The sequence below is a fragment of the Paenibacillus sp. J22P165 genome (assembly GCF_059692015.1).
On record NZ_JCAUAP010000008.1, the window covers coordinates 173,015 to 403,700 of the forward strand.

Annotated in this window: 197 protein-coding genes (2 of these 197 cut by a window edge); 28 read left to right on the forward strand and 169 right to left on the reverse strand. The window is 43.8% G+C overall.

Annotated elements, in window-relative coordinates; all coding sequences use genetic code 11:
• The 15 genes from AC58QM_RS20940 to AC58QM_RS21010 form a co-directional block, all read right to left on the reverse strand.
• Positions 1 to 329 carry the 5' portion of a DoxX family protein gene (locus AC58QM_RS20940; RefSeq protein WP_497286790.1) on the reverse strand. Its footprint begins 28 nt before the window's first position, so 329 of the gene's 357 nt are visible here — the first part of the coding sequence; its start codon is at positions 327 to 329; the stop codon falls past the left edge of the window.
• Positions 330 to 501: 172 nt separating this feature from the next.
• Positions 502 to 1,263, reverse strand: a complete 762-nt coding sequence (locus AC58QM_RS20945) for an SDR family oxidoreductase (RefSeq protein ID WP_497286791.1) — start codon at positions 1,261 to 1,263, stop codon at positions 502 to 504.
• A gap of 198 nt (positions 1,264 to 1,461) precedes the next feature.
• Complete coding sequence (locus AC58QM_RS20950) at positions 1,462 to 2,139, reverse strand: class I SAM-dependent methyltransferase (RefSeq protein WP_497286792.1); 678 nt, start codon at positions 2,137 to 2,139, stop codon at positions 1,462 to 1,464.
• A gap of 80 nt (positions 2,140 to 2,219) precedes the next feature.
• Positions 2,220 to 3,197 (reverse strand): metallophosphoesterase family protein, encoded by a 978-nt coding sequence (locus AC58QM_RS20955; RefSeq protein WP_497286793.1) that lies wholly within the window; start codon positions 3,195 to 3,197, stop codon positions 2,220 to 2,222.
• Between the two features lie 329 nt (positions 3,198 to 3,526).
• Positions 3,527 to 4,168, reverse strand: coding sequence for an HAD family hydrolase (locus AC58QM_RS20960; protein ID WP_497286794.1), 642 nt, complete (start codon positions 4,166 to 4,168; stop codon positions 3,527 to 3,529).
• Between the two features lie 45 nt (positions 4,169 to 4,213).
• Positions 4,214 to 4,714, reverse strand: a complete 501-nt coding sequence (locus tag AC58QM_RS20965) for an NUDIX domain-containing protein (protein ID WP_497286795.1) — start codon at positions 4,712 to 4,714, stop codon at positions 4,214 to 4,216.
• Positions 4,715 to 4,880: 166 nt separating this feature from the next.
• Positions 4,881 to 5,633: a stalk domain-containing protein gene (locus tag AC58QM_RS20970; protein WP_497286796.1), complete on the reverse strand. Its 753-nt coding sequence runs from the start codon at positions 5,631 to 5,633 to the stop codon at positions 4,881 to 4,883.
• Between the two features lie 77 nt (positions 5,634 to 5,710).
• On the reverse strand, positions 5,711 to 6,508 hold the full coding sequence (locus AC58QM_RS20975; protein WP_497286797.1) for an anti-sigma factor domain-containing protein: 798 nt from the start codon (positions 6,506 to 6,508) through the stop codon (positions 5,711 to 5,713).
• Between the two features lies 1 nt (position 6,509).
• Positions 6,510 to 7,076, reverse strand: coding sequence for an RNA polymerase sigma factor (locus AC58QM_RS20980; protein ID WP_497286798.1), 567 nt, complete (start codon positions 7,074 to 7,076; stop codon positions 6,510 to 6,512).
• A gap of 142 nt (positions 7,077 to 7,218) precedes the next feature.
• On the reverse strand, positions 7,219 to 8,904 hold the full coding sequence (locus tag AC58QM_RS20985; protein WP_497286799.1) for a hypothetical protein: 1,686 nt from the start codon (positions 8,902 to 8,904) through the stop codon (positions 7,219 to 7,221).
• A 155-nt stretch (positions 8,905 to 9,059) separates the two neighbouring features.
• Positions 9,060 to 9,842: an SDR family oxidoreductase gene (locus AC58QM_RS20990; RefSeq protein WP_497286800.1), complete on the reverse strand. Its 783-nt coding sequence runs from the start codon at positions 9,840 to 9,842 to the stop codon at positions 9,060 to 9,062.
• 120 nt (positions 9,843 to 9,962) lie between these two features.
• Entirely contained in the window at positions 9,963 to 11,327 is a 1,365-nt protein-coding gene (locus tag AC58QM_RS20995) for a UDP-N-acetylmuramoyl-tripeptide--D-alanyl-D-alanine ligase (protein WP_497286801.1), read from the reverse strand.
• A gap of 120 nt (positions 11,328 to 11,447) precedes the next feature.
• The gene (locus AC58QM_RS21000; protein WP_497286802.1) at positions 11,448 to 12,044 is read right to left on the reverse strand and encodes an NUDIX hydrolase; all 597 of its coding nucleotides are present in this window, start codon (positions 12,042 to 12,044) and stop codon (positions 11,448 to 11,450) included.
• A gap of 92 nt (positions 12,045 to 12,136) precedes the next feature.
• Positions 12,137 to 13,429 carry a UDP-N-acetylglucosamine 1-carboxyvinyltransferase gene (gene murA / locus AC58QM_RS21005; protein ID WP_497286803.1) on the reverse strand — a complete coding sequence of 431 codons (1,293 nt, stop codon included), beginning with the start codon at positions 13,427 to 13,429 and terminating at the stop codon, positions 12,137 to 12,139.
• A 19-nt stretch (positions 13,430 to 13,448) separates the two neighbouring features.
• Positions 13,449 to 14,150, reverse strand: a complete 702-nt coding sequence (locus AC58QM_RS21010; RefSeq protein ID WP_497286804.1) for an FHA domain-containing protein — start codon at positions 14,148 to 14,150, stop codon at positions 13,449 to 13,451.
• Between the two features lie 164 nt (positions 14,151 to 14,314).
• On the opposite strand from AC58QM_RS21010, the gene AC58QM_RS21015 reads away from it, so the two are divergent.
• Positions 14,315 to 14,881, forward strand: coding sequence for a 5' nucleotidase, NT5C type (locus tag AC58QM_RS21015; RefSeq protein WP_497286805.1), 567 nt, complete (start codon positions 14,315 to 14,317; stop codon positions 14,879 to 14,881).
• A 79-nt stretch (positions 14,882 to 14,960) separates the two neighbouring features.
• Here the strand turns inward: AC58QM_RS21015 and AC58QM_RS21020 are convergent, their stop codons facing one another.
• The 3 genes from AC58QM_RS21020 to AC58QM_RS21030 form a co-directional block, all read right to left on the reverse strand.
• On the reverse strand, positions 14,961 to 15,872 hold the full coding sequence (locus AC58QM_RS21020; protein WP_497286806.1) for an aminoglycoside phosphotransferase family protein: 912 nt from the start codon (positions 15,870 to 15,872) through the stop codon (positions 14,961 to 14,963).
• A 36-nt stretch (positions 15,873 to 15,908) separates the two neighbouring features.
• Positions 15,909 to 16,343 carry a phosphotransferase gene (locus AC58QM_RS21025; protein ID WP_497286807.1) on the reverse strand — a complete coding sequence of 145 codons (435 nt, stop codon included), beginning with the start codon at positions 16,341 to 16,343 and terminating at the stop codon, positions 15,909 to 15,911.
• Positions 16,344 to 16,689: 346 nt separating this feature from the next.
• Positions 16,690 to 17,184, reverse strand: a complete 495-nt coding sequence (locus tag AC58QM_RS21030; RefSeq protein WP_497286808.1) for a GNAT family N-acetyltransferase — start codon at positions 17,182 to 17,184, stop codon at positions 16,690 to 16,692.
• Between the two features lie 198 nt (positions 17,185 to 17,382).
• On the opposite strand from AC58QM_RS21030, the gene murC reads away from it, so the two are divergent.
• Positions 17,383 to 18,675: a UDP-N-acetylmuramate--L-alanine ligase gene (murC, locus tag AC58QM_RS21035; RefSeq protein ID WP_497286809.1), complete on the forward strand. Its 1,293-nt coding sequence runs from the start codon at positions 17,383 to 17,385 to the stop codon at positions 18,673 to 18,675.
• A gap of 42 nt (positions 18,676 to 18,717) precedes the next feature.
• On the opposite strand, the gene AC58QM_RS21040 is transcribed toward murC, so the two are convergent.
• From AC58QM_RS21040 to AC58QM_RS21090, 11 genes are all read right to left on the reverse strand, one after another.
• On the reverse strand, positions 18,718 to 19,122 hold the full coding sequence (locus AC58QM_RS21040) for an NUDIX hydrolase (protein ID WP_497286810.1): 405 nt from the start codon (positions 19,120 to 19,122) through the stop codon (positions 18,718 to 18,720).
• A 56-nt stretch (positions 19,123 to 19,178) separates the two neighbouring features.
• A complete protein-coding gene (locus AC58QM_RS21045) occupies positions 19,179 to 20,093 on the reverse strand; it encodes a tetratricopeptide repeat protein (protein ID WP_497286811.1) in 915 nt (304 codons plus the stop codon).
• A 36-nt stretch (positions 20,094 to 20,129) separates the two neighbouring features.
• The gene (locus tag AC58QM_RS21050; protein WP_497286812.1) at positions 20,130 to 20,654 is read right to left on the reverse strand and encodes an AAA family ATPase; all 525 of its coding nucleotides are present in this window, start codon (positions 20,652 to 20,654) and stop codon (positions 20,130 to 20,132) included.
• 235 nt (positions 20,655 to 20,889) lie between these two features.
• Positions 20,890 to 21,672, reverse strand: a complete 783-nt coding sequence (locus AC58QM_RS21055; RefSeq protein ID WP_497286813.1) for a class I SAM-dependent methyltransferase — start codon at positions 21,670 to 21,672, stop codon at positions 20,890 to 20,892.
• A 407-nt stretch (positions 21,673 to 22,079) separates the two neighbouring features.
• On the reverse strand, positions 22,080 to 22,829 hold the full coding sequence (locus AC58QM_RS21060; RefSeq protein ID WP_497286814.1) for a LamG domain-containing protein: 750 nt from the start codon (positions 22,827 to 22,829) through the stop codon (positions 22,080 to 22,082).
• A gap of 41 nt (positions 22,830 to 22,870) precedes the next feature.
• On the reverse strand, positions 22,871 to 24,376 hold the full coding sequence (locus AC58QM_RS21065; RefSeq protein ID WP_497286816.1) for an extracellular solute-binding protein: 1,506 nt from the start codon (positions 24,374 to 24,376) through the stop codon (positions 22,871 to 22,873).
• A 61-nt stretch (positions 24,377 to 24,437) separates the two neighbouring features.
• Positions 24,438 to 25,304 (reverse strand): carbohydrate ABC transporter permease, encoded by an 867-nt coding sequence (locus tag AC58QM_RS21070; protein WP_497286817.1) that lies wholly within the window; start codon positions 25,302 to 25,304, stop codon positions 24,438 to 24,440.
• A gap of 20 nt (positions 25,305 to 25,324) precedes the next feature.
• Positions 25,325 to 26,275, reverse strand: coding sequence for an ABC transporter permease (locus AC58QM_RS21075; protein ID WP_497286818.1), 951 nt, complete (start codon positions 26,273 to 26,275; stop codon positions 25,325 to 25,327).
• A 152-nt stretch (positions 26,276 to 26,427) separates the two neighbouring features.
• Positions 26,428 to 28,029, reverse strand: a complete 1,602-nt coding sequence (locus tag AC58QM_RS21080; RefSeq protein WP_497286819.1) for a response regulator — start codon at positions 28,027 to 28,029, stop codon at positions 26,428 to 26,430.
• The gene (locus AC58QM_RS21085; RefSeq protein ID WP_497286820.1) at positions 28,026 to 29,762 is read right to left on the reverse strand and encodes a sensor histidine kinase; all 1,737 of its coding nucleotides are present in this window, start codon (positions 29,760 to 29,762) and stop codon (positions 28,026 to 28,028) included. The genes AC58QM_RS21080 and AC58QM_RS21085 overlap by 4 nt, the downstream gene beginning before the upstream one ends.
• Positions 29,759 to 30,547 (reverse strand): helix-turn-helix domain-containing protein, encoded by a 789-nt coding sequence (locus AC58QM_RS21090; protein ID WP_497286821.1) that lies wholly within the window; start codon positions 30,545 to 30,547, stop codon positions 29,759 to 29,761. Before AC58QM_RS21090 ends, AC58QM_RS21085 begins: the two co-directional genes overlap by 4 nt.
• 121 nt (positions 30,548 to 30,668) lie before the next feature.
• On the opposite strand from AC58QM_RS21090, the gene AC58QM_RS21095 reads away from it, so the two are divergent.
• Both AC58QM_RS21095 and AC58QM_RS21100 read left to right on the forward strand, forming a co-directional pair.
• Positions 30,669 to 31,025 (forward strand): Rieske (2Fe-2S) protein, encoded by a 357-nt coding sequence (locus AC58QM_RS21095; RefSeq protein WP_497286823.1) that lies wholly within the window; start codon positions 30,669 to 30,671, stop codon positions 31,023 to 31,025.
• Positions 31,026 to 31,039: 14 nt separating this feature from the next.
• Positions 31,040 to 32,113 (forward strand): amidohydrolase family protein, encoded by a 1,074-nt coding sequence (locus AC58QM_RS21100; RefSeq protein WP_497286824.1) that lies wholly within the window; start codon positions 31,040 to 31,042, stop codon positions 32,111 to 32,113.
• A 63-nt stretch (positions 32,114 to 32,176) separates the two neighbouring features.
• Here AC58QM_RS21100 and AC58QM_RS21105 read toward each other — a convergent pair whose 3' ends face one another.
• Complete coding sequence (locus AC58QM_RS21105) at positions 32,177 to 32,722, reverse strand: GrpB family protein (protein ID WP_497286825.1); 546 nt, start codon at positions 32,720 to 32,722, stop codon at positions 32,177 to 32,179.
• A 186-nt stretch (positions 32,723 to 32,908) separates the two neighbouring features.
• Here AC58QM_RS21105 and AC58QM_RS21110 point away from each other — a divergent pair, with 186 nt between their 5' ends.
• Positions 32,909 to 34,258, forward strand: a complete 1,350-nt coding sequence (locus AC58QM_RS21110; protein WP_497286826.1) for an MATE family efflux transporter — start codon at positions 32,909 to 32,911, stop codon at positions 34,256 to 34,258.
• 462 nt (positions 34,259 to 34,720) lie between these two features.
• Here AC58QM_RS21110 and AC58QM_RS21115 read toward each other — a convergent pair whose 3' ends face one another.
• From AC58QM_RS21115 to AC58QM_RS21145, 7 genes are all read right to left on the reverse strand, one after another.
• Positions 34,721 to 35,149: a GNAT family N-acetyltransferase gene (locus tag AC58QM_RS21115; protein WP_497286827.1), complete on the reverse strand. Its 429-nt coding sequence runs from the start codon at positions 35,147 to 35,149 to the stop codon at positions 34,721 to 34,723.
• Positions 35,150 to 35,223: 74 nt separating this feature from the next.
• Positions 35,224 to 35,733, reverse strand: coding sequence for a GrpB family protein (locus AC58QM_RS21120; RefSeq protein WP_497286828.1), 510 nt, complete (start codon positions 35,731 to 35,733; stop codon positions 35,224 to 35,226).
• 371 nt (positions 35,734 to 36,104) lie between these two features.
• Positions 36,105 to 37,094 (reverse strand): serine hydrolase domain-containing protein, encoded by a 990-nt coding sequence (locus tag AC58QM_RS21125; RefSeq protein WP_497286829.1) that lies wholly within the window; start codon positions 37,092 to 37,094, stop codon positions 36,105 to 36,107.
• 44 nt (positions 37,095 to 37,138) lie between these two features.
• Complete coding sequence (locus AC58QM_RS21130; RefSeq protein ID WP_497286830.1) at positions 37,139 to 37,888, reverse strand: class I SAM-dependent methyltransferase; 750 nt, start codon at positions 37,886 to 37,888, stop codon at positions 37,139 to 37,141.
• Positions 37,889 to 38,029: 141 nt separating this feature from the next.
• The gene (locus AC58QM_RS21135) at positions 38,030 to 38,878 is read right to left on the reverse strand and encodes a helix-turn-helix domain-containing protein (RefSeq protein ID WP_497286831.1); all 849 of its coding nucleotides are present in this window, start codon (positions 38,876 to 38,878) and stop codon (positions 38,030 to 38,032) included.
• 49 nt (positions 38,879 to 38,927) lie between these two features.
• A complete protein-coding gene (locus tag AC58QM_RS21140) occupies positions 38,928 to 39,674 on the reverse strand; it encodes a phytanoyl-CoA dioxygenase family protein (RefSeq protein WP_497286832.1) in 747 nt (248 codons plus the stop codon).
• A gap of 131 nt (positions 39,675 to 39,805) precedes the next feature.
• On the reverse strand, positions 39,806 to 41,239 hold the full coding sequence (locus tag AC58QM_RS21145) for a PAS domain-containing sensor histidine kinase (RefSeq protein ID WP_497286833.1): 1,434 nt from the start codon (positions 41,237 to 41,239) through the stop codon (positions 39,806 to 39,808).
• Positions 41,240 to 41,466: 227 nt separating this feature from the next.
• Here AC58QM_RS21145 and AC58QM_RS21150 point away from each other — a divergent pair, with 227 nt between their 5' ends.
• On the forward strand, positions 41,467 to 42,666 hold the full coding sequence (locus AC58QM_RS21150) for an MFS transporter (RefSeq protein WP_497287103.1): 1,200 nt from the start codon (positions 41,467 to 41,469) through the stop codon (positions 42,664 to 42,666).
• Positions 42,667 to 42,714: 48 nt separating this feature from the next.
• Positions 42,715 to 43,815, forward strand: a complete 1,101-nt coding sequence (locus AC58QM_RS21155) for a GerAB/ArcD/ProY family transporter (RefSeq protein WP_497286834.1) — start codon at positions 42,715 to 42,717, stop codon at positions 43,813 to 43,815.
• A gap of 3 nt (positions 43,816 to 43,818) precedes the next feature.
• On the opposite strand, the gene AC58QM_RS21160 is transcribed toward AC58QM_RS21155, so the two are convergent.
• The 6 genes from AC58QM_RS21160 to AC58QM_RS21185 all read right to left on the reverse strand — a co-directional run bounded on the left by AC58QM_RS21160 (position 43,819) and on the right by AC58QM_RS21185 (position 49,783).
• Complete coding sequence (locus tag AC58QM_RS21160; RefSeq protein ID WP_497286835.1) at positions 43,819 to 44,049, reverse strand: hypothetical protein; 231 nt, start codon at positions 44,047 to 44,049, stop codon at positions 43,819 to 43,821.
• An 11-nt stretch (positions 44,050 to 44,060) separates the two neighbouring features.
• Entirely contained in the window at positions 44,061 to 45,239 is a 1,179-nt protein-coding gene (locus AC58QM_RS21165; RefSeq protein WP_497286836.1) for a Ger(x)C family spore germination protein, read from the reverse strand.
• Positions 45,209 to 46,720: a spore germination protein gene (locus AC58QM_RS21170; RefSeq protein WP_497286837.1), complete on the reverse strand. Its 1,512-nt coding sequence runs from the start codon at positions 46,718 to 46,720 to the stop codon at positions 45,209 to 45,211. The genes AC58QM_RS21165 and AC58QM_RS21170 overlap by 31 nt, the downstream gene beginning before the upstream one ends.
• Positions 46,721 to 46,920: 200 nt before the next feature.
• Positions 46,921 to 47,979, reverse strand: a complete 1,059-nt coding sequence (locus tag AC58QM_RS21175; RefSeq protein WP_497286838.1) for an LLM class flavin-dependent oxidoreductase — start codon at positions 47,977 to 47,979, stop codon at positions 46,921 to 46,923.
• A 242-nt stretch (positions 47,980 to 48,221) separates the two neighbouring features.
• Complete coding sequence (locus AC58QM_RS21180) at positions 48,222 to 48,986, reverse strand: SDR family NAD(P)-dependent oxidoreductase (protein WP_497286839.1); 765 nt, start codon at positions 48,984 to 48,986, stop codon at positions 48,222 to 48,224.
• Between the two features lie 29 nt (positions 48,987 to 49,015).
• Entirely contained in the window at positions 49,016 to 49,783 is a 768-nt protein-coding gene (locus AC58QM_RS21185; protein WP_497286840.1) for an SDR family NAD(P)-dependent oxidoreductase, read from the reverse strand.
• Positions 49,784 to 50,219: 436 nt separating this feature from the next.
• Between AC58QM_RS21185 and AC58QM_RS21190 the strand changes: the two genes are divergently transcribed.
• Entirely contained in the window at positions 50,220 to 50,657 is a 438-nt protein-coding gene (locus AC58QM_RS21190; RefSeq protein WP_497286841.1) for a DUF6376 family protein, read from the forward strand.
• Positions 50,658 to 50,767: 110 nt separating this feature from the next.
• Here the strand turns inward: AC58QM_RS21190 and AC58QM_RS21195 are convergent, their stop codons facing one another.
• The 14 genes from AC58QM_RS21195 to AC58QM_RS21260 all read right to left on the reverse strand — a co-directional run bounded on the left by AC58QM_RS21195 (position 50,768) and on the right by AC58QM_RS21260 (position 71,482).
• A complete protein-coding gene (locus AC58QM_RS21195) occupies positions 50,768 to 55,378 on the reverse strand; it encodes an S-layer homology domain-containing protein (RefSeq protein ID WP_497286842.1) in 4,611 nt (1,536 codons plus the stop codon).
• Positions 55,379 to 55,692: 314 nt separating this feature from the next.
• Positions 55,693 to 56,373 (reverse strand): serine/threonine protein kinase, encoded by a 681-nt coding sequence (locus AC58QM_RS21200; protein WP_497286843.1) that lies wholly within the window; start codon positions 56,371 to 56,373, stop codon positions 55,693 to 55,695.
• A gap of 235 nt (positions 56,374 to 56,608) precedes the next feature.
• Entirely contained in the window at positions 56,609 to 57,022 is a 414-nt protein-coding gene (locus tag AC58QM_RS21205; RefSeq protein WP_497286844.1) for a DUF5412 domain-containing protein, read from the reverse strand.
• A gap of 115 nt (positions 57,023 to 57,137) precedes the next feature.
• Positions 57,138 to 58,265 (reverse strand): alginate lyase family protein, encoded by a 1,128-nt coding sequence (locus tag AC58QM_RS21210; protein ID WP_497286845.1) that lies wholly within the window; start codon positions 58,263 to 58,265, stop codon positions 57,138 to 57,140.
• A 44-nt stretch (positions 58,266 to 58,309) separates the two neighbouring features.
• Positions 58,310 to 59,344, reverse strand: a complete 1,035-nt coding sequence (locus AC58QM_RS21215) for a zinc-dependent alcohol dehydrogenase (RefSeq protein WP_497286846.1) — start codon at positions 59,342 to 59,344, stop codon at positions 58,310 to 58,312.
• Entirely contained in the window at positions 59,337 to 60,329 is a 993-nt protein-coding gene (locus tag AC58QM_RS21220) for an SGNH/GDSL hydrolase family protein (RefSeq protein WP_497286847.1), read from the reverse strand. Before AC58QM_RS21220 ends, AC58QM_RS21215 begins: the two co-directional genes overlap by 8 nt.
• Positions 60,330 to 60,425: 96 nt before the next feature.
• The gene (locus tag AC58QM_RS21225; protein ID WP_497286848.1) at positions 60,426 to 61,826 is read right to left on the reverse strand and encodes a sulfatase family protein; all 1,401 of its coding nucleotides are present in this window, start codon (positions 61,824 to 61,826) and stop codon (positions 60,426 to 60,428) included.
• 50 nt (positions 61,827 to 61,876) lie between these two features.
• Positions 61,877 to 63,523, reverse strand: coding sequence for an ABC transporter substrate-binding protein (locus AC58QM_RS21230; protein WP_497286849.1), 1,647 nt, complete (start codon positions 63,521 to 63,523; stop codon positions 61,877 to 61,879).
• A 15-nt stretch (positions 63,524 to 63,538) separates the two neighbouring features.
• A complete protein-coding gene (locus AC58QM_RS21235) occupies positions 63,539 to 64,432 on the reverse strand; it encodes a carbohydrate ABC transporter permease (protein ID WP_497286850.1) in 894 nt (297 codons plus the stop codon).
• Between the two features lie 15 nt (positions 64,433 to 64,447).
• Positions 64,448 to 65,422: an ABC transporter permease gene (locus tag AC58QM_RS21240; protein WP_497286851.1), complete on the reverse strand. Its 975-nt coding sequence runs from the start codon at positions 65,420 to 65,422 to the stop codon at positions 64,448 to 64,450.
• 95 nt (positions 65,423 to 65,517) lie between these two features.
• Positions 65,518 to 67,323 (reverse strand): sensor histidine kinase, encoded by a 1,806-nt coding sequence (locus AC58QM_RS21245; RefSeq protein WP_497286852.1) that lies wholly within the window; start codon positions 67,321 to 67,323, stop codon positions 65,518 to 65,520.
• Complete coding sequence (locus tag AC58QM_RS21250; RefSeq protein ID WP_497286853.1) at positions 67,323 to 68,345, reverse strand: response regulator; 1,023 nt, start codon at positions 68,343 to 68,345, stop codon at positions 67,323 to 67,325. The genes AC58QM_RS21245 and AC58QM_RS21250 overlap by 1 nt, the downstream gene beginning before the upstream one ends.
• Positions 68,346 to 68,562: 217 nt before the next feature.
• Complete coding sequence (locus AC58QM_RS21255; protein WP_497286854.1) at positions 68,563 to 70,773, reverse strand: glycosyl hydrolase family 95 catalytic domain-containing protein; 2,211 nt, start codon at positions 70,771 to 70,773, stop codon at positions 68,563 to 68,565.
• A gap of 205 nt (positions 70,774 to 70,978) precedes the next feature.
• Positions 70,979 to 71,482: an NUDIX hydrolase gene (locus AC58QM_RS21260; RefSeq protein WP_497286855.1), complete on the reverse strand. Its 504-nt coding sequence runs from the start codon at positions 71,480 to 71,482 to the stop codon at positions 70,979 to 70,981.
• Between the two features lie 191 nt (positions 71,483 to 71,673).
• Here AC58QM_RS21260 and AC58QM_RS21265 point away from each other — a divergent pair, with 191 nt between their 5' ends.
• Positions 71,674 to 72,732 (forward strand): LLM class flavin-dependent oxidoreductase, encoded by a 1,059-nt coding sequence (locus tag AC58QM_RS21265; protein WP_497286856.1) that lies wholly within the window; start codon positions 71,674 to 71,676, stop codon positions 72,730 to 72,732.
• A 93-nt stretch (positions 72,733 to 72,825) separates the two neighbouring features.
• On the opposite strand, the gene AC58QM_RS21270 is transcribed toward AC58QM_RS21265, so the two are convergent.
• From AC58QM_RS21270 to AC58QM_RS21355, 18 genes are all read right to left on the reverse strand, one after another.
• Positions 72,826 to 73,755, reverse strand: coding sequence for a D-2-hydroxyacid dehydrogenase (locus AC58QM_RS21270; protein ID WP_497286857.1), 930 nt, complete (start codon positions 73,753 to 73,755; stop codon positions 72,826 to 72,828).
• Positions 73,756 to 73,820: 65 nt separating this feature from the next.
• Positions 73,821 to 74,969, reverse strand: coding sequence for a hypothetical protein (locus AC58QM_RS21275; protein WP_497286858.1), 1,149 nt, complete (start codon positions 74,967 to 74,969; stop codon positions 73,821 to 73,823).
• Between the two features lie 17 nt (positions 74,970 to 74,986).
• Positions 74,987 to 75,697, reverse strand: coding sequence for a CTP synthase C-terminal region-related (seleno)protein (locus tag AC58QM_RS21280; RefSeq protein ID WP_497286859.1), 711 nt, complete (start codon positions 75,695 to 75,697; stop codon positions 74,987 to 74,989).
• A gap of 93 nt (positions 75,698 to 75,790) precedes the next feature.
• Positions 75,791 to 76,291, reverse strand: a complete 501-nt coding sequence (locus AC58QM_RS21285; protein WP_497286860.1) for a DinB family protein — start codon at positions 76,289 to 76,291, stop codon at positions 75,791 to 75,793.
• Between the two features lie 84 nt (positions 76,292 to 76,375).
• Positions 76,376 to 77,407, reverse strand: a complete 1,032-nt coding sequence (locus AC58QM_RS21290) for a leucine-rich repeat domain-containing protein (RefSeq protein ID WP_497286861.1) — start codon at positions 77,405 to 77,407, stop codon at positions 76,376 to 76,378.
• Positions 77,408 to 77,436: 29 nt separating this feature from the next.
• Positions 77,437 to 77,760: a hypothetical protein gene (locus tag AC58QM_RS21295; RefSeq protein WP_497286862.1), complete on the reverse strand. Its 324-nt coding sequence runs from the start codon at positions 77,758 to 77,760 to the stop codon at positions 77,437 to 77,439.
• Positions 77,761 to 77,910: 150 nt separating this feature from the next.
• Positions 77,911 to 78,483: a hypothetical protein gene (locus tag AC58QM_RS21300; RefSeq protein ID WP_497286863.1), complete on the reverse strand. Its 573-nt coding sequence runs from the start codon at positions 78,481 to 78,483 to the stop codon at positions 77,911 to 77,913.
• Positions 78,484 to 78,584: 101 nt separating this feature from the next.
• Positions 78,585 to 79,181 (reverse strand): hypothetical protein, encoded by a 597-nt coding sequence (locus AC58QM_RS21305; protein ID WP_497286864.1) that lies wholly within the window; start codon positions 79,179 to 79,181, stop codon positions 78,585 to 78,587.
• Positions 79,182 to 79,246: 65 nt separating this feature from the next.
• Entirely contained in the window at positions 79,247 to 80,614 is a 1,368-nt protein-coding gene (locus tag AC58QM_RS21310) for an MFS transporter (protein WP_497286865.1), read from the reverse strand.
• Positions 80,615 to 80,716: 102 nt separating this feature from the next.
• Positions 80,717 to 81,583, reverse strand: a complete 867-nt coding sequence (locus tag AC58QM_RS21315) for an MBL fold metallo-hydrolase (protein ID WP_497286866.1) — start codon at positions 81,581 to 81,583, stop codon at positions 80,717 to 80,719.
• Between the two features lie 49 nt (positions 81,584 to 81,632).
• Entirely contained in the window at positions 81,633 to 82,910 is a 1,278-nt protein-coding gene (locus tag AC58QM_RS21320; protein ID WP_497286867.1) for an ankyrin repeat domain-containing protein, read from the reverse strand.
• Between the two features lie 21 nt (positions 82,911 to 82,931).
• Positions 82,932 to 83,429 (reverse strand): shikimate kinase, encoded by a 498-nt coding sequence (locus tag AC58QM_RS21325; RefSeq protein ID WP_497286868.1) that lies wholly within the window; start codon positions 83,427 to 83,429, stop codon positions 82,932 to 82,934.
• A gap of 143 nt (positions 83,430 to 83,572) precedes the next feature.
• On the reverse strand, positions 83,573 to 84,721 hold the full coding sequence (locus AC58QM_RS21330; protein WP_497286869.1) for an acyltransferase domain-containing protein: 1,149 nt from the start codon (positions 84,719 to 84,721) through the stop codon (positions 83,573 to 83,575).
• 92 nt (positions 84,722 to 84,813) lie between these two features.
• Positions 84,814 to 85,407 carry a YdeI/OmpD-associated family protein gene (locus AC58QM_RS21335; protein ID WP_497286870.1) on the reverse strand — a complete coding sequence of 198 codons (594 nt, stop codon included), beginning with the start codon at positions 85,405 to 85,407 and terminating at the stop codon, positions 84,814 to 84,816.
• Between the two features lie 55 nt (positions 85,408 to 85,462).
• Complete coding sequence (locus AC58QM_RS21340; protein WP_497286871.1) at positions 85,463 to 87,718, reverse strand: ATP-binding cassette domain-containing protein; 2,256 nt, start codon at positions 87,716 to 87,718, stop codon at positions 85,463 to 85,465.
• Between the two features lie 238 nt (positions 87,719 to 87,956).
• A complete protein-coding gene (locus AC58QM_RS21345) occupies positions 87,957 to 88,433 on the reverse strand; it encodes a DinB family protein (protein ID WP_497286872.1) in 477 nt (158 codons plus the stop codon).
• Positions 88,434 to 88,474: 41 nt separating this feature from the next.
• Entirely contained in the window at positions 88,475 to 89,644 is a 1,170-nt protein-coding gene (locus AC58QM_RS21350; RefSeq protein ID WP_497287104.1) for an MFS transporter, read from the reverse strand.
• A gap of 158 nt (positions 89,645 to 89,802) precedes the next feature.
• Positions 89,803 to 90,360, reverse strand: a complete 558-nt coding sequence (locus AC58QM_RS21355; RefSeq protein ID WP_497286873.1) for a TetR/AcrR family transcriptional regulator — start codon at positions 90,358 to 90,360, stop codon at positions 89,803 to 89,805.
• A gap of 194 nt (positions 90,361 to 90,554) precedes the next feature.
• On the opposite strand from AC58QM_RS21355, the gene AC58QM_RS21360 reads away from it, so the two are divergent.
• Positions 90,555 to 92,195, forward strand: a complete 1,641-nt coding sequence (locus tag AC58QM_RS21360) for a DUF2339 domain-containing protein (protein WP_497286874.1) — start codon at positions 90,555 to 90,557, stop codon at positions 92,193 to 92,195.
• Positions 92,196 to 92,348: 153 nt separating this feature from the next.
• Positions 92,349 to 93,128, forward strand: coding sequence for a sporulation protein (locus AC58QM_RS21365; RefSeq protein ID WP_497286875.1), 780 nt, complete (start codon positions 92,349 to 92,351; stop codon positions 93,126 to 93,128).
• Between the two features lie 81 nt (positions 93,129 to 93,209).
• Here AC58QM_RS21365 and AC58QM_RS21370 read toward each other — a convergent pair whose 3' ends face one another.
• The 24 genes from AC58QM_RS21370 to AC58QM_RS21485 form a co-directional block, all read right to left on the reverse strand.
• Entirely contained in the window at positions 93,210 to 93,809 is a 600-nt protein-coding gene (locus AC58QM_RS21370; RefSeq protein ID WP_497286876.1) for a class I SAM-dependent methyltransferase, read from the reverse strand.
• A gap of 118 nt (positions 93,810 to 93,927) precedes the next feature.
• On the reverse strand, positions 93,928 to 94,875 hold the full coding sequence (gene argC, locus AC58QM_RS21375; RefSeq protein ID WP_497286877.1) for an N-acetyl-gamma-glutamyl-phosphate reductase: 948 nt from the start codon (positions 94,873 to 94,875) through the stop codon (positions 93,928 to 93,930).
• Positions 94,876 to 95,011: 136 nt separating this feature from the next.
• Positions 95,012 to 95,620 (reverse strand): ABC transporter ATP-binding protein, encoded by a 609-nt coding sequence (locus tag AC58QM_RS21380; RefSeq protein WP_497286878.1) that lies wholly within the window; start codon positions 95,618 to 95,620, stop codon positions 95,012 to 95,014.
• Positions 95,610 to 96,527 carry an ABC transporter ATP-binding protein gene (locus AC58QM_RS21385; RefSeq protein WP_497286879.1) on the reverse strand — a complete coding sequence of 306 codons (918 nt, stop codon included), beginning with the start codon at positions 96,525 to 96,527 and terminating at the stop codon, positions 95,610 to 95,612. Before AC58QM_RS21385 ends, AC58QM_RS21380 begins: the two co-directional genes overlap by 11 nt.
• 31 nt (positions 96,528 to 96,558) lie before the next feature.
• Positions 96,559 to 97,416 (reverse strand): ABC transporter permease, encoded by an 858-nt coding sequence (locus tag AC58QM_RS21390; RefSeq protein WP_497286880.1) that lies wholly within the window; start codon positions 97,414 to 97,416, stop codon positions 96,559 to 96,561.
• Positions 97,413 to 98,411, reverse strand: a complete 999-nt coding sequence (locus AC58QM_RS21395) for an ABC transporter permease (RefSeq protein ID WP_497286881.1) — start codon at positions 98,409 to 98,411, stop codon at positions 97,413 to 97,415. The genes AC58QM_RS21390 and AC58QM_RS21395 overlap by 4 nt, the downstream gene beginning before the upstream one ends.
• 17 nt (positions 98,412 to 98,428) lie before the next feature.
• A complete protein-coding gene (locus AC58QM_RS21400) occupies positions 98,429 to 99,994 on the reverse strand; it encodes an ABC transporter substrate-binding protein (RefSeq protein WP_497287105.1) in 1,566 nt (521 codons plus the stop codon).
• A 242-nt stretch (positions 99,995 to 100,236) separates the two neighbouring features.
• Positions 100,237 to 102,702, reverse strand: coding sequence for a hypothetical protein (locus AC58QM_RS21405; RefSeq protein ID WP_497286882.1), 2,466 nt, complete (start codon positions 102,700 to 102,702; stop codon positions 100,237 to 100,239).
• 47 nt (positions 102,703 to 102,749) lie between these two features.
• Entirely contained in the window at positions 102,750 to 103,724 is a 975-nt protein-coding gene (locus AC58QM_RS21410; RefSeq protein WP_497286883.1) for an acetylxylan esterase, read from the reverse strand.
• 19 nt (positions 103,725 to 103,743) lie between these two features.
• A complete protein-coding gene (locus AC58QM_RS21415; RefSeq protein WP_497286884.1) occupies positions 103,744 to 104,829 on the reverse strand; it encodes a Gfo/Idh/MocA family protein in 1,086 nt (361 codons plus the stop codon).
• 249 nt (positions 104,830 to 105,078) lie between these two features.
• Positions 105,079 to 108,753: a carbohydrate binding domain-containing protein gene (locus AC58QM_RS21420; protein WP_497286885.1), complete on the reverse strand. Its 3,675-nt coding sequence runs from the start codon at positions 108,751 to 108,753 to the stop codon at positions 105,079 to 105,081.
• Positions 108,754 to 108,848: 95 nt separating this feature from the next.
• Positions 108,849 to 109,949, reverse strand: coding sequence for a glycoside hydrolase family 172 protein (locus AC58QM_RS21425; RefSeq protein WP_497286886.1), 1,101 nt, complete (start codon positions 109,947 to 109,949; stop codon positions 108,849 to 108,851).
• 26 nt (positions 109,950 to 109,975) lie between these two features.
• Positions 109,976 to 111,055 carry a Gfo/Idh/MocA family protein gene (locus tag AC58QM_RS21430; RefSeq protein WP_497286887.1) on the reverse strand — a complete coding sequence of 360 codons (1,080 nt, stop codon included), beginning with the start codon at positions 111,053 to 111,055 and terminating at the stop codon, positions 109,976 to 109,978.
• A gap of 24 nt (positions 111,056 to 111,079) precedes the next feature.
• Entirely contained in the window at positions 111,080 to 114,187 is a 3,108-nt protein-coding gene (locus AC58QM_RS21435; protein ID WP_497286888.1) for a glycoside hydrolase family 99-like domain-containing protein, read from the reverse strand.
• A gap of 89 nt (positions 114,188 to 114,276) precedes the next feature.
• A complete protein-coding gene (locus tag AC58QM_RS21440) occupies positions 114,277 to 117,543 on the reverse strand; it encodes a glycoside hydrolase family 99-like domain-containing protein (protein WP_497287106.1) in 3,267 nt (1,088 codons plus the stop codon).
• A gap of 97 nt (positions 117,544 to 117,640) precedes the next feature.
• The gene (locus tag AC58QM_RS21445) at positions 117,641 to 119,212 is read right to left on the reverse strand and encodes a DUF3502 domain-containing protein (protein ID WP_497286889.1); all 1,572 of its coding nucleotides are present in this window, start codon (positions 119,210 to 119,212) and stop codon (positions 117,641 to 117,643) included.
• A 90-nt stretch (positions 119,213 to 119,302) separates the two neighbouring features.
• Positions 119,303 to 120,205 (reverse strand): carbohydrate ABC transporter permease, encoded by a 903-nt coding sequence (locus AC58QM_RS21450; RefSeq protein ID WP_497286890.1) that lies wholly within the window; start codon positions 120,203 to 120,205, stop codon positions 119,303 to 119,305.
• A gap of 10 nt (positions 120,206 to 120,215) precedes the next feature.
• A complete protein-coding gene (locus tag AC58QM_RS21455) occupies positions 120,216 to 121,127 on the reverse strand; it encodes an ABC transporter permease (RefSeq protein WP_497286891.1) in 912 nt (303 codons plus the stop codon).
• 1,319 nt (positions 121,128 to 122,446) lie between these two features.
• Positions 122,447 to 123,139, reverse strand: a complete 693-nt coding sequence (locus AC58QM_RS21460) for a putative endonuclease domain-containing protein (protein ID WP_497286892.1) — start codon at positions 123,137 to 123,139, stop codon at positions 122,447 to 122,449.
• A gap of 219 nt (positions 123,140 to 123,358) precedes the next feature.
• On the reverse strand, positions 123,359 to 125,722 hold the full coding sequence (locus AC58QM_RS21465) for an AraC family transcriptional regulator (protein ID WP_497287107.1): 2,364 nt from the start codon (positions 125,720 to 125,722) through the stop codon (positions 123,359 to 123,361).
• Positions 125,723 to 125,778: 56 nt separating this feature from the next.
• Positions 125,779 to 126,555, reverse strand: a complete 777-nt coding sequence (locus AC58QM_RS21470; protein WP_497286893.1) for a sugar phosphate isomerase/epimerase family protein — start codon at positions 126,553 to 126,555, stop codon at positions 125,779 to 125,781.
• Between the two features lie 31 nt (positions 126,556 to 126,586).
• Positions 126,587 to 129,643: a hypothetical protein gene (locus tag AC58QM_RS21475; protein WP_497286894.1), complete on the reverse strand. Its 3,057-nt coding sequence runs from the start codon at positions 129,641 to 129,643 to the stop codon at positions 126,587 to 126,589.
• A 213-nt stretch (positions 129,644 to 129,856) separates the two neighbouring features.
• Positions 129,857 to 130,843 carry a Gfo/Idh/MocA family protein gene (locus AC58QM_RS21480; protein WP_497286895.1) on the reverse strand — a complete coding sequence of 329 codons (987 nt, stop codon included), beginning with the start codon at positions 130,841 to 130,843 and terminating at the stop codon, positions 129,857 to 129,859.
• Positions 130,844 to 130,874: 31 nt separating this feature from the next.
• Positions 130,875 to 131,852 carry a Gfo/Idh/MocA family protein gene (locus tag AC58QM_RS21485; protein WP_497286896.1) on the reverse strand — a complete coding sequence of 326 codons (978 nt, stop codon included), beginning with the start codon at positions 131,850 to 131,852 and terminating at the stop codon, positions 130,875 to 130,877.
• 129 nt (positions 131,853 to 131,981) lie between these two features.
• On the opposite strand from AC58QM_RS21485, the gene AC58QM_RS21490 reads away from it, so the two are divergent.
• Positions 131,982 to 132,851, forward strand: coding sequence for an AraC family transcriptional regulator (locus AC58QM_RS21490; RefSeq protein WP_497286897.1), 870 nt, complete (start codon positions 131,982 to 131,984; stop codon positions 132,849 to 132,851).
• 52 nt (positions 132,852 to 132,903) lie between these two features.
• On the opposite strand, the gene AC58QM_RS21495 is transcribed toward AC58QM_RS21490, so the two are convergent.
• The 4 genes from AC58QM_RS21495 to AC58QM_RS21510 all read right to left on the reverse strand — a co-directional run bounded on the left by AC58QM_RS21495 (position 132,904) and on the right by AC58QM_RS21510 (position 135,071).
• Entirely contained in the window at positions 132,904 to 133,422 is a 519-nt protein-coding gene (locus AC58QM_RS21495; RefSeq protein ID WP_497286898.1) for an NUDIX hydrolase, read from the reverse strand.
• A gap of 85 nt (positions 133,423 to 133,507) precedes the next feature.
• Positions 133,508 to 133,714 (reverse strand): helix-turn-helix domain-containing protein, encoded by a 207-nt coding sequence (locus tag AC58QM_RS21500; RefSeq protein ID WP_497286899.1) that lies wholly within the window; start codon positions 133,712 to 133,714, stop codon positions 133,508 to 133,510.
• A gap of 10 nt (positions 133,715 to 133,724) precedes the next feature.
• Complete coding sequence (locus tag AC58QM_RS21505) at positions 133,725 to 134,207, reverse strand: DUF2975 domain-containing protein (protein ID WP_497286900.1); 483 nt, start codon at positions 134,205 to 134,207, stop codon at positions 133,725 to 133,727.
• A 156-nt stretch (positions 134,208 to 134,363) separates the two neighbouring features.
• A complete protein-coding gene (locus AC58QM_RS21510) occupies positions 134,364 to 135,071 on the reverse strand; it encodes a DNA alkylation repair protein (RefSeq protein WP_497286901.1) in 708 nt (235 codons plus the stop codon).
• A gap of 277 nt (positions 135,072 to 135,348) precedes the next feature.
• Between AC58QM_RS21510 and AC58QM_RS21515 the strand changes: the two genes are divergently transcribed.
• Together AC58QM_RS21515 and AC58QM_RS21520 are read left to right on the forward strand one after the other, a co-directional pair.
• On the forward strand, positions 135,349 to 136,920 hold the full coding sequence (locus AC58QM_RS21515; protein WP_497286902.1) for a response regulator transcription factor: 1,572 nt from the start codon (positions 135,349 to 135,351) through the stop codon (positions 136,918 to 136,920).
• Entirely contained in the window at positions 136,917 to 138,749 is a 1,833-nt protein-coding gene (locus tag AC58QM_RS21520; protein ID WP_497286903.1) for a sensor histidine kinase, read from the forward strand. Before AC58QM_RS21515 ends, AC58QM_RS21520 begins: the two co-directional genes overlap by 4 nt.
• 55 nt (positions 138,750 to 138,804) lie before the next feature.
• On the opposite strand, the gene AC58QM_RS21525 is transcribed toward AC58QM_RS21520, so the two are convergent.
• The 21 genes from AC58QM_RS21525 to AC58QM_RS21625 all read right to left on the reverse strand — a co-directional run bounded on the left by AC58QM_RS21525 (position 138,805) and on the right by AC58QM_RS21625 (position 166,000).
• Positions 138,805 to 139,863 carry a glycoside hydrolase family 183 protein gene (locus AC58QM_RS21525; protein WP_497286904.1) on the reverse strand — a complete coding sequence of 353 codons (1,059 nt, stop codon included), beginning with the start codon at positions 139,861 to 139,863 and terminating at the stop codon, positions 138,805 to 138,807.
• A 3-nt stretch (positions 139,864 to 139,866) separates the two neighbouring features.
• Positions 139,867 to 141,066, reverse strand: coding sequence for a Gfo/Idh/MocA family protein (locus AC58QM_RS21530; RefSeq protein WP_497286905.1), 1,200 nt, complete (start codon positions 141,064 to 141,066; stop codon positions 139,867 to 139,869).
• Between the two features lie 24 nt (positions 141,067 to 141,090).
• Positions 141,091 to 142,083, reverse strand: a complete 993-nt coding sequence (locus AC58QM_RS21535) for a Gfo/Idh/MocA family protein (RefSeq protein WP_497286906.1) — start codon at positions 142,081 to 142,083, stop codon at positions 141,091 to 141,093.
• A 21-nt stretch (positions 142,084 to 142,104) separates the two neighbouring features.
• Complete coding sequence (locus tag AC58QM_RS21540; RefSeq protein WP_497286907.1) at positions 142,105 to 143,388, reverse strand: Gfo/Idh/MocA family protein; 1,284 nt, start codon at positions 143,386 to 143,388, stop codon at positions 142,105 to 142,107.
• Between the two features lie 24 nt (positions 143,389 to 143,412).
• A complete protein-coding gene (locus AC58QM_RS21545; protein WP_497286908.1) occupies positions 143,413 to 144,564 on the reverse strand; it encodes a mandelate racemase/muconate lactonizing enzyme family protein in 1,152 nt (383 codons plus the stop codon).
• A 16-nt stretch (positions 144,565 to 144,580) separates the two neighbouring features.
• Positions 144,581 to 145,411, reverse strand: coding sequence for a sugar phosphate isomerase/epimerase family protein (locus tag AC58QM_RS21550; protein ID WP_497286909.1), 831 nt, complete (start codon positions 145,409 to 145,411; stop codon positions 144,581 to 144,583).
• A gap of 7 nt (positions 145,412 to 145,418) precedes the next feature.
• The gene (locus AC58QM_RS21555) at positions 145,419 to 146,309 is read right to left on the reverse strand and encodes a carbon-nitrogen hydrolase family protein (RefSeq protein ID WP_497286910.1); all 891 of its coding nucleotides are present in this window, start codon (positions 146,307 to 146,309) and stop codon (positions 145,419 to 145,421) included.
• Positions 146,310 to 146,334: 25 nt separating this feature from the next.
• Positions 146,335 to 147,279, reverse strand: coding sequence for an AEC family transporter (locus AC58QM_RS21560; protein ID WP_497286911.1), 945 nt, complete (start codon positions 147,277 to 147,279; stop codon positions 146,335 to 146,337).
• A complete protein-coding gene (locus AC58QM_RS21565) occupies positions 147,246 to 148,268 on the reverse strand; it encodes a DUF4185 domain-containing protein (RefSeq protein WP_497286912.1) in 1,023 nt (340 codons plus the stop codon). The genes AC58QM_RS21560 and AC58QM_RS21565 overlap by 34 nt, the downstream gene beginning before the upstream one ends.
• Positions 148,269 to 148,288: 20 nt before the next feature.
• Positions 148,289 to 148,990, reverse strand: coding sequence for a gamma-glutamyl-gamma-aminobutyrate hydrolase family protein (locus AC58QM_RS21570; protein WP_497286913.1), 702 nt, complete (start codon positions 148,988 to 148,990; stop codon positions 148,289 to 148,291).
• 32 nt (positions 148,991 to 149,022) lie between these two features.
• Positions 149,023 to 151,050 (reverse strand): serine hydrolase, encoded by a 2,028-nt coding sequence (locus AC58QM_RS21575; protein WP_497286914.1) that lies wholly within the window; start codon positions 151,048 to 151,050, stop codon positions 149,023 to 149,025.
• Between the two features lie 4 nt (positions 151,051 to 151,054).
• A complete protein-coding gene (locus AC58QM_RS21580; RefSeq protein WP_497286915.1) occupies positions 151,055 to 152,044 on the reverse strand; it encodes a hypothetical protein in 990 nt (329 codons plus the stop codon).
• A 39-nt stretch (positions 152,045 to 152,083) separates the two neighbouring features.
• Entirely contained in the window at positions 152,084 to 153,565 is a 1,482-nt protein-coding gene (locus AC58QM_RS21585; protein WP_497286916.1) for a sulfatase-like hydrolase/transferase, read from the reverse strand.
• Between the two features lie 18 nt (positions 153,566 to 153,583).
• The gene (locus AC58QM_RS21590; RefSeq protein ID WP_497286917.1) at positions 153,584 to 154,804 is read right to left on the reverse strand and encodes a TolB-like translocation protein; all 1,221 of its coding nucleotides are present in this window, start codon (positions 154,802 to 154,804) and stop codon (positions 153,584 to 153,586) included.
• A 97-nt stretch (positions 154,805 to 154,901) separates the two neighbouring features.
• Positions 154,902 to 157,556 carry a dockerin type I domain-containing protein gene (locus AC58QM_RS21595; protein ID WP_497287108.1) on the reverse strand — a complete coding sequence of 885 codons (2,655 nt, stop codon included), beginning with the start codon at positions 157,554 to 157,556 and terminating at the stop codon, positions 154,902 to 154,904.
• A gap of 86 nt (positions 157,557 to 157,642) precedes the next feature.
• Complete coding sequence (locus tag AC58QM_RS21600) at positions 157,643 to 158,770, reverse strand: Gfo/Idh/MocA family protein (RefSeq protein ID WP_497286918.1); 1,128 nt, start codon at positions 158,768 to 158,770, stop codon at positions 157,643 to 157,645.
• A gap of 110 nt (positions 158,771 to 158,880) precedes the next feature.
• A complete protein-coding gene (locus AC58QM_RS21605) occupies positions 158,881 to 161,064 on the reverse strand; it encodes a hypothetical protein (RefSeq protein ID WP_497286919.1) in 2,184 nt (727 codons plus the stop codon).
• A gap of 161 nt (positions 161,065 to 161,225) precedes the next feature.
• The gene (locus tag AC58QM_RS21610) at positions 161,226 to 162,071 is read right to left on the reverse strand and encodes a carbohydrate ABC transporter permease (RefSeq protein WP_497286920.1); all 846 of its coding nucleotides are present in this window, start codon (positions 162,069 to 162,071) and stop codon (positions 161,226 to 161,228) included.
• Positions 162,072 to 162,120: 49 nt separating this feature from the next.
• On the reverse strand, positions 162,121 to 163,029 hold the full coding sequence (locus AC58QM_RS21615) for an ABC transporter permease (RefSeq protein WP_497286921.1): 909 nt from the start codon (positions 163,027 to 163,029) through the stop codon (positions 162,121 to 162,123).
• 70 nt (positions 163,030 to 163,099) lie between these two features.
• Entirely contained in the window at positions 163,100 to 164,752 is a 1,653-nt protein-coding gene (locus AC58QM_RS21620; RefSeq protein WP_497286922.1) for a type 2 periplasmic-binding domain-containing protein, read from the reverse strand.
• A gap of 243 nt (positions 164,753 to 164,995) precedes the next feature.
• Positions 164,996 to 166,000 (reverse strand): hydroxyacid dehydrogenase, encoded by a 1,005-nt coding sequence (locus AC58QM_RS21625; protein WP_497286923.1) that lies wholly within the window; start codon positions 165,998 to 166,000, stop codon positions 164,996 to 164,998.
• 189 nt (positions 166,001 to 166,189) lie between these two features.
• Between AC58QM_RS21625 and AC58QM_RS21630 the strand changes: the two genes are divergently transcribed.
• Positions 166,190 to 167,359 carry an ROK family protein gene (locus tag AC58QM_RS21630; protein ID WP_497286924.1) on the forward strand — a complete coding sequence of 390 codons (1,170 nt, stop codon included), beginning with the start codon at positions 166,190 to 166,192 and terminating at the stop codon, positions 167,357 to 167,359.
• A 45-nt stretch (positions 167,360 to 167,404) separates the two neighbouring features.
• On the opposite strand, the gene AC58QM_RS21635 is transcribed toward AC58QM_RS21630, so the two are convergent.
• The gene (locus AC58QM_RS21635) at positions 167,405 to 168,283 is read right to left on the reverse strand and encodes a LysR family transcriptional regulator (RefSeq protein ID WP_497286925.1); all 879 of its coding nucleotides are present in this window, start codon (positions 168,281 to 168,283) and stop codon (positions 167,405 to 167,407) included.
• A gap of 217 nt (positions 168,284 to 168,500) precedes the next feature.
• Between AC58QM_RS21635 and AC58QM_RS21640 the strand changes: the two genes are divergently transcribed.
• Positions 168,501 to 169,289, forward strand: a complete 789-nt coding sequence (locus tag AC58QM_RS21640) for an SDR family oxidoreductase (protein ID WP_497286926.1) — start codon at positions 168,501 to 168,503, stop codon at positions 169,287 to 169,289.
• A gap of 108 nt (positions 169,290 to 169,397) precedes the next feature.
• On the opposite strand, the gene AC58QM_RS21645 is transcribed toward AC58QM_RS21640, so the two are convergent.
• The 10 genes from AC58QM_RS21645 to AC58QM_RS21690 form a co-directional block, all read right to left on the reverse strand.
• Entirely contained in the window at positions 169,398 to 169,874 is a 477-nt protein-coding gene (locus tag AC58QM_RS21645) for a MarR family winged helix-turn-helix transcriptional regulator (protein ID WP_497286927.1), read from the reverse strand.
• Between the two features lie 12 nt (positions 169,875 to 169,886).
• A complete protein-coding gene (locus AC58QM_RS21650) occupies positions 169,887 to 170,660 on the reverse strand; it encodes a pirin family protein (protein ID WP_497286928.1) in 774 nt (257 codons plus the stop codon).
• Between the two features lie 220 nt (positions 170,661 to 170,880).
• Positions 170,881 to 171,966 (reverse strand): NAD(P)H-dependent flavin oxidoreductase, encoded by a 1,086-nt coding sequence (locus tag AC58QM_RS21655; protein ID WP_497287109.1) that lies wholly within the window; start codon positions 171,964 to 171,966, stop codon positions 170,881 to 170,883.
• Between the two features lie 21 nt (positions 171,967 to 171,987).
• Complete coding sequence (locus AC58QM_RS21660; protein WP_497286929.1) at positions 171,988 to 172,218, reverse strand: tautomerase family protein; 231 nt, start codon at positions 172,216 to 172,218, stop codon at positions 171,988 to 171,990.
• A gap of 86 nt (positions 172,219 to 172,304) precedes the next feature.
• Positions 172,305 to 172,916 (reverse strand): NAD(P)H:quinone oxidoreductase, encoded by a 612-nt coding sequence (gene wrbA, locus AC58QM_RS21665; RefSeq protein ID WP_497286930.1) that lies wholly within the window; start codon positions 172,914 to 172,916, stop codon positions 172,305 to 172,307.
• A gap of 38 nt (positions 172,917 to 172,954) precedes the next feature.
• Entirely contained in the window at positions 172,955 to 173,587 is a 633-nt protein-coding gene (locus AC58QM_RS21670; RefSeq protein ID WP_497286931.1) for a DsbA family oxidoreductase, read from the reverse strand.
• The gene (locus AC58QM_RS21675; RefSeq protein WP_497286932.1) at positions 173,584 to 174,126 is read right to left on the reverse strand and encodes an NAD(P)H-dependent oxidoreductase; all 543 of its coding nucleotides are present in this window, start codon (positions 174,124 to 174,126) and stop codon (positions 173,584 to 173,586) included. Before AC58QM_RS21675 ends, AC58QM_RS21670 begins: the two co-directional genes overlap by 4 nt.
• Positions 174,127 to 174,191: 65 nt before the next feature.
• Entirely contained in the window at positions 174,192 to 174,515 is a 324-nt protein-coding gene (locus AC58QM_RS21680) for an NIPSNAP family protein (protein WP_497286933.1), read from the reverse strand.
• Positions 174,516 to 174,566: 51 nt separating this feature from the next.
• Positions 174,567 to 175,310, reverse strand: a complete 744-nt coding sequence (locus tag AC58QM_RS21685; RefSeq protein ID WP_497286934.1) for an SDR family NAD(P)-dependent oxidoreductase — start codon at positions 175,308 to 175,310, stop codon at positions 174,567 to 174,569.
• A 65-nt stretch (positions 175,311 to 175,375) separates the two neighbouring features.
• Entirely contained in the window at positions 175,376 to 175,957 is a 582-nt protein-coding gene (locus AC58QM_RS21690; protein WP_497286935.1) for a TetR/AcrR family transcriptional regulator, read from the reverse strand.
• A gap of 180 nt (positions 175,958 to 176,137) precedes the next feature.
• Here AC58QM_RS21690 and AC58QM_RS21695 point away from each other — a divergent pair, with 180 nt between their 5' ends.
• Positions 176,138 to 177,523, forward strand: a complete 1,386-nt coding sequence (locus tag AC58QM_RS21695; RefSeq protein WP_497286936.1) for a catalase — start codon at positions 176,138 to 176,140, stop codon at positions 177,521 to 177,523.
• 267 nt (positions 177,524 to 177,790) lie between these two features.
• On the forward strand, positions 177,791 to 178,882 hold the full coding sequence (locus AC58QM_RS21700; protein ID WP_497286938.1) for a phosphodiester glycosidase family protein: 1,092 nt from the start codon (positions 177,791 to 177,793) through the stop codon (positions 178,880 to 178,882).
• Positions 178,883 to 178,987: 105 nt separating this feature from the next.
• Here the strand turns inward: AC58QM_RS21700 and AC58QM_RS21705 are convergent, their stop codons facing one another.
• Together AC58QM_RS21705 and AC58QM_RS21710 are read right to left on the reverse strand one after the other, a co-directional pair.
• Positions 178,988 to 179,431, reverse strand: a complete 444-nt coding sequence (locus tag AC58QM_RS21705; protein ID WP_173109105.1) for a cell wall hydrolase — start codon at positions 179,429 to 179,431, stop codon at positions 178,988 to 178,990.
• 63 nt (positions 179,432 to 179,494) lie between these two features.
• Positions 179,495 to 181,069: a hypothetical protein gene (locus AC58QM_RS21710; RefSeq protein ID WP_497286939.1), complete on the reverse strand. Its 1,575-nt coding sequence runs from the start codon at positions 181,067 to 181,069 to the stop codon at positions 179,495 to 179,497.
• A gap of 117 nt (positions 181,070 to 181,186) precedes the next feature.
• On the opposite strand from AC58QM_RS21710, the gene AC58QM_RS21715 reads away from it, so the two are divergent.
• Positions 181,187 to 182,029, forward strand: a complete 843-nt coding sequence (locus tag AC58QM_RS21715; protein ID WP_497286940.1) for a helix-turn-helix domain-containing protein — start codon at positions 181,187 to 181,189, stop codon at positions 182,027 to 182,029.
• A 74-nt stretch (positions 182,030 to 182,103) separates the two neighbouring features.
• Here the strand turns inward: AC58QM_RS21715 and AC58QM_RS21720 are convergent, their stop codons facing one another.
• From AC58QM_RS21720 to AC58QM_RS21730, 3 genes are all read right to left on the reverse strand, one after another.
• Positions 182,104 to 183,567, reverse strand: coding sequence for a flagellar hook assembly protein FlgD (locus AC58QM_RS21720; protein WP_497286941.1), 1,464 nt, complete (start codon positions 183,565 to 183,567; stop codon positions 182,104 to 182,106).
• A 48-nt stretch (positions 183,568 to 183,615) separates the two neighbouring features.
• Positions 183,616 to 184,404, reverse strand: coding sequence for an arylamine N-acetyltransferase family protein (locus tag AC58QM_RS21725; RefSeq protein WP_497287110.1), 789 nt, complete (start codon positions 184,402 to 184,404; stop codon positions 183,616 to 183,618).
• A gap of 182 nt (positions 184,405 to 184,586) precedes the next feature.
• A complete protein-coding gene (locus tag AC58QM_RS21730) occupies positions 184,587 to 185,588 on the reverse strand; it encodes a glycoside hydrolase family 130 protein (protein WP_497286942.1) in 1,002 nt (333 codons plus the stop codon).
• A 107-nt stretch (positions 185,589 to 185,695) separates the two neighbouring features.
• Between AC58QM_RS21730 and AC58QM_RS21735 the strand changes: the two genes are divergently transcribed.
• Positions 185,696 to 186,556, forward strand: a complete 861-nt coding sequence (locus tag AC58QM_RS21735) for a helix-turn-helix transcriptional regulator (RefSeq protein WP_497286943.1) — start codon at positions 185,696 to 185,698, stop codon at positions 186,554 to 186,556.
• Positions 186,557 to 186,633: 77 nt separating this feature from the next.
• Here AC58QM_RS21735 and AC58QM_RS21740 read toward each other — a convergent pair whose 3' ends face one another.
• From AC58QM_RS21740 to AC58QM_RS21760, 5 genes are all read right to left on the reverse strand, one after another.
• A complete protein-coding gene (locus AC58QM_RS21740; protein ID WP_497287111.1) occupies positions 186,634 to 187,170 on the reverse strand; it encodes a hypothetical protein in 537 nt (178 codons plus the stop codon).
• Between the two features lie 67 nt (positions 187,171 to 187,237).
• Positions 187,238 to 188,197, reverse strand: coding sequence for a D-2-hydroxyacid dehydrogenase family protein (locus AC58QM_RS21745; protein ID WP_497286944.1), 960 nt, complete (start codon positions 188,195 to 188,197; stop codon positions 187,238 to 187,240).
• Positions 188,198 to 188,213: 16 nt separating this feature from the next.
• Complete coding sequence (locus tag AC58QM_RS21750; RefSeq protein ID WP_497286945.1) at positions 188,214 to 189,206, reverse strand: glycoside hydrolase family 43 protein; 993 nt, start codon at positions 189,204 to 189,206, stop codon at positions 188,214 to 188,216.
• 165 nt (positions 189,207 to 189,371) lie between these two features.
• On the reverse strand, positions 189,372 to 190,166 hold the full coding sequence (locus tag AC58QM_RS21755) for a Nif3-like dinuclear metal center hexameric protein (protein ID WP_497286946.1): 795 nt from the start codon (positions 190,164 to 190,166) through the stop codon (positions 189,372 to 189,374).
• A gap of 125 nt (positions 190,167 to 190,291) precedes the next feature.
• On the reverse strand, positions 190,292 to 190,747 hold the full coding sequence (locus tag AC58QM_RS21760) for a VOC family protein (protein WP_497286947.1): 456 nt from the start codon (positions 190,745 to 190,747) through the stop codon (positions 190,292 to 190,294).
• A gap of 232 nt (positions 190,748 to 190,979) precedes the next feature.
• Here AC58QM_RS21760 and AC58QM_RS21765 point away from each other — a divergent pair, with 232 nt between their 5' ends.
• Positions 190,980 to 192,029 carry a rod shape-determining protein gene (locus AC58QM_RS21765; RefSeq protein WP_497286948.1) on the forward strand — a complete coding sequence of 350 codons (1,050 nt, stop codon included), beginning with the start codon at positions 190,980 to 190,982 and terminating at the stop codon, positions 192,027 to 192,029.
• A gap of 50 nt (positions 192,030 to 192,079) precedes the next feature.
• On the opposite strand, the gene AC58QM_RS21770 is transcribed toward AC58QM_RS21765, so the two are convergent.
• The 3 genes from AC58QM_RS21770 to icmF form a co-directional block, all read right to left on the reverse strand.
• Positions 192,080 to 193,495, reverse strand: a complete 1,416-nt coding sequence (locus AC58QM_RS21770; protein WP_497286949.1) for a sensor histidine kinase — start codon at positions 193,493 to 193,495, stop codon at positions 192,080 to 192,082.
• 169 nt (positions 193,496 to 193,664) lie between these two features.
• Entirely contained in the window at positions 193,665 to 194,432 is a 768-nt protein-coding gene (locus AC58QM_RS21775) for a sugar phosphate isomerase/epimerase family protein (RefSeq protein ID WP_497286950.1), read from the reverse strand.
• Between the two features lie 90 nt (positions 194,433 to 194,522).
• Complete coding sequence (icmF, locus tag AC58QM_RS21780; protein WP_497286951.1) at positions 194,523 to 197,789, reverse strand: fused isobutyryl-CoA mutase/GTPase IcmF; 3,267 nt, start codon at positions 197,787 to 197,789, stop codon at positions 194,523 to 194,525.
• Between the two features lie 208 nt (positions 197,790 to 197,997).
• Between icmF and AC58QM_RS21785 the strand changes: the two genes are divergently transcribed.
• The 3 genes from AC58QM_RS21785 to kamA all read left to right on the forward strand — a co-directional run bounded on the left by AC58QM_RS21785 (position 197,998) and on the right by kamA (position 201,600).
• A complete protein-coding gene (locus tag AC58QM_RS21785) occupies positions 197,998 to 199,446 on the forward strand; it encodes a sigma-54 interaction domain-containing protein (protein ID WP_497286952.1) in 1,449 nt (482 codons plus the stop codon).
• Between the two features lie 201 nt (positions 199,447 to 199,647).
• A complete protein-coding gene (locus AC58QM_RS21790; RefSeq protein ID WP_497286953.1) occupies positions 199,648 to 200,067 on the forward strand; it encodes a hypothetical protein in 420 nt (139 codons plus the stop codon).
• A 135-nt stretch (positions 200,068 to 200,202) separates the two neighbouring features.
• The gene (gene kamA / locus AC58QM_RS21795; RefSeq protein ID WP_497286954.1) at positions 200,203 to 201,600 is read left to right on the forward strand and encodes a lysine 2,3-aminomutase; all 1,398 of its coding nucleotides are present in this window, start codon (positions 200,203 to 200,205) and stop codon (positions 201,598 to 201,600) included.
• A gap of 381 nt (positions 201,601 to 201,981) precedes the next feature.
• On the opposite strand, the gene AC58QM_RS21800 is transcribed toward kamA, so the two are convergent.
• Genes AC58QM_RS21800 through AC58QM_RS21830 form a run of 7 tightly spaced genes read right to left on the reverse strand, consistent with a single transcriptional unit; the run spans position 201,982 to position 209,128 of the window.
• On the reverse strand, positions 201,982 to 203,400 hold the full coding sequence (locus tag AC58QM_RS21800) for an aldehyde dehydrogenase family protein (RefSeq protein ID WP_497286955.1): 1,419 nt from the start codon (positions 203,398 to 203,400) through the stop codon (positions 201,982 to 201,984).
• Positions 203,401 to 203,425: 25 nt separating this feature from the next.
• The gene (gabT, locus tag AC58QM_RS21805) at positions 203,426 to 204,790 is read right to left on the reverse strand and encodes a 4-aminobutyrate--2-oxoglutarate transaminase (protein WP_497286956.1); all 1,365 of its coding nucleotides are present in this window, start codon (positions 204,788 to 204,790) and stop codon (positions 203,426 to 203,428) included.
• A gap of 3 nt (positions 204,791 to 204,793) precedes the next feature.
• Entirely contained in the window at positions 204,794 to 206,074 is a 1,281-nt protein-coding gene (locus AC58QM_RS21810; RefSeq protein WP_497286957.1) for a peptidase, read from the reverse strand.
• 47 nt (positions 206,075 to 206,121) lie between these two features.
• The gene (locus AC58QM_RS21815) at positions 206,122 to 206,784 is read right to left on the reverse strand and encodes a 3-oxoacid CoA-transferase subunit B (protein ID WP_497286958.1); all 663 of its coding nucleotides are present in this window, start codon (positions 206,782 to 206,784) and stop codon (positions 206,122 to 206,124) included.
• Positions 206,751 to 207,482, reverse strand: a complete 732-nt coding sequence (locus AC58QM_RS21820) for a CoA transferase subunit A (protein WP_497286959.1) — start codon at positions 207,480 to 207,482, stop codon at positions 206,751 to 206,753. The genes AC58QM_RS21815 and AC58QM_RS21820 overlap by 34 nt, the downstream gene beginning before the upstream one ends.
• Positions 207,479 to 208,831, reverse strand: coding sequence for an aspartate aminotransferase family protein (locus AC58QM_RS21825; protein ID WP_497286960.1), 1,353 nt, complete (start codon positions 208,829 to 208,831; stop codon positions 207,479 to 207,481). The genes AC58QM_RS21820 and AC58QM_RS21825 overlap by 4 nt, the downstream gene beginning before the upstream one ends.
• A 33-nt stretch (positions 208,832 to 208,864) precedes the next feature.
• A complete protein-coding gene (locus AC58QM_RS21830; protein ID WP_497286961.1) occupies positions 208,865 to 209,128 on the reverse strand; it encodes a YokU family protein in 264 nt (87 codons plus the stop codon).
• Positions 209,129 to 209,317: 189 nt separating this feature from the next.
• Between AC58QM_RS21830 and ablB the strand changes: the two genes are divergently transcribed.
• Complete coding sequence (ablB, locus tag AC58QM_RS21835; RefSeq protein WP_497286962.1) at positions 209,318 to 210,175, forward strand: putative beta-lysine N-acetyltransferase; 858 nt, start codon at positions 209,318 to 209,320, stop codon at positions 210,173 to 210,175.
• A 23-nt stretch (positions 210,176 to 210,198) separates the two neighbouring features.
• On the opposite strand, the gene rpoN is transcribed toward ablB, so the two are convergent.
• Entirely contained in the window at positions 210,199 to 211,533 is a 1,335-nt protein-coding gene (rpoN, locus tag AC58QM_RS21840) for an RNA polymerase factor sigma-54 (protein WP_497286963.1), read from the reverse strand.
• Between the two features lie 425 nt (positions 211,534 to 211,958).
• Between rpoN and AC58QM_RS21845 the strand changes: the two genes are divergently transcribed.
• Complete coding sequence (locus AC58QM_RS21845) at positions 211,959 to 213,002, forward strand: stalk domain-containing protein (protein WP_497286964.1); 1,044 nt, start codon at positions 211,959 to 211,961, stop codon at positions 213,000 to 213,002.
• 315 nt (positions 213,003 to 213,317) lie between these two features.
• Here AC58QM_RS21845 and AC58QM_RS21850 read toward each other — a convergent pair whose 3' ends face one another.
• From AC58QM_RS21850 to AC58QM_RS21865, 4 genes are all read right to left on the reverse strand, one after another.
• Positions 213,318 to 214,523 (reverse strand): GTP-binding protein, encoded by a 1,206-nt coding sequence (locus AC58QM_RS21850; protein WP_497286965.1) that lies wholly within the window; start codon positions 214,521 to 214,523, stop codon positions 213,318 to 213,320.
• Between the two features lie 79 nt (positions 214,524 to 214,602).
• Positions 214,603 to 215,544 carry a metal ABC transporter substrate-binding protein gene (locus tag AC58QM_RS21855; RefSeq protein WP_497286966.1) on the reverse strand — a complete coding sequence of 314 codons (942 nt, stop codon included), beginning with the start codon at positions 215,542 to 215,544 and terminating at the stop codon, positions 214,603 to 214,605.
• Between the two features lies 1 nt (position 215,545).
• Positions 215,546 to 216,427, reverse strand: a complete 882-nt coding sequence (locus AC58QM_RS21860) for a metal ABC transporter permease (RefSeq protein ID WP_497286967.1) — start codon at positions 216,425 to 216,427, stop codon at positions 215,546 to 215,548.
• Positions 216,373 to 217,077 (reverse strand): metal ABC transporter ATP-binding protein, encoded by a 705-nt coding sequence (locus AC58QM_RS21865; protein ID WP_497286968.1) that lies wholly within the window; start codon positions 217,075 to 217,077, stop codon positions 216,373 to 216,375. The genes AC58QM_RS21860 and AC58QM_RS21865 overlap by 55 nt, the downstream gene beginning before the upstream one ends.
• Positions 217,078 to 217,354: 277 nt before the next feature.
• Between AC58QM_RS21865 and AC58QM_RS21870 the strand changes: the two genes are divergently transcribed.
• Both AC58QM_RS21870 and AC58QM_RS21875 read left to right on the forward strand, forming a co-directional pair.
• Complete coding sequence (locus AC58QM_RS21870; protein ID WP_497286969.1) at positions 217,355 to 218,377, forward strand: permease; 1,023 nt, start codon at positions 217,355 to 217,357, stop codon at positions 218,375 to 218,377.
• Positions 218,378 to 218,398: 21 nt separating this feature from the next.
• Positions 218,399 to 219,358, forward strand: a complete 960-nt coding sequence (locus tag AC58QM_RS21875) for a TIGR03943 family putative permease subunit (RefSeq protein ID WP_497286970.1) — start codon at positions 218,399 to 218,401, stop codon at positions 219,356 to 219,358.
• Between the two features lie 28 nt (positions 219,359 to 219,386).
• Here the strand turns inward: AC58QM_RS21875 and AC58QM_RS21880 are convergent, their stop codons facing one another.
• The 9 genes from AC58QM_RS21880 to AC58QM_RS21920 form a co-directional block, all read right to left on the reverse strand.
• Complete coding sequence (locus AC58QM_RS21880) at positions 219,387 to 220,097, reverse strand: AAA family ATPase (protein ID WP_497286971.1); 711 nt, start codon at positions 220,095 to 220,097, stop codon at positions 219,387 to 219,389.
• A gap of 168 nt (positions 220,098 to 220,265) precedes the next feature.
• Positions 220,266 to 221,813, reverse strand: coding sequence for a sulfatase-like hydrolase/transferase (locus AC58QM_RS21885; protein WP_497286972.1), 1,548 nt, complete (start codon positions 221,811 to 221,813; stop codon positions 220,266 to 220,268).
• A 32-nt stretch (positions 221,814 to 221,845) separates the two neighbouring features.
• Positions 221,846 to 223,984, reverse strand: coding sequence for an ADP-ribosylglycohydrolase family protein (locus AC58QM_RS21890; protein ID WP_497286973.1), 2,139 nt, complete (start codon positions 223,982 to 223,984; stop codon positions 221,846 to 221,848).
• An 18-nt stretch (positions 223,985 to 224,002) separates the two neighbouring features.
• Complete coding sequence (gene rbsK, locus AC58QM_RS21895; RefSeq protein WP_497286974.1) at positions 224,003 to 224,917, reverse strand: ribokinase; 915 nt, start codon at positions 224,915 to 224,917, stop codon at positions 224,003 to 224,005.
• A gap of 41 nt (positions 224,918 to 224,958) precedes the next feature.
• Positions 224,959 to 225,828: a carbohydrate ABC transporter permease gene (locus AC58QM_RS21900; protein ID WP_497286975.1), complete on the reverse strand. Its 870-nt coding sequence runs from the start codon at positions 225,826 to 225,828 to the stop codon at positions 224,959 to 224,961.
• 1 nt (position 225,829) lies between these two features.
• A complete protein-coding gene (locus AC58QM_RS21905; RefSeq protein ID WP_497286976.1) occupies positions 225,830 to 226,792 on the reverse strand; it encodes an ABC transporter permease in 963 nt (320 codons plus the stop codon).
• Between the two features lie 65 nt (positions 226,793 to 226,857).
• On the reverse strand, positions 226,858 to 228,426 hold the full coding sequence (locus AC58QM_RS21910) for a type 2 periplasmic-binding domain-containing protein (RefSeq protein WP_497286977.1): 1,569 nt from the start codon (positions 228,424 to 228,426) through the stop codon (positions 226,858 to 226,860).
• 107 nt (positions 228,427 to 228,533) lie between these two features.
• Positions 228,534 to 230,378, reverse strand: a complete 1,845-nt coding sequence (locus AC58QM_RS21915; RefSeq protein WP_497286978.1) for a sensor histidine kinase — start codon at positions 230,376 to 230,378, stop codon at positions 228,534 to 228,536.
• Positions 230,375 to 230,686 carry the 3' end of a response regulator gene (locus tag AC58QM_RS21920; protein WP_497286979.1) on the reverse strand. It continues 699 nt past the right edge of the window, so 312 of the gene's 1,011 nt are visible here — the last part of the coding sequence; its start codon lies beyond the right edge, outside the window; the stop codon is at positions 230,375 to 230,377. Before AC58QM_RS21920 ends, AC58QM_RS21915 begins: the two co-directional genes overlap by 4 nt.

Below are 230,686 nucleotides of genomic sequence, written 5' to 3' on the forward strand. Positions count from 1 at the left end.
CCTAATACAATAATTCCAATAACGAATAAAAGGATTGGCATCATCATTTTGTTAGCAGCATCCTTCACTTTCATATGTGTAAGAATGGCTCCCAACATCGTTACGACTACTAATGCAGCTCCCCATGCCGCTAATGAATCATTCCAAATCCCCCAAATGATGATGGCCGCTGCTATTACTTCAACGAGGCCAGTAAAAACCCTAAAACCTCCTGAATATCCATAGCGCCTAAACTCATCCACCATTTGCTTTGAACCGAACTTCATAAATCCAAACATCAGAAATCCTAAACCTAATACAGCTTGAAGAATAATTGATAGTATACCCATTTTACATCTCTCCCCTTATCCTATTTTTATTTATCTCGAAACACTTTATCCTAATGTTAGGACGTTTATTATCCTATCATTAGGATGAATTTGTGTCAACAACAAAAAAAGAAGAACCGTGAAATACGGCTCTCCTCTTTTGTCTAGCTAAGGTATTATATTTGATTATTAATTACGATTGGACTACGGATCCCTTGAGCCAATTCTCAAAGCGTGTCGAGGTTATACGAGCGTTGGTATCGCTTGGAACGAGAGATTGATCATTCACCTCTACGGATGCGAAGTAGAGCGCATTGGCGTCCGTAATGACCTCACGCGTATCTTGGTTTGCGCTCAGGAATTGTCGAACGAGTTCATCGAGGCGAATCTGATCGGGACCCGCCACTTCAACGATACTATTCACTGGCTCCCCTACTGTAAAATCAACCAGCGCGGCTGCAACATCATCCGAAATGATAGGCTGCGTGAGAACGGAAGGTAAACGAACAGTATCTCCTTCTGTAGCCACAAATGCGATGCTTCCGATGAACTCAAAGAACTGCGTCACGCGGACGATTGTATAGGGGATCTTAGAACCCGTAATTAATTCTTCTTGAGCCATTTTCGCACGGAAATAACCACTTTGCAGCAGCCGGTCCGTACCAACGACGGACAAAGCAACATGATGTTTCACACCTGCAGCTTCCTCTGCAGCAAGTAAGTTTTTATTGGAAGTTACGAAAAACTCCATAACATCGTCGTCTTCAAAAGAAGGAGAGTTCGTCACATCGACAACAACTTGTGCGCCGCTAAGCGCTTCTGCTAGACCTGCTCCTGTGATCGTGTTCACACCTAAGGAAGGTGATGCTGCGACTACCTCATGGCCAAGCTGACGCAGATTGACGACAAGTTTTTTCCCAATAAGCCCACTACCACCGATTACAACAATTTTCATATGATGTCACTCCTAGTTTAATTTTTTTGAACAAGGAAAAGATATGTGGTGTCTTAACTTACTTCCTTCTTTCTTCTTGTTTAACACTATTAAGACAAATGGCAGATTCGAAGTGTGACAACAACATAAAAAAGAAGCATCCATGAAAGAAATGCTCCCTTGTTTGTTCACTTTATTTTACATAGATTCAATCCTTATTTAAGGTTTAATCGCTTTCCAAATGTATTTATGTTCTCTCACGCCTAGCTTACCTTCAATAACATGCTCTCTCAACTTTCCTTCAAATTCATTCTTGAATTGGGGCAACGTATAATCGGGATTACCAGGTACGTCGGATAAAAATTTTGCGAGCTCGATCTCATTGGGGAAATAAGTGATTGCTTCGTTGAATTCCTCAATTTCAATAAGTTGGTAACCGTTTGTACTCAACCGTTCACTGACAGCATCTATGCTCGTATGAATACCAAAAATGACGCCACCCGAGGTTAACAATCTACTGTGATTGATAATCGAAGTTGGTCCTCGACGGTCATAAATCAAGTCAAACTCTTCGTCATCAAAAGGCATTTGTGCCTTTGTAGTTGCATAAACAAAATTTACGTTAAGAACGTTGCTAGTACTTAGTAATTGCTGAGCAATTTGGATGAGTTCCATCGAATTATCGAACCCTGTTATTTGATGAGCATATTCGGACATCTTTAGTGTGAATTCCCCGTGTCCACATCCGGCATCCAGAACCGATTTAAAGTTAGGTAACATTTGGACTAAGCGAGCTTCGAAAATATCTTCAGCGGATGTTCCCACAACGGTATATACAGCTCTACTTTTGTACCCACCATTTCTTCTAGCTATCATATCGTACCATTCTATCCCCATGCGTTCCTCCTCTATTAGGTGAAAAAAGCAACCGATCCACATGGACTGGCTGCCTCTCTGAATATTTAGAATACATCCAATTAGACTAACGCTACAGTGTACTTAGCCGATTCAATCCAGGTACGATCGGAAAATTCTCGGCCGCGGACAATCACTTCGTTGTTATAGATCTGAACATACATGCCCTGTGCTACATTCGGGTTGTCAGCGCTTCGCGTTTTGCCTACAGAAGCATTATTGAACCAGTGAAAAGTATTCTGCGTATTATAGTGATTCTCCGTCGCAAAGTTACGATGGGTGTGCCCGGATAGTACAAAAACATTCTTATAAGGAGCTAAAATGGCACGAAACTCCTTGGCCCTGAGCAACTGTGGCGGTTTCCCCTCTGTATCTGGCGCCGGTAACGGCTGATGTATGAAGACGACAGCGGGCTTTCCATCCACATGGCTTTTCATAATCGTTTCGAGCCACGCAAGCTGCTCATCCGAATACCACGCGCCCTCCCCAACCTCTGGCTTCTCCTGTACATACGTCTCTTGAGACATCATAATGAGATGAACATCATTCATCCAAACATCCTTATAGGGCTTATCCTTGTAGCCGAAAAATTTCATAAATCGTTCACGCGACATGGCGTCGGTCTTTCCATTAGGCACCGTTTCCGCTGACCAATCACCTTTACCATTGATCCAAATATCATAATAGTCGTGATTACCCATATTCGCATATAATGGCGGTAATTTATAGTTGTCTAATACTTTTCGGAAAAGCTTATAATCCTGATCTCTGCCTACGTCCGTGATATCCCCTCCGAATACAATTGTATCGACGGGTGATTCGAAGTGCGTGATATCTTTCAATGCTGAATGCAGTCGATCCGTTATGGTCGAGGTCCCATTATTAGAAATATGCACATCGCTAAGCAGGAAAAAGGATAGTAATAATCGTTTTTCACCAGAAACGACTGCATCCGGTGCAACGGTTTCTTGGGGAACTTCTTTCTGTTCTAAGGCTTCAACTACAGTTCCGTTCGTCTCTTTGCCTTTTAGAGTTTGCATCAGGAGGGCACCCCCACCCGTTAAAGCAAACACAGTTGCAAGTAGTCTTTTGACAAACTGTCTTCTAGAGATCATATGAATCTATTTCCCCCATTTTCTCTGTAAATACTGCCTTTTAACTAATTTCTATGCCTTGTGGTTAAATACCTGTTAGAAATGTTCGACCCGTTCTTATAAAAACTTTTTATCGGCCTTTTGACCCATTCCTGAAAATAATTATTTAGATGAGGTTTACTCTCTTTTGATTATACATATGATTTTATTGCTTGAATAATTTCTCTTAATCACTTCTGACAGACAAGTTCAATCAATTCAGATGGTTCTTTTAGTTATGTGTAGTTTGTAATTCTTTCGCTGATGTATGTTGGAATAAACCAAGTCGCATGGTAAGATGACATACCCACTTTGGCAGCACCCTCCAATTCGTTCGAACCACCATCACCAATAAATAAGGATTCAGTTGGATGAACCCCTAGTCTTTCACATGCGAGATGATAGATATGGGGATTTGGCTTTGCTAATTTTACTTGATAAGAAAAGATAGCATCATCAAAATACTTGGATAATGGAGAGGATTCCCAAGCAATCACTTCTTCTGGCGTACAATTACTTATTAATCCAATCTTTATCCCCATTTTCTTAATTTGCTCTAGCATTGATAAGATCGATAGATCGATCTTGTTGAAAGGGATTATTTTTGATGCCTTTCTTTCCGTATGTAAAGTTTCAATAATGTCATTATGAACTTCATGTCCCATGTTGCTAAATATATCTCTAATAACAGACGGAAAGTCCGAATACGTGCCATCCATCCTTTTTTCTTGTCTTAATTTCCATTCATGATCAAATATCTTGGTGTCTACTCCAAATTGTTCTACCATGTGAGTTGATCGTGGAGCCTTCCTTTGACCATTTTCAAATTCTGAAATAAGTGTTTCAAATAAATCAAAGTAGATCGCTTTTACTTCCATACAATCACTCCTCATTTGAGATACTATTTTCATACAAATCAAAGTTTACTTTAATATCAATTTCCCATCAAATCTCTTAAAATCTGCAAATACGACCTCGTGATGTTTCGAGAAAAACGCATTAGAAGCCTCGGGTAGCGCATCTACATGAAAGAATTTGGCATCTACACTCTCATCTGTTTCATGCTCAAGAACGCCCGACCATTCATCGACCGAAAATAAATATTCAACGACTTGATGTTCGTTGCCAAATCGGTCTATAACGGATTGGCTTATTGGATTCGAATAAATGGCGATTAAGGTTGCTTGGTTTACATCAATGCCAGTTTCTTCTTTGACTTCTCGCTGTAAACAATCATAAATAGATTCGTTTAATTCCATGGCACCGGCGGGCATCCCCCACTTCTTATCGCCTCTACGCTTTATGAACAAAGCATGTCCCTCTTGATTCCGAATAATCGCTCTTATGGAATTAACTAATATTTTTTGGGGTCCAACCAACTTGCGAAGATTCCCTAAATAGGATTCATGCCAACTAGTACTCAAGTCAATTCACCTCTGGATAATATTGGTTTACTTCTATCATAGAGCTTCTGAATTTTCTTTAATAACATCCCTATTAGATGAAATCGTTCTCATTTCGATATAGAAAATAATCATGACAAAAAAATCCCGCCACGCTCCTTTACGGAGACCGACGAGATTTTCTTTTTTATTTCACGGTAATTTTACCCTTCATAAACTCCTTATGCGGCTCGCAGAAGTAGTTATATACACCAGGCTTCGTTAGCGTAATGCTTTCCGTTTCCCCTTTGCTTAAAAGTGCCGTATGGAAACTGCCATCCTCTGCCACCGCATTGTGTTTGGCGCTGTCTTTATTGGTGAACACAATGGTAGATCCCGCTTCCACGGTCAAATCGGTGTTGCTAAAAGCAAAGCTCTCGATGTTTATATAATAGGTTTTCGCGACGGATTGCCCAGAACCTGTGACGAGGTTTACGGTTCTTGTAGATTCGTCGTATTGGACGTTGACACCGAACACTTCGGCCAAAAACCGTGAGTGAACAAACGTAGAACTATTGATCAATTGTGCAGGACCGACCATTGCTACGTTTGTCCCATCCACATTGGCCATGGAAGACCCAATCGATAACTTGACGGTTTTCCCGCTTTTCGTCACCGTAACGGTTCGCGTGTCCGCATCGTAGCCAACTTCAGCCCCTATGCCTTCGGCAAAGGCTCGATAAGGAACGAATAACGAGTTATCGATCAGATAGGACTCATCGAGAGCAAGCGATTGCCCATTCAACGTAATTTTCATATCGGATTTTACTTGATTAGCAACAGCCAATTTGGAGCTGATTGGCATCGACGTGTGCATCCCGTGATCCTCTGCACTTGCAGGAACGACTGCTGCAGCCATTAACCCGGCACCTAGCAGTATGGCTATCATTGATTTCTTCATACCCGTATCCTCCTTCAGATTAGCATTGCTCGTTTAAGTAAACGTCATGCTGTTGAATTCGGTTTGATATTTTTGGATTATGTGCCTAAAATCTTTTTGCCCCTCGGTGTGGTTCCATTTGGATCCGGTTCAAGCGTAACACCAAAGGAGTCAATTTGAAGATTTTCGGTCTTCACCGGGATCGTATAGGTTAACATGCCGGCACCCTTCGGATCGACACGCAATGTTCCACAGTTATACCTTTTGCCATTTCGGTTATACCAGACTTGGTAAGTCCAGTCGCCTTCTGTTTCCTTCAGGCCTTGCAAATTCACAACTACGTTATGGACTTCACCATGTTGGAGCACCCACACCGTTCCTGATGCTGAAGGCATCGTGGTCTCCACCGATTTTAGCTGATACATGGATTCGATTTCGGCTGGTTGATTGAGCGCTGTCTTCACAAGTCCACTTTGAGCGGGCTCCTGATTGTTCCACCAGAGACCTCCTGCTACACCGATAAGAACAACTGCAGCGCAAGCGTAGGTCCATTTAAATATGCGTCTTTTGGGGCCTTTGGGCAATAAATCACTATGACTATCGTGTCTTGCTGACTGGTTTTGAGGCTGTTCATTCGTAGCCATCTCGATGACCAGATCTTGTCGATTTGGAACAATGGCTGACATCACTTGCTCCTTCAGATCAGGAGGAACTTCAACTTCTTCCATGTCAAAAGGCAGCGCCTCCCATACCGCCTCCAGGTCGTGCAATTCTTCACGGCAAGCGACACACGTGCGCAGATGCCGTTCGAAAGCGGCTCGCTCCCATTCCGTGCAGTCGCCTGTCAAATAATTGACCACATAACTACAGTCTATATGCTCCCGTTCTTCCACCACGTCATCCCTCCCTCAGTGATGTCAAATGCTTACGAAGTATTTTCAAGCCTTGATGGAGCCGACTCTTAATCGTTCCCACCGGTTCATTCGTATGTTCGGCAATCTCACTAAGTGTGTACCCTTGCCAATACATCAAATGAATTAACTTAATTTGACTTTCCGATAAATGAAGATAAGCTTCTTGGATTTGCTCCCCCAACCACTTGCGAGTAATGACGGCATCAGGGTTCTCTGCTGTGGATACGAAGGATTGCTCCCATGCGTTGTTGTCAAAATGGAGATTCTGATTCTCCCTTCTTTGCTTGCGCAGACAATCGATGGTGATATTGCGAGTGATCGTAATCAACCAATTTACAAAAGCACCCTTGCTCGCATCATACCCCTTCTGCGTCGTCCAAAGTCTGGTGAAAACGAGCTGCACGATTTCTCTAGCTACTTGCTCGTCTTTCATAGATTTTAAAGCAAATGCATACACAATTTTCGCATAACGATCGTATAGCTCTTCCAATGCGGGGTGATGCTTGTTCATGACAAGCTTCATTAGCTCCCCATCGGTTCGATTTCGCATGATTCTCTTACACCCCGAATCGATTTGACATGTAATCAATTCTACCTTATCCGCAACTTCACATCTTGGCAATAGCCAAGATAGAAAAAGCCCCCCAACCTTCTGATCAAGTCAGTGGTTGAGGGCTTTTATCAACGAGCGTTTAAGAGCGCTCGGATTGTTGAGCAGGATCAATTACAAACCAAACCTTACTAACATTTTGACCGGTCGTATCACCGGGATTCTGATCCTTGATCCAATAATAAAGGGGCCAGCCTTTATACGTGCTTTGCAGTGCGCCATCTTTGCGAGTCAGAACGCCGAAATCACTTTTTATTAAATCGGAGGAAACTGTCAAATTGGCATCATAGAAAATTGGCCAATTCACTAAGCAATTGCCTACACAGGCATTTGGATCCAATTTATCCTTTGCAAACAAGTAGAGCGCCATCCCATTCGAGTCAGTTAAATACGTGCCCAACGAATCTGACTTCGACGTTTTAACTGATGAATTGGTTGCTTTGGTTCCAGTGAATTTGGCTGGATCCACTACATACCAGACATGTCCTACGTCTTGTCCAGTCGTATCTCCCATGAGTTTATCACTCACCCAATAATAAAGCGGATACCCTTTGTATGTTGTTTGCAATTTCCCATCAGAACGTACTAACGTCCCGAAATCTGCTTGTTTGACTCCTGGTGGTGCTGTAATGGATGAAGCATAGAAGATAGGCCATTTTTCAATACATTTGCCTGCACAATTACTGATACCTTTCGTATCTAAATCATAGTAATACAAGGCCTTCCCATTCGCATCAGTGAAATAATTACCGAGCTCCGCTTTCGTCCCTATTCGAATTCCACCATTAGATGGCTGAATGGTAAACCAAACATTGTTCACATTGTTACCATGGGTGTCTCCCGGTTTCGTATCTTTGACAAATGTGTAAAGCGGCCACCCTTGATATGTAAGCTGTTCCTTGCCATCCGTACGTGTAAATGCGCTGAAATCCGTTGCTTGGAACTCGGCAGGGACAACGAGATCATGACTGCCGTATATAGGCCAGTTTGCCAGACATTGTGTTACACAAGCATTTTTGTCCGCCACATCTTTGGAGAATTCGTATAGTGTCATGCCTTTCTCATCTGTCAGGTAGCTGCCTGCAGCCTCGTTGTGCATGAGCTTTAAGGAGGGCTTGTTCAGCAGCTCCAGCTTTGAAGCCTCCATTGTACCTTGAGAGACAAGCTTATCGGCATAGGACTTCGATGAATTTTTCGCCGTTGCTTTAAGCGCTTCCAACATGGAGCTTGCTAGATGCAAGTTCTTCATGGCGGTAACATTCGCTAAGCGCGTTAACCCATGTTTCTGGGCGAATTCTGTAACCTGCACAAAATCAAAATCAACACCCTGCTTATACCCCAAAGCTTCTAAAAGCACTTTATCAAACTGCTGAGCGGTTAGCGGTCCGAGTGGATTAAACATATGATCACTTGTGCCTTGCCAGCCCGCCTCTGGATGCGTACTCAAGTAGCCAAGAATCGCTTGATTCTGTTGCGATACGCCGCTTACATCCTGAAAGCTGTTCGTTCCTTGATACGTTAACGCTGCTTTTTCCAGACCCTGCAGTCGCAGTGAAATAATGGCCGCTTGGAGTCTCGTAGATGAACGGTGTAGATATTCCGTTGAAAGTCCGTTCCCCTCGCCTTGAAGGAGACCCAACTGGCCTACGATGTCCGTTTCACTTATTACCTTCGGGGCTTCAGCCGCTGCCGCAGTGACCGCAGTCGTAACGCCGATAATCCCTAATAAGATCAATGAGGCTGCGCTAATTTTTTTTGCTATTTGCATCCTTCTCTTCCTCCTTCTTCAATCTATAAGAGGAAACGTATACAAATCGCAATCGGTTTTATCTCAATCACCTTATTTAAAATAAATCAATCCAATATCTCTTTATGACGTTTCCATTCTTGATAAAATGCGAGATACCATGTATGCTCCTCCTTTTAGTTGAATCCGCCAGTGGAATGCATGACTTGTCCATTAATCCATTCCGCCTCATCTGTGGCTAAGAAGCCAACTAAACGAGCAGCATCCTTAGGTAAACCTACTCTTCCCATACTAAAATGACCAGCAAGCTGCTCACGGAGTTGAGGCGTCATCCAACCCGTGTCTGTTGGACCTGGATTTACTGCATTGACTGTGATGCCTTTAGGTCCTGCTTCTGCAGCAAAAGTGCGTGTGAAAGCATCAATGGCTCCTTTGGTTGTAGCGTAGGAGATTTCACCAGCCATTGGACCCAGAGACTGGCCAGATGTCATATTAATAATACGACCACCTGTTGATTGATTAAATCGTCTAGCGAATTCTACACTAAGCAATGCAACTGCCCTAATATTAATGGCATAGTGAGCATCCAGGGACTCTATCGTCATGGTGGTTAAGTCATCGTTAACGGAATAGCAAGCATTGTTCACAAGAATGGAAGGCTTGCCTAAATCTTGCTCAACCTTGTTTAATAAATCAACATAGCTTCTGGGTGTAGAAAGATCCAACTGTAAATGCTCACAACGAACGCCTAGTGAACGTATTTCCTTACAAAGCTGCTCCTGTTCTTCACTGTTACTTCCCCATGGCATTTTTTGATCGTAGTTAACCCAATGTGTAAAAAAAATATCAGCACCCTTATGTGCCAACTCTCTGCAAATTGCTGCACCTATGCCTATACGTCGACTTGCACCGGTTACAATTGCGATTCTACCAGTTAAACTTCCTGATTGGTTATTCATGAATACATGATCACTCCTAGTTCGGTTAAGCTCATCTCAATATAAGATTAAATCATACTTGTAAAAAGATAAAAGCCTGATTTCTCAGGCACATATTTGTGAAAAGGTGCTGTCACCATTTTAGAATAAATCCTTTAAAATCGTCTCCAATCGCACACCCCTTGAGGCTTTCAATAGCATTATATCATCTTGATTTACCATGTCCCTTAATGCTTTAGTTAAAGCTTCTTTATCCACAAACGAATGAACACGACCATTCTGAAATCGTTCTTCCGCTTCTACTGCGATATAGTTACCGAGTGAACCGACCGTATACACATAATCTATTTTAGCCGAATCCAACTGCCTCCCTATTTCCCGATGGAACTCCTCTTCTTGCTCACCGAGTTCGAGCATATCACCTAAGACGACAAACTTCCTTGCATAACCGGTTAAATCTTCAAATGTTTTTATTGCAGCTCTCATGGAATTAGGGCTTGCATTCCAAGCATCATTAATGATGGTATGACCTAAGGGAGAAACTACCTTTTCCATTCTCATCCCGGTTACGATCACATTGCTGAAACCCGCATTAACTTCAGATGGACCTACACCTAATGTTGTCGCGACAGCTAACGTTGCAAGTGCATTTGAGATATTATGTGCGCCAAGAATAGGCAGATTGAAAGAATCGCCACCTACTGTAAAAATAGAGCCTTCAGAGTTGGTTTGGATAGTACTAGCATAATAGTCATTAGAATCACCTTCACCAAAGCTAATTGTGGAAATTGATTTCTTCATTTTAGTAAGGGCATGGGTCAAAAGTGGTTCATCCCCGTTGTAGATTAGAACACCATGATCTTGTAAGCCATTTGTAATCTCTAATTTCGCGGCAGCAATAGCTTCCCTTGATCCAAGACTTGATAAGTGAGACACACCAATCATGGTTATGACCGCAATATCTGGCTGAGCTATTCGCGAAAGTCGATCGATCTGACCACGTTCACTCATCCCCATTTCAATGACGGCTACTTCTGAGCTCTTATCTATCTCTAAAATGGTCAAGGGGACCCCGATTTGGCTATTTAAATTCCCTGCTGTTTTATGAACGCGATATGTCGTCTGTAAAACGGAATTAATCATATCTTTGGTAGTTGTTTTGCCATTGCTGCCCGTAACAGCTATTACTTGTATGGATAATTCTCTCCTATAATTAGCAGCAAGTGTTTGAAGGGCAATCAAGCAATCATCCACGTAAATTAACGGCACATGGATAGGCGGGTTGGGATGATCCTTTTGCCATAGTGAGGCAGTCGCTCCTTTGGATATGGCTTCTTCCACAAAATCGTGACCATCCAAATCTCTAATGATGGGAATAAATAAGTTCTTACTCTTTACAGTTCTAGAATCGATTGATACGCCTTGAATCTTGAGGTCCTCGAGACCCACTGGAAGTCCACTTCCTGCTGTCATCGTTTCAATAACTTTTAGCTTATGGCAAATCACAGAACCACCACCTATCGCGATTGACTGAATCCAAGTATGTCTTTTTCCTACTATAAGGATATTCTTACTTAGGTCGTACTAAACAAATAAACGATATTATTTTTATGAGTTGACATGACCTTAAAACAGCTCGGATGAAATCACATTCGGATATTGTTCTAACATATGTGCAAGCATACGTAAGTGTCCAAATGGTTTCAAAGGTAATTGTCCATTTATGTTTTGCGCGAATATGACTTTTCCGCCTGAGGACCTGAATTCATCTAATGTGATGGTTTCCGAACATAGTCGGATAACATCTTTGCGTGTTACTAGCATTAAAGCTTTCGTCTCCATGCTGGGTATGGGTTCGTCATCAGATGTTGCTAGGAAAATCGGTGTTATGCTCGCCACGGAATTCTGATGTCCGATAATCAATGGGCGTGGTTCAATGTGTATGTGTTCAAACTCAAGAATAGGTGCTAGCTCGATATCAATGTCGAACCTGGTGTTAGGACAATAAAAAGTAATTAATGGCATTAATGAAGTGATTCGCATTTGTGACTCTTCAAGCACCTCACGTTGAGCGCATTCCCAAGCAGATTCTGTCCCCTCTCTATGCCCGCCTAGTCTGACAATAGCTAATGCGAATTGATCCTCAGTAGGCCCCATCATAAACACCATTCGCTTATTGGAAAGGACAAACGCTCCCGCTTTCTTAACTACCTGTTCGTTCATTCCATCATCTCCACCTAGATACTGTGTATTGGCATACTTTTCAAGGATATTGAAAAAGAGCACGATTCCTTTATAGAATCGTACTCATCGTGTTAACCTTTCAGGTGGATCAAGCCGGGTAGATCTTGTGCATCCAGCTCGCGCATGGAAAGCTTAGCTCCGATGGATTGAAAGCTGCCGATTACGTCCTCATAACCGCGCTCGATGTGCTCAATGCCAGTAATACACGTGTTACCCTCAGCTGATAAACCAGCTAGTAACAGGCAGGTCCCGGCACGCACATCCGTCGCATGCACCCAGCCGCCATGCAGGGGAACACCTCCGCGGAGGATGGCACTCTCATGGCGCAATTCAATCTCTGCGCCGAGCCGTCGTAATTGTGCCACGTGGGCTAACCGTTTCGGAAAAACGCGATCCGTCACGATGCTCTTCCCCTTGGCCTGCAAGAGAAGTGCGGTCATTGGTTGTTGTAGATCCGTCGCGAAGCTGGGATACATGCCTGTACGGATCCGCGTTGCTTTCAGTGATCCTGTACTATAAGCGGTAATGTGGCTCTCGCCGCATTCCACATGAATCCCAATCTCCTCCATCTTCGCTAGGCAAGAGCCAAGATGCTCAGGGATGACATCTTGAACAGTAACCTGCCCCCCATTCAGCCCTGCGGCCATCAGAAAAGCCCCTGCGATCAGCCTGTCTGGTATGGTCACGTGGGTTCCCCCATTTAGATAGGAGACGCCGTCAATTCGGATTCGGTCGGTTCCCGCCCCATAAATCTTCGCTCCGAGCCGATTCAGGAAGACAGCCGTATCAACTACTTCCGGGTCCATAGCAGCGTTATGCAGTTGTGTCCGACCTTTGGCTCGCACGGCCGCCAACATCGCATTAATCGTCGCGCCCGAGGTAATCGTATCGAAATAAATGTCTGCGCCCTTCAGTTCGGCAGCTTCTACTACGAAATAATCATTGAACATTTGAACTTTTGCGCCAAGTGCTTGAAACACCTTGATATGTTGATCGATCGGTCTTGAAACGAAATCGTCCCCTCCCGGGAAACCGATCGTGACTCTGCCGAATTTGGATAATAATGCACCTGCAAAATAATAGGACGCTCTATAACTCGATGCCTTACCTGGATCTATCACAGCACTGTGGATCATGCGTGGGTCGATAACGACTTGTCTACCTTCTTGTGTAAATTCCATACCGATGTCCCGGCTAATCCCCGCAATAATACTGACATCATCAATAGATGGAATACCACCTAGTGTTACGATATCGTCTGCCAGACAAGCGGCGGCAAGAAGAGCAAGTGAGCTGTTCTTAGCACCTTGTATATGTACACTTCCGTTCAAAGGGCCTGAATATGTTGTCTGTATATATTTCATGCATGTATACCTACTTTCGTCATAACGAAATCAATTCTGATTCCAGCACATAGCCGCTACCACGCACAGCGCTAATCAGAAAGGTGTCTTTGCCGTATTTTTTGCGTACGCGGTATATCAGTGCATTCAATTCGTCGAAGGAAACATCCGAAATACCCCCTACTCCAGGTAAACGTTCCGGCCATACGTTGGATTTGATCTCCTCAAGTGTAACGAGTTGGTTCGCTTTCTGATGAAGCAAACGAATTAGCAAATATTCTTTTTCTGACATGGGGATTCGCTTACCATCTACCACGCACTCCCTTTTCTCCCAATGAATCGTTAGTGGTAAATCCGGGATTTCGAGCTGCCTAGTGATGCTGAGTGGTTCAATTTCAAGCGTTTGATCCGCATACATATAAGAAAAATGGAGGACACTCATCCCCTTCGCGAGCCTAATGATATCAAAATTATGTAGCGGATACGGGGTGTGTGGTTTTATTGTTACACCGTTAATCTCCGTTCCGTGACGGCTACCCAAATCGTAAAGCACGGCCTTGTCTTGCTCCTTGAGAATGATGAAGTGCTGCCGTGAAATAAATGCGTTTGTAAAGGCCAATTCAGGAGTGAACTGATTGGATATGCGACCGACGAGCGTTTTGACAGCACTTAGATTCACACATGTGCCAGATCGATATGGCTCGCCGCGAATAACGTACAGACATGCAAAGTCTTCTTCCATATTTGTACCTCCGATTGCAATCTGGGGGATGTTACCATAGTTTATCGTAACCCAAATTGACGATGAATAAAATTACTTTTTACTGACGGCTTCCTCACATTTCGGTAACATTATGGTATAGTTTATTTTACAAAATAAGGTTCAGTAGACTGGAGTTGATCGTTTTGCGTATTGGAATAGACTTAGATAATACCATTCTTGACGCTACTTCTTCGCACTTGCACTACTACAACTTAGCATCTGGCTTATCATTCACGCCGGACGATGTCAATGATTTTTACATCTATCGCCTATATGGCTGGAGTTCGGAAGAACGTGAGGTAGTCATTCGCCAATACGGACATGACATCCATTGGAATTCGCAACCCTACCCCTTGGCAATTCAAGCGCTATACCAACTCTCACAAAACCATCATGTTGCGTTTATTACTGCTCGCCCCGAAAAATTCCGTATAGTTACGACTGACTGGTTGAATTTGCACAAATTTATGTATCATCATATCACTTTTACCGAGAACAAACTCCAAGCCTGCATGGATCTAAAAATTGATGTCTTGATTGATGATGCGCCGCATTATGCGGAGGAGTTTGCCAATCAGTGTAAACCCGTTATCCTCTATGATCATCCTTACAATAGACACATAACCAACGACAAGGTCTATCGCGCTGCAGACTGGCATGAAGTAAAGAAGCATCTCGATCATTTATCTATCGATTTTATGGATCGCTAATTCGTTCTCCTTCGAAAGGGAACTACAAAAAAAGCCATCCTCAAGTAGATGAATCTACTTATTAGACAGCCTTTCCATCTTAAGTGTTCATAATGGCTTCAGCAAAAGCAATATTTTCTAAATTTCGTCTATATTCCTCAGGGGTAGCTCCGTCTTCAACGCTCCAGCAGGCTCCCATTGCCGTTTCTACATATAAGCATTCTTTTAAAACTCCCGTTGGAATATGAAGGTGCTTCGCTAAATAATCTATGATTTCAATGATTTTTTTAAAACGTTCCTGTACTGCCAATTGTTCAAATTCATTTAATAGGAATCGTGGAACATCAAATATAGGATCACCAATGACACCTTTAGGATCGATGATGATGTATTCTTCATTCGTAGTAAGCAATATATTATCATGATGGAAATCGCCATGAAGCAGCATCTGCTGCGAATACGAAGATGAGAGTGAATTGCATATTTCATTTGCTTTTTGCATGTACACATACATGTCTTTACAATCTTCTCGCTTACTCATGTAATCAGTTATTCTTCTGACCCAATTCGTATACGTCGGAAATATGTCAGCGTTTACTGGTGTAATATGCAATCCTTTATAAAGGGAGCAAAATACAGACAGTCTTTTTTCGAGATCAGACTCATTCCTTAAAGATGTACCTGGTTGCACACATTCTTCAAGTAGGATACCTCTGTCAATGTCAGCTTCAAACACTTTGCAAAATCTTCTGTTCGTATACTGAATCAAAGCATTAACTTCTGTATGAAGACTTGTTGGATTACCGATTTTTAATACAGCCCTTCCATAGCGAGCTGAAAAGCATGTCAAAACTATATTTGCGGAATAAGAAGGGATAAACTCAAAAGAGTCTAACTCCCACTTATTAGAATAAGTATCAATATCAATCAATACCTTATCATAAAAATCCTTGCCAAACCGGTAAATGATATGTTCGATCTCATTTTGCCTGAAATAATAGTGCTCTTTCATCTGAAGTGACAACCTCCAACTGTATCCATTCAAGTTTTAACCATGTTCTTGAAGAAAATGCAATGCCTTACGAAGATAAAAAGACGGTGCATCTCCCAACTCGTAATGCGATCTTTCCTCAGTGTGATGCAAGATAGATTGGTAACTTATTGCGTGATGTATGGCATGTACGACCTCGCAGAGTGACCAGAGCTCTTGCAGACGATTCATTGGCTCGAAACGGGTCCACTGTTCCAAATATACATCTCTCAGTTGATCACGTAGCGTTAAATCACTCTCGTCAAAAATAAGAAACATATCCATAAAAGGATGCGCTACAGATGCATCTGTCCAATCGATGAAATTAAGCTTGTCATTTACAATTGTAACATTTCCAAGATTGAGATCACCATGAATTAATGTGGATGGGACAGCGTATTCGGTAAGCTTTGCATGCATCTTCGAGATGATCCATCCGGTTGAATTGTACATGTGTGAGGTCTCCCCTACTCACCCATTTTCCCACAGTTGATATTTCGTTCATGCTGAGGTTCTGCAATAAAAAAATTCCCTCTGTTACACCCAATAGCACACTTTCTGTCATAGAAACATTCCTATATGCGACAACAGGCTCCCCAAACATTTGTGACATTACTTGCGTAGCTAAGACTGTTGTGATCTCACCTTGCACGCTCGTACCGTGAAGACACCATGCTTCATATTCTTTTCGTATAAATACCTGACCTTTGTTAGTAGGGTGTAGCAGTATCCCATAGATTACATTTTCATTCTCCATAATGATAGTAACCTACCTTCCTGGAACCTACATCAGTTATAATCAAAGAATTTTCTCAAGTTCAATTTCATCACGTAACGGTATATCGAAGAAACCTATTAGGGGGATTGTGGTTTTTAGCTTCCTAGCCTCGGTGACGGCATCGGGATATAGTGCGACTATTCGGTACCCTTTGCGTTGATAAAATCTCAGGGCATCCACATTATCATTTGTAGTAATGACCCAGATGCGACTTATCCCCAATTGCTTTATCGTGTGTTCGACAGTTGCAATTAATTGGCTTCCTATACCTGAACCTTTGACTAGCGAGTTTATGCTCACTAACTCAGAGTAATCGATCCCTAGTCGGTACGTTGCTGCTCCAACGCGTACACCATTCGCCCAGGCGATGAGTGAATGCATGTCTTTAACATGATGCGTCTTGCCTTTAGATATGACAGTTTCGCCGCCAAACTCACTTATCCATAAATGAAGCAGCCATTCTTTATCGTTCTCATTAGCAGGAGCAAGAATGTCTATTTGATCGCCTTTATCCATGTTTATCACCTCTACTCAGTGTATTACATGACATACAGATTATGTAGGTTGATTAGGCAAATGATCTATCAAAAATCATCTAATTATCACTGTATCATCAGTGTAAATTTATGGGATAAGCTATACAATTAGGATGTTTCTAGTGACATACATGGCTAAAGATCATAAACATTTTCGGTTATTTTTCAGGAGGTTGCGATGGGAAGTTATCATTTCATTGGCATTAAAGGTAGTGGTATGAGTGCATTAGCGCAGATTCTATTTGATCTCAACCATAAAGTCCAAGGAGAAGACATTGACTCTTTTCTTTTCACACAAGTAAACCTCGACTCGCGAAATATTCCGCTTTACGCATTCGGTGAGGCGCCATTATCTCCAACTATGACGGTCATTGCTTCAAATGCCTTCGAAGATACACATCCCTCCATCGTAACATGCAAACAATTGGGGATTCCTGTTATACGATATCACAACTTCCTTGGTGAAATGTTGAAAACTTACACAAGCATTGCAGTAACGGGATCTCATGGTAAAACGACGACGACTGGCATGTTAGTTCATGCGTTAAGTGCTGATCATCCGCCATGCAGCCTCGTTGGAGACGGGACAGGTATTGGTCATCCTGATGCTGCTCAGTTTATTTTTGAAAGTTGTGAGTACAAACGTCATTTTCTTGCTTATCAACCTGATATAGCGGTTATTACTAATATTGACTTTGATCATCCAGATTACTTTACTGATATCGATGACGTTAGGAATGCTTTTGAGCAAATGACTGCCTTAACGACCAAACATATCGTTGCTTGCGGAGATGATCCACAAGTGCGTTTACTGTCTACAAACACAAATACACTATTTTATGGTTTTGGTAAGGATAATACGCTGAGAGCTTCAGATGTGACAGTTGATGAGGATGCCACATTCTTTAACGTTTTCTTCAATGAAACTGAGTTAGGTCGCTTTAGCATTCCGTTGTTTGGGAAGCATAGTGTGCTCAATGCCCTAGCTACAATTGGTGTAGCGCTCTTATTAGATCGAGACTTGGAAATTGTAAAAAAGCAATTGGCGTCTTTCTCAGGCGTTCAACGAAGATTTACAGAAAAACGATGGGGCAACAATATCGTAATTGATGACTATGCACACCACCCGTCTGAAATAAGAGCCACTTTTGAAGCTGCAAGAAGCAAATACCCTGGTAAAAGGGTCGTCGGCATTTTTCAGCCACATACGTTTAGTCGTTTAGAAAAATTAATGGACGATTTCGCCGATTCGCTAAAAGAAGCAGATGATATCTTCCTTTGTCCTATATTTGGATCTGCAAGAGAAGCAACTGGAAACATTTCCATTGATGACTTAAGAAACCTTATTCCAGATGCTCAATTGGTATCCGATCATTTTGTATCAGACTTAAATAAGTACAGCGACTCCATACTCCTATTCATGGGTGCCGGAGACATTCAAAAATATCAAGAGCTGTTATTGCAAAGATGATTTAAAGCAAATCATTATTGATCCCATTGCAGTTGAAGATCATTATTTTTCGCCCATATGCGCTAATAAAAACTCTTTGTCTTCAGGGAATGAGAATGGCAGTTCTTGTAATTGTGCAGAGGTCTTCCAAGCAATTTCATAGATAAGTCCATCTGGATCATGAATGCTTGGTTGTCCTCCTACAATTTCAATTTTAAAATATGTCACATTGAACGAAATTGGACCATATGTTCCTGCTTTACTTTTAATCTCTTGGATGATTTTACATCGATAACCCGTCTCCTCATAAACTTCTCGGATACAGCATTCTTCTAAGCTTTCGTCTAACTCTACACCGCCAGAAGGTACTGACCATCGTTTCTCTTCTTCTGGTTTACCCTGTAAAACCATAAGCAGCTGACGCTCAGAATTAACGCAAACAGCTGCAGCCCCGACCCATTTGTTCAAAGAACCTCCCCCTTATCTCATCGCTATAACCATCAATCATGACAGTGCAATGCCTATTACTTATTGTATTCCGGGTGATTATGTCTTTTACATCCGAACAAATAACAACCAGTCTTTAAGGAAGTTGTAAATTGATATGGAGGAATAAAACCTGTATTTATTTTGTCTATTATGTTTTCAAATTCTATCCTCTCATATCTTAATCTTTCCAAATCAATTTCATTAACACTTTCAGTACAAATGTCATCGCATTCTTGGTTATTCGCATTATCTATTTCGATTGTTTTTTCTTGCACACATTTTTTTATGATTTCAAATGCTTGGTCCAAATTATTAGTTTTTTTGAGTGAGTACATATATCGACTTACCCAATCTATCATTTTGTAATAGTTGTTCCATGATTTTTCAAACCAGTGAACAGCCTCATTAAAACATTTCAATTCAACATACAATTCAGCAACGTTTAGCTCCCCAACGAACTCATCGTCTTTTTCTGAAAAGACATCCAGTTTACTTTTTGCTTCATTCAAATCTCCAAGCTCAATTAAACATTGAATATGACTATACATCGCATAACTTGAGGGTAAAGCACTTTTCAAAAAACAAGCTGATGCTTCTTTCAACTCAGCGAGATGATAATAGGCTACACCTAAATTATTATAAGCTTCATGTGAAGGCTCAATGGCTAACGATTGCGTTAGAACATCAAGAGCCTCATGCCATTTTTCGAAATGTATGTATAATTCACCTAACAGGTTATAAGGAATAATAGAAGTAGGATTCAATGAAACAGCTTCTTTAGTAAGAACAAGTGCCGTCTCATAGTCGCCTTCCTCATGACTATATATCCAAGCAAGATTTGTTAACGACTGTATGTTTCTAGTCTCTACAACAGCTTGTTTGAATAAAGCAAAGGCTTCTTCATATTCATTATTTTCTAGTTTTTCAAGTGCTTTTTCATTTGTATTCAACGTATCCTCCTGAAAGTTCAATAACAGCTGAAGCAGTTATTGAACAACCTGCAATACCCATTTCTTGATTTGAGCAGCTACATCAGCCACATCAGCTACAGTCGTATCAACGATTGGCATTGGTGGGTTATATGCGGTATCCGCATTTTCAAATAACCATTTTGCAAATTTCTTATAGTCTTCAATCATTTCTTCTGGCCAATTTCTTGCACGTAATCGTTTCTCACGCGTCTTATCATCACAATGCAAATTCAAGTAGTATACATGCTTAAAATAAGGATAATCCACACATTTTTCAATATCCCAAGTCATTGCTGTTCCACATATGATCGTCATTCTTCCACTTTCAGCTGTATTTCGAGCCACTCGGAGCCAAACATTTCGTATTTGTTGCTCATCTGAAATGCCTACTTCGCGAAGATTATCAATATCAAAAATATCAAATTCAGGCATTATTTTTCGCAACTCATTGATAACGTAGGTTTTTCCCGATCCACTTGATCCAGTTACAATAAATAAGGGTACCTGCTGTTCCATAGTTGAAGTAAGTTCATTTACCAACGAATATTCACCTCCATTGTTACAAAATATGTCCTTAAAATTCTTCTTTTGAAAATTAATTAATGCTGTTAAATAATTTAGTTAATGCCATTAAACATATGTCATTTCGTCTACGGTTTCTTTTTTCTTACAAATCTTATAATCAAAAACACAAACAATACCACGACAGCTATTAAAAATATCTGGATAATTGCTGTAGACCATTCAAAATGCATGCGATCACTCCATCCGTCCATCAGTTTACGTTCTTACTAGCATGAAACAATACTACGGCTTGAGGTTTAAACAACGTACCGCCATTTTCTTCAATCGCCTCTTTGATTTCCTCAAACAATGCTAATCGCACATCTTCGGGAATGAGTCTATGTCCGGAATTCGTGTTTAATAATGCGACATATTCATTAGGTGAATAAGCATGATTGCAGATATATTGCTTCACTTCTAATTCCTTAAACAGGCCATCCTTTAACGTTAACAATGACCTTTCTTCAATAATCTGTTCAATGGTTGGTTTCTTCGAATCATCCAGCTGCGGTGCATATCGTCTATAACTTGCTCGAATGCGATTAGAGACCTCATCAAAAGAAGGTACATGAACAGTCCAAAAGAATGCGATAGAGCCTTTGTCATTTAGCAAATTGAATACTTTCCGATAACCATCCTCTTGTGGCTGAATGAAGTGAAAAGCTGTACCCGATATAGCCAAATCAAAACTGCTCTGTTCACCCTGCCAAGTTTCAAATGGGGCATTAATTATGTTAACATTCGGGCATTTCTTAAATTTGTCGCGCGTAAATTCTGCTAATTGATGCCCTAATTCAATACAAGTCACATTATCAAAGCCTAAATCTACAAATCCTTTCGTTGCTTGACCTGTACCACAGCCAATTTCAAGTATGGAATCGTTTTTCGTTATAGCTGATAAATCCAGTATGTCGGAAAACAACTGATCTGGATAGCTTGGTCTAGACGTATCATATTCCTTTGCTATTTCATTAAATGTGTTTCTTCTTTCCATCTTCACAACCTCCTTGATATCAGTCTCTTCTATATACTTCCTATAATAATCAAAAGAGGAGCCTTATGTAATCCCCCTTTCTTTTATCGATCAGTTTCATGGTTGAGTTACTTTAACCTTTAATAACCTCGTCTTTGTAAACATCCCCGCACTCTCTAAAGTCCGCTTGGACGCCTCGTTATAATACCAACAGCCACAAATTGGAGTGTAATCATTCGCATAGCACCATTCTTTCAATTTCAGAATAATATTGCAATATTGAACTTACATTCACCATACCGTGAGTTGAATCTAGGGAGCAATGGAAAGTATGGCTATAGTTAATTATTTCCTGCTTTCTTCCCTCTAATGAGATCACTACTTTAAAAAAAGCAAAAATGCCGCATATCATGCGGCATTCCACTTGTTTACATATAAGCAAGATTGTAAATTTCTTCATCGGTTAATGCATGGTTGTAAATCGCTAATCCCCCGATGCTGCCGACAAAGAAATTGCCGATCTCATTGGAACGATTCACTGCACCAACAGTAAAATCTGCACCATCTTCGCCACCGTCGAAGAGCCCACCTGGATAATGATAAGGATTTCGAACGGGACGTTCATCTAATTTACCGTTTAAGTAAGACCTCACATACTCGCCGTCATAAGTAAACGCAATGAGATGCCATTCTTCTAGCGGAATTTCCGTGTTACCAATAGATGAATCCATACACCAACGATAACCAGGTGTCGGACCTCCTATGGAAGATACATGGCCACATACCTGCTGGCCGCTCTCCCAAATGGATAGATTCACAAAGAGTCCGTATTGCCGTTTCTTATTCGTTTCATTCCAGATGCCAGCAACAAATTCGCACTCATTATTCGATTTTCTTCTGCGTTTTACCCAAGCAACAACGGTTACTTTCGCATTCTCGCCATGAATGTTCAGTTCACTGAGTTCTTGACGTGGAATACGAAACCATTTCCCTTCCTCTAACAAAGCACTATACGGGCCGAAAATGCCTTCATCGTCTCTTTCTACCGCTTCAGAACCTTCCAGCAGAGCATATGGTTCTCTTCCTTTTGACATACGTGCTTGCCCAGGTTCCTCCTGGAAATCCCAAAATGTGACCAGATTCGGATGTTTGAGAATGATGTCCGTATTTTTCTTCATGTTTTGCAGCCTCCAGATGAACATTCCTTATTTCTTATTCGTTATTTCTTTTTCCCATACCAATCATTCATCGCCTCGATGGCAACTTTGCCGCCTTTGGCATTTAATTCTTGGACAAATTTATCAAATTCAGCTAGATCACGTTTACCCATAATAAATTTCAAAGCATTTTCTTCTGAATAGTTGCGCAGCTCAGTGAATTTAGAATCAAAAGCCTCGATCGAAGGTGCATATGCGGTTTCTTCACGATTCTGTTTAAATTTCAGCAATGGCTCATAGTAGGGCAAGAATCCTTTTACTTTCAAACGAGCATTGAAGCTCGGGTCAGTATCACCGAAGAAGTACAATGTCCGCCAAGGAATGTTGTTGCTTTGATCTGGCGTTTGCACGATTTGTCCATTGTCCACCTTGTAATCTTGACCTTCGATACCGTAAGTTAGGAATTTGTCAGTGTCAGCGTTCATGATGTAATTGATAAAAGCGGCAGCGCCTTCTTTGTTCTTCGCTTGCTTCGGAATTACGATGAAATTGCCTGGAGTACCCTGCTCTTGGAAGCCAGAGGAACCGTTTTTGCCGCTAACCGGTGCGATATACTGTAAGGTTCCGCTTCCTTTCTTATCCTTGATAGACGTGTCAATTGTCAGCGCATCGCCCCAATACACGGTGCTAAATGCAGCTGTTCCATTAATCATCTTGTCCTTGATGTCTTTATTGATAGCAAATTCTTGGTCAATCAAGCCTTCGGAATACCATTTCTTCATTGTCGTAAGGAACTCTTTATATTCCGGCTGCACCCATGCGAACTCTAGCTTACTATTTTTGACGACTGTTGTAGTGCCTACTCCGTAAGCAGCAGCGTAAGGTAAGAATGATGCCATAAACGCGCCTGGATTTCCACCTGTACCTGTTAGCGGTGCTATATTCTTTTTCTCTTTGATGGTCTTAAGCGTCGTATACATCTCATCCATGGTCGCTGGTTCTTTCAAATTGAGCTCTTTCAGAATGTCTGAACGCTCCAAAATGCCGTTACCTACCTGTTGTGCGACTCGAACTGGAATACCGTATAATTTGCCATCTAGTTTGGCGGAGTCAAGAATTTCCTTGGGCAGGAAGCTAGATAGACTAGTAATATATTGCTTAGCCAGATCGTCTAGCGGCTCAAACGCCCCTTGCTGTGCTAACTTGAAATAGTCCGATTTCCCAGGAATCCACATGACATCTGGCACATCGCCTGAAGCCAAAATGATCGATATCTTTTGGTTCGGGTTGTCCTTTGGCAGTGACTCGAATTTCACATTGAAACCCGATTTCTCCTTGAGTACATTCACCAACTTATTGTCGTTGATAGTGTCGTTACCTTTGAATTGTTCCATAGATGGATGATACGTGCGCATCACTTTTAAGTCCTTGTTTTTGATCGGTCCACTTGTACTTGCTGAACCAGAGTTCGTGCTAGCAGGTGATGCGTTATTGCTGCTACAGCCAATTGTAACACCAACCAGCAGAACGACAGACATTCCTAAAAGCACTTTCTTTTGAATTTTCATTGAATAGAACCTCCCCAATAGTGTTTGTATAAAGTAAACGGGCGTACTCGCAGGCTGGCCATTATCCTTTGACTGCGCCCAGCATAACCCCTTTGACAAAATAACGCTGAATGAACGGATATACCAAAAGAATTGGAACCACTGCACACAGAATTGCCGCTGCCCGAATCGTTTCAGGGGTGACATCGCGGAAAATATCATTCACAACCAGATCGGCTGACCTCTCATCGGTGACCAGTTGTAATAGAAACATCTGGAGAGGCATTAATTCCCGGTCAGTAATGTACATCATGGCTTGAAAGAACGCATTCCAATATCCAACTGCGTAGAACATGCCAACGGTAGCTAAGGCAGGGACAGATAATGGCAGGTAGATCGATGTCAAAATGCGCAAGTTTGAAGCGCCATCCATCCGAGCCGATTCCTCCAGGGAGTCTGGCACTCCCATGAAAAAGTTGCGAATTAGGATCATATTAAATGGAGCCAATGCAGTAGGCAAAATTAGTGACCATAGTGAGTTGAGCAACCCTACTTGCTTGACGACAAGATACGTAGGGATCAGCCCGCCGTTGAAGAACATCGTGATAACGAACAGTAACATCATAAAGCGCGTATACGGTAACCCCTTGCGAGAAAGCGGATAAGCCGCAAGTACGGTCAGAGCCATACTGATTACCGTTCCAACAACAGCAATGAACACGGAGTTACCAAATGAGTAGTAAAATTGCTTATTTGAAAGCACATATTCAAAAGATATCGTCGTAAATCCCTTAGGCCAAAATATGATGTCTTTCGATAGAACAAAAGCTTCACTACTGAACGCTTTAGCTGCAACATGAATGAAAGGCAGAATCATCGATAACGAGATGATTGAAAGAATGAACATATTGAAGTAATTAAATACGATTTCTCCTCTAGTACGAATCACACAGGCTCCACCTCTCTAAGTTAGTATATTCCTTCCTCACCCATACGGCGGGCTAACGTATTCGCGATAACTAGAAGGATACATCCGATGACTGATTTAAATAGCCCCGCTGCCGTACTCAATCCGAATTGCATGGTTCCTAGTCCAACACGGAATACGTAAGTATCAATAATATCACCGACCTCATATACGGTTGGGTTGTACATCACGAGCACTTGCTCAAAGCCAGCGTCAAGCAAATGACCTATTCGCAGTAGAAGTAGAATAATGATCGTCGATCGTATGCTTGGAAGTGAAATGTGCCATATTTGTCTGAGTCTCCCTGCACCATCCACCGTGGCTGCCTGAAACAATTCATCATTGATGCCTAGCAACGCCGCAAGGTAAATGATCGCTCCCCATCCTGCTTCTTTCCACACATCGGAGTATACGAGAATCCAGCGGAACAAGCCCTCACTCGATAGGAAGAAGATTGGTTCACCGCCAAGCGCTTGAATCGCTTTGTTCACAATACCGCTGCTCGGTGACAGCACGTCAACAGCTATCCCCCCAATGACGACCCACGAAATGAAATGCGGCAGGTACGTAAAGGTCTGTACCCAGCGCTTGAATTTATCTAGGCGAAGCTCATTAAGCAGAAGCGCCAGTAGGATAGGTGCTGGGAACCCGATACCTAGCTTCATAAAGCTAATTATCAGCGTGTTACGTACTACCTGTGGAAACTCGTCGAACATAAACAATTCGCGAAAATACTGAAGACCGACCCACTTACTTGCAAATACCCCTTGAATAATGTTGTAGTCTTTAAAAGCAATCAAGACTCCGTACATCGGTCCATATTTGAACACTAGCAAAAAGACTAGCGCTGGCAGAACCATCAAATAGAGATCCCAATATTTTAGTAATGGATGTCGATTTGCTCGTTTGCTGATTACTACATGGGATGATTCTGTAGGGACGTAAGCTTTCATTTCTTGGTTCTCTCCTCTCAAGGTTGCTAGATTAAACTTCTGTGCCCTCATTATATCTGTTGTCGGTTTGAAAGCGTATTCCATTCTTTCAACTTTCATTGCAACTTTTTTTACTTTTTGAATAAAAAAAAAGCCAATCCAAGGATTGGACTTTATTTATTAACCTCACTCGGTTTAACACCCCAGAATTTCTGGAAGCTTTTGGAGAAATAGTTCATGTGCCGATACCCCACCTGTTCCGAGGCGTCAGATACCTTGACTCCTTTACTCAACAACTCTTTAGCTCTCTCCATCCGCAGCCGCAGCACATAATCAGAGAACGATTCTCCAATCGTCTCTTTAAAAATACGGCTTAAGTATGAATAATTAACAAACAAACTTTCCGCTGCAAAATGTAAGCTCAGTTCTTCCTTATGCAAATGCTCCTGTATAAAACTGATGACTTCGTGTGATGTTCGTTGTGTACTGGACTGCCTTCTCTGTATTATAGCCAAACTAATTCTACCCGCCATTCGATTCAACCAGCTTTCGATCTGTTCCCGAGTCAGTAAACAAGTGAATGCTTCAAAGTCTTCGTAATCGTTCTTCAACGTACCTCTAAGTGTCCAACCCTGTGCATGTACGATCCTTGCAAGTAAACACACAATCCGAAACAAGACCTCGCGAGCCTCCGATACCGGTTTACCGCTTGCAAATCCCACCTCGATGATACGGCGAACGATCTCTTCTCTTCGCTCCTCCTGACTACCAGCCTCGATAACTGCCTCAAATTCACGTTCGAGTTCCTGTAGAATAGCCCAAGAATCCTCCGCAGGTGCATCGTCTCGATATGGAATTGCCACACCGTTTCCTAGTATCAACCTCTCTTGCAACGCTTGACGACACTGCTTGTATGCACGAGGTAACATGGATGGATCGACGACTGAAGTACCAATACCCGCACTAGCCGTCAGCTTCAACGTATTCTTAACTGTCTCAAGAAGCCCCAGGACCTGCCCATTCACTTGTCCTTGCAAGACCTCGTCCCCCACTTCCGTTGATGCGAAAAATATCGCAACGGTCAGACTATCGTCATCTTGCAATACAACACAACTTTCATTTTCTAGCAAATCCCGAGCGATCGTGAACAACGAAAACTGCACAAGCGGTCTATCCTTCACATCAAATCGGTCATTACTTTCAGGAATTGGATCAATATCAAGAATGATGGGTAACGCTTTACGGTTTTCCAAACGAATTGCAAGATCATTTCCTCTACGTTCGATCTCCCAGGCGGAGTAACGGCCGTTTAGCCAATTCTTATAAAATAAGTCCTTCAAGTGAGGTAAATGTTCGTTCCATCGCGTTTGCAGAAGGGTCATATTATGCTTCTCACTTAGCTCTTTCTCCCGCTGTTCTTTCGCTTCCAACACAGCTTCCACAATTTGTTCATTTTCAGCTGGCTTGATTAAATATTTAAATACGCCGTGTTCAATGCTTTCCCTGGCATAGTCGAAATCATCATGTCCGGTAAGAATTAGGAGTTTGATATGCGGGTACTGCATTTTGACCATCTTTGCTAGTTCCAGCCCATTCATCTCAGGCATCCGTATATCCGTCAGTACAATATCGATATGATCATTCTGAAGTACGGACATAGCCTCCTTACCTGTACCTACTGCCGACGTCAGCTCAATTTGAACCTCGTTCCAATCGATGCCTTCCGCTAATCTTTCCCGAACATATAACTCATCTTCCACAATTAACAATTTCATCCTTCTTCACCCTTCCTCAGAGGAATTCTTAACGTTACTTGGGTACCTTCATTTTCTACGCTCTCTACAGTCAAATCTGCTTGTTCTCCGTAATACAGCTTGAGCCGAGACTTTACATTTTTGAGTCCAAAATAGATGTCCGTTGGGCTGCTCGGTGAAATCCGATACGAATGACTAGTGATCATACCTAGTTCATCACACAAATGGTTCAGCTTCTCGCTTGGTATCCCTATACCTGTGTCCGCAACTTCAATCTGCAAGAACCCTTCTGTTAAGGTTGAGTTAATCCGTAGTTCTCCTCCACGCGAGCTTCGTTCCAGGCCATGAATGATCGCGTTCTCCACAACAGGCTGCAGCAACAACTTTAAGATTTGAACCGGCTTAGCATCTTCCTCAAGGGTAATCTGTATTGTAAAATGATCCGTGCGAATCTGCTGAACTCGAATGTAGTACATCAGGTGCTGAATCGTTTCCTCCAGTGTAAATGTCTCTCGACCTTTGCCGAGACTAACTCGGAAGAATCGTGCGAGATTGATGACCATCTCACTGATCTCTTGAATTTTATTCTTAATGGCTACGGAGTAAATGGAATCTAACGTATTATACAAAAAATGTGGGTTAATCTGCGATTGCAGCAGACTGAATTCTGACTTAGCAAGTCGCAACTCCTTTTCATAATCTTCTTCTATCAACATCCGCTGTGCATCTGCCATTCGATTAAACCCATTCATAACGGCGCCGAACTTGTCCTTTCGGTGATGCACAATATGTGTGGTTAGGTTACCACCACTAAATTGTTTGAACGCCGCAAGCAGCTTCTGCAAAGGTTTAGATATCTCCACGTGGACGAGCCACGCAATCCACACCGCCATAATAATGCTTACGACAATGATCAAATAGGTAAATTGTTGCAATCTATGCGTTAATCGAAATAGTTCAGAACGAGGCTGTTCAAGCTGGATCGACCAGTAATTACTAGCCTCACTGATCGACATCATCTCATCTTCGTTACCTTTCCCACGAACAGAGGCAGGATTTGTTTCCAGTACGAAACTATCATTATAGAGCAATTTAATGTTCATATTATCGGACGTCTGCAGATGTTGAATGATTTTGCGAAAAGAAGCTTTGTCTACCGCTAGCACAAGCACGTTCGGCTCCTTAATGCTGCTCTGCACATCGAGAAGTCTTGAGTAATAAATAATATCACTATTCAAATATTTGGATTGTCCGATACCCGTGTTGGTTGGTATGTGAACAACAAGTCCCCCATTTGAGTTCACCGTTTGTTTGAACCAAAACTCCTGTTTTACCTCTGGCCATCTCACGCCGCCAGTCATCGTGGAAACACCATTTCCGCTTTCTCCATGAATGATAAATGCTTCTTTTATGGCACCGTTTACATTGGTAATTGCGGAAAGTTGTTGCTGTACCGAATGGAGTCCATACAAATGATCCGGATTGAGTGGGTTATCTATATCGTTCCAAATATCCACGATAGACGAGTTCAATCCGATCATCAATGTTTGTTGGTCCATATTTTTGGTAAGCTGATCGACATATTCAAGGGTTGTTAGCAGCGCGCCTCGCGTGCGATCACCGATCTGTTCATCCATAATGGATTGGGAATAGTTATTGGCGAATACACTGACGCTTACGAGTGGTAACAAAATGAGCAGAAAAGTAAGTGTTAGCTTGAATTGTATCGAATGTAGCTGATTACGCAGCCTCATCGCAGACCTCCTCTCTGGACTTCCCGTTGCACCGCTGAAGGCGGATAGCCAAGTAATTTTTTAAATACACGGTTGAAATGAGCTTGATCACTATAGCCCAAATAATCCGCAATCTCCCCTATCGTCATTCTTGTATTCAGTATCAGATCACGTGCCGAATGTACCCGAATTTGATGTAAAAAAGTGATAGGCGTCATCCCCGTTACTTCCTTAAAAGTTTGCGTGACATAATTGGGAGCACGGTCTACAAGTCGAGAAAGATCTTCAATTCGAATCCGTTCACGGTAATGGAGGGAAATATAGTCCTGAACCTCGCGCATTAATCTCTGCTTGGCAAAGGCGAATCGCTCGACGGATGTTTCCTGTAAGAAATAACCAAGCAATTCAGTGGCGATTCCGGTACAGATGATGTCTGTATGCTCTCTCTGACTAGACCACTGTTGCGCTAATGCACTAAAGCGCTGTTTGACATAGTCAAACCGCTGCACCTTCACTTTATGGTACGGTTTCAGGTTGGTAAGCGCTTTCGAACCAGAGCCACTGTTCAAATGAAAATGTGACGAATATTTCACATGAGGGCCATCAGGTCCATTCGTACCTGAGCGCATGACACCTTGACGAATATACAGGAAATCCCCCTTCTCGAGAAAGAGAGGCTCACCTTCCACCTTATAATTCACTCCGCCATGAGTAACAAGAATCAGCATATCTGTCAGAGTCTCCTCTTCAACCTTTTGCCAATCTTGTTGCATATCGTCAATAAACACAGATATAAGCTGCATCATCCTAAGTTGCCCCTTTCCATCTATACCTTAGAATTATACAAAAAACAGTTGTTTCCGCAATAGTTTTTTCTCAGCTATGAACTTAAGATAGAAATATCAAAGCTTAAGGGGGCTGAACAGTATGACCAGATATCCGGTCGCATCTATAGAAGAAATTCCTTCGGGCGCATTTAAAATCGTACAAATCGAACAACGCTCCATTGGGGTTTATAACGTCAAGGGTGACTATTATGCCGTGAATAATTATTGCCCGCATCAAGGAGCGGAGTTGTGCAAAGGGCTGGTCTGTGGTACGACACTCGAATCGCAAGTGTACGAATTCATATATGGACGTGATCAAGAAATATTACGTTGCCCTTGGCACGGGTGGGAGTTCGATCTCAAGACGGGTAAATCACTGTTCAGTGAAAAAGTGCGTACACGCGTCTATCCCGTCGTGGTAGAAGATGGTCAAATTAGTATCGAAATCGGCAAATAAGGAGGAAGATTAGAATGAATGCAAATAAAGAGGTATTGCCTGTCATCGACTGTGATGTTCATAATCAATTCCGCAGCAGAAACGACTTAATTCCTTATCTGGATGAACCATGGAGGAGTCATGCTGAGAGGTTCGGTATCCCAGGAGGAGGGCTTCCTTATGCATCACCGATCGGAAACAAGCGTAAAGATGCGAATCCGCCAAGCGGTTTGCCGGTCGGGTCTGATCCGCATTATATGCTCGAGCATTTGGTCAAGCCATTCAACATGGACTATGCGCTGCTTTGCTCCGATTCGATTATCGGCTTGTCTGGCTTTGCTGACAGTGATCATGTTGCAGCAGTGTGCCGTGCTTACAACGATTACCTGATTGCTGAGTGGTTATCTGTCAGCCCGCAGTTTAAGGGATACATGTGCATCGGCACACAAGATCCTGCGGAAGCTGCGCGTGAAATTGATCGAATCGGTCCGCATAGTGACATCGTCGCAGTTTGTGTATCCGGTGGTTCCAATATGCCATACGGCCATCGTTTCTTCCATCCAATCTATGAAGCTTGTGAGCGCAATGGGTTACCGCTTGTCATTCATCCAGGTTCTGAAGGCTCGGGTATATTTAACGCACCAACCGCAGTTGGTTATATGTCGAACTATTTGCAATGGCATACGTGTTTGCCGCAAACGTTCATGGCTCATCTTGTCAGCTTTGTATGCGAAGGTGTATTTGAGAAGTATCCGGGCTTTAAGGTGGTGTTTTGCGAAGGTGGCGTAACATGGCTGCCCCCGTTGCTTTGGAGACTGGACAAAAACTTCAAGGCTCTACGTGCATCAACACCATGGTTAAAGCGGATGCCGAGTGAATATGTACGCGACCATTGTTTCCTAACTACACAGCCGATTGAGGAGCCTGACGACTTCAAACATCTTGAATCTATGTTTAATATGTTTGACGCTGAGAACATGCTTCTGTTCTCCAGCGACTATCCGCATTGGGATTTTGATGACCCGACGAAGATTCTACAACGACTTCCCATCGAAAAGAAACGGAAAATTTTCAGTGAAAATGCGCGGCAACTGTTTAATTTGAAATGAGTAAAACTCCCCTTCCCTTTCTTATAAGGGTTGGGGAGTTTTTCAATTGCTACCTTGTTTCCCTTACATGTCGGTTACACTCGGACTCCATCCTACTTCTTGCGACCATAAATGAGCTTTCTGTATAATGTCCCAAACAATTGGGCCTTTTCCCTCAACATATTGGTCGCGCTCATGCTGATATAGTGCGAACAATCGGTGTTTTTCTAACGCGTATCTCATACAGTCTTCCGGGTGAACTCTTAAAAAATCTCTAAAAAGTAATGTCAACTGCTCTGAAAAACTACCTGCTTGCCTAACATGGATGTGAGTTCTTCGAGTCCCTGCTATTTCCCGGAAATATCTTTTCGATTTGTCTAGATTATCTTCCCTATAAACAAAACCCGCATTTTCAATCTTATCCTTATAGCTCCTTATATCATCAAGGTGTAGCACGGAGATTTGGATATCTATAATTGGCTTTGCATCCAAACCGATGACAGATGTTGATCCCACATGATCAATCCTAATCGCATAAGCCCCAAGGGATTGTTTCAATTTGGAAGCTAAATCCATGAATATATCCTTCCATTCTGGTTCATATGCAGCTATTCGCCATTGATTTCCCACTAATCTCATCTCCCATTTTTATTCGTTATACACGTTACTAGTAAATTCATGTGGATTCTTATCTCGCAATCAATTACAGTCAATATAAGCAATCATTTGCCCAAATTATGCAATGAAAACGGTTTCGCCATACCTCATGATTAAAAGAAGATCTATATCGAGGCGTATCGAAGGAGTTCTTGCCCAATGACGAGTCCTAAGAAACTTAGTTTGTTCACCATCACATGGCCAATATTTATTGAATCGTCTCTTTTAGTGTTTATGCGAACCTCTGATACGTTCATCGTCAGTCATGTGTCGGATGAAGCTGTTGCAGCAGTAGGTGTCAGCAATCAACTCATTATTTTTTTATTTTTACTGCTTCAAGTGATTTCAACGGGTACAGCCATTGTCATTTCTCAATATTTAGGGGCAAATAAAATCAAGGATGTCAAGAAGTTTGCGGCTGGAGCACTCTCACTAAATTGCATATTCGGTTTCTTGATAAGCTTGTGTATCGTTTGCTTTAGCAAACAGCTGCTTCTGCCGTTCGGATTAGAACCGGAGACTCTGGAGCAAGCGCGCCTATTCCTCTCGATCGTTGGTAGTTGCTTATTTATCCAAGCTATTAATCTAACGATTGCGGCCATAACGCAGGTGCATGGTTATACAAGGTATACGATGGCGGTAAGTCTAGGAATCAATCTCGTAAATTTGACCGGTAGTATTTTATTTATTTTCGGCCCCTTCGGCTTTCCAAAACTCGGGGTTCCCGGTGTCGCAATATCGGCCGTATTCAGCCAATTACTCGGATTGGTTATCTATAGTACCATTTTAACAAAAATCGTTCGTTTGAACTTCTCTTTCAGCGACTTTTACAAAGCAAGATTCGCAGATCTAAAGAAAATATTAACAATCGGTGTCCCCACCGCTGGGAGTCAGCTCATCTACTCCATAAGTCAACTGATCACGACCTATTTTATCACGCAACTTGGCGCTGAAATGCTTTCCACGAGGATTTATACACAAAATATTATGACATTTATCATGGTACTGGCCATTTCCTTGGGACGCGGGACTCAAATTATTATTGGTCGACTTGTCGGAGCAGGTGAAAAAGAAGAAGCTTACAAGCAGTTGTTTCGCAGTTTGCTGCTTAGCTTATGCCTTTCCATTGCCGCGGTTACATTGAGTGTTTTGTTCAGAAAACAGTTGATCGGCATGTTTACAGACAATACCGCTATCATTGCATTAGGAGCTTTATTACTAACGTATGGCTTCCTTCTAGAGCCTGTACGCTGTTTAAACATAGTGATTGGCGAAGCACTTCGAGCTGCCGGTGACGCACGATTTATTCTCCTTGTTGGCTCATGTGTCATAATGGGGCTCTGTGTGCCTCTTACCTATTGGATCGGTGTACATATGGGATACGGATTAGTCGGCATGTGGATCGTGTTCATCCTTGACGAAGCAGTAAGAGGACTTCTTTTATTACTCCGTTGGAGAAGTAGAGCATGGGAGAAAAAAGTGTTAGTAAGCAGAGAGGAAATGTCCTAAAGCGCATACCAAAGGGGATATTTCAATTGGCGGATTGGCTCTCACCGGCATTGGGTGTAGGATTGTGGCTGGTTTGAGACTAGTTTGAGGTTGATTTGTTGTTGGTATGTGGCTTGCTAACGCATGGTGAGTGCCTATTCGTGTTTAGATGTATAAACTACATCTAATTTACTCGAATCTGGCCTATTTTCTTGATTAGATGGAATAAGTACAGCTAATTTATATAAAATTTGAAGAAATGAGCAAATCGAAGGAATTTAACTACAGAAAATACAGTTAACCTTTTGGATTCGAGAAATCCGCTTTAATTTGATGGAGAAAATACAGTTAAATTACGGAAATAGAAAAATCAGATTCATTACTGCATACCTAGGTTATCACCTTAAGAAGAGGCAGTTCAAAAAGTCTAAATTGACTCTTTGGACAGCCTCTTTTCACGTTATCATATCAAATAGACTTTCATCATAAATATTTCTTAAACCCTTTACTCACTGAACCGCTGTACCCTTCTCTTTCAAAAAATTGATGCGCTCTCTGGCGTGTAGCGTTACTTAAAAGCATGATTTTATGCGTATGAATCGATTTGCAGTAATCCTCAACATAGTGAAGCAGCTTTTGTCCAATAAGTCGGTTTCTATGATTTTCATGTACAATAACATTTTCCACCACACCATAGGGTCTCATGCCATGCATAGCCTGCAAACAGATATTCAATGTAACCGAGCCTAGAAGTACACCATTCTCTTCGTATACGAGTAAAAAATTGTTTGGATCTTTTTTTATCGTTTCAATTTGTTCTTCAAGTACATTCATTTTCTTACTGTTTGGTACTAACATTCTATATAACTCGCATAATTGATCTCGATCTGACCGCTCTGCTTCTCGAATCATAAGATTTCAGCTCCTTGATGTACCCCTGCATGTTCAGCTACTTTTTGTTTCCCGAACCGGCCCCTATGACATAATCAACATTTCTTAGCTAATTCAATAACAGAAACAATAAAAGGTGCTTTCAATTGGGTATAAGTCCCTCGATCTTCTGCATATTCCGCAGCTAGTTGTTTCTTAAGTATCGTATATTCTACCACTTTATCCGGATGACTTCTTAAGAAATTCCGGAACAAAAGGTTATTTCTCCATTCATCACTCGTTATTTCATACACATGAAGATGATGTGTGCCCTTACGCCGTTCTCCTTTACGGAAAAAGCGACGATTGGGAAACTCCATTTTAGGTACATAGGTATAACCAAGAATTCGCAAAGGCTCAATAAATGAATCTGCCTCATTAAGATCGTTCACTGCAACGGCAATATCCAAGATAGGTTTAGAGGCTAATCCCTCTACCGAGGTACTTCCTATATGTTCAATGCTAACTACTTGATCTGGCAACATATGTAGGATGTCCGCCTTCTCTTTCTCAAACGATTGAAACCACTTTGGATTAAACTCTTCCATACATACTTCAACTGGCAAGCATATCCCTCCATAGAAGCTCAGTAATAATTTCCCATAAACAAATTCCACATGTTCCACTAAAAAACCTTTATAGGTTTCTGCATGCTAATCAACACGCATCATTACACTTCGCAAACCCAAAAAAAGTCATTTCGCCTTTCTCGTTCCGAGTTAACAGGTAAGGTTTGGTCTGATCAGAATGTCTGCGCGCAAAGCTATCTTCACCTACCGGATAAATCTCGATATGAAGATTGCCAGTGAATCTAGTAAAGTATAATTTGCCCTTTATACGTTTTATTTCAATTTTATCTTTTAAATAAACGCCGCAGTAAGCTTGGAGCGCATTATGATCTAGTGGATATTCTTCAAGTTTCTTCGGAACATCTACATCAACATGATGGAGAATCGGAAATCGCTATCCCTAATTTGTATTGATCGATAGCAGTATTATTAGAAAGAATGAGGATACAAAGATCTTCATCAAAATAATTTTGCATATACGTACCCACGCCAAGATGATCTCCACCATGAGCGTATTTGTTTGTGCCATATACAAAATGATGTTCTAACCCATAGCAATAGTTGTTTTGGTTCTCTTCAAAAAACCTTGCATACGTTTGGGGTGACAGTATTTTTCGATCCCGCAGACAGATGTACCATTTGTACAAATTATCACAGTTTGAAACGATGGCACCTGCTCCAACGCTAAATTTCTCATTATGATAGGGACTCTTTATGTAGGTATCAAAATCTTTTTCGTAATTTGAAGATTTGTTCTTGATAAGTTTACATCCATCATCTACATCGCTGTTATTCATCTGTAGAGGCAAAAATATATAGTTTCGAATAAAATCTTCGTACTTCTCTCCAGAAACATGTTCAATCATCCATGCAAGTAAATTATAGTTTGAGTTATTGTAATGAAATGTTGTACCAGGTGGATGTACAAGGTTATCGCTAAAATACTTCAGAAAATAATCGCGTTGCGAGTAATCCTTTCTGTTATATTCCGCATAGAAATCACTTTCAAAACGGTAAAAATTAGCTAATCCAGAGGTATGTGATAGCAAATGATGCACAGTAATGGACTCGTCAATCTTCATTTCGGCAGGTAGGTACAAATGAGCAGCTTGTTCGATGTCCAACCATTTCTTTTCATGAAGAAGTAAAATAGCAAAAGCAGTAAACTGTTTGGATATGGAAGCAAGAGAGAAACACGAGTTCATTTGATTCTGAATTCCAAATTCAATACTTGCATATCCGTATGCGTTTTCAAACAATACTTCGCCTTTTTGGATAACTTGAATAATGCCGTAAAAGTCCCATAATGCCAGATACTTGTCAATATACGCAGCTAATTTCAGGCCATTTGCTTGCATAGGATGCACTCCTCATAGACAATCTCCTTGTTCCCCTTACAGCCCTATTTCTTTGCGATCAACATGAAACGCTTCATGTTGGTTTTAATTCCCTTTTCTGTCTGATTGGATTCAATAAATTGTTGTAGAATTTCGAAATCACGATCCATTTCACCAAAGTTAGGGATTACAGGCGTATTTTTCAAAAAGAAAACCAAATCCTCGTATGTTTGGAAATACTGCGTTGCATCACATTCAAATTGCTGAATATCCGTGAAGCCCGCTTCAACGAGTTCTGTCATGTATTTTTCTCTTAAAATACCATCCTCAATTCCAACATTCTGTCCTCTACCGAAAGCTTGTTTAAGATTTAATTTATCATTCTCGCTTACCTGTTGTGTTAGGAATATACCATCGTGCGTTAACACTTTGAATACTTCAGCTGCATAAAATTCACTATGCCGACAGGACACTACATTAAAAAAGTACTTCGGGAAGTCAATCTGTTTCGCATCCATCTGCAGGAATCGGATATTGGTTTTATCAGCTTTTTGTAAGTTTTCAATTGCGGATTGTATCATCCCATTTGAACGATCAATGCCAATTACAAGTAAGGCAGCATCGGCAATCGAAAGTAAAGCTTCCCCACCGCCCGTACCTATATCGAGCAATAGGCTAGAACTCTGGCATCTTTTTGTAACTTCCGCAAGAAAATCCCATTGCTCGCCTTCTGTTGTTGTTTTCATTTTACTAAAGTCCCATCCATTCGATAGTCCAACTCTGTCGTAAAAATTCTTGTATTCCGATCTGTTCATCCGAAGTCCTCCATATCTAATGATTACAAAACCGATAGCCGCTATTCACTTCAAGAAATTTGGAAGATATTACAATTGTAAATGCAGTTAGCATGAGATTCAAACCTTATATGCAAAATGGGGATAAAAAAAGCCCTTGTATCAAGGGCTTTTGTAATAGGTCTGGTCATTTATCCGAACTTGTTGACGATACTTCCCTGGATTTAACCCAAAACGTTTAAAAAATTGCTGTGTTAGATAAGGGGCGTCGCCTAAACCGCATTGCTCCGCAATTTCTGTTAACGTATGTTCACTAGTTTCCAGCATTCTTCTTACCTTCTTCATACGAAGCTCGCGAAGCATCTGCATTGGTTTCATATGAAACTTCTCTGCAAAAACTTTATCCAAATAATTGGGATTCAGATGAATGAGCTCCGCTAAAGCTGATCTTGTTATCTTCTCGCTCAGGGCTGTGTGTAAATAGGTAATAACTTTGTCCAGACGATCATCGTTCTTGTTCGGCCGAAAGCTTCTGCGGACACTACCTTCACGATGCCAATTTTGGAGTAACAGATGAATGAGCTGCAGGCCTAATCCTGATAGCTCGAGTTCCTGGAATGGTGAGTCCTTCCTCTCCCAGGCAAGCAACATGCGATCGAAGATTGCTGAGAATGCGCTCGGATCCAGTAAAGTAACGATTTCATTAATCGGAAATAATCGAAATAAATCAACATGAAAGCTATTATAGGCCTCCATATGGAGCCATTGATGGAAACCGGGCACTGTCGCCCGTTCGGAGAATGGAATGCCTGGGGCATGAATCATCACTTGTCCTGAACGAGCTATCCGACTGATCCCACCATGAGACATCTCGACATAACCATCTTTTATGAAGCTGATAGCCCAATTAGAAAATGTTCGATTTTGCAAATCGATCGCATCATAAGCGGCATTCTCGATCCGATAGAGTCGAACCTGCCAAGTATCATCCATTACAGTTCCGTCGCCCATACTCAAACCTCACCTAGTTCTCATCTATCGTATACTCATCTCACTCTTATCAAACTTCCTCTTTTGTGAGGAAATTTTCATAAACCACTTTGCTTTCACGAGCTACGATCGGTCCATTTTTGAAAATTATCCCCGTATCCGGATGCTTGGCACCATCAACAGAATACTGAATGACATACCCTTTCCGTGTGGCCTGACTACGGTTCGGCGTGCTGCGATGGAACAAAAGTGAGTGAAAAGCAACCATGCTTCCCTTCTTCAATTCCACTGGAATTCCTTCTTCATCTCCATAGTAGCATACCCGTCCGATATCGGTTTTTACATGCTCAACAAGTCCTTTATGATGTGTACCAGGCTGCACCCAGATGCATCCATTCTCTATGGTCGCATCTTCCAATGCCAGCCAACAGGTCATATAGTGTACCGGATCTGTCGGCACATATCCGTTATCTTGATGCCATGGGAAATCCCGATTTGCTTCTGGACGTTTATACACCGATTGATCCCAATATAAGCGGATATTAGGCCCAAGAATGGTAGTAGCTAGATTAACGAATCGCTCATCAGCGATAAATTGCTGCAGCTCGGGATGCCTAAAGTTCAAACCAGCTGTGAAGCTTATCTGATTCGGGATACTCCAGTTTTTTTGCCCGGCTTCCTTTAAGCGTCGTTCTGTTTCATCATCAAATTCATCGATAATTTCTCTAATACGATCCATTTCACTAGCGTTGAATAATTGTTCAAAAATGATATAACCTTCATCTTCGTATTGCTTAAGTTGATTGGTGTTTAACATAGCATTCCCTCCCTGAGATTAAGTTTAAACGGCTTAGATCTATCATCAGGGATTTGACACGTGAACTCAATTTACAAGTTAAAGGTTTTCATTGTGTTTTTTCCACATTTTAATATTTTATCGAACTAAAGTTAAGACTCTACGCTAACTCTATTTCTTAGTGGCAACTCGATTTCAACCGTTGTACCCTCATTAATTTTACTCTGAATTGAGATGCTGCCTCCATGATCTTCGACAATTCGCTTGCAGACCATGAGACCTAAGCCAGTTCCGTTAGCTTTCGTGGTGAAAAATGGCTCTCCTAATTGAGTTAACCCATCTTCTGAAATACCGATACCTTGATCTTTGACGCAAATAACCAGTTCTTGATTGGAATGATTTCTGAACGAGATTTGTATGAATCCACCATTCGCCATGGACTCTATCGCATTTTTCAATACATTAATTAATACTTGTTTGATTTGATCCGGTATGCAGAAGATGGGAGGAAGTATTTGTTCGATGTCCATTTGGATTTGAACGTTATGCAGGAGGGCATGTGGTTGTAAAAAATGAATGACACTTTGAACAAGCTCTTCAATCTTGCTCTCTACGTAATAATTCAGATGTGGTCTCGCTAGCGTCATGAACTCATTAACGACATAATTAATATGTTCGAGTTCTTCCATCATCACATCAACATAATCGGTATGTTTCGCTTTTAGTAAATGTACAAACCCTTTCAACGAAGTTAAAGGATTGCGTATATCATGTGCGATGCCAGCAGCCAACTGACCAATGAGCGCCAATTTTTCAGAACGAATCATCGCTTCTTCCGACTTTTTACGCTCCGTGAGATCACGAATTACACTCTGCACGACAGGGTATCCCATTTTCTTATAGACATAAATAGAGGATATTTCCACATCGAAAGAAGTACCGTCTAACCTTCGCATCTTTCGCTCTACAAACTCACTGTAGCTGTCTAGATCAGCTTTCATGACCTGTTGAAGCCGCTCAATAATAACATCCTTATCCGTTGGATAGAAAAATTCAAAAATCGATCTACCATTGAATTCTTCTGGTGAAGCACCACCAAACAGTTTACAAGCAGCATCATTCACAAATTGGATGATTCCATCTTTATGTAAGCAAATAGCTTCAGGATTCAGCTTAATCAACCTACTAAACTGTTTTTCTCTATCTAAAAGCTCCTCTTCCGCTTTCTTCTTTTCACTGATGTCTCTCTCCACTCCGACAAATCCAACAATCACGCCTTCCGAATTTCTAACGGGTGAAACCGTAACATTCGCGTAAAAGGTAGCGCCAGCTTTTTTAAGTATGATGGCTTCGAAATCCTTGGTTTGTTCACCGTGAAGTATGGTTTGATATAGTCTAAGGGCTTCCTCTTTATATTCCTCAGGAATCATTGGCAACACTTCCCCAATAACTTCCTCCTTACTCCAACCGTGCAATTCTTCAAATTGTTTATTGACTTCTAACACCGTTCCATTCACATCAACAATTACAATACTATCGGAGGTTAAGTTCATCAAAGAATCGATTAAAAATTCTTTCATTATCATAAGTAACGTCCCCAATTCAAACAAATGTTGTAAGTTTTTATTCGGCTTTTATATACGAAACCCTTTATTACCCAATTATTATTTAGAAAAATAACAAATCGCAAGGAGTATGATTGTCCACTCTTCTCAATTTCTTCGAGTAAACCCGTATCTTCTAGGCTATATATGGAAAATATAAACGAATTGATGGATAGGTAAACACCGTTTGCTCAAGAGGAGGAAGTTTTATAACCAGGCTAAGTTACAATAGAGATCAAAAAAGCGTCTTTCGTCAAGTATTTTGGGCTGCCGGGTTTGGCTGGTTATTTGATGCCATGGATGTTGGTTTATTATCTTTTATCCTGGTTGCACTACGCAAAGAATGGGGACTAACAGCCCAGGAAGCTGGGCTTCTCGGGTCGGTTAATCTGATCGGCATGACCATCGGTGCTGCTTTTGGGGGATATTTAGCAGATAAGATAGGCCGACGTCCTGTGTTCTTACTCACTTTGGTAATTTTTGGTGTATTCAGCTTTGGCAGCGCGTTTGCAAGTGGGTTCGGTAGTATGCTTATTCTACGATTTTTCATGGGACTTGGACTGGGCGCCGAGCTTCCGGTAGCTGCGACACTCGTTAACGAATTCGCACCCCCTGATAAAAAAGGGCGAATCGTTGTATTATTGGAGAGTTTTTGGGCTGTAGGCTGGATTATAGCGGCTGTACTCTCTTACTTTGTTATCCCTCCATTAGGGTGGCGTGCAGCAGTCATGATCGGTGCTATTCCGGTATTATTTGCTTTTTGGGTACGACGTGCTGTCCCAGAATCACCCCAATTCGGCAGGGCTAACAACCGTCAAATTAGCTTAAGGGAATTGTTCACGACATATAAAAGGGAGACCATTGCGCTTTGGGCCGTGTGGTTTGCCATTGCATTTTCCTATTATGGGCTGTTTCTTTGGCTGCCTTCCGTTCTAGTTGATAAAGGGTTCTCCATGATCCAGAGCTTTCGCTATGTGCTCCTAATGACACTTTCTCAACTCCCTGGATACTTTGCAGCTGCTTACTTTGTGGAGAAATGGGGACGTAAAGCGACCTTATCCATCTTTCTTATTTCGTCCGGTGGCATGGCAATAGGGTTCGGGCTAAGTCACAGCATCTCTATGCTTTTAATAACGGGCTCGTTACTATCCTTTTTTAACTTAGGGGCTTGGGGAGCTCTGTACGCGTATACCCCAGAGAACTACCCGACGGAAATCAGAGGTGTTGGAAGCGGCTTTGCAGCTGGTTTCGGCAGGATCGGCAGTGTGATTGCCCCCTTTTTAGTAGGCGCTTTGGTACAGAAGGATATGGATTACGCATGGATATTCAGTATTTTCGCAGCAGTTATTGTCTTAGGTAGTGGGATACTGCTTATATTCGGCAAAGAAACCAAAGTTCGGCGAGTGTAGGGGCTTACAGGGGGAATACTTAGAAGTTCTGAAGAAAGGAGATCCTGAATGGAATCTACCGAAAAAATATCAGGCATTCAACTAAGTTTATTAATTTTTTCTTTTATTGCGCCAACCTTGATTCTAGTTGTACCATCTTTTATGGAATCAATAGCGAAGCAAGATGCGTGGTTGACGATATTCCCTGCTTTTTTGGTTGGAATTCTGCATGTGTGGGTGTTGCTTACATTAGCTAAGCGCTATCCAGGTTTGACCATCATTCAATACAGTTCCCTAATTCTAGGCAAATTCTTCGGTAAATTAGTTGGATGCTATCTGCTTTATTACTGGATCAATTTTGATTTCATTATCTTGAACCAACACATTCAGTTCATTAATAGCGTCTTTCTCATGCGAACGCCTTCCGTTGTAGTTAGTCTGACACTGGCAATCATGTGCGGTATCGCCGTCTATATGGGGATTGAATCTATTGCTAGATGCAATGAATATCTGGCCTTACTCATCTTTGTTTTACTAATACCACTTTTGCTTCTCATGCTCGCCCAGTCAAACCCACAACTGCTCCGTCCCGTGTTAAGTAAGGGAATTGTCCCTGTCCTTCAGTCATCTGTTTTCCCCATCGCTTACTTAGGTCAATTTATTATTTTGGGGTGGCTTCTCCCCTTTTTAAATCAACCAAAGAAAGCAGCCCTAGCTTCATTCTCGTCATTGAGTATTATTTCTTGCCTATTCTGTATCACTGTTTTACCACTCATCATGATCTTCGGGCCGTTAACGAGAAAATTATCGTTTCCCATTCTTAGTGTTATTCAATATATTGGCATTAAAGGTAGCTTTGAACGCTTAGAAGCTGTCGCGGTTGCTATTTGGGTAATGGGATGCTTTATCAAAGTGTCACTCACTTTTTTTATGATTTGTCTTACTTTAGCTCATCTATTTGAAGTGAAAAGTTATCGAAGCTTTGTAGTACCGATCACATTAATATCCGTGTTAGGATCGATTGTGGTCTTTGAGAATTATGCCACTGATTTAAGCAGCTATCTGAAAGAAACGTATCCCAGCTTCGCATTTGCTACACAATTTGTACTCCCCCTTTCACTTTTGGCGATTGACACGATAAAAAGGCACTGGAGGAAATCCGTGCCTTAGATGTCATTGCTGTAAGATGAGTCTGCCGATGTGACTATACATATATCTTGCAGGAAGCGTTGAACTTGGCAAATGAACATGGGCAATCACCAATGCGCCTACTACTGTACAAATTCCCATCAAACAACTGTAGATGACGGTCAATTTGAGATGTTTATTTTTCAGGAAATGCCACGCTTGGTAAAACGTCCAACCCAACGTAACTAGCACATAGGCTACGATTTGTACAATCATGATTTAATCTCCTAGTTGTGAGTTTCCAAAGTGGAATGCACCATGCCAGCTCCTTGGACTTTCAGATTGACATCAACTTCTATATCTGCCTCTGGAAAACGCGTGTCCCATTGATCTTTCAACTTGCTCCATTCATCTGGGTAATTCTTATATATTTCTTGACCAAAACCAACGCTATCTGCTTTAACTTCCTTTTGGATTTTGTCGATAAATGCTTGTACATGTTTCTTGGCTGCATCTTCTAATGTCTTTTTTATTATTTGTAATTCTTGAGGATTGTTGATATCCAGCGTGGAATTATTCTCATCTAAGCTTCCTTGACCACTCAATTGAACTTTAAAATGGACACCATCCTGCTTTATCCATGTTGTAATTTTGCGGCTAACATGATTTAAAACTATGCCAACTTGTCCCTCTCCTTTGGGTAATTTACCTGATAGAAAACCTACTTTAAGCTTACCAGTCACCCACATTTGACCTAATGTTTCGTTCTCATCTAACATCCCAGCAAGTTTGAGCTCTTTAAATACACCGGTACCCACTACTTTGAAAATTTGTTTTTGGGGATCATTGGCGTGGACGTCGGGTTCGATGACAGCAATAACAGGTTGAATCCCTTCACTTCCATACAAAAGATAAAAGTCACGTAATGTTACCGCGACATCTTCCCCAGAAACTTCCATCCCTCTTACTGCTTCAATGGGGACAGGCTTTAAGGGAGAATTCAATTGCAAAATACTCCTTGCTTCTCCTCCTTTTACAATGACAAGATAGGTCTTTAAGCGATTTCTTGGGTCATGCGTAAAAATATCCAGCGCATTATCGATGCCATGCTTGGCTAATCGTTCACTAATGAACACAACGCTGCGATGCGAGTAGAACAAATGGCGTGAGCTTTTCTTCTGAAGTTTTTGATGTAACTCATTCCCATACTTTCCTTCTTCCGTGATGATGAATGACTTGTTACCGTTATTTTTACTGCTCATTCCACCTTCAACTGATGAGGGTATTGCGATTTGAAGAGTACATAGGATATTGCCCTCGTCTGTCAGATCTAAGGCAGTGCCCATAATAAATGCGAGATCATTAATTTCGATCCGATCCCAACAACCGCTGGTAATAACAAGGACCATGAGAATAATGATATATCTGATTGATCTCATCGATTTCCCCCCGAACGCTTCGCCCATATGGGTATTCGAATTAATACATCCTTCAAAGCTTGCAGTTTTAATGGTGTAATCGGTGAAAAATAGAGAACCCCGAATGAGCGAAGCGAAGTCACATGTAACATAACACCGAGAAATCCTAGAACAATGCCATAGAGCCCTAATGTTCCGGATAAGAACAATATGGGGAACCGAAGTAATCGGATACCATTTGAAAAACTATATCGAGGAATCGTAAACGTCGAAATTCCTGTAATCGATACAATAATGACGACTGGAGCAGAAATCAATCCAGCTTGTACCGCTGCTTGACCGATAACTAAGCCCCCAACAATACTTATGGTAGGTCCTATCTGCTTCGGTAGACGAATTCCAGCTTCCCGTAAGGCTTCAAATATGATTTCCATTACAAAAGCCTCAATCATTGCAGGAAAAGGAACTGATTCCCTCGATGCAGCAATACTCAGCACTAGATTAGTGGGTATCATTTCCTGATGGAAGGTTGTTATCGCAACATACAGCGGCGGAGCAAATATCGCAAATTGAATAAAAAACAATCGAATCCATCTAATAAATGTAGCGATTGGCCATCGCACATAATAATCTTCACTTGCCTGAAGTCCTGTCCAGAAGGTCATAGGCACAACAAGTGCAAATGGACTAGTATCCACAAGAATCGCTACTTTGCCTTCTAGTAATTCAGCCGCCACCACATCTGGACGTTCCGTGTTATGCACTTGGGGAAATGGTGAATAGGGTTGATCTTCAATGAATTCTTCAATATAGGCAGAGTCGAGTACGCCGTCCAATTTTATTGGCTTTAATCTTCTTCTCACTTCTTCAACTAAGGTATCTAACGCGATACCCTTTAGATATGTAATCGCTATGCGAGTCCGGGTATGCTCTCCGATGGTTATATATTCGACTTTTAATTTAGTTGTTTTGAGCCTTGACCTTATCAGACTTAGATTGGTTGAAATTTGTTCGATGAACCCGTCTCTTGGGCCACGTATAACCTGCTCAGATGTCGCTTCCTCAATACTTCTATGGGTTGTAGCAGGAATACAGACTGTCATTACCTGGTTCGTACCTGTCGTGAGAATAGCAGCATAACCTTCTAATACATTTGCAATGATTTCAGCTACTTGGGTAGAGCTCGTGGTTGTTCCGATAGAGAAGATTTCACTTGGTAATTCTCCTGCTCCATTCGGAATCTGATTCTTTGTGATGCTTATCAACATTGGCTTTATGACATGCTCATCCAGCATTTTCATATCAATCAAGTTATCAATATAAACAATGAGCCATTGTGTGTGTTGATTAGATTCTACCTTACGAAAGACAACGTCAGAGCAATCCTGAAAGGCTTCTTTTAAAATGGTTTCGTTCTGCAGAATATTAGATGAAAACTCAATATCCGTAATGTCTTCCTCCAGGCTAATGGTTTTCATTTTCTGAAGACTTTCGTTTTCCTGGGCTTTTCCTCTTTTAAACCATCTCATGAAAGATCCTCCTGATTAACACAATCACTGCTATTATCCCAATTTCAGTAAGAACAATGACAAGAACATTCTCCCATTCCGTTTATTTGTTTTAAAAAAGAAAGATCGCCGCTATTTCTCACATAGCGACGCAAAACAAAAAGCCGCGCAAAGCGCGGCTCTATCAGCTTACGAACAAGTTCTCTAAAATGACCCTTACATCACGAATTTTTCTTTGCAGCTTCTAATCTTGCAACCTCTTCTCGTACACGCGGTGCAACTTCCGTTCCTAAGAGTTCAATGGCTTTCATAACATCCTCATGTGGCATGGTGCCGACAGGCAAATGAAGGAAGAAACGTGAGAAGCCTAAATGCTTGTACATATAAATAATCTTATTGGCTACCGTTTCAGGATCTCCAACGTACAAGGCACCTTCTAAGCTGCGTGAAGCATCAAAGTTTCCTCGGCTGTAATGTCCCCATCCACGCTCTTTACCAAAATAATTAAATGATGCTTGTGTGGATGGGAAATACTTATCAACCGCAAGCGAAGTCGTCTCACCAACATACCCAATGGAATGCACAGCAACCTTTAATTTCGCAGGGTCATGTCCTGCCCGAGCCGCGGCTTCCTTATAGAGCGGAACCAGTGGAGCGAATTGCAAAGGGCTCCCTCCAATAATCGCTAAAACAAGGGGCAGACCAAGTACGCCAGCACGAATGACTGACTCCGCGTTTCCCCCGCTGCCCAACCATATCGGCAAAGGGGTTTGAACAGGACGCGGATACACACCTAGATTCGTAAAGGCTGGTCGATGGCCACCCTTCCAAGTTACTTTCTCCGAATCTCTTAATTTCAATAATAGCTCCAATTTTTCTTCAAAAAGTTCCTCATAATCCTTCAAATCATACCCAAACAATGGGAATGCATCGACCATGGAACCTCGACCCGCGATAATTTCTGCACGCCCATTCGATATGCCATCAAGCGTGGCGAACTGTTGAAACAATCGAACAGGATCAGCTGCAGATAGTACGCTAACCGAACTGGTTAATCGTATCCTTTGGGTTCTAGACGCCGCAGCCGCTAGAACAACGGCAGTTGCGGAATCCCCGAATTCCTTGCGATGATGCTCACCAACGCCAAATATATCTAATCCAACCTGATCGGCCAGAACAATTTCCTCTACAACCTCGCGCAATCGCTGCGCATGACTCATCATCTCACCAGTTTGAGCATCTGGCGTTGTTTCAACAAACGTATCTACACCTATTTCCATTTCAATTCCCCCTACAGGCTAAGTAAAAATCAATTATTCAAAGTAAACAAGTAAACATTAAAAAGATAATGCTATATATAATAATATTATTTAATCTAATAGTAGGATATCTTGATTCAACCCATTTGTCAACCGATAATAAGTGGCAGTATAAAAGCAACGAGTACCAAAAGTATTAAATCAAACGAAATAGAGGAGTTGCTGGAATGCAACTCCTCTACGCTATCATCTTTAGAGCTCGTCTACCAAGCCGAAGCTCCACCGTCAACTGCGAAGTTGGCTCCTGTGATGTAAGAAGCCCTGTCAGATGCAACAAATGCCGCGAGCTCAACAAGCTCCTCAGGTTGACCGAAGCGTTTCAGCAGCGTTTTCTTCGTTATTGCCTCGCGTGCTGCTTGATTGTCGCCAAGGTCGCGGTCACTGGCTGGAGTCAGGAATGGCCCTGGACTGATGGCTACAGCACGGATGCCATGGCGCGCACCTTCAAGCGCGAATTGCCGCGTCATGGCGATGACGCCGGCTTTCGCTGCACAGTGCCCAACCATCGGCGGTGTTTCTCCAGCGATCATCCCTGCCAATGAGGCAACGTTGATGATAACACCGCCACCGCGCTGTACCAAATGTGGCCATGCATATTTGGACACAAAGAATGGAATATCGAGCTCTCCCGCTATAGTCGCCCGCCAATCTTCAATCGAGAAATCGGGCATGGGACCGAATCGTTGTACGGCTGCATTGTTGTAGACTACGTCAAGTCCGCCATAGACAGCCACACTATCCTCAACCATCTTTCGAACTTGTTCCGGGTCTGTCAGATTGATTGGCGCGAGTCCTGCCATTTCACCACCCGTACGACGTACGAGTTCTATCGTCTCATTGTTAGCCTCAACATTAATGTCACAACCAATGACCCTTGCACCTTCTCGTACAAAGGTAAGTGCCGCGGAACGGCCCAAACCGCCGCCTGTGCCCGTTATTAGTACGATTTTATTATCAAGTATTCCCATAAGTGCCTCCTAGATCAGGTATTCGAATTTTATCGGTAAATGGGTGCGCCTAATGGTGCCGAACGTGCTCCCCCATCAACCGTGATTTCTGCGCCTTGCACAAACGAAGATTCATCGGATGCTAGGAATAAGGCAACATTAGCTATCTCCTCTGGATCGCCCATTCGATTAAGCGGTATCGTTCGTGCTTGTGAATCTTCCAGTTTCGCCGTTTCTTCAGGCGTCGTCTTTTTCCAAATGGCTGTGCGTGTTGCACCTGGCACTACCGTATTGACACGGATACCACGCGGCGACAATTCCGATACGAAAACTCTGGCCATGCTGCTGATGGCTCCCTTACTTGCTGCATAGGCTGCTCTTCCCTGAGCACCATCTGTTGCTCGCGTAGAGCCAGTCAAGATGATGGAAGCTCCTTCCTTTAAATGAGGCAGAGCGGCTTGTACCGTGAAGAACACGCCAGTTACATTAACTTTAAGTACCTCCTCGAAAACCGAGAACTCAGTACTGCCTAAAGGCGTAGCAGAGGCTATACCGGCATTCGCATACACAATATCCAGTCTGTCAAAAGCCGTGATAATTTGAGAAACCGCATGTACCATACTAGTTGGATCGGAGGCATCTGCCTGAATAGCAAGAACATTGCTTCCTAGTTCCTCTGCCACCGAATTTAACGTAGTTTGGTTACGGCCTGTAATTGCAACCTTTGCACCTTCTTCCAAGAACAGTTTGGTGGCTGTCAAACCTATCCCACTATTGCCACCTGTTATTAAAGCAACTTTGCCATCAAGTTTTCCCATACGCCTACTCCTTTACTGATTCAAAACATTCACCGAGTTAAGTCAAATCGAAATGGATACTTCCCTCTCGATACCTATTATTCGAAACGAACAACTACATGGCATCGCTTATAATTCCCTATTTGAACGCATATATAACTCATTCAATTCATTTCTAACAGCGCGGCTTCCTACTAGAATAATTAGTATCACGGTCACACTAAGCGATAGCCACTTTTTCATCATTATCATCCTTTACATATTATTATTTTGGTCAAAATCGTAAGTTAACTGTAGCACTGCCCAAATTGTCGAGCTATCGACTTCCCTAACATCAATCTTTCAATTTTGTCATGTTCCAGAAGCCGGAAATGAAACGCTTTGTATCCAAAAACGTAGTAAAACAATAACAAACCTGATTTTGTTTAAAAATTTAGGGTAAGGATGTGAAAGATAGATGCGGAAATGGATGCTTTTCCTTGTTCTACTTTCAACCATATTCGTAAGTGCATGTTCATTGTTAGAAAAAGCGAATCAAACCGTTGATTACGGAACCCAAGCTACCGAACACTTAACGAACTTGCGTGAATTTGCCGAACAAGCGCCTCAAATGATCAAAGATGCCGCTACGAATCCAGAGACAAAACAGGAACTCGAAAATAAATTAAACGCGTTAAAAAAGGAAATTGAACAATTTAATTTGAGCAGTGTCCCTTCGATTGCTAAGGATGTTCATCAGCAAATTGTAGAGAAAAACAAAATTTTGTTAGAAGAGATCAATAAAGTCATCGTGAATGGACATTTGGCACTGGATAAACTTCAGAATTCACAAATTTTAACGACCATTAGTGATGCGGCAAACTTACTAAATCGGATTCAAAATTTAGGCCTTTAGAGGCTGTTCTAATTGCGAATAAACCTATGAACAATGCAAAAAAGCAGCAGACAAAGCCCCGAATAAGGGGAACTTTATCTGCTGCTTTCATTTTGAAGACGTTAGAGACGTTAACGATCCAACATTCGCATCACAACGGTTACAGCTTCCGCCCTCGTTGCCACACCCATAGGCTCAAAGGCATTATTCTCGCGGCCGCTTATGAGCCCCAAGGAAACTGCTAACGAGATTGCTGGCTGCGCCCAAGCTGGGATCTGTGAACTGTCACTAAAGTTAGTTGAGGACGACAGCTGCTCTTTGGGAGAATAGGCTCTGATTAGCATTGCAACCATTTCCGCACGATTAATCGGTTGATTAGGTCGCAATGACTGATCCTCATAGCCTTGGAGAATCCCTGCTTCTAAGGCTGCCCCTAGCTCTCCATTTGCCCATGCCGGGATGTCCGCTTCATCGGCGAAATTACGGGCATGCGGTTCTCCCTTCAACCCAAGTGCGCGAACCAACAGAGCAGCGAATTGCATTCTCGTCATGGGTTCATCAGGCTTGAAGCTGCCATCTGAATAGCCGTTCACGATGCCTTTGGAAGCAGCGCGCGCGATGGCATCCGATGCCCAGTGATTCGGTGCATCCGTGAATTTCACCGGTGGCGCAGTTGTCTCCGACGGATCCTTTGGATTCGTAGGTAACGGTGTAGTCGGTTTTGTTTCCGGTTTCGGCACAGGTGCCGGGTAATAACCGGACGAAGAATTCGATGAGGACTCGTTGCTTGCCGGCGGCTTAGGCTTTCCTGCCATAGGACCTACATCGACAGCCCTAAGTGGCCGTTGCACCCGTTCCGTTGTCGGATCGTACTCATCCGCACCTGCATCGGCAGTATGCGTCCGTCTCTGTCCATCCATATCATCCGATGGCAAGTAAGGTCCTTGAGCCGCATCAACTGCTGGGCTCAGCGGTGATAACCGGATGAGTCCGTCACTTCCGCGAACCAGCTTAAGATCACCTTTGTACGTAGCGCTTACAACGGTCGCATTAGCCGCAATGGCTGCAAGACCATCCGTCATATTGCCGACATACGCTGGTCGGCCATCGCCTGTAATATCTTTGGATTCGTTGAATATCGTTCCTGCGTTGCTGAAAATGACATTATTATAAATAGACGTTCCTGTTGGCTGAAACGTGCGTTGAGCTAGTTTCACCGCTGAAGCTTTCTCACCTAAATTGATAATCGAATTATTATAGATTTGGACGTTATACTGCCGCCAATGTCCGCGAAGCAACTCTTGTTGTCTCTCCGCTGAAAGGCTCCTCAGCTCTGCGAAATCGTTGGGCCCAGTTCCCCAATGGATCACTGGATTCGTGCCTCCGTCTGGCCCCGCGTCTTCCGTTCCGCCATCTAACTGAATGGCATCGTCGGTAAGACCTTCCATGTAATTGTTATAAATCTTATGATCATTTCCATAGATACGGAATCCGCTTGTTCCAGGCTTTTTGCCATCCGCAATGATGAAATTGCCGTAGAAACTGTTACGATGACCATGTCTTGCAACCATCCCGCCAAATGAATTAAGAACCGTGTTGTACCGAATGGTATTGTCGCTGCTTTTAACCGAAATGATCTCGTCTTCGCCATTCAATCCGTCAAACAAATTGTATTGAACCGTGACATGACCAGGAGCCAAGGATAGCCCAGAAAGTCCAAGACGGATCGCTTCTAATCCATTGGTCACACGTGGACCAATATCATGAAAGTGATTGTATTCAATCACATCATACTGTGAAACTGCATTCTGACCATCGTAAGTCATTACCGCACCAAAACCAGTCTTGGGTCCGATATCGTTGTAAGCGATCCGGTTATGACTGCTGATGCCCTCTACCCGAATATAATGCCGGTCTGTTCCACCATCCGTTAGCAGCACTGAATTCGGTGAATGTGATGTTTCTCCTGTATATACCGGCCCATTCGGATCATAATTACTGCCATAACGGCAACTATTCTCAACACCGATCACACACCATATTTGCTTGTTGGACCCATTCTCCGATTTTGTAAAACGGTATTGCTGACCCGTTTCATCCAACGCAAATGTATTCCGTAATACGGATATATTGCTGGAATCGAACAGTTGTACACCTGGGTGCACCCCCTGCAGAGACTCTATACGGTTATCAGAAACATTTCTGCTCCGAAGTGTATCTTCACCGTTCACCGAGCCGCCGCCAGAACGGAAAGTAAGCCCCTCCACCTCAACATAGTTGGCGTTCTCAAGATGCATGTAACTATCTCCAGCGATGATTGCCTTCCCTTGTTCGGCTGCAATAATTCGAATCGGTAGTGCGGCTGTACCTGTCTTATCTTTAATTACGAAAGGACCATTTTGTTGGTAGGTACCGTTTTGCAGTTCAATCGTCATCCCTTTGGTGGCTTGATCTAGTGCCGACTGTAACTGATCCGCAGTACTGACCTTCACAATCTGAATGGGAGGCAACGACTCGACTGGCTTATCGCCAGCTTGCGGCGGTCCTGCAGGTGCTGTTGGTTCCTTGATTTCAGGCACTATGCCTGTGTAGAGTTCAACTTCAGTTAGGCTATTCCAGTTACCGGAGCTTCCGGATGCTGTGTTCCCGTAGCCAACAAGGCGCAAATATCGTAAAGATGAAGGATTGCTTATCGCATAAGGCTGTATAATTTCATCACCAGCCTTCAAAACACGGCTTTTCCTTTTAGTCAACAGTACAGTAGGATTCTGAAAATCTGCTTGATTCGAGCCGATTAACTCAAAATTGGTTTGACGATCCACTGCGTTTAAAAAAGCTATATTCAAATAAGTGATCTTCTCAGGTTGTCCCAAGTCGAACTGCAGCCACTCCCCCTGTCCTGATGCGGACCAGCGGACATCCGTATCCCAGATCCCATCCACCACATTGGCGGGAATATTCGTCGTGTTCGGTTGATAAGAACTTGCCGTAACAGTACTTGCATTCTGCTGGATCTGACCGTTCGTTCCTTTAGCCGATAACCGATAAGCTTGCAACGTATACGTATTCGTAGCATCACCGTTTGCTAATCGAATCGTAATCTTGTTCACACCTGGCTCTAAAGGCAACTGCGTCAAATCATTCACCGGTTGTTGAAGACCCACGTTATTACTCAGAGACACAGATGTCGAAATGCCAGCACTGGCTTGCAGATCTAGCCGGATTGAATTAACATCCTGTGGAACAATCACCTCATAGCCGTCCATCTTGGATGGTATAAATGTAGCATTCAATCCCAGTTTTTGTACGCCCGCCCATACGTCAAGACTGGAGAGTTGGATAGCAGGCATTTTTTCAGCAAAAGTGAAATACGTTCCGTCTGCCAGATCAGCATCCACAGCATAATAGGCTCCCCCATGCAGCTCCACTGGGCTCAACGTATGCGGAATCGCATTGCTAAAATCACTACTGCTACTTGTCAAAAGCAGACCGCCAAGCGGCAGCATCCCTTCTGGGAAGGCCACTTGCACCCTGCCGACATTGCCGGTATTCTGGACCTTCCATGTTCGTGATGATTGCTTAAAGCCAGCCCCATAGGGTGCGGATGCCGCGGTACTTCCATTATCTCCCCAGATGAGATATTGCTTATCAGCTAGCGGTTGTTTCGCACTAATAATGACTTGCGATGATGCACGCGTATCGCTGCTTCGACTTGATTCTTGCACCAGTGCACCTTCTTGATCCCTTACGATTCCTGCTACGTTATTGGCATATCCCGTGTTGGCCGCTGCCGACCATACGACTCGCGAGGAAGGGCCAGCCGAGACATAATCTTTTTCTTTCAGCGGTGTGCCGAACTTGAGGGCCATATAGGTCTGAACTTGATTTTGTTGTAAATCGGTAAGCCCCTCACCAAACACGATCATCTCTCCGACTTGTCCATCGTAGCCGGAGCCTCCTGCGAGAGCCGATCCAAGGGACATCGGATTACTCCCAACTCCAGCCATCGGAAGTCGCGGTTGTGATGATTTAACGATCGTTTGCCCATCTAGCGTGATTGCTTGATAAACGACATTTGTTACGCTCGGTTGCGTTTCATACTGGAAGCCCCAACTGTTGTATTGCAGCGGTGGCACTGGATTCCCCGTTGTGATTCGTGGGTTACCGGATGTGACAGCCCCAGAATCCCATAGAATTTGCGAGGTATTTGAAGAAACGAAAGGGATATACGCTCCGAACCTCCCGTTCCCTTGTAAAGTTTCATAAAAAATTTGTGAAGTTTGATTCGTTACAGAGATGCCGCCAGTCACCACAAATACACTCGCACGATTAACGATTTCATTCTGTTCAAACAAACCGTCCCTATCCAATAAGAGACTTCCGTTACCTGACCGAATAAATTGCACCGATGGCCGATAATTAAGCAGAGGATTGGACGTTACATATTTCGGCTTCGTCCTTGGAGCTTTGTCGCCAACCGTCCCATCATTTACGAAATGATTGCCTTTCGGGCTGCTATCCCTCCATTCCGTTATTTCACCATTCCCGTTAAGGGTCATGCTAGCTGCATCTGCTTTCAGCCATAATTTCAGTAAGTTTGCGTCGACGCCGCCTGGCGTTCCAGTTTCAGCGGCAATCGCATACGATTTAGTGATGCTTACTGGTAATCCTCCAAATGTTAACATGGCTGCCAACAGCATGCTGACTGTTCGTTTTGCATTAAACCTCGATTTCTTTATCAATTAATCATCACCTCTTCTTTATTATCTTGCTCCTCGACAACAACCAGACAAGCGGTCAGAGCAACTACACACATCTTATGGAAACCCTTACAAAACAGAAATCGTTAAAACCTCAAACGTACCATCAAAATCGCAAATTTCACTGTTCAATTGTTAAAGGGAACCATTAATTTAGAAAATAAGCTATACATGTGACTTTTTCACATGTATTTAGCCTATTAATGGCAAAAAAAATGACTGCCTAAGCAGCCATTTTCAAATCATTCGAGCTCATTAAATTTCCATTACACAGCACTATTACTTCTTCCTTACGTTCATTTGCGCTCCCCAAAGAATAAACGACTTACGCGTCTGGAAAAATCTTCGATTCGAAAACTTGTTGTATCTATTCGGTTATACCAGTTCGTGATGGTTTCCAAGATCCACAGAGGTACCTGAACATCGCCAATCAGAGGATAAAATTGATTATAGGCCCACACTAAGTGCTCCCAGCGATTATCGTTACCTTCTTTGATATACTCGGATACATCAAGAACTTTTCCTCTTCCCTCATGCATAAGAACGTTCTTTAGATGAATGTCCCTCGGGTTCAGCCCCTTGCTTCGTACAAACTCTCGGGCCTCTTCAATGTCTTTGATGACTTGCTCAGGAACATGAACACCTTGCAGTAGGCAATCGAATAGCGTAACTCCTTTTTCAAAACTTAAAACCAAAAAGTTAGATCCTACGCCATAACAGCGCGCGAAAAACGGTGATTCCGATAAACGTTCATAAATACCCGCTTCCACGTCCTTCTTTGCTAAAGCTTTGTCCGAATATACTTTATATGCATAATTAGGTGTGTTTGGATGATAAAAAACTGCGGCATCCGTTCCAATGCCGATACAACGTAGCTCTTCAGAAAACCTAATGACCGAAACGGGTTTATTGGTATCGTAGCCAACGATCTCAACATCCTTCAAGGCTTCCTCAGCTTGTTTCCAATCAGGTTTCATCGCCATCTTCTCCTAGTTGTTGATTCGAATCAAGATCCGCCAACATGACTTCTGCATTGAAAATTTTTACAACTCTATACGTTTTTAAACAGTGAAAGTTTCAATCTCCTGTCAGTTCATCTCCAACCTCAACGTAACCAACTTAGGCTAAAACATAAAAAAGCTGCCAAGTGAACACTCGCAGCTTTCGTTTACAGCGCTATTTTTCCCTTATTATTGTTTCACAAAATGTTGGTCAGTTTCTCCTGAAATCAAATTTCTCATAGGGCATTTTTAACTTATGGCCATTAATTTGAACTGTATCTTCATCCATCCAAACGATATGTACATTCTCTTCTCTATAATTCCAATAGATATTCTTTGTCTTCTTGTCATTCTTGTTGAAAATGAGCTCTGCCCTTACTGCCAAACCAGTCGTTGCCCCTCCATTAGTAAGGTAAGCTCTGATCGTATAGGTACCGTTAGGAGAGTTGGATTGATCAAGTAAAGAACCCGTAGGAAGTCGATTCATATCAAAGAATGCCCAGTAGATGCCATATCCTATTATGCCAATGACCAGTAATCCAATAAAAACCAAAAACGTGAACACCTTTTTTTTAGTTCGTTTTATTTCAAAAGCAATCCTTGGTTCTTCGTCTGAAAATGTCACATTTTCCTCCACAATTGAAAAAGCTCTTTACTATTTTATTAAAGTATACCATTATTTCACAAATGTTCGTAAAGAAAAAGGACTGCCATACGGCAGCCCTCTAGATTCAATAAATTTATTTTACCCAAAGCAGTGGCTGCCGGATGGCAATGTTACGACGAATCTCCATATCTGTAGGATCGGGATCCAGGCTGTTCCATAGGTCCATATATGCCTTATTGTCATCGGCAAGTCCAGCAAATAGCAAGAATGACATCTTAGCTGGCCAGCCCTCGAAATGTTCCACGTCGGGTGAATATGGCCAAGTCGATTTGTCCCTCAAATATGGGAACAGATACGCTAGGCCTCTGCGAATGCCTCGACCATCAGGCAGCTCGAAGTTCCATAAATTATCCTCTGGCGTCGAAAGAATGTGACACAGTGTCACCATGTTATCCAGCACAAAAATCGCATACCCATACGGTTTAGTACGTGCTAACTCACGCGGAAAGCTGCCATCCGGGTCCATTTGGTCTGGGAGCAGCGACTCCTTGTACATATGCGTACACATTCGAAGCATGTCTTCGTTTTGGGTAAACCGAGCAAACGAAGCAGCTTGTACGACCCAGCAGACCCCATGGTTATTACCCTCATTCATCTCTTCTATTCCATTCTCATGTGTGCTCATCCATGTTAAATAGTCAGCAAACCACTTCTGAAGTCCTTGATAGATGTCAGTGGTCATAAATGAGGATGCGCTCAGCGCTTCAATGGCGACGGGGATATCGATCAAATGCAAGGTATCAATGATACCGATGCCTCTGCCCTCGCAGATACCTGGTATCGCTTGCGCGTAAAGAAGATGTGGATTCATTTTCGTAGATTCATGCAAGAAAAACACCGTTAAGAACAATACAGCTTTCTCTGCATATACCTCGTTGCCAGTCACAACATACCCAGCGGCCAAATTCGCCACATGTGTTCTCATCTTACGTAAAAGCAAACGATGGCTATTGAAATTATTGGGATTACTTTCACCATCGAGACGAATATAGGGTAATCCGTCTGCCGTATCGGGATTAGGCCACCAGTAATCACCGTTTGAATAATAATCATGAAGCCCCCCTACACTTTGGCTGGCAATCGCATCTGTAATTGAAATCGGACTTTCTAACATGGACGCCTCAGCTTGTTTAATTATCCACTTCGTATCAAAAAAGGATAGACGATCCTTGTGATCACTTGCTTTTGTACGGCCCATCATGAATGTATCCTCTCCTTGTACGGTACTTTCTGCTTACTGATAGGTTAGTTATGCGTTTCACAATCGATCATGACATGGATGGTGTCACCTTTATGCTCATTACGCAGCTTAAACGCATCAGCAATCTGACTTAAGTGGACGACATGCGTAATCATTTCTTCCGTATTGATTAAGCCATCCAGTACAAGCTGCAATCCTTTATCGAAATAATGACGATTATCGATGTCCCGTTTGGGTTCTGTCGAAAAGATATCGAGTCTTTTCTTATGTACTTTAAAGAAATCGACCGGCTTATGGCAAGTCCCAATGCATCCGTACATAACGATACGCCCATTCTGAGATGCGGCATCGATGGCATCAACCATGCCGTCCCCTTCCAGCAAGCAAGGAATAACGACATCAAAGCCATCAGGGAAATCTTTCCCTACGATATCCATGGTGTTTGCATCTGGAGAAGGAAGCTTATAGGTATGCGTTGCCCCATACTTGCGTGCTAATTCTAGCTTCTCGTCAAACAGATCCGTTACAACAAGATTACGTGGACTGTATAAGCTTATTACCTGCGTCATGACTAAGCCACTGACACCTTGTCCTGTGATCAGCACATTTTTATGAGGCGAAATATCGCCAAGCTCTGCCGCATGAATAATACCCGGAAGCACTTCAATAAGCGAGCCTTCGATCAGTGGTAACGATTGTGGCAAGACTTTTACAGAGAAAGGTGTACAGATGACATATTCTGCAAATGCCCCCCAAATATAGCGTAAGGCGACTGGATCCCCTACTTTAAGGCCAATGACATTGGGTCCTAATTTATCGATGATACCTGCAACTTCATGCCCAAGCCTTGTGGGATAGGAGACAAACTCTGGTTCACGTGCCCCGCGAAATACTTCTAGATCACTGCCACAAATACCTACCCATTTCACTTTAACACGTACTTCCCCTTCAGCTGGTTCGGGAATTAGCGCTCTTTTTAACGTGATTTGCCCAATATCCTCCACAACAGCGCACAACTGTGTCCCCTCTCCCTCATAATCAACCAGCTGCATGGGCGGAACTGTCATTTTTCTAACCATGTATTGGACTCCCCTCACTTAATTTTTTCGTAATATGAGTTGCCATGCGTTTATATCCTTCCGCGTTCGGATGCAGCTTGTCTGGAAGTAAGTCAACATAAGCCTCTCCAAAAATATCTAACCCATCTACATAAGAAATGTGGGTATCCCCGTAAGATGTCAGTATCTTGACTGCTTCTTGGATCTCATTCCTCATGATTACTAAGTTCATGCCTACTGCGTTTTCATCCGTTTCTCTATGAGGACAATAAATTGGCGAAAATAGAAAGATTGGCGTACAGCGATGCTTCTCCCGAATAATGGATACCATACCCATAATGGCAGCACGAAACGTTCGAATATTTAAACTGTTGTTCCCCATTACATTAATGCCGAGACACAGTGAAATAACATCTGCCGGGAGGTCTCGAATGACACGAGCAACCATCGGTTCTAGATGACATTGTCCACCGAATCCTAGACAAGTCAGGTCCCATCCTTTGTTGCGAGCTACGATCGCAGGCCAAGTATGTGCTGGACTTTCAGCAGCATTGCATTGTGTAATCGAACTGCCATAGGTAACCCACCGAGGCTGATTGTTGAGTACAGGAGTGGCCAATGCTCCGTCCTCGATTTGCAGCGTAATGACATGAACGACCGATTTTTGTGAGAAATAAATCTCTACTCGTTTCATATCACTAGGTAAGTTTGAGAATAAACATATTTCTTGCCCTGCTAGTAAAGCGTAAGTGCCGTAGAATTGATCTTCAATAACGATGTCAAATTGTCTATCTTGATCCGTACTAGCGACATGCAGTTCCACTGAAGTGGTATCACTAAGGAAAGCAAATCTTACACCCGCTGCTTCCCCTGCTTTCTCCACTAATTTAAGATCATATAATCTGAGCTGATCATGAGGCAATCGCCATGGTTGGAGTCCCGTTTCTTTCGTTTCAATGGAAACGGCACCCCGAAACCACGTATTATCAATTTCAATTGTTTGCATATTTGCCAATCACCTTTCAATCTGAAATAAGAAGATCCCTAAAGCAAAAAAGTCGCATGTAAGCGACTTTTTATGTAACAGCTTGCAGCGTTCCAGCTACGAGGTAACAGGCAACACGGCTTTATCTTGCAGAATATCACCGCAATCCTGCATCCAGGATGCTAATTCAGAGGCTAGACGTTCGATGGTCTCTGCATGTGAAGGATCTTCAGATAAATCCTGAGTTTCCCATGGATCGTTACATAAATCGAACAGCTGAATGCGTTCCGTTCCTGCGTTCGTAATTGGCGAACGATAATATCGAATCAGCTTCCATTGCCCGTCTGTGACCATCCGTTGAACATCTCGATACACGGAGCCCACGACGCTGCGAACGCCTGTGATTTCACCTGCAAGAACCGGATGCAGACTGATGCCTTCCGTTTCGTCTGGCAGGTCCACATTACATAGCCCAGCAACCGTTGGGAAAATATCGATATTACTTGCCAGCGCACGTACCTGCTTGCCCTCCGGTACGCCTGGCCCTCGGAATATAAGGGGAATGCGCACGCTGTGCTCGTAAAGGTTTTGTTTGCCCATCAGTCCATGCTGACCAACCGCTAAGCCATGATCCGCTGTATATACGATGAGCGTATTGTCATAGATGCCCTTTTCTTTTAACGCATCGACAACTCTACCAATCTGCGCATCCAAGTGGCTTATCATTGCATAATAATCGGCCATATGCTGACGAATTTCATCCTCGTCCCTCGGCAATCCAGCAAGCTTCTCATCCCGCACAACCATATCACCTGTATCGAAAGGATGTTCTTGTACAAAGTTCAGAGGCAGCTTAATATTCGTCTTGTTGTACATACTTGCATACGGCTCAGGTGCGGTTCGTGGATCATGCGGTGCCGTAAATGCGGTATACAGGAAGAACGGTCGTTCTTCCTGATACTCCTCGATGAAGTTGACGGCCGCGTTAGTAAACAACTCAGTAGAGAACGTATTCTCCATATATTCCAGTTCCTTCGGATATATACCGGTTGCGTCATAATCATACACAGGAACTTGGGTATGATCGCTCATTCCGTGAAAATGAAGCTTATCTCCCCCTTCGAAACTCCGGGTGAGACTTGCCTTGTCGTTATGCCATTTGCCAACCGCATGTGTGTAATACCCTGCCTCACGCATCGTCTGCGCCATAAGACGAACATCCGAGCGAATTACGCTCGAATGTTCTCGGATCTTCATATCTTTGCCGATCGTCGCCCGGAAGAGCGGAATACCCGTATGGACGCATGCTCGGCTCGGCGCACAGACCGCTCCAGTTAGTGCACCGAATATATGTGTACTCCGACATGCTGTCCCGCTGGCCACTAATGAATCCAATACCGGTGTTTGCAACGATTCACTACCGAATGCACCAATAGCCTCGCCACGATGATCATCCGCAATAAGAAATACGACATTGGGTCTTCCAGCCAATTGCTTCTTGATGTGTTCCTCTTTCATGTTAACCCTCACTCTCAAGCGACTTCATGTGATTTGATTCCGGCTGTGCTTTACTTCTTTGATTTATACTGGGTATAAGCTTCTTGATAAATTTCCAAATAACGTTTAATGTTCATTTTGTCCAACGTGCTCAAGTAGTTGTTCCACTCTTTTTCAACGTCCAGTGAGCCTGTCACTGTTTTAGCAAAAAATTCAGTTCTATAGTCTGTTAGTGTTTTCTCCAGCGTTGAAAGCTCTTCAGCCTGTTCGTTAGTGAAGAATAATGGCGGTACAATTTTGCTTGGGTTAATTTGGAATGGCTCGTATTTCTTCGTTTCATTATATAAAACAAGTTCAAGTGAGTTTTTCGGATCTGCCGCCACGCTTAAGCGCAACTCATTCGTACGTAGCGATGGTCCTGCCTGAGCCCAATGTATGTTTTGCAATTTGCCAAACGAGACGATCGGTTTCCATACTGCTTGCTTCCCATTTACGCCAAGTTCTCCTTGGGCTGGACGCACCCACTCTTGATCCGGACGGCCTTGTGTACTGCGAAGTGTTGCTTCCTCCGAGAGGAGCAAATCTGCTAAACGGAATGCGGCAGCTGGATTTTTCGCTTTGTTCGTGACCACGTATTGTCCTGCAGACACCGCAAATGGATTGAACGCAGTTGAACGAACACCTGTCGGTCCTTTAAGTGGCGGCACGGAGATATAATCTTTAAATCTCGCGTTATCCACTTCAACGAATACCGTTTGATTTTGTGATGCAATGGCGCCCACGATTGGGATCTCCGGGTTCATGCCCATTTGTTTCAGTTGATTTCTGTCCTGTGTAAACGTTTGCGGAGAAATTAAACCTTCAGCAAACATTTTATTCAAATACTTTAAAGCCTCTTTCCACTCTGGTTGATTAAAGGCCACTTGAACCTTGCCATCCTTCACATAGCGCAGGTTAAAATCCTTCTCGATAAACGCGCTTGGCAGGAATAAATCCAACGTGGATGATGGCCCGTTGGTAGCGCCAACTAATGGAATCTCATCTGCCTTACCGTTTCCATTCGGATCTTTTTCTTTAAAAGCTTTCAACACTTGATAAAACTCTTCCGTCGTTTCAGGCATTTTCAATCCGAGTTTGTCTAACCAAGGCTTATAGATCCACATCTTTTGACCGAGGGAGCAATGGTAGCACTCATTCACCTGGGGTACGGAATAAATTTTGCCATCTGGCATCGTAATCAAATCTTTGACATAAGAAACCTGACTAAACATTTTCTTCATCTCAACGCCGTACTTATCGATATAGGGATTCAGAGGAATAAACACGCCATCTTTCCCATAGATCGACTGCTGCACGGGGGAAACACCCATATTTAACAGTACATCTGGATAGTCACCACTGGCAAGTGAAACGTTCAGCTTCTCTGCAAATGTTTTTTCAGGTGCGACTTCCCAATCGATATGAATATTGGTTTTCTCTTCCAGCCACTTGGTAAACTCGTTCGTTGCAAAGTTTTCAACAATACTGGAACCTTTGACCATCACCTTGAGCGTCGTTTTTTCTTTGGTAATTGGGAATTCACCCGCTGGCGTTACTAGATCATCAACGATAGCTTCGGTCTTCTGAACTGCGTCTTTTTGTCCACTGTCCGAGCAAGCACTGAGAAGTACTACTGAAGCCGCCGTAATGGCTACTAATGCATTTAACCCTTTTCTCATGTAAAAAACCTCCCTTTAGCCTTTTAGTGAACCAATCATCATGCCTTTAACAAAATGTCGTTGTATGAATGGATAGATGATGAGCACGGGCAGCGTAGACACAACGATAAGGGAAAATTTCAATAGTTCCCGCAAACCATCTCGTGCCGCTTGATCGGCAATGTCGGTTATCATCGACGCATCGACCTCGTTTTGCACCAAAATATCCCTTAATACCAATTGAAGCGGATACAACTCTTGATGTTTCAAATAAAGCAGAGCGCTAAAATATTGATTCCAATGACCAACTGCGTAGAACAAGGAAATGACAGCTATGATTGGACCTGACAACGGAATTACAATTTTTCTTACAAAGGTAAAATCACTGCAGCCATCCATTTGAGAAGCTTCAAGCAACTCATCTGGAATCGTTGTTTGGAAATATGTTCGGGCAATAATCATATTCATAACGCCAAGCGCTCCTGGAATAATTAAGGACCACCTTGTGTCAATCATTCCCAGCTCTTTGACAACCAGATAAGACGGGATCAATCCGCCAGAAAACATCATGGTGAAAACAAACAAAGCCATGACCGCATTGCGTGGCATAAAATCTTTCCTCGATAGCGGATAAGCTGCTATGAGTGTAAATAGCACATTAATCGTCGTTCCTACTACGGTATAAAAGACCGAGTTCAAGAAACTCGACATAATCAACCGATGTTTAAATACCGCCTCATATCCCGCTAACGTCGGCTCTACTGGAAACAACCAGACTTTCCCGGAAATGACTGCTGTGGATGAGCTGAAGGAAGCACTTACAATGTAAACTAGCGGGTATAAGATTGTGATCGTAAATACAAAAAGGATGATGTAATTCAGAATGGTAAACAGCCTGTCATCTGCACTTTCTTTAATATTTCCCGTCATTGATGCGCCTCCTTATTACCACAGACTCGTTTGTCCCAGTTGTCTAGCTATCCGATTAACAAGAACAAGTAAGATTAAATTTATTACTGATTTAAACAATCCAATCGCAGATGAATAGGAATAGTTGATGGCTGTAGATGCCAAGCCGACTTTGTACACAAACGTATCAATGACCTCTGATGAGCTCATATTCAACGGATTCTGCAGCAGCAATACTTTCTCAAAGCCGATATCCAACACATGACCAGTGTTCATAATTAGCAGAATTACGGCAACCGGTAGAATACCCGGTATGTCGACATGCCACATGCGCTGCACTTTATTGGCGCCATCTACAACTGCTGCCTCATGAAGTGAAGGATCGACAGCTGCAAGCGCTGCCAAATAGATAATGCAGGAAAAGCCAACGTTTTGCCAAATACCCGACCAGACAAAAACGTGCGAGAACCATTCAGGTATTCCCATAAAATTGATGGCGGGTAGTCCGAAATACTTCATGATCGTTTGAACGAGACCCACGCGAGGATCCATCATTTGCAGAATGATACCTACCATGACGACGACCGAAATAAAATGCGGTGCATACGTGACCATTTGTACGGTTTTCTTAAAGTAACGCGAATTTACGTAATTCAATGAAAGCGCGAGAATGATGGGAAAAGGAAAGCCTGCAAGTAAACTATAGAGGCTGAGCACAATCGTGTTTTTCATAATTCGAACGAATTCATACGAATGAAAAAAACGATCAAAATGCTTCAATCCAACCCAGTCACTGCCCCATACTCCTTTTGTCGGGATATAATTTTTGAACGCAATCAACGCCCCATACATCGGTACGTATTTAAAGATGAGCAAATAAATAATCGGCAGCAGCATAAGCAGGTAGAGCTGCCAATGATTCGATGCGTTTTTCTTCAATCGGAACAAGTAATTTTCCTTTTTACTAACGGTTGTAGACAAAGTGCCATTCTTGCTAGCCGAAATTTCCATAAATCCCTCCCCATTTCGATGACCATGACTCGTTATGTTTGATGTACTTCTGTATGTAGCATACAAAATGATGGGTAGCCGAGCATTGTGTTCATTTACACCGCTATGACTTTTTTTGCACTGGACGATGGCATACGAATCGTAACTTTCGTGCCCCTTCCAAGTTCGCTTTGGACAGAAAGCCCATATTGCTGGCCGTAGACCATTTGAATCCTGTTATGTACATTGAGGAGCCCAATGCTGCCCTCAAATGTTGGTTGCGAATCCACGAGTCTCTCCTGTCGGCTGTTCTGCAGTCGTGTGTTTAATTGCAGTAGCGATTCCACTTCTATTCCACAGCCATTATCTTGTACAACAACATAGAAATCAGCATCATCTTTCCAGGCGTCAATAATAATGGTGTGTGTATCCTCGATGCCATAAGGAAACGCATGTTTAAATACATTCTCAACCAAGGGTTGCAGCGTCAAACGAACCATGCTGTCCAACAAATAGTCCGTAGAGATCCGAACATCAATCTCAAATTCACGCTGATTGCGATATTTCATAATCGACATGAAATAAAGAATGTGTTTAAGCTCATTCGCTACCGTAATTTCTTCCAAATCTGTGCGAATGGAGTAGCGCAGCATATAGGACAAAGAACGAACGATATCTTTGATCTCGCTAGATTTTTGAATGACAGCATAACAAATAATTATTTCTAACGTGTTATATAGAAAGTGCGGGTTAATTTGTAATTGCAGTGATTGAAATTCAGCCTGCTGCCGTTTCATTAAATTGTCCTGATTGCGCAGCTCGGTCTCGTAAACACGCTCAACTAGCTCTTCCAGTCGAGAGACCATCGTATTGTAGCTGATAATCAGCTGATCCATCTCATCAAGGCTTCCCGTAAGCGGAACGCGGGTCCATAAACCTTTTGCCGTCTGACGCATCCCATTCTCAAGTAGTCGAACAGGACGAACGATCGCTTGACCGAATCGATAAGCTAACAAGGTTGCCAGTATCAAAGTAACGATACCAACAATTAGCGTCGTTTGTCGCAAGTCTGAGATCGGCTGACGCTGTTCAGAAACGGACATGCTGGCAACCAATGTCCATCCGGAATAGTCTGATTTTCGACTAAAGAAGACTCGCCCCGGTTCTCCGGGCAACTCAAATATTTGATCTGTTTTGGCCTCAACCGTATTGTAAAAATTACCATTTAGCTGTTTCCCGATACGACCTGGATCTGGATGATAGAGTATTTTCCCGCGATCGTTGACGATAAAGAAATACCCGGATTCTCCGAGTTTTATGCCCTTCCATAGCGTGTTTAATTCCCCAATTTTGAGTTCCAAGCCCATTATGCCTTTGAATACGGTCGAAGAGGTGCGATCCGCTAATTTACGAATGAGCGTAAGATGACCATCCAGAAATCCGGAATCTTGTATCATCAGCTTACCGTTGATCCTATCGTCTTCCTTCATCTGTTCCACATATTCTTCAAAGCCTTTGTAATTAAAAGGGACAATGTGGACATTGAAATCCGTTGCCTGAAAACCGTTATACCCGACGATGTAGGTCATCGATATTTCCGGGTTGTTAATGAGAACAGGTTGAAATACTCCTTTCATGGCCACTTCGGATGAATAAAACCCAGATGTTGAATGATAAGGTAGATCCAGTGCTTCTTTTACCACAGGTGATATCAGAATAGAAAGCGTTGCTCTCTCATAACTTTTCAGAAATAAATCAGTTTCATGTAACACATTATCCACGATTTGAGTTAGCAGCCCTTCGTACTGATTCTCCAATTCGTTGGACGATCGCCAATAGCTAGTGACCCCCAGTGTCACCAAGGCTAACGTGATAATAATGATGAAGGAAATATACACTTTGCGTACCAATCTGCTGTTCATTACTTGATCCCAAGCACACCGCGATATTCCGTGGGGGAATAGCCGGTTGCCTTCTTAAATACTCTGGAAAAATGGGGATAGCTTTCATAACCAACCTCGGCTACAATATCGATGATTTTGAAGTGCGGTACGGCAAGCAGCTGCTTCGCTTTATCAATTCGTTTACGCATCCGATGTTGTACAAAAGTCTCGTTCGTATGTTTCTTAAAATAATGACTGAAATAGGTTGGCGTTAGGCCTAGTTTCCCTGCAACCTTGTCCAGTGAAAGTTCTTCATCAAAAAGATGCTCATCAATGTATTGAACAGCCGCCTCCAAAACGTCGATTCTTTCATGATTACGGTATTCGCTCAGCCGCCCAATCCAGCTTCTAATTTCGATCTGAAAGCATTCATAGGTCATTATGTTGAGAGCATTCTCTTCTAAAAGCGGTTTTGCCTCTATCCGGTAAGCTCCTCTAGCATTCAATTTCTTATGCAGCAGCCTGACAGCGTCGGATACACGCAGATGTTGTTGATGCTCCGTTTTCACATCGAACAACTTCCTCTTTCCCTCCTCAAGCAGCTCCTCCACGTGATCCCTATCCATGAGCCAAACGGCTTCCTCCAATTGATCGATCCACTGTTCAAAATGCGTGTAGGAAATCAGAGTTGCTTCCTGCATGGCAAGCATTTTATCCAATACAGGGAACAGTTCAATCTCTGTAATAGGTTTTAATAAATATTCTTGCACGCCATATGACATGCACTTCTGAGCATATACAAAATCGCCATAACCGGAGAGCACAACGACTTTGGTAAATAGTTTTAATTGTTGAATATTTCGGCATAGCTCTAATCCGTCCATCCGAGGCATTCGAATATCCGTCAATACAATGTCTGGAGGGTTTGCCATAATGTGCGACAAAGCGGAGGCACCATCCGTAAACGTATCGATCTCACTAAACCGTTGATATTCACCGATGAGTGTTTTGAGGCCAATTCCGATAATAGGTTCATCGTCTACAATACAGATTCTAGTCATTCGGTTGCCCCCTGTTTCATAATGAAATCCTGTAATCGCCTCTGCAAGAGCTCCATACCTTTATTATGTTACGATTTGCTTTTAGCTGAATACCCATCAAAACCTGAACAACGTCATCAAAATCGCAACTATGAACCCTTAATTATCGAAATGTGTATGCAAAATAAAGAGAGACCACACGGTAAGGCTTACCGAGCAGTCTATTGATGCAATGTCATTATTGAATTGGCAGCCCATAAAGACGCCAAGGTTTGTTTCCTCCAAAGTAGCCGCACATATGACGCTCTGCTGGTACAGGTTCGACTTCCCAAGAACCCGCATCGGCAAAGTCTGCACGATAGAGCACAGCTTCTTCACCTTGCGGCAAATCAAGCTCATACACACCACCGCCTATTGAATGATGCTGTACGGTCGAACTTGCTGACAAACGAACGTCTCCCGTCATGTCTGTTTTCAAGCGGCATGGTTGTCCGGCTAAGCTTTTGACCCTGATCCACACGGTTGCTCCTTCGGATCGATTCGCGCTGACCATAAATACCCCTTCAGCTCGTAAATCATGAAATGCGACTTCCCTCCACTTAGATGGAACAGCCGGGAATACGCGAATCTCTTCTCCCCAGCTTTGTAGCAGCATATCGTGTATGGCCTCAGCACCAGCGAGCGGTGATTCGATGACTGGACCAGCTTCCCTATACATGGTATTCGGCTTCAGAAGATGCATCAGCGTTTTCAAATACTTGAGCGACTCGTCACCCTCACCTAATGCGGCAGCAATTGAAGAAGCCCCTGTAAAAGTAAAACCACGCAAGTCTCCCTCACGCGAAAACCAATGTCGAAGCGAACGCATGATGAGCTCTCTTTCCTCCTTTGTGTCCCCAGTCATCAAATGAAGCGGGAACACAGCCATTAAATGGCTGAAATGCCGATGTCCAAACTCCAATGGCTGGTCCGCGCCGATCATAAAGCCAGTTTCATCAACGGGCAGCGGCACTAATTGCTCCAAGGTAGCCTCCCATTGAGCTTTTTGCGGGTCATCCCTGTCAAGAATACGGCCAATACGCAGCAAAGTTTGGCAACCCCAGCGCAGCAAAGCCAAATCGTAGTGAGTATCTGGCACGGTCAACTGTAAGAAAGATCCATATTCAGGTGAGATCATCGGAGGAAGGTGCAATTTCCCGTCTTCCCCCTCTTCGAGCAGATGCAAATAGTATTGTACGCTTCGCTTCAGCAGCGGAAATAATAGTTCCTCCAGCATTGAGCGGTCCATCGAATGTCGATAATGCCGCCATAGATTATGGCAAACCCAAGTTAAGTTTCCGACCTCGGTGCCTACACTTCCGGCTAAATCGTAGCTCATGCTACGACCCAATCCTGCTGAGTCTTCCCGATATTGATCTGGTACGTTACGAATCAACTGCGCCATATTGTCTCGGAATGCTCGAACAAGTGACTCGCCTAGCTCTAAGCGTCCTGATGTATACACAGGTGAGTAGCTCATCTGTACATTCATGTTGAACCACACCCCCGCCCATGGTGTAGTTGTGAGCCAAGGTCCTTGATTATCCATGATCATTCCATCGGAGCGGGTTGCAGATGCGAGTTTGTACATTTGAATCCAATAAAAGCTTTCCAACATCGTATCCGGGATGGATACAAAGCTTTGCTGATAGTAATTATGCCACCAACTTCGGTGCGACTCCTGCCAAGACTCCCGTGGCTGATTGACCGCGTATCTAACATTGGTTTCAATCCTTTGTTTCACCAGCTCATGACAACCATTGCCAATTGATAACCATAATTGATGTAGGTTTTCGCCTTTTTCTGGCCGTTTTTCCATCCATGCCGTAGTACATCCTCCTGAATAGTTAAACGTTTGGACAGCAACATGTAAGCCATCCTCTTTTACTTCACGTACGACTTCCGCTTTTGGGATATATTGATTTAGGTTAAAGTTGTCCGCATTTTTCAATACATGATCCACTTCACTAAAAGCGTACCACGACATACGAGCCTCTCTTTCGCCTTCGCTCGTTTCCAGCTCTACAGACAGTACCTGATCTTGGCTGTGTACAAATGCGCGCACCTTCAAGGTGCCAACTGTCGTTGTTATCTCGGCCCGCATCTCAGCATTCCACAAATCAAGTCGTATGCTCGATGGTTGATAATACCATCCGACTAGCTCCAGATGCAGCTCCCCTACTGGCACGCGTGGTGGAAAACCGCCTCCAGGTTTTTGCGCCGTAACGTCCGTACACCCAAGTACAAAGCGCAGTACATTACGTTTATCACGATGCTCTTCACTATATATCATGGCTCCGATAAACCCGTTGCCAATAAAAACTCCCTCATTCCACGAATTCGGTTTTACTGACCAAGTCATATCATGTCTCGCCATAAAGGATGGCCAGTCCACCTTCGTCTTAATCATCCATATCACAACCTTTCTTACTGTTAAGTACTTACTTGGTATGTTTGAACATTCCGCGGTCAATGTAAATATACGTTTGTACAGCTTAGCTATCATTGTGTTTATTTATTGCGATATGATTTTTTTTGCTTTTCAAAGTACAAAAAAACCTTCCTTCCGCATTTGCAGAAAGAAGGTTCATCTCTTATCAAACATATAAGTTTGACTATCGTTCGGACAATTTCAACTTTTCTAAATAGGTCAAATAATATAATACGCCTGCTCGATCTACACTGGAAAATTGGCGGGGATCTTCGTTCATTAGTCGTCTTAATTCGTCAACGGCGATCCATCTAGGGTTCTTTGTATCATCTCCAGATTGTAATAATTCACCTTGTACTCGACAACGAAAGTACGCTCCGACGGAGTCAAAAGGGCCATTAATTGTCTGATACATGCTAAACGGCTTCATACATTCCACTTCAAAACTAGGATCGATACCTACAGTATCCATTCTTGTATCCTCACCTTCAATTTCGACAACATCAAGTCCCGTCTCTTCCTTCACTTCTCTAATAAGTGCTGTTACGAAGGATTCGAAAGGTTCTAGTCGCCCACCAGGCAACTCAAGCAATTGAGATTCACCAGCTTTGTTTCGTGTTTGAATGACGATTTCCATGGTTCCATTCACATGTCTTTCAATGATTGCACGCGAATTAACGAAAAACATACGTATTCACAGCACCCTTCTTTATGCTCTTTGTGGTATATTATACCTGTTTCGGGAAGTCTACAAGATAGAATACTGGGATAGCCTCAAATATAGTAAGTATTTCATTAGTTAACATCACTTCGCTTACTTTTGTTGAGTTACATTAAAATATATAGTATAATAATCGTATCTTGAAGGGAGCGATCACTATGTCTAATCTTACAACTTCTTCTATTGAAATTGGTATAAGTACTTTTCTCGAAGCTGCTCCGAGAGCAAATGGCACCACACACGCTGAACGTCTCCGCCAAGCAGTTGAGGAAATTAATCTGGCTGATCAAGTCGGTTTAGATGTCTATGCGATCGGCGAACATCATCGAGCAGATTACGCGAGCTCAGCACCTGCTGTCATTCTAGCTGCAGCCGCTGCCACGACCAAACGAATCCGGCTCTCTAGTGCCGTGACCGTGTTGTCATCCGATGATCCGGTTCGTGTCTATCAAGCTTTCTCCACACTGGATGGCATATCCAACGGAAGAGCGGAAATTATGGCTGGAAGAGGATCTTTTATTGAATCCTTCCCCTTATTCGGACATGATTTAAACGACTATGATGCACTATTCGAGGAAAATCTCGAACTTTTGCTGAAGATTCGTGAATCCGAGAAAGTAACTTGGAGAGGCGGTCATCGAGCAGCTATCAACAATCTGGGTGTTTATCCGCGATCTGTACAAGAGCCACTACCCGTATGGATCGGAACTGGCGGTAATCCAGAGTCCGCAGTTCGTGCCGGTATGCTAGGTTTGCCAGTCGTATTTGCGATCATTGGTGGTATGCCGGAGAGGTTTGCTCCGCTAGTCAATCTCTACAAGGAAGCAGCCGCGAAAGCAGGACACGACGTTAGCAAGCTTCAAATTGCTACGCATTCGCATGGCTTCATCTCAGATACGGTTGAGAAGGCAGCGGACATGTTCTACCCTTCGACGGCAGCTCAAATGAATACGATTGGTCGTGAACGCGGCTGGGCACCATACACGCGCGAATCTTTCGATGCTGCGCGCAGCCTTCGTGGAGCGCTGTATGTCGGTGATCCCGAGTATGTAGCGGAGAAAATCGTCCTGCTCCGCAAGAACCTAGGGTTAACACGGTTCCTCTTACATGTAGATATCAGTACGCTGCCACATCAAGATTTGCTCCGTACGATCGAGCTTCTCGGCACAAAGGTCGCTCCACTCGTTCGTAAAGAACTTGCTCGCTTGGAAGCGTAATGGTCATTTAGGTATAATAAAAGAGTCCGAAATCAGGTGAAAAACCTGGGTTCGGACTCTTTTTTTCTTCCTATCCCGACGACATTTACAAATCTAATATCCGCGGATTACGTCCACCGATTGACTTATTTCTTGCCCACGATCTACCCCTTCAAGTACAGAGAGCAAACCTTCAATCGCCTCTTCCACACCGGTAACAGCAGAAATATGCGGCGTAATGACCACGTTCGAATGTGCCCATAAAGGTGATTCTACTGGCAGGGGTTCCACCCTAAACACATCAAGAACAGCTCTGCGCACATGACCTTGTTCAATTGCCTCGAGCAATGCATTGTCATCCACCGATGCTCCTCTTCCTACGTTGATAAAGCCTGCGCTATGCATAAAGGAAAACAATCGGCTATCGAATAAACGTTCGGTTGCAGGTGTTAAGGGGAGCGTATTTATTACCCAGTCGGCTTGAGGTAATACAGCTTGTACATCAGAAACAGGTACAACCCTTGTAAAATGACTGTTCGCAGTGCCTCTGCGAGATATACCGAATACGTTCACCCCGAACGTTTGAAGCATCCTAGCCACTTCTTCGCCTATCGTTCCGGTACCAAAAATGACAATGTTCAGCTCCTGCAAAAGTTTCTGCTTTGAAGGCATCCATACTTTCTGTACCTGAGTATGCTGAAAATGTCCATGTCGATGTATATCAGCGAGTATATAACTTAAGCAATATTCCCCTATTTTCTGTCCAAAACTACCTACCGTACGAGTTAATACAACATCCTTTTTCCATTCGCGGTTAAACAGAAAGGCATCTACACCAGCACCGAGCGCATGCACCCACTGCAAATTACCGAAATGAAACGACTCCGTCGGTTTAAAAGCCACAAAACCGTCCGCCCACTCAAAGTGATTTGGACGAACTTCCGCTTCCGGAAGAAACAGATACTCCCTCTTCGTGTCCAGTGAGGCAAGCTTTTCTAGTTCTTTATACATACGACCGGTTACGATCACTTTTTTGATATCCATCTGACATATCCTCCTGATGAATCGTACAACGATATGATTAATATAAATTCTGTATTTGCAAGCAATTAGCTTGAAAGTAATCCCATTCGTTCAAGGATGTGAAGCTTGTTAGCTGGAACATTTTTAGCCAGATCTCCACTTGCAACATCCATGGCCTCTTCATCCGCAAATATTACAAATGATTCCGAGATAGGAATCATGTTCTCCCAATTGATAAGGTTAAGTTCCATTGCAACTTCCTGCCAAAGTGCTTTACTCTCGCCCCACCATGTGTAGTTACTTAGTACTGGATGTTGAGGTTCTTGAGACCAATCTGAATGAATTTGCCAATACTGCATTAACAATGTGAATTGATTTTTTAATTGTTCATTGGATAGACATTCTTGATATTGAACGGGATGTTCACCAGTGCTCCATAATGTCCAGGTATCTTCACCAGCTAGTAATTGTTTATCTCGGATACTCTGCAAGCCCGGGTGAAAAATAGGGTCAATCGGGCCATGTGGCTCGTCATGGAGATATATCCCGATAAAACAAACGGAGTCGTTTCGAAGCTTTTCACCTATTTTTTTAATCGTATGTATGGATTCAGCTATTAGCCCGTTCACGATTTCAGCACGAAGCTCAATGATCTGTTCACTGCTTATATTATTGTATATTACGGCTCCGTTTTCCTTAATCAGCGAAAGATTTCCTAACGGGTCATATTCCAATTGAAACTCTCGGTTACGGACTGTTTTTCCTGCATACCAATACTCAGTTCGCTTTATTTTTACAAGCATTCTGTTCTCATAAGCGTACTCTTCTTCAAAATGCCATTCTTGGCCAGGATTCATCCCATTACGGACAATAAACTCCACATACATTACAGGTAGACCATCAACAATTCGTATTTCTTCTATGGAGTCCACTTTACCATTCCAGTAGCGTCGATTAATTACATGGTTTTCCGTTTGTTCTAAGCACTCCTCTTGACTAGCTGAAATGAAGCAAATGTTGTTGTTTTCATCAAAAGCGTAAGCTATGCCTGCTCCTATTTCCATGAGTGGTGCTCGCGGTTCCAAGTTTCTTTCGAACCAATAAGGAGTGGAATCATAGCGTTTCCAATCGGTATATTCCCAACGGTGTGTTTTTGCTTTAGCTTTCTCAATGTAAGAAATTTGATTTGATTCTGCATCCTTACAAAGTGAAAAATAGTAATCCTTATTTATCATGCGGTATCACTCCATTTTCAATTTCTGTTAATTTCACCCGCATATATACATGCCTGTTCAATAAAAGCATCCACTAAATAATGCGGTGTTTCAAAGGTTGAACTTAGCTGTGGTACAAATAGTGTTCCAATAAAAAATGGATGCTCAGGTATTTCTATGATTCGGGGTTCACCCAGTTGATCTGTCCCGACAATTTTTAGTCCTGATTGTTCAATTTGATTTTGATAGTTGGCGTTAAGCCCATAGTTACATCGAAAGTGTTCTATAGTCTTCGGTGTTTGATAAATTCTATATGCCTTTGAAGATGGGCTAATCTGAACTTCGCTTTGCTGGCCCACAAGTGAACAAGCTAGCCTACTGATAAGTAATTTAGATGCATCTGGTGATTGCTCCTCGTGTGCTGCATCTTCAATCGATAAAATGCTCCTCGCATACTCAAGGATCATATGTTGGAATCCTCCGCATGTTCCTAGCAGTGGCACATGTTGTTCGCGTGCATAAGTGATCATTGCCAAGACACCTGTGATTAATTCTGGGCTACCCGGAGCAATCCAATAACCATCGTAATTTGAAGTAATTACACTGAAATGTTCAGGTATAGACTGGGTAGGAATCCATTGATAATCGACCTGTATACCTGATTTCGCTGAGGAATGACGCATCGCATCATTTGTTGCTTTTTGTGATGGATATTCAGGTCTGTAATCACCAATTATTCCGATTTTCAAGATAACTCTCCCCCTCTGAATATAACACAGATATGACTACCCTTAAAATCGAGAAATAGACAACCACTGGCTGCCTATTCGAATACCTCATGATCACTTTTTTACTTGTAAATCATGTAGAAAGTCTATCATTTGTTTTTTGTGATGTTCGTCATGCTCAATAAATTCATGAATGATGTAAAGAAGGGAGTAAGGTTGACCTGTATGAGGGCAATGTGTGACACCGTTTGCGGTTGTTTCAAACAATAAGTCTTCCCATGTCATATTTCTTAGAAGATCAATCAGTTTCTTTCTGTCATCTGAGAATTCTTGTAGTAAGTCATTTTTGGATACACCTGAATTTGCGTGTTCATAGGCTTTGCTATTGTAGACGTTGAAATCGGGAAATTCAATCCCGCCGCCTTGCATAATGGAAGGAATGACGACATCAATAAGATGAAGATCCCAGTTTCTTAGATGTGCAATTATTTCAGCGATGGAAGCTTTTCCATCTTGAATGGGACGATGCCAATCATGATCACTTAATGGCTGTAAGGTACTTTGTGTCCAATGGTTAAATTGTTCATAATCACTGATTGTGTTGTGTATATTCATACGTCATCTCCATCCTCATGATGAATACATCATAGCACAATTCGAATGATGAGAACATATGTTTCATCCATAAATTAGGCTAAATTACCACAGCGCATCCCTCGACAGGTTCACATATTCCAGTTGTTTCATTTCCAAAAGAAAGTCAGGTTTATGATCGATCATACTCATACTGATGTTCAAAAGTCGCAAGTTTTGAAGCTTCTCTAACTCGCGCGGTAACTCATGGATCGCCGAATATTGGATCGTAAGAAACGCCAGATTCTCTACTTCACCAATCTCAGGTGGGATACGATTTAGGCTGATTTCTTCCTTTGGCTTAAACACCAAATCAGGAGTCGGCCGATCCGAACTCGCACATATGATGCTAAGCTCCCTCAAGTTTTTCAGTTTGGCTATGGATGCTGGAATACATGCTAAATCGGCGGTCATGATTTTCAAACTTTCAAGCTTGCTTAACTCAAATAACGCTTCAGGAAGTTGATACAAATCCTGTTCAAATATTTCTAGTTCGCGCAACTCCGTAAGTTCACGAATCCTCTCTGTCAGTTCAGTCAACCCATGTCTACTCAGATACAGCCAATCCGTTTGATGTTTGATTGCATCATCTAGCAGACTATCCAGATCACTGTGAGACGCTAGTTGCAAAAAGAGCCCCGTTATTTGTTCCATTAATGCAATAGCTTCTTCCTCCGTTACATCCATACCATACCAGCGTTCATGTACAACGGAGTATAGATAATCGCCGCCACTAGCTTTCACGAAACACAAATCTTCTGGCAGTGAAGGATAGATCCAATCAGACAAGCTGTTTGCCATTTGCTTCAGTAAGTTCCCGCTCTCTTCACAGGATCTATATAAGTAATAGGTTCCCGCTGTATAGAAAGCACGGCAGTCATAAGTAGTTCTCATCCTTTTGATTTCTTCGATATCTCCTTGGAGTACGATTGTCTTCAGCAGGAAAGGCTCCAATGACTCCAATACATGAGCATAATTTCCCTTTCCCTCGGCAGCTGCCAATTTCTCCCCAAGCACAAAATATGCCGAATTTCGTATCGCCAAATCGATTACTTGCTTGTAAGCTTCCCCTTTGGGGTCTGTATACATTCTTTTCATAGAAGTCTCCATTTCTACTCGATGTACAGTTAATCACTACTGTTTACTGTCTTTTTCTTTAAATAACTCAATAACAATAGCCCTTTAACAAAACAAACCATACTGATTAACCACATCATGCCAATCCCCGCAATTGATAAAGAATTAGTTAACGAGCTTGAATAAGCCCTATTTTCCAATATTCTTATCCAACTGAATGCTGCAAACGTAAACAATAGCAAGTGACTTAAAAACAACCCATAACCCTGTTTCTTAAAAGAACGCATCAAACTTATCACCAGGACGCAAACAGGAATGATAACAACTAACAAACCTATTTTGAGATATACAAGGACCTCTTCTTCCATGAGCATACAAACCATCACTCCTTCATCCTTAAATAACAAATTATCCCAAACGTGTAGACGCTGCAAAACCATGAATAGTTGCGTATCTCATCCTCTCCATAAGAAAAAGTGGTAGCTGCCCTTAGCTACCACTCCTCTAAGTATTTAACTTACTCTTTAACGAAGGGGATTTTCTTTTGGATCTGGGTACGTTCCTCTCACCGAATTCGCAATGTCCACCAAAACTTGCTCTGTTATTTTCGCTTTCACACGGTAGCCGACAATTAGTGCATATTGATAGTTATTCTTTTCAAACGTAAGCATGTAAAATCGGCCAGATGACACCTTTCCGTATTGTGCTTTAGTTCCATCACGGAGTTCGTAGGTACCAAGTAAATCACTCTTATTCTGGAATAAGTTACCTCGATATTCGGAAGGTCTTATCCGTATCATGTAATGATAGACAGTATCACGTTCGTTCAGATATTCTATTTCAAGTTCATCATTCGCGGGACTGCCAAATGTGGTCGAACATCTCCCAAGTTGATGCGTAAATACAACTGGAGGCACCGCAATCGGCAATTTGATGTCACGCGAGAAATACTTCTCACATGCCGCCACTGCATCATCAACCGTTGTATACCCCATCTTAAGATGCATCTCTTCAAAAGGCTCTTTCGCCTCCACATCACGTGGTGCATAACTAGTACAAACGATTAGTAATCCAAACAACACTAGTATTCTCCACATGGTGTATCACCTTCCATAATTTTGGATATAGGCTCTCCAAATTAGCAAGAAGAAATACACCAGATACACTTTTAAGGTAAGGAGGGTAACACGCTATGAAGTTATTTTTTAAGCCAAGTATTCTTATATAAGTCAGTAATCATGACTTCCACAATCCCCGCATCTTTAATAGGCTCACCTTTTGGTTCCGTGCTTAAGTAAATGTTAAATGAGAAACAATCGCCATCCTTAAAATTCAAACCACATTGACCTGACTCCGTTGCATGGTATGTTTTATCCTCGTACTTTACAGTCATTTTGGCAGACATGGAATAAGTAAAAGCATGATCATTTATAGTCTCATGGTGAATCCCAGAAATGAGAGAAGCACCTGATAACGAATACGTTCCAATTGATCGAAATCCAATGTCATATTCGCCAACACGTCTACTCTGAAGCCAAGATACGTATATCTGATGTTCGTCATCCTTATAGATCACTTTACCGATGTTGCTTTCAAGATCAGACAAATCCACTTGTAGAGCATACTTACCATCGATGACCTGACTATTTCTACTCGTAAATTCAGTTGTGTTGTTTGCAATAAATGCGATACCTTCAGTCCATAAACCCATTAATCCAGTTGACCATAGGACGACAATCGTAACAAAGGTAACCATAACAAGCGCGGTCATATAAATTAGTTTTTTTACACGCATATCTCCGCCCCTACCTCCTCGCTTTCCTACGTTCATGTATATGAGACTTCAGGTATGTTCATTTGTTATTGGATAGCTTTTTGTACACTCCGACTGGGCATCCGCATGGTCAAAGCGAACATTAACACACCAAGTCCTGCACAAGTCCACGCCATGCTATGCAGGTGCGAGGTCGTGATGTTTTTGCCGAATAATGCCGCAAGTAAACTTGAAGACAGAATGGTTCCGATAAACCGCGAAGTCATGAATAGTCCGGAAGCAATGCCTGTCTCTTCTTTCGTAACGAAATCGTAAAGTGCAGTCTGCATGGATAAATTGTTAAATCCGTTGGCAATTCCTAGCACGCAGAGGACAAGGAAAATGGTTACTGCACTTGCATTATCCTGTATGAGCATGAGCAGCAAGCTGCCCACAGCAACCAGAGCCGTTCCGGCAATCAGCGGCGGCCTGGATCCGCTAAGGTCAATCCAGCGACCGACTAGTGGGGTGACCAACACACTGAAACCGGCAATAGACAGCATGACTAGACCTGTCTTCTGCGGATCCATCCCTTGTACGCTCTGTAAATAAGACGGAATGCCAAACATGATGGAATAGAAGGCAATATTCGTCAAAATAAACTGCGCATAAATACGAGTCACGTTCATATTTTTACGTAAAAAAGCAACATTGATGAACGGCTTACTTTGCCCGAGCTCATATCGATATAACCAGAACGTCAATCCTACGCTGACTATCAGCTTCCACAGGCTTAGTCCGTCTGCTAGCGCTAGGAAAAACAGCAGCCACATGAATATGGCCGAAGAAAATAGTGCTACACCCCGCCAATCCATTTCAGCGGCGCTGCCAACCATTTTTGGATCTTTCGGGAACAGTTTCCAAGCGAGTACAAATGAAGCAATAATAAACGGAAAATTGCATAGGAAAATCAATGGCCAATCTCCGTAGTGTAATAACAAGCCACCGAGTGAGGGACCAAAAGCAGCTGAAGTGCTGGAAAATATGGATATGATGCCAAGAGCCTTCGCTTGATTCGAAGTGATTTGACTGCGGATCATCCCCATCCCGGATGGAAATAAGGCTGAGCTGCCCAAAGCCTGAATAATACGAAACCCTATCAGCCACCCGAAGGTTGGTGATAGCGGAGCTAGGCTCGATGACAATGTGACGAGCAGCAGCCCCAGGATAAACACTTTTTTGCGGCCAAATAAATCGCTCCACTTACCCATAAGCGGCTGTCCAATAGCGCTAATTAAGTAATAAGTTGAAATTAGCCACGATACATCAGCAAATGTGAGGTGGAAATCCTCCTGTAGCCGGGCTAAAGCGACCGAAATCATTGTCGTATTGAGCGGGTTAAGCAAAGTGCCAAGTGCTACGGCAGTAATAAGCAGCATTTCTTTTCGTTTGATCGCTGTCTGAATGATTGCCATGCTATCACCTCATTTTATTTTATTCCTGGATTAACTTGCATAAAAAACCGCGGCAGCTTAAAGACTAGCAAAAAAGTCCCAAGCTCACGCGGTTTTCTTAAATTAAGTAAAATAAATGAATCGCTCGCCAGCTGACATCATATGAAACTTTTGTGCTGGATAGTTGTGAAATAAGTAATCAACAAAGTAGGATGGGTTATCACGATTTTTCGAAAACATATCAAAATGGATAGGAATAAGTAAATCCGAACCGATTTCCACGCCGAAATCAGCCGCTTCACGGAAGTTCATGTTTCCAACAATACCTCTGGAAGTTCTGGCATAATCCCCTCCATTTATTGGCAATAACGTGACATGCGGTTGAAATTTCTTCGCTTGCTCGATCAATTCAGGCGTGACTACTGTATCACCCGTATGATAAATACGCACACCATTTATTTCGATAAAAAAGCCTAGATAATATTGATTGCCGTCTTGATCAGACTCATACGCCGTATGCGCTCCTGCCACAGGCGTAATAGTGATGCTTTGGTCAGAGATGACTTGTTCTTGTCTTGCTGGCAGAATACGACTTCGATCAATCTCAATGTCATGTAGTAGATAGGCATGAGAAGCAGGCGCAACAAATTTCGTTGCCGGATGTGCTTGAGCAACACCTTTAATAGTAGTCAAATCCATGTGGTCATTATGAAAATGTGTAAGCAATACCGAGTTAACATTCAACTCATTCGGAGAAAGCGGAGGAGGAATTTCACGCTTAAATTCTGTATCGGGATCCTCTGTTTCAATGGAATAGCTTAAATAGGGATCTACACAAATAAGTTCATCTGAACTGCTACCTTTTATCAGCACACCTGCCTGACCCAAACTCCATATAGCTACCCCACCTTCAGGGATTTGTGTTCTTTGAATATCTTTCAACAGCGATTCACCAGCGTTATAAATTGGTCTCATATGCTCTTTTCCCATTTGACTCCACTCCCATTATCATATGTATCATTCGTGTTGCATGTATGCATTAGTTTGCATTCTTAACTCCGTGACGAAGCAGCACTTCCTTAACTTCTTCGCTTCCCGCTAAAAGGTTTGGTAAGGGTGATCCTGCATCAATGAGTTGTTCAAGCACCGATGGATAATCCCCTGTTGAATCTCGCATGTGAACGGATCCCCACAAACAACTGCCCAAAGCATTTCCTCCGTAACCCTGAGTAAGTTGGACGGACGCTCCATGCTCAAGCAGCAACTGAACCACTTCTTTATTTCCACGGATTGCTGCGTTATGCAGCGCTGTACAATCTTTGTTACTACGCCGTGAATCGGCTGGAAATCCAGCTTCGAGCATCGTTCGAACAGCCTGATCTTCATTCTTCCAGGCTGCATCAGCAATCGAGCTTAGCTCATCCGTCGAAAGTGACTTTACCAAATTGGCATCCTTCGCAAGTTGCTCTTGCACAGCCGCTTGATTCCCTTGCAAACATGCCAGCAATAGACGCTGATTTGGCGGGCTATGCCTCGAAATCAGATCCACAACGTCGGGATGATTCCGGCGTGCCGCAACATGGAGCGGCCGCGCGTGAATGCCTATTTTATACTCATAAATATGCCCACCGTTCGAATCACCGGAAGTGAAAATCCCTCGTCCTACTTGCGTTTGAAGGCTCTCTGGGTCGTCACGAAGAAGGGATTGAATTAGCTCAATATCTCCGATTTGGATCGCCATAAAGATATCCACTGCCGCACCATGCGCAACGAGATACTTACATTTATCCGTATTGTCGATCGCCCATTGTATAGGCGTGCTGCCATGATCGATATCGCATATATGAATATCCGCTCCATGAGCAAGTAGTACATCCATAATTTCATGTTGAGTTGCAAAATGAAGCGGAACTTGTCCGTCCGGGCCTCGCTGATTGACCGCTAAGGGATCCTTCGCAATGATCTCTTTGACTGTGTCCAGCATGCCTAAAAGTGATGCCGCATGGATATCAACAGGGGCTCCACGTTCAATCAAATAGCGAGAAAGCTCAAGATGGTCATGATGCAAAACGCCGAACCCGCCTGCCCACCAACTGCTCTTTGCATGTAAATCAGCGCCAAATTCTAGCAATATATCTACGGCTTCTCGGTTCCCTTTTGCCGCTGCAGCGACGATCGCAGGTGTATCGAATGGAAACCAAGGTTCATTGATTTGATTTGTAACAAAAGGATGCTCCTGTAGGAGCCGTCTCAATTCAACGGAAGCGTTGTTAATAACCGTATGCTTGAATTGTTCAATGATATTTCGCTCGTTCACGAACGGAACCCTCCAATTCGATTAAAGGTCTTTTATTATCGCCATTATTTCACGAACACACTGTTCGATATCCTTATCAGCACAATCAATCGTTATGTCACTGTATTTCCTATATAGCGGAAGCCGTTCCACGTAAACGTCCTCCAGACTATTTCCTTTTTTAATTACAATGCCTCTGGTGGTTATGTTGGTTAATCGCTTGCTAATTTCTTCATAGGAGACATGTAAATATATGATCTGACCGCCTTGTTTGAGTGCATTCATCGCAATATCCGAATAAATGACACTTCCACCTGTAGCAATCACACAATTATCAAAGTGTAAGTTAGCAACAACCTTTTCTTCGACTTCCAGAAATTTTTCAGTGCCATCCACATCGAGGATATCTTGTAATAGTCTACCTTCCTGTTGTTGGATAACAATATCTGTATCTACATAACTCATACCCATTGCTTTTGCTAAAAGCACCCCTAATGTGCTTTTTCCAGCTCCTGACATCCCGATTAGCACGATATTCATATGCTGCCTCACCTTAGTTCTATTGAAATTGGTTTCGTTAACCTATTCGTCATTTTACATAAATATCCTTCACGGACCTGCCTGATCTATGCATGAACGCAGCGAAGCTGCCGATCATTGTCCGGCAGCTTCGCAATCTCATCCTAATCTTCTTTTGTATAAGATACGGTTCCAAATTCACCGCATATATCAAGAAATACCCCATTCATATCGAATATCTCTTTCTCTTCTTCTAAATAAGTAAGGACTTTTCTCCTTAAGGAAGTGTCAGGTTTGGCATCCTTCACCTCGGTTAATTCATTAAACACAAAATTCCATAAAAACCGCACAGAACCCGCTGTCGGATAGAGATAGAACTGCTCTTGGAACTTGACGATATTGCTTGTCTGCGGTAACATCTCCCGCAATTGAGGAGTAAAGAGCCAAGTATGGCATACCATCCCTTTGTATGAAACCTCTGGGAAATATTTTGCATAAAATTCCTTAGCTTGTATGTAGGTGTCTTTAATCTTTTCCATATCAAAAGCAGTATCTCTGGGGATGTGAATCTCAAGCATAGTATCATCCTTATCCAGCACTTTTGTCCATTCATTTTTGTGAAGTTTAACTGGGTTGTTGAGACCTTTCCCAATCGGCGTGATTGGATTTCCAATGAAGTATTCGTCCGTTTCCTCATAATCCGTCACAAAACCATCGGTCGTTTTCTCTTTATTACACACGCCTTGCATATCACCATTAGCCCTTAATTCCATCCCTTTACTGCTTAAGAGCATAAATCTTTCTTCCTTCTCATTGTAAAAGCCTTTAACAACCCCAGAAAACTTCGTCGCAATAAATTGCATACCTCCCACTCGAAACATTCGGGCTTCAAGATGTCGCCAAATCCAGCTGAAATTTCTAATGGCATAATATCCGACTAAATTATAAGCATTTTGCACCCATACACCGATATCTCGTAAGGTTTCTACAAATAGCTCCTCGCTCAATCCTCTTTCGGCGTACTTCTGCTCAGCTAGAGGCAATCTTTGCAAGGCTGCATGAAGATAAAACAACGAAGCCTCTTGTCCAAGAACTTCTTCCACGTAAGCATGAATCGCTAAAGGTTCCCATACCGTTGTCCAATAGCCACTTTCGATATTATTCTTATAAAAATCCATATAAATGTCCATCAGTTTGGAATCATGATTAATTTGATCCGTAATGACCATCAATATTTCGGTTGCGCCCTCGGGCATCAGAATTTTACGACAATAATGCTGTGTGACATCTTTTGATAATAATTGAAATTCCATGCTTAAACTCCCCTCGATCTTGCTTCACTAACATTCATTTGACTTTATTGTAACATGGGAGCATTCTTTTGTGTTTGACTCGCCGATTCTTCTTAATCGTTCAATCCTTTGCCACTAAGTATGTGTTCCATGTATTTTTCAACCCGTGACACGCGTGTTTTGGATTGTTTGGGTTCAGAGAAATGAAGGAGATATGCTCTTTGCCTGCCTGGTGTTAATGCCTCGAAAGCCGCTTTTAACGTAGGGTTTTCATCCAATTTAGCCTGAAATTCTTCAGCAACTTTGAATTCAGTTGGCTTTTTAAACTCTACTTCTAATCCGGCTTTTTCCACCTCTATCGCTTCATAAATGTAGGCTTTAATAATGGATTCCAAGGCAACAATTTCGCGTATATCCGTAAACCTAATTTGGCGAGCTGATTGAACATTCTCCGTTTGTTGGATGAGGATCCCATTGGCATCTTTCAGCAAGGCCCCTTTGTGAAACAGAAGTGCACAGTAATCTTTAAAACCATGTATCAATACGATGTTTTTGTCCTGAAACGTGTAACAGGGATGCATCCATTTAAAATCTTCGGTTAACTCACAGTCAAGAACAATACTTCTCAACTTCTCAAATTCTTCTTTCCACTTCTTTGCCTTATTTAAAAATCCATCAACCTTGCGGTTCATCGTACTATTTGACATAAACATAATCCTCCCAACTCATCGTCGATACGTCAAATCGTTTCAGATATTTACCTTACTTTAAATACCTTCCTGTGATCGATTGTTCAGCTTGAATCATCTGTTTTGGTGTACCTTCGAACACGACCTGTCCACCTTTGCTGCCCCCATCCGGTCCCATGTCGATAATCCAATCTGCATGGCTGATGACTTCAAGGTTATGCTCAATCACGATTACCGTATTGCCGGCGTCCACAAGGCGGTTCATAATCTCCAACAGGTGACCGATATCTGACATATGTAGACCCGTCGTGGGTTCATCCATCACATAGATACTGCCCTTCTTATGCAGCTCGCTTGCCAGCTTAATACGCTGACATTCCCCACCCGATAGAGTGCTGAGCGGCTGACCTAGTGTAATATAGTTGAGTCCTACATCACTCATCGCCTGGAGCTTACGAACAACTTCTTTCATCTGAAAAAATTCCAGTGCCTGATCTACGGTCATACTCAGGACTTCTGCAATAGATTTGCCGTTTAGCTTGTATGCCAGTACTTCTTCCTTGAACCGTTTACCCCCACAAACTTCGCATGGCAACTTCACACTGTCTAAGTAAGCAAGGTCTGTATATACAACACCTAGTCCTTGGCAGTTCTCGCAGGCACCCTTGGAGTTGAAGCTGAATAAACCTTGGTTCACTTTGTTCGCAGTTGCAAAAGCTTTACGAACATCATCCATAATCCCCGTGTATGTAGCGGGATTAGAGCGAGTTGAAACGCCAATCGCAGATTGGTCGATAACAATCGCATCCGGATGCTGGCCAAGGAATACGTCATTAATCAGTGTACTTTTGCCAGACCCAGCAACACCTGTAACTACGGTCAGTACACCGGTTGGTATATCAACGCTTACATTTCGAAGGTTGTGCAAGGAGGCTTCCTTAATAGTTAAAGAGCCGGATGGCTTTCTGCAATCATCTTTTAATTGGAGCGGACGCTTCATATGTGTACCCGTCAATGTGCCTGACTCCAGTAAGCCTTCATAGCTTCCTTCATATACAATCGTTCCACCGCGGTTGCCAGCATGCGGCCCGACGTCTACAATATGATCCGCTACCTTGATGACATCAGGATCATGCTCAACCACAATGACCGTATTCCCTTTATCACGCAGCTTTTGAAGCAATTCATTCAATCGGTGTACGTCACGGGGATGTAAACCCACACTCGGCTCGTCGAAGATGTACGTGACATCTACAAGACTACCGCTCAAATGCTTCACCATCTTGACACGCTGCGACTCGCCGCCAGACAATGTATCCGTCTCACGATCGAGCGTCAAGTAATCTAAGCCGATATCTACCAGATGCTGCAAGCGATCCCTCAGTGCCTTCGCAACAGGTGCTGCTACTGGATCGTCAATTTCGCGAACAATGCGAATGAGCTGACCAACCTCCAAGGCGGATAACTCCGCAATGTTGTAGCCAATGATTCGACAACCAAGCGCAGCTTGACTAAGTCGTGCACCGCGGCAGCTGGAGCAGGATCCTTCCGTAATGAAGGGTGCAACAGCTTGTTGTGTACGCTCGGACTTCGTTTTCACATCCTGCTTGATATACTTGTTTGTGAACTTCTCAATAATACCTTCCATGGTTATATTCATGGCTTTCCCGGCGAAATTCATCTCCACTTTCCTCGCCTTGCCGTACAAGAGCTGCTCTAATTCGTCATCCGTGTAATTGATCAGCTTCTTATCGGGATCGAAGAAGCCTGTCTGCACGATCAAGTTCAAATCCCAGCTGTTTACCTTATAGTCAGGCAGCAGGATTGCCCCTTCATTCAAGGACTTTGACTTGTCGAAAGCCTTATTCATGTCGACACCAAGCCTACGACCGAGTCCGTTGCACTCGGGACACATACCTTGTGGATCGTTAAATGAGAACATGTTTACAGGGCCAATAGAGGGCTGACCTACACGTGAGAACAGCAGACGGAGAATGGGAGAAATATCAGTAATCGTACCCATGGTTGAATGCGAACCACCGCCTAGCCGCTTCTGATCAACAATAACAGCCATGCTCAGGTTCTCAATCGAGTCCGCGTCCGGTTGTGGAAATCGCGGAAGAAAATTGCGAACGAACATGCTGAAATTTTCGTTCAGTAGTCGCTGGGATTCGGCGGCTATCGTATCAAAGACGATCGAAGACTTGCCGGAACCGGATACGCCAGTGAAGATCGTGATCTTTTTCTTCGGAATGCGCAAGGAGACATTCTTGAGATTGTTTTCCCTCGCAGCCGAAATTATGATATACGCCTGATTGGATTCACTCATGCCTAACATCCTTTCGCTCTAATTCGTTTTAGGTACTCCAAAATTTACTATAGAAAGCGACCCAATCTCTAATTTCTCGAAGCGGAATCTCCTCTGCCTCGCTCTTCGGTCGTATTATAGGTCACCATTTAGTGTCATGTCAATTCAATCCTTTAACTCTTAATTTGCACAAAACAGCCCACCGGTAAGTACCGGAAGGCTGTTGTTATGCAATCTATGCGTTCTGCTATTTAGCAGCTTATTTCTGTTGTTGAAGCACTTGCAACATAGCTGCTACAACACCATTATGATTGGATAAATGCGCGGCAGTCGTAAGAATTAATTCACCGAAATTTTCGGCTTTTTTGAAGTTCTCTGGCACAGACTCGTCTAGTCTATCCTTCAACGTATTGTAAATATGTTCACGCTGTTCTTTCAATTCCGCAATCATGACATCCCACTCAGGCATCTGAGCAAGCTGCGTTTCCGTCCATTCCGTAGCTTTCGTTCCATAATGGAACAATTCTTTATAGTGTTCCGGTGTTGCCAGCGTTTGCTGCGAAAGTCCAAAAACATGGAAATCTGTTATGCGAAGCACATGTCCCAAATGCCAATAAAGGCTGGTGTTAAAACCTTGTGGAACAACTTTACGTAGATCCTCTGGGCATTTTGCAAGGTGATTCATAAAATTATCATGCTCAACATTATATAAGTGAAATACGAAATCTTTTCTCATTTTCATTCTCCTCTACGTTATAAAATATGAATTATGTGGTCTTACGATTGTTGCAGCTTCGAATAAAATCGATTGAATTTGGCTGAATAGATGATCACATAGATCACAATAATTGCGGCAAATAGATTAAGCAAAATCAAAGAGAAATTCAAACTAAAAAATTGTGTCAGAACACCAACACCAATTGGCGGAACAATGAATCCTGCGTACGCACTTAAATAGAAGGCTGAAATGACGCGCGGACGTTCCTCTGGTTTTGGTAACTGACTAGCAAACCTTAGGGAAACTTGGAATGTCCATCCAGCACCAATGGCTTGAATGAAAATGCCTGCCCACAGGAGGAATAAACTCGCTGATTCGCCGGAAAACACAATGACCCATGATCCAATTGCCAGAAACAAAATACCCAATCGCATCCGAATGACAGGATTACGCGGCCAAGGAAAGAACTGCATCAACGCCCCTCCACCTAGCAGCACCAGAATTAACAAACCAGAAATAGAAAGATTGTTCGTGTGAATGACGTGCTTAACGAAAGTAGGAATAAGTGAAAATACAATGCCACCTAATGTGAATACTGTAAAAATCGGCAGTCCGATAAAAGACCAGAAGTGTGCGCGAATATTGTCAGGAACACCTAGTGATAGTTTAGTTTTGGCCTGCGTCTGTACCTTACTATCCTCGAGTTTCGGCAGCATTTCCAGCACAATCCATGAACTCACTAACAAGATGAGAAGAAACCAATATGGAACACGAAGCGGCATGACATGAACATACTGTATGATTAAACCTGAAATAGCTGGTCCTAATCCAAATCCAATATTGATGATGACACCTGATAATTTTATTGCTGTACCCACTTTCGTGGAAGCGGTTTGTTTTAACAAAAAAGCACTAGCTGTACCTGTAAAAGCACCATAAGCGATGCCTTCCAATATCCTAGCCGCGTAGAGCATCGTTACATTCGTACTTAGGATAAAAAGCAGCGTCGATGCGATCGAAAACCAAATACTGATGCGAAGCACCTTTTTCAATCCCCAGGCGTTCCCCCTAGCTCCCACGACAAGCAAGGTCGGCAGGAGAACAGCGGCATATACGGCAAACAATATCGTGATTTCAAGACTACTCAAATGAAAATGCTCAGCGTATAAAGGGAACAGCGAGGAAATAAACGTAGCTCCGATGGACATGATAAGTACAACCCAAAGCATTTTTTTCACACGGTTGACCTCTTTCTATATTGAATGAAAAGGAAGATTAGGCAGCATATTTGCTTTATGTTGTCCTGTTTTTAAATAGAAATACGGAAGCAACAGGCATCGAAATATCCGTCTTACTTACTAGTTAGTAAGTATAACTCAAAAAAAATTTAGCTCTTAATCATTCTCTCAATTTGTTCCATAATTTGAGGTGTAATATCTTTTTCTAACACCCGTTTGTATTGCAAGCTACCTTTGATACAGGATAAAACAGCATACGCTAAAGCTTCAATGTCAACGAAACTTTTAACTATTCCTTCTACTTGAGCTTGGCTTAACAGCTCCATCCAACCCGTCAATTCAAACTGGCTTAACTCTCGAACTCTCAGTTGAACGACTTCTGGTATGGATTCGAAATCGGTTTGCAGTGACGATATTGGACATATCCCTTTACCACTTAGCTTTAATTGTTTACTAATGAGGTTTCTAATTTTCTCTTCCGTAGATACATCTTCAACTTTTACAGACTGCATTAGGCCTTTCAAAGTCTGATGAATCCGATCTGTTACGGCAACGGCCAAATCCTCCTTCTTCTCGAAATGGTAATGTATACTTGCTTTGGTCACGCCTAATTGCTTAGAAATATCATCATAACTAAAAGCAACGTAACCTTTTTCCCGAATTAAATCTAGCGCCAGTTCAATAATTTGTGTTTTTCTGTTTTCCATGCTCGTATCTTAACTTACTAGTTAGTAAGTTGTCAACTCCCTCTTTAACTTCCCCTCGATCTTCAATCTATATATCCAAAAATTAGGTACTACACAAGGATAGTACTTAATAAATACTTCATAACATGTTACTTTGAGTGTAGATAGCCATCCGATCTTACGAAGAGCTAACTGAAAGATGAGGTGATTGGTTCTTGGACATTCATAACCGATTTGAGGAACTAGAGAAGCGAGTTATTGAGCTCGAGAAAGAAATCGCACAGTTAAAACAACGCACACCATCAACCTATACAAGCAGCATACCAAATCCTGTTCAGCAGATTGCACCCATTGCTACTGCACCACCGAAACAAGATGTAATCAAAGAAGAAACAGACTGGGAACACCTCATAACACGTGTATGGCTGCCGCGGGTATTCATGTTTGTTCTACTGATCGGCATTGTCTGGGGATTTAAAGCGGCAGTTGATAGTGGATGGATTACAGAACGATTGCGTTGTGTCATTGGCTACTTAGTTGGTGGTGGCTTTATTTGGCTCGGATTCCAACAACACAAGGCCAATCGACCACTCCTGTCACAGGTTCTATTAGGTGGTTCAATTGGATTGTTTATGCTAACAACCTTTGCTGCTCATCAGTTATATCATCTTATTCCAGCACCTGTAGCATTTACACTCAATGTACTTGGGGTCTTACTGGGATTATGGTTGTCACACAAGCTACAATCACAAGCATTAGCGATCATCGCAAGTACAGCAGGCGTGTTGACACCTTTTCTCTTGAATACTGACCATCCATCTTCCGTGTTCTTTGTAAGTTACGAAGCCATTTTGTTCATTAGCTTTATGTTGTACGCAATTAGAGCTAAATTTGTCGGCTTACTGTACGTTTCGTTCGGTTTACTCCCTTTGGCCCTGCTCCTTTTTGGCATAAGTAGTAATGGGGATGCGAAGGTTGCTGCCATTGGCATTTCCGTGCAACAACTCGTTTTACTTGTGTCTATTTGTTTGAAAACCCCCATGATACAGCACCAACTTAGACTGTTGATTCCGAGCTTCGCGTTTACTTCGATGTGGTTTAAAGCCACTTACTCGGACGACGTTTTCAACTTGGTAATGATCTGTACTTGCCTGATTTATGCCGCGCTTACTTACTGGTTCATCCGAAATGAAAAAGAAAAAGTGCCGTTTACATTGACAGTAACCTCATACGCAATATTATTCTTCGCGGCGAACTTCTTCAGCGCAGATGCTTTAGCGGGATTCTTGTTGGTAGAGGGTATTATTGCCTTGTTACTCGGATTCGTAGTGAAGTCGTTATTGCAAAAGGTGAACGGAATCATCATCTATGTACTCGCTTTTGGTATGTCAGTGACAACTCTCCTTGAGGGTATGCGTACAATCCTGTCAGTTGAAATGCTAATCTGGCTATTCGTATTAGTTACAATGATAGCTATGATCAAAATATTAACCCGTTACGGGGATGCCCTTACGTTTAGGAACACCTTAGTTTGTCTTAAATACGCACTTGGTGTGTTAGTATTGTTTTTCATTACGGAAGTGACACGCACATTGACACACCATGTAAGCTCAAATATGCAACATCTGTTTGTTTCGATGGTGTGGGTTGTTTACGCGATTAGTGTTATTGCCTATGGACTTCAGAAGCAAATCAAACAAATGAGGCTTGCTGGTGTAGCATTATTATTCCTAACGCTAATAAAAGTCATCTATCTGGATTTACCGAATGTCTCCCTGACCGTCAAAGCCATTTTATTCATTGGACTCGGGTTTATTGGCCTTCTGTTATCACGATTCTTCTACAAAAAGAACTGACGTCTTAGTTTGACAACACATAATTCTCAGGGCACATTACTTCGTTTCTGTAATAAAGTACCTATTTTTAACTTTTTTTATTTAAATATTTGAAACCACTTAGTCTTCAAATCGTATCAGTGAATAGGCAAATCACAAGGAGGAAATTTACACATGTCCATGTTTAAACGAATGCTCGCTAGTGTCGGAATCGGCGCTGCACAAGTAGATCTTATGCTTCATCAAGATGAAGTGAACGCTGGTGACATCATCGACGGTGTTGTACGAATCCAAGGAGGACGCGTTGATCAACAAGTTGATGACGTTTATGCCTTCGTGATGACGCGTTATGTGAAAGAAGAAAACAATACGAGAACGCAAATTGAAACAGCTGTTGCCAAATTCCAGCTTGTCGGGAAATTTACCGTTGAAGCTGAGCAAGTTTATGAATTCCCAGTTTCCTTCGAGCTTCCTGCGATCACACCCGTAACGATGGGAAGAACGCCAGTCTGGATTCAAACCGGGCTTGATATTAAAGAAGCCGTTGATCCCAAAGATCAGGATAAGCTCCAAGTAGGCCCGCACGAACATTCTGCGATTATCCTTGAAGCAATGGACCAACTCGGATTCCGACTCCGTGAAGTGACGTGCGAATACGCGCCAGGCATCGGTCGAGAGATTGGATTGCCTTTCGTTCAAGAATTTGAATTCGTTCCTACCTCACAATTTCGAGGTCAACTGGATGAATTAGAAATCATCTTCTTCCCCGACGGAGATGGCGTGGACTTATTGCTACAGATCGATCGTAAAGCTCGCGGATTATCCGGCCTATTCTCAGAAGCAGCCGGTATGGATGAAAGTTTTGTGAGAGTACGCTACGATAGCAATGAACTAGCTTCCGGAACAAGCTACATAGCCGGAGAGCTGGCAGAGTTAATCCGCAATTATGTATAAGATTTTAGTGTTATTCTAATCGCTATTCATGAACAACAAGAGGCCTCTCCAATTGGGAGAGGCTTTTTTTATTACACCAACCTACCGTTTACTCCAGCGTAAGCAGTAACGATAATAGAATCGGCGTCGTATACTTGCCCCTGGAAGAACCTCAAGTGCTGCTTGACGAATCTCGCCTAGTGACTCTTTGGGTGCCGCAATACGCACAGCGGGATCTTTCATCCCTCCGTGCATGCGATCCATGATCCTGATAGGAAGAAGATAAAGTCCTGAAATAAGTAGATCCATAAATGTTTTATCCTCTGCTAAACCAATAACGAGGAGCCGCCCGCCAGGTGCGAGAAAATCGCCCATATGTTGAAGTGCCTTTCGCAATTCCATATGATGTAGCGTCGCAACACAGATGATCGTAGCATATTGTTCCTCTGGAGGCGGAACTGGCATTGCGAGGAAGTCATCATTTACAAATGACACATTCGCCGTTGCAGCTAGACGTTTTTGTGCAAGAGAAATTGCTTTCAAATCGGGGTCAATGCCAACCACCTGTTGGGCAATTGGCGCGAGGCGTTGAAGTAATAATCCGTCACCACAACCAATATCGAGCACTCGCCCTCCACGCAGCTTGGCATCTGCTACTAATTCATTGTGAAACGCCGTATTGTGATTCCAGTAATTCTCCACTGCTATAGTCGCTCCCCTACTGATTGTAGATTAAAAGGTAACCGATCTATCCGCCAGTCCGCCAGTTGCCTTCCTGTATGAGTGGACTATTTATCATCGTTTTAAGTTCAAAATTAAGTTATAGCCCCACCCCTTCATCAAGTCCCAACATGATGTTCATACATTGAATGGCTGCTCCCGAAGACCCCTTCCCCAGATTATCAAGTCGGCAAGCAACTAACACTTGCTCGTCATTCCCTAGGACAAAAATCTCAGCATTGTTGGTTCCATTGCATAATATCGGATCAAGCGCATTTGGGGACATTGCTTTAGGATCATCAAGTGGAATGACATTTACAAACCGTTCACCCTGGTAATAATCTGTGAGAATGGTATGGATTTGCTTAAGACTAGGTTGATTACGAAGTAACCGAGTGACAAGAGGAACTGTCACAACCATGCCACTATAGAAATTGCAGACAGTTGGAAGAAAAACAGGCGGGAACTCTAGATCCGTAAATGTCTTCATTTCAGGTAAATGCTTATGATCTAAGCTTAAACTATAATGATGTGAAAGTCTCAGGCTGTGACTTGTATCGTGATTATTGCTGGACTCGTATTGTTCAATTAATGCCTTTCCGCCTCCACTATAACCGGTTAATGAGTTAAGACTTACCGGATATTGTCGCGGCAGAATTCCCAATTCAATAAGCGGTTTCACCGCTAGAATAAAAGCAGTAGCGTGGCATCCTGGCACTGACACACGCGCCGAGTTGGCTATCTTGTCCCTTTGGAAGGACGATAATTCTGGTAAGCCATATGTCCAAGCTTCCTGGGTACGAAAAGCCGTACTACTATCAATAATCCGAGAATGAGGATTCGTAATAAGTGTTACTGCCTCACGAGCAGCTTGGTCTGGTAAACATAAGAAGACAATATCTGCTTCATTCATGAACTCATTTCGGATCTTAGGATCTTTTTTATGATCCTCCTGAATGGATAGCAGCTCCAGATCATTGCGTTGGTTAAGTCTTTCATGTATTTTTAATCCTGTCGTCCCGTATTGACCATCTACAAACACCTTCATAGCGCATACCTCCGTAGATATAATGAATAATTATACAATTATATGAATTTATATACAATCCATTATTTCATCCATTCTACGCAAAAAAACCACTCCATGGAGTGGTCTTTTATGAACTATCACTTTCCTATTAAGCTCAGTCGTACAACTTTCCCCACTCCACTACTCTGCTGCATAACCTGTTTACCAGTTGATGTTCGTGACTAATGACCAAAATACCGCTGTGCGTTCGTTCCGCCCATTTCAATACCGACTGCCAAATTTGCGCTTGTGTAATCGCGTCAAGCATAGTTGACATCTCATCGGCTATTAAATACCGTGTTCCAGCCCCTAACGCTCGGGCTACACATATTCTTTGCAGTTCCCCGCCTGATAGTTCACCAGGGTAACGGTTTAACCACTCGTCCTCAATCGCTAGGTCAGCTAGCAAATTTGCATCTATGCCACCAGACTCCGCTAGCGTTCGCCGCAGTTTCCATTTCGGGTTCACTGCTTGTTCAGGGTGCTGAAGCACGAGCTGGACGGGATTTCGCACACCTGCGGGAATTGGTGCACCATCTAGATGTACATGACCTTCAACAGGGTGAAGATGGCCCGCAAGCAATTTCCCTAGCGTAGATTTCCCGCAGCCGCTTGGTCCAACAAGTCCGACAATCTCTCCAGATGCAATGCAAATGTTCGTGTGTTGGAATAACCATGTCCCTTTCTGATAGGCATATCCAAGTGCATTTCCCTCAAGTGGCATGTAAACACCTCACTTCACCGCTTCTGACATTACGCAATTCTGGCGGACTATCCTCACATTCTGATGTAGCGGACGAACAACGCGGAGCGAACACACACCCTTTAGGTAGAGCTTGCGGCAAAGGTTGAGAACCAGGAATGGCTGTAAATTGTTGACCAGGGAGTGCACGCCATAGCGCCTTCGTATACGGGTGTCTCAGCCTTTCTCCATCCCCAGCAAAGTCGCTTTGATGTGCGATTTCCACTACGGTTCCCGCATACAGTACGGCAATTCTATCGGCTACAGTGATCGCTGCCTCAATATCATGAGTGATCAGCATCACCGCACAACCTCCCTCTGCTAATTGCCTGAAACGGTCCAAAGTCTCCTTCATCGCTATAGCATCTAAGCCTGGTGTGGGCTCATCTGCGATTAATAACTCTGCACCGCTCACCGTTGCGGTTGAGACAAGTACTTTACGGGACATGCCTCCCGATAATTGAAAGGGAAACCATTTGGCTATGTAATCAGCGAGATTGTATGTACGAAAAGCTTTTCGTTGGAGTTCTATCGGATCTCCTTGACGAACAGACTGCTGCACTTGCTCTCCCACTCGCATTAATGGATCTAAATATTGCACAGATTGAGGGATCAGCGAGATTTCAGTCCCTCGGATCCTTCTTTGTCTCTCTGGGGTTAAGGGCTCATCTTTAAATTGAATGCTGCCAGTAACTTGAGCATTACTCGGGAGAATGCCAAGAATCGCATGCGCAAGCAGACTTTTTCCCGAACCACTGGAACCCACAACAGCCAAAATTTCTCCTGCAGCAATCGAGAGATGAACATCATGAAGGGTTTCCGTGCGTACCTGTCGCATGCGTCGGTCATACCGATTAAAGTGGATAGAAAGATTGTTAACCTCTAACATTGCTGATCTCCTTTCTCCTAAAAATCAATCTTTAACGATCATGCGTATGCCTTGGATTCACCCATTGCTTCAAGTTTTCTCCCAACATGGCAAAGGAACGAACAAGCAGCAGCAAGCATAAGCCAGGAAATATGGCTAACCACCAAAGTCCTGAGGACAAATAACGCATGGATTCGGACAAAATAATACCAATAGCTGGCTCATGCGGGGAAAGTCCCATACCGATAAACGTAATGGAAGCTTCATGCAAAATAGCATGCGGAACGATAAGAATAAGTCCCACTAATAGTTGTGGAATCAGCTGGGGAATCATGTGCCTAGTGGCGATCCACCATCTGGATTTACCAAAATTTCGTGAGATGACGACATAAGGCGCCGTTTGAATCTGCAACACTTCCGCGCAAATCACCCTTGACAAGCTTGGCCAATGTGTCAACGCGACGCCAATGATAATCCCTTTGGCCCCTCCCCCTAATACAAAAGCAATTAAGAGCAGCGTTACAAGATGAGGCACACTGAGAAATAAATCCGTCAACCAGTTAATGAAACGATTCATCGTTTTGCCCATAACAGCTCCTAAGAGTCCCATTACACTCGCAATAATGACACTTGAAGCTCCCGCAGTTAGTCCCACTTTGAGACTGAGGATTAATCCTTTGAACGTTCGGGTAAACATATCTCGGCCAAGCCAATCCGTGCCAAAGGGATGTTGCAAGGAAGGCCGCAAATTTCGCTGTGCCAGATTCGTATCTAAACCAGTAACGTTCAGCCCAACGGACAGTATATAAATCGTTACTAATACAAACACAGCAACAACCGATGACATCCATAATCGATGACGATAATGAAATTTAGGAAGCGTCATGCCGACGCGTTGAAGAAGCCTCATAACCGACTGCCTGCTTTCATTCGAGGATCAATAAGTCGGTAGCTTACGTCAGCCATCGTATTCCCTGTATACACGAAGACAGCGCTAAATAACACAATGCCCAGCAGCAGCGGGATATCACCACGAAGCCCTGCTTCTACAGCCGCTTGGCCTAACCCCGGGTATGAAAATACTTGCTCTGCCAAGACAGCTCCTCCGAATAATTCGCTGAATGAGGCAAACTGCAAGGTAATCGCCGGTAAAGCTACATTACGAAGCCCGTGTCTCCAAAATATCGTGAACCCTCGCTCGCCCCGAGCTCTAGCAAACAGCCAATAATCAGATTCAGTCACATGTATTAGCTTTTCACGTGTATGTAGTGCAATAGCTGCAATCCCAGTAACACTTAGAGTCAGCGCGGGCAGCAGCATATGACGGACGCGATCCAAGAAATGAACCTGATCCGATGTAACGCCAGCTGGAACGGCAAGTCCGATGGGAAGTATTCCGAGCCACACCGCAAAAACTAACATGAACAGCAAGCCAACCCAAAAGGTTGGTGTTGAGGAAAGGGTATAACAATACCACCGAACAAGTTTATCTATCCAAGTATTTCGATTCATTGCGGCAAGAACGCCAGACACGAATCCGATCAGACCGGATAACAGCCAGGCAGCCCCCATGAGTGTCAGAGATGCGGCAAAACGTTCACCGATCACCTCCAACACAGGTCTGCGGAAAATCATAGAGGTTCCCAAATCCCCTTTTACAAGAGCGCTCAACCAATTCCAGTAACGTACAAATGGGGGTTCGTTCAGCCCCCAATATTGCATGATGGCTTCACGTTGTTCTGCACTCACTCTTAACAGATCAGCCCCAACATAGGCTTGAATCGGGTCTATCGGCGAGAAGTGAACCAGCATAAAAGAAATAGAACTCACCGCAAGGAGCAGAAGGATCAGACTTCCTCCTTTGCGAAGCAGAAATGGCAGAATAACTCTGGTCATACTCGTCATAAAAGATCCTTCCTGTTTTAAGATTTCCATCGCCATTCCTCGATGTTATCGGTTACTGGCCAACCATGCCCATGGGGATGGATTTTTTGCTGCCCGATGTCCAGACCAGATTTAACCAAATAGAGATGATCGATATTGACCAGCCAAGCCCAAGGCGCATCACCAGCCCCACTTAACCCTGTTTCTCCATCCCATTGCGCTTTTTTCCAAAATGACCAAGCTTCTTTTTCGTTTAATGCTCGTAAGGCTTGCGTCAAATAATTTTCAACTTTCGGATTATTGTAATACCCAGGGTTGTAGTATTCGACCCCGCCAAATTTACTGCTGTATACGTTGTACATTTCAAGTGGATCATGACTGCCCCAACCAAATAGCACTGGATTAGCATGCATTTGCTTCTCAATGTCTTCCCAACTTTTCCCCTCGGCTTTCACCTGTATGCCAACCGGTTTCAGCATGTCTGCTGCCGCGATTGCAAGGGATTGACGAGTCACATCGCTAGAAGGATAGAATAGACTTAATTGTGCTTTCAGTCCTCCTTTTTCAACAACACCATCCTGATCGGAGTCGATCCATCCGTTATCAGCTAGTAGTTTCTTGGCAGCATTCACGTCTGCATCCTGAAAAACCGCCTCTTGGTTGAACCAAGGAAGTCCATCATTTAAGGTAAATGCTGGGGTACCGTGACCTTCAAGAATACCTTGTACTAATGCTTTTCTGTCTAACGCGATGTTAATCGCTTTACGCACAGATGGGTCTGCCGTAACATCGTTGCCGATAGGATAGCCTTCCTTCGTTTTGCCGCCGGATTTCATATATGGAAACATGATCCCCCGATTATCAACCGTCTTAACGGCAATCAATGCCATTCCGTTCACAGCTTGTTTGCTGAAAGCAGCAGGAATCGCAGCCATGTCAACCGTTCCTGCCTTCGCTGCCGCATATGCAGCATCCTCACCTAGGAATAGAAACGTGAGCTTTTGGAAATAGGGTTTGTTCCCGTAATAATCAGGATTTGCTTCAACAATCAATTGCTGTCCTTTATCCCATTGAACTAATTTGTAAGGACCAGATCCGATCGGTTTCCGTGAATAATCTTTTCCATGGGCATGCTTCGGAACAATACCTGTTGACACCAGCATTTGTGTAAAAGTAGATTGGGGTTCTTTCAGTGTAAATAGGATCGTCGAATCGCCCGACACTTCTACTTGCTTGAGGTTGCTCAAATCGATAGATGAGCCGCTCGCGGAAGCGGTTTGAAAGGTATATTGCACGTCTGTAGCTGTTAGAAGTTTACCATTGCTGAATTTAACATCTTTGCGAAGCTTGACTGTCCAGATTAATCCATCCTGACTTACCTCATAGCCCGTAGCTACATCATTCGTAATATTCAAATCCTTATCCCGTTTCAGCAACGTACTTTGGAATAAGGGGGAACCGTAACGCCCCCATCCTGTAGTTGGATCAAACCCCGTTTCAGGTTCGCCGCCAATGGCGAGAACAATCTCATTCTTCACCTTATCGGCACTAGGTTGTGGTTTATCTATCGTACAAGCTGTCAGTATGGCAATGACTGTCATCATCACAAAAAAAGTAAATAAACGTCGTCTCACAACTATCGCTCCTCGTAATGTTCACGTGTGCAGTGACACGATTTCATAAAATAGTAACACAACTTGCTGTCAAATTGTACTATTATTTTGCTAAAATGAACGAGTTGGAAGCCTTAATCCATGGTGAAATAAACAAAGCAGGTCGCCTAAGCGCCTGCTTTGTTTGACTTTAATCAGTTAATTTGAAGTAGGTTCAACAACGATTCCATGCTTCACCAAGAAATCTCGATCATCCCCGTAATGTTCGTTAGTTGAATTGTAGAACCAACTCTCTTGTCTTTCATATCCAAATAAGTAAGTCCATTCGACTTAACTTCAACGCGATTACTTTCCAACGCCTCCAAGGGCGGATAAATGGTTACTGTAGCTTGCTTCAATCCAGTAACAGCAATCTCACGCTCCGCTTGCTTCGTCCGTGTTGGTGAAGCGGCATGCTCTCTACAGGAAACTCGCGAACGCTCCTCCTGCTTGACGAATACGCGGCACTCTTCATGAAAGGTCCGATTAAGAGAATATAGAGCGGCTTTCTCATTGCCGCCAACAATCGTAGATTCACCAATGAGTATTGGCGAGCCATCAGGAAACTGCAGTCGCAGCTGAACCGACGTATCCTGTTTACATCCATTAAGTAAGAAGCCATTCTGATGACGAGCCACGAAGAATAAGGCCGATGGTGAATCAGATGCGCGTTTTTCCTGAAGAATCGTATAGCCGAAGTCTTGTTGTAGATATCTCAGAAGAATCGCTGCATCCCCCCACTCCTCCGCCTGCCGAACTGGCAAATGAGTGATGTCTTGACCTAAGAACGGCAAAGAGCCACGTACCCAACCTACTTTACCGCCATGCCAATCTGGTTTGGATCGCGTTAAAGCAAAGGCACGTTCTTCAGCTCCTTGTTTAGCAACCGCACAAAGGCGAGTATGAGCATCTGCTCCCTGCACTTGTTCAGCTAACCCTCCACCGGCTATCATCGCTTGATGAAGTAATTGCCTTATTCCCGCCGCACCCTCTACACGATCTTCTTCAAATGAAGCTGTCAGCTCCACATCACCATCAATCCCAGTCACTTCAGTCAAATGTAGTAACTCCAACAGAATTGGTTCTTTCACTGCGCCATAGAGAATGACTTTTCCTCCATTTTGCACATAATTAGCGACCCAAAGCGCCTTTTCTCCTGACAACCAGGAGGTTGCTACGAGCAACACCGTATCCTTCAGTTTCCGCAACGCGTTATCGTTCATAGCAAATAACTGGTCCGTGCTTATCACCGTATTCACTGGAAGACCCTGATTAATCGCATTGCGGATAAACCAGTCATGGAAAAACACATCCCCTGACGCCTCATTCGATACCTCAAGCGCTTCATGCAGTTCACGAAATGGATATAGCCAAGTCAGCAAACCTGGCTGATCCGGTGCATCCTGAAGTGCTTGGCGCAAATGCGGGATAACTTCCGCTGGACAATGTGCGTTCAATTCTCCTTTTTCCGTATCTATCGTTAAAATTTCAATGATTCCTGGCGACTCCAACTCGCCCAGCTTATTCACACGCGCAACCGATAATGGGACATAAATGTCGTGCGGTTCTCGATCATAGAGATCCCACCAAGGATTTTGCCAGAACCAAGGATCATTCGCATAAAATCGGAACGGGTATACATCGCCCGGAAGCTCTGCAATACGAGATAGATAGCCCGTTATTTCCAAACCAAAATCATAATTCAACGCGCCCCAAGGGGAGTTTGGCGGTGGAAATTCAATATATTTCTTATCGTACAACTGCTGCATCGGGATGTAATCCTTCGCCAAATCCATGCCTGTGCCAAAATTCGTACCACGTATTTCTGTGCGAACATCTGGGCATTCTTTTTTGAACAAATCCCAGAACGACATCACCTTCTCCGTCACCTCATGATAATCGGCGAGCGGCAGCTCTTGCCCGTTGTAATTAGCGCCTAAATACGTCCAAGGAAAATAAGATACGGCAAACCCATTGGAGAACCAGATATAATCAAAACCCAGCGCAGGCAGGAAGCTCGCACATTGTTTACCGAGAAACTTACCGATAGGTGTACCATCGGGAATACCCTCTGGATAACTTGCATAAGCCACAGAGTCCCCTATTAGCTTCGACCATGTACAAATGACCGTATAATCCGCTTTCAATGACACGAATTTGCCGCCGATATCCGCCTTATTGATCTCAGGGTGCAGCTTATATTTAAAATCAGAATAGGCAAACTCAGGACCAGCGTCAAACGTTGCGCCAACTTCCATGGAAACGCCGAACGTAACCGCAGCAACTCGTTTGAAGGAAGCAACAATTCGTTTCAAGTCTCCATATGTCATGCGGACAGGATCCTCCATATAGGGACGTGCACTGCGAGGATCGGACTTGCCCTGCAAGAAGCTGAAGCACTCCTCATTGGCGAACCCGATATAACGCCCCCATTCGATCTCCTGCTCCTCGTCAGCGTTCCAAGTTAAGATTTCACTGCCATCAGAAACCCATAAGAGAACAGATGCCGTCTCCCCCATCTCAATTAATGGCATCCATTGCCGGATGGCCTCCGTACAGACAGCATCTATCGCTTCTTGCTCTAGACTTTTGAACGGCTTCAAGCTCATTTCAAGCGTGGACCGCCGCAGCAGTTTCCCGCTCGTTCGCACGTGTTTCATTTCCTATGCCTCCAATCTTTCGATTAAATCTCAGATCTCAAATCTCATTAATGCGACGCATGCCCAAAACACTCTTGAATGAATAAGTGAACTCGCCGATGATGTTCTTCCCCTGTTTCATGACCAGAGAACGGATAATCGTAGATGCGTTTCGGACAAGAAAGGCGATTATATACCGCATAGACCGTGTCTGGCATGCAGATCATATCCTTCCACCCAACGGACATTAGCACGGGTACTTGAATGCGGTGAGCCAGATTTACAATGTCAAAATAGGATAACGCCGCTAATACCCCTTCCAGTTTGTCAGGGTGCCGTTTGACGAAATTGGCGATCTCCGACAAAGAGCCCGTCGAGTTTAACACCCCATACTCTAAGTGGCACATATTAGGTATACTGGCGGCCACAGCGGTAACTTTCGGGCAGAGCGCACCGGCTAGTAAGGCCATCCCGCCACCTTGGCTCGTGCCGACTGCAGCGATCCGACTCGTATCAATTTCAGGTTGTTGGTAAGCAACCTCTACCGCACGTACAACATCCATGGCTAGCCCCATGTAATAGCTTTTCTCTTTATCCAGCACGTTTCTTGACACCCAACCGTGGGCAGAACCGCTTTGATCTTGCATATAATTACCTGTCTCTCCCGTCTGTCCTCTGGCATCAATCGCCAGAACCGCGTAACCAAGCAGGAGCCATGTGGCATGGCGCTCAGGTAAGCCCTTATCTCCCCCATAGCCGGGAAAAACAATAACACATGGCGGCTTTTCAATAGCGGAAGCTCTCTCACTGTCAGGAACGAGAAACCAAGCATGAATCGGCGTCCCATCATGACCGAGATACGTCAGTTTATCGACCTTTACTGTTGGAAATAACGAGGGTTGCTTCTCTCTTCGCGTGTCGAGTGGCAGCTTGCCGATCTGTTCCAACTTATCGTTCCAGTAGGTATCGATGGTTGTCGCATCCAATGTGATCTCGGCCTGATAGTTGGCTAACTCCTTTTTTCGCTTCGCGATGACCGTCATTTGTCTAGGGATCCTCCTTCTATTGCGCCTTATAGGTGATCAGCATTTGATCGACCATCATTTTGAAAATCGTCAAATCCTGCTTATAGTCTTCCGGTGTTGTCTTCAGACTCTTATCCTGCATGATGGCTTCATGGAAGATTTCCATTTCGATCGTGTAAGGATCTTTAAAAGTCGGCCGATGAACCCGCTCCTCGTAAGCTTCTCCTACCGTTTCACCTACATGTAAAGTCGTCGGTAAATGCCGGATATACGGTGTGTTGTACTGCACTTTTAACTGTTTCGTGGATCCGAACACCTCAATATGTGCATCGAAACGCCGGTTCTGATCAAGACCAGTTTCATACGTCGCGTAGAAGCCATCGTATTCGAAAGTCGCTGCCATACACGAACCTCCTTGCCATTGCACAGCTGAAACAACGCGATTCGGAACACCAATCAGCTCGCGCATAGCTGAAATATCATGTGAACCTAGGCCAAGCAGCAACGAATACGCATTGTAAATGTCCTGCGGAACCTCACCGATCGCTTGCTTCATCAATCGTTGATGAATTGTTTTCCGTTCTACCGCCGCTTCAGCTGGAATGTCTGTAAAGCGATGCACAATGCTTGTTTGATTTGTAAAAAAATGATTCATCCCAATAATGCCTCGAATAACCGCATATTGAATGCGTCCCATATCTTTGACATCCTGGACCGCCTGTGTAAATGCTGGCGCATAGCGACGCATATAGCCGACCATGACCTTCACACCATACTCATCTCGTGCTGCAATGATGGCGTCAGCCTCTTGCTGTGTCATCGTCATCGGTTTCTCAATAAACACATGTTTCTTCTGCTCGATTGCGGCAATCGCACAAGCCGTATGGTATTCATTGCTATTTAAAATAAAAACAGCGTCAAGATCAGACTGCTTAACGAGCTCCCGTGCATCTGTGTACTGCTGGTGGACACCGTACTTAGTTCCTGCCCACTGCACTAAGCTAGGGGATATATCACAGATCGCAGCTACTTCATAGGATTGGCTTAGTGATGCTAGAATAGGCAAATGAATAATTTGAGCTACCTCACCAAGCCCAATGACCCCAACTTTAAGTTTCTTCATGTCACCAACCTACCTCCGATTTACATCGTAAAATTGATCGTTACTTCCCCTTCAGCGAATTGTCGATTGTGGAAGAGCGGTATCTACCTGAACAGTACGTTAGTTGGCAATCGATGTATATTTCAATTTAGGTCATTTTCTTTAAATACATGTGATTTCCGTTTAAAGGAACACTGTAGAATGAGCCGAAATCTTCAAAATCAGGACGGACCACCCCATCCTCGGCGTGGTCCGTTCAATCTTTTATTCTTACTGAACACTTCGTACACTTACATCATCTAAATAGTAGGAATCTGTTGCCGCTGGATTATCGGTGTAAATCAATAGAACGACATCGGTGACAGTCCCCGCTTCACTAATCGTGTAATTTCCTTGCACCTGCGTCCAAGCTGACGTACTCAAGCCAGCACTTGTCAGCATAGTCACTTGCTTCTGTACCCCATTCAACTTATATTGGATGCCCAATCGCAAGTATTCTCCAGGGGTTGATCCGGTTGCCAATTTGGCCCATGCTGAATAGTTATACGCCACGCCTTTGACTACAGGCAGTGGGACTTGAAGGCTGCCATAGCCATTCGACTTCGTAATTTTGACCGATTGTGCACCAGTGTGATGCTCGGTAGTCGATAGCAATTGGCTTATTTGCCAACCCGTGTAATGCGTCGCTGCGTCCTCAAAACTTGGATCCGTGACAAAATCCGGCCTCACTTCCACATCATCCAAATAAAAGGCTTCCGCAAGCGCAGGATTATCGGTGTAAATAAGCAGTCTGACATCACTGACTAAGCCGGATTCATTAATCGTATACGTGGTGGCCGCTTGTGACCAAGCCGTCGTCGTCAAAGTAGCACTTGATGTGAGGATGACCTGCTTCTGCACCCCGTTCAGATTGTACTGTAGTCCCAGCTTTAACACTTGCCCCGACGTAGATCCCGTTGCCAGTTTCCCCCACGCGGAATAATAGAATGGTTGGCCATTCACCACATCGAGTGGCATGTTTAGACTGCCGTAGGCATTCGTCTTCGTAAGCTTCAAGGAATGAGTTCCTGTATGCATCTGTGCATTACTTAACTGTGGCGTAACTTCCCAACCTGAATAATGCAGGTAAGAATCTTCAAAGCTTGGATCTACAATTTGATTCGCACCAACCGGAATGCCTGAGCTATCAACAGCTCGAATGCTATCAATACTGAATGTTCCCGTGGTGGTCATCATATCGAAACGAATTTGACGAATCGTCCCTGTCCATGCTGCATTTTCAAACATCGGGACATGATAAAGCGTCTGATTGCCACCATTGGTTCCAATGTAAAATTGCACAGATTTTGCTTCATCCCAACTAGTGTCGCTATTGGTGATGTAATAAATGACGCCTGCCCCTTCCGCGCTGCTAATCATTCGGATATCCAAATAAGATGCATCGCTTGCAGCAAGACCCAGCATGTCACCTGAAACGATGCCTGGATCGCTCCCAGTTGACGTTCCACTATATGAGCCGCCCGCAACCGTTAAACCGCTAATCTGCTTCACATCTGTCCAGCCCTCACTGTTTCCTGCCGTGTTGAATTCCCATGACTTGGCATAGGTTCCGGTCAACTGCGGTTTATTCCACACCTCATTCACGACTCGATCCGTTGGATAGAGAACATTGATCCGATTCTTCTGCGTGAGCGTTGGCACTGTATCGGTATGTGCTCCCCCCGTGGTGAAGGTACTTCGAATCGTGTCCATATAGCCAAATCCGTACAATCCTGTTGGCATGAGGAAATGACCTTCGCCAAATTCATTCCAATTGTCGAGCATAATGATGCTTTTACCGACAGAGCCTGCAGGCAAAGATGGAATGAACGAATTCTTCACCCAGTTCGCCAACGTGTTAAATTCGGTCACCGTCGTCCAATACCCACTCTTACCGAGCCACGGGAAGTCGTCACGCCCCATACTAAGTGTCGGAATCACATCGAGAATACCTGTGTTCTTCTGGTCAGTCATGACCTTCTCTTGCAGATTGATATGCGAGTTTACACCGCCATAGCTATACGCATAGATGGAATCAAATCCTGCTGTATTCAAATTATTTAACGCAGTTGTATCCGAGGAACTAGTCGGTGTAATGAGAATTAAATCCGTAAACCCAGCAGCTTGCACCGCTGTACGTAAGAAAGAGATCTCATTCGCAGCGGCCGCTAGGCTGCCGAAATCACGAATCAAGCCATCCAGTTTATAAATGGAGAGAACCGGTTTATTGCCAATTTTCAAATACCGAGGATCCTTGAAATAATATTCAATCCAATACGGCACGATATTGTTCTCAAAATCAGCCGCTCCTGAGGAGAACGAGCTCGTATTTTCCCACATAATTGTAAAATTCATTTGGTTGCTGTATTTGGCGTTGAAGAATCCGTCATGAAGCGCACTCCCTAAGTAAGGATCCTTAATCGGCAAGCCTTCATTTCCCCGTGGACGGAACCAGCAATAATTCTCGAAATTGACCCCATGCTCCACTTTCCACTTGATCTCCCAATCGGCTGTCTCTGGGCTTCCTTCATCATAGAAACCTAGCAGCGGCGTGCGCTCTGGATAAGGGTTTATGGCGTCCCAACCTAAATGCGTACCTTCCCGCCACATGGAGCAAGATTGCACCCCAATTTGATACGTAGGAGACGAAACTTTCACGGGAGCAGGGACATAGTCTCCTGGGAGTGGATAATCCTTATATAGTCCAATATCATCCACCCACATCAATTTGTTCGTACCGTTCGGTGCATAGAATCGAATTGTATCGATACTCGTAATCGCTGTTGTGAACGCAGCATTCGAGACCAGCAGCTTCCCATTGAGATAGATATCAGCTTTATCCGTTGACGGATGCACTTTCACCATGAACGCATACCAGACATTGGCTTTGTAATTGTAAAAGGGGACTGCAGTGCCTGAGCCGTTGACATAATTGAACTGTCCACTCGCCGTTGTCAACTTGACAGCGCTTGAACTGCCGCTTTTTAATTCAAATACCATTCCGTCTGCTTTCGTTGGAATTAAGACTTTGAACTGGAAAATCTCATCATCACTTAGCGCAGAGACGGTTTTCGATAAAGCCACACCACTTGTGGATGCTGATCCATCCAATTTCAGACTGTATACGTCTGGGCTTGTGGCGCTTTTGTTCTGCTCCACTGCGATAACACCACCTGAATTGGTCGCTGTCCAATCCGCAGGCACATTCGTCATGGTGGAAATGAATTTCTCATTCACGGAGTAACCTTTGTAAATCTGAATCGGCGTGATATAGACATCACCCGTAGATGCTGCACCTGTTTGCATATACATGCCGTTCAGTTGACTAACGCTCTGATTGAAATTTGCAGCGCTCGCCTTTAGTACACCGTTCACATAGACATCCGTTTTGTCGGTGTCAATGTTCGCGACCACTTTGATGCCGTATTCTGTATTGGCGGAGTAGGTTTGTAAGTTTTGCGCGCCTAAGGAGGTATTCAATACGAACTGATTGGAGCTCGTAGAGATGCTTACGGCTGTAGTTGCATCATTGCGCAGCTGCCATTGAAGCCCATCGATAATTGCGCCAGGTTTGAAACGAAATTCCCAGACGACAATCCCCGATGTTTGCATAACGAATTTATGATACATGGTCACAGGAAGCGTGGAGCTGGTATCGCTAAGCTTCATGTAGTTGTTGTAGGAGTAAGTCATACTTCCACCACTTTGGTTCACATCCCAACCCGACGCCGTGTATGTCGCATCTGGTTTGGCTTGCAGGAAGGAGAAATTCTCATCCAACAAATAACCGACCTGAACAGGTCCACCTTCTGCTTGCGCCGTCGAAGAAAGAATAGTGAATAGAATGAATGTACTCAACATTAATGAACAAGTGAGAACCACTCTTGCCAGGATAGATCTTATCATCACCTTGAATCCCCTCTCATAATGAAAATAACTCCTTCACTCACGTTGATTCGAGCAAGTCGATGCCATCGTAGGTGAAGGAGTGTTTGTAGGTTTTATCTCGGCCACCTTTGTGGAGATGGGGGTAATACTGGAAAAGACGCGTGAGGTTCTAGTTGGTACCAATAGGCCACCGAAGAAATATCATCCGATCGTTCAAATAGCCGCTTGCTATCATGACCGATTACTTGAATTGTCACTTTGAGATCACTTTGGAATCGAATGGGATCAGGCAAATGCCAACGATATAACCCATGCATGGGTACTTTGCTCCCATATTCACGATCTATTTTGGCGGAATCCTTGTAGTATTTGTACCCGAGAAAAGGCGTTGAATACGACTCAGGTTCTGACTCGCCTGCAAAGCACCAAGCACCTCCAACGTAATCCTCGGTGCCCGTTCCACAAATGGTTGGCCAATCCGTATCGCCATCTAGGAAGAACTTGATCTCGCCTTCCCCCCACCAGTTGCGCTCCAGCGCAGCCCAAGCCAGATAGGTGCCAATATACTGCCCAGCTCCCTCCACCCCATCCAGAATCGAATAATCCTGCCCGAGCTCTGTTTGGCGCATCCTTCGCCATTGTGCATGGAAATATGCGGCATTCGCAGGGAGATCATCCACCAATGTGTAGTTAAATGTATAGAAAAATCCATGGATATCTTCCGTGTGTTGGTTCTCGATGGTGATCTTCGCAGATTTGCGGAATGGCATTGCGAAATAGCTATTCATGCCGCCAGTTGGATTAACGGAGATTGGTAAGGAGTTGACATTCGTACGAATGCCAAAGCCATTACAGAAGAAATCGCCTAAAGGCACTTCCACAGATGGCGTGTCTTCCTCATCCCAATACATGCGTAGAACCATATCCCGCAGTATATAGTTGCCTTCCTGTGCACGATGGTGAAGTTTATCCGTGACAGTTACCCAGAAGTGCTGTAGAACACCTGGCCCTTGTATATTGGCAATGGTGACCGTCTCACCTGCCTTAATCGCGATACATGGGCGTCCTTTGCGCCCAATGCCGAGATGATTTGAAGCTTGCCCGCCTTGCCCTTTCTCACCATTCGGATTCTCAGGAGAGATGGATCGACTACGAGCGGTCGTAACGAGTGGAGCAGATGAATAATCAAACCCCATGCCAGATTGCAGATTCATAGGTAACACCTCTATTATCGTGTAGTTTATTGAAAGATTGTGCCTTTCTTCACTTCGTCGATGATGCGAACGACTTCAAGCGCCTCTTCCATCCGAATTTGAAAAGGTTGATTCAACCTATAGGAGGCATACAACTCATCCCAAATATTGAAGTTTTGTGCCGGTTTCACTAGTCTTCGCTCCTCTATCCAAACCAACTGTTCCCCGGATTCATACGTACCCGTTTTGCCGAATGCCTCTCCAGGTGTTCCCGGATTAGCTTCCAATGGAGCAAGCGGCACACTAGGATCCAAGTAGCGAAGATGAATGTCATTGTCGGTCAGTGAAAGGGCTCCTCTAGTTCCATACACCATAAAAGTAGGCGAGTTGATCGCAATCCCGCCACTTATTTCCAAATCCACGATGCGCCCGTTTTCCCCCCTCAAAATAATTTTCAAGTGATCTTCCGCATCCCCCGCGGCCACGACATGCTTCAGGTCACTCCACACATCCTTCACAGGACTTTCCAACAGCTGAAGCCCGTGATCAATAATGTGCGGTCCCCAATTTAATAGCTGGCCGCCGCCAAAAGCTTTAATCGTCTGCCAATCCGCACGTCGCTGATAGTTATGTCGCGTGAGCCGAATCTGATAGACGTCACCAAGAATGCCGCTTGCGATAATTTCGCTGACATGCAGGAAATCCGCATCAAATCGACGGTTATGACGGATGAAAATACGTCTGCCATAAGCTTCCGCAGCCTTGCTTAACTCGAGCGCTTCCTCATAGGTTTGAGCAAATGGCTTTTCAATCTGAATATCCTTGCCAGCAGCTAACGCGAGCATCCCATGAGCGTAATGGTCGCTGGAGCGAGTCGCTATATCCACTAACTCGATATCCGGATCTTGCACCATCTCTTCAATCGTCTCATAGGCGCGGATCCCGTTCTCTTCCGCGGTTTGCCGACGTAACGCAATCGGATCTGTCACTGCCGTCACGATAAACATCTCAGGCTTGTGTTTCAATTCCCCATAATGGGCGTTCCACCCAGCCCGCCCTAGCCCAGCTATACCAACTCGAATCGGCTTAATGCCTGTTTGCACATTTGATTTCTCAACTTGTTCCATCACGTTCCCCTCCTGCGTGTTAATTTAATTCACTTTCGTAACCGCGACATCATCTAGGAAATAGGAATCGGCTTGTGCCGGCAAATCGGTATAGATGAGCACAACCACATTGGTCACGGTTCCTGTCTCATTAATGGTGTAGTTCCCCGTCACTTGTTTCCAACTCGATGTATCCAAGCCAGGACTCGACATCATAATAACCTGTTTCTGCACACCGTTCAGATTGTATTGGAGCCCTAGTCTTAACACTTCGCCCGCTGTTGCCCCCGTATTCAACTTCGCCCAGGCGGAGTAATTATAGGAAACGCCTTTAACGATATTGAGCGGAATTTGAAGACTGCCGTACGCGCTTGTCTTCGTAATCTGAAGCGCCTTCGCTCCGGTGTGATGCTGCGCAGTTGTCAATACTTGCGTGATGCTCGAGCCGGGATATTGCGTCGTGCTGCCCTCAAATCCAGGATCGACAACCATGTTGGACGAATCCATCGTACGGATATAATCAATGCTGAATGATCCCACAGATTGCATCATATCTACGCGGATTTGGCGAATTGTTCCCTGCCAGTTCGCATTCTGATACATGGGAACGTTATACACGGTTTGATTACCGCTATTATGTGCGATATAGAATTTGACCAGCTTATTCTCGTCCAAGGTGGTATCTGCATTCGTTGTGAAATAAATCTGACCGACAGCTTCAACGCTGCTGCTTATGCGGATTTGCAGATAAGAGGCATGGTCGGCAGCGATCCCTAAATTAGTAGCCGATATAATGCCGGGATCCACTCCCGTTGTGGTGCCCGCATACAGTCCACCTGCAACCGTGAGTCCACTAATTTGTCCTGTGGCACTCCAGCCTTCGCTGTTACCATTCGTGTTAAACTCCCATTGCTTCGAATACATGCTCGTAAGGGGTGGTGCAGGCGGGAGCGGCGGCCAGACAGAAGTAACTGTGCGGTCTGTTGGGTAAAGTACGTTAATTCTATTCTTTTGCGTGAGCGTAGGTTGGACATCGGTATGGGCTCCAGCGGTGGTAAAAATATTTCGGAGCGCATCTAAATAACCAAACCCGTGCAGTCCTGCTGGCATCAGGAAATGCCCTTCCCCATACTCGTTCCAATTATCGAGCATGATCATTTTCTTCCCTATGCTGGTAGATGGAAGGGATGGAATAAACGTATCTCGTGTCCATCGGTTCACCATATTTTGTTCTTGCAGCTCTGCGTGGGATTCGATCGTACCGTACGTATACGTGTACACCCCATCGAAGCCTGCCGTATCCAAATCGGTTAATTTCTGCGTATCGGTGCTGCTGCTAACCGTAATAATGGTTATGCCGCTGAATCCAGCATTCTGTACGGCTGTTCTTAAATAGTTGATTTCTGTTTGCGCGTTAGCCAAGCTTCCGAAATCACGGATGAGCCCGCTGAGCTGGTATAGCGATATAACAGGTTTATTATCCATTTTCAGATACCTTGGGTCCTTGAAATAGTACTCGATCCAATACGGAATAATATTATTACGGAAATCCGCGCTGTCACTTGCATAGGAGCTTGCATTCTCCCAGGTAATGATGAACTTCATCTGATCGCTGTACTTGGCATTAAAATAACCGTCATGCAGCGCATAACCGAGGTACGGATCTTTGATCGGCAAACCTTCATTGCCTCGTGGCCGGAACCAGCAATAATTCTCGAAATTAATACCGTGCTCGACCATAAACTTAATTTCCCAATCGGCTGTTTCGGGATTCCCTTCATCGTAGTAGCCAAGGTACGGTTTACGATCTGGATCCGGATTAACGGTGTCCCAACCCAAATGATTTCCCTCTCTCCACATCGTGCAGGATTGCGCACCAATTTGGTAAGTTGGGGACGAAACTTTCGTTGGGGCTGGAACGTAATCTGCGGGAAGTGGATAATCTTTATACAGCATGACATCATCAATCCACATCAACTTATTCGCGCCTGGCGGGGTGTAGAAGTGGACAGTATCCACACTGGCGACCGTATGGAAGAGTGCGACATTTTGTACCATAAGCTTTCCATTCAGATAAATATCCGACTTGCCAGTAGCTCGGTGATAGTTGATCTTGAACGCATACCATAAGTTAGCTTTATAATTCGTATAAAAGGAAACCTCTTGCCCGGACGCATTGACATAATTGAAATTACCGCTCCCTGTTGTCAGTTGCAGTGATTCGGTCGTCCCACTGTCTAAGGAGAAATGCAAACCATCCGCTTTCGTAGGAATTAACGTCTTAAATTCGAAAACAAGATCATCGGTTTGAGCGGAAATGAATTTATCCATGGCTGTGGCACCGTTCGTACCATCCATTTTCAGACTGTATACGTCTGGTTTGGTTGCGCTATCATTTTCGACGACAGCGATGACACCTCCATTGGATGAAGCGACCCAATCTGCTGGCATATCCCCAGGACGGAGCGAGGTGAATTTCTCATTGACGAAATAGCCTTTATAGATTTTAACCGGAGCAAATAGGAAATCGCCTGTAGATGTGTTAGCTGTTTGTACCCAAAATCCATTCAACTGCGTCGCCGCATTCGTGAAGTTTGCATTACTAGCCTTTAATACACCATTGATGTAGATGTCCAGTTTATCTGTATCGATGTTAGCAATGACTTTAATACCATACTCGGTATTCGCAGCATAGGATTGCAGAATTGTGGATCCTGCCGAAGTTTCCAAGACGAGATTGCTGTTGCTTGTGGCAATACTCACCGCTGCCGTCGTTCCGTTACGTATCTGCCATTTCAATCCGTCGATCACCATCGATGGTTTAAAGCGATACTCTAGCGTCACAGATCCGCTCGTTTGTGTCACAATTTTATGATACATAGAGACATTCTGCGTTGTGCTCGTGTCTGTGATTTTCATCCAATTGTTGTAACCGTAAGTCACTGTGCCCCCACTTCGATTAATATCCCAACCGGAAGCAAGTGGAAGGTTATCAGGACCTTTGAACAGAAAGGAGAAATTCTCATCGAGCAAATAGCCGACATTGACCGGCCCGCCTTCTGCTTCCGCTTTATTGTTCCCAACCATACATAAACATAGAAACGTCACAAGTGGAAGAATCAATAAAATACCGAGTTTCATCGGAATTCTCATATGACCTGCCTCCTCATCCATCTGATGTTGATGCGACCGATGCGTTTTCGACTGAAGCCGCATCGGTCATTATGAACTAAGTATCCAAACTAGGAAACCTTTTTTACTTCAACATCATCGAGATAATACGTATCCATTTGTGCAGGTGCGTCTGTGTAAATGAACAGGGCAATATCGGTCACCGTACCGACTTCATTAATCGTATAATTCCCAGTAACTTGCTTCCAACTAGTTGTATCCAAGCCGGGACTTGACATCATAATTTGCTGCTTCAGTACGCCATTCAGCTTATACTGTATGCCTAATCGCAATAACTTCCCAGATGCAGAATCCGGATTCATTTTGGCCCAAGCTGAATAATGATACGTATCACCTTTGGCAATAGGGAGGGGAATCTGGAAGCTGCCATAATTATTAGTTTTCGTAATTTGCAGGGCTTGAGCTCCGCTATGATGCTCTGTCGTCTTCAGTAATTGCTGAATGGCGTAACCGGAATAATGTGTAGTGCTGTCTTCAAAACCAGGATCGGTGACTAAATTCGGACCTAGTGTTGGCTCAGGATCTGGCTCTGGTGGGGGCGTAATTCCCTGAACAGGATCGACGGTTCGGATATAATCGATGCTGAACGAACCAAGATCATTCAGCATATCGATCCGGATTTGGCGAATCGTTCCTTGCCATCCCGTAACCTGATACATCGGTATGTTGTACACAATCTGATTCTCACCGCTATTCTCCACATAGAATCGAGTTACTTTATTCTCGCTCCAGACACCATCTGCTTCGGTTATAAAATAAATCTGTCCTGACGCTCCTAAGTTTGTGCTCATCCCAATTTGGAGATAAGCGGCATCCGCTGCGGCTATTCCCAAATGATCCGCAGAAACAATACCTGGATCCGTTCCAGTCGTTATCCCCGAATATTTCCCTTCAGACACGGACAGATCACTCACTTGCTTCGTCGCACTCCAACCCTGACTATTTCCGTCCGTATTGAATTCCCATTGACCAGAATAGAAGGTTGTAATCGGTAGAGCTGGCGGCAATGGCGGCCACACTAACGGTATGTGCCGATCTGTTGGGAATAGCACATTGATTCTATTCGTTTGTGCTAGCGTAGGCTGACTATCTGTATGATTGTCTCCTGTCGTGAAGGTACTTCGCAGCGCATCCAAATACTCGAACCCATGCAGGCCAGATGGCATCAGAAAATGCCCTTCCCCATACTCGTTCCAATTGTCTAGCATAACTACCTTCTTACCTAAACTTGTAGCAGGCAATGAAGGAATAAATGTGTTCTTCGCCCACATGGCGAGCGATTGAAACTCGCTTGGTGTCGTCCAATACCCTGGCTTATTGCTCCATGCTGTATCGTCCCGCCCCATGCTGAGCGTTGGTACAATGTCGATAATGCCTAAATTCTTCTGCTTCACCATGTTCTGTTGCTGAAGTTCAGCATGCGACTCGAGCGCGCCAAATGAATACGTATAAGCAGCATCAAAGCCAGCTGTTTGCAGTTCGGTTAATTTCTGTACGTCCGTGCTGTTACTAACCGTGATAACAATCACATCACTAAATCCAGCGGCCTGCACAGCTGATCGTAAATAATTAATTTCGGTTTGAGCGTTTGCTACGTTACCGAAATCACGCACCATGCCACTCAACTGATAAATAGAAATGACAGGTTTATTGTCAATTTTCAAATACCGAGGATCCTTGAAATAGTACTCAATCCAATATGGCACAACATTTGTGCGGAAATCCTCGCTGTTCTTTGAATAGGAGCTCGAATTCTCCCATGTAATGATGAATTTCATTTTATCGCTGTACTTCGCATTCAAATATCCATCATGCAGGGCATAACCTAGATACGGATCTTTAATCGGCAAACCTTCGTTGCCTCGTGGTCGGAACCAGCAGTAGTTCTCAAAAGTAATACCATGTTCGACCATCCACTTGATCTCCCAATCGGCGGTTTCCGGATTTCCTTCATCATAATAGCCGAGATAAGGCTTGCGATCTGGATATGGTGTAATGGAATCCCAACCCAAATGGCTGCCTTCTCTCCACATGGAGCAGGATTGCGCACCTACTTCATACCCTACGGATTGTGGCACAACGGGTGCTGGTACATAATCGTTAGGAAGCGGTTTGTCTTCATAAAGCTTCACATCATCCAACCACATTAGCTTCCCTGTACCTGTTGGTGAGTAGAATCGAACTTGCCCGATGCCATTAACTTTGGATGTACTCGGAATTTTATCTACAAGCAGTTTACCATTCAAATAAATGTACGCTTTATCCTTGTCCGTAATCTTAACTTTGATGGCGTACCAGATATTTGCTTGATAGTCATAGAAAGGAACCAGCTTTCCTCCACGATTGACATAGTTCAACTTTCCATTCGCCGTGACAAGCTTGAGCGCGCTTTTGCCATCACCTTGTAATTCGAAGGTTAAACCATCTGCTTTGGATGGAATGAGCATCTTGAATTCAAATACCTGATCCTCGTTTTGTATAGGAATCGATTTAGAGACACTAACGCCGTTAGTTGAACCTGACCCATCTAGTTTCAAGCTGTAAATATCGGGTCGGGTCGCGCTTTTGTTTTCTGCAACTTCAATAATCCCGCCCGTATTCACAGTCTGCCAGTCCGTTGGCACGTTCGTCATAGTAGATATGAACGTTTCATTTACGCTGTATCCTTTATATATTTTCACTGGCGTTACTATGACTTCTCCCGTAGAAACCGCACCCGTTTGCATCCAGAATCCATTGATCTGGTTGGTCGCTTGCGTAAAATCGGCTTCACTGGCCTTCAACGCGCCATTGACGTAGATATCAGCTTTATCCGTAGCGATGTTAGCAATAACCTTCACACCGTATTCGGTATTAGGTGCATAGGTCTGTAAAATTTGCATGCCTGAAGGCGTTTCCAACACAAGATTATTGTTGTAAGTTGCTATACTCACGGTTGGCGTGTTGTCATTTCGCAGCTGCCATTTCAACCCATCCATGATGGTTGTTGGTTTAAACCGATATTCTAATGTAACCGATCCTGCCGCTTGTGTAAGTATTTTGTGGAAAAATGTTACAGGAAGCGTGGAACTGGTATCACTAATTTTCATATAGTTATTGTAGCTGTAAGTAACATTGCCTCCATTGCGCTGGATGTCCCACCCAGAAGGTTGATAAACGTTGTTTGGAGCAGTAAATAGGAAAGAGAAATTCTCATCCAGCAAATAGCCAACATCGACCGGTCCGCCCTCTGCCTCAACTTTATCGAGAGCAATTGTCAAACCGAGTAAACAAACGAACAAGGGAAGAATGAGTTGAATAACCCATTTAATAGGCATTCTCACAATATTTACCTCCTTAATATATGTTCATAGATACGGCCGATATGAGCTTCATATTGAAACCCAGATCGGCCGTTGTCCTTGTCTTCCTCACCTACTTTTTGTTGATGGTTTTCCATTCATCCAACTGTTTTTGCATTTCCACCATTACTTTTTCATAACCAGCATCGACATACTTTTTCTTCGCTTGCGCAATGAAAGCATCGAAATCATTCATCGAACCTGTGATGAGAACGGGATTTACTTCTTTGGCAACTGCGCTCACCTGTGCAATTTCCGCTTTTACCGGATCTGGGTTAAACGTGAAGCCAACAATTTTGGAAGCTGTTGCGTTCGTGTTGTTATCTTGCATGACTTTTAGCGCAGCTGTGGAGTTCCAGTTGGAATCCCATTGATCCCACAGTGGTCCAAGCCAGTTGTGCCAGATTGCCCACGTTTGCTCCGCACCGGATTTGGCTGTAACGGACATTTGTGGTGTTCCTGCACCAGACTTCACCGTGTAGTTTTTACCTTCGACCCCATAAGCCAATGTGTTGGACAACGTCGGATTCTTCCAAATTTCATTGAGCAGCATAATAGCACGATCTGGATGCTCGGACGTTTTACTAATTACTGCCATTGCGCTCGTAATAGCGCTTGTTGTAATTAAGGTTTGACCATACTTCGTTTCAAGTGTTGGATAGCCGAACAGTGCTGTAGATTTGGAGCCATCTGCTGTATAACCGCCTGAATCTTCTAGGACAGCGTATTTACCTGATTTGGCTTCCGCTATGAAATCTGTTTTGATCGCAGCATCTTTTGCGACGTAGCCTTTTTTGTAGAAATCGTTCATCGTACGATAAACCCCTACATTGTCTTCCGCCTCGAGTGGATTGACCAGTTTACCTGATCTCTCATCATAGAAGACGTTACCTCCTAGATTGGAGTAGTGATATAAATTCGTTCCGATTGCTGCCACATTCCCTGTTACCAGAAGCGGCGTCATGTTCGGCTCATTTTTCTTGATGAGCTCTAAGTAAGGCTCAATGCTTTGTAACGTTGTAATTTTGGTTGTGTCAAATTTGTATTTCTCTGCAATATCCTTTTTAAATACCCAACTATGTGCATCTGAGTATGGTGTTTGGCCTGGAATGGCATAAATTTTTCCGTCAAACGTTACTGCTGACCATGCACGTGGATCAACTTTTTTCTTAATGTCAGGTCCATATTTATTCAAAAGATCATCTAGTGGCAGAATTGAACCCATCTTCACATTGTTCATAAATTTATTCGATCCCGAAGTTGAGAAAGCGATGTCATATTTCGTGCCCGTTGAGTTCATTAAGCTCATCTTCTGTTCCCAGCTCGCATTATCAATGAAATTAAAATGCAAGTTGGCATTAATGCTTTCTTTTAACATTTTATTCGCTACCGCTTCTACTGCTTCTTGATCCGTTTCGCTATTGATTGGGCTGCGCATATACCAAGTAAGGTTAACAAATTCCTTCGTAGGTTCTGCTGCTTTCGCTGTTGCCTGTGCAGATGTTGCAGGCGCTGTCGTACCGTTTGGACTTGAAGTGGAAGTGGACGTAGAGCTGCTGCAAGCGCTTAACACAACAGGTATCGTTAAAACAAAAGGTAAGGTAGTTCCCAACACTTTAAATTTTCTAGCATTTCGTTGACTCATTTTTAAGTCCCTCCCGTATCTTCGTCCATACTATTATCATGCTATATGAAACAGTTACTGCGCAAGAGCACATTCACAGTAACTGGGATACTACCCTTTCACCGAACCAACGGTCAAACCGCGGACGAAGAATCTTTGGAAAAAGGGAAATACCACAAGCATTGGTCCAGCTGCAAGCACACACATCGCCATGCGAGCACTGAGCGACGGGACTTCCATACCAGGCTTCACGAGCCCATATTGAATGGCTTCTGCACTATTTAAGAATTCCATATTTTTCAAAACTCGGATAAGCAAATATTGAAGCTTTAACATATCCTTGCTGTCGACATAGAGCAACGTCAGCCACCAGTCGTTCCAATATTGGAGAACGAAGAACAGGCCTACGGTTGCAAGTGCGGGTAAGGATAATGGCAAAACGAGTTGAATGAAAATTCGCGTCTCGCCGGCTCCATCCATTTTCGCAGATTCGAACAGCGCATTCGGTAGCGCTTGCAAGAAACCTTTCATGAGCAGAACAAACCATCCACTTATTAAGTACGGCACAATCAGAGCCAGAATGTTGTTCTGCAGGCCTAACCATTTGGAAATCAGGATATAGGATGGAACGAGTCCTCCCTTAAATAGCATCGTGAAGAAGATGAGAAAAGCCAGAATCCCTCGGTACGCATAGTCATGCCGTGAGATAGCAAAGGCATAGGAAGTCGTCACCCACAGACCGACAATCGTTCCAACCAAGGTGGTTATAATCGTAACGGCATATGAATTTAACAATTGCTTGGGCTCCACCAGAATCACCCGATAGGCGTCCAGATTAATTTCTTTCGGAATGATGGTGTAACCGTTCTGAACAATGCCGCTCTCCGACTGAAACGAAGTCGCTACAATAACGAGAAAGGGATACAGACAAGCCACACAGACTGCGATAAAAATAGCATGAATCCATATTTGTGTGACTGTATTCGTGTTTCTTAATGCCATAGGTTTGCTCATAGTTCACTCCTTAGAATAGCGCATTTTCCGCATTGACTCGGCGAACGATGAAGTTCGTCATTAGAACCAATACGAAGCCGACAATGGATTGGAAGAATCCCGCAGCCGATGACATGCCGATATCCCCCATATCAATCAATGATCTGTAGACGAATGTATCGATAACGTCCGTAGTCGGATAGAGTAACGTCGAGTTTAACGTCACATTGTAGAACAATCCGAAATCACTGTAGAACATGCTTCCGATGTGCAAAATCGTTAACATAATGATCATCGGTTTGAGCATCGGGATTGAAATGGAGATTACCTGACGCAACCGGCTTGCGCCGTCGATCTTGGCTGCTTCGAAATATTCAGCATCAATGCCCATCAGCGCTGCGTAGTAAATGACGGATCCATAACCTAACCCTTTCCATACAGCAGCAGCCACTATGAGGACTGGCCAGTACTTGGGTTCGTTGTACCACATAATCGGTTCCTTGCCCAAGGCGGTCAGAACTTGGTTAAACACGCCATAATCCATATCGAGCAACGCTTTAAAAGCAAACCCTGCTACAACCCAGGAAATAAAGTAGGGAATAAACATAATCGTCTGATACACTTTGACAAATTTACGGTTTAGTTCAAACAGCAGCAGCGCAAAGCCAACGGCGAAAATGGTCCCTAATACGATAAATACCAAATTATAGAGGATCGTATTTCTTAATACACGAAATAGTACGTTTCCATTAAACAAGAAATCAAAGTTTCGAAATCCCACCCAAGGGCTATTCCAAATCCCTAGATCGAATTGATACTGCTTAAATGGCAACAGTAATCCATACAATGGCACATAATCCAAAATAATAATGAGTATGAGCCCCGGCAAAGCCAGTAAGGTTAGCCCGCTATTTTTCCTGAAAATCTTCAATGCTCTTTCCATTCGTTCTCACCTCCTACTTGGTTGCCATATCGAGCTTCACAATCAAATCGTAGTTAAAAACGAGGGTATTGTATATTGCAACATAGGAATAACTATTCAAAATCATGCAAAAAGAGCTGGAAATACGGACTGTGATTGAGGTAGAAGTCTTGTTTTTGGAACATCCCCCTGCCACTGTCCCGAATTCAACACTTATGAGACGAACCCCTACGTGAGCGGTCGAAAATTGCAGTGTCAGAAGAGCATCATCCACACATTCACTCTGAGACGCCGAAAAGTGCACGCTCAGCTAATCAAACTAGTCAAAGAGACAAAACGCCAATGTGAGCGATCGAAAATAGCCGTCTCAGTAGCACATCATCCTCAACTTCACTCCGACACGCCGAAAAGTGCACGCTCAGCTAATCAAACTAGTCAAATTGACGAAACGCTAACGCGAGCGGTCGATAATTGCAGTCTCAGTAGCGCCTCATCCTCAAATTCGCTCTGAGACGCCGAAAAATGCACGCTCAGCTAATCAAACTAGTCTAAGAGACGAAACGCCAATCTGAGCGGTCGATAATTGCAGTCTCAGTAGCACATCATCACCAAATCAACTCCGAGACGACGAAAAATGCATGCTCATTGAATCCAACTAGACAAAGTGACGAAACGCGAACGTGAGCGGTCGAAAACAGCACTCTCAGTAGCGTATCATCCTCAAATTCACTCCGACATGCCGAAAAATGTACGCTCAGTTAATTAAACTAGTCAAATTGACGAAACGCTAACGTGAGCGGTCGATAATTGCAGTCTCAGTAGCGCCTCATCCTCAAATTCGCTCTGAGACGCCGAATAATGCACGCTCAGCTAACCTAACTAGTCAAATTGACGAAACGCCAACGTGAGCGGTCGATAATTGCAGTCTCAGAAGCGCCTCATCCACACATTCACTCTGAGCAGCCGAAAAATGCACGCTCAGCTAATCAAACTAGTCAAACAGACGAAACGCTAACCTGAGCGGTCGATAATTGCAGTCTCAGTAGCGCATCTTCCACATATTCACTCTGAGCCGCCGAAAAATGCACGCTCAGCGAAACAAACTAGTCAAACAGACGAAACGCTAACCTGAGCGGTCGAAAATTGCAGGCTCAGTAGCGCATCATCCACAAATTCACTCCGAGACGCCGAAAAATGCACGCTCAGCTAATCTAACTAGTCAAAGTGACGAAACGCCATCGTGAGCGGTCGAAAACAGCACTCTCAGTAGCGCATCAGCCACACATTCACTCTGAGGCGCCGAAAAATGTACACTCGAAAGTAAATTACAACTCATGACATCAAATCACATGATTATTTGCTTCCCAAATTGATAACGCATGATCATGTAATTTGTAAATACGTACACAGGACGTTCCTTTTCCTGCAGGCTGGAGAAGGGATTTTATGCACATGTTTTTGAGTAAGTGACGCGACTGACGAATACTGATATTGAGCAGTTTACTAACGTGTAATGGTTTGATCGCCGAATCATTAGATAGGGCTGAGCGAATAATTTCTTTCTCAAAAGCATTCATCTCAATAGATGCTGCATCAACAACACCAAGAAATCGACCCATGAATTGTTGGAGAATTTGTATACACATACGTGGGCGATCTTTAATATCGTCATAGGTGAATCGTAGTATTTTCCAACTATCTAGGATGAGGTGGTTCTGGCGGATTAGCTGGTCAGTAAATTGAGAACGGCTTAATTGTACATGTGTTGTAAAGCCATCAATTTCAATGGCAAGTTTGAGGGATTGCCGTATGAATGCGAAATCTAGGAAACGTGTGCCATCGCGGAAATCCTTTATTTCATACTCAGGATGAAGAAACTCAAAATGACCAAATGCAGGAAACCAAACTTTCTCAAGAAACAGTTTCTCTGCGTGTCCAAGTCCTTCATGGAGTCGACGGTGCCGTTCACCTGTGCGTAACTTAAGATGTTTTTCTACATAGGTATCAAATAAGCTGATAAACGATGTTTTCATAAACGATGCCCCCTGGAAATAAATAAGCCGCCTCCCTAGCCAGCATGAGCTGAACTTGGAAAAGCGGCGTGTGCTTCACAACCATATGTAAGCTTTGTAATGGGTGTAAATATACCATAATTTACTAAAATAATCTACTAGCTAGTTATTCTCACTTCTGTCCAATTTAATGTAGTTGTAAAAGTGGAAATATCTCCGTGAACAACTACCAACGATCCCCTAATCTCCCTGATACAACTTAACTGTCTTCTTCTGAAGCGCGTATTCACGTGGCGTCACATGGAACCTTTTCTTAAATAAGCTGAAGAAATAGCTTTCATTCACAAAACCGACTTGTTCCACTATTTCACGCACGCTGATTTGTTGATCGACCAACAGTTCGGCCGCTTTTTCCATCCGTAATTTATTAATGTAGTCTGGAATGGAGATATCCATGGATTCTCGGAATATTTTGCTAAGCTGTCGGGCGGATATTTTCATCGTTGCAGCGATGGACGGTAAATTGAGCGAAAGATCACGATAATGCAAATGGATATACTCTTTTACAGCATCGACAATGTAATAATTATGTTCATTATGCTTATCCGTACTGTCGTTCACCATGGCATCCTGCAGCGCAGCCTGAAGTAAGTCACTAATCTCTGAGATCGTTTCCTTCTCAAGCAGACTACGACTTATAGCTGAGATCGATGTTGACAGATTCGACGTTGCGGCAAACTTCGATTCCGTAAGCGCATCCTTGACAGCGTCCACGAAACGAATGACCGAAACCAGTGCATTATTATAGCTTAAAGCACCAATCTCGTTGAAAATTTGTTGCAAATGTTCCCCTGTTAATGAGGCATTGCCTGCTTTCAACGCTTGCAGGAATGTCTCTTCCAAGTTGCGATCATAGCTCATTTGCTTATTTTCACTATTTCGTTTGATCATCTCGGACGTAATTATAATGGAATGCCCAAAAACAAACCTGTACATCGCTTGGTTCAACGATTGATTATACAAGTCAGCGAGTGCGTTCAATGCTTCAACTGTGTCGCTCACCATGCAAGATAGGGTCACTTTAAAATACCGATACACGTTGTCCTGAACTTCTTGCATCAAAGTATGAATGGCGTGCGAGTAAGCATGCTCCTCATCAGGAATCCGTACAATTAACACCACTTGATCATCCATCATGTCTAGCCCCTCATTAGGATAAGCCCGACCTACGATTTCAGAAGCGATGTTACTGATGGCATAACGGATGGTTTCTTGATCCTTAGCATGAATGTTTTGTTTGAAATCCTTGTATTTGTCTATTTTCATAATGATCAGAGCATACGGCCCTTCCAGCGGGAGCGAAATGCGCATTTCTGCAAAAATCGGCTTTAATTCTTCATGGCTTAGTGTTAAACCATCACTCACGATACGATTCAGCCAATAGTTCTTCATCACATTTTGATAACGAAATTTCTCTTGATTAAAATGTTCAAGTTTCACCATGGATTGTTTATACACAGTTCCAAGATAATTAAGTTCATCGATCGTGTCGACCTCTTCCAAATGCGAACCACGCATGCGATCTGACATAATCGTATGAACCAATTTATCGAATGGCTTATAAATTCTGCGTGAAATGCTAAATGAGAGAATTAATGCAAGAACGACAAAAATGAGTGTTATGAGAACGATGGTTGTTTTCAACCGCTCGATGGATTGAAATACCTGATTAACAGGCTGCGTTTTGATCAGAGTTAAGCCAGTTTCTTTCTCAATCACATACGTAATGTAAAGCTTTGACCCCTCATACTTGCTTTCGAAAAATCCGTTTTTTTGAGCACCCACATGCGATGTGGCGTAATTCATATATTCATCTTTCAACCACATTTTATAGTCGACTTGCTCATGGTTACTCTCAAGGAATTCACCAGCATCATCCAGCACATAGACCCGATCGCCCTTTTTAGGATCAATCGAATTGATCTTTACGATATTGTTAATGAGCCACTCTGGTTTGACATTGACGACAACAACCCCATCTGGTTTCGGATTATTGATCGATGAACTATAAATAAAATACGAGAATACCCGCTCAGGCACCGTTTTCCCGTTCACTAGATTTTGTATATTACGAATGACGGGTTTCAACACGGGCAGCATTTGATTGGCATTATAAAATCCATCTACAAAAGGATCTTTAAAGAATATAGAGCTTCCTACATTATAAAATTGATCTAGATTTCGATTATAAATACTGACCGAATGGATATAGGGATTCGCTGTCACTAAGGAAGTTACAATGTTATTCAATCGCGTAGCAACGTCAGCCATATTCTCCGTTTTGGCATACATAATTGAAGCCACATCACCATTAACGAATAGAAATTTACTAAGGTTTTGAATCGATTCATCCATCACGTCCATATTATATTCGATCTGGTACAAAATTTTCTGATTGGACGTAGACTCATTCCGAAGCAACAGCTTCTGCGTACTTATATATTCAACCAGAGAAAGAACAAGGACTAGCAGCAGCACCGCCGCGCTAATCCACAATACCATTCTTGCAAAATACGTTTTGGTTCCAAACCATTTTCGCTTCATCAAAATGGCCTTAACCTCCTCGTGTATCCTTTAGGTTGATGTAAGATATGTCTTTGCTACAAGTCAATCCCAAGCAGCTTCAGTCGCTCAAAACTAATTGTCATACTATCGAATGGGTTCCGATCCCAACAGAAATCCTGCTCCACCCCTCCCCACTCCACACCAATTTCTCGGCATGCCGCTAAGATCCCAGCAAAGTTCATATTCCCCTCACCGATTTCAGCAACACGCTGCTCTCGGTTATGTGTCACTAACATATCCTTCAAATGAACAACTTTCATCCGGCCATCAAATTTGCGAATCCATTCAATCGGGTCCGCACCGCCTGCTTGTGCCCAGTACACATCCAGCTCAAAGTGGAAGGCTTGACTATCCGAATTCTCCCTTAAGATATCCATGCCAGTTCGACCTTCAAATTTGGCAAATTCAAAATCATGATTATGATAAATGAACGTCAATCCTGCTTGCTGCAGCTTTTTCCCAATCTCAGAAGCTTCTCTGGCGAATGCCGCGTAACCTTCTCCGCTACCTTTATATTCGTTAGGCAATCCACCAATTCCTACATACTTACAATTCCAAATGTGATGTTGCTCAATGACGCTCTCGATCCGATTGACCAAGTCCGCATAGCTGATATGGGTTGCGCATATTTCCAGACCTTCACGATCGGTCATTTCCTTCAATTCTCGGTTTCCTATCGGCCCTATTCCCGAAATCTGGACGGCGTTGTACCCGATTCCCTTCACTTTTTTGAGCGTAGTTGCAATATCCGTTGGTGTCTTGAGATAATTACGCAGGGTGTATAATTGTGCTGCAATTTTCAAGTTCTTCACCACTTTCTATAAGTTTAGAGAATGTAATGGTTCAATCTTCGATCCAAATCATGGGTTGTTGGGTTAATCCAAAGGGGACAATCGCATACTCATCACGCCATAACTTCGCTTGGCCTTTCAACCTACAATCATACCAATCGACTTCCCCAGTTCCGGGATATGTCCAGCTGCTCTGGCCCGTAAAACTTTCGGGACTGACTTTCGTAAGTTCGCCCCCAACATGGTGATGAGGACCAAGCATATTTCGAAGCGAATTCGTTATCGTCAGATGCAAATGATTATCACCTTCGCGAATAGCTGCAGTCACTTCAAACCTCCAAGGACTACTGGCGATGGTGCCAAGCTTATGCTCATTCAACTCAGCTGTAAGCGTTATCACTTCTGCACCAGGAAAAGACAGATAATATCGCTTATGGTTCATTTTCACGGGTAAAACAAAACATGTAGAGAGAATATATTCGCCTGCGTAAAACGGTAATCCTTCAACAGCTAAGTCCCCTTCAACCGTTTCTCGTTCAGCAGCAATAACAAAATCAGAAAGCCAATGACACCGAGTTTTTTGTTCAACGGTCCCCTCAGTACACTTAGATTCAATAGCAAAATCGCCTGCTATATAAATGCTTTCAATTTCGGTACCGTATCTTGTAACCGTATTAGGACTATCTAAAATAGGAGCGATGTAAGTGAGTTTTAATAGGATGAGATTGGTACCCACATGTAAGCTCTCCGTAATGTCTATTTTACGAAAGGATGCATCTCGATAGAAATCTTTTCCTTGTTCCTCAAAAGAATGACCATTTACGCTGATGATTTCGTACATGTCAGGCTGCTCTACAAGGAGAAAAGCTTGTGAAGGGATAACTGATGCCTCGCAATGATAAGCTAACAGTAGCGACCCGTTATACCCATTATTCGTCAAACGTTCATGAATCCCAATGACCGGCTCCATATCACTGTAGGTTTCACCACCATCTAGCGAATACTTGGCATAATCGAGTGTCAGCAGATTGTGATCTTCACGTATTCCTCGCCATGGCCCTGCCAATGATAGGATTGGTTTGAGTTCATCAGGGAGATGATACTCCCCAGAAATTTTTACTCCATGCGAAGCTTCCCCGGTCGTTACGATGCAGGAATGCGCAGCCGCCAAATTCACATGGAATTTCTTGTTCTGGTCAGGTTTGAGCGTGTAGCTATGTCCTGTTTCAGGATCCCATATTACCGCACTCTCCACAGTATCCTTCAACGAAAAGGCAAATGCCAACTCCTTCGATTTGGATAGGTTCGTGAAGTAGACGAGACTGCCACCCTGTAGATTTCTATGTTGAGTCCAAATGGATGAGACCTCACGTCCAAATAATTGAATCGACGGTGCGTAGGCTTGTGCAAGTGCTAACTCAAGTTCATCCTCTAGAATTGGAGTGGCATAACCCCTCAACTTCTCCAGAACAGCTGTCTGCTCTTCTCCATCTACATACATCGGATATCCGCCAATGGTGAAAACTATACCGCCATTCTTCGCAAAGGATTCGAGCAACGCTAACGTTGATGGTCGTATTGTACGCATGTAAGGCAATAGAACTACCTTATAGCTCATGTGACCAACCTGTAGCTGATCCCCTTCAACCTTGGCGATATCTTGCATGATTTGCTCATCACCTAAATCATAATCCCTATGCATTCCCATTAACTGCTCCAGAAGTGCAAGAAACTTCGTGTCTCTTTCATTAATACTCGACGTAGTAACTACATTAGAAGAGACAACGTCAGCCCCTGTTAATTCCATAACGCAGCTTTCCAATGGATGAAGAACCAAGAGTTCCGAGGCAAATTCACCTTGTGTTGTTATGTAGCAGATCCGAGCCATGTAATCTTCCACTAGCTTATTATTTTTCCAATAAGGTTGCTGCGGTGAAATGGTAGGCGGATAATCGCGCTTCCTACAGCCTTTCATACTATATAAAGCGAGATGTGGGCAAAAGTGATTGATCCCCAGCACAGCATGCCAGCCGGCTATCCATTTACGGTCTTCAAAGCTCATATTTTGACCGCTGATTCCGAATAATTCAGAGAGTCTTCGCGCCATACCATACTGGTTGGCAACACTTGTCAGACTTTTAGCAGCAATGAGTCCACCATCTATTCGCAATCCCAAATGATCTATGCCAGGCTGTTGCATATGGCGATACTGGATCATCATATTACCTACATTTAGGATAATGGAGCCTAGCGAATTCTCTCCGTTAAAGTGTCCTGTCCACGTCATTCCAGCCTCAGCACAGTATTCACCAATCTGACGGCTGAAGCTGCTCTCCAGCAATGCTGACAGACTCCTGTAGTAATCCAGTCTAACTTTTCTGTACATACCACTGTTATCAAAAAGCACTTGCACATGATCCAACATGTCATACCCATGCTGGTGTTTAAAGAAATCTCTTATCCACGGCGAGTAGCTGATCTGACCTTGATGATGAAAGTTGACAGCTCTTGGACTGATTTGGGGTTCATCGGTGAAAATGCCTTTGGCCGTGTGACCCAGATAGCTATTATATTTCTCAGCATAGGGCGCGTATGAGCAATCGATAAATGATTTAACCATCTCCGGATTCATCAAATCCACCCAACAGGTCCCGTTGTACCATGCGTTACCAAGCGCATCCTTGCAGCTTACGTAGATATAGTTATCATCTTCTTGCAACCATTCACAGTTAGGCGGAAGGTCGGAGCCTTTTGCCAGTCTGATCAGTGATCGCGCATGGTAATCTGAGTTGATGTTAGGCACTATCCCACCTGCAAAACCAGAGGGCCATTTCTCTTCGTCATAAAACCATGCCTCAATCCCCAACGCTTCACATTCTTCACAAGCTGCTTGGATGGCAGCCCACCAGTCGTCACCCAAATATTCCGTCAATAGGCCAGTCCGGCTATGGAGGTACGCTCCTCCAAATCCACCTTCAGCAAACTGCTGCAGTTGTTTTTTGATTTCGGCTGGCTCCAATAAGTCATTGAGCGACCAGAACGGAATTGAACGGAAGTTGGCGGGAGGATCCTTGAACGCATCAAATTGAATGCTCGTCGAGTCTGGCATCGCTTTACCTCCTGATTCAATTCTTGTTTAGTTTAGGTTGGCTTTCCGCTCTCCTCTACAGTTATTCTAGGAGCGGTATGCCACAAAGTAAATTGCAATATGCGTAATTCTCTTGGATTTCAGTCATGGACGTTAATATGTCTTGTTCGTCATAGCAAAAGCCGTACACAAGATTTACCCATGTACGGCTACTGCTATCTTCTTTTTATTTTATTACAAGGCAACTGGCTGTCCTCGTTTAATGGATTCATATGCAAGAAGTGCGACTTCTGTTGCTTTCAAGCCATCTTCCCCCGTGACAGGCACTTGCTCATTGTGCAGCAATGCTTTGACGAAATCTCGCATCATATAGGCGTCCATATCATCACCCCAGAACGAATAAACGCCTTTACCTAAGGAGTTTCGGTATAAATCGTTCTTCTGAGCGAAACCATCTACCGAGATAACACCTTTGGTTCCAACAATCTCCATCGTCACATCGCCCCAAGTAGGGAACGATTTCGGTCGCGACCAACTTGTATCCAATACGGCAAACACACCATTCTCAAACTTCATATGCACCATGCCAGCATCTTCAACTTCGAGCTCTTCTCTGAAAAGTGTTGCTGCATAGGCATAAACTTCTTTAACCTTCGATTGTAAAAACCAATTCATCAAGTCCATCACATGGACGGTATGATCAAGTACAGCTCCGCCACCAGAAAGCTCTTTATTAATAAACCAACCACCCGGGTTACCCCCGTGATTCGTCCCTTTAATTGCAACAATGTCACCAATATCTCCACGATCAATAGCTTCTTTCGCTCTCACGACGGCTGCTAAGTATCGGCATGGGAATGCGGTCATGAGTTGTACACCATTTTCCTTGCAAGCGGCAATCATTGCTTCCATTTCTTCGATTGTCGTCCCCAGCGGCTTCTCGCAAAGGACATGCTTTTTCGCCTTCGCTGCAGCGATAACCAGTTTCGCATGATGCACATTCTCAGAGCAAATGATAACGGCATCTATATCCTGAGCTAATAGGTCTTGGTAATTTGCATAATAGGGAATACTGTGCTGCTCTACTATTGCTGCAACACGATTTCGATCCTCTTCAGCGATGCCGATGATACTAACCTCAGGCGATTGAGCCAAATGATTAAAATAGCTAAAAGCATGTCCATGCGCGAAACTTATCATTCCTACTCGTAACGTTTTCATGATGTTTCTCCTCCCAAATGAATGTCGATAATTAGAGCAGTACAGCTTTACCTGTACGTATGGACATCAGCGCCGCATTTGCAATTTCCAAAGCTTTTACTGCGTCATGTGCCGTTACAATGGGTTCCGTTCCGTAACGGATACTGTTCAAGAAATGTTCCAATTCAATATAATATGGATCATTGAAATTAGGACTTTGTGGGATTTCCACAACCTTGCCTTCGTTCTCCTCGGAGGCTACTTTGCGGATTTGCAGGGATTGTGCGTCCATACTATCCGTTCGAACCAATCCTTGCGAACCAGCGAATTCAGCTGCATAGCGGAAGGAACCAGGATATCCCCAGAAGGCTTCCAAATTTGCCACAGCACCACTTTCAAAGACTAACGTAACAAGCGCATAATCCATATCAGCATCACATTTGTTCAGACCATAAACCGATTTGACCTCACCTAAGGTCCATCGCATGAAATCAATGTCATGAATCATTAAATCAACGATGACACCACCACTTTTGTCTGCATCTTTGAACCAAGGTCTTGCATTCCCTGGATGACTGCCGACACGTCTTGCATTCACAACACCGACTTTCCCAATCTCACCAGCGTCGATCTGATTTTTCATTTGACTATACTCAGGAAAAAAGCGCACGACATGTCCAACGAATAGTCTCACATCGTTTTCTTCACAACAGCGAATCATCTCTTTCGCATCTTCCAAATTAAGGGCTACAGGTTTCTCACAGATCACATGTTTCCCTGCTTTCGCAGCTTGACACACGAGCTCTTTATGCAAATAAGAGGGTACAGCTACACTGACCACGTCAAAATCAACAGCTGCAACCATCTCTTCAAAAGATTCAAAGGCAATCGTTCCTGTTTTTTTAGCAACCTCTTCGGCTAATGATATAACGTTATCGCAGACGCCAACTAACTCAACGCCAGACATTTTCATATAGCTCAGTGCATGCCATTGCCCCATTCCACCGCAGCCGATAACAGCAACTTTCATATCTCACTCGCTCCTTCATATGTTGTATACTACTTATAGTTATCATATCTTTTCGACTTCGATACCAAAATAACGGTGTTTGTCTAATTTATATCCAAATTTGCCGTTATAGACAGGGTGATCTTATACATGAACACATTCAAAGAACCCATTTATTACCAGAATGAACATTTATGCATGAAAGTATGGCAGTTCACCAATGACAGTCCAAAAGCGCCATTCGGCTATCAATGGCATTATCATAAAGAGATTGAGTTCATTATTGTACAAGAAGGCGTCCTTAGTATCCGAACTCCGAACAACGAGTACGTACTCAAACCAGGAGATGTCGTCCTGATTGGATCCAATCAACTTCATCTGAGTCATAAACCGGAAGATGACTTACTCGTTTACATCGTGCTGCATGTAGACCTGCAACCCTATTTCGATCCTGCTATGATGATGTATTATCGTCATTTTTCGGAGATGGTCAGGCCACTTGAAGATCTCAATTATATGTTCTCGGAAAATGAGCAGGCCAAGCAAGAAATCGGCCGAACTATCATCGATATTCATACCGAAATGATGAACAAAATCAAAGGCTACGAAATTGCTATGAGTATGCACATCAAACATTTACTGCTTACACTTCTACGGTATGACCGTCACGAGTTGCTTCAATCGTTCGACTATGTCGATGCCACTGTGATGGAACCCATACTTGCCTACGTGGAAGCTCATCTCCATGAAAAAATTGAAATGGAAGAGGTTAGCCGGCTAGCCGGGATGAGTTATACCTACTTTTCTAAATTTTTCAAAAAATCGGTAGGACTTTCATTTACAGATTACGTGAACAGACAACGCATCCAAAAGGCAGAGAAGCTGCTCATCACGAAAACTGAAATCATCACCGACATTGCCGCCTCCGTTGGGATTGAGAATATGGCGCATTTCTATGAGCTTTTCAAAAGATACAACGGCTGTACGCCAAAAGAATATGTTAGAAAACTAATGAATTGATGCTTATCCAAATCGAGAGTTGAATGAATCCAATAAGCAGTCTGCCGCGGAATTAAAATGTGAACTCGAGCACCGCTTTTTCCAATATTGCCTTATCTCGTAAAATCATAAATGTAGCTGAATAATCCGTACAGGTTTGGATCGATTCCTTCATTACAAGTAATGCCCTATCGAGTGTCATCCATCTCACTTCCATACCTAGCTCTATCTCGTCATCTGTAAGCATGGTATTACTAACTTTTTGTTGTGCTTTGGCGATGTAGCAGTACGAAAGTTGCATGAAATCGTTTCGGTTCTTATGCTCCTCGATATAGCCTAGTTCATGCAGGATTTCTGCTTCATAACCTGTCTCTTCTCGGATTTCACGCAGAAATGCTTCCTTAGCATCTTCACGATCATCCACCCCTCCCCCGGGAAGCTTGTACAGATTGGCTTTGGACAAGTACATCATCATAACGTTCAACTGGTTATCTACGACAACACCTCTTGAACCGTATCGGGAAATGGTTTGCATAAATGCAGGATCACCACCAAGCAAATCACTATCTGTTATTCTTTTAATTAGCTGCATAAACGCACCTTTCCCTTCGTCTGTAAACACAAGCAAGGAGCAGAACTGCCATGGCAGCTGCTCCTTGCTTCTTTAAGATCTAATCCTACTCGCTTTTGTACTCCAAAACATCTCCTGGCTGACAATCTAAAGCTTTACAAATCGCCTCTAGTGTCGATAAGCGGATCGCTTTTGCTTTTCCGTTTTTTAATATAGAAAGGTTAGCCATGGTAATGCCAACTTTCTCCGAAAGTTCGGTTACGCTCATTTTTCTTTTAGCCAACATCACATCAATATTAATTATTATCGCCATGTTTCTCACCTCAGACCGTCAAATCATTCTCTGATTTTATATCAATCGCTTCTTTTAAAAGCTTTTGGAGTACTGCAGCAAAAACAGCAATGACCATGGATGCAAAACTGATGACAAGTGCGATGAGAATTAATCCTGGGGAATCATCTCTCTCTGCTACCAGGTAGAAGAGCGGCAAACCAAGTGCGTACAAACCGCTGATGATAACCGCACAGACTTTAATCTTCTTTAACACGTCGACAGATAAATCCGAGAAAGCTTTATTCTTATCAATATAACTCAAAAGCTTGAACGTTTGATACAGTGCAAAGTAAAAAGGTATGGCCGTTGCATATAGATCCATCATCCATAAATATTTAAGATAGGTGTGATCCGGATATAACTCAACTGCGTAGTTTGCTATCTCTGGCACCACAAATATGCATAACGCCAGAATAGGGAGTCCCATCACAATAACAGCTATCTTTAAAAAGAGTGTTGATCCTCGTTTCATGTAAAGTCCCTCACTTATGATAAAATTTAAGTTCAATTTACCACAATTATTATCGTTTTGCAATAAAAAACAATCGTTTTTAAATATATTGTTGTTGTTAGCAAACATAAAAACAGCCGAGTCCAAGATGGCCGGCTGCCCCATTGACAAGTATATTTAGCATCTTACATGTTTGCGTTTAAAACCAAGACGATCCTTCAGTACAGCCTTTTGAATATTATCAGACGCGTTTATGAATTTACTCGGTTTCGTTCCTTGATTCACTTCTACCGGACCAACTGCCTTAGCGATCTCAACAGCCTTATCATGCAGGGGTATATAGGACACCGCAACCGTGTAAATAAAATTGTTCATCGCATACTGAGCCCGCACAGGAGCTTCGTGAATCGTACTTTTCACCAGATCAAGCATGTTGGCAATTTTGCTCTCGGAGAATTCACTGTCTGGACGGTTCCCCAACAACCAACAATAGCAGCTCCAGCCCGCCGACATTCTCAGCTCCTCGCCGCTAGCGATCCATTTATCTGCGACTTCTTGGGCAATATCTGCTTCTGACAAGGTGACGGCAACCACATAATCGGACAACATAAAGAAATAAGCGGTGTCCATCCAACGTTCATAATCTGCTTCCGTCATGGCATTGGGATCTGCGATAATACCAGCAAAATACATGGCGTCGTAGTTCCCTGTAGCATAGAGCTCATCAGCTAAAGCTTGATTGATTTTGGTTTTCTTAAAGATTGGCTTCATGGCGCCTGTCGCAACCCCAAATAGCGGTTCATGCGCACCATTAGACATGTACATTTTCTTCGTACGTTCCTTACCAAGAGCTTCAAGCTCCTGCATCACGCTTTCTAGATTCATCGTTGTATACTTCCTTCTTTTTTCTAGTTTCATCTCATTTAACTTGTGGATCCGTTCTAGGTTGTCTTGAAGAAGCTTCTACTTATATCCATACCATAACAGGCTTGAAATGTAAATAAATCGGCCATTTCCGAAGAGTAAACAAGCTAATGCTAGATAAATATTGGCGTAATGGTACAAATCCGTTATTTGGTCTACTTGATTGACAACGTTCACTGTGAAAGTATAAATTTAAGAGAAACAGTCTTGTAAATCGCTTTCAAAGGAGGAGAACTCCGTGTATCGGCTAATGATTGTAGATGATGAGGAACACATTAGAGAAGGATTAAGCGATTTAGTTGATTGGTCTTCTCTCGGATTTCAGCTTGTTGCTAAGCTGGAGGATGGTAAACAAGCTGTTGAATGGCTGCAGAAAACGGAGATCGATATCATCCTATCGGATGTGAAAATGACGCATGTTTCCGGGCTAGAACTCGCTAAATATGTACATGAGAATCACAACAAGACCAAAATCGTGCTCATCAGTGGGTTTAAGGAATTTGATTACGTCAAACAAGCAATGAGTTATAATGTCATTCATTATTTATTAAAGCCGACTAAGCTCAGTGATATAAGAACTGTATTTCAAGACGTCAAACTACGTTTAGACAAGGAAAAAGAGGAAAACGAACAGGTATCCAAAGTCGTAAAGCATAAGAATGAATTGCTCCCTCTGATTCGAAAACACTTATTTCGTGATTTATCGACAGGTAAATTAAGCGATCCGGCTGAGGTAGAGAAATTACTTCGGCTAACCGAAGTCCATGCGAATACCCTCCATCATCGATGTGCATTAACCCGTATCTCCTTTGCAACTCCTGGCGTTTCCGCTGATTCTATAGAAAAAATGATTCGCCATGAAGGGTCCGGTATCCTGTATGTCCCCATCTTCATGAATGCACAAGAACTTGATCTTGTTGCGCTAGATCTTCAATCTCACCCTGATGCCTCATCCTTCCGAGCATCGATCACGTCCTATATGCAAACTGTCTTACAACGTATACATACATTATTAGGTGTTGAAGCACACACAAACATCGTGGGCTTGTTTGAGAATTTACGCCAACTCATGAGCGAAAGTGCTTTACATTTTAACAAAGAAGATGATTTGTTCGAACGGGAAGTAACGGAAATGTCTTTACGCAACACCCCTCAACTAGCGGAACAACGCAAACAATTTCTAGCCTATCTAGGCGCTGGCAATATCGCAGCACTGTCTGAGCAGTATGTAATCTTATTGGATACCGTACACCAAGGTAAATTACCCACTCATTATGTGAAAAACTTCTTAATTGAACTCTTCTCCTCTCTTAGCTTCAAATTGAATGAAATGGATTTGCCTATCGATAAAATAACGAACAAACCTTTCTATTATGAGACCATTCTACGATTGAATAGTTATGATGAATTATTGCAATGGGGACTCTCGGTTCTGAATGACATCAACGCTTACTTTCAAAAACATATGGCAACAGAGCCATCAGCAATTCAAAAAGCCAAGGATTATGTCAACCACTATTTTAATAAAGATATCTCCCTAGAAAGTGCAGCTTCGCAAGTGTATTTAAGTCCAGACTATTTGGGCAGAATCTTCAAACAGTACACGGGAAGTAATTTTACTGATTTTGTGACAGAGACCCGTATCCAGAAAGCCTTAGAGTATTTGCAAGATCCACAATATAAAATCTATGAGATTGGTTCCAATGTAGGGTATAAGAATACGAAGTACTTTTTCAAAATATTTAAAAAGCAAACTGGTTATACGCCTACCGAATATAGACGTAAATCGATTAGTAAGGATAAACAATGAGAGATCCCTTAAGCTTATGGTTCATCTTGAAAAACTATCGATTTCAAAGTGTATTTATCAAAAACTTTCTAATTATACTAGCGCTTGTCCTACTGCCAGTCACAGGATTAAGTGTCGGGATTTACAATCTTTATAGTAAAACGGTGACGGAAGAAATCAGCAGCGCACATTTAAACTCCCTCTCGCGAATTCGAGATATGGTCGACATGCTCATGCGTGAGGTGGATGATTTCTCCGTACGATTTGCTTCCGATGATGTCGTAGCACAATTGATGGAAAAGCGAAACACCGGGACAACGACCTATGATACGAGTATCCTCACCGCCAAACTGTTTACAAAGCTTAATTACACCAACAATATTCAGGATTTTGTAGATTCCGTGTACTTGTACTCCGAAAACAATCAGTCCATCTGGACGTCTGACTTAAGAAGATGGTCTTTGGATGAATTTATGGATCTGGGATGGCTGCCCAGCTACAATGAAAAGAAATTGACGTATAGAGACTGGTCGCTGGCTAGACAAGCAAAAACCCATTATTCCGACGCCAGCGAGCGTCAGCTGATGACATTAATTCGGATGGCTCCCTTGCTTCAAACAAAGACAGGCAGTGTCATCATGAATATAGATACCGCGAAGTTCATGAGTATCATTCATAATACGAACAATCATTACATCGATAACCTCTATATTATTGATGCTAATGGGATCATCGTGGGTCAGGACAATTTCGATTTAATTAACCATCCGATTTCAGAAATCATCCCGAACTCGAATTTGATGGAGGGAAATCCAAATGAACCCGTCTTTTTTTACAATGAGGAATCCAAGCAGTCCATTTCTCATGTCAAATCTCAGTACAATAAATGGCGGTTTATTTCCGTTGTGCCTCTGAAGCTATATGAGGATAAAGCGAAGTATATTAAGAATTATTTATTCGTTTCTTCCCTGTTCAGTATCGCGGTAGCCTTGATTTTGTCCTTAGTCGTCTCTTGGCGCATGTTTATACCGATTAAGCAGATTATGTCTGTCGTTAGTCGACCTGGCGACTGGTTAGAGGATTCGGAACGAGCCAGCCCGATTCCATCCGTGAAAACGCATGTGAACGAAATTAAATACATTACCTCAAGTATCCTTAGCTCCTATGGAGAAAAGCAGGAACTGGAGAATGAGCTTCGTTATCGTCTGACTCTCCTTGATCGTGCCTATGCTGTTGCGCTGCAATCGCAAATTAATCCTCACTTCCTATACAACACACTTGAAACGATTAATTGGCAAGCCTTACGACTTACTGGCGCGGAAAATCCCGTGTCGGAAATGATTACCTCTCTTTCTCAGCTTCTGCGCTTTTCTTTAGAAGGTGAGGGTCATTTGGTAACGATTCAAGAGGAACTCGCGTATTGCATGCATTATCTCGACATTCAGAAAATTAGGTATCCTCGCAAATTTGAAGTGGTCGTGCAGGTGGATGAGAAGTTGAATGATTACAAAATCCCTAGAATCACTCTCCAACCGCTGATTGAAAATTGCATCTATCATGGTATTAAACCAAAAGAAGGCGAAGGCAGAATTACAGTTACCGGCACATTGGAAGGTGCTCACGCTGTTCTCCGTATTTCAGATAACGGAATTGGAATCGATTCCGAGAAGCTGGAACAGATTAACGCTGAGTTATCCAATAAGAATTGGATTACTGGGAATCATATTGGCGTTATGAATGTGAATCAACGGATTAAGTTAACCTTCGGTGAGCAATGTGGCTTACAAATGGTTAGCGAACCTGGAGTAGGCACGGAAGTAACAGTGAAAATAACTGCGTTGGTGGGATAAATAGTTAAGGGACAGAGCGAATAAGTCACATCGCTCTGTCCCTTTTTATCTGGATCTATAGGTGTAGTTCCGCTTTTCTCACACAGAAATTATCGTCCCCTGAGAAAACCAAATAAACGGTCTTGCCATCCGGACTCATCCATTTCGTTGGAAACTCTCCTCGTTCTCCTGGACCCATATCCCATTGTTCTGTAAAATATACGGTCGTCCAAGGTCCCCATGGCTCCGGTGCATCGTAAACCCCGAATCCGCCGGTGAAACGGGTGTCTCCCCTATCCCTGTGACCAGGCTCGTTCGGAATGTGCTGCCACCACAAATACCTCTGAATGGCACGGTTGTAGCTGATGCCCGATCTTAAGCAGGCATCTTGATGCTCGAACACCGCACCACGCTCTTCGATATCCTTCGTCCAAACCGGTGACATCTCATCTAATTCTTTGAAGAATTCATAGGCATCCCTCTCACCTATGCGCTCCTTCGGAACTCGCATAAGGATCATCCGATCTGAAGGTACATCCGCTTTGGGATGATCATGAGTGACCGTGTAGACATAATCGTCCCTAGCATCACTGTAATTTTTCCCATAATTGATAAAGGCGCATAAACCAAACGCTTCAAACTTCCAATCGCTGAAGTTCCAAGTTTGAGCATGGTCTGTTGACCAAGCTAACTGCGCTTGTCCCCCTTTCTCATCTGCGTGAAATAACCAAGCATAAAGAATGCCATCGACCATAAGAACGCCGCTGCCCTTTTTCCCTTGTCTACCATATCCTTGGTTTTCCCCGGATCCAGAACGAACATTTATCCCTTGAACATCTGGTGGATTCCCGGTTACATAAGCAAAACCTAATCCGAGTTTCTCTTCGAGTACAGGGTCAAAGCCATATCCATCGCCATATAACGTGTAGAGTCGATCATCGTCAGCCCATGTCACAGGCCAATTATCGCTCCCATCATACTTGACAGGATCTGTCATGTAGACGACACCGATTGCCGTACGAATCATGCTATCTGCAGGCTCCCACTCTAGCCCCTGAATCACGCTGCTTTTCGGATACGGTGGTTTTCTGAGTTCTCTTTCCTTTTCTGTCGTCATTTCATCGTGGTTCTTCATTTGTCACCTCGATAGTTGGATAGTTTCTCCAGATTGGGCCCAATGATATCCAGCTTCTGCCGGCAAGATTGCCTGTTCATAACAATACGTCATTTGCTCCACAAGGCCTTCTACATAATGGCCCGTATCATTTTTCCAGAACCGTTCCCCACGCTTTACGATCGCTTCAGGGAAGTCAACAATCTCACGCATAGAGGCTTGCATGCCGCTTATACACATCGTTTGGGACATGGCAGCCTCCACGCCACAGACGGGTACACTTTGCTCAGCAACAGCCGCTATAGCCATCCATAGCTTCGAATCCGGATGCTGATTGGGATTCACGTATTCTTTAACTTCTCCGTTATGATAACGTGCCACAATGGGGGAACCCTTTTTGTGTTCTCCATCATCAAACTCAATGACAGCGTGCTCGAATTCGTAGCGGAACAAAGCCCCCCTACTTTGATTCACGGCATGGGACCCGTAATACAGCACCTCTACCCCATTCTCCGTATAGGCTCTCATCGCAGCGGTATCGAAATTGTCGATAAAATTCGCACGGTACAACTCTGCACGGACAACGGATGGATACGCGCTCTCAGCGATACCCTCACCAAGCACATAGAACATGTTATGTAAGTAGTGCGCTGTTGCATTATTGGCTACACTATCCAAAATCATCGTTCCATTCGCGTCTTGCTTTTTACCAGCCCAGCCTCTGGCATAATAGGAATCTGTTCGAGGCCAAAGCACGAGCGTCTTGAGCCTTAGAGGCTTCCCGAATAATCCTGTCATGATATCTCGCTTTAGCTCCTGTATGCCTTGACTATGACTCCACTGGTAACCAATCGCAACAAATTTTTGGGCTTGATTTCTCGCCTTCATCATCATGAAAGCTTCATCCAGTGTAGGACATAGCGGTTTTTCAGATAACACGTTGCTTCCCTGCGACAAGGCTAAACAGGTTTGGGTGCTATGAAATTGAATCGGCGAAGCGATAACGGCCAAGTCCGACTTTGCAACTGCATAATACGCCTCAAGTGACGGATACATCGGTATCTTCAATTCTCGTATTTTCTCATAATAATGGCTTCGTTCCGGATAAGGGTCTACTACACCATTCAGGATATAGGGGTATTTGCCACCCCCTTGTAACAAGGCATTCACATAAAAGCCGCCATATCCGCCTATGCCGACCAGCACTACGTTTACAGGATTCATAGAAATACCTCTCTCCCGTGTTAGTTAGAAATAGACAACACGTCCTTCATCTGCGGACATTCTTGCTCTCAGACAAGCTTCTGTCACCTCAAATGATTGTTCAGCACTTACTAAACACTTGCCACGCCCTCGAACCTGCTGCAAGAAATCGGCAAAGATATCCTGTGAAGGCAGCAAAGGTACTTCTTGGATACCTTCGGCTTGTTCGTTAATTACATACACTTTGTTATGTATCACTTCAACAATACCGCGAGTACCTACGATCCGTATGCGATCATCCGCATGACTCGGAGCCTGCTTCGGTCTTAAATAGTCAATCGTGAGCGAACCCATGACTTCATTCGTACATGTAAAATGACACATGGCAGTCGCTTCTAACTCACCATGTTGCTGATTAGCTCTCGTTGAATGAGACGCAAACACGGACAGAAATCGTTCACCACTCCATGAATAGAGCCAATCGATGGCGTGACTTCCCACCCACGGAATCGTGCCTCCATAGGTTTCACGTCGCTTGTATAACGTATTGCGCTCACCTAAACGGTATGATTTTTGCGCGTGAAGCAATCTTACCTCGCCTAAGTTTCCTTCTTGAAGCAACTTTCCCACCGTCAAGAAGCAAGATGTATAACGGATGCCGAACATCGCCGCCAGCTCTGCATGCGAGTTCTGATACGCCACTTTGACATTGTCCAAATCTGCTAAGGTGGTAGCCACCGGTTTTTCCACGAAAACATGAATACCGCGATGTAAGGCTTCTACCGCTATCGAGGCATGATCATTAAAATGGCTAGCAATGGCTACGACATCTGGCTTCAGAGTCTCTAACATATCTACATAGTTTGTATAAAGCACTGGCGTGTATCCGTACTGTATTGCACGTCGATTTAAGCTATCGATGTCCTCTCCAAGCGAACCAGGAGCAATTCCTGCCAGATAAGCATCTGCTTGATTTCGTAATCCTTCCAACACATAACCGACATGACCGGTTGCGCCTATGAGACCTATTTTCAGCACGAAACTCCTGCCTTTCTAAGACTAAAATCGAACCAAGGTATCCACACTCACGAATTGACCAGTCTGCATGGACATATTACCTGCAATGCCAGTTAGAATAGACATGGCACCGTCTACATGCGTAGCAGCACGATTCAATCTGTCTTTCACAGGTTCCACAAAGATATCATGAAGTAAAGCTGGGTCTCCCCCGCCATGGCCGCCTACCCCTTCCTCATAATCAACCTTATACGAGTTACCGAACATCGGATGAACGGTAATTGATCTTTCGCGAGATAATTCCTGCGCATGGGTTCCATCTGGATTATTCAAGTGCTTCACAATCAGCTTGATTTCCATTCTCCCCTTTGTTCCGTTCAGGCTAACGACCAGCCCTTCCCATGGAGTGTATGCATTAAGTGAATAGGTCAGAATCGCGTTATTCTCATAGCGAACGATGACTCCAAGGGTATCTTCTATGCTAATCCCATCGCCGAATACACTTTGATCGCGTTGATAACCATCTTCTTTCTCAGCGTCCAAATACATCGCTTTCAATGTGTCATTGGCTGCGAGGTCAATTGCGAAAGGATCATTCAATGCATTCTCGCTGCCAAAGGAACGCTGGTAGAATTGTTCCACGCCGCGTCTTTCCGCGTTTTCTCTACCATAGAATTTCAAGTCACCCATTGCAGCAACTGTCTTCGGCTTCGTGCCCAACCAGAAATTAACGAGGTCGAAATGATGCGTAGACTTGTGAACGAGTAAACCTCCACTGTTTCTTTTATCTCGATGCCATCTGCGAAAATAATCGGCTCCATGTTTAATATCGAGCAGCCACTCAAAATTGACAGACTGTACTTCTCCGATTACATCATCCAAAATAAGCTCACGAACTTTGCTGAATTGAGGCGCATATCGATAATTGAACGCGACACGAAGCTGTTTTCCCGTCCTTTTCACCGTATCTAGAATGGCCTGACACTTCTCAGCATCAACCGTCATCGGCTTTTCAGAAACAACATCACAACCCAATTCCATTGCTTTGATGATATACGTATGATGAGTGCGGTCGATAGAAGTCACAAAAATAACATCTGGCTTCTCTTCTCGAACCATCTCTTCGAATTGACTCGGTTTGTAGGTTGGAACAGCAGGATGATCGCATTCATTCACTAAGACACGATTGGTAAAATCCATTCTTGTTTGATTGATATCACATATCGCGACCAGCTCTACGTTAGCTTTAAATTCAGTTACCATCGCTGTATAGAAGAACTTCGCTCGTATTCCGCATCCCACTAAGGCATACCGCTTCTTTGACATTGTGGTTAATCTCTCCTTTAAATGTTATTCAGATATCTGAATGACTCCAAGCGATGTCATGAGTAATTCACGCAGCTTTTCAACTTCAGGTTCAACACCTAATCCTGGTGCAGTTGGAACATGTGCCACACTTCCGCGGATATCAAGCCCCTTCACCAACATATCTTGAAGCAGCTCTGGACCATTTAATTCAGCAGGAAGCGCAAGCTCAAGCGTACTAAACATATGAATGGACGCAGCAAAGGCAACACCACAATCCGTCAAACCACTGCCTAACAATTCGATGCCGTTCGCTTTAGCGACAGCAGCCGTTTCCATACATTTGCGAATGCCAGCTGATTTGCAAATTTTAAGAACAACCATATCCGCAGCTTCCATCCCAATCACTTTTGCTAAATCCATGGCTGAGAAACTGCCTTCATCAATGGCAATTGGCAATCGGCTTCGTCGACGTATGGCTGTCATCCCGGACCAATCTGAGCTTTTAACCGGTTGTTCTACGCAAACGACAGATGGGAATCCTCGGATTGCTTCTAAGAGCTGAACCATTGTACTCGGCGTATATGATTGGTTAGCATCCAGCCAGAGTGGTTTATTGCCCACTACTTTGAGTATGGCTTGCAATCGCTTAAGATCGCCTCTGACATCACCGGATATTTTGATCTTATACGCCGAATAATGACTGGATTCACGCGCTTGCTCGGCCATGACCTCAGGCTGGTTCACGCCAATTGCCGAACAAAGCGGAACTTCTGTGGTGATCGCACCGCCGAGTAGGGCATGTAAGGGCAATCCGGCCATTTTGCCTGCCAAATCGTGAAAAGCCATATCGATGGCAGCTCTGGCGAAGGGCATACCATTCGATACGGATACACTAAGCGCCTCTTCTGCTCGTTTATGGAATAAGTTTACCTCAAAGGGAGATAAGCCAATCGCTAAGGGAGCTAGATGATGCTGAATGACAGCGACCATCGTTTCGATCGTCTCATAGCTCCATCTGGGTTCGGCTCGCTGCTCCCCCCATCCAACCAGTCCATCATTCGTTTCCATCCTTACAAAGAGTACGGGCTTACCCGCGTCATTCGTCTTGTTGGTGGCCCCGTTACCAAGCGTAAACACTCTACGGTAGGGGACGAGCACTGGATATAATTGAATATTGGCAATATAGGAACGCATCCAAGCTCTCCTCCCTTCATGTGTGAATAAGTGATTTTACATAAGCTATATCTGCAGCAATATGATCATCAACACGTAATTCGTCGCTATATTCGGCTGTTAAACATAGAACACCTTTGTAATCTCTTTGTATTAAATGATGGATAACTGATGGCCAAGAAGCCATGCCTTGACGTGCGGTGCTCCAATAGGGTTCCCATTGGACTTGCTCCGCTTCATTCCCGTTCACTCGTTGGTAGTAACCATTTTTCAGATTCACCATGCATAAGTAAGGTGAAACGACATCGAGACTCAACTCGTGTCGTTCTCCGGTCAATGCATCATGCGCCGCATCCCAAATCGCGCCAAAGCAATTCGGATCAAGTCCATCTAGGATGCGATGCAGTCCGAAAGCATTTTTGATACGTGTGCGTCCAATATGCTGCTGAATGCCAACTTTTACCCGGTATCGTTGACATAGCACTTGGAGTTTCTCCAGCTCTGACTTGATCCTTTTTTCAGATGCCCAGTAACCCTCTTTGAAATCAACATCAACCATAATCCGAATAAGGGGGACGCCTGACTCCGCACAAGCTGCAAAAATGGCTTCCTCGGTCGTACTCGCGATACTATAAATATGAAGACCATACGATTTTAATTTACGGCTTAATCGTGGCAACTCTTTCTCAACTTGTTCAGGCTGCACTTGAAAGCCCTCTCTGACAGGAAATTCAATGCCATCAAAGCCTAATGATTGAACTTTTGCCGCGAGATTATCTATCGATAATGATTTCCATGGCTTGGTAAAGACTGAAAAAGCAAACCGAGATGGTTGATCCAAGTTTTCCACGTTTTCCAAGTGTCCCAAGCAAGAATCACTCCTCTTTATTAAAAAATTCAATCTCTTCCCAATTCATTTGCGGAACATCTTCTAATAAAGGTTGATAGGCTTCCATACGACGCAGCTTAAGCAACACTTGTTTAATATCCTCGCATGAACCTTTTACAGCTCTCGTATTCGTCATAATTTTAGTACTCAAATCAATTTCAACTACTTGATACGTACCCTCATTCTCTACTTTAGCGATGATCTCTCCGTTTGGCGAAACCATTCCAGTAAACGAAGTTCCCGGTTCGGCATGCAAATGACAAGGGGCGACATAGACAGAATTGTCAATCGCTCTTGCTCTTAATTTGATCTCCCATTGCGGATTCAAGGTATCTCCAAACAATGGAAACAGAATCAATTCAGCTCCCCGCAAGGCCAAAATGCGTGCAGATTCTGGAAAATAATTGTCAAAGCAGATCATGATACCCACTTTGCCAAAATCAAGATCGAACACAGGGAAATCGTCGCCGTTGGTTAACACTTTCGTCTCCCCACGGGTCAGATGTACCTTCCGATACCTGCCAATCTCAACGCCATTGCGGTCCAATACGTATGAGACATTGTAGACCTGTTCATGTTCGTCGATTTCATAATCCCATGGAACAACGTAAGCTTTGTACGTTTTGGCCAACATACTGCAGCGCTGTTTATAAGTTTCGGCATATGCTTTGGAGAGTTCACCTCTTGGAATATGACGCCGAGCCAAACGATATTGATAAGCCTCTGGCATGAATACAAGATCAGCGCCATCTTTGAGACTTTGCTCTGCCAGCTGCAAGAGCTCATCCAAGCACCCTTCTACCGTAACACTGTCATCATACCGTGGCTTCACTTGAATGAGACCAATTTTGGCTGTTCTTCTTGGCGTATCCTTCATTGCTCTCAGCTCCTAAATTACGTATTTACGCTAATGCGAAAATGGTGAATGTAACGGTCAACATGCTAGCAACCGTAGAGAATAACACCGCATGTGCGGAGAAATAGGCTTCATTATCGTATTCCAATGCGATTAAGGCACAAATTAAGGAGGTTGGCGCTGCACAAGATAGCACTAAAGCGCTCGCAATATCTCCCTGGAAGCCCATTAGTTTGACAAGTCCATATCCGATCAGCGGTCCTGCTAGCAGTCGAAGTGTAGCTGAGATAAGGACATCATGATAACGAATGTTCAGGTTCAATGAGGAGAGCTGAACACCTAATGTAATGAGGGCCAAGGCAATTGTTGCGCCTGACATATATTCCAGCGGTAGATACAGTGGCTCTGGAATGGTGAACTGTGTTAATCGAATGACAACCGCTGCAAGCACCGCATAGATTCCGGGATATAAAATAATTGTTTTAATCGCAAAGTTAAATTCACCTTTATGCGCATTCGCGTTGTAGATGCCATATGTGCCCGGCAGCAGATTTTGAATCACCGATACGATAACTTGAACGGCTAAGGTAACCGGATTTCCTGCGAATACCAATTGATTAAGCGGAATCATATAATTACCACTATTATAAAATAGGATCGTATTTCGCATGGCTCCCCGCATGGGCGCATCGTACCGACGTATGCGGATGACAACTTCCGCCATAACCGCTGAAACAACAGCAAATAATACGCTGAATAACGCGACTTTCAAGACAAGTTCCCAGCTAATTGACACTTTGAGCAGCAGTACAAACATAAAAATAGGCATAAACAAATTAAATACTAGCTTGGATAAAGAGGCTGCGTGAATCGTATATTTTCTTCCCATCACAAAGCCAGTCGCAATAATTAAGCCGATGGGAACCACATTCGACAATAAAATATGTAAAAAATAACTCAGATGATGAAGCCTCCCTCGATAGAATTCCAAGCATCATTATATTCTCTTCCCGAGAATACCATGACGAATTCCCAACCGTCGTTGTCCCACCATTTCGGAGAGAAGCTCAAGTAAGAAACTAATTTGCAATCCCAGTCTTCGGGGACAAAGCAATGCGAATAATAGATCGTTTTCCATGATCCCCACGGATCATTCGCTTCATAAATGCCCCAACCATAGTTTCTTGCTGTATGCTGCGTAACGAGGAGATATTTCTGCAGAGCAGGATTGTACACCGCGTTTACCCTCATAGCTCCATTCGCATCATAAAAGACGGGCCTGCGCTGATCGCCATCATGCGTCCATCGGGCAGTTCCACCGTACTCATTTCCAGCAAAAAACTCATAATGCTCCTGAGAAGTGATTTTATCCTTCGGGACACGGATTAATGAGATTTCGCCAGGAATTTGCAATTCCCAGACCAGACTTTTCACTTCTGGCGCATACATATAGACATAATTGTCTCTAGCCCCTTGATAATTCTGGCCAAACTGCAAAAAGGTCGGAACGAAAAACCCTCTAGATCGGTTAAACGAATTGATATTAAACTCTACGCCTGTATCTTCCCAGCTAGCTCCATGATCTTCCGATTTGTAGAGCTTCTGAAATTCATAGCAGTCACTAGACGCCGCTCCACTTCGCCACATGTAGAAGATACTATCTATGCAAATGATCCCCCATGATTTACCATTGAAGGTTGCAGGATTCTCTGCGTCTTTTCCGCCCCATACATTAAACGTTTTGTAATCTTTGCGGTCCCCTTCAATTCGAGCGACCCCCATACTCGCCCGCCCAATTTCATTCGTACCTCCGAAACCGCCGCCATCGCCAAATACGGTATACTGATGTCCATCATCCGCCCAAGTTAAAGGCCAATTATCACTGCCAGGTGCCAGACGAATGCGACTGGACCAGTCAAAGGTGATACCTTTAATGAATTTACTTCTCGGATACGGCGGGTATAAAGTGTTCGCAGACATCTCTTCCAACCTCCTGCTCTCTATTTACTGCTGCATGCACGAACAAATGCTTCAAAGATAACGTGTGCTGCTTCGTCAGTTCCAGCTAAGTTTTCCGGATGCCACTGCACGCCGAGCACGAACCGATGTCTCATGCTCTCCAGCCCCTCAATGATGCCGTCAGCAGCTGTAGCATTCACACGAAAGTCAGGTGCCGTCCGCTTCACCGCTTGGTGATGGAAACTGTTCACACGAATGTGGGAGGAACCGATGATTCGTTCCAATAACGACCCTGTTTCAATGTGGATCTGGTGGGACAAGTGAGCTCTCGGTGCTTGCTGTCTGTGCTGTAAGCACCCGGCTTGCGCGCGTTCAATGTCTTGGATTAATGTTCCCCCTGCAACAGCGTTCAACAACTGCAAGCCTCGGCATATGGCTAGAATCGGTTTATCCGATGTTAGAAATCGTTCTGTTAGTCGGCTCTCGAGCACATCGCGTTCCGGCGTTATAGCACCTAAGCCTGGAGCAGGTTCTTCTCCGTAAAGAAACGGATCAATATCCTCACCACCGCTTAGCATGAGTCCATCTGCCATTTCACAAATCTGATCCAACATATCTTGTGAAGCCATGTAAGGCATAACGAACGGGATCCCGCCAGCCTCTATGATCGCATTTGAATAATCCTTATGAAGAAACGTATGACCATTATCGAAAGTCGAAGTAACCACAATAATAGGTTTCATGTACAAGAACCCCCAGTTGGCAATAAAGCAAGTTAATCAATCAATTCCATCGTCATGGAACGAACGCACATCGCATCATAATCAATTGATTTGAAGCGCCTGCCTGAAAAGACTAGGTGCAGCTGAGTCCCGTCTTCACTTATCCATTTCGTTGGAAACCTGTACGAATGTGTCTTACCCAGTCCCCAATATTCCGTGAAATAAACGGTACTCCATGGCCCATAAGGCGTTGGTGAATCGAATATTCCCCATCCACCTTCATGATTACAGGCGGAGACGAGCCAATATCTCTGAGTGGCTGCGTGGTAAATGGCTTCAAGCCTATGACAGTGATTAGGAAAGGTGAATACCGGCTTCATCTCTGAGATAAGAGGAGTCCATATAGGCGTTCCTGAATCATCGATACCTTTAAAATATTCATATTCTGCTAGATGCTTGAGTTGATACCGATTTACTCGTGCTAGAACAATATGGTCATATTCTTCATAGGCACTGGTCCCGTGCGGAGAATAAATGTATACGTAATCGTCTGGTGCTCCTGCATAGTTTTGTCCGTAGTTGACGAAAGTTGGACAACCAAAGCTAGTTTCAAACTTGAATCCCCACTCCCATGTACGCCCCATGTCTGCGGACCATGCCAATTGTGAATTGCCTGCATTCCTGGCGAGCATATACATCACGCCGTCCACCATGAGTAATCCACTAGCTTTTTCACCTGAAGGACCGTCGCCTTCCCGTTCTCCTGTTTCCGTACGTAAGTTAACGCCTTCAAAAGATTGTGGAGTACCTAAAATCTCAGCAAAGCCTAAGCTTAGCTTTTTCTCCGTATGTGGAAGGAATCCATAACCATCCCCATAAGAGGTATAGAGCCCTCCGTCATTCGCCCATGTGCAAGGCCAATTATCGCTGTCTTCACCACTAATTCTAATTCGATCTGCCGGTTCGAAGGTGATATTACGTACCTTATCACTTGCTGGGAAAGGACTTTGATGCAGCAGCATGGCTTGAATTGGATCGCAGATATACGCCTTAATATCGCCCCAAATCGATGCATTCTTGTCTTCTATCATCCGATTTCCTAGCCGAACAACAATTAAGTCTAGACTTGGAATAACCATCATCACTTGTTGTCCTGCACCTGCTCCAAGAAACATAGAATCCGGAATGTTAGGAAATATTGCGCAATGATTGGAGAAGCCGCAAATGGATGAGGTTAATAAATCACCGTGTGGGAAACCTTCCTGCGTAATGGAATGAAAGTTGGCTGCCATCATCGGTTTTAACACATTAGCGTTAATTAAGGTTTGGTCTCCCCATTGACCTTTCTGCAGGTACAGACGGGCGATCTGCAGAATTGCACGAGGCGAAAATTCACCGCCGCCCCATGTTCCATAGACGTCCAAGCCATTGTATCGGAACGGTTTTTTGTAGCCGATATGCCATTCCGAATCTGGAATCCCAAGAGGATTAAAGATTTTTTCCTGAAGTAAAGTCTGGATATTCGGATAAGGTGAATGCTGCAAGCTTGCTGTAATGGCATAAGAAAGGGCACCGAATCCTGGGTTACTGTAAAGAAACTTCGTTCCCGGGGGGTGCATCATTTGCGCCTTTTCAAGCGAACAAGTAATCGGATCCAAAGCAGAAGGACTAGGATCTTTCTGCCAAAACATGCGCTTCCACCCCGATAACTCCGTATCAAGTGCCGATGTGTCCTCTAACCCTGAGGTATGGGTAGCCAAATGCCGAATTGTGATCTTCGATTTCAATGGATCCCTTTGCCAACTTGGAATGTAAGTACAAGCAAGATCCTGATAGGCGATGTACCCCTCCGTTACAGCAACGGCTAACGCTAGACCCCCGACGATCGTCTTGGCAAGCGAGGCTGCATAATGCGGAATTTCCGGGCCATAATCATTCGCATAACATTCCTTAATGAGTTTATTATTACGCATGATAAGTAATGCTTTGGTGTTCATTTTCATTAATTGATTTGCGTAATTGTCGATCAACTGCGTATTCATTCCTTGATGATGAGGCTGATCGTACTCAAAAGTAATCATAAGCTTAGGCCTCCACATTCTTTGCAAGTAGTCGCTTCAATGTCGTTTCAATCGCCGAGGATTGCGCTTTTACTTGAATCTCTACCGGATATTGAGCGCGATTCGTAATAACTTCGGTACTAATCCGACTCATACGTTTGTGAATCTCGCGGAAGTTTCTACGGAAATACTCCGCTTGGATATCGGTGTATGGTGTGCTGATAGGGGCTTTCGCTGCAAACCCGTTGTCCAGCCAGTCTTGCGTTATTTCATCTGCCCACGCTCTATTCTCGTCACCATGCGGACTTACGACCAGATCAGGGAGCGGCATGAAAATTTGACACGTCGATCCTGAATCTTGTTCCTGCTGACCAAGAAACATCATTTGATGCAAATCAAGCCAATACTCATACTGATATTGCTCATCCATCTGATAAAAAAGTTTGAAATAGGAGGACAGTTGACTGCGATTAGGCTCCACATAACGGAATTCATCGATGGGTTCATAGACAATACCAATCGGATCAGGTGCATTTTCATCTCGACGATCCCACAGGTCCACGCGCTTCCATCGCTCACCAGGATTTTCAGGGTCTTCTCCGAAAATCAGGCATTGAAATTGCTTAGGCGTGTACTTGGTTCCATCGTAATAAAGCTCAGGCGAATTCGCGCGACCGAATGGATTACCATCCGGGTTAAAGGTAATAATGGTATTCGCCAAAACTTTCTCACGGTCGAATTGACAAGGGTTACCGAGTAAATCTTTCCCGGTAAGAAGCTGTTCTATGACATCTACCATTCCGGCCGTGGTACCCGGTTCATGTGCATGGGGCTGGGAGATGTACAATGCCTTTTTCTTCGTGCGAGGTACTGAAAAATCCGAAATGGTGATGGCATACACCTTGTGCCCGCTGTAAGCAATCAAATGATCCAACACCATATTAGATCCTGATAAGTTCTCCCATTCCTTTATTTTCTGCTCCAACTGTTCCGCTTTTGCAATGAATGGAATCAAAGTGATCTCTCCTGTCCGATAGGCAAATAATTAACATCATTAATGAATTCCTCTAGGGTTAAAATCTTGCACTAGATCTGCTTTTTCTTTTACGTTCAACAACCGCTTCGATCCTCGCGATATCAATTGCCCATCCTGTACAGCGGGATCAGACTCTCTAGCACTTAACATACGCGCCAGCTCATTTCTCCATTGCTGCAATTGCTCCTCGTTCAAGTTCGTTAGATCATGCATTTCCAGTGGATCCGTATAAAGATCGAAGAGCAGCTCATGTCCATCTTCTTCATACCAAATGTATTTCCATTGCCCATCCGTTACCATCAGGGTGCGTTGACCGCTGTGGCCAAATTCCCCCAGTAGACAATGCCGAACAGAAGCTTCCCCCGGCTCAGCGACTAGTGGCAATAAGCTTTTGCCATCCAAGCCATCCACTTCTGCGATTCCTGCAATGGCTAGACATGTCGGCATAATATCTTGAAGTCCAACTGGCGAACGATTGGTACGTCCAGATACCCAAGACTCGTCTCGGATTGAGCTTTTAGATGGCGGTACAATGATTAAGGGAATTTGGCATGCGCCTCGCGTAAAATTAGCCTTAAACCAAAGCTTATGATCTCCCATATTATCCCCGTGATCGGAAGTAAAAATGATCCAGGTATTGTCAAGGATGCCTGCTTCGCGCAAAGTTCCGATGATTCGATTTATCGCACGATCAACCTGTGTAATGGACGCATAAAACCCGCGATAAGCTAAATCGGCTTGTTTATCCGTCAATAGCTCCCCGCAATACCGCTCAATCGTTCGTTGTTCGTATAAAGAGTGCCGCTCTACCCAATCTCCGCTAACGGGCTTTGGCATCTCATCTCTTTCATACATATATAAATCTCGCATCAGAGGCGTTAGTGGCGGATGCGGTGCTGTAAAGGATGCCCACAAAAATAAAGGCCGCGTCCAGTCCCTCCGCTTGATCGTCTTGCAGCTTTGATCTGCAATCCACTCTGTCGGATGCAAATGATCAGGCAAATGCCACGGGGACATGGCATATTCATTATTGGCTATCCCGTGTGCAAAGGCTTGACCTGGATAACCTTGCTCCGCCAACCAAAGCTCATAATCGTCGTAGCCCCGTTTCTCCGCTGTTTTGGCACCAAACAATCGCCCTTCTTCACACAAGAGCATACTGTCGAACCCATAATGGCAGCGCTCTGGATAGACATGCATCTTGCCAACGAGTCTTGTTTCATATCCCGCGTCTCCCAGTGCTTGAGGCAAAGTTGTCTCCGTAGGCAACTTGAAACCTTCTACATACGTGGTTATTCCCATGCTGTGTCCTTCAAGCCCCGTCATGATACTAGCCCTAGCTGGAATACAGATCGGCGTTGCCGAATAAGCTTGCTCGAACCGTATACCACGTCTGGATAAAATATCAAGATGCGGCGTTTGGATAATCGGATTGCCGGCACACCCCATCAAATCGGCACGCATTTGATCCGTCGTGATGAGTACGATATGTGGCTTCATGGCCATCCCCCTAATCTCTTATACTAAGCTGCTTAAATCAGCGATTAAAATTTGCCTATTCCCTTCTGGCGTCCCATTAAAACAGACATATTTGAAATCATTACGCCACACTGGATGCGGATCACAACGTAATTCAGCAGGGATAGGTGTACCTCCGAGTGTCCAAATCCAACAAATGGCTTCTTCTTCGCCCGTACTCGTTCGAATTAATCGAATAGGTACCTGATGAGCTTCATTCGTAAAAGGTTCACCGGTATAAGCATCTGTCACAATATAGGTACCATTTCGGTAAAAGCTCGGATGTCCGCCGCCACGTACCTGTGGGGCTACGATTTGGAACTTCTCTCCTGCGCTGTCGAACTGACAGAAACGCAGTTCCTTCAAGTTGACATTCATGAGAATATGTTTGCCGTCGGGATGCCAATCAGGATGATGGGAGCCTTCCAGCCACATCTCATAAGGAAGCGCGATCTTTGCATCACTCCCATCCGGAGCCATCGTGATGATGAACTTCTTTTGCGGCTGTCCATGATCAAATAAACATCGCACTACTTGCATAATTCGATTTTGTTGACGGTTAATTTTTGTATGGAAAAAGGTAAATCTAGCGCCTTCGAATGGCTTCTTATTCAGTAAAAGCTCATAAGCTTGCTGTAGGCTGAATAGCAATCGCTTCGTATTGCTCTTAACATCCACCTGCCATAAGCCCTCATCATGAGGTGCTCCGATTGGCGGCGTACAATCGCAGTGAGCTGGCATCGTCGCACCATAACCATTTTGAGACGCATTTATTAACGATAGATTTGGACTCAATAAATAGGAGCCATCTGGTGCAATCTGATAAACCGGTCCCGCCATCCTTCTTGTTGTCCCGGTGTCAAGCGAATACTCCACGGCAAATACGTCACACCCCTCTTTATCGTTATAATAAAGAAGATTGTCACTGCCCCAACAGAGATGAGCACCAACCTGCATCCCCCAGCCCTTCGTGTCGGCAATTTCCGTTATCGTGTGTTCTTCCAAATGAATGATACAAACCGTCGCCTTATCGTCAGGTCCAGGCAAGCGGTCTTGAAAAGGCAGTTTCAAGCATGCTAATAATTTGCCGGATGGACTCCATGGACTTACATCGAAGAACGTATGAATGTAATATCCGTCTTCAGGCGTAACGATCGTTATCGGATATGGCGTATGACCAGCTGCATAAGGTCTGAACTTCACTTTGCTCGTTACTGTCATTCTCTTCACCCCATGTATCGTGCAAGATACTATAAGCACATGCTGCTAGTGCAATTATGTTGGGAGGATAGATAACAATCCTATCCTCCCGCATTTCTTAGTCGTGAATCATTTTAATGGCTACACGTTTAATATCATTAGCATCAACGGATTGATCACCATTCACGTCAGCTGCTTTAATCGATTCCCAGTTAGGGCTGTTGCTGTTTTTATTCAAATTGAAAACGACGATAATCAAGTCGAGTACATTCACATGACCATCCGCATTCACGTCTTCTGGTTGTCTAACGTTGCTTTTGGCTTGAAAGGCAAGCACAGCGGATTGCAAAGTTGCTGTTGCAGAATCGACCTGTGCTTGCGTTGCACTCTCATTCGTAACCGTTACTTGCGCAGTCTGAATGGAGGTGAACAAGATTGCCTTTGCACTCTGAGGATATTGTCCAGGCTTATTGCCAACGACGGCTGCATCATGTAACGCTTGCGCGTTAGCGATGGTTGAAATCAGCTTCGATGGATCAACCATAGCCACATTGAAATAGCTTTCCGCAGCTGCGCCAACAGCACCGTCATAGACAGAAGCAGTTACCGTGTACTGTCCATTCGAAAATGGTACATTCGCTACATCTAACATCCAAGTACCCAAATCCGTATGATACGAAGCGTATACGTTAAAGCTGACCGATTGGCTTTGGTCAAATGCCATCGTAGATGGATTTAAGTATTTGCTTGAGGCATTTTGCAGAATCGAGATGCTAATACCTGTAATTGCTTGATTTTTCGTGTCTGTATCGCTAGCTGTTCCCGCGATTAAGGTTGGCTTTTCAGCAAGTGTGGAACCTGCCAGCGGGTTTGTAATAGCTGCGATTCCATTGCCTACAATTGGCTTACTTTTCACAACAGGAATATATTGAAGATTCGTTGAATTTCCGTTTTTACCTAACGTGACTGTTGAGCCCGCTGGATAGCTTTTCTTAAATAAATCAAATGGCAACGTTTCATTAATTATGAAAGCTTCCCCTGTTGGGGCAAAACCAGCATCAAGGAACCATTGCGGCTTCGCAGTTAACCTGCGGTCGTAGGCAACATAAACATCCACATCCGTAAGCACTTTAAACGTTGCAAGTGGATCGTTGCCCAAGTATCCTTTCGAGTTGGCAGCTGTCATAATCCAATTGCTGCCTTCTACAGAAGGAGGCACAGAATTAAACTTAAATGCTCTGTCACTATAAGTCAGATTGCCCGTCTGCAAGTTCGTCATGATCGCCCACGTGCTGCCGCCTGCTGCTGCTGGATTGACGACGAGTTCTGAAATGATTTGCGGAAACTCTTCCTCTCCCTGCTCGTCATCGGGCTCGCCATCCGCAGGATCGATCAACGGTGGCTGCGAACCTCTTCCCTCTACGAAGGCTGCATAGGATTCCAACCACTCTTCTAAATTAGTGTAACCGTCCCCGTCAGCATCCGTGCTTGGATTCTTGGGAAGGACCAGCTTTCTCTGATTCGCTGCAACAGTCGGCCAGCCGCCAGCTTCAGCTATCGTGTTCACGATAATCCCTGTTCCATTTCTAGCCTGATTAATGATCCTAGTTTCATAAGGCAATCGATCGGCAGGACGTGCACCGGCTTGATTTAGTACCCAATCCATCACTTCTCCGACAGGTTTGGCAACGAGATCCGTATTCCATGCTGGCGGCGTAGTCGCCTGCAACTGCGTTTGGGTAAAGGTTGAGCTATTTTGAATCAGATCCCACTGTGAGTTTACTGTAAATGAATGATTCTGTACGCTATTATCGGATAAATAGATTGTCCCGCCAGAGGCGAATCCAGCATTGATTTCTATCGGTCTCTTTCCTACAGCCCAAGTAGCCAATGAAGGACCGTTCTTGAAAATGTTGCCGACAATACTGTTTCTAGTCACAATATCTTTCTGGGCATCAAAACGGTTAAACGAATTAATTCGGTCGTAAAACACATTGTTAACTTGAACGTAATCGCTCGCCATGACATAAGGCATTCGACCCTCTGAATGGCTAATCAAGCTTCCAATCAATGAGACTTGAGAATCCGGCTGATTATCAAAAATAGGACCGAATCCATGCGGTGCAGCTTCCGTTGACCCTTCATCGACATGAATAGAATCGTGTAAAGGCTCAGCGCCTATCACGTTGCGGAAGGTTACACGGCCATAAGGCCCCCATGCACCGAATATTTCGTCAACTGACCATGTGAAGGTACTATGATCGACAACAATGTTGTCCGGTCTTCCCCCCGGAACACCAATGGCGAGCGCGTCACGATTCGTCGGTGTAACGGCGTAAGGCTCGTCGCCTGGAGCGGTTCGAATATGCTGAATCAATACATCATGAGTGAAAATCCGAAGGTTAGCCCCTTTTAGAAATATCCCAGGAGAAGGCGCCGTTTGACCAGCAATCGTCAGATAAGGATCAATGATATCCATGAAGTTGTTCACGACAATGGTGCCAGATACTTCGAAGACCACGACTCTTGGTCCGGATTGACTAATGGCATATCGCAACGTTCCTGGTATATTCTTATCCTCTAAACTAGTTACTTTATAGACCTTGCCACCGCGCCCAGCAGGTGTATCCATACCATAGCCGGCGGCACCTGGGATGACTGGCTGCGCATAAACGGAACTTGATATGAGGAAGATGATGAAACCAAAACAAAGACTAATTATGAGCTTTACACCTTTACTCCTTGATCTTTGTTGAACGAAACTTGTTTCCATGTCCAAATCATTCACTCCTCTACGATTGTTCTAACTCGAATCTGTCATCACCCTTCTATTTCACACAGTTATCTAGCTGATTAACATCACCAATGGATCAATTGGAATGTGCTTGTTTGTGCAGATTCCTTCGCTTTTAGGCACATCAACGCGCTTAGCAAGCCATCCTGCAGCGTACTTACTGATTTTTCTTGTCCCTTCATGACATTCACAAAATTTTTAACAAGCGCCGTATCGCCACCGAAATGATCCGAGCCCAAATCTAAATCATGCGTCTCGACTCGAGGCGTGTGGTGCATGTATACCTTTAATTGACTTTTATAAAAGTCGAACTCCACAGTGCCTTTGTAACCCATAAATCGCGCTCCACGGTAACCGGCCTTATTGCGGACAAAAAAGTTTTGAGAATAGGTAACATGCATACCACTTTCGTAACGAACGATGGCACTGCCTGAGTCCTCATTTCCTGTATCTTCAGCGAAAGCACAATACGCCCATTTCTCACGCTTTGGACTTTTAAAAAATGCCGTACTCTCTTCACAAGTCGTATTCTCTTCGCAATCGACACACTTCAATCCAGCAGGCTTCGTTCCTTTGAAAATTTGCTTGGAGGTCATCGCGCAAACACTTACGGGTGTCTGACCAGTTACATAATTGATATAGTCCAAGTCATGCGTGGCCTTCTGCAAAAACAATCCCCCTGTTTCATTCTCGTCTCTGTACCAATTGTGATAGTAGACAGAACCGTATGGGGTATTGTTAACGGCTTGCACATGTTCGACCGTACCGATTTTCCCAGAATCAATGATCTCTTTGGCTAATCTAGCTAGTCTGGATACGCGAAGCGGAAAAGAAACAACAACCTCCGAAGTGGAGTTGTCACTCCCTTTTTTTAATAAATGAACATCATCCAATGTTGTAGAGACCGGCTTCTCTAAATATAAGGGTATACCGGATGGTAAAACTTTCAGCGCCATTTGCGTATGTAGTGAACAGCGAGTTCCAATTAATAGACCATCGGGGCGCTCATTTCTTAGCATCTCTTCAACCGTTTCATAATAATGAACATCACTAAGATGGTTATTTTCTTCTTTAATAGCATTATTACGAACGTCAACAATCGTAGTTACTTGGCATTCCGGATGATGCTCTTGCATGACCTTGATCACATTGCGAATCCTTGAACCATAGCCGATAACACCTAACTTCAACATCTTGGTTCCCCCTATGACTGACTTCTTCAAATCACATAATCGGGAGGTCTACAGCAATCTGACTGCGGCATCCTCCCGATCATGACTAACTGACGGCAGTTTGAATGACTTTACTCGATGGCGATCACGTACTGGCCTAATGATGTATCTCCGTTATTGCCCAGAGACACCGTAGAGCCTGAAGTATAAGCTTTCCTAAATAAGCTGTACGTCAATCCGTTACTTGTTAAATCAGCTCCCGTATCCGTCCATGTTGACAGCCAGGAGGGTTTCGTTGTTATCGCGTCATTATGCGCCACATACACATTGGCGTTACTGTTAACCGTAAAACTTACAAGTGTTGTTCCCGTATAAACTTTTGAATCCATGGCAGGTCGAATCCATGTCGTTCCTGTCACACTTGGTGCCACAGCAGAGAATACGACCGTTCTATCCCCGTACGTCAGATCCCCGGTTTGCAGATTCGAACGAACAGACCAGTCTGCTGAATTGGCTGAGTCATTAACAGTTACATTTGAAACTAGTGATGTAAGTGGTTTTACCATTACCAAATATTGACCCAACGATGTATTTCCATTATTTCCTAGCGATACGGCAGCCCCTGAGGAGTACGTTTTCTTATAAAGGCTGTAGGTTAATCCATTCCCAGCTATATCCTGCCCGGTATCTGTCCAAGTCGATAGCCAAGTGGGTTTAGTCGTAATCGCATCATTATGAGCAACATACACATCCGAGTTCTGGTTAACATTAAAAGAAACAAGCGTAGTACCTGTATATGCCTTAGAATCCATTGCCGGTCTAATCCAGTCACTTCCTGCTACACTCGATGACACTGTAGAAAATACGGTTGTTCGATCCCCATATGTGAGGTCGCCAGTTTGCAGATTAGTGCGAGTAGACCAATTAACCGCGTTTGTTGAATCATTGACAGTGAGATTGGAAATTAAAGCAGAAGATACTGCTCTTCCCTCAACCTCAGCTGAATAGGTTTCTAACCACTCTTCCAAATTCGTATAGCCATCAGAGTCATCATCCGCGTTCGGAGCTGTTGGAAGTACCAGTGTTCGGGTATTATTCTGGACAACTGGCCAACCACCCGCTTCAACGATGGAATCGATAATGGCGCCTGTTCTATTTCTCACATTGTTAATAATGGTGTTCTCGTAAGGAAGTCGATCTGCTGGTCTTGCTCCTACGTTATCCAGAACCCAATCTACAACTTCACCGACTGGTTTAGCGACAAGTCCTGTATTCCATGCTGGCGGCGTAGCTGCCTGCAGCTGAGCTTGGGTGAAGGATGAACTATTCTGAATCAGATCCCACTGTGTGCTTAGCGAGAAGGAATGATTCTGCACGACATTATCGGACAGATATACTTTCCCGCCAGAGGCGAATCCAGCATTGATTTCAATCGGCTTCTTTCCAACAGCCCAAGCAGCAAGGGAAGGACCGTTTTTGAACACATTACCGACGATACTATTTCTGGTCACCACATCTTTCTGTGCGTCAAAACGGTTAAAGGAATTAACTCGGTCATAAAACACATTGTTGACTTGCACGTAATCGCTCGCCATGACATAAGGCATACGGCCTTCTGCATGACTGACCAAACTGCCCACTAAAGTAGAATGTGAATTCGGCTGATTATCGTAAATGGGTCCAAATCCATGCGGCGCCGGTTCGGTATCTCCTTCATCAATATGGATCGAATCGTGAAGTGGTTGAGAGGCAATTACGTGTCGGAAGGTGATATTGCCGTACGGATTCCATGCCTCCCATAATTCATCTACCGTCCAAGTGAATGTGCAATGGTCAATGACGATATTTTCAACTCTCCCATTCAAACCATTGATGGCTAAAGCATCGCGACTCGTCGTTGCTACGCCAATGGGATCATCTCCCGGAGCGACTCTCAGATGCTGAAGCAATACATCATGCGTTAATATTTGGACTACAGCTCCCCTTAGGAAAATGCCTGGTGATGGAGCTGTTTGACCAGCGATGGTGATGTACGGATTGTTAATGTTCAACGTTGCGTTGACATTGATCGTGCCCGATACTTCGAACACAATGACACGGGGGCCCGTGCGGTTAATGGCATATCGCAACGTGCCTGGCGTATTCGTATCCGCTAAACTCGTTACTTTGTAGACGGTCCCCCCGCGTCCTGCTGGCGTATCCATCCCATAGCCTGCTGCGCCTGGAATGACGGGTAACGCGAAAGCTGAACTTGATACGAAGCATGCAGTGATGAACATGAGACTGAACAGGATCGCCAACCTTAGTTTGGCCATTGAAATCCTCATAACTCGTTCCTTCATTTAATAAGTTCACCTCATCCAAATAGATTGGTAGATCTTTTCAACGAAGCCTGACAAGAAGGAGCATGACCATCCATGCTAGATGCCCATCCAGTTTACGATTTCAGCACATCACCTCCTATCGGTGGAGCCTGTTATTCTTTCAAAGACCCGATCATCACGCCTTTCACGAAATATCTTTGGAGAAAAGGATATACAATTAATATAGGTAGAATGGAAACGATAATAATCGCGTATTTCAATTGAATGGCGAAGAGTGCCCGATCTAATTGATCGCTCATCCCTTCCAGCATGGAATTGTTGTTCTGTACCAACACTTTCATTAAATATAGGGACATCGGCTGCAAGTTCACATTGGATAAATAAATCATGGCAGGTACATAGCTATTCCAATGTCCTACTGCATAAAACAGTGTCAGTACAGCCAGGATTGGTTTGGATAAGGGTAAAATGATCTGAATTAATATCCGGATATCATTCGCTCCGTCGATTCTTGCGGATTCGGTCAAACTTTCCGGAATGCTTTGTAAAAAAGATCGAGTAATGATGATATAGAAGGCGCTCGTCAAGCCCGGGAGCAGAATCGCCCATCTTGTGTTGTAGAGGCCTAGCTCTTTAATTAGCAGGAAGCTTGGAATAAGCCCTCCACCAAAAAACATCGTAATGACGATAATCACCATGATCCAATTTCTAGCAAAAAATGTGCGACGTGATAGCGGATAGGCAGCTAAGATGGTAAATATGAGATTCAAAAGTGTACCAACAACCGTATAGAAAATCGTGTTATAGTAGGCGACCCAAATGTCTTCATTCTCAAATACTCGCTTATAGCTTTCTACCGAAAATCCTTTAGGGAATAGCCATACAGAACCTGATACGACATGCTGTGGTGCACTGATCGACATACTAAATACATAAACAAACGGATACAAAGTGATCACGATGACCATAACCATCATGACGTATATGAGCCAATCCATGATATTGCCTCTTTTTGCTCGTCTCACTACGGCCAATTCGAGGTCCCCCTTACCATAACGACGTTTCTGACACCTTTTTGCTTATACGATTAACCGTTACCAGCAAGATCAGATTGATGATGTTATTAAACAAACCAATCGCTGTCGTGTAACTGTAATCGGCACTCTGAATCCCTTGTCTGTATACATAGGTGGAGATGACATCCGCCGTTTCATACGTGGTAGGGTTGTAAAGTAGATTAATTTTCTCAAAGCCAACATCCATTAAATTCCCTACACTGAGGATTAACAAAATGACGATCGTCGGGACTAGACCAGGAAGTGTAATATGCCACATTTTATGCCAACGGTTAGCTCCATCCATTTCTGCGGCTTCATAGAGCTGAGCATCAATACCTGCAATCGCTGCTAGATAAATGATGGAGTTCCAGCCGAAGCCTTGCCAGATGGAAGAGGAGATAAAAATATCTCTAAACCAGCTAGATTCACTAAGGAAATTGATCGGTGCAAAGCCGAACCAGGTAATCACGGTATTCACGATACCGCCATTCACTGTTGTAAAGTTGGTTATCATCCCTACAATAACTACGATCGAGATAAAGTGTGGAAGGTAGCTGATCGTTTGAACCGACTTTTTGAACATACCTTCGCGTACTTCATTTAGGAGTAGTGCAAACATAATTGGAACCGGGAACCCCCATAGCAAGGAATAGAGGCTAAGTAATACTGTATTTTTCATCAAGCGCCAGAAGTATACGGAATTAAAGAAGGTCTCAAAATACTGAAATCCAACCCATGCACTGCCGAGAATCCCTTTGAGCGGCTTAAAGTTTTTAAAAGCAATGATGATACCATACATTGGAATGTAGTGGAAAATTAAATAGTAAAGTAAGACCGGTAGAATGAGTAATAACAAATATTTATCCCTGTTTAATACTTTTGCTACATTCCCCATCATGTTCACCTCCGCATTTCAAAAGGCAGGCGTGTGTAATCTTACACACGCCACGTCCTTCGTTTATAAGTCGTTATTTCTTCATATAACGGTCGTATTGTTTTTGTTTGATGGCGGTTAATTGATCCACACCGAGTTCTTTACTGCGTTTGACATATTTATCCCAATCAATAGGCTCTTTCCCAAAAATATACTTGAGGATGGTTTCTTCATGGTACGTGTTTAAATCCGTGGAAATTCGTTTCTCATCTGCCGCTTCTTCTTTCGTTGCTAACATAAATTGGAACGGAATCGGATCGATCAGATAAGGTTCTATTTTCTTAGCCAAAGCGACCAAATCAGGTTTCATTTGCAGCAAATCCATCGCTTGATTGGAGAACACGCCTTTTTCATCACGAATCCAAGGTGTAGATGGGAAAGCGCCAAGACTTCTTAATGCGCTTGTTGCGTCAAGCTTATCTGGATTGTTTTTAATAAAATCAGTGAATTGCGGTTTGCCGTTTACCATCGTATAGCTGATGCCTTCAACCCCATAACTTTGCATTCTTGCCCCTTCTTCACTGGCAAAAATATAATCCAGCCATTTGATAGCAACTTCCTTATTCTTTGCGTCTTTGCTGATGGCGTAGTAACCGCTGAGAGGTCCGTATTTTTCATAGTACCCTTTTAAGCCGGCATTTGCGGGAGGTACTGTAATGATCCAATCCGTCCCAGGCTTATTAATAGCCGCTTCTAAGGTGGCTGTATTATTAACGAATCCTTGTGTGGCCCCTACCAATTCCCTTGTAATGTCTGGAAGTATTTGAGCTGGCGTTCGTTTGGTAACGAATTCAGGATCAATTAATCCCTCCGTATATAGTTTATTGAGCCATACAACTAAGTCTTTCGCTTTTGGATCCATCCACTCATACTTGACTTTGCCACTGGCATCTACCGAATAGTTGTTGCTGTAATCACCCATTTTGAGGCCAAGCGCCTTACCGAAGTTCTGCAGGCCTCCCCACGAGTAGTTAGGTGCAAGTGGAATTTCGTCTGCTTTGCCATTGCCATTCGGATCTTTTTCCTTAAAAGCTTTCAAAACGGTGTACCATTCATCTAGATTCGTCGGTTCTTTCAAACCTAGTTTATCCAACCAGTCTTTTCGGATCAGCCAACCCTGTGGATCGGAATAAGCCGTACCACTTGTGTCGCTAGAGAGTGCGTATATTTTGCCGTCAGGAGCCGTAAACAATTTGCGCATATTCGGATATTGCGTAAAATACTTCTTAATATTTGGCGCATACTTGTCAATGAGTTCATCCATCGGAACAATGAGACCGTCATCAGCTGCCGCAACTGGATTGGATGGAAGCTTCAAAATATCGGGTAAATCCGTTGCCGCTGCCAAACGAATATTCATGTTCGCATTATATTGAGCGGCTGGACTGACATCCCATTTAATTTTGACGCCTGTCTTCTTCTCTACTTCTTGCCATACGGGGAGATTCTGTGTGTAGCTTTTTGGAGCGTAGCTATTGTCAGGGATGCCAATGGATAACGTTACCGAGCCATCTTTCACGATAGGCAGCGTATATGCCGGAGCTTCAGTTGCAGCAGGTTTAGTTGACTCAGCATTAGGTTTGGGCTCGTTGCTTTCTTCACTATTCGATTGGCTGCATGCTGCCAGCACGCTCGAAAGTAACACAATGCTTGCCGTTGTTAAAGCAATCTTTTTCTTTTTTGGCATATACCTGAACCTCCCTTATTTGTTGTGACACGAACTTGTATGCGTTCACATTACTATTATTAACGATTTTGTGAAACAGAAAAATACTATAAATCCGCTATCTAGTACAGTAAATGGACTTCTTTCCTTTGTGAAAGGTATACAATCGAGTTAATTGGTTCAAAAATCTGTTTTTTTATGATTCCTGTCCCTTTGAACGTAAAAAGCCATCACGGCAAACCGGATGGCTTTCTTGGTATGATTTTAGGCCAAAACTTCCCACATGCGTTCATAAATTTCATATCGTGTTGGTTCATTATTCCTACTACGCTGAATATCTTGAGCAATTTCCAACATTAATGCTTTGAAGCATTCTATGGAATGTCCTGCAATATGAGGTGTAACTAACACATTATCGAGCTTTGTGAATGGTGAATCCTGAATAATCGGCTCTTTCTTAAATACATCAAGTGCGGCAAAGAAACGACCAGTCTGCAACTCCTTCAGTAAGGCATCCTCATCTAATACGGATCCTCGCGATGAATTTATGAGAATGGCTCCATCCGAAATCGATTGTATTAAATCCTTATGGATAAGGTTGTCTGTTGAAGGAAGCGACGGTGCATGGATGGAAATGATCGGACAACGCATCACATCTTCAATTGAGGCAAGTTGAACACCAAGTTTCTGAGCATGCTCCTCCGTGAGATAGGGATCATAAAGCAATACCTTAACTTTAAATGGCGCTAATAATTGGAGAAAAGCTCGTGCTGTGGAACTCGCGGATACGATTCCTATCGTATTGCCTGTCAACTCATGACCCTGATTTCGTTCGGGGATTTCCCACCAAGCTCCTTGTTTTACTGCGCTGCTGCACTGCGGAATTCTTCGCAATAGCGCTAAAAGTACGGTCAAGCAATACTCGCCAACGCTAAGGGCCAACCGAGGTGCACCCGAGAATACCTTAATGTCATGTGCGAAAATATCTTTGGTTAGGCACCCTTTAACGGATCCAGCAGCATGACCCACATAGCGAAGTTTGCTTGCTTTTTGCAGCAAGTCAGGCGTTAGTTTCGGCGTCCCCCAGCTTGAAAGCAGAATTTCGGCGTCTTCCAGGATATGTACCATTTGTTCATGGGAATAAGGTTGGTTGGAAGTATTCCAGACCGCATCGAAGTGTTCATTGATAAACGAACGCGTTTCTTCTGAACAAACGTTTTCTAAACCTTGACCAAATGGTAGAATGTAAGTTTTTGCTTTACGACTCATGTACCTAATCCCCCTGCTCTTATGAAATTGGATGCTCATTGGGACTCTCAAAGTTGGTTAGGGTCATCATAATTCCGACTCATAACTTTGTCAATATATGAATTAACTTCTTTTAATGCGATCGGATGTTTGATATGATGGGTTTAATGATACTAAGATCCTTGTAAAAATCCTTCCCTAGGTGAAGCTATGACCATTCGAAATAAGCATGTTGAACAAAAAAGTAAGCTCGCCATCCTGCAAGCGCTCCGCATGCATGGATCTTCACCTCGTGTTAGGCTTGCCACGCTGACTGGGTTAAGCCGAGCAGCCGTCTCTTCTGCGATAACTGAGTTGATTGAATCAGGACTTGTTATTGAAAGGGAACTTCTTCAATCTACTGGCGGTAGACCCCCTATTGCGATACAGTTAACATCCCACACACATGCCGTCATTGGTGCGGATTATGAGCATCAGCAATGGACGCTTGGTGCATTCGATCTCATTGGCCATACGATCAACTTAATCCAGATTCCTGTTGGTCAGTCAGATCCTGAATCGGCGATCGAGATGCTAACCAAGCAACTCCCTGCTTTTATAAAATCCATTGAAGCACCGATAATTCCCTTGCTTGGGCTTGGTATGCCCGGATTAATTGATACGGAGAATGGCATTATCGTCAGCGCCTCTGATCTAGGCTGGGAACGTGTTGACATTCGAAAGTTACTTGAAGATAGAATCGATTGGCCAACGATTGTATTAAATCGTCATCGTGCGAGAGGACTTGCAGAGTGCCGCTTCGGTTCGGGGAGCAAGAACAGCCACATGATTTATGTTGGTGTTGGTACAGGCATTGCTGCTGGTTTATTTCATAATCAGCGATTATTGTCAGGCGCTCTTGGTGGTGCTGGGGAGCTTATGGGTCATATCACTATTGTTCCTGATGGTCCCTTATGCCCTTGCGGAAATCAAGGTTGCTTGCAGATGCTTGCTGCGGAATCCGCCATTGAGCAGGAATACGCCACGCTGAATACTGATGCTATCGAGGACATGACAATGGAGAACATCTGTCAGGCAGCTGAGCAAGGCGATCCGATTGCCCTTACAGCAGTTACTAAAGCAGCTTCCTATTTAGGCATTGCGCTTGCTACCATGTTGAATTTGTTTAACCCAGAAGCCATCGTACTTGGTGGCCCCATTCCCAGAGCTAGTCGTCTATACGTGACTACTGCCATGAATGTGATGAAAGAGCGGGCTATGAGTCAGATCGTCAGCGGTTCCGACTTCCGTACAGCCGCTATCGATGAAGCTGGCGGTGCTTTAGGCGCAGCGAATTTTGCTCTGGATGAACGCTTGACGTATCCCATGCTTATCCAATAAAAAAGGTACCCTTCCTCCGTATCGAGGCTGGGTACCTTTTTAACATCAACTTGCATACTTCGATGTAATATAGCTGATGAATCTTTGCGTTGCTGGAGATAAAAACCGATCTTTCTTGATATGTGCACCAACTTCCCACTTCCAGCCTTCGTCTTCGATCTGTATCCATCGCAGTCCATTCAATTGCAAACCGGCTGTTTTCGGCAACACAGAGACACCAAGCCCTGCCGCGACGAATCCTGCCACGGTAGGAAGATCTTCCGCATCGTAGCTCGTTGCAAGCGTGAAATTCATATGATGCACACGGGTTAGAAGCGAGTCACGTAACGAGCAGTTACGCTTCAACCCGACAAACCGCTCTCCGGTAATGTCCCTCAAACGAATCGACTCCCGATCCGCGAAAGGGTGATCGTTGGAAACCACGAGATACAAGGGCAGCGATAAGATAGGTATCCATTCGAAAGTTTCATTAATTGGCCTCTCGGAAGTGATCATCACATCGGAGTAGCCGTTCTCGACATGTTCTAAGATTTTCCCTTTGTCTCCCTGGGTTAGTTCAAACGTGATTTTCGGGTTGGCCTGCTGATAGTCACGTATCAAATGTGGGATTAAATCCACACCCAAAATATTTAAATAAGAAAGATGGATGACACCTGATTCAGGGTTGGTGTATTCTGCGATTTCGTTCTTCCCTCGTTCTACTTCTTGCAAAATCTTCTCGACTCGCTTCGCAAACAGTGTACCGTATCGATTTATTCGTAGGTTTCTGCCCTTCCGCTCAAACAAAACCACGCCTAGCTCAGCTTCCAGCTTCGATATGGCGTGACTAAGTGCTGGCTGCGTTATGGCTAATGCTTCTGCCGCTTTCGTCAGATGTTCCATCTGGGCAACCTTTAAGAAGTACTCTAATTGAGTAAGCTCCATATGCTCACCTCATCTATGCCATTCATCAATAACGATGTAAGCATACATGTTATTTATCGTTCGAGCAAGATCACTATTAGTTCGTACCCCCCTCATTCATGAAAAATAGTAATCAATTTTATTAAAATTATAAATTAGACGTGTAGTTATTTTCAGCGTAAGCTAACACTTGTCATTGCATGTATAACACATGAGATTAAGTATAGGAGGATATATCATGATAATTGCTTACGAGAATGAATTTCGAGGAAAACGTGTTCTAGTCACAGGAGGTACGAAAGGGATGGGCTTGGCGATTGTAAATAGACTCGCGCATGCTGGCGCTACTGTACTCACAACCGCTCGGTCGGTCCCGACGGATTACCCAGTGCCTAACGTTCACTTCATCCAAGCTGATGTGACGAATGCTGAAGGTACAGCTCTAATCGTGAAGGCTGTGAACGAAAAGTTAGGTGGTATCGATATTCTTATTAATACCGTAGGAGGTTCATCTACGCCTCCAGGTGGAGCGCTGGCATTAACAGAGGAAGATTGGATAGAAACCATACAATTGAATTTGCTTAGTTCTGTCCGTTTGGACACATGTTTGCTTCCACTTATGGTTGAGCAAGGTAAAGGCGTTATCCTTCACATAAGCTCCATTCAGAGAAAACTGCCGCTCTACGAAACTACGTTAGCTTATGCAGCCTCCAAAGCCGCCTTGACCACCTACAGCAAGGGCTTATCTAAGGAATTCTCCCCACAAGGGATTCGTATTAACACAATTGCTCCTGGCTTCATTCAAACGGAAGCCGCGGATCGCATGATCGACCGGATTGCCACAACGGCTGGAAGCCGCGAGGCTGCTCTGCAAGAACTTATGAATTCCCTCGGAGGCATTCCGATTGGACGACCAGGCTTACCCGAGGAAGTCGCGGAGCTCGCAGCGTTCCTCGTTTCCGATCGAGCTGCCTCTATTACCGGAAGTGAATATGTGATTGATGGCGGCACTGTGCCTACCAGTTAATAGGATTCCCATTTTATTAAAATATACTTGTTACCAAGCATCGCTCCCTAATAAAAATCCCCATCGTCAGCCTGACGATAGGGATTTTATTACTTGTCCAAAGCGAAGTTAATCATTATTCGAATTTGATTCCATTTGAGCATCCTTGATTCCATACCCAATCTTTTTAAGCAGTTCAATCAGCTGAAGCTTCTCTTCATCCGTAACAAAGGACAAATTGTTCGAAATTGTATTCACATGATTAGGGAAGATGGTATCAAAGTAGCTGCGTCCTTGTTCTGTTAGTACAACATTTGTTTTACGTCGATCACCTGGAATCGGCAGCCGTTCCACGAGACTTTTCTTTTCCAGCTTATCTACTACATATGTGATACTCCCGCTTGGTATCGAAAAAGTATCACTTATTTTTTGAATGGGATGTGGACCTTTGTTGTAGAGAAACTCAAGAATTCGAAAGGTTTCCATACTAAGACCATAGCTGTCAATATCACGTTCTAAGTTGCCGTACAGTACGTTCACCATATTGTTTAAAACCCGTATAAACCTTAAATCTAGTGCCTTACCTTCTGCATTGCGTTCAGTCATTCTGCAACCACCTTATCTAGCTTTGTTATACAAAGGATAATCGACTTCGGTTGGAACTTCAATTAAAAATATTCGAAGCGTCTCATTTTCTGCGTGAATCATGATATCTGCGTCTTGGTCCGATTGAACGATAGCAAAATCTCTATTCTTAAACTGGACCGAATCTTGTCCCGTGCTCGTGAAAGAGCCGCCTTGTCCTCTAATTGCTAACCCAGCAAGCGTGCGGTTCGGCAACAGTCTATGAACATACGAGGCACCTGCTTCAACCTCAATATCATACATTTGTGCATCCGCTACGAGTTGTTGGACGGGTGAGCCTTCACCCAAAATGGTTTTGACGTTTACGCCAGCTTGTCGTGTCTGTGGGAACTGCTCGTGTTTGTACAGTGAATAAGTTGGCTCTCGTCTCACCGCTTCATTCAAGTAAGGCTCAAGCCAGATTTGAAAGCTTTCGAAGCCCGCTTCAACACTCTCAGCATGCTGCATACCTGAGCCGGCTTGCATGAGCTGAATATCACCAGCATGCATTGTGCTTTCTGTACCTAGTGTATCTCTGTGAAGGCCTTCACCAGTAATCCCGTAGGAAAGGATTTCAAAGCCTTGGTGAGGATGAAAACCAATGCCTCCAGCCGAGGCAGCTTGCCCCCAAGCCCAATAGAATAAGGGACCCAACCTAACCGTAACTGCTCCTTGGCCTGAGAAACCTAGCGGTTTCTGCGCCCTAATTTTGCCTCTATCGAATTCTTCTTTACCTTGATGTTCAGGACCTAGGACTTGAATGTTCATGTGAATCGCTCCTTTTGTGTTCGATCTGATGTATTATTTATTTCATTTAATATCCTATAATTATTATATCTAATAATATATAATATATTCTTTATATAGGTATTCGTCAACATGTAAAAATAAACAGAAAAAACATTTTCCCCATCAATCCTCCTGTTATGCCAATACACATAGCAAAAAGGATCCCAAGGCAACAAGCCATGAGATCCTTTCTATACACTTATGCATGTTTAAATTGATTGAGTATTGTTTGTGCTTGATCTACGGTTTCCAGCACGATGCTTGCTGCACTTTGGCCAGCAGTGAGCATCCGTAATCCCTGTCCTGCCCAAAGAGACATATAGTCGGAATTATGTTGCTTAGCCGCAGCATTGCGAATATCTCTTGTCGCGGTATTTTGAGTCGGGAACGGAAGGGGCTCTACCCCATTCTTCTCCCAATCTTTGATAAATTCATTCGCGATACCTCTTGCAGGCCGTCCTGAGAATACGTTTGTAATCAATGTGCTTTCCTCACTGCTAGCAAGCAGCTTTTGCTGATAAGAGATATGTGCACCTGATTCGATAGATGTCAGGAACCGTGTCCCCATCTGGACTCCCTGTGCTCCAAGGGCTAGTGCAGCGACAAGTCCACGACCATCCATAATCCCGCCTGCGGCAATAACGGGGACATTAACGCGCTCGACAATTTGCGGCACTAATGCCATGGTACCTATATTAGCACCCATGGGACGATTTGTAATATCAAATGTCCCGCGGTGTCCTCCTGCTTCACTACCTTGCGCGACGATAGCGTCGCATCCCGCTTGTTCAGCAAGTATCGCTTCTTCTACGGTAGTCACCATCGTAACAATTCGAATGCCCGCAGCTTTGGCTTGCTCTGTCATATTAGGAGGGAGTACGCCAAAAGCTGTACTGATCACCGGTACTTTCTCCGCTAACAAAACGGCGAATTGCTCCTCAAAATGATCTGGCGTCTTTACATCATCTGCCGGGATCTGAGTTAAACCAAGTTTAACTCTCATTACATTCAATTCCCGTTGAACTTCAACGGTTCTCGTATTGTCATCCTTAGCCTGAGTAACAAATAAATTGACGCCGAAGGGTGCATCTGTTAACTCCCGAATGTCCCTAATGGCTGTACGGATCGCTTCGGGCTCCATGTAGGCAGCCCCCAACGTCCCCAATCCACCTGCGTTAGATACAGCAGCAGTCAAGCTCACTGTACCTGGCCCTCCAGCCATGCCTGCTAAGAAGATTGGATATCGAATTTGAAAGACGCGGCAAAGAGCTGTATTTAGGTTAATGTTCTTCTTCCTCCTATCCCTTTAACGGGAAGAGCGTTGATTGCGGAACTCAAGTGCAGGCAGTCCGCCCCATCCCCAATTGTCCAACTCGACTTCCTCTATAATAACATGAGTGGATTCTAAAGGCTTGTTAAGCACATTGAGTAAAAGCTCGCTGACACCTTTGATAAGCGTTGCTTTTTCTTCAGCTGTAACAGACTGATGTTCAGGAGTAGTTCCTTCACGGGTTACTTTAATAGTTACGACTGGCATAGTAATGACCTCCTTGAAATTGGCATTCGCTGCAATGCATAAGAAATCTATCTACTAAAAGGTAAATAAACTGCCGCATAATTAGTTTACCCAGCTTTAATTAATTTGGCTACCGATACAGTACGTTTCGCTTGATGAACAGCTGCATCGCGGGCATCTTCTTTTATCGCCCCATTTTGATCGACAGTTACACTAGTACCGTAAGGATTTCCTCCCGCTGTAAATACAGATGGATCCGTAAATCCAGGAGCGGCTACAATTGCACCCCAGTGGTACATCGATGTATACAACTGCAGAATAGTTTGTTCTTGACCTGCGTTCGGATTCTGTGCAGAAGTCATCGCGCTCACGACTTTATTGACCGTTTTACCTTTGGCCCAAAGACCGCCTGTTGTATCGATGAACTGTTTCATTTGTGCTGGAAGATTACCGAAGCGAGTAGGCATACTAAAGATGATAGCGTCAGCCCATTCCAAATCCTCTAAAGTAACAGTAGGAACATCTTTGGTTTCCTCTAGATGGGATTTCCAAGATGGACTCGTATCAACTACAGACTGTGGTGCCGTTTCTGGTACTTTCAAAATCTTGACATTAGCCTCAGCTTGAAGCCCTCCTTCTGCTGCCCATTGCGCTAATTGATAATTCGTTCCATTGGAACTGTAGTAGATGATAGCTAGGTTTACTTTAGGTGTTGTCAATTGTTCAGACTCCTTTTTAAATAGGTTTTTGAAAATATTCACTGTGTTTCACTCCAGGCTTTCATAAATTGTTCAGGAGATTGCAACCCTGATAAACTGACTTGCTCATTAATTACAAAGAACGGAACCCCTCTAATCCCTAACTTTTGCGCATTCTTTTGACCTTGTTCTACTTGATCAAGTCCCTCGCCTTGCGTTAGTCGTTTTTTCAATTCCGCACCGTCAGGTATTCCTGCGTCTTTGGCAATGGCTACAAGCTCATCGATATCGCCTATATTAATCCCATTTTCAAAATAAGCAGTATAAATCTTTTCAATCAAAGTTTCTTTCAAGTTCACTGGTGTAATGGCGATTAACTGATGAGCTAAAGTCGTATTCGGTGTAAATTTGACTCGGTCCATATTGTACTTCAATCCATAAGCGTTACCGTATTCTTGATATTGTTTTAAACGGGACTCGAATTGAGCAACGCCGCCTAATTTGCCAATCATCACTTGTCGATAATCTTCGCCTTCAGGCCGAATTCCGTAATTAATTTGGAAAGCATGATAACGAACGGTTACCTTCGTATCTTCAGGAAATTGTTTCACCGCGTTCAACATACTCGTGGTTCCCATCCGGCACCATGGACAAGACACATCCATATATACGTCAATTAATAAGTCTTTCATTGGGTAACCAACACTGGTTTTACTGTTTTTAAGTGATTCATGTAATCTTTTGTGCTTTGTGCTAAACGTTCAGCAGTAACCGTGGACGTATCATTGAGTGCAAAGTGTGGCAAATACGTACCACTAATAAATGCCGTTGTGGCTTCCATTGGACGTAATATTTCTTCTAGGGTATAACGATTAGAACCTGTTGGTTGATAAGACTCAGCTGTCCCATAGGTTGAAACTGCGACTCCGAATTGTTTTCCAGCTGTTTTGTTGCCATCAGGTCCAAATGCCCAACCGTATTGTAAAACAGAGTCCATCCATTTTTTGAGCAAGGAAGGTGCGCTGTACCAAAATAGCGGATATTGCAAAATAACGCGATCATGCTCTTCGATTAGTTTTTGCTCTTTGGCTACATCGATATTTTCATCAGGGTATTCTTTGTATAATTCATGAGTCGTGACATCACTTTGCTCTTGTAGGGCTTCCAGCCAAGCTTTATTCCAGTTAGATTGCTCAATATTCGGATGTGTAATAATGACTAAAGTTTTCATAGTATAGTTGCTCCATTCTAGTTATCGTATTTTTTTATAATGAATAGGTAGGCCTATTAGTCAAATCATTTGTTTTCAAAGAATGCTACATTTTTCATGAAAATACTTTCCTGTTTGCTTAGTAAGGGACCATCCAGTTCGGAAACTCGTCTCACTTCGATCCACTCAGGATCATTGCGGAAACGTTCATAATTCAAGTTGCGCATCTCCATATTAGGGTGCTCAACCACATAATACAGCCGATTATTTGCTTCATTGATATCTTCCCAATACTGCGTAACCGTCATTCCATGCTTCGCAAATAAAGCAATGACATGATCTCTGAATCTATTATGAAGAATGTTCATTTTGCCAGGATTCACGTCATAAATGCGCAGTTCATATAACATGTTCATCTACCTCCACAAACAAGTCGTTTTAGGTTACTTATTGCTTTATTCTTACCATTGACCCGCGTTTTGACCGCCATCTACATGAAGAATTTCCCCAGTTACGAAATGCGCGGACTCCAGATACACAATGGCTTTTACGATGTCTTCAACCTCACCCATACGGCCCATCGGATGAACTTTTGCTAAGAAATCGTGCGTTTCAACAGCATGCATCGGTGTTTTGATAACCCCTGGTGCAACAGCATTTACGCGAATACCTTTGTCAGCAAACTCAATGGCCATCGACTTCGTTGCTGTGTTCAAGCCACCTTTGGTTAATGCGGCAAGAACAGTTGGCACGGCTTTTATCGGCTGTTCCGCGACACCACTTGCTGTAATGTTAACGATATGGCCGGAACCTGCTTTAAGCATTTCAGTCACAGCACGTTGCGTTACATGGAAGAAACCAGACAAATTCGTAGACAAGACAGATGCAAATTCTTCTTCCGTATACTCAGTGAATGGTTTGGCAATAAAGATGCCCGCGTTGTTCACCAGTGTGTCGATACGACCAAAGCGTGATATTCCTTCTTGAATTATGCGTTCAGCGGTTTTCGGATCTGCAATATCGCCGGCAACATAGGCAACTCTTGCTCCTGATGGATCGATTTCTTTTGCAACCTCAACAAGTGCTTGTTCACGGCGGCCATTTAAAACAACAGATGCGCCTTGTTTCGCTAATCCAATTGCTACTGCTTTACCAATTCCACTACTTGCCCCAGTAATAACGACTACTTTATTTTCTAAATTCATATTCAACATCTCCTCGTTTGTTCTACCTATTAAAAGGTAGGTATTTGGTGAAAAATAATCCGCCTTTATTTAACTAAAGCGGACATTAAGTTATTGGTGATCTGTTCGAACTTACTGGTATCATGAAAACTTCGTGAAAGTAACTGTGCACCTTGCAATGACGCAAGAAAATGATGTGCTTGTACTTCCGCGGTACCTTCAAACTTCAGCTGTCCATCACGCCTGCCCTCTTCCATCACTCGTTCCAACCACGCTAAATTAGCCGTGAAGAACTTCGATAACCCTGTCTGCACTTTGCCTGATAAAGTTGCCAGGTCAGCCGAAAGCGTGACACTTAAGCATGTGCAATACTCTTGAACAGGTCCATTATAAAGTAAGATGAACTTGCGAAGCTTGTCAACATTGTTCGACGTATCTGCATCAACTTGATCCACATATACAATGAAACTTCGAAGATACCTGGTTATCAACGCTTCCCCTAAATCCTCCTTGTTCGGGAAGTAATAATGAATACTGGCATTTCGTATACCTACTTTTTCGGCAATGTGCGAGTAGCTGAATCCGTTAAATCCGAATTGCTGCACAATCGCCTGGGCTGTGTCTAGAATAAGTTCTGACGTGTTTTTGCTGTTGTTGTTTTTGTTCATGAGGTTATTCTACCTTTTAGTAGGTAGTATGTCAACCCTAAAAGTTGAAGTTGCAGAAACCCTGATTATACGTACCTTTTTGGCTTGATCATAACCATCTTCCTACTTGTAGTTTGGCATAAATGAAGAAATATCCGCATAACGATCTAAATCAAGGAGATGTGTACAGGAGGTTGAATCATGGAAGATAACAGAGAGTTACCTAAGAAGCCTGATCATCACGATGGTCGCCCTTCATGGACTGGCGACACACCAGCTCAATTTCATTCCCAAACCGTTGGAGAACGAGGACCCGTGCTGGAACAAGACAGTATGCTTCATGAAACCTTAGAGACATTCATACATACGAAGATTCTCGAAAGACCCGTCCACGTAAAGGGCTATGGCGCTTTTGGCTATTTTCAGACTGTGAACTCGATGGCCCCCTATACGAAGATGTGCTTTCTGCAGAAACCAGGTCAACAGGTTCCAGTCACCGTCCGATTCTCCCTTGCTGTAAGTAACAAAGGCACCCCAGACACTTCCCGAAATGTGCGCGGCTTCTCCACCAAATTTTATACGGAGCAAGGCGTTTTCGATTTACTATGTAATCACATCCCTGTCTTCCTAGTGCGGGATGCGATCCGATTCCCCGAATCAATCAAAGCCTTCTTACCCTCACCGGTTAATAATTTAATTGATCCTGAACGTTTCTGGAGTTTTATTGCTCGAGCGCCAGAAGCTACTCATTTCCTTGTCCGACTATACTCGGATGCTGGAACCGTCAAGAGTCTCCGTCATATGCCAGGTCATAGCGTTAACACCTATGTATGGAGGAATGAGCAAGGTGTTCGTACCTTTGTGAAATATCTCTGGTATCCACTGGCAGGCGTTCAGTATATCGATAGCCGCGAAGCAGCCAAGTTAGCTGGCGAGAATCCCGATTATGCTGGTAAGGACCTCTTTGATTCCCTTGCGACAGGAAAGCCCATCGAATACGGGCTGTATGTTCAGTTGATGGATCCTAAAGTCGCTGAAACGCTGCCCTATGATCCTTTAGACGATACCAAGGTATGGGATGAGAGACAATTTCCACTGGTGCCTGTAGGCCGGCTCGTCTTGAACCGCAATCCTGACGACTATATGGAGCAAGTTGAGAAGATCGCCTTCTCCCCCTCTAATCTAATAGAAGGAGCCGAACTATCGGACGATAAAATGCTGCAGGGACGAACGAATATATACTCGGATTCTCAGAGGCACCGGATAGGTTCAGATTTCCGCAAAATTCCGATCAATCATCAACAAAACTGGACACCTCGTTCACAAGTAACCAGCGGCGAAGGAAGATTTGTAGAGGGTCGCCTCGTTCGCTCTGATATCCCTGATCCTGATAATTTTACACAAGCGGGTCAGTACTATAACTCCCTCCCTCCCCTTCAACAGGAACATCTAGTAGAGAATTTGTCTGCCGATCTTTCCAGCATCTCTACGGATACACAACGAATTGTACTCAGTTATTTATCCCAAGCATCGGAAGAGTTGGCCAACAGAGTTTATCGGAAAATGGAGATGCATCGACAAGGTTAATTATGTGAATTTGCTTATCGGCTGCCCGCGGAGGCGGCCTTTTTGTCGTTTCTTCTCCTTGTAAAATGAATAATCTGGGACCGCTGGATCTATTTACACCGGTTTTGAACGATGAATTTAAGCTTATTTTCATCTTCGCTACATCTTCATTTTATATACTTAAAGTAGCTTTATTCTTGTAAGGCGACTATGTCAGACACAAATTAGTGAGCGTATGTTGATAGATTCGGTGATTCGATCCTTTATCAAATAGATAAGAAAGTAGGCATGACATCCATGAAGCTAGCGGGAATCAATTACAAACAAGAGCAAAGCGTAAGCTGGCTGAAACGTTCGTTGTTGATTGGAACAATATTAGTAGGTTTATCGGCAAGTTTTCTATTCTTAACGCCGCCAGGAGAGAGAATCCGTTTATTCCTCGCGGACACCTTTATTGCTACCCAGCATCGTGACTGGGCATGGATTTTCGTAGGCGTGAAGAAACGGGACGAAATGATCCAAGATGTTATGCAAATGAGTGAAAACAACTCGATTGAGAAGCAAGATTTGAATGCAATCACGATTCAAAAGCAGGATGGTAAGATCATTGATGTACAAGACATCGCTGGACACGGCTGGGTTGGCAAGAAAATGTACGTCTATGATCCAAGAGCCATTCGTGTTGTTGTTCCAAGCAAGGTGGGCCAAGGGGAAACGATAAGTTCAATGGTTTCTCGTACTGGCGCACTTGCTGGTATTAATGGCGGAGGATTCGATGATCCGCAGGGGCTGGGCAACGGTTTTGCTCCTATTGGGGTTATTATGTCTGGAGGTAAGATCTTGTATACGAGTGTTGATGGCACAGTGCCACAACAAGTCGTTGCCTTTGATAAGACGGGAAAATTAATTATTGGGAAATACTCGATTGAAGAACTGTTAGACTTGCATGTAACCGACGCTGTATCCTTCTACCCGCGTATTATCGCGAATGGAAAAGCACTACCTATCGTGGGAGATGGTCTTAACCCGCGGACAGCCATTGGTCAACGCGCAGATGGTGTTATCATCATGATTGTCATTGACGGACGTCAAACCAAAAGTATTGGCGCTTCATTAAAAGATGTTCAGGACCTTTTACTGAAAGAAGGCTGTGTCAATGCTGGATTCTTAGACGGTGGAGCATCATCTGAAATGGTCGTGGGGAGTGAGTTAATCACGCATCCTTCAAGCCGATATGGTGAAAGAAGACTGCCTTCAGGTCTCCTTATCTTTGAACATCCTGATAAAATTAATGTCCCAAATATTTGGGAAGGTGTCACTCACATTGATCCTGGTGGTGCTTATGATCATCCAGGTTATCAAGCGGAGCATAACAAGTAAAAAAGAAGCTGTCTCAAAAGTCAATTTCGACTTTTGAAACAGCTTCTTTTTTTTGTAAATGACTATGCGTAATAAACCTGCTTCCCGCTATCTAGCTGCCCCACATTAAAACGTATTGTAGACATTTTGACATTCTTTGGCGGTCGGCTCATAAAAACAGTGCTTCTTGTAACGTCCAGCTTTCGGCTGATTATACCACGTATCCGGACATGGTCCAGGATTGTCAAACGTGCCCGGTCGAAAATACCAGAGTGAAAATTTACCTGGCCAAACCCGCTCCCCATTTACAGCACGCTGTGCTAGGCGACGCTCTCTTTCTCTTGCATTTTGATAGTACAACCCATGCTGCAACGCTTCAAACGCATGCGGTTGGTTGATCATTTGGGGAATTGTCCGGAGATTTTTAAAATCAGAGCAATTCGCTCTTATTCGATTAATGCCAACATTCCCAACAAGCAGCATACCCGTTTCGCCTTCGGTCTCAGCCTCAGCTCGAAGTAACCTTGCCAACATGTCGATATCCTGCTTTCTAGCTTTTACGACTGCCATTCGCTCACCTCAATTGAGTATATGTCTAGACCCATCATATTGTAGGTTAAGCGGAAATGTGACTTACTTCCCACGAAACGATAATTTAATCTGGTTGTCTTTCGCTCGCAGCGAAAAGGTAGAATCCAACGAGCCTTGCAGCACTTGAAACGGGCTATATTCGAATTGATCATACACCATGTGCAGCTCTCTTTCCGTTGCATGTGTGATCCGCGGCAAGCTTTGAGCGTTTGCATCATATTTGGGGATCCATATGAGTTGATCCGCGTTCTTATCCATTGTTATTGACATAGAATCATCTTCGAGTGTCACAGTAATCGTTCCACAGGCCGTACCTGTAAATGAAAGGATGGCTTTGCCCTCTTCCTCCTGATAGGCAATATGCTCAAATGTGAGTGGAAGCAGTTGTCCGTCAGCGCTATAAAATGGATATATCCCTGCACGGATGTGATTGCCGCTCCATCGATACCCATCCATAATCGGCAGATTGTTAAACTGTAGTTGGTTGCCTGTACACACTTCATCCACATAACGCTCCCGATAATTTTCACAAAATAAGTGCATATCCCTAATCCAGAACCGTTCGTTCTCTGTATACCAATTAATGCGGTAATACTTACTGTTGTACCATACTGACGTATGCCCTTCTTCCATAGAATCGCTAAAAGCAGCAACCACAGATGCTGGCGTTTCGGTGTAGGTTTGCTTAAACCAGCAGCCTGTTTCGCCAAGTGTTTCAACGTCTAGTACGCCTTCTTTTTGAAGGTTTGCTAGCTGTTCCAACTGATAAGTAAGTCCTTGACTCATCTTCTCCCAGCCAAAGCTGTTCTCTTGACCAACCTGGGTATAGCCAAATGAAAGGCAATTGCCACTAAAGTTTTCTTTCAAGTACCAATCCGTCCACGTATTTACGCCACCACCCAGCGTATGATAAACAGGTTCAAGCGTGATGACAGGCTGATGGGCAGGTGCGCCGGTCTCTAGATTCAAGCCGACATCATATTGGTGAATCGGATCAGAACCCAGCATACGCAGGATTGGAATGTTAATCTGTTGTTCAAGCGTTTGTGCGGGACTAAAATAGTTATTGCGGCTTGGATAATATCCTTGATTATAATAGCCTCCCCAGAGATTATAGCCGTCAGTACCCCACTGATCCTTACAAATACATAGGGCATCGATCTCGTATTTTTCGGACAAATAGGTAATTGTATGAGCATCCAAGCTCCAGGAACCAATGGATCTAGGGAATTTGTGAAACACGGCATAATAGTCATTCATAATCGTATCAATGATCTGCTCCCGTTGTCTCTGTGTATATCCGACCGTAAATCCACAATGCGCATGCCAATCCCAAGGAAAACGGCCTTTCCACGGGATTCCTATTTTGTCTGTCAGCGGTTCTACAACCTCTAACCATACTCCAAGCTCTATGCGTTCCGTATCTATTTCATCGAACAAAGACGTATATTCGGGACTAATCAATGCATCATATTGGAACAAAAATGTTCCTTTTAGCTCATGCTTCTTAAGCAGCTTTAGTTGCTCCACCACAGGTTTAACCAAATCAATAACTCTGCCCGGCCTCGGCTCTACAGCACGAATAAAATTAATAATGTTGACAATCTGTCTTTTCAAATGAAACCCTTCTTCCGTTGGTTATAGGATTGATTTAAACAATCATATAACTTAAAATGCTTTCTAGGGAGTCAGAATCCAACTTGAAATGTGGACAAATCAACGGGAGTGGTGGGTGTGAAGCAGCAAGCTTATTATCGCAATATATGGGATACCGACAATGATTACGCTGTTCATGACACTTATCTCATTGTTAACTGTACGGGATGTCAGGTTATGCCGAGTCGATATGTGGCCAATTCCGTTCGGAATGATTATTTCTTGTTGTATATGGTCAAAGGCAGCATCCGTGTAGAAGCAGGAGACATTGCCACCTCTATGACACCAGGTGAGTGTCTCATCTTCACACCTCATCTCCCCTTCTATTTTGAAAGTGCTGGAGAGCAGGAACTGGTGTATGTCTGGGTTCATTTTTCGGGAAGCTCGGCAGACGAAGTATTGAAATCTTGTGGATTACACACAGGCAATGTGTACTATGTTAGCGGTGTGGAAGTGATCATCCAAACATTCCAGTCGTTATTTCAAGTATTTTCTCAAAGGGATTTATTTTTACAACTAGATGCAAGCCAATATTTAATTTCATTGTTGGTGTTCATTGGTCGAAATGTGCAGAAATCTAAGTTATCATCCGCCAGCCTTACAAATCGAATCGAATCCTCCTTGCGATTTATCCATGAAAATTTTCATCATCAATTAACCTTACAACAGCTTGCTGATATGGAACATCTGAGCGTTAGTCATTACAGGACTGTCTTTACTGAATCCTTAGGGATGTCACCCTATGAATATATTTTGTTACAAAGAATGAATCGTGCCTGCGATCTACTGCGCAATTCACCATTAAGCGGTGCCGAAATTGCCGAAATGATTGGATATCAGGATCAACGCTATTTCAGTCGCTTATTCAAAATAAAAACAGGCATGACGCCTCAAATGTATAAAAATAGAAAAAATGAATAAAGCAGAATGCCTCTGGCATCCTGCTTTATTCATTGCTTTTTAGCGTTTAATACATGAAACGAATATGTAATCTTTCAGGGCGCCCCAATGAAAAATGGTCTTCGCGTATACATGGAGAATGCCACCTTTTGCAACTGCTTTTCTTCACTACCTTCGATTGTGTAGGGGATCGTTAAAGGAGCCTTCATACTGACCACATACTCACCGAAGGGAACTGGCTTTCCGTCAGAATCTTTCCCATCCCAGTCAAATGTGATCATCGCACTCTGCATTCTCGTTTCAAACGTATAATTGAGTACAGGCAGCTTGCCGCTCCACACAACTTCCTGCGAACGTTCAAAGAAAGAACCTGTTACTCGAGATATTTCAATAACAAGATTGTCTGCCTGCTTAAGTATGATCCTGTCATCGCTTGCATTCATCCATTCGAAGCGTATAGGAACTGGTTGGCCATAAGGGAAAATGCCATTAGATCTATCAGCACCTCGGTTTGTATCTAAACCAATCAACGGAGCTAGTGGAAAACCACTCTTACCTCCCGTGGAATCTGGATCGTACCGGAACTGTTGCCAGTCTCCAACAATCAACTGATTCTCAATACTGTTTGGTGGGATATACGTCTCCGGATCCGCCTCTGGTTCCGTAACATAAACCCAAGCATCCCCAAGCCAACTGCTCCGAATATGATGCCAACCGCTGCCGCTCTCGAACGCGGAAACGACTTGTGGTGCAAGTGTTCCCCTTATGTTAGCTTGACGATTGGGGTGTTCATAGAGTGGCGTCTTTTCATTAAGCTCAATTGTTTCATTTCGAGTTTGTAAGTCTCTCGGCAGCGAATACGACAAATTGATCCATTGCTCTCCCATCCAAGTATGGATATGAAACCATTCTCGATTGATTCGTTCAAAGGCGGTCACCGACTGTGAAGAACTCAAATAGCCGTTAACTTGTGAATCCCCTTCTGGAACATCGAAAATAGGAATGCTTTCGTTCAAAGTAATGGTTTCATCCACTGGAATGCGATACGGAACAAGTTGATGCTTCGGTTTGATCCATTGGTAACCTAACCAAGTCTGAATTCTGTCATATCCGTTGATCGTTCCCACCGATTTAAGGGGCTGCGGAGATATCGTATTGGATGTTTTCCTTTGTTCGGCTGGTTCATCGTACAGGAACTCTATCCCTGTAGTTTGAATCCATTCAAAGAAGTCTTCAGGGTATTCGGGGTGTACGGGTTTAATCCACGTTTCCCCCTGTTCCGTCGAAACTTTATACCATATCAGTGGATCTGCTTCTTGAATAAGATGTGATTGCCATCCTGATTCGGCTTCAAGCACATTCACTACTGCAGCGGATGTTGTTCCGATTTGTTTACCATTAGGAGTATCATACATAGCCGTTTGTTTCTCTGTCAGTATGAGTATTTTAGGCAGCTTCTTAGCTAGGAGCTCCGATTGGACGGCGGCAGCCGGTGAAGACAACAGTTGCGATAAAACAATCGACGATACGAAAACGCAAGCGAGCACGATGTGCTTCAATACCTTTCACTCCCTTTAAAAAAGACATTCCCTTCTACGCTTCTATACTCAACCTACAACTTCACGTAGATTAATACCAAAATAAGATAACAACGCTGCGTCAAACGCTTCAGGCGACTGTGGCGTAAACGTACTTACGCCTTCCGCATTGAAGATGCGGAACTCTTGATTAGCAACAGTAAGCCGTCCCCCTGGTGTTCGTTTGGCAACTATCGGATATTTATTGAAAATTGAATCCGGCGATTGCTCACACCAGAAACTCGCAAACAGATAGTCATTCGGTAACTGTGGCTCCTCTGTAAAGGTGTAAATACGATGCCAACCGTTGTTTTTCTGTTCGCACAGCGACCAACCGAAATAGGTATCTTTCTCGAGGCGATAACACTCGTCGCCTTGCTGTTGTTCCAGATTTTCAATGAAGGCAACTGATCTAAGCGGCACCATACCGCCAACCCCGACGTCGCAGAGATAGTTGACACCTTCCGCTTCGACTTTCAGGACGTGATGACGCCGTTTGGGTGGGAGATTCGCCTCATCGCGCCAAAATCGAGCAACCAAGTCCGTCACCGTGTAACCCAACTCACGAAGCAGCCAGCCGAATAAGGCATTTAATTCAAAACAGTACCCACCACGCTGTTGTATGACAATCTTTTGATAGAGATCCTGTGGATCAAGAGATAATGGTTTATGGGCTAGAATATCTAAATTCTCATAAGGTACCGTGTATAAATGCCGTTCCTGCAGATCTGCAAGCGTCTTTGCACTACCATTTAGATCACCTTGAAAACCGATACGCGCTAAATAACTTTGAATTTGGGAATTGGTATTTGTATTCATGACTAGTACGACACCATCCTTGAGAGATTTACTTACTCTGATGAGAATTGCTGGTAAACAAATCATACCATGAGAAACCCTCATTATCCTTCTTTTTTGTGAGGATAGGACAACAGGCACAACAAAAAACCTCATCATCCCTTTGAGGACATGACAAGGTTTTTCGAATCTTGAACGATTGTTTATTTGTTACCTTCCAAACATAGCTTAACCAAATCATCCACATGAGCGGTTGCCAAGCACTCTACTGTATCCGCTGCACCGTAGTAGATTTTCACTTCACCATCATCTTCCAGCACCATGCCTCCGGGGAAAATTACATCATTACGGAAACCGCCATCTGTTTCATAGCTCACTTCAGGAGCTAGTAATGGTTCTTGATAGAGACCGATGACCTTTTGCGGGTTGTCTAAATCAAGCAGCATAATGCCCGCTGTATAGCGTTTTTTCCATGTTTTTTCCCAGCCATTTTTGCCACGGTTAGGATCAATATCAACAGCATGAATGGTCGTCAACCATCCTTTGGATGTACGAATTGGCGGTGCAGCAGGTCCAATTTTATCATTAGCATACGGAACATGCTCGACACCTAGAACTAGGTCAGTTTCTCCCCAGTACTTAAGATCAGGCGACTTAGAAAGCCAGATATCAAATTGATCTTTACCGCGGCTGTACACCGGGAATGGACGCTCCAAACGCACATAATTACCATTGATTTTCTCAGGAAATAGAACCATATTCCGGTTGTCCGGTGCTGACATCGACAGGATTTCGAAGCGATCGAAATCATCTGTCACAGCAATGCCGCCTCTGACACCATGACGCGTATCAACAGCGAAACACATGTATACGCGACCATCCATCACTGTTAATCTAGGGTCATATACGCGTGTAATTTCCTCATCATAAAGCTTCCAGCAAGGGCGTGATTGCACATCCCAGTGGATACCATCTTTACTGTACGCAAGCCCTAGATCTGTTGTATGTGAGGGTTCTAACGTTTCATTCTTGACGGAGCCGTGGTCATTACGGAACACCATGACATACTGGCCTTGGAACTTGGTGACACCTGCATTGAATGTAAGCGCTGTCGGATAGGGCACGGAATCTGCCGTAAGAATTGGGTTAGCTGGATGTCTAGTAATAACAGAGCTTGATTTTAATGAACCGATGGTTAAAGTCATCTGTGTTCCTCCTTCAATCTTATCTGACTTTAGGTTACAATAGGTGTGCTTACTATACTTATCAATCCTTGAACAAACCTCTCATTTCTTGAATAGGCAGTGATTCTATGACCTTTCCCATGAATAAGCAGCTATCGGATTATCCAAATATCGGATCCTTCCCGTTTCATTTATCGATTAATCGGGTTGATCAGCATTTCCCTAGCCATCGTCATGATTTTCTAGAATTCTCTTTGGTCGTAGATGGCCTCGGATACGAAACCGTCAACGGTCGCACACATCCCATGAAACCTGGAACCTTTACATTACTGCTTCCATATCAAGTACACGAAATCACTGCAAGTCCTGGCAGTCCTTTAATCTTGTTCAACTGTATGTTTGGCTTAGAGTTGCTTGGTGACCCCGCTGAACGACTGCTTCTTTCGGATCATAATCCGTTCCTAACTCACTATGATCTCAACACGGAGCAATGTGAGTTCATAACCCAGAAGCTTCAAGCCATGCTGCGTGAATATGAGTTGCCCGCAGATATGTGGCAGCCGCTTCTCTTGAAAGGTGAGCTCCAGCGAATCCTTGCCTTCCTGCATAGGCTTCAGCCAACTCCTTCGCGTCAGCCGATTTCGGAGATGCCTTCCAAGACGGCTCTGCCTTGGGCGATATTGCGATATATTCATATGCATTATCGGGACCCGCTTACGTTGGAACAGATCGGCGCTCATTTTCATTGCCACCCGTCTCGCGTAACACAAATATTATCCCAACATCTAGGAGTAACCTTTGTTACACTGCTACAGGAGACCCGTATTCGTCATGCGTGCAGTTTGTTAACGACCACTGAGATGAAAGTGACTGATATCGCGTTTGAAGTAGGCTACGAATCCTTTGCCAGCTTTAGTCGTAATTTTCTTAAGCTTGTAAGCAATTCTCCTACACAATATCGAGCATCCATGCGTGAGAAGTTGAAGTGAAATCACAAAAAACCGATCGAGAATGATCCTGATCTCGGTCGGTTTTTGATTATAAGTACTTTCTTATAAGTAACTACCTATACAGATATAAATCGAATCAAACCAAGTAGGGCGAAAGAGAATAATACGATGCCAGCACCTATTCCTGTAATCGCGCTGTTCGCTACTTTAAGTTTAGGAGAAACGACTATAGCAACCAGCGAGACCGCTACCATTAACGCGGCTAGTATCCACAAGCTGGGATCTTTAAAGACACTTTTTAAACTAATAAAATGAATGCCGACGATAAAAGCGATCCAAGGAGCAACATACGCTTGACGTTTTCTCCTGATAAGGACAAATGCTCCTGCACCGCCTACCACAAATTCAGCATAAAACGAAATCAAATAATTACGAAAAGCATATGCTTCTGACAATGCGGAGGGTGCTTGCCAGTTCTTCACACTTAAATAGACACCTAACAAGCAGACGAGCAGTGCTATTCCGGAAGAAATCCCCAGATAAATTCGCCAACTTGCCCTAGGATTCTCTTGTGCCCAACCGAACCAGACGAAGCTAAACAGGCCAAATACAGACGCATACATCGCATAATCCCTTATGTATTCCAATCTCATTTCCCCCCTGTTCATCATTTCGATCCGATGTCTCCCCCTCAATCCCGCTCAAGACTTCAGAGCGGAATTAATTCAATCTTCGCACAGGTTCACCGGACAGATAAGCTTCAATATCTTCCACAACGTCTCTGTAAAATGCTTCATAATTCGCTTTCGATACATAACCGATATGTGGTGTTGTAAGCAGGTTTGGAAGCGATCTATAGATATCATCTTTAGGCAAAGGTTCCACATCGAATACATCTACCGCGGCACCTGCAATTCTGCCAGACTGTAGAACATCTGCAAGTGCAGCTTGATCTACGATTGGTGCACGTGATGTATTAATTAGATAAGCTGAACGGCGCATCCGATTGAGTTCATCTGCCCCAATTAAACCTCTAGTTCGATCGCTTAGAACCAGGTGAATCGATACGAAATCGCTGTTTTCCAGAAGTTCCTCCTTCGAAGCGGCTAATTTCACGCCAACCTCATCGGCCCGCTCTTTCGTCAAATTCTGGCTCCACGCAATGACATCCATCCCGAATGCCTGACCGAATTTCGCGATCTTGCCGCCAAGTTTGCCAAGTCCAAGCACACCAAGTGTCTTACCGTACAAATCTGTTCCAAGCGTACTCTGCCATTGACCGCTGCGAATAGCGTTATGCTCGACTACGATGTTTCTAGCGAGGCCTAGTAGTAATGCCCACGTGAGCTCGGCTGTTGCATTGCCTGCTCCGCCAGTTCCACAAACAATGACGTCTTGTGAAGCTGCAGCCGTCATGTCGACCGATGCATTGCGCATGCCTGTAGTGATCAGCAGCTTCAAATTCGGAAGCTGAGCAAGCAACGATGCACGGAAAGGCGTTCGTTCGCGCATAATCACGATGATGTCACAATCAGAGATCTGTTCGAGCAGTTCCTCTGGTTGATCAATATGATGTCCGATACTTGTAACCTCAACTTTATCCAAAATCCGCTCCCAGTTCGTGGAAGTTAAAGCGACTTGCTGGTAGTCATCTAAAATCGCACAACGAAGTTTTTTCATTCCTTTGTCTCCTTTATTACATCCTATCATCCAGCGATCTAACTACAATGAAACTATCGCCAGTGTCTGTCATCTCGAACAGTTTACATCTTGATTCAGGCATTTTGAATGGGCGATGGAGAATAAGCATCCAGGTTCCCTCGAATGTTTGGAACATCATGCCATGCCCACTGTCTTCTTTCACTAGTGGTGGGAGTTGTTCCCAAGGACCGGCCAGCCTACCCGTTGTTGAGCGAGCAATTGTCTGTACGTAACTGTCTGCTTCATAACTCGACCATAACATGATGAGATGTCCACCCGACGTTCTGTATAAATGGCAGCCATCTGTTACATAAACACGAGTTTGATCGTCAGTCGGCCTCTCTTCTTTAAGCCAAGGTGCTTCCGAAGCGTTGAACAGATGAACCGGCTCACCAACTGCTTCAGTTAAATCATCAGTCAATTGTACGGCCTCTATGGTACCATCGATCGTCTGGATCCACTCATGGCAGTACACCATCCATGGTATTCCGACTTCATCCACATATAAAGTGCCATCGAGCGTCATCATCGTCTCCGGCAGCACATGTGCATGTTCATTTATTAACCTAAAAGGCCCTTCTGGCGAATCGCTGACAGAGATGATAGTGCCTCTCCAATGCTTAGCATATCCATGAATAGGCTCACCTTCCAGTTGACGATCCTTATTGTGCAACGTAACGAACAGGTAGAATCGACCTTGATACGCATGGACTTCAGGTGCCCACGCACCATGCTGCGGGTGTGCCCAACAATCATCAGGTACAGTGAAAACCGTATAAGGGCCTTCCCATTCGGTTAAGTTGGTGCTTTTGTAAGTAATAATGCCATAACGTTCCAACCCATGCAACCTAGGAGTGGCACCTGTATACAAGTAATACATACCTGTACGGCTATCCGCAAATATGAAAGGATCATGGGCAGGAATATCTGCTAAGCGGTGACCTTTTTGTGGCTGAGTAACATCGCATGTTAAGTGATAGACAGTCAACTGGTATCAACTCCTCTGGTTGTTGAAATGGTCGAACTCTGATTGGAATTGCCTTCTCCTTTCATACTATCATTTTCAGCATCAGAATTGGATGTTTTTTCCTTATAGAATGTCAACAAAAAGAACAGGCTGCTGATGCACCTGCTCTTTATCTGTCGACACTCGTTAACCGATTTGGAAAATAGGACGTTCTTTGATGTAATGCACGGGAATGTTAGGGAACCGGGTAGTCAGCTTATCCGCCACAAGTTTCATTCCTGGCTCTTCACTCTCTGCATGACCAATAACGATTAATGCCTTTTGTTTTCCTTGATAGATGGCGTCTCTTACATATTCAGGTGTTTCCCATTCCGGACCTTCCCCGTAAATAACCAGATCAAGTTGTTCCTTTGCAAAAAGCGGTAGCACGTTCTGAGCTCCACCACGATAACCAGCGAGTACGCCTATTTTCGAACACTTCATCCCAAGATCACCTAGCACTCTAACATACGTAATGCCAAGGCATTTCTTCACATGTTCTACAAGGCAACTTACCGTTTCAGTAGGAATATGCAGGACGGAAGAAGCCGCATAATGCTCCCTTACGAAAGGTAGCCAATCGAGTGCCTGAATCAGCCCTTCCGTGACACCGTCAGGTTTATAACGATGGTAATAATCATGGAATCGAAATAGTGCGATACCCGATGCTTCAAGAAGCTGTCGCTTTTCCTCATAGATAGAATCCTTATGCAAGATGGTCGTATCATCATGATGCGAGAAGAAAGCTCCCTCATGAGCAACGATGAGATTAGCTCCTCTCGCTTTCGCTTGCTCTATGACATATTGCGTAGGCATGAAGGCCGTAACGATACCCGTCACTTCTGTGTCCAGATGGCCGAATTTCAACATATCTACGGTCTGCTCGAGCCTTCCTACTGGGGCTATTAACGATTCGATAACGGTTTGTATTTGAACACGCATGGATTTGTCCCTCAAGTCATAAATGTACTTACTGCTTACTAACTTCTCTACCGTGTAAAATCTCAAGCAGCGCATTCATCATATCATAATGGACCAAATGGCTGCATCAAGTTATCACTCTAGTATCATTTATCTTGAATTTGGCGCATCGCACCAAGAACTAAATTGTACCCGTCTGGATCTTGTATGTAGGCATTTTTGAACTCCCAATTTCCATGCGCCCCCGTAAAGGGCTCCGTTGCAATCATTCCACCTTTGCCACGTACTTCTTCAATCAATGCGTCCAAATCTTCCCAAGTCACATGAATAAAGGTATCCCAAGCCTGGTCCGGACCTTCCCATTCAGTTGGATAATCGGAACGCTTTTGCGATACACGATTTGGCTGCACATCTTCTGTAGAGACCGCTTGTTGTAAAAGAAAGCACATACGATCGCGCTCAGCATGGCCCCATTCGTCAATCTTGCAACCCAGCACATCTCTGTAATAGGCCTGTGATCTTCCTAAGTTGGAGACCAATCTAACTTGAATGGTTTGACCGAATTTCGCTTTCTGATTTGCTGAAATCTGTTGTTCAAACATTGTCGAGTTCTCCCTTCGTTCTCAAAGTAAGTCCTAGCATAGTATATTCGACTGCCTACCATAATTTTCCTGTTTAATCATAGATCAATACTGTGATATCACTCCAAAAAAGTGGTTTATCCTGGTAATTTACGATGCAACCCTCTGAAAACCGCAAACGAACAAGAATACTATACAGACGTGAATACCACCTCCAAGCTACGCCTTACTACAATCTAAGGAGGAAAAAGTAATGTTCAAACAGTTTGATAAATTATATGGGATTGATTTAGGTACTTCCAACACCGTTATATTTGAAAAAGGAAAAGGTATTGTGCTCAACGAGCCATCCGTCGTCGCTTTTAACCTACAAACGGGTGAATTACTAGCGGCAGGAACTGAAGCACAAGCGATGATTGGTCGAGCCCCTGCTCATGTGGAGATCACGTATCCTTTAATCAATGGTGTCATTGCTAATTTTGACAAGACAAGCATCATGTTGAAATATTTCATCAAAAAGATTCAAGGCAGATCCTCGTTTTTACGTAGTTCACAGATTTACATCACTGTGCCTTGTGGTATTACCAACGTACAGAAGCGTGCAATTGAAGAAACCATTGTTCACAAGGGAGCCAAGAAAGCGATCGCAGTTGAGGAGCCGCTTGCAGCAGCGCTTGGAGCTGGACTTATGCTCGATGAACCCATTGGACATTTGGTACTTGATATCGGTGGAGGCACATGTCAAGTAGCCGTTTTGTCCCTTGGAGGCATTGTCGCAAGTCATACGATTAACCAGGGAGGTCTCTCGATCGATCGTGACATCATGGAATATGTGAAGCGGCAGTACAACCTAGAAATTGGAGAACGAACCGCTGAACAGATTAAAATGGAAATTGGAACTGCCAGCACTTCAACGGAGGAGCGATCATTAGACATTCGTGGACGTGATCTAGTTGATGGATTACCCCGTTCCATTCGATTGGTCTCCAGTGAAATTTACACCGTCGTCAATGAATTCTTAGGTTCACTCATTGAAGCGATTCGGGCTACCTTAGAGCTTTGCCCACCAGAGCTTGCAGGAGATGTCATGGAGCAAGGGATATTGCTATGTGGCGGTGGCGCCTTGTTGGAAGGGATCGATGAACGGATTCGTGCCGAAACTGGGGTTGCCGTGCATATCGCCGATCAACCGCTCATATGTACGGCACTGGGGACAGGTCAGATGCTTGGCGTTTACAAATCCAAAAGTAGACACCTCACACATGAACGTGAGTCAGAAGAACAAATAGCGGTGAGTCAATAGAAAAAGCTTAGTCTGTGAGCGTCGGCCCATAGACTAAGCTTTTTTGATTGTTAAGTCATTCCATCCATAGTTAGTGCCGTCCAGAGCGGGATGATCACTTGGATCTCAGTACCTTGTTCTGAACTGTTGACGATTTCAATATACCCGCCATGTGAATTAATAATGCGTTGCGAAATAGCAAGCCCTAAGCCCATGCCTGTCTTTTTGGTCGTATGAAAAGGCGTGAAGATCCTGTCCCAATCCCCTTGCAGAATACCTCCACCTGTATCTATGAGGTGAATATGGATTTCATTATTTTTTATACGGTAAGTAATCGTAAGGATTCGTTGGTATTTGCCTATCATTGCATCTATGCTATTGCTAATTAAATTAATAAAAACCTGCCTTATTTTATCTCGATCTATCGACAGGATGATATTCTTATGTGGATGAAATACGATGGTTATCTGGTTTTCTTTCGCTTTTATTGAGGTCAGGGCCAGCGATTCTTGGATCACTTCTACGATGTTCGCTTCTTCGGATTGTATTTTGCCACTATGGATAAAATGATTATAGTTAGTGAGGATACTGTTCATATGTTCACCAGCAATTTCAATATGATCAATCATCCCTTTGGCATTGACATCCAACTGCTCATTCCGTGATAAGAGATTCGTATAACCTTTCACTACGGTAAGCGGGTTTTTAATTTCATGAATTAATCCGGAAGTCGATATTTCAATTTGTTCTTCTTTTTCTTTCCGTTTCAAGATTTGAGAGGTATCCCTGATCATTCTTGTGCTCATTTGTACAAATATAAAGAAAATAATAATGGAGAAAATCATGACAGCTATTTGACTTGAATAAATGAACGTGCCTGCATGTAAATTTAGTACCCCGATCATATAAGTTAGTAGGAACGTAAGGCTGAATAACGTTAAGAAATTTCTAACATATTTATCTGTAACTTTTCTGCTTGCAAGAAGCGTCAAGATGATACTAACAATTAATAATTTAATGTGGTTAACAAATAAGCTACCCCACTCCCCATAAATTGGGTAAAGAACGGTATTCTGATTCCCAATGCCCTCAATTAGTTCTAGTCGTAGTACACCGAGTTTCGTCCAATTTACGATATATATGAAAATAGACCATAGCGCATAAAGGATGAGCGTGTATTTATTAATGATCCGATTCATCCATTTCGCTTCTTCTTTGGTTAAGTGTTTGAGTGTGATATACCCCACATACAAAAATGCCACTGGAAGCATGATAGAGCCAATCCGAAATAGTTTAAACAGAAAAAAAATCAATTCTGACTGGATGACATCGTTGCTATACAACACACTGACATCTAACTGCCATATACACATGAAAATCATGAAAATGACCATGGCATTGGTTAGTTTCGTTTTGAATAGCATTTTACAAGACATTCCTAAGAACAGAGGTACAAAGGACATGGCCGCCATCAGTATAAAATTCATAAAAGAACCTACTTTCGATATCACAATGGTTTAATCGTATCTGATAAATTCTAAAGATGTTGATTGCGATATCTCGTACATTCCTGAAAAAAAGACCTACAACATGAATGTTGTAAGCCAACTTTGAGCATTATAGCACATCTCTTTGAAGCGTGGAATAGCAGTTTAGTTAACCTTTCATTCCTAATTTAGCTAGATTGTTATAGCTAATCTCCAAGCTTTCGAAGGGATTACGGTCATAACAGTCATCCTGCTCTACCGCTGCCCACTCTACCCCAATTTCCTCGCAAGCTTGAATAATACCTTTGAAATTCATGTTTCCTTCACCGATCTCGGCAAAACGTTGCTTGCGATCATGGGTAATCATCATATCTTTGAAATGCACGACTTTCATTCGTCCATCTACTTTGCGGATCCACTCGATAGGATCTGCGCCGCCTGCTTGCACCCAATAGACATCTAATTCAAAATCCACAGCTTGTGGATCGGACTCTTCCAATAAAATATCCATGCCTGTTTTACCATCATATTTGGCAAATTCGAAATCATGATTATGATAAATGAACTGTAAACCTGCACTGTTCAACTGTCTGCCAAATTCAGAGGCTTGCTTGGCAAATGTAGCATAACCTTGTCTATTTTCCCGAAATTCCGTAGGTAAACCGCCTAACCCGACGTATTTGCAATCCCATGCCAAATGTTTCTCAATAACGGAATCCATATCATTTAATAAATCATTGTAACCGATGTGAGTTGCACAAATGGTCAGGCCAGCCTGATCCGTAAGCGCTTTAAATTCATGAATACCGATAGGACCAACACCTGATGCCTGTACGGAATTGTACCCCATTTGCTTCACTTTCTTCAAACTCTCACTAATGGCCTCTGGTGTTTGCAGAAAACTTCTAAGCGTATACAGTTGTGTTGCGATTTTCATTTCTCTCACTCCATTCAACAAATTTAGTTCTATTCATATATATCATGGAATGGGAGGAAGGGCTATATAAATCTATTAACTTATTTAAACTTACATGTTCCTACGGTACTGCCCTCCTACTTCATATAACGTTGCTGTGATCTGTCCTAGCGAAGCAACTTTAACCGTTTCCATTAGTTCTTCGAAAAGGTTCCCCTGATTACATGCAGCTAGCTTTAAACGTTCTAGTGCTTCCGGGCAGGACGATTGGTGTTGCTCCTTGAAAGCTTGCAATCCGAGAATTTGCGACTCTTTCTCTTCAACCGTTGAACGAGCGAGTTCAATTTCAACTGCTGAATTATCGACATGAGGTTTCACGAATGTGTTGACACCAATAATCGGCAGCTCTCCTGAATGCTTCTTGTGTTCATAGGTGAGCGACTCATCTTGGATTTTACCACGTTGATATTGTGTTTCCATGGCACCTAGCACACCGCCACGAGCATGAATGCGCTCAAATTCAGCCAAAACGGCTTCCTCCACGAGTTCGGTCAAATCTTCTACAAGATAGGCACCTTGTAACGGATTCTCATTTTTCGTTAATCCAAATTCCTTATTGATGATCAATTGGATCGCCATGGCTCTGCGGACTGAATTCTCAGTAGGCGTCGTAATCGCTTCATCATAAGCGTTCGTATGCAAAGAGTTGCAATTATCATAGATAGCAATGAGTGCCTGCAGACTTGTTCGTATATCATTAAAATCCATTTCTTGCGCATGTAAAGAGCGTCCAGATGTTTGAATATGATATTTCAGTTTTTGACTTCTTTCATTGCCGCCATAACGATGTCGAACGACAGTTGACCATATGCGACGCGCGACTCTCCCCATGACCGTATATTCAGGATCAAGACCATTACTGAAAAAATAAGAGAGATTCGGCGCAAAATCGTCAATCCGCATGCCACGACTCAGATAATATTCCAAGTAGGTAAATCCATTGGCCAACGTAAAAGCTAACTGCGTGATAGGGTTCGCCCCTGCTTCCGCAATATGATAGCCGCTTATACTTACGGAGTAGTAGTTGCGCACATGATGATCAATGAAATATTGCTGCATGTCACCCATCATTTTCAAGGCAAATTCAGTTGAAAACAGGCATGTGTTCTGTCCTTGGTCTTCTTTCAAAATATCGGCCTGAACTGTACCCCGAACCGTTTGGAGTGTCCGCGTTTTTATTTGCGCATATTCCTCGTCACTTGGTTGACTACCCTTATGTTGAACAAACTTCTCCACTTGCTGCTGAATCGCCGTATTCAAGAACATGGCCAGAATCATTGGAGCCGGCCCATTAATGGTCATCGATACGCTTGTAGTGGGATGGCACAAATCGAATCCATTGAACAGCTTTTGCATATCCGGTAACGTACATACATTTACACCACTGTTTCCGATTTTCCCATAAATATCAGGGCGGTAGTCCGGATCTTGGCCATATAAAGTTACACTGTCAAAAGCCGTTGATAATCGTTTCGCCTCATCATTTTGGCACAAATAGTGGAAGCGACGGTTGGTGCGCTCAGGCGTACCTTCACCGGCAAATTGGCGTTTTGGATCCTCACTCGTCCGTTTAAAAGGAAATACACCAGCCGTATAGGGAAAGTGGCCTGGTAGATTTTCCAGCAACAGCCATCGAAGAATATCCCCCTCATCTGCGAACCGAGGTAAACTAATTTTTGGAATCTTCGTTCCTGAGAGTGATTCGGTGTACATCGCTGTTTTCAGCTCTCGGTCGCCAACTTTGCTGATTAGTTCATCTTGCTGATAGGTTTGTCGAACTTGCGGCCATTCTTGAAGCAGCTTTCTGCAAGCGGGATCCATCAGGGTTGTATAATGAGTAATGCGTTCCTGCAGCATGGTCATGACCATTTGTGAATCCTGTTCATTTCCCATGTGATCGGACATTAGTATGTCTTTCGTTCCACGCAGCTGGTAGAGCTTTCGCGCTACTTTCGCCTGCTCATCTGTGAACTTTCTATATTGTCGGACCGTTTGCACAATCTCGCTGAGATAACCGGTGCGGTCTGGCGGTATGATTACATTTTGCGTAGTAACAGGCTGTCTATTCGTAATTTCGGACACTGGCCAATCGCCGCCTGTTTTGTCCGAAATGAGCTTCATGACTTTGGCAAATAACACATGGGTACCAGGATCGTTAAATTGACTAGCAATCGTACCGAATACAGGCAGCTCCTGGACTGGTGTATGAAATAAACCATGGCTGCGCTGAAATTGTTTGCGTACATCGCGCAAAGCATCCTCCGAGCCGCGACGTTCGAACTTATTAATGACGATGATATCTGCGAAGTCAATCATGTCTATTTTTTCCAACTGCGTTGCGGCGCCAAATTCACTCGTCATCACATAGAGAGACACATCGCATAGCTCTACGATTGCTGAATCACCTTGCCCAATGCCGCTCGTTTCCACCATCACCAGATGGTAGCCAGCAGCCTGGAGGACTTGTATGGCTTCTTTCGTAGCTAGGCTTAATTCCGACTTGGCTCCCCGAGTTGCTAAGCTGCGCATATAGACCCGAGAGCTGTTGATGGCATTCATACGGATTCGATCACCAAGAAGGGCGCCGCCCGTTTTCATTTTCGAAGGATCAATCGAGATGATCGCAATGCTTCTATCCGGGTATTGCTGCAGATAGCGCCTTACCAGCTCATCGGTTAATGTACTTTTGCCTGCTCCACCTGTCCCCGTAATCCCAATAACCGGTGCCATAGCGGCTGACGTTTGTAGATTTTGTAAAATAGGTAACAATGCAGCCATTTCTCCGTTTCCAGTTGCTTTTTCAGCAGCCGTAATCGCACTGGCAATAACTGCCCATAAACGTTCTATGGGTAAAGGGAGTTCCTTTGGAAGAATCCTTGGTGTTGGCTTGTCTACTGCTTGAATCATGTAATTGATCATGCCTTGTAGTCCCATTTCCCGCCCATCGTCTGGTGAAAAAATTTTAGCTATCCCATACTGCTCTAAGAATTGGATCTCAGAAGGAACGATGACACCACCGCCACCGGCAAAAATTTGAATATGGTCAGCACCCTTTTGCTGAAGAAGATCATACATATAAGTCAAATATTCAATATGTCCGCCCTGATAAGTGCTAATTGCGATCCCTTGCACATCTTCTTGAATCGCAGCATGGACAACCTCATCAACAGATCGATTATGACCTAGATGAATCACTTCAACGCCCGATGCTTGCAAAATCCTTCGTATAATATGAATGGTAGCATCATGCCCATCAAACAAAGCCGCCGCCGTAACGAACCTTACTGGATTCTTGGGCCGATAGACTTGTGTGTTCACAGGTAACCCACCTTCTCACCATGACGTCGTAGTAGCATGCAGATATTACGTTTTATCCGATTTCTATGCAGTTTAACTTCGATTCATGTGCATACTTACTACCACGGGCAAGCAAATCTCTTGTTCGTTCTAGGGCATTTTTCCAGGCTTCCACTCATAAGCTGTTAATTGAACCACGTAACCATTCTTCATGAGGCGGGTGAACATAATGTCCAAGCATGACGATCATGGTGCGAAATATTTTGAAAATATGCTGAATATCATTGATGTCGGTGTTCATCTGATTGATAACAAGGGAATCACTATATTTTATAATGAAAAGATGGCTGAAACGGACGGTTTTAAACGTGAACAAGTTGTTGGGAAGAACGTCTTTGACCTCTTTCCCTCCCTCACGAATGAAACGAGTACTTTTATGAAAGTACTGCAAACAGGCGTTGAAATAAGGGAAAAAATTCAAACATACGTGAGTGTAACGGGGAAACGGATCACAACCATTAACAGCACATATCCGATTATCGAGAACGAAGAAATCATTGGTGCCTTAGAAGTGGCCAAGGATATCACGAGCATTGTTCATTTGCATGATCAAATCCTAGATCTCAGGCATCAAATTTACGAATCACCGTCCAAAGATAAGAAAAGTACTAGTTCTGCTCGCTACCATTTCAGTGACTTAATCGGCGTAAGTGACTCCTTCCAGCAAACCATTGCTTTTGCCAAAAAAGCATCCCGTACGAGCTCACCTGTACTGTTGTCGGGACCTACTGGCACGGGGAAGGAATTGTTCGCTCAGAGCATACACAATGCTGGTGTCCGTCGCAGCAAACTGTTTATTGCTCAGAACTGTGCCGCAGTTCCGAATGAACTGATGGAAGGTATTATGTTCGGAACAGCTAGAGGCGCATTTACTGGCGCTATCGATCGAGCGGGATTATTTGAGCAAGCGAATGGTGGCACACTTTTCCTCGATGAGTTGAATAGTCTTGATTTATTCCTGCAAGCCAAATTATTGCGTGTTCTGCAAGATGGGCTCGTTCGTAGGGTTGGTGGAAGTCATGAACAACAAGTTGATGTCCGAATCATCACTGCCATGAATATTGATCCCAAAGAGGCGTTATCCAAGGGATTACTGAGAAGTGATCTTTATTATCGGCTCAATGTCGTCAATTTGCAGCTCCCCCCACTCCTGCATAGAAAAGATGACATCCCACTGCTCACTTCACATTTTATTGAGAAATTTAATCAGCTATTTGGCATGAAAATAAGTGGTATTTCCCCATCCGCTTTGGCTTGCTTAATGAACTATCATTGGCCCGGCAACATACGGGAACTTAGTCATGCCATCGAGTCCACCTACAATATGATGGAACTGGAATGTGAATGGATTGAAGAAGGTCACCTCCCGGCATACCTCATGGGAAATCCTAGCTTAACTCCAACGCTTTCCCTTCCTGCCACGATGTGGCGTAATGAACCTGAGGCTATTGCTACAGGTCGCTTAACGGATAAAGTGAAGCAAATGGAAAAAGAGACCATTGCGGATGCACTAGCTTTTCATCAATACAACATCACACTCACCGCGCAAGCACTAGGTATTAAACGTCAAGCCTTACAGTATAAATTGAACCGCTATGGTATTGTGAGAAAGCCTTAAATGGGAATCTCAATACGAGGAATCTACTAGATTGCAAAAAATAATATGAAGAATTTACAATTCTCCCAATCTTCTTCAAAAAAAATGCAAAACGACAACGATTTTCGAGCAACATCACTCCTCAAATCCTTTACGATATTAAAAAGGATTCATAGAGTTACTAGATACTCTTGAAATCCATTCGTTAAAGGAGGAAGTAACGTGGCAACCAAAGTAATCAGTGATGAAGAATTGATGCTTCTGTTATCCCCCATTTGCCAAACCACTGCCAACGAATTACAAGAGAAACCAAAACTTACAATGAAATTATTATATGAACTTATTAAAAAACTCAAAGAAGAAAATATGATCCTCACAGATCGTTTAACTGAATATGAACAAAAAATCGATGTGCTGCTTGAAAGCAAACGAGAGGTTGCTGCCAGCCTAGCGTTGCCGCTTCTGGAAGAGCGTGGCACGGCAATTGAGATTAGCTCTCAACCAATTACTCTTACACCGTCGAGTTATCTCGTTCCTCGCTCCATACGTCATCCAGAGAAGAAGAAAACACCCATGTGGTTCTTATTCGTAAAGTCGTCTGTTCGTTTTCTGTTTCGTCGACGGAAGGGGTATCTTTTTTAGACGTGTTGTAATAAAAGCAGTGAACTCAAGTCAATTGGCTTGAGTTTTTTTTCATTTTCCACTTGTTTCGTGGAAAGTTGGCATCCTTTTTGCATCTTCTATATGTGAGAAGATATCCATGTTGGAGGTGCAATAATGGAACAACGACGTGACTGGAAGCAAATTGCATTATGGCAGAACGTAACAGATGAACAATGGAATGATTGGCTTTGGCAGCTGACGCATACCATTCGCACATTAGATGATTTGAAAAAAGTAGTAAATCTAACCCCTGAGGAAGAAGAAGGCGTACGCATTTCCACGCAAACAATTCCTTTAAATATTACGCCTTACTACGCCTCTTTGATGAATCCCAATGATCCGCGATGCCCGATTCGCATGCAATCCGTCCCTATTTCCGCTGAATTATTGAAAACCAAATACGATCTTGAGGATCCGCTTTTTGAGGATGAAGATTCCCCTACTCCAGGACTTACCCATCGCTACCCTGATCGGGTGCTATTCTTGGTAACGAATCAATGTTCGATGTACTGCAGATACTGCACGCGCCGCCGCTTCTCCGGTCAGGTGGGGATGGGTGTTCCCAAGAAGCAATTGGATGATGCGATCGCTTATATTCGCAATACGCCAGAAGTCAGGGATGTTCTGCTCTCAGGCGGGGACGGATTGTTAATTAATGACAATATTTTGGAGTATATTTTGAAAAATTTGCGGGCGATTCCCCATGTAGAAATCATTCGAATCGGCACTCGCGCTCCGGTTGTATTCCCGCAACGAATTACGGAAAACTTGTGCAACATTATTAAGAAATATCACCCTGTTTGGTTGAATACGCATTTTAATCATCCTTTGGAAATTACGGAAGAAGCTAAAAAATCCTGCGAAATGCTAGCCAACGCCGGCGTTCCGCTAGGCAATCAATCCGTGATCTTAGCTGGTATCAATGACAGCACCTATATCATGAAGAAACTTATGCATGATTTGGTCAAAATCCGTGTGCGCCCCTACTACATCTACCAATGTGATTTGTCCGAAGGTATCGGTCATTTCCGAGCTCCGGTTTCGAAGGGCCTTGAAATTATTGAAGCCCTCCGCGGCCATACTTCTGGATATGCTGTGCCTACGTTTGTTGTTGATGCGCCAGGCGGCGGCGGTAAAATTGCGCTTCAACCAAACTATCTAATCTCTCAGAGTCAAGATAAGGTTATCCTGCGCAATTATGAAGGCGTCATCGTCGGCTACCCCGAGCCGAAAAACTACGTACCCGGCCGGGCCGACGAATATTTCAATGAAATGTACGGCATCCAAAAACAGCCAGAAAGCACAGGCATTATCGCACTCATGAAAGATGAAAAATTCAACTTAGTGCCAGAAAATTTGCGCCGAATCGGTCGAAGGAAGACGTATCAAGAAACACCTGAGCACATGTCACTCAAGGATCGACGGCCAATGAGAGATGAAATGAAAGACAAATTAATAAAAGCACAGCATAAAGAGAAGATTGGGAGTGCGGCGGAGATTCCTGTGGAGTAGCTGGGGGGTTGGTGGTTTTCGCTCGGGAGGGACGGAGATACTCGAATTTTTCGAGTATCTCCTCCCTTTTGGACCGGACGAGTCCGAGTTACTCGAATTTATCGAGTATCTCTTCGATTTTCGCTCTGGCACGGCCGAGATACTCGAATTTTTCGAGTATCTCTTCGGTTTTCGCTCTGGTGCGGCCGAAATACTCGAATTTTTCGAGTATCTCTTCCCTTTTCGCTCTGGCGCGACCGAGTTACTCGAATTTTTCGAGTATCTCCTCCCTTTTCTCCCTGCGCGCGGTCGAGATACCCGCTAGCGCCCCAAAGCTGCTGCCCACTTCTCCAGCAGCCACTACAAAGAAGCTAAGCACGACACGCTTAGCTTCTTTGTCATTCACTTTTTAAAACAAATCAATTTCATCTCCGTCAACTCACGTATCGCATACTTGACGCCCTCGCGCCCAGTACCGCTCTCTTTCACACCTCCATACGGCATATGGTCCACACGGAAAGTGGGAATGTCGTTGATCATGACACCGCCTACCTCTAACGCTTCAGCTGCTACGAGCGCCGTGCGGATATTTTCCGTGTAAATGCCTGCCTGGAGGCCATATTTGGAGTCGTTAACCAAACGTATTGCTTCTGCGATCGACGAAACTCGATTAATCATGACGATCGGAGCAAATACTTCTTGGCATGATACGCTAGCGGAAGAAGCAACGTTAAGCAGCACAGTCGGGTGAACGATATTCCCCTCTCTCTTGTTACCCATCGCGACAATCGCGCCTAATTGCTCCGCTTCTGCGATCCATTGCATCGCGCGTTCCGCGTCACGAGATCCGATTAATGCTGATACATCCGTGCCTTCATCCAAAGGATCTCCTAGCTGAAGTGTCTCCGTCTGTTTCACGAATTTGCGGACAAATTCATCGAATAACTGGTCATGCACATAAATCCGCTGTAGCGAGATGCATACCTGCCCTGCATAGGAAAATGCCCCAGTAACCGCCCTTGCGATCATCGCATCTACATCAACACCTTGGTCCACAATGAGCGCTGAATTGGAGCCTAATTCTAAAATGACCTTTTTCAACCCCGCCTTATTGCGGATGGTGATCCCAACTTCAGGACTTCCCGTAAAGGTGACAGCCTTGATTCTTTTATCCGTAACCAGTAAGTCGCCAATCACACTTCCACTGCCAGTTACCACATTTAAAGCGCCTGCAGGAAGTCCCGCCTGTTGCATAAGCTCCGTCAAAAACAAGACAGATAACGGCGTTTGGCCTGCCGGCTTCAATACAAGTGTATTACCAGCGGCGATAGCTGGCCCTACTTTATGCGCAACCAAATTCATCGGAAAGTTAAACGGTGTAATCGCCGCTACGACCCCCAAAGGCTGATGAATCGTGTACGCAACACGACCTTCCCCACCAGGTGCCGCATCCATCGGAATCGTTTCACCCTGAATTCGCTTGGCTTCTTCTGCGGCGAATTGGTAAGTCGAAATTGTCCGATCTACCTCTATTCTCGCAGTTGTAATCGGCTTAGCTGCTTCTAGCGCGATTAATCGAGCACATGCTTCCTTATTCTCTCGGATCAAAGCTGCCAGCTTCTCCAAAATTGTTGCCCTCTGATGCGCCGACATCGCTGCCATTACTGGCTTAGCTCGTTCTGCAGCTGCTATGGCTAGCTCAACTTCGGCTGTGCCTGCATAACCGATTTCAGCAATTTGTTCACCGCTGTAAGGTGAGAATAAGGGACGATACGCACTCGCTTCCACCCATGCTCCATCGATAAATAGCTGCTTCCTCATTCTGATCTCCTCCTTGCACATACGTTCAAGAAGATTGATTATAGCATGTCTTTACAGCCTGCTCTAGGACAACTAATGCCTCAGCGAGCTGTTCATCCGTTATGACCAACGGACTTAGGATTCGTATCACATTACCGTAAAGACCAGCACTCATCACAATGACACCTTGTTGATGCGCTTCCTGCAAAATCCGCGTCGTCAGCTCTTTATCCGGCTTCCTGGATGCCTGATCCTTGACGATCTCTATCGCGCTCATCGCACCTAACGTACGCACTTCCCCAATGCAATCTACTTCGTCCTGCAGACGTAAGAAACGCGTACGAACAGCAGCCCCAATGACAATCGCTCTTTCTGCAAGCCGTTCCTCCACGAGCATATCAATCACTTGTAAAGCCGCCACGCACCCAAGCGGGCTGCCACCATAGGTGCCGCCAATTTCTCCGATGCCAGGTGCGTCCATAATTTCCGCCCGTCCGGTAACGGCACTTATCGGAAGTCCAGCAGCAATCGATTTCGACATGGTCATTAAATCCGGTACAACGCCAAAGTGTTCCATAGCAAAGTTTTTCCCTGTCCGTCCGAACCCCGTTTGCACTTCGTCAGCAATCAAGAGGATCCCGTATTTCTCGCAGATTCCCTTCACACCCTGTACAAACTTAGCGGTAGGGATCACAAAACCACCTTCCCCTTGAACCGGTTCCATGATGATCGCAGCAACATCTTCTCCTGGCACCTCGACCAGAAAAAAATCTTCGAATTTTTGTAAAAGTTGCTCATCTACTTCATCTTGCGATAATCCCGATGGAGCACGATAGTAGTATGGATAAGGCATTTTGTACGTATCCGGTGCAAAAGGACCGAAGCCATTCTTATACGGCTTTACCTTACTAGTTAAAGACATCGCCATATAGGTTCTGCCATGGAAGGCACGTTCGAAAGAAATCACGGCTCTTCGCCCCGTGTATTTACGAGCGATTTTCACCGCGTTCTCTACCGCCTCCGCACCGCTGTTTAAGAAGAATGTTTTCTTCGGATGATCCCCTGGTGTCAACGCATTGAGTTTTTCAGCCAATGCTACATAAGGTTCGTACATCATCACATGAAAGCAAGGATGCAGATAAAGATCCAATTGCGCCTTCAGTGCCTCCACCACTTTAGGTGGACAATGGCCAACATTTAAGGAGCCAATCGCACCTGCCAAATCAATGAACGTATTCCCATCAACATCCGTCAGGAGTGCCCCTTCCCCTTTGGCCGCAAATGTCGTCATTGTATGAAAAGGTCCTCTCGGAATACTCGCTAAACGGCGTTCCAATAGCTGTTGAGCCTGTGGCCCCGGAATCGCTGTTTTCATCTCAATATACGTCGTCTGTCTCGTATTTTGATCCATTCCTTATTCCTCCAAACCACACCAATGAATTAATGTCAATGCGATAATCTCAGCCGCTTCGAACACATCATCCAACACGATGTGCTCATTCGGATAATGGGCAACTTGTGTGATGCCTGGTCCAAAAACGATACATGGCGTCTCACCAACCTGCGTGAGTAAACCACCGTCCGTGCCCCAAGGCGACGCTTCAATTGTGGGCTCATTTTGTTTAACCACGCGGTATTGCTGCATAATTACCTTCATCAAGTCATGCTCAGGATCAACACTGCCAGGAACCCATTGTGCCCCGAACCATTCCACGCGAGGCGGATGCGATTCGAACCATGTGTCTTTCCTTGTTATTCCCGCCATCCACTCGCTCATTTCCACTTTTGCGGCTTCTAAAGTTTCCTCCGGCGCAACCCCCATGCGACCCTCTAGCTTGACAGTATCAGAAACAGACGAAGGCCAATTCCCACCTTGAATGACACCGATATTAATCGGGATCGGAATGGGATTATTGGCATACAAGGGATCTACAATTCGGGCATTTCTAAGCTCCTCGAGCTCGCGTATGTGCTGGATCACGGTCACACTTTTCTCAATGGCACTCACACCTTCATACCTCGTACCTCCGTGAGCCGATCGACCTTTGACCTCAATACGAAACCACATAGAGCCTTGCTGTTTCGGGAATATCCGTAAATTGGTAGGCTCGGGAATGAGCGCCGCGTCCGCCCGGTAACCTTTGACAATAGCCGCTAGTGTTCCCGCTCCACCACTTTCTTCTTCAATGACACTTTCGAAAATCACATTGCCTTTCAATTTCAATCCTAGCCCTTGAATCGCCTCAACAGCCATAAGAAGCGAAGCCGTGCCACCTTTCATATCCGTAGCCCCACGTCCATACAATTTCCCATCTATGACACGGCCACTGAATGGGTCATCCTGCCATTGTTCACGATTCCCTTCTGGAACGACATCCATGTGTCCATTCAACAGCAAGGAACGACCGCCTCCCGACCCTTTTAAAACACCAACCACATTCGGACTGCCTATAAATTCACTACGTGGGGAACAGAAATAGGGATGGCTCCGAAGTGCATCACCGTCAGGCTCCCAGACCTCAACATCGAGCGCTAACTCTCGCAATTTCTCAGCAATAAAAAGTTGAGCCTCCTGCTCATGACCTTGTGTGCTTGCCATTTTAACTAGCTTCTGCAGAAAAGATGTACCAGCTTCTCGATGCTGACAGATCCAATCATGAATGGATGTGTGTAGTTCTGTATGCTCGTTTGACAAGGGAAACTCCTCCTTCCACACATGACACAAAACGTCCTACCCACCATTTATGGGATATAGGAAATAGAACTAGGGATGAGTAAAGCAGCCTCCGTATGGCGGATAACGTCTTCAATCGTATAAGGCAGCATGATCTCTCTCAAAACCAGCCCCCCCTCTGTAACCTCCATCACGGCCATTTCCGTAAAAATCAATTTCACACAGGCTACAGCCGTAAGTGGTAAGTCACATTGTTTTTTAACTTTAGACTCTCCCTGCCGGTTTACATGGTTCATCAGGACGATAACTTTTTTGGCTTTTTGCGCAAGCTCCATTGCCCCACCGATACCCGCCACTCGTTTCCCAGGGACGATCCAGTTAGCCAAATCCCCACGTTCACTCACTTCGAGCGCCCCAAGTATCGTAATGTCGATACAACCTCTGCGAATCATGGCAAAAGCAATCGCGCTATCGCAGTAAGAAGCTCCACTTGTTATTGTCATGGGATATCCGCCTGCGTTACACAGAAAAGCATCTTCCTCACCGGGAATCGGCGCACCACCTGCCCCCAGAATGCCATTCTCCGCATGAAAAACAACGTGAATGTCATCAGGGACATAATCCGCAACCATGGTTGGGATGCCGATGCCTAGATTAACAGCCATGCCACTCTTTAGCTCTTGCGCAGCCCGCTTTGCTATCCGCTCGCGGATTTCTTTTCCCATACCCATTCCCAAGTCACCCCCCTGCTTAAAATCACCATATCCACGAAAATGCCTGGCGTGACAATACTTTCGGGGTCCAGCTCACCTAAGGGAACGATTTCATCGACTTCCGCAATCGTTATCTTCCCGGCCATCGCGACGAGTGGATTCAGATTTCTGCCGCTTTTATCATAGATGAGGTTCCCGTAAGTATCTGCTTTCTTGGCATGCACAATGGCAACATCTGCCGTAAGGGCTGGCTCGACTAAATACGTTTTGCCATCTATGGATACGGTTTCCTTACCCTGTTCCATGATCGTGCCAACGCCGACATCTACTAAGATCCCGCCAAGGCCTACGCCGCCAGCTCGAATCTTCTCACATAACGTACCTTGCGGGTAGAAAACCACTTCCATAGTGCCCTGTTCCATCATCTGACCAGCGTTAGGATTCGACCCAATGTGCGAAGCAATCACTTTCTTCACACATCCTGCTGTGACTAATCGGCCAATGCCGATATGAGGGAATCCAGTGTCATTTCCTATGATCGTTAGATCTTTGACGTCCTTCTGCAAAATACCCTCGATTAACGATGGCGGTGTGCCAATGCCGCCGAACCCGCCAAACATCAACGTACAGCCATCCGTAATCGTTTGAAGCGCTTCTTCCAGCGTCTTTACTTTGCTCGTCGTACCCGCAGGTGAGCTATCATTAGCTGCCATCATATCTCCTCCAATGCAGATGGGGTAATCTCTGCAATGATTTCTCGAATAGATGTCTCCAATATCCCCACCAGCTGGTCGATTTCTTCCTCCGTAATGACCAATGGCGGGGCGATGATAATCGCATCCCCTTCTCCATCTACCGCACCTGCGGCCGGATAAACGAGCAGCCCTTTCTGAAAGGCTCTCTCAATGATCTGAGAGGTGACACCTAAATCAAATGGGAAAGGTCGCTTCGTTGTTTGATCGGCAACAAATTCGATGGCTACCAACATACCTTGGCCCCTCACATCACCGATGCTCGGGATGCCATTTGCCATTTGCTGCAATTGGCCCATCAAATATTGTCCTTTGCTATCTGCAGCACTGAGCAACTGATGCTTCTCGATATAACTAAGTACCGCCAACGAAACAGCTGCCGATTGCGGATTGGCACTATATGTGTGGCCAGACATAATACTTTTGGAACCCTTCAAAATAGGCTCCATCACCCGATCTTTTACTAAAGTAGCTGCTATCGGTGTATAACCTGCGCTCATACCTTTCCCTAAAGCAATCAGATCGGGTTCAACGCCGAAATGCTCCATTGCGAACATAGCCCCTGTTCGAGCTATACCCGTCATGACCTCATCCGCGATGAATAAGATGTCATTCTGTTCGCAGATCGCTTTTATTCTTTGGAAATAGCCTTCTGGCGGAACAATAGCTCCCCCAGCGGCTCCGATGATCGGTTCTGCAATGAAAGCCGCAATATGCTCGGAACCAATTCGCTTGATCGCCGTTGCCAAATCATCTGCGCACGCTAATTGGCATTTCGGAGAAGTTTTACCCAGTGGACAGCGATAGCAGTAAGGTGGAGCAACGACTGGAAAGTCTTCTAACAAAGGGATGAAACGTCTTCTACGTAGCACATGCCCTGACATTGAAAGCGCACCCAACGTAATGCCATGATAGCTCATTCTCCTAGATATCACTTTATTCTTGCCAAGTCTTCCTTGCTCTTGCCAATGCTGTATGGCAATCTTCATGGCGGTTTCAGTCGCTTCCGATCCACTGTTCACGAAGAAGCTCCAGTAATCGTTACCGGGAGCTAAGTCGCTTAGCTTCTCTGCCAGCTTTTCGGCGGGTTCGCTTGTAAATTGCGATCGATAAACAAAAGAGACTTTGTTTGCTTGCTCAAGCATGGCATCAACAATATCTGGAACACCGTGCCCGATTCCAGCAGTCACAGCTCCCGAGCAACCGTCTATATAAGCTTTACCTTGATCATCGTACAGGAAGACGCCTTTTCCATAGGCTATGGTGGGATAATGGTGATCTAAAACCGGCTTAATAACATGCTCCCGCTTCATAACGCACCTCCCACTGGTTCACTACGTTAGGTATTATTTAAGAAACATATTCTTGACGCGTGGAGCCTTCATCAGATCTTCATAACGAAATGCTGTTCCTAGTGCCGAAACATCATGCCAATAGAGTGTCTCTTCAATCTGCTGCGCGGTACTTTCTAAAACGTAAGTACGACAGTTGGTACACGTAATCGCAGGGACCTCCAAGATCTGAACGGCTAATCTGCCATCTGGCATGATCCAGTAGCAATCTTTTACACTTTCTCGAATGTCATCTCTTTCACACCACATGCAATTCATATGCATCCATCCTCCATCATATGGTATAGAACATTCTCACAACGCTCTGTTACTCATGCAAAATAGATGCCAACTTTTTGAAAATGGGTATATGCACGCCTATTCTTGAGAATGTATAGGAAAAGCTGCCAGACTTTTGGCAGTTGCTAATTTTTTTGCAGCATAATGAGGAAGTAAGGGGGATGCTAGATGCCAAATGAGCTGCCAACCTATACGAATCATGTTGTTACGGGTACGGATTATTCGATCATGTGTTGTCTGGATAAGCGGAATAAACGATTACGGGTGGATGATTATAAGGGGAATATCGATGCCATGACTTTGCGAATCCTCGAACTCGCTAAATCCCATGCTTTAACTAAAATATTTATCAAATCACACGAGAATGACTGGCAATCTTTTTTATCCAAAGGCTGGATGCTGGAGGGTATTTATAAAGGATATTTCAACGGAAACGATGCTTACTGCATGGCATTCTATGATGATCTGGAACGCAGAACCAGCGATTATTGGCTTGACGAAGATCATATTCTTAAGCAGGTACACACACTCCCTCTCAAGCCTGATCGTCCCATAGTGCAGGCTCCGTTGACACTGCGGATGGCTGAGGTCCAGGATGCTGAGCAGCTCGCCCAGTTATACAGTCACATTTTCCAGACCTACCCTACCCCGATGAATGAACCGAGTTATGTGGAGAAAACCATGCAGGAGGGCACGATTTATTATCTCGTCGAAGATCAAAACCAATTAATTAGTGCTGCTTCTGCTGAGATAAATGCGGTATATGCCAATGCGGAAATGACAGACTGTGCCACGCTGCCCGCTTACCGGAATCAAGGACTTATGCGACTCCTTATGCATGCATTAGAAGAAGAATTGATCAGTCGCCATATTACTTGTGCCTATTCGTTATCGAGGGCGCTTTCCTTCGGAATGAATGCCGTATTTTACCAAATGGGCTATCGCTATTATGGTCGACTTACGAAAAATTGCGATATTTTTGATAAATATGAAGATATGAACTTATGGGTCAAGACATTAACATGATCCCCTTTCTCCTTGTATTTCAACTATATGCGTTTCCTTCGCACAGAAGAAGAAATCCCAAGCTCTTCTCTATATTTGGCTATCGTCCTACGAGATAGTTGGAACCCCTCCTGCTTCATAAGATCTGCCAACTTTTGATCCGAAAAGGGCTTACGCGGGTTTTCGCTGTTGATCCATTCCTTGATTTTCAGTTTCATACGTTCCGATGAGGCGGAATCGCCCCTATCCATTTGCAGTCCAGATGGAAAAAAATATTTTAGTTCAAAGATCCCCCATGGTGTTTGAGCGTACTTCCCAGCCGTAGCGCGACTGACTGTTGATTCATGTATCCCCAACTTATCCGCAATCTGCTTTAATGTCATTGGCTTTAGATGTGGACTCCCCTTCCAGAAAAAATCGGCCTGCTCCTCCACAATGGCTTGTGTTACTCGGTATATGGTTTTACGTCTTTGCTCTAAACACTTCAAAAAGAACTTCGCCGCATGTAATTTATGGGATAGAAATTTGGCTGCTTCGTTGTACTCCGTGTTCTCTTGGACCATTCGCTCGTAATAACCATTCACCGAAAGTCGCGATGATGTTGCTTGATGCAGCAACACAATAAGCTGTTCACCTGCCTTCTCGATGATCACTTCAGGAATGATATAGGGAACAGCCTCTATATGAAAAGCTCCACCAGGCCTCGGATTCAATCCTTTGATGACATCGATCGCCGCCTGAATTTCCTGTGGAGCTACTTGCAGATTCGCTGCTAATTTCGAAACACGATAATCAGCAATTTCTTTGAGATGACTTCGAATTAACAGAGACACTAAGGGAAAACAATCAGAAAGAGATTGCACCTGAAGGAGCAGACACTCCTGTAAATTCCTTGCTCCTATGCCGCGGGGCTCAAAACTTTGTAAAATACGCAAGGCATACTTGGCAGATGTCATATCCACCTTACATATTTCAGCTACTTCATCCAGCGTTGTTGCAAGGTAACCATTGGTGTCCAAATTTCCGATTAAGAAGGTAATTACTTTCCGAATGGTTTGCGGTATTTTTTTTATAAAGCTCAATTGTTCCTTCAAATGTCTTTCAAGGGATACTTCATTCGAAGCCGCATGTAGGTACGGGTCATAATTAGGATTAATCATCGCTGTTTTACGAAAAAACTTCGGCGAGACATTATGGATGTTATACGTATCCCAATCGTATGCGGCAATATCCAAGGCTGGGTTATCAACTAACTCCTGTTGGACAACTTCATGTAATTCTGGCGTTGAGAGTTTGAGAATCATAATTGCTTTTCGCAGCTGAGGGGTAATACGCAATTTGGCCGTTTGTTGTTGGAACATCCCGTATCCTTGGCGCATGTGCATCACCCCATTTCGTTGTTGTTTCTATATGTATTCAAGGTCAGCAGAATTTAACCAAAACTGTGTATATTGTCTTTGAATGCGGACATACTAATTTATGACGGTGAAGCAGTGGTGAGGTGTTGTGTCGCAGACAATTTACACAAGGGAAGTTGTTCTTGAATCCATATGGAGGCGAGGAGATGTGCCGCATACCACTTACTGTAGTTTCCATACTGCAATGATGTGATGAGGTAGTTACCAAGCGAAGTAAGGTTCAAAGCAAGAGTACCATCAATTCTACTCACCGTCGAAGAAGACTCCGAAAGGAGTCTTCTTTTTTTCCATATATAGGCGAACGAAGATACCACTAAATACGGACTAAAGGAAGCAGATTTTTTCGAATGATATAGGCATCATCAGAAAGTATGAGGTATATCAACATGAGAATTAGAACTGGTCTCCTTTTAGGAGCCAAAATGACTATAGTAAGCCTACTACTCCTTCATGGAACATCGGTACAAGCCGCTGAGTCCATACCTGCGCCGCCTACCGTGTATTTGGATGGGCATCCCCTTTCTTTTCAGACTCAACCCGTTATTGAAAATGGAAGTAGTCTTGTTCCCATGCGTGCGCTCTTTGAAGCAGAAGGAGCTACCATTACATGGGATGAGAATACACGAACAGTGACTGCTGTGAAAGCTGGCACGACCGTTACTTATCGCATCGGAGACATGTTCGCTACGAAAAATAAGGAACAGCTTGCGCTGCCCCTCCCTGGCAAAATTATCGATGGCTCTACCATGATACCATTGCGATTTATTAGTGAAACGTTAGGCAATCTTGTAAAATGGCACGATTACTCGCGCTCTATTACCATTTCATCCGTTCATAATTATGAAACTACGATTCAATATGGTGTTAACTTGCGTGACAAACCTGAAAAAGAAAACGATACCTCTGTTCTACGCATGCTTCCCAAAACAGACAAAATTCACGTTATTCGAGAAATCAACTCGAATTGGTTGGAAGTACAAACACAAGACGATACCATTGGCTTCATCTCTGCTGCCTCCATGTATACCGATTACACGAGTACGGGTCTAGCTGCGAAGCAAGCGGAGGCATTAATCACTTTCGGGTCCCAATTTCTAGGTACGCCTTATGAATTTGGTGCCAAGCCAGGTCAAACCCAAACGTTTGACTGCTCTTCATTCGTTCAATACGTATTTGATCATGTATTGTCGATTGATTTACCGCGGGTTTCCTACGACCAAGCGCTGCAAGGGAAGGAAGTCGCTTTGAACGACATTCGCAAAGGTGACCTTCTCTTTTTCACTGCTCGCGGTCTCGATATTGGTCATGTTGGGATTTATGCGGGAGATGGACGTATCCTTCAAACCTATTCGAAAGAGGATGGCGTTCACTTCACGGAATTCGATGAGAAGTGGAAGAAACGATTTGTCACAGCTAGGAGATTATTCTAAAACGGTGAGTAACGCAATCCAACTCTCTTTTAGTCCGACATTGTCGACTTAAAGTCGCTGTCCGCGCCGAAATTTCTTGATTAGTCCTAAAACACCCAACTAAATAAACTAAAACCACCCTCAGGGAAGGAAATTACCTATTTAGTTGGGCAGAATCTGACTATGGATCCTTTTTAGAGAGGAAGACGCCATTTAGTTCGGACATTCCGGACTAATCCAGATTCGTATGGGAGCTAGTGAAGTTGCACGTTCCTCACATATGACTTTGAGAATTCGAGTATCTCTCCTCTTCCAATTGTCAGGGTGCGACACGTGTTAATGTACTAAATCTTCTACTTCCATCATTAGATTAGGAAATTCATCCCGAAACAGCGTCCAATCCGCAAGCATCTCAGCATCCGTTAATAAGCAATTATCAAGGGAATCCACAATTTCAGTACGATTCATGTCAATCCCGATGAACACAACTCTGTTGATCCTATCCCCATAGGTGTCATCCCAAATGGCCTGTAATTTGAACTCTTCTTCTAGGACAGCTGCTCTCTCCTCTTCAGGTAGGGCTGCGACCCATAAGCCTGCAGGTCCGAAACGGATAGAAGCACCCGCTTGGCTGAGGTTTTGGGCATAGTTCGGACGAGATGCCAGCCACATCATGCCTTTGGCTCTGACGATCTCAGCTGGCCAATCTGACATCCATTGGTGTAATCTCGAAGGCTCGAATGGTCGATTCCTTTCATACACGAACGAGGAAATGCCGTATTCTTCTGTCTCTGGGGTGTGCTCCTCTTTTTCCAATTCTCGTAGCCAACCAGCGGATGTGCTCACTTCATCGAAGTTAAATAGCCCTGTGTGCATAATTTCAGCTGGTTCTACCTCTCCATGGATGGCGCGAATAAATTTGGCCCGCGGTTGTAAGGCCCGAAGAACACCTTCAAGTTCATCCAAATCGTCTGTTTCCAATCTATCACACTTGTTCAATATAAGAACATCACAGAATTCAATTTGATCAATCAACAAGTCAACAACATCCCTCGTGTCGTCTTCCCCTACAGCTTGACTTCGTTCCAGAAGTGTTTCTCCACTACTATAATCTGTCCAAAATCGGAAGGCATCTACCACCGTAACCATGGTGTCCAGTGTACAAAACTGGGTAAGATCAATGCCTTGTTCTTCGTCTTGATAGGTAAAAGTTTGCGCAACAGGCAACGGTTCACCCACGCCTGTCGATTCAATCAGAATATAATCAAATTTATTTTCCTTGGCAAGTCGCTCAACTTCTTTCAACAAGTCTTCTCGTAAGGTACAGCATATACAGCCATTCGACATTTCAATTAAAGTTTCATCCGTCCGAGTAAAACCGTTTCCTTCTCTGATGAGATCAGCGTCGATGTTAACTTCGCTTAAATCATTCACGATAACAGCTACTTTTAATCCAACCTGATTATGAAGAATATGGTTTAATATCGTTGTCTTGCCGGCACCCAAATAACCGCTTAAAACCGTGACAGGTATAGTTTGCATGAACAAATCTCCTTTTAATAGTAATTTTTACGAATACATTTTAAATAAAAAACAAACTCTCGTTTGTATCTCAACTTAGCTATTCATCTAATGCTTTCTTCAATGCGTGAAGGTTGTTCGTCATAACACCAATATAGTCTAAATTATTCTTTTTATCCTCCGCCGTTAATCCTTCAAGTGGATTCAGTACATCTGTTTTGGCGTTGATTTCTTTAGCAATTGTTGCAGCAACTTTTGGATCCACTAATGTTTCAAAGAAGATCGTTTTTACTTGTTTCTCCTTGGCAAATTGAATGATGTCAGTCATTTGGCCAGGTGATGGCTCTTCTTCAGGTGAAAGACCTGAAATGGGGATTTGCGTTAAGCCATACGCCTTCGCCAAATAGCCAAATGCCGCATGCTGAGTTACGAATTCTTTGTGCTTCACATTCGCAAGGGTTGACCGAAAAGCTTCATCTAGTGCTTTAAGCTTACCGATATACGCATCAGCATGCTCTCTATAATCAGCCTGATGAGCAGGATCGGCCTGTATCAAGCCTTGTGCAATCGCCTCTACTTCCTGTTGGGCTAGAGTTGGATCTAGCCATACATGCGGATCGGAGTCATGGGCATGATCGTCATGATCCTCTTCATGATCCTCACCCTCATCTGGCACACCTTGCATGAGCTCAATCCCTTTGCTTGCTTCAATGACGACACGCTTCGAATTTGCAGCACTTTGCAACGCCTGTTCGGCCCATCCTTCAACAAGACCGTTGTAAACAAATACGTCTGCTTCCTTGACCTTTTTCATATCCTTGGCGCTAGGTTCCCAATCATGGGGTTCTGAACCTGCCGGTATTAAGGCAATGACATTCGCATGTTCACCTGCGATTTGCTTCGTGAATTCATACATTGGATAAAAGCTTGTCACGATATCGAGTTTACCATCGCTAGTTACGCTTTGTGATGAGCATCCGGCCAAAACCACAAAGGATACTGCTGTAATGGCGATTGATTTAGCTATAACACATACTTTCATACTAAAATTCCTCCTTGTAGGTTTGTAAGATAGGTACGCAAACCTTTTCTTCAACTATGAATTTATTCGTTGTTTTTCGTAATCTCATCAGAACTTTTTGAATACTTAAGCCAATGATAAGTAGGAGCAAGAGGATAATCGCAATCGTTCCTCCTGGCGGTGTGCTCAGTGAATAAGAAGCCGTAAGGCCTGAGAATACCCCTAACAGTCCCACGCCAATTGCAATTACAATAGCAGCCGTAAAACTAGACGAAATTCGGATCGCTAAAGCTGCTGGTAATACGATAAGGGATGAAACGAGAAGTACCCCCACAATCGGCATAGCAGCGGAAACGATCATCCCCGTTAGTACACTAAAACAGAGCGATATCCATTTCACAGGAATACCATTCGTCCTCGCGGTATCTTCATCGAATGTGATTTGATACAGTTGTCGACGGAACAGGTAAAAGAATAGGCCGCCAATGATCGTCACACTTCCCATAAGTACGAGTTCCGTTTCATTCACAGCTACAACCGAACCGAATAAATAAGCGGATAAACCTTTGTTCATACTGGGGCTTAAACTCATCAGAATAACAGCCGAAGACAGCCCACCAATCATAATAATGGCGATTGAAATTTCACTATAGGACTTATAAGACCTTCTGACGTATTCAACAATGACGGCACCTAGCGATGCTACCACAAAGCCAGCCAAGGTAGGATGAATATGGATAAAAGCACCACCCGCTACGCCGGCTAACGAAACGTGAGAAAGCATATCTGCCATAAGTGCTTGTCGGCGTAATATGAGGTAAACGCCGAGTACCGATGCGATGATTGCGATCAGCCCACCGGCACAAAATGCCCGTTGCATGAAGTCGTAGTGCAGCATTTCCATCCGCCCTCCTCCTTTCTCTCTAAAGTAACAATTCTGTTTATGTAGGGTGTGACTTCCTCCAACTGATGAGTGACCATAACAACCGTTCGACCAATCTTCACTTGTTGATGCATAAGTTGATACAAACCAAGGCGGCTTGCCAAATCCATCCCCGTCGTTGGTTCATCGAGCACGAGCATATCCGGCTCTTGCACTAGAGCCCTAGCGATGCAAATCCGCTGCTTCTGACCACCCGAAAGCTCGCCAATTCTTCGCTTGCGCAATTCCCACATACCCAATTGACGAAGAATCACTTCGGTCATCGTATCATCTTCTTTGCGAAGCTTGCGCAGCCACGGTCCTCGGGCAAATCTGCCTGATCGTACAAACTCCCATATGCTAGTTGGGAATCCGCTATTGAATGCAGCGATCTGTTGGGATACATAGCCTACACACAATTTTTCTCCTTTCTCATTGGTCGACGATAAGTACCTGTGACCTTTCCACGGTGCAACTAAGCCCAAAATGAGTTTAAGCAAGGTTGACTTTGCCGCACCATTCGGACCAATTACAGCAACGAATTCGCCAGACTGAATGTCCACTTGAGCATCTTGGATACAGGCGATATCCGTATATCCGAACTCCACCTGCTGTAAAGAGGCAAGTAACATCTGTATCAACTCCTTTATATTTAATGCGTAAAAATTACGATTATAGCATAGAATGAAATCAAAAGAAGATTGACCGTGTGTTATCGTTCATCCATCTATTTTCCGCTCAACCGACATTTAATAGTAAAATTTACGCTTTACCAAATGTAATATATCTTGGTTTTTCCACGGTGTCAAGATCTTGCTTGCAAGAATTAGCATCTTCGCATATGATTTTAATCGTAATCATTACTTTTAAGTCACAGTAATATAATGTTCAATAAAGGAGTTAACAGCTATGTTAAGTAACGTGTACCGCACAACCATGACCGTTCTTGCAACGCTCTGTCTCATTCTTCTTGTACTTCTTCTTAAAGAAATTGAATTCTTGTACAGCTTTTTTACCGTTGAACATCTGCAATCGTTTAAAACAATCTTCATTAGTCTTATTCTTGAAGCATTACCGTTCATTTTACTTGGTGTTATTATTTCCTCCTTGCTGCAATCATTCGTGCCAGAGACAGCCATTCGCCGCTTTATACCTCGGAACCCTGTGCTAGGTATTCTCTTCGCTTGTCTGTTAGGGTTACTTTTCCCCATGTGTGAATGTGGCATGATTCCGATCGTTCGCAGACTTATCCAAAAAGGAATGCCTATTTACATCGCAGTCGTTTTCATTGTTGCTGGCCCGATTCTTAATCCCATTGTCTTTGCAGCTACACTTATGGCTTTTCGTAACCAACCTTCACTTGCCTATTCTCGTATGGGACTTGCTCTCATTGTGACGATAGTGATCGGTTTGATTCTTTATCGATTCGTACGGCAAAATCCGTTAAGGAGCAGTCAAGGTCATGCATTCAATCATCACCATCATCATCATGACCATGACCATGATCATCACCATCACGGTGGCTTTTCAAGTAAAATAACGACATTCTTCGTACATACATCCAATGAGTTTTTTGATATGGGAAAATACTTAGTCTTCGGCGCTCTGTTAACCGCACTGATTCAAGTCTTTATGCAGCGGGACAACCTGCTTGCCATCGGGCAAGGCCCCCTCACTTCGCACATTTTTATGATGGGATTAGCCTATATACTTTCAATATGTTCAACCTCAGACGCTTTCGTTGCATCTTCCTTCCAGACTTCGTTTACATCCGGTTCGTTGCTTACCTTCCTAGTCTTCGGTCCTATGCTTGATTTTAAAAGTACGCTCATGCTGTTATCCGTATTCAAAGCAAAGTTCGTCCTACTTCTAGCTCTATTAATTGCTTGCACGGTTCTTATTTGTTCACTGCTTTGGGAGTTTATCATATAACCATTACGGGGAGGAATTCGTTTGAATCACATTCGGGTAACCAGCTTTCATCATGTCTTTCGCACGCTGATTTTACTTGGCTTTTCCAGCTACATTGTTGTCCTAACAAAATTAGATACACTACAGCTCTATATCGCTCCACGTATGATGATTTACGTCCAACTAGCTTCCGTTTTGTTGTATATCATTGCCTGTTTTCAAGGCTATCTGGCCCTTCGAACCTATTGGGGGAAACCAGTTGCCTGTGATTGCAATCCGTCAGAAACGCGCTCCCCCTTACGTCATGTTATGGCCTATGGGCTTCTTCTTTTCCCCCTAGTGCTAGGCTTCCTTCTGCCAGACACAGCCCTAAACAGCACGATGGTAGCTGCCAAGGGAATGAATCTTTCCGCTGCTACGTTGAGCATAGCTAGCACCCGAGTCGAGCCCAGCACGCTACCCAGCCAACCTGAGCCTGTCACGATACCAACAAGGCCAGCCTCTCCAATCCCTGCTCCAAAGGGACCACTGTCAGAGTCTGAAATCGAGCAATTATTTAAAGCTCCGGATGCATGGAATGAGGATTTTGCCAAAATGGGGGTGATTCTTTATCATAAGGATCGTATTATCGTAGACCCAGAAATCTATATGGAGATCTTATCGACCGTTGACCTTTTTAAGGAAAATTTTATTGGGAAAGAAATTGAATTAACAGGTTTCGTATATCGCGAGGATAAAATGAGGACGAACCAATTCGTTGTTGGTCGATTTGCGGTGAGTTGTTGTTCAGCGGATGCATCGCCTTACGGGGTATTGGTTGAATTCCCTTCAGCGCAAACATTCCCACAGGATATGTGGGTAAAAGTGACGGGAACCGTTCAATTTGGCAACTATAACAGCAACGAGATCTTCACGATTGCGGCTACTCACATTGAGGAGATCACGGCGCCAAGCTCACCGTATGTGTATCCGCATTTTGAACCCCTTACGGTACTCAAATAGCTGAGCAAGCAAGAGGTTTTCGCACACATCAATCTTTAAACAGCTCATCTAGAATCATTTTTCGATTGTCAAGAAATCGCTTTGTAATCATATAGTGCAGCGTTTCCTCGTACTCAATTTCAGTGATCGGCTGGTCATCAAAACTAAGAATTTGCGCATCTGGATAGCCAAGCAGTATTGGAGAATGGGTGGCGATAATAAATTGGGCTTCCTTCTCCAAATCTTTAATAACTCGCATGAGAGCTAACTGCCTTGCTGGAGATAACGCTGCCTCGGGCTCATCGAGCAGATAAATGGCCTTTTTCCCAAATCGATGTTTAAAAAGGGAGAGAAACGCTTCACCATGCGATTGCTCATGTAACGAGCGTCCACCATAATAAGGTAAGCTTTCTGGTATCGTGTCTAAATAACTGGCAAAATTATAGAAGGTTTCCGCTCTTAGGAAAAAACCATTTGTTATTTTCGGCATCCAAGACAGACGTAAGTGCTCCCCCAGAATGGAGTGAGCTGCATTGACATCATAGACATTATTTTTACCGCCACTAGCCGTGTTAAATCCGCATTGGTAGGCGATTGCTTCAAGAATCGTTGATTTCCCTGATCCATTCTCGCCAACGAAAAAAGTAACATTCTTCTCAAATCTGATGGAAGTCAACGATTGAATGGAAGGGATGGTGAAAGGGTATTTCGAAGCATCTATATTCGCTTGTTTTTGGATTTCTAGTCTTCTCAAATACATAATGTTCAACTCCAAATCATATTTCCAAGCTCTCCTTCTATTTTAAACTTTTATAACTCGAAGTAAAGAAATGCGCAATCCACAATAGTTAATAGCATTAACTATTGGTCATTTGAAACAAAAAAAGCCCGATTCCTCAGGCTCTTCCAGCACACTATTCCATATTAACTATTTCGCACCTTTCTGCAGAATGCCTATCGGTCCCGTCCATTTCGGAAACTCCAATTCATCCTGAAACACGCCTTGTTTAATGAGTTCCTTGCATTCAGGGTCCGTCATCGTTAGCGTATAATCTTCACCATTCTGACCGATTAGTCCCAAATGTCCCTTCGCTCGCTGAGAAACTTCTTCAGGATCAACAATATCTCTCAATATCGCTTCAAACTGAGCCAAACGTTCCTTATACTCAGGTATTTCAGCCAAATCTCGTAATTCCTGCGGGTCTTCCTGTAGATGAAATAAGGATGGACGGTCATTCACATAATAGGTGTATTTATAGCCATCCTTCACCAGCATATACCAGTCTTGCTTGAAAAAATTACCATGATATTCGGAGAATGCGTATTCGTTCCTACCCTCTTGCTCTCCCTCTTTCATCAAAGGAAGCCAGCTCTGGCCAGGGCGATCTGCCTCTGTTTCTAAACCAGCCATCTCCATAATGGTAGGGTACAAATCAACTAAACTGACCGGATGATCCATACGTTTTCCACTTGGCACGCCAGGCCCTTTCACGATTAAGGGTACGCCAACGGAAGCCTCGTAACTGCACTGCTTATAAAATAGGCCATGCTCGCCTAAATTTTCGCCATGATCCGACATATACACGATATAGGTGTTTTCGTATAGATTTTGAGCCTTCAATTCTGCGACGATTCTGCCAATATTATCATCCAAAGCCGTAATCATCCCATAATACGCAGCGATAACGTTACGCAGATTCTCTTCCGTAATCTCTCCAAGTCCGAGCGCATTCTGCATATTGCGTACTTGTGGATGTAGATGATCATTTGGAAAATGAGCATCATGCGGCAGCACTACACGATCAGGATAATACATGTCGTAGTATGGCTTCGGCACTTTATACGGCCAATGAGGATACATCAAACCAACGTACATCGCCCAAGGTGCCTGCTCCTCTTCCCCGCCTTTGCGCTGTAAAAAGTCAATCGCCCAATCCGTCACAACACGGTCATGATCGTAGAAGCCTAAATCCCGATTGTAGCCGGTATCACCATCCGTCACAACATCTTCCCGAATGCCAGCATTCAGGATATGCTGCCTTTTATCGACACGCACATGCCCTTCAAGACGTGAGTATAGCGGTGTCGTCCGTGGATATGGAGCAAACGCTGGGCGTTTCTTAATGATTTTATACTCCGTAAATCCACCGTCTTGATAGTCGCCGCAGAAATCCATTTTCCCAAACATCGCTGATGGTATACCCGCCTGATCCAACTTGCGTGACCACGTCATCTCCTCAGGGTCGAGTGGACAACCTAGAAACCAACTATCAATCTGATGCGGATATTTACCTGTAATGAAGCTCATGCGACTTGGCGTACACACCGGGCAATTACTATATGCGCTTGTAAAATGAGTTCCATCAGCCGCAAGTTGATCAAGGTTCGGAGTTTGAATATAAGGATGATCGCGATAACCCGTAATCAAGGGATGATGTTGGTCGCTGCAAATGACGACAATATTAGGTTTACTCATCGGTAGACACCTCTTTCTACTCGTTAATCGGGTTATAGGCCGACTACTGAAAAGCTGCGATAATGCGTATGGCTGCCCGCTGCATTGGAGAATCCAACCATCCCAGTCAAATAAGGCTGATCTTCGTCTAGGAAATCAAGCTGTTGGACACCATCTACGGTGATTTGGAAATGATTATGTTCCGCTCTAACAGCAATCACTGCTTCCTTTCCAATCTCCCAAGTGTAATTGGTCTCACTTAATATGCGATAGCCATTTTCATTCTTATACAACGTTAATTTGCCATTCGGTGCGAAACCTACGGCATAGGAACGGATACCTCCTTGCACACGAAAATTGATGTGATGTTGTTCCCCCAATTTAGGAATGACCGTGGCACTAAAGTCATAATTATCCCATGTTAGTAGACCTGTGTAGGCTTCCGCCGTTTCCCCGGCATAGCTACCGCTTAATTCCCCATCTTCCAGCGTCCAAATCCCGCGTAAGTAGGATAATTGGCTAACTTCGATGTGCAAACCGTTCCATTTCTCTAAGCGTTCATTGGCAAAATGAATCTCATAATTCGGTTTACCTGTGAATCGAATTTCGTCAATGTAACAGACCAAGCTGGGTCCTTTTTCATTTTTCCCGTCCATTGGTATGAGCTCAATACCCGCATGCTCTAAGCAAGCGTCCGTTAAAGGAGGAATTTGGAAGGTGATCTGTGCCCACTGATCAGCTATTAACTGCACAGCTTCCCCATAATGATAGGTGCCACTATTCCCATCCTTTACGTACAAGCGTGCCTTCACACGTTGGCCGCCAGCTGCAGGCAGAACCACCATGGCCTCCATCAATTGTCCTGGATAAAGGATAGGTGAGAAGCTTGGATCATACCGGCTATCGTTGAAATCATGCGGTCGATAGTAGGTTTGATGATACACACGGTAGGCACAGCCGCCTTGCACATTATTAAAATGTACTTTTAAGGAGCGTTGCCCTGAGGCAGACCATAGCTCTGAGTTTTCCAAGTAGCCGGTGACTGGTAAATTATCCGAGTGTTCCAAACGAAACGCATGCGTAGATCCTGGATATTCAAAATGAAATCTTGTATCCGTATCCGCAAAGATGCTTCCCCAAGGCTCAGGCGCTTCTTCTCCGGCAAGCTTATAGCCAATCTTCGCAATATAGGAAGCACACCAAGGAATATCAAGAATGTTGAGCGAACCAATGACGCTTGAGCAGCAAAGAAAATCATTAATTGGCTTCCGCCATTTATCATCAATACACGCAATGCCACCTCGAACGCCCATAATTGTGGCGATATTCGCTACATTACAATCGGTATCCCACCCACACATATTGCAAATGTTGATTGTGCTAGAGAAATCCCCTTTTCCATATAGAAGAGATAGAATCATAACAGCCGAATTCGGAATGATATGACAATGTCCTGGATATTTATCGTAGCCGTAGTTGTTTTTGACAAAATGAAAGGCATCGCGCCAATTATCCGGGTTCCGCTTATAGAAGTCGATAACTGCTCGAGTAACCTGCGTATAGGCACAATCTTCAGGGATAACTGCCAGTCCTTCTTCAATTATTTGTTCGATATCCTGCTCTGTGAAAGCGGCAGCGATGCATGCGGCTAAGAACATGCCCCCATATTTACCATTACCGTCGTGCGATACAGAGGCGATCTTCTCGGCGAAGTGTGCGGCAAGCTTTGGATTGCCAGGCGCGATAAGTCCCCAAACATCGATAAAAATTTGCCCGCCTATTTGTTCGGCGACTGCAAGACCGTTTTGTTCCGCTGATCCGGAGCGCGGTGCCATAATTCCATTTTTTAAATTTAAATACGCCGTATGTTCAGTTGATTTACCGTAGCCTCCCCACCAATAAAAGCCATGGCCATCAGGGGCATAATTCAGCCAGGTTAATCCCATTTGTTCAGCTGTAATACTAGTTCCACACACATAATCCTCTAACGCGCGCAGGAAGAAAATAGGCCCATTCGTATCATCATCTGCAGCAAAATTAATAAACTCATGCAGATAGTCTGTAATCTCTCCAAATGTTCGCTCAATGCGATCATACGTCCAGTTCTCAATGAGACCGCCATGTCTTACGCCTATCACTTTAGCTAACCAACCCGCATAGACTTTTTCGATGTAATCGTGCTGTAAAGCCATCTATCCTACCACCTTCGCTCATCTGGTATTGTTGAGAAACGCTTCGACTTCTTCCCTTGAAGGGATTGACGCTTGTGCACCATGTCTCGTTACAGAAATAGCTGCTGCCCCTGAGGCATAACGCAAGGCATCATGCACGGGCAGACCTAAACAAATGGATGCGGCATAGTAGCCGATGAAAGTATCCCCTGCTGATGTCGTATCCATGGCCTCTACAGAGAAAGCTGGCATGAACAAATATGAACCATCATTTCCCATATAGAGGGAACCATGCGCTCCTAGGGTTACGATGACCTCACGCACACCATATTCAATCAAAGTGCTTGCGGCGAGAATAGCATCTGCCTTACTATTGACAGGCTTGCCTAACAGATCGTGTGCTTCCGATTCGTTTAATACGAGGGCACCGATGAGAGGTAGAATCTCACTCGGGATCTGTAAGGCAGGTGCTGGATTGAGAACGACGGGGATGTTTCTCTCTTTCGCCATTTGCAGCACGTAGAGATTCGTTTCCCAAGGAATTTCATTTTGCAGGAGAATCACCTTCGCTGAATCGAAGGTAGCTGCGTTCATGTCCTCTGGCTTCACTAGCCCGTTGGCACCTTCTGTTAACACAATCTGATTCTGCCCAGCATCATTGACCATGATATAAGCCAAACCTGTTGGTCCTGGTTTGACACCAATCGCTTGCGTATTCACACCTTGCTGCTGCAAGGCTTGTAACACTTCGCTCCCAAACGAGTCCCGGCCTATAGCTCCAATCATCGTAACGGAAGCACCCGCCCGATTGGCTGCCACCGCTTGATTAGCCCCTTTTCCACCGTGATAGGTCACCATGGATTTGCATTTGATTGTCTGACCAGGTACGGGGAAATCCTCAACTCGACTAACCATATCCACATTAAGGCTGCCAACGACGATAATATCACTCATCGATATTTCCCCTCCTCCTCATGTGAGATCATTTTGCATTTTTACCCTTTTACAGATCCCATCAACATGCCTTTGTTAAAATATTTTTGCAGAAATGGATACACGATCAGCAACGGCAATGCAGTTAATACGATGGCTGCCATTTTGACGGCGGGACTAAACTCAAACCCTGTGGACATATTCTCCAAGCTATTGTTCGCTTCATTCATCATCTGTCTCAAGAACACTTGCAAAGGCCATTTCGACGAATCATTGATATACAGCACCGCATTAAAATAGGAGTTCCAGTTCTGTACCGCATAGAAGAGTGTGAACGTCGCAATGGCTGGAAGTGATAATGGGATGATAATACGCCAGAACAAGCGCAACTCACCACAGCCATCGATCCGTGCGGATTCCTCCAGCTCGGCAGGAATATTCTGAAAGAAGCTGCGCAAGACAATTAAATGAAAAGGTGCAATTGCACTACTGAGAAACAACGCCCAATAGCTGTTCAATAGATGCATACTTTTTACAACTAAGTACGTGGGTATGATCCCACCGCTAAATAACATGGTAAACAGAACCATAAAATTCAGAACTCTTCTACCCTTGAGCCAACGTTTGGAAAGACCGTAAGCCATCAGAGATGTCAACACCATATTAACCGTCGTGCCTTGCACTGTAATAAGCACAGCGTTTTTGAAAGATGCCATGAATTGCGGGCTGGTCATCAAGTAGCCATAAGCGTTCACTGTCCAATCATACGGGATGAGAAAAAATCCCCGAGTAAGTATCTCCTCTCTGGATGCAAAGGAAGTCATGACGACATAGAGAAAAGGAAATAATACAACGATTACGCTAAGGACTAGCAGAAAATTGATGAGCAGTGTAAACAGGGGATCTCGGCCTCGTGCATTGAACGTTTGCATGCTAATACACCCCCTCCTGCCCAAATGCTTTAGCCAAACGATTCGCCAACAGAATCAAAACCAAACCAATGAGTGCTTTAAAAATCCCAACTGTTGTGGAGTAGCTGAAATTACCCTGCAGCACCCCGTTACGATACACATAGGTGTCAAAAACATCCGCTACACTCAAATTCACTGGATTCTGCATAAGGAGAACATGCTCAAAGCCGAGCTCCATAATTTGACCTAAACGCAAGATTAGCAGAATGACAATGGTGGATTTCAATGCGGGCAAAGTTACATGCCAAACCTGTTTCCATCGATTCGCGCCATCAACAACAGCAGCTTCATAGAGTGTTGGATCAATGGCAGCTAGCGCCGCAAGAAAGATAATGGCATTCCAACCCGTCTCTTTCCAAATATTCTGACCAACATAGAGCATGCGGAAGAAGCTCGGATCTGTCATAAGCTCAATCCGGCTAAATCCCATACTATCCAATAAATTATTAATGCCACCATCCTGTGTGGCAAACAAGACAACGGTAATACTCATCACGATGACCCAGGAAAGAAAATGAGGTAAATAGAGTATCGTTTGCACCGTTTTACGAAACCACGCACGACTGACCTCATTTAACAAGAGTGCGAAAAGAATCGGTGCTGGGAAAAATAAAAACAAATTAAGTGCGCTGAGAATAAGCGTATTGCTAAGGAGCGTTAAAAAATCTGGATCTGTAAACAACCGCCCGAAATTATCCAAGCCGATCCAGGGACTTTCTTTAAATCCTAGGAATGGATCAAACTCTTGAAAAGCAATGACGAGCCCAGCCATGGGAATGTATTTGAAAATGACGAAAAACAGAAAACCTGGCAAAATCATCAGATACAAAGGAATTCCGCGTTTCCATGCTGATCTCGGCTTCCATCGCATGCCTTGTGGAAGAGACGGCGGTCGAATGACATCTACTTGACTATTCCTTTTCATAAGTCTCCTCCTCGGAGCAGAAATGAAACTTGAGGGAGAGGTCCTTCCGAAGGACCTCCTATCGCCTATTTCGTTTGCAGATATGCTTCGTTATATTCCTTCGTAATTTGATCACCGCCATCTTTCTTCCACTGCTCAACAGCCTGATCAATGGTATCAAGTGGCTGCTCTCCCATGATGACCTTCAGCAGCGTCGTCATGAACTTCTGATCGATCGTTGCCCCTGACTTCGTATCCGTAGGTGATTCTAGGCCGGCTGCCAGATTCGGCCATTTGAATGGCTCGCTATTCTTGAACCACTGATTCACATTATTCACCAGCGTGGTGTCATCCCAAAGTCGAATTTGGGTATTCACATCGAATCTACGCAAATACCAAGCGGAGATTAAGATCGGACGTTCTTTATCAAACGCTTCCAATTTGACATACTTATCGCCGTCTTTTTTGTAATGAACCCCTTCAATTCCATTCTTCGTTAGTGTATTTCCTTCGTCTGATACTAAATAATCAAACAGTTTCATTAATCTATCTTGCTTCTTCAGATCACTCTTCGCATTAATCACAATTCGTTGTGTGATCGCATTTGTTGCGGTACCTTGCAGTCCTGTCGGCCCTTTTGGCGGTAACAGCTGTACGGTTTCTGCTTTAGGGTCAATTTTTTTCAAATTAGGGACAATGGTTTGATAAAAGACGTTGGGTACGACATCATCCACGCCAATTTTACCCGCTTCATATTTGTCCTGTGGATCTTTCACTTTATTAATCGCAAGATCTTTATCCAACACGCCTTCCGCATACGCTTTGGCCATGTAGGCAGCGAAGTCCTTCAGCTCTTTGTTCTGCACATGCCAGCTAATCAACTTGCCGTCTTTTAATCCCCAAACGTCCACTAGGCCAAAAGCCGCTTTCAATTGATCCACATGTTTAAAATCGGTCTTGTTCGCAACCAATGATGCGGAGAAGCCGTACGTATCCTGCTTGCCATTGCCATCCGGATCTTGCGTCGCAAATGCTTTCGCAACTTTATAAAACTCATCCGTCGTCGTTGGCATTTGCAACCCTAGCTTATCCAGCCAATCTTTGCGAATACCTAAAGACGTCTGTGTTTCAATTTGATAATAAGGAACGCTGTAGTACTTCCCTTTCGGGCTCATAAATTGCAGTTGTTCTTCGCCGCCTAGCTGCTTCGCTAAATTCGGATATTTACCCAAGAGTGGTTTCAAGTCAAGGAATACACCTTTATCACGCCACTTCAGGAAATCTTCTTTTAGGAGTAAAAAGGAATCAGGAAAGTCACCAGATGCTGCCAACACATTCAACTTTTCTTTGTAGTTGTCTTGTGAAATCCATTGAAACTTGAGATCGATATTGAATTTCTTATTGAGAAAATCAATCATGGAATTGTTCGCAGGCCACCCACCGCCTTCATAGCTGATCGTCATGATGTTCAGCTCTAGCTTTTCTTTCAAATCGTCTTGGGGATTGGCTGAAGCTGCGGCTGTGGATGCTGCCGTTTCCTTAGCCGTTGATTTCGGGCTTTCTGTCGACGTTGTTGTCGAGGTATTGCTCGAACATCCGGCAACCACACTTGTGGATAGCAGAATGGCAAACGAAATAGAAATCCATTTTTTCACTCGTATTCCCCCTATTTGCATCGTTATTGGATACATCTTAATTATAATCCGCTCATAGGCTCATTTCCTTGCCTGAAATTACGATTTCCAAATGGATTCTACTCAGTTTATGACGTACGTATAATCAGATCTTCTGATGGGAGTTGACGAGGAAGCGGAATACGCAGTGAAATGACTGTACCTCGACCAGGAAATGAATCGATATGAATGCCATAGCCAACGCCATATTTCAACACAAGCCTCGTATGGACGTTGGTGATCCCTAGCGATTCACTTTCCTCATAAGGTGGTATTTTCAAAGATGAAATGGCCGTTAATCTCTCTTCCATCTCCCTTAACTTTGCTTCGTCAATACCAGGGCCGTTATCGGCAATTTCAATAACCAAGTCCTCTTTATCGTCATAGGCGCTGACAATAATAACCCCCTTGCCCTCCATAGGTTCAATGGCATATTTCACTGCATTTTCGATAATCGGCTGCAAAATCAATTTAACTACCGAACAGGAATGGAACTTCTCGTTGACGTAAAGTCGACTTTGGAAATTGTTCGGAAACCGAATATGAATGATTTCTAAGTACTTCTGCAGATGCACCATTTCTTCGCGTAACGTCGTTTCTAGACCGCTATAGCGCGCTGTATAACGATAAACATCGGCTAAATTGCCAGCCATTTTCTCGATCATCGGCATTTGCTCCAAATAAGCCATGCTTTGAATAATACCTAGCGAATTGTAAAGCAAATGTGGATTAATTTGATTTTGCAACGCTTTAATCATGGCTTCCTTCTGCAGCAGTTGGGACTGTACTTCTTTCACACTAAGACTAACATTGGATTCGAAAAGCTCCTCTAATCGACTCACCATGATATTAAAGCTGTGGTTAAGCTGTTGGAACTCATCCAGTCCAGGAACAGGAGCTGAGCGTACGCTTAGATCTCCCCCGGCAACACGGCGCATTAAGTTTTTTAAGGTTACAATGGGCTCGACGAATCTTGCGGATAGGAACGGTACGATGAATAGGATAAATAACGCGATCACGCCTAGAATGGCAAGTGTCGAATTCGTTGCTAATTGCAGTTCTCCTGCCATTTCCTCAAAGGGAACTAAGGCAACGATTCGCCAATGTGTGCTATCAGAAATAACTGTAGCGATTAAGTAATCTACTCCGTGAAAGGTTTGAATCGCCGCACCTTGTTGTTTCGATATTTGCAGTGATCCCAAGTCCGTCTTGTCTATCAATAACCCGTTCCATTGATGATTCGCATGATACACAATCGTATCATTGTCAGAAAGAATGAAGAAATTGCCGGTTTCACCCAGCTTAGAGCGCTGGAACGCTTGATCAATTTCCGTTAACGAAATATCGATGACCAAATTTCCAATGAGATCGGTTGTATCCACGCTAAAGATTGGCAGCACAATCGACAATACGCCTTCCCCCATACTGCCCGGATACTCGGCCAAATGCGTTTGTATGATTGATTTCTTCGCTTGCAAAGGCCTTCCAAACCAAGGTTCGGACGTATAATCATTATTTCCCACATACGATTGCCGAATGGATACGACCTGATGATCCCGATTTATGAGAAACATGTTCTGTATTTCGGGGAAATTTAATGCGACATACCGTCGAAGTTCTCTTTCAATATTTTCAACATTATCCAGATTAGGTTCAGATGGCTGCTCTTTGTGATCTAACCAGTTTTGCACCGTATTGCTTTGAATCAAGGTACTAGAGGAGCGTTGGAATTGTTTAAAATAATAATCCAAGAAATAGTTAAGCCGGTTCGTCGCTTCATTCGAGATATTGAAGAAATCCTTCTTAACCGCTTGGCCGTAGTAATAGTGAGAACTGAGTGCCAGTAATAGCACAGAGGCTATACTGACGCTCAGAAATGCGAGGACCATCTTCGTCCTTATGGGCAATTGGTGCAACCATCGTGTTTTTATCATATACCTAGACTCTTTCTATACTCCAACGGTGTTAAGTTCGTTATTTGTTTAAACGTACGGTTAAAATAGGGCAAAGAAGCAAATCCTACATGGTCCGCGACCTCGTAAATTTTCATTTCAGGAACAAGCAGCAGCGATTTCGCCTTCTCAATCCGAAGTTGATTGACATAATTTAAATACGTCAGGCCGGTAGATTTCTTAAATAACGCACTAAAATAAGAAACACTGAGATGGGCCATTTCTGCAGCTTCTGACAGTGTATACGTATGCGCGTAATGCGTATCAAGATGGTCACAAACTTTGCGAAT

What these genes read in the sequence shown, in the direction of transcription:
- AC58QM_RS21800 (WP_497286955.1), bottom strand. Translation starts at nt 203,400, where the DNA reads ATGAGGAAGCAGCTATTTATCGATGGAGCATGGGTGGAAGCGAGTGCG.
- AC58QM_RS21230 (WP_497286849.1), bottom strand. Translation starts at nt 63,523, where the DNA reads ATGAGAAAAGGGTTAAATGCATTAGTAGCCATTACGGCGGCTTCAGTA.
- AC58QM_RS21400 (WP_497287105.1), bottom strand. Translation starts at nt 99,994, where the DNA reads ATGATGACAGTCATTGCCATACTGACAGCTTGTACGATAGATAAACCA.
- AC58QM_RS21190 (WP_497286841.1), top strand. Translation starts at nt 50,220, where the DNA reads ATGCGGAAATGGATGCTTTTCCTTGTTCTACTTTCAACCATATTCGTA.
- AC58QM_RS21595 (WP_497287108.1), bottom strand. Translation starts at nt 157,556, where the DNA reads ATGGAAACAAGTTTCGTTCAACAAAGATCAAGGAGTAAAGGTGTAAAG.
- AC58QM_RS21685 (WP_497286934.1), bottom strand. Translation starts at nt 175,310, where the DNA reads ATGAATTTAGAAAATAAAGTAGTCGTTATTACTGGGGCAAGTAGTGGA.
- AC58QM_RS21380 (WP_497286878.1), bottom strand. Translation starts at nt 95,620, where the DNA reads ATGCCACTTGAGGGAAATGCACTTGGATATGCCTATCAGAAAGGGACA.
- AC58QM_RS21865 (WP_497286968.1), bottom strand. Translation starts at nt 217,077, where the DNA reads ATGTTACTTGCCTCTTTACAGCAGGTGGAGTTCGGATATACGGATATC.
- AC58QM_RS21140 (WP_497286832.1), bottom strand. Translation starts at nt 39,674, where the DNA reads ATGTTAAACACCAATCAACTTAAGCAATACGAAGATGAAGGTTATATC.
- AC58QM_RS21345 (WP_497286872.1), bottom strand. Translation starts at nt 88,433, where the DNA reads ATGAGAAAAGATTTCGTATTTCACTTATATAATGTTGAGCATGATAAT.
- AC58QM_RS21065 (WP_497286816.1), bottom strand. Translation starts at nt 24,376, where the DNA reads ATGAAAATTCAAAAGAAAGTGCTTTTAGGAATGTCTGTCGTTCTGCTG.
- AC58QM_RS21460 (WP_497286892.1), bottom strand. Translation starts at nt 123,139, where the DNA reads ATGAAAACATCGTTTATCAGCTTATTTGATACCTATGTAGAAAAACAT.
- AC58QM_RS21390 (WP_497286880.1), bottom strand. Translation starts at nt 97,416, where the DNA reads ATGAGGCTTCTTCAACGCGTCGGCATGACGCTTCCTAAATTTCATTAT.
- AC58QM_RS21410 (WP_497286883.1), bottom strand. Translation starts at nt 103,724, where the DNA reads ATGACGGTCATCGCGAAGCGAAAAAAGGAGTTAGCCAACTATCAGGCC.
- AC58QM_RS21765 (WP_497286948.1), top strand. Translation starts at nt 190,980, where the DNA reads ATGTTCAAACAGTTTGATAAATTATATGGGATTGATTTAGGTACTTCC.
- AC58QM_RS21615 (WP_497286921.1), bottom strand. Translation starts at nt 163,029, where the DNA reads ATGATGGGGAATGTAGCAAAAGTATTAAACAGGGATAAATATTTGTTA.
- AC58QM_RS21210 (WP_497286845.1), bottom strand. Translation starts at nt 58,265, where the DNA reads ATGATGGGCCGTACAAAAGCAAGTGATCACAAGGATCGTCTATCCTTT.
- AC58QM_RS21160 (WP_497286835.1), bottom strand. Translation starts at nt 44,049, where the DNA reads ATGATTGTACAAATCGTAGCCTATGTGCTAGTTACGTTGGGTTGGACG.
- AC58QM_RS21275 (WP_497286858.1), bottom strand. Translation starts at nt 74,969, where the DNA reads ATGATAAATAAGGATTACTATTTTTCACTTTGTAAGGATGCAGAATCA.
- AC58QM_RS21270 (WP_497286857.1), bottom strand. Translation starts at nt 73,755, where the DNA reads ATGGATATCAAAAAAGTGATCGTAACCGGTCGTATGTATAAAGAACTA.
- AC58QM_RS21435 (WP_497286888.1), bottom strand. Translation starts at nt 114,187, where the DNA reads ATGAGAATTCCGATGAAACTCGGTATTTTATTGATTCTTCCACTTGTG.
- AC58QM_RS21305 (WP_497286864.1), bottom strand. Translation starts at nt 79,181, where the DNA reads ATGCGTGTAAAAAAACTAATTTATATGACCGCGCTTGTTATGGTTACC.
- AC58QM_RS21815 (WP_497286958.1), bottom strand. Translation starts at nt 206,784, where the DNA reads ATGGGTATGGGAAAAGAAATCCGCGAGCGGATAGCAAAGCGGGCTGCG.
- AC58QM_RS21430 (WP_497286887.1), bottom strand. Translation starts at nt 111,055, where the DNA reads ATGGAACAAGTTGAGAAATCAAATGTGCAAACAGGCATTAAGCCGATT.
- AC58QM_RS21330 (WP_497286869.1), bottom strand. Translation starts at nt 84,721, where the DNA reads ATGGAATTTCAATTATTATCAAAAGATGTCACACAGCATTATTGTCGT.
- AC58QM_RS21570 (WP_497286913.1), bottom strand. Translation starts at nt 148,990, where the DNA reads ATGAAACCTATTATTGTGGTTACTTCGACTTTCGATAATGGTCATACG.
- AC58QM_RS21785 (WP_497286952.1), top strand. Translation starts at nt 197,998, where the DNA reads ATGTCCAAGCATGACGATCATGGTGCGAAATATTTTGAAAATATGCTG.
- AC58QM_RS21325 (WP_497286868.1), bottom strand. Translation starts at nt 83,429, where the DNA reads ATGAATATCGTGCTAATCGGGATGTCAGGAGCTGGAAAAAGCACATTA.
- kamA (WP_497286954.1), top strand. Translation starts at nt 200,203, where the DNA reads ATGGAACAACGACGTGACTGGAAGCAAATTGCATTATGGCAGAACGTA.
- AC58QM_RS21510 (WP_497286901.1), bottom strand. Translation starts at nt 135,071, where the DNA reads ATGAATCTAGAAAGCGTGATGCAGGAGCTTGAAGCTCTTGGTAAGGAA.
- AC58QM_RS21250 (WP_497286853.1), bottom strand. Translation starts at nt 68,345, where the DNA reads ATGACTAGAATCTGTATTGTAGACGATGAACCTATTATCGGAATTGGC.
- AC58QM_RS21245 (WP_497286852.1), bottom strand. Translation starts at nt 67,323, where the DNA reads ATGAACAGCAGATTGGTACGCAAAGTGTATATTTCCTTCATCATTATT.
- AC58QM_RS21145 (WP_497286833.1), bottom strand. Translation starts at nt 41,239, where the DNA reads ATGATAATGAAAGAATTTTTAATCGATTCTTTGATGAACTTAACCTCC.
- rbsK (WP_497286974.1), bottom strand. Translation starts at nt 224,917, where the DNA reads ATGAGTGATATTATCGTCGTTGGCAGCCTTAATGTGGATATGGTTAGT.
- AC58QM_RS21350 (WP_497287104.1), bottom strand. Translation starts at nt 89,644, where the DNA reads ATGCTTTGGGTTGTACTTATCATGTCCATCGGAGCTACGTTTATTTCC.
- AC58QM_RS21225 (WP_497286848.1), bottom strand. Translation starts at nt 61,826, where the DNA reads ATGAAAGAGGAACACATCAAGAAGCAATTGGCTGGAAGACCCAATGTC.
- AC58QM_RS20970 (WP_497286796.1), bottom strand. Translation starts at nt 5,633, where the DNA reads ATGAAGAAATCAATGATAGCCATACTGCTAGGTGCCGGGTTAATGGCT.
- AC58QM_RS21155 (WP_497286834.1), top strand. Translation starts at nt 42,715, where the DNA reads ATGGAATCTACCGAAAAAATATCAGGCATTCAACTAAGTTTATTAATT.
- AC58QM_RS21180 (WP_497286839.1), bottom strand. Translation starts at nt 48,986, where the DNA reads ATGGGAATACTTGATAATAAAATCGTACTAATAACGGGCACAGGCGGC.
- gabT (WP_497286956.1), bottom strand. Translation starts at nt 204,790, where the DNA reads ATGGATCAAAATACGAGACAGACGACGTATATTGAGATGAAAACAGCG.
- AC58QM_RS21060 (WP_497286814.1), bottom strand. Translation starts at nt 22,829, where the DNA reads ATGAAGAAAAATACGGACATCATTCTCAAACATCCGAATCTGGTCACA.
- AC58QM_RS21640 (WP_497286926.1), top strand. Translation starts at nt 168,501, where the DNA reads ATGATAATTGCTTACGAGAATGAATTTCGAGGAAAACGTGTTCTAGTC.
- AC58QM_RS21530 (WP_497286905.1), bottom strand. Translation starts at nt 141,066, where the DNA reads ATGAATCCTGTAAACGTAGTGCTGGTCGGCATAGGCGGATATGGCGGC.
- AC58QM_RS21485 (WP_497286896.1), bottom strand. Translation starts at nt 131,852, where the DNA reads ATGAAAGTTGCTGTTATCGGCTGCGGTGGAATGGGGCAATGGCATGCA.
- AC58QM_RS21110 (WP_497286826.1), top strand. Translation starts at nt 32,909, where the DNA reads ATGACGAGTCCTAAGAAACTTAGTTTGTTCACCATCACATGGCCAATA.
- AC58QM_RS21695 (WP_497286936.1), top strand. Translation starts at nt 176,138, where the DNA reads ATGGAAGATAACAGAGAGTTACCTAAGAAGCCTGATCATCACGATGGT.
- AC58QM_RS21440 (WP_497287106.1), bottom strand. Translation starts at nt 117,543, where the DNA reads ATGCCTATTAAATGGGTTATTCAACTCATTCTTCCCTTGTTCGTTTGT.
- AC58QM_RS21395 (WP_497286881.1), bottom strand. Translation starts at nt 98,411, where the DNA reads ATGACGAGTATGACCAGAGTTATTCTGCCATTTCTGCTTCGCAAAGGA.
- AC58QM_RS21295 (WP_497286862.1), bottom strand. Translation starts at nt 77,760, where the DNA reads ATGCTCATGGAAGAAGAGGTCCTTGTATATCTCAAAATAGGTTTGTTA.
- AC58QM_RS21215 (WP_497286846.1), bottom strand. Translation starts at nt 59,344, where the DNA reads ATGGTTAGAAAAATGACAGTTCCGCCCATGCAGCTGGTTGATTATGAG.
- AC58QM_RS21660 (WP_497286929.1), bottom strand. Translation starts at nt 172,218, where the DNA reads ATGCCAGTCGTAACTATTAAAGTAACCCGTGAAGGAACTACTCCTGAA.
- AC58QM_RS21870 (WP_497286969.1), top strand. Translation starts at nt 217,355, where the DNA reads ATGTTAAGTAACGTGTACCGCACAACCATGACCGTTCTTGCAACGCTC.
- AC58QM_RS21080 (WP_497286819.1), bottom strand. Translation starts at nt 28,029, where the DNA reads ATGAAATTGTTAATTGTGGAAGATGAGTTATATGTTCGGGAAAGATTA.
- AC58QM_RS21755 (WP_497286946.1), bottom strand. Translation starts at nt 190,166, where the DNA reads ATGCGTGTTCAAATACAAACCGTTATCGAATCGTTAATAGCCCCAGTA.
- AC58QM_RS21025 (WP_497286807.1), bottom strand. Translation starts at nt 16,343, where the DNA reads ATGTACAATTCAACCGGATGGATCATCTCGAAGATGCATGCAAAGCTT.
- AC58QM_RS21630 (WP_497286924.1), top strand. Translation starts at nt 166,190, where the DNA reads ATGACCATTCGAAATAAGCATGTTGAACAAAAAAGTAAGCTCGCCATC.
- AC58QM_RS20955 (WP_497286793.1), bottom strand. Translation starts at nt 3,197, where the DNA reads ATGCAAACTCTAAAAGGCAAAGAGACGAACGGAACTGTAGTTGAAGCC.
- AC58QM_RS21905 (WP_497286976.1), bottom strand. Translation starts at nt 226,792, where the DNA reads ATGAAAAGGAATAGTCAAGTAGATGTCATTCGACCGCCGTCTCTTCCA.
- AC58QM_RS21135 (WP_497286831.1), bottom strand. Translation starts at nt 38,878, where the DNA reads ATGGGCGACGGAACTGTAATGGATGATACTTGGCAGGTTCGACTCTAT.
- AC58QM_RS21555 (WP_497286910.1), bottom strand. Translation starts at nt 146,309, where the DNA reads ATGAAGGATACGCCAAGAAGAACAGCCAAAATTGGTCTCATTCAAGTG.
- ablB (WP_497286962.1), top strand. Translation starts at nt 209,318, where the DNA reads ATGCCAAATGAGCTGCCAACCTATACGAATCATGTTGTTACGGGTACG.
- AC58QM_RS21590 (WP_497286917.1), bottom strand. Translation starts at nt 154,804, where the DNA reads ATGACAGTAACGAGCAAAGTGAAGTTCAGACCTTATGCAGCTGGTCAT.
- AC58QM_RS21885 (WP_497286972.1), bottom strand. Translation starts at nt 221,813, where the DNA reads ATGAGTAAACCTAATATTGTCGTCATTTGCAGCGACCAACATCATCCC.
- AC58QM_RS21760 (WP_497286947.1), bottom strand. Translation starts at nt 190,747, where the DNA reads ATGTTTGAACAACAGATTTCAGCAAATCAGAAAGCGAAATTCGGTCAA.
- AC58QM_RS21855 (WP_497286966.1), bottom strand. Translation starts at nt 215,544, where the DNA reads ATGAAAGTATGTGTTATAGCTAAATCAATCGCCATTACAGCAGTATCC.
- AC58QM_RS21675 (WP_497286932.1), bottom strand. Translation starts at nt 174,126, where the DNA reads ATGAAAACTTTAGTCATTATTACACATCCGAATATTGAGCAATCTAAC.
- AC58QM_RS21860 (WP_497286967.1), bottom strand. Translation starts at nt 216,427, where the DNA reads ATGGAAATGCTGCACTACGACTTCATGCAACGGGCATTTTGTGCCGGT.
- AC58QM_RS21415 (WP_497286884.1), bottom strand. Translation starts at nt 104,829, where the DNA reads ATGAAGAAACTTAAAGTTGGGGTCATTGGGCTTGGTGAGGTAGCTCAA.
- AC58QM_RS21635 (WP_497286925.1), bottom strand. Translation starts at nt 168,283, where the DNA reads ATGGAGCTTACTCAATTAGAGTACTTCTTAAAGGTTGCCCAGATGGAA.
- AC58QM_RS21880 (WP_497286971.1), bottom strand. Translation starts at nt 220,097, where the DNA reads ATGTATTTGAGAAGACTAGAAATCCAAAAACAAGCGAATATAGATGCT.
- AC58QM_RS21315 (WP_497286866.1), bottom strand. Translation starts at nt 81,583, where the DNA reads ATGGGAAAAGAGCATATGAGACCAATTTATAACGCTGGTGAATCGCTG.
- AC58QM_RS21565 (WP_497286912.1), bottom strand. Translation starts at nt 148,268, where the DNA reads ATGTCTGCGAACACTTTATACCCGCCGTATCCGAGAAGTAAATTCATT.
- murA (WP_497286803.1), bottom strand. Translation starts at nt 13,429, where the DNA reads ATGAAATATATACAGACAACATATTCAGGCCCTTTGAACGGAAGTGTA.
- AC58QM_RS21770 (WP_497286949.1), bottom strand. Translation starts at nt 193,495, where the DNA reads ATGAATTTTATACTGATGGCGGCCATGTCCTTTGTACCTCTGTTCTTA.
- AC58QM_RS21125 (WP_497286829.1), bottom strand. Translation starts at nt 37,094, where the DNA reads ATGCAAGCAAATGGCCTGAAATTAGCTGCGTATATTGACAAGTATCTG.
- AC58QM_RS21055 (WP_497286813.1), bottom strand. Translation starts at nt 21,672, where the DNA reads ATGGAAAGAAGAAACACATTTAATGAAATAGCAAAGGAATATGATACG.
- AC58QM_RS21500 (WP_497286899.1), bottom strand. Translation starts at nt 133,714, where the DNA reads ATGGCGATAATAATTAATATTGATGTGATGTTGGCTAAAAGAAAAATG.
- AC58QM_RS21520 (WP_497286903.1), top strand. Translation starts at nt 136,917, where the DNA reads ATGAGAGATCCCTTAAGCTTATGGTTCATCTTGAAAAACTATCGATTT.
- AC58QM_RS21600 (WP_497286918.1), bottom strand. Translation starts at nt 158,770, where the DNA reads ATGTTGAAGTTAGGTGTTATCGGCTATGGTTCAAGGATTCGCAATGTG.
- AC58QM_RS21740 (WP_497287111.1), bottom strand. Translation starts at nt 187,170, where the DNA reads ATGAGATTGGAATACATAAGGGATTATGCGATGTATGCGTCTGTATTT.
- AC58QM_RS20945 (WP_497286791.1), bottom strand. Translation starts at nt 1,263, where the DNA reads ATGAAAATTGTTGTAATCGGTGGTAGTGGGCTTATTGGGAAAAAACTT.
- AC58QM_RS21745 (WP_497286944.1), bottom strand. Translation starts at nt 188,197, where the DNA reads ATGAAAAAACTTCGTTGTGCGATTTTAGATGACTACCAGCAAGTCGCT.
- AC58QM_RS21820 (WP_497286959.1), bottom strand. Translation starts at nt 207,482, where the DNA reads ATGATGGCAGCTAATGATAGCTCACCTGCGGGTACGACGAGCAAAGTA.
- AC58QM_RS21090 (WP_497286821.1), bottom strand. Translation starts at nt 30,547, where the DNA reads ATGATGCAGCTTATATCTGTGTTTATTGACGATATGCAACAAGATTGG.
- AC58QM_RS21605 (WP_497286919.1), bottom strand. Translation starts at nt 161,064, where the DNA reads ATGGCCAAACTAAGGTTGGCGATCCTGTTCAGTCTCATGTTCATCACT.
- AC58QM_RS21130 (WP_497286830.1), bottom strand. Translation starts at nt 37,888, where the DNA reads ATGAACAGATCGGAATACAAGAATTTTTACGACAGAGTTGGACTATCG.
- AC58QM_RS21115 (WP_497286827.1), bottom strand. Translation starts at nt 35,149, where the DNA reads ATGATTCGAGAAGCAGAGCGGTCAGATCGAGATCAATTATGCGAGTTA.
- AC58QM_RS21425 (WP_497286886.1), bottom strand. Translation starts at nt 109,949, where the DNA reads ATGAATCTGCAATCTGGCATGGGGTTTGATTATTCATCTGCTCCACTC.
- AC58QM_RS21290 (WP_497286861.1), bottom strand. Translation starts at nt 77,407, where the DNA reads ATGAAAAGAATGTATACAGACCCCAAAGGGGAAGCTTACAAGCAAGTA.
- AC58QM_RS21735 (WP_497286943.1), top strand. Translation starts at nt 185,696, where the DNA reads ATGACCTTTCCCATGAATAAGCAGCTATCGGATTATCCAAATATCGGA.
- AC58QM_RS21260 (WP_497286855.1), bottom strand. Translation starts at nt 71,482, where the DNA reads ATGTTTTTCGTTAATTCGCGTGCAATCATTGAAAGACATGTGAATGGA.
- AC58QM_RS21625 (WP_497286923.1), bottom strand. Translation starts at nt 166,000, where the DNA reads ATGAGTCGTAAAGCAAAAACTTACATTCTACCATTTGGTCAAGGTTTA.
- AC58QM_RS21505 (WP_497286900.1), bottom strand. Translation starts at nt 134,207, where the DNA reads ATGAAACGAGGATCAACACTCTTTTTAAAGATAGCTGTTATTGTGATG.
- AC58QM_RS21445 (WP_497286889.1), bottom strand. Translation starts at nt 119,212, where the DNA reads ATGAGTCAACGAAATGCTAGAAAATTTAAAGTGTTGGGAACTACCTTA.
- murC (WP_497286809.1), top strand. Translation starts at nt 17,383, where the DNA reads ATGGGAAGTTATCATTTCATTGGCATTAAAGGTAGTGGTATGAGTGCA.
- AC58QM_RS21170 (WP_497286837.1), bottom strand. Translation starts at nt 46,720, where the DNA reads ATGAGATGGTTTAAAAGAGGAAAAGCCCAGGAAAACGAAAGTCTTCAG.
- AC58QM_RS21165 (WP_497286836.1), bottom strand. Translation starts at nt 45,239, where the DNA reads ATGGGCGAAGCGTTCGGGGGGAAATCGATGAGATCAATCAGATATATC.
- AC58QM_RS21645 (WP_497286927.1), bottom strand. Translation starts at nt 169,874, where the DNA reads ATGACTGAACGCAATGCAGAAGGTAAGGCACTAGATTTAAGGTTTATA.
- AC58QM_RS21575 (WP_497286914.1), bottom strand. Translation starts at nt 151,050, where the DNA reads ATGATTACTTTTGAGTACGATCAGCCTCATCATCAAGGAATGAATACG.
- AC58QM_RS20980 (WP_497286798.1), bottom strand. Translation starts at nt 7,076, where the DNA reads ATGCGAAATCGAACCGATGGGGAGCTAATGAAGCTTGTCATGAACAAG.
- AC58QM_RS21310 (WP_497286865.1), bottom strand. Translation starts at nt 80,614, where the DNA reads ATGGCAATCATTCAGACAGCGATCAAACGAAAAGAAATGCTGCTTATT.
- AC58QM_RS21845 (WP_497286964.1), top strand. Translation starts at nt 211,959, where the DNA reads ATGAGAATTAGAACTGGTCTCCTTTTAGGAGCCAAAATGACTATAGTA.
- AC58QM_RS21405 (WP_497286882.1), bottom strand. Translation starts at nt 102,702, where the DNA reads ATGAAACACGTGCGAACGAGCGGGAAACTGCTGCGGCGGTCCACGCTT.
- AC58QM_RS21700 (WP_497286938.1), top strand. Translation starts at nt 177,791, where the DNA reads ATGACATCCATGAAGCTAGCGGGAATCAATTACAAACAAGAGCAAAGC.
- AC58QM_RS21455 (WP_497286891.1), bottom strand. Translation starts at nt 121,127, where the DNA reads ATGGAAAGAGCATTGAAGATTTTCAGGAAAAATAGCGGGCTAACCTTA.
- AC58QM_RS21545 (WP_497286908.1), bottom strand. Translation starts at nt 144,564, where the DNA reads ATGCGTTCCTATATTGCCAATATTCAATTATATCCAGTGCTCGTCCCC.
- AC58QM_RS21850 (WP_497286965.1), bottom strand. Translation starts at nt 214,523, where the DNA reads ATGCAAACTATACCTGTCACGGTTTTAAGCGGTTATTTGGGTGCCGGC.
- AC58QM_RS21220 (WP_497286847.1), bottom strand. Translation starts at nt 60,329, where the DNA reads ATGCAAACAATTGAAATTGATAATACGTGGTTTCGGGGTGCCGTTTCC.
- AC58QM_RS21200 (WP_497286843.1), bottom strand. Translation starts at nt 56,373, where the DNA reads ATGAAACCTGATTGGAAACAAGCTGAGGAAGCCTTGAAGGATGTTGAG.
- AC58QM_RS20985 (WP_497286799.1), bottom strand. Translation starts at nt 8,904, where the DNA reads ATGCAAATAGCAAAAAAAATTAGCGCAGCCTCATTGATCTTATTAGGG.
- rpoN (WP_497286963.1), bottom strand. Translation starts at nt 211,533, where the DNA reads ATGCGCCAAGGATACGGGATGTTCCAACAACAAACGGCCAAATTGCGT.
- AC58QM_RS21095 (WP_497286823.1), top strand. Translation starts at nt 30,669, where the DNA reads ATGACCAGATATCCGGTCGCATCTATAGAAGAAATTCCTTCGGGCGCA.
- AC58QM_RS21420 (WP_497286885.1), bottom strand. Translation starts at nt 108,753, where the DNA reads ATGATAAGATCTATCCTGGCAAGAGTGGTTCTCACTTGTTCATTAATG.
- AC58QM_RS21030 (WP_497286808.1), bottom strand. Translation starts at nt 17,184, where the DNA reads ATGGATAAAGGCGATCAAATAGACATTCTTGCTCCTGCTAATGAGAAC.
- AC58QM_RS21285 (WP_497286860.1), bottom strand. Translation starts at nt 76,291, where the DNA reads ATGAATATACACAACACAATCAGTGATTATGAACAATTTAACCATTGG.
- AC58QM_RS21730 (WP_497286942.1), bottom strand. Translation starts at nt 185,588, where the DNA reads ATGACTTTAACCATCGGTTCATTAAAATCAAGCTCTGTTATTACTAGA.
- AC58QM_RS21585 (WP_497286916.1), bottom strand. Translation starts at nt 153,565, where the DNA reads ATGAAGCCACATATCGTACTCATCACGACGGATCAAATGCGTGCCGAT.
- AC58QM_RS21830 (WP_497286961.1), bottom strand. Translation starts at nt 209,128, where the DNA reads ATGAATTGCATGTGGTGTGAAAGAGATGACATTCGAGAAAGTGTAAAA.
- AC58QM_RS21240 (WP_497286851.1), bottom strand. Translation starts at nt 65,422, where the DNA reads ATGGAAATTTCGGCTAGCAAGAATGGCACTTTGTCTACAACCGTTAGT.
- AC58QM_RS21235 (WP_497286850.1), bottom strand. Translation starts at nt 64,432, where the DNA reads ATGACGGGAAATATTAAAGAAAGTGCAGATGACAGGCTGTTTACCATT.
- AC58QM_RS21705 (WP_173109105.1), bottom strand. Translation starts at nt 179,431, where the DNA reads ATGGCAGTCGTAAAAGCTAGAAAGCAGGATATCGACATGTTGGCAAGG.
- AC58QM_RS21340 (WP_497286871.1), bottom strand. Translation starts at nt 87,718, where the DNA reads ATGAGTGAATCCAATCAGGCGTATATCATAATTTCGGCTGCGAGGGAA.
- AC58QM_RS21610 (WP_497286920.1), bottom strand. Translation starts at nt 162,071, where the DNA reads ATGGATTGGCTCATATACGTCATGATGGTTATGGTCATCGTGATCACT.
- AC58QM_RS20990 (WP_497286800.1), bottom strand. Translation starts at nt 9,842, where the DNA reads ATGAATAACCAATCAGGAAGTTTAACTGGTAGAATCGCAATTGTAACC.
- AC58QM_RS21680 (WP_497286933.1), bottom strand. Translation starts at nt 174,515, where the DNA reads ATGTTATATGAACTGCGCATTTATGACGTGAATCCTGGCAAAATGAAC.
- AC58QM_RS21525 (WP_497286904.1), bottom strand. Translation starts at nt 139,863, where the DNA reads ATGAAGAACCACGATGAAATGACGACAGAAAAGGAAAGAGAACTCAGA.
- AC58QM_RS21300 (WP_497286863.1), bottom strand. Translation starts at nt 78,483, where the DNA reads ATGTGGAGAATACTAGTGTTGTTTGGATTACTAATCGTTTGTACTAGT.
- AC58QM_RS20960 (WP_497286794.1), bottom strand. Translation starts at nt 4,168, where the DNA reads ATGGAAGTAAAAGCGATCTACTTTGATTTATTTGAAACACTTATTTCA.
- AC58QM_RS21175 (WP_497286838.1), bottom strand. Translation starts at nt 47,979, where the DNA reads ATGGAAATAGGTGTAGATACGTTTGTTGAAACAACGCCAGATGCTCAA.
- AC58QM_RS21385 (WP_497286879.1), bottom strand. Translation starts at nt 96,527, where the DNA reads ATGTTAGAGGTTAACAATCTTTCTATCCACTTTAATCGGTATGACCGA.
- AC58QM_RS21075 (WP_497286818.1), bottom strand. Translation starts at nt 26,275, where the DNA reads ATGAAAGCTTACGTCCCTACAGAATCATCCCATGTAGTAATCAGCAAA.
- AC58QM_RS21775 (WP_497286950.1), bottom strand. Translation starts at nt 194,432, where the DNA reads ATGAAAATCGCAACACAACTGTATACGCTTAGAAGTTTTCTGCAAACA.
- AC58QM_RS21900 (WP_497286975.1), bottom strand. Translation starts at nt 225,828, where the DNA reads ATGCAAACGTTCAATGCACGAGGCCGAGATCCCCTGTTTACACTGCTC.
- AC58QM_RS21365 (WP_497286875.1), top strand. Translation starts at nt 92,349, where the DNA reads ATGTCCATGTTTAAACGAATGCTCGCTAGTGTCGGAATCGGCGCTGCA.
- AC58QM_RS21650 (WP_497286928.1), bottom strand. Translation starts at nt 170,660, where the DNA reads ATGAACATTCAAGTCCTAGGTCCTGAACATCAAGGTAAAGAAGAATTC.
- AC58QM_RS21540 (WP_497286907.1), bottom strand. Translation starts at nt 143,388, where the DNA reads ATGTCAAAGAAGCGGTATGCCTTAGTGGGATGCGGAATACGAGCGAAG.
- AC58QM_RS21085 (WP_497286820.1), bottom strand. Translation starts at nt 29,762, where the DNA reads ATGAGGCTGCGTAATCAGCTACATTCGATACAATTCAAGCTAACACTT.
- AC58QM_RS21490 (WP_497286897.1), top strand. Translation starts at nt 131,982, where the DNA reads ATGAACACATTCAAAGAACCCATTTATTACCAGAATGAACATTTATGC.
- AC58QM_RS21255 (WP_497286854.1), bottom strand. Translation starts at nt 70,773, where the DNA reads ATGATTAAGACGAAGGTGGACTGGCCATCCTTTATGGCGAGACATGAT.
- AC58QM_RS21890 (WP_497286973.1), bottom strand. Translation starts at nt 223,984, where the DNA reads ATGGCTTTACAGCACGATTACATCGAAAAAGTCTATGCGGGTTGGTTA.
- AC58QM_RS21915 (WP_497286978.1), bottom strand. Translation starts at nt 230,378, where the DNA reads ATGATAAAAACACGATGGTTGCACCAATTGCCCATAAGGACGAAGATG.
- argC (WP_497286877.1), bottom strand. Translation starts at nt 94,875, where the DNA reads ATGAAGGTGTTTGTAGATGGTCAATACGGGACGACAGGATTAAAAATA.
- AC58QM_RS21690 (WP_497286935.1), bottom strand. Translation starts at nt 175,957, where the DNA reads ATGAACAAAAACAACAACAGCAAAAACACGTCAGAACTTATTCTAGAC.
- AC58QM_RS21495 (WP_497286898.1), bottom strand. Translation starts at nt 133,422, where the DNA reads ATGCAGCTAATTAAAAGAATAACAGATAGTGATTTGCTTGGTGGTGAT.
- AC58QM_RS21475 (WP_497286894.1), bottom strand. Translation starts at nt 129,643, where the DNA reads ATGCCAGACTCGACGAGCATTCAATTTGATGCGTTCAAGGATCCTCCC.
- AC58QM_RS20950 (WP_497286792.1), bottom strand. Translation starts at nt 2,139, where the DNA reads ATGGGGATAGAATGGTACGATATGATAGCTAGAAGAAATGGTGGGTAC.
- AC58QM_RS21825 (WP_497286960.1), bottom strand. Translation starts at nt 208,831, where the DNA reads ATGAAGCGGGAGCATGTTATTAAGCCGGTTTTAGATCACCATTATCCC.
- AC58QM_RS21670 (WP_497286931.1), bottom strand. Translation starts at nt 173,587, where the DNA reads ATGAAAGACTTATTAATTGACGTATATATGGATGTGTCTTGTCCATGG.
- AC58QM_RS21620 (WP_497286922.1), bottom strand. Translation starts at nt 164,752, where the DNA reads ATGCCAAAAAAGAAAAAGATTGCTTTAACAACGGCAAGCATTGTGTTA.
- AC58QM_RS21000 (WP_497286802.1), bottom strand. Translation starts at nt 12,044, where the DNA reads ATGAACGAACAGGTAGTTAAGAAAGCGGGAGCGTTTGTCCTTTCCAAT.
- AC58QM_RS21020 (WP_497286806.1), bottom strand. Translation starts at nt 15,872, where the DNA reads ATGAAAGAGCACTATTATTTCAGGCAAAATGAGATCGAACATATCATT.
- AC58QM_RS21185 (WP_497286840.1), bottom strand. Translation starts at nt 49,783, where the DNA reads ATGGGAAAACTTGATGGCAAAGTTGCTTTAATAACAGGTGGCAATAGT.
- AC58QM_RS21480 (WP_497286895.1), bottom strand. Translation starts at nt 130,843, where the DNA reads ATGAAAACGTTACGAGTAGGAATGATAAGTTTCGCGCATGGACATGCT.
- AC58QM_RS21450 (WP_497286890.1), bottom strand. Translation starts at nt 120,205, where the DNA reads ATGAGCAAACCTATGGCATTAAGAAACACGAATACAGTCACACAAATA.
- AC58QM_RS21335 (WP_497286870.1), bottom strand. Translation starts at nt 85,407, where the DNA reads ATGTCAAATAGTACGATGAACCGCAAGGTTGATGGATTTTTAAATAAG.
- AC58QM_RS21725 (WP_497287110.1), bottom strand. Translation starts at nt 184,404, where the DNA reads ATGAATACAAATACCAATTCCCAAATTCAAAGTTATTTAGCGCGTATC.
- AC58QM_RS21100 (WP_497286824.1), top strand. Translation starts at nt 31,040, where the DNA reads ATGAATGCAAATAAAGAGGTATTGCCTGTCATCGACTGTGATGTTCAT.
- AC58QM_RS21010 (WP_497286804.1), bottom strand. Translation starts at nt 14,150, where the DNA reads ATGGAAGAAGACTTTGCATGTCTGTACGTTATTCGCGGCGAGCCATAT.
- AC58QM_RS21265 (WP_497286856.1), top strand. Translation starts at nt 71,674, where the DNA reads ATGTCTAATCTTACAACTTCTTCTATTGAAATTGGTATAAGTACTTTT.
- AC58QM_RS21465 (WP_497287107.1), bottom strand. Translation starts at nt 125,722, where the DNA reads ATGAAGCGAAAATGGTTTGGAACCAAAACGTATTTTGCAAGAATGGTA.
- AC58QM_RS21355 (WP_497286873.1), bottom strand. Translation starts at nt 90,360, where the DNA reads ATGGAAAACAGAAAAACACAAATTATTGAACTGGCGCTAGATTTAATT.